Source organism: Bacillus sp. BSL6, assembly GCF_052928345.1.
Map to the genome: position 1 here is coordinate 57,672 of NZ_JAVGCW010000006.1, position 230,686 is coordinate 288,357.

The following is a 230,686-nucleotide window of genomic DNA, read 5'->3' on the forward strand; positions in this document are numbered from 1 at the left end:
TTAGAAATAACAGGATAAATAAATCCGTAATTTTTATCGATTCTATAAATCCCTGCTACAGCCATTGCAGAGATCATAGGAAATATAAGTAGATAAAACTCACTATAAAATGGTAATCTAGTAAAATATAAAATATTAGATAAATACGGTGATACCTTTATAATCCCAGTATCATTAAATCCTTTAGTTGTTACTAGCATAGAAATATATTGAGCAGTAATAATTACTAACATAATAAATAAAGACAACCAAAACATTTTGCCTTTTAAAATCCTTCTTAAAAAGTAACTCATCTACAGCTCCTCCATAAACCATTAATGAAATTCAAATCTTTTTTAATATGAACAGTTGATCCGCAACACCATAACATTTATTTTCTCTATTTAACCAGATGTAACGAAAAGAAACATTTGCTCTCTCTCCTTCAAATTTAGGAAACTCAACTTCATACTGATAAACATCATTTGTACCTTTTCTTTTTACACTCTTAACTTCTTGTTTCCACTGAATTATTTTTCCATCAATTTGTTCAATCCGTCCCAAAAGATACGTTGGTTTTTTCTTACTCGTAACACCTGTCAAAAAAACATAATAATTTTCTGGTATAACTCCTGAATTTATTTTTTTATTTGAAAGATTATCTTTTATTGCAATATCATTTCTATCTATTTGCCCTTGAAAGAAATCATCACCAGTTTCATTTTCCATAAATACTTGTTCAAAAACAGTATTTTTATTAATTTCTTTCAACTGAATACTTTTCAAATTATCTTTTTCCGTTAAAGTATCTTCAATATTTACAATAGGTTCATCTACTTTCTTATGGCAAGAAGCTAATAAACAAATAATTAATATAAAACAACAGAATAAAATATATTTTGAAATAAGCTTCATTGCAGCCCCTCCTATTCAAAAAATGAAATAGTAGAAAAAGTCGTATAATCCAGATGACGAACTAGACGACTTTTTCTAACGTTACACAATAAATAATTTTAATTTATAATTTCTAAATCAATATTCAGTGTAAGATCCACTAGGTCTTACACTATCAGGACTCCAAGCAGTAGGATAAGCATTATTTTCTCTAGAATAACCACCGAATCTCACAGGTACATTTTTTCCATAGTTTTCATATGCGTAATTTTGGAAAAGATACGTTTTACCTGGTCGCACCGTTCCTTCATGCTTACCTGACTCACCTGAAACATTTACCCAATCTCTATCACCTTTACCTTTATTTTTATCTGCTTCTGTCCAAACGTTGAAAGAACCACCGCCCTTTTCACTACTCTTCACACGCATATACATAGAAGTAGGTGTCTCTTTAGGACGTGCATTAGTATAATCATATGCATTCCAAAGTCTAAAGGTAAATTCTACATGATCATCCCTTGTATCAGCATTAGCTGGTTCGGTTAAAACGAAAGTACTAGCTAAAATACCTAAAGATAAAACAGATCCAAGCATAAAACGACTTTTTTTCTTAATGCTCACTAAAAGCACCTCCGATAATTTGTAGCATTATATTGATTTTATTTTTCCACTGAATGAATAAAATCCATATAATACGATATTATAGTAACAACACCTCAACATATCTTCAATTGATTTCAGAATATTTAATATTACTTTTACACTTGCGAACATTTTGTTAAATTTTCAAAAACAATCATATACTCCTAGCAAAGAATTACTTGTAAAGATAGCTACATTCCTATGCTTGTTCCAAATAATAACGAGTAACTCACTTCTCTAAGTTTTGAATTTTCTCATGCGATTTTAACGAAATAATGCCTAAAATCACTTCTTAATGAAATCGGCTACTTACAAAGCTTTTTAACCTTGCTGCGAAAAATAAAAATACAAAAAAGCGCAGCCATTTCGGCTGCGCTTTTGAATTATTATTTAGTTTCAATTAAACCATATTTCCCATCTTTACGGCCATATACAACGTTAGTTTCATTTGTATCAGCATTTGTGAAGACGAAGAAATTATGTCCTAGCATATCCATTTGTAGGATTGCCTCTTCAACGTCCATCGGTTTTAAATCGAATCGTTTTGTACGTACAAGTTCTAGTTCATCCTCTTCTACCTCATCCAGAACAGCTACTGCTTCTGGAAGGATAAAGTTCGTTTTCATAGAACCTTTCTCACGTAACTTACGATTTACTTTTGTTTTATGTTTACGAATTTGTCGCTCAAGTTTATCAACTACTAAATCGATAGCAGCGTACATATCGCTATTAGTTTCTTCTGCACGAAGTAATAAATCAGTAAATGGAATTGTTACCTCGACACGTTGCTTGTCAGAGTATACTTTTAAATTAACTTTAATCTCTGGGAATGTATCAAAATAACGCTCTAACTTACTTAGTTTTTTCTCTACATATTCCTTTAATGCTGGAGTTACTTCAATATTTTCACCACGAATGTTGAATTTCATAGATGAATTCCTCCTTTCAAGCCTATGTACTATAATTTCGACACCGGCTTAAAAACTCCTTCTAACTTTTTTAAAAAAATTAGTGGAATTGCGATTTTTTTATCGTTTTTTGTTGAAATGAAAAGATGCATCGTTTCTATCTTTATTTTATCCTATTAACATCGTGAATAACGAATATAACTGTGGACAATTCGTTACAGAAAAGAAACAACTTTTTGACAACTCATTTTATAACAAAAACCCCTTGCAAAAAAACAAGAGGTTCTACCATATATATAACGTTGCCACAAGCGCAGCTTTCTCTTCCCAAAAACAATATACCTACAGTTTTACAACATTAGCTGCTTGCGGTCCACGTGCTCCCTCTACAATATCAAACTCAACTTGTTGCCCTTCTTCCAATGACTTATATCCATCTTGTTGAATAGCAGAAAAATGAACAAACACATCATCACCATCTTCACGCTCAATAAACCCAAATCCCTTTTCTGCATTGAACCATTTTACTCTTCCTTGCATGTTCATTCCATTCCCTTCACTCTAAAAATCAGGGCATTTGCCCCATAATTTCACTATAACGAATGACAACATACGAAGTCAAAGAAGACTTATCGTCTTTTTATTATCTCTTTCGACAGTTACAGATTAACTTCTACAGAGCGTCAAACTAGAAACTTCGCTTGCTCCTTTATCATAGAAAAGACTTCCAATTTGTCTCACTGTAATTCCTGTCGTATATACATCATCAACAAGTAAAATGTGTTGACCATGAAACATCTCTTCTCTCTGAAAATAAAAAGGATTACTTCCCGAAAGCCTTTCTTTACGCGATTTCTTACTTTGCTTTTCTGTTTCCTTCCTTCTTAATGATGAATAAAAATTTTTGACAGGCAAACATGCTGCTAATAACTCTGCTTGATTAAAACCTCGTTCATATTCCCGTTCCCTACTAAGCGGAACAGCAATAACAGTTGAAACGTCCGTAAAATACTTTTGAAATAACTCCCGAAAAGATTGATAAAAAATATGAACTAACTCCGCATCACCTCGAAACTTAAACTGCGCTAGTATACCTTTCATGTCATCATTGTACACGTACAACGAACGATTTTTAAAAGGACGATATCCTTCCTCATTCCTCCATCTTACACAGTCCATGCAAATATCATTTTCTTTATATCGAGTAGGTAAGTCATCTAAAGGACGACCACAATCCATGCAAATTCCTCCTATAATATAGGAAAGTTTTTGCTCACATCTATCACATACATATTTTTTTGGGGACTTTACAAAGAAGGTGTACCAACTAACTGTTTCCACCATGTACTCATCACAAAGTAAACAATGCATTAATCGATCAATCCTTGTTCTTTCGCATTTTTGTTCATACTTTGAATATGTTTTTTCGCACGTACCATTGCCTCTGTCTTACCGTAATGAAAATACATAACCTCACCATATGGCTCTTCAAAACTACGCCCCGCTCGGCCTGCAATTTGTACGAGCGCACTCTCTGAAAAAATTTCTTCTTCAGCTCCTAACACAGCCACTTGTAAGTTCTTCACAGTTACTCCTCTTTCTAAAATTGTCGTTGTAACTAATAACGGAATGTCTCCCTTTCTGAAAGATGCTACTTTTTCTTTTCTCATCGAATCTTCTGCATGCACGCCATCGATTCTATTATCCAACCCTTTCAACAACTGACTTATTTCTTCTATATATCGCACATGAGGAACAAATAAAAAAATAGGATACTTTTTATTTAAGTTCATTTTTAACCATTGTAGTAACACGCGAGGAATTTTTTTATGATGGAGGCTTTTCTTCCAATTTCCGCACCAACTAAATAGAGGAACTGGTAACGGGTGACGATGGTATCGTCCTGACACAATAACACCTTTTTGTTTCCCCTTTCTGAAATTACGCTTCCACTTTTCATCAGGGGTTGCAGTTAAATAAATACGCGCTGCTTTCTCTTTCATTGCTTGCCTAACTGCATACTGTAACATTTGATCTGCATGATACGGGAAGGCATCAATCTCATCTACAATCATCACATGAAACGCTCTATAGTAACGTAACAGTTGGTGAGTCGTTGCAACGACTAACGCTGCATCTTTTTTATGATCTACACTCCCTCCGTATAAAGCAGCTACAGTTATACTTGGAAACACTTCTTGTAATCTCGGCGCTAATTCCAGTACAACGTCAGTCCTTGGCGTTGCGATACAAACTCTTTCTCCTTTTTGGAGCGCCTCTTCTATACCGTAAAATAACATTTCTGTTTTTCCAGCCCCGCACACAGCCCAAATAAAAAAAGATTCTTTCTGCTTAATCGCTTCTATAACTCCTTGCGCCGCCAACTCCTGACCAATCGATAAAGCCCCATTCCACTGTAATGGATTTAGCTCCCCGTCTCCGTTTCTTTCATGAATCCCGCGAACAAGTACAGTACATTCGCTAACTCTCCCCATCGTGATACACTTCCGACAATACGCGCATGCTTTACCGCACCTTTTACATAAAAATGATGCAAATAGCCGCTGCTCTATATTTCCGCAGCGCTGACATATATATTTAGAAGTATTCTTTGTTATACCTTGTACACATACAACCTCTCCCTTCTTTTTCAAATCACTTAATTCTCTCCGTAAATCTGAAGAGAGTTCTTCTAATAGCAACTGTTTTCCAGCAAGCATTAGCACTCACCTCCAGCACTACTATAAGCCTTTCTTATAATCTCGTAAAAACGCAAAAAAGCCGATAACCTACTTATAAAATAGTAAGCTATCGACTTTATACACATGTTTTATTCGATTATAAATCCTAGAATCTACCGTATCCTAAGAAATGTTTTTGGTTGTAGCTACTGCTTAAGCTAGCGTAAGCAATACCTTTATCACCAGCATGAATCATTTGGCCATTACCAACGTAAATACCGATGTGAGATGGGCCTGGTTTATAAGTACCTTGGAAGAATACTAAATCTCCAGGTTGTGGGCTACTTACTTTAGAAACTGAGTTCCAGTAACCTGCAACGTCTTGACGACCTACACCGAATACGTAAGAAATGAATCCACTACAGTCAAAACCACCGTTTGATGGAGATGCACTTCCCCAAACATATGGTAAACCTAAGTATTGTTGTGCTTTACCAATTACGCCAGGAGCTGGAGCTGGGCCTGGTGTCGGTTCTGGTTTTTTATCTTCTTTTTTAGGTGCTTCTTTTTTAGGCTCTTCCTTTTTAGGTTCTTCTTTTTGAGCTTGTCCACCGTTGTTTGCTGGCGCTGCTGGCTGAGCAGGTGCCGCTTGTGCTGGTTGAGCTTGCGCATCTTTAGCAGCTTGCTCTGCTTGTTTTTGAGCAGCAGCTTCTTGTGCAGCTTTTTCTTGCGCTTCTTGTTCAGCAATACGTTGTAATTGTAATGCTTGTTTTTCAAGATCTTTCAATTGACTTTCCGTACTTGTCATTGAAGTTACAACTGTATCCATTTTACCGCTTAAATCGTTTACTGCCGCTGCTTTTTTCTCTTTTTCAGCGTCAAGTTCTTTCTTAGCAGTTTCAATTTGAGCTTGTGCTTCTTTTAATTCTTTTTGCTTTGTTTTTACCGTTTCAACATCTTTTTTCACGTTCGCTTGATCTTCTTGTTGTGTTTTCATGATATCTTCGTCAGACTCAAGAATTTTAGAAACAGAAGTTAAACGATCAACTAAATCTGCAACGTTTTTAGAGTTTACAAGAACTTCTGTTACAACGTTTGTGTTTGGTTGCTCTTGAAGTGCAACTAAACGTTTTCTTAATAACTCCTCACGTTTTGCAATTTTCGTTTGTAATTCTGCAATATCTTTATTTTTCTTTTCGATTAATTGCTCAGTGTCCGCAACTTTTTTCGTTGTTTCATCAAGCTTTGCAGCATTCTCTTGAACAGACTTATCTAAACCTTGAATTGTTTTGTTTAAGTCATTCATTTGTTTTTGTAATTCATCACGTTCTTGTTGTTGTTTATGTAAAGTGTCATTTTGTGTATTAATTTGTGATTTCACGTCAGAAATTTTATCTTCTGCAAATACATTTGGTGTTAGTCCTGAAAACATTAACCCTGCCACTAATGCGCAAGATGCCATTTTTAGCTTTTTCATTTTATTTTTTACACCGCTTTCTTTTTTCTTTTTCCGTATATAACCTATAAAATTTATACCATAATTCGGGATTTTTTTTGCTAATGTTACGCTTTTGTAAAACAAATGTAATATTATATGTAACACTATCGCAAAATATGCATATTTTTGTACGTATGTGTAGAATTTTAAATACTTTTTGTAAGCAAAGAAAAAAACGCAAGGTTTCCCTTACGTTTTATTAAATATACTAATACGGATGAAATCAAAACGTTATTTCATCCATTTCTCAGCCCAATTTTGGACTTCATCCATAACACTTTCTAACGCTTTTCCCTTGTCCGTTAAGCCGTACTCGATTCGAACTGGTACTTCTGGATAAACATTACGAACTACAATGCCTTCGCTTTCCAATTCCTTTAAACGCTCTGATAACATACGATCGCTCATATTCGGTATAATATCTGCGATTTCTCTAAAACGTTTTGACTCTTCCAGCAAAGATTTAATAATTAAGCCAGTCCATTTCTTACTAAGCAAAGTAAAAGCTGACTCAAACTTTGGACATAAACAAGAATTATGCTCCATATGTTTCACCTCTCTTCTATTATAATATAGTTTCTTGTAAAAAGTAAGTTATAAAACTTTCCTCATTATTTTATTTTACGTACATTTTACCATTTCCAAATATTAACTTGTCAACTTCACGTAAAATATCCGTAAAAAAACCCTCTTCCGAAAGAGAGCTTTTTATATCTTTATTACTTCGTATACCATCCAAGACCTAGTGCACCTTCACCTAAATGCGTTCCAATTACAGCACCGAAATAACCTGTACGGATTGTAACATGAGGATATTTTGCTTCTAATTCTGCCTTCCATTCATTCGCTTCCTCTTCACGTTGTGCATGAATGATAACTGCTTCCATAGGTACACCTTTACTTGCTTGCTCATCAAAAATTTCAATGATACGTTTTAACGCTTTTTTACGCGTACGAATCTTTTCAAACGGGATAATGATTTTGTCTCTAAAATATAAAACCGGCTTTACTTGTAACAGACTACCGATGAAAGCTTGCGCACTATTTAATCGGCCTCCACGTTGTAAATGGTGTAAATCGTCTACTACAAAATAAGCGTCCATCGTTTTCTTCATTTCATCAAAACGGGCGATAATCTCTTTTGGATCCTTCCCTTCGCTTGCTAACTTTGCACCTTCACGCACGTAGAATCCTTGTACTTCACAACTAATTTCAGAGTCGTACGTATATACATCAATACCCTCTACCATTTGACCAGCTGTCGTTGACGTTTGATATGTACCACTAATCCCACTTGAAAGATGAATGCTAATAACTGCATCATAATCCTTAGATAATTCTTCATATAGCTCAACAAACTTTCCGATTGCTGGTTGAGAAGTTTTTGGAAGTTCTTCTTGCTCACGTACTTTTACATAAAAATCATCTGCTGAAATTTCAGCTTCTTCTTGATAAGATTCCGTTCCAAACACAACGTTTAATGGAATCATATATATATTGAGTTCATCACGAATATGCTTCGGTATATATGCTGTACTATCAGTAACAATAGCTGTTTTCATTTTCGTACCTGCCTTATAAAAAAGTTTTTATTTCCTAATTTTACACGAAAACTAAAAATGGTGCATCCATACATGAAAATGCGGGTTTGAAATTATACTCATCATCTCGACAAATTACAACAAAAAGGTAAAACACTCACCAAAAATTTCAGCTTATTTATAAAAAATGTTTGAATATAAAAACGCCCGCTTTTAAAATGTAAAGTACTAGTCATTTTGATGGATAGGAGCGTATACAAGTGTTATTACAATATTTAACAATAAAAGACTACGGTGAACACGAAATTGTTATTCAAAAATCAAGATTCATCTGTTATGTTAGTCGTGCTACAACCGAAGAAGAGGCTCAAGAATTCATACAAAAAATCAAAAAACAAAACTGGAATGCAACACATAATTGTTCTGCTTATTTAATTGGCGAACAAGATCAAATTCAAAAAGCAAATGATGATGGTGAACCTAGCGGTACAGCTGGCGTACCTATGTTAGAGGTACTAAAAAAACGCGGTTTAAAAGATACCGTCGTTGTCGTTACCCGCTATTTTGGTGGCATCAAACTGGGCGCTGGTGGATTAATTCGCGCATATGGAAAATGTACAAGCGAAGGCATTAATCATGTCGGTGTTGTCGAGCGAAAATTAATGCGTGTTATGCAGACCGAAATTGATTACACATTACTTGGCAAAATTGAAAATGAATTACGCAATTCAAAATATGCCATTAAAGATATACATTACCTCGAAAATGTCACATTTGATACGTATGTAGAAGAAGATGGAAAACAACCATTCACGGATTGGATGATTGAATTAACAAATGGGAAATGTACAATTACAGAAGGAGATATGTTGTACTTAGAACAAGATGTTATCTAAGAATAAATACTGTATCGCCTTTAAAGATTAATGTAGTGAATTACTTTCCTACAAATGAACTAAGGAGATTATATATGGAAGAACGTTATTATCATCTCCAAAATAGCAGAATAAAAAAGAAACGAAGAAGAAAGTTTTTCTACTTCCTTATTTTCTTATTTTTATTTGGCAGTGTAGGACTTTATATATTAAATTCCTACTCTTCTCTCATGGGGATGTATAGTGGTTTTACTCGTGAAAAATCGGATTTGAGAACCGAAGATGTAGAAATTACAAAGGAGCCTTTTACACTCCTTATTATGGGTATAGAAGATTATGCAACAGACGGTCAAAACGGTCGTACAGATTCATTAATGTTTGCGACAGTCAATCCGAAAACGCAAAAGATTTCGCTTATGAGTATCCCTCGTGATAGTCGCGTTCCAATTGTCGGAAAGAATAAAGAGGACAAAATTAACGCTGCGCATGCTTACGGCGGAGAAGAAATGGCAATCAAAACTGTCGAAGGTTTTCTAAAAGTGCCTGTCGACCATTATCTTAAAATTGATTTCCAAGGCTTTAAAGGTATTGTTGATGCTGTTGGCGGTGTGACTGTTGATGTCCCCTTCGATTTTTGGGAGCGTTCAGACGTGGATTACTACAAAAAAATCGAATTTAAGCAAGGACAACAAGAATTAAATGGTGAAGAAGCACTCGCTTACGTTCGTATGCGAAAGCAAGATCCGAATGGTGACTATGGTCGTGCCGCTAGACAAAGACAATTACTAGCTGCTGTTGTTCAAAAACTAAATTCCACCTCTACCGTATTTAAAATTAAAGATTTGACAGCAGTCGTTGGAAAATATATAAAAACTGACATTCCTATTTCTGATGGCCTTGCTCTTTACAAGAAACTTTCTGGGTTTGATCCTTCCACAATACAAACACTCAAACTTGAAGGAGAAGACAAAAAAATAGGTGGTATTTATTACTTCCTTCCAGATCCAAACGGTGTTGAGGCAGTACGTAACGAAATTAAAAAAGAACTAGGAGAAAAGGTAACCACGCAAGAAAATTCAACAACAAAAACGGAATCCACTCCTTCTTCAAATTCGAACTCTAACGAGAAAGCGAAGAAAGAAACGAATCAGAATCAGAACAAAACACCAACTGATCCCCCTCCTTCTACGAATGCTCATGCAGAGTGGATTATGAGAAATCAGCAATAAAACAGCCAAATCGCATGCGATTTGGCTGTTTTTTTATTTATTAAAATGTTTTAAGATTGCTTCTACAATACGCTCTGATGCACGACCATCACCGTACGGATTAGATGCTTTTGACATCTTATCATGAGCTTCTTTGTCTGATAACAACTCATCTGCAAGACTAAAGATTGTCTCTTCGTCTGTTCCCGCTAATTTCAACGTACCTGCTTCAATACCTTCTGGACGCTCTGTTGTATCACGAAGAACAAGAACTGGTACACCTAATGACGGAGCTTCCTCTTGTACACCACCAGAATCAGTTAGCATTAAGTATGAACGAGCTGCAACATTGTGGAAATCAATTACATCGAGCGGCTCAATTAAATGAATGCGGCCATGATCGCCTAAAATATCATTTGCAGTTTCACGAACAACAGGGTTCATATGAACCGGATACACAACTTGTACGTCTTCATGCTTATCAACAAGACGCTTAATTGCACGGAACATATTACGCATTGGCTCTCCTAGGTTTTCACGACGGTGAGCTGTCATAAGTACAAGACGATCACTTCCAAGTTTCTCTAGTACAGGATGACTATATGTTTCTTTTACAGTCGTTTTTAGTGCGTCAATCGCTGTATTTCCAGTGATGAAAATACGTGACTCATCTTTATTTTCTTTCTGTAAGTTCGTTGCTGATTTTGCTGTAGGTGAGAAGTGAAGGTCTGCCATTACGCCTGTTAATTGGCGGTTCATCTCTTCTGGGTATGGAGAATATTTATCCCATGTACGAAGTCCTGCCTCGACATGACCTACTGGAATTTGATTATAGAAAGCAGCTAAGCTTGCGATAAACGTTGTCGTTGTATCACCATGTACAAGTACGATATCCGGCTTTGCTTCTTTCATTACTTTATCCAAACCTTCTAAACCACGCGTTGTAATATCGATTAAAGTTTGGCGATCCTTCATAATATTCAAATCGAAATCTGGTGTAATTCCAAAGATACTTAATACTTGGTCTAACATTTGACGATGTTGTGCTGTTACAGTCACAATCGATTCAATTTTCTCTGGATGCTTTTGCAACTCTAATACAAGAGGTGCCATTTTAATTGCTTCTGGACGTGTCCCGAAAATTGTCATTACTTTTAAACGTTCAGTCATTTCATTGCCTCTTTTCTTTCACTAGTTACAAATCCTATTATGACATATAAGAATATACATGAATACATACCTTTTTAACGAATAACGGAAAAATCCCTCTTACAAACACTTTCTCTTCCAACAGAATAATAATCTATTCCTTGTTTCTCAACATCCTTATTAGTATAACAATTTCTTCCATCGAATAAAATAGGTTCTCTCATGAGGTGTGCGTACTTTTCTAACGGATAAGCCCTGATTGTTTCCCACTCTGTCACGATAAAAGCCGCACTCGCTCCTCTAATCGATTCATCTATACATTCACTATATTGTATAGTCTCCCCAAAGATATTTTTCATATTGTGAATCGCCTTCGGATCATATAGAACTACATCCGCCCCTATATTCAATAATTCTTGTATTATAATAAGGGACGGTGCGTCTCTTATATCATCCGTATTCGGTTTAAATGCCGCCCCTAGCACGGCAATCCGTTTCTTATTCATATTTATTACTTTCTTCGCTTTCTCAATCAATAACAACTGTTGTTTATTATTTACTTCAATGACGGCTTTTAACAAGCGAAAATCATGTGCCACATTCCCTGCAATTTGCACAAGCGCTTTCGTATCTTTCGGAAAACACGATCCCCCGTAACCAATGCCAGCATTCAAAAAAGACGCACCAATTCTCTTATCCATTCCCATCCCTTGTGCAACATCTAATACATTAGCTCCTACCTTCTCACATATATTTGAAATTTCATTGATAAAACTAATTTTTGTTGCTAAAAAGGCATTCGATGCGTATTTAATCATCTCTGCACTTTTTATATCTGTAACATACGTTTGCAAATGTAATTTACTATATAAATTCTCAACTTTTCGCGCCGCTTCCTCATTATCAGCTCCAATTACAATACGATCTCCCTGAAAAAAATCGTAAATCCCTGAACCCTCCCGTAAAAATTCGGGATTCGATACAATATGTAATTCATGCCTATTTTGTAATGTCTCCTCAATCCATCCCCTCATAGCACCATTCGTCCCTACAGGAACAGTACTTTTTGTAACAACAATAATGTCTTTAGTCGCATATGCTCCAATATCAAAACATGCATTTTGAATATATGTTAAATCTGCTGTCCCATCTAATAACGATGGCGTTCCAACTGCAATAAATATAAATTCTGCATCATGAAATGCTTCTTCTTTACTTGTTGTAAAAGTTAAACGATTATTCTCACACGCATCATGTATTAATTCATATAAGCCAGCTTCATAAATAGGCAGATCCCCTTGTTTTATCCGTTCCATTTTCTCATCATTTATATCAAAACATGTAACCGAATGTCCCAATACTGCCAATCCTACTCCTGTAATCAATCCAACGTATCCGGTACCTATTATCGTAATTTTCATTTCCTTTTCGCACAGGAATATACAATAGAAAATATACGAATACATAGAATTTCCCCTGTGCTTCCCCCTCTCACATTAAAAATGAGAAAACTCTTTTACTTCTTTATTATATGAATTGCTTTCTTCATTCTTTTTTAAGTTTTTGTAAAATTAAATATTGTCCATAAAACCAATAGAAATTTTACCGAGATTAAAGCTGCACGTTCAGGCTTGAAAAATTCCCACATTTTAACATGGAACTTACTCATTTCTACGTGTAACACTTATAATATTGAAATAAAATTATTTGCTATTAAAGAGAAAGAGAAAATGTCATATTCCAAAGCCCAATACGATTAACCTTCTCAAACGATTCAACATTCTGTATACCATTGTCATATATTCTATCCGCTTCCATTTACCATAAAACGAAAAAAAGATTGAATTCTAATCTTTTTGTGATACCATATGTTATGAGCCTGTAAATAAACATCATAATTTTCAGATAAATATATTTAAAAAAAATTACGTTAGACTATAAAAGGGTGGGGTATTAATGGACTCACAAGTGATTTATGCCATTTTGGCATCTTTCATCACTGTACTCGTCGTTACTCCTTTAGTTATTAAGTTAGCTTTTAAAATAGGAGCAACAGATAAGCCAAACGCGCGTAAAGTGCACCAAAAGATCATGCCTCGTCTTGGCGGGTTAGCAATATTTATTGGTGTGGCTGTTGGATTTGTTGTCGGTGGCTTATACGAACAAAGAATGTTATCGATAACGCTAGGTGCGATTATCATTGTAATCATCGGTATTTTAGATGATATGTACGAGTTATCTGCGAAGGTAAAATTCGGTGGACAACTAGTAGTTGCCATTATGATTGTAAAAAGTGGATTATTAGTGCAAGTATTATATATTCCAATCCTCGGGGATACTGAACTTGGATGGCTTGCTTACCCAATTACAGTATTTTGGATTGTAGGTATTACAAATGCCATCAACTTAATTGACGGCTTAGATGGATTATCCGCTGGTATTTCATCTATCGTACTGGCAACGCTAGCATACATGGCCTTCACTAGCCCATGGGGTACTGGAACGGCTATCATTTTACCTCTAGCACTAATTGCACTTGCAAGTACAATTGGATTTTTATTCTACAACTTCCATCCAGCAAAAATTTTCATGGGAGATACAGGAGCACTATTTTTAGGATACTGTATTTCTGTTATATCGTTACTTGGATTATACAAAAGTGTAACGCTATTCAGCTTTATCGTTCCAGTTATCATTTTAGGCGTACCTGTATTTGATACGGCATTTGCAATTATCCGTCGTATCGTAAATAAAAAACCTATTTCAGCACCAGATAAATCGCATTTACATCACCGTTTACTTGCAATGGGCTTCTCACATCGCAAAACGGTACTAATTATATACGCGTTTGGTATCTTCTTTAGCGTAAATGCTATTATTTTTACTAGTGCAACATTATGGTTATCCATTATTCTTCTTTTCGTTTTAATCTTCTTTACAGAAATTATTGCTGAAGTAATTGGACTTGTACATGAACGTTACAAACCACTTATTTCCTTTTATAAAAAAGTGAAAAAACGCGAAGACTAATTGTAGTATAGCCTTTACTATTATGAAATATTCAAATAGCATCCTCTTTCTTATAAGAGGATGCTATTTTTATTCATTATTTTACATTTCCAAAATATAGCTTGTTTGAGAGTTCCGCTATTGGAGAAAGATATACATAATAAGAAAAGGATTATATTTTCTTTTTTACATCTTGATTGTCAAACTGAGGGTGAATGTTATGATCAAGCGAATATTTCAATACATTATTTTATTTTTAACGATTACTATGTACGCGTCATCTCATGCAGGAGCAACTACCATTCCCCCTGCTGAACATCATCCAAATACCGAAACTACCTCTTCTACCCAAAAAATCGCGTACTTAACATTTGATGACGGACCAAACAAATATACTACGCAAATTTTAAACATCTTAAAAGAAAAGAACGGAAAAGCAACTTTCTTTGTTATTGGTGGAAAAGTACCACATTATAAAAAGACAATGCAACGATTAATTAAAGATGGACATTATATCGGACTTCACAGTATGTCCCATGATGTAAAACGCCTTTACACCGGTAATCCATCTGCTTTAATTACAGAGATGGAACAAACACAAAGCATCGTTCAGCAAGTTACAAAATTAAATTCACATCTCGTTCGTGTCCCGTATGGTAGCATGCCTTATTTAAAAAAGAATTACCGTGATGCACTTGTATCAGCCCAGTATAAAATGTGGGATTGGACAATCGATACATACGACTGGAAAAGCTATGATAACCCTTCTGCCATACTAGAAAGGGTACGTAATCAGAGCGATGAACAAGTCGAAGTAATTTTAATGCATGATTCGAGTGTAACCGTACAAATACTGCCACAAGTAATTGATTACTTACAGTCACAAGGATACAAGCTTCTTCCCTATAATCCATCTTCTCATCTCGAAGTAAACTTTTGGAAAGACACAAGATTGTAACAGCTTTAGTGCCTATGTGCTAAAGCTGTTTTATTTTTCTCTTCCCACCCTTCCCATTTTTGTGTAAAATTTTAAATAGTGATGAAGTTTCGAGGTGAATAGAAATGAAACGAATAGATCTCATTTTTAACGCAATACAAAAAAGCAATTATACAGAAGGTGTAACTGCATCAGAACTCGCTACCCTGTTGCAGCTAGATCGAGCCAATGTAAGTAGCGACTTAAACAAACTCGTAAAAGATAAACGTTTATTAAAAACAAATACGCGTCCTGTTCGTTTTTATATAGAAACGAACCCTTCGTTGGAAACGCATTCAAAAGAAGTAACTTCATTAGATACATTTGCAGTTGAAAATACGAGCCTTAAAATCGCAATCGAAAAAGCGAAAGCTTCTATTCTCTATCCTCCAAACGGTATGCATACTTTACTGCTCGGAGAAACAGGCGTCGGAAAATCCATGTTTGCTTCTTTAATGCACGAATATGCAATTGAAGTTGAACAGCTTCCTAAAAATGCACCATTTATCGTCTTTAACTGTGCTGATTATGCAAATAACCCACAGCTACTACTCGGGCAATTATTTGGGATTAAAAAAGGAGCGTATACAGGAGCAAGTGATCAAAAAGGGTTAATTGAAAAAGCACATGAAGGGATCCTTTTCTTAGATGAGGTACATCGCCTTCCTCCAGAGGGACAAGAAATGCTTTTCACCTTTATTGACCGCGGAGTATATCGCCGCCTTGGAGAAACAGAAAACGAACGTAAAGCACAAGTATTGATCATTACTGCAACAACAGAAGAACCAAATTCATTTTTATTAAAAACATTTACAAGACGTATACCAATGACTGTCACGCTGCCACCACTTCGTGAGCGTACACATAAAGAACGTTTTGCTTTACTGCAACTATTTTTCACAAATGAAGCAATTCGCTTGCGAAAAGAAATTCACGTTAGCCCGAATGCAATGCGTGCTTTCGTTTTTTACAATTGTCCCAATAACATCGGCCAATTAAAAACGGATGTACAAATTGCCTGTGCGAAAGCCTATTCTGACTTCGTGACAAAGAAACGTGATTCTGTCTATGTTTCAAGCACAGACTTACCTTGGTATATGAAAGAAGGACTATTCATTGAAAGAAAGAGCCGTCATCTATACCAAATACCGAATGAAACATTTATATTTACAGGTGATGAAGGTTGGAGTAATCATAAAATAGAAAATGAAAAACAGTCTTCTATTTACGATTATATTGACTATAAATATGAAGAACTTCAAGCTCGTGGTATTGAAGAGGAAGAATTAGAATTACTAATAGAAAATGATATTCAAAGCTTTTTCGTACAATATTTTAACCAAATGTCAAAAAAGACAAGTCATGAAAATGTTTTTAAAATTGTAGATCGTAATATCGTTTCCGTTTGTGAAAAAATTGCTGAACTTGCTGAAAAACATTTATCCAAGACGTTCGATGAAAAAGTATTTCTCGCTTTAAGTTTACATGTACAGACAACCTTACAACGTTTACAGGCTGGAAAACAAATTCATCACCCGCAATTAAATCAAATTCGTACGAAATATAAAGAAGCTTTTTCCGTAGCAATGCAATGCATTCAACTACTGGAGGACGAATTACAAATAACAATGCCTATTGATGAAGCAGGCTTTTTAACAATGTTCTTCGTTGTTGATCCGATTCCTGCCTCACAAACAGAAGTAAAAGTATTAATATTAGCGCACGGCAACGGCATAGCAACAGAAATGGCCAACGTCGCAAACGAACTGCTCGGCATTGATGAAGTAACTGGTATCGATATGCCGTTACATGAATCGCCGAAAGATTTCTTAGAGCGTGTGAAAGTGTATATGAAAACACTCCAAAATGTAAACGGGCTTCTCTTACTCGTTGATATGGGATCTCTCGCTTATATTGGTGATATATTAGAAACTGAGTTCAAAATTCCAGTGCGTGTTCTTTCCATGACAAGCACTCCACATGCACTAGAAGCGGCTCGAAAAGCTCAGCTTGGCTACTCGTTAGATGCATTATATGAAACGGTGAAGAACTTAACACCGTTTTACTTAAACGTACAAGAAGAAAAGAAAAAACCGCTATCACCAATGAAATCTGTTATTTTGACAGCTTGTTTAACTGGGGAAGGTAGTGCTTTAGCTATTCAAAAAATGTTGGAGAACTATTTGCGATTTGACAAAGACTTAATTGAAATTATTCCGATTAGTATCGTCCATGAAAAAGATTTAACAAAAATGATTGAGAACATAAAAAAAGAGCGGAATATCATTTGTATCGTTACGAATTTTGATGTGCAAGTGCCATGCTTAACGTATCATTTCCAAGACATTGTAAACTACACAGCGATTCAGCCAATTCAAGAATTAATTACGTATGAAGAAACATATGCAAAAATGGCTGATATTCTTGAACAACAAATGCAGCGTAACGACGGAGCATTACTTATTAAAACGATCCGTTACGCATTGAATACAATTCAAGAATTAATTTCCTTACAGCTAACTCCTGACAGTTTAATGGGTGTTATTCTGCATATGAGCTGTATGGTTGACCGTCTTCAAAAGGGAGAAAGCCTCCTCCCTCATCCAGATAAAGAGAAACGAAGACAAGATGAATACTGGATGTATATGAAAGTAAAAAAAGCATTGCAGCCAATTGAAAATACATTTGAAATACAAATACCTGATGACGAAGTGTTTTATGTTATGGACTTCTTCATTAAAAATCAGCCTGTAAAAAATTAATCGTGGCAGTTTTGTAATATATCGACCGTAACGCAGATTTCATCAGCGATTTTCAAAATATATCAGCGCAACTCAGATTTTATCAGCGATTTTCAAGATATATCGATTTACCGGCTATATTCATTAAAATTTGTACCTTATAGCAAAAAAGGCTGCTCCAGATGAACAGCCTTTTTGCTACTTCTTTACTTTCCTAATTCTCCCCCTTATTTCACCCTTCTTATGGGACTTCGTATAAACATTTACATATACATTCGCCTGAATGATTTCTTGCAGTAAGCTCTCAAACGCTCGCCCCTGTAAAGGCCCTTCAAAATCCCCCACATTAACTACACCAGTGACGACTCCTTCATTAACACTAATACCTTGCTTTAATGGACCAAATAAACTTAAAACAATTGGACCAATTTGATTTACTTTCCCTAAATGAATTTGGCATGATGTAACTTTTTCAATGTTTTTCAATATGACCCGATATTGCAACTTCTTTAAATTCTCACTAAATATAAACTCTGCTACGCCATAAGCTTCTGTATTTACAGGAGGTATTTCCCTCTTACCTGTTAACCTCGCAAAGAAATGTGTTGTCATACGGGCATTCTCCTTATATAAATTTCCCAGCACTACTTCTACTACTTTATGGTTTATACATAATCATTTATGACTTTTTCAAGCTTTAATTACGAAGAAAAGATTCACACAATCTTTACATTAGAATCGTTCCTTTTGCTTTACTACCTCTTGTATAATGCACTTAGAAAAACATTCTAGGAGGTCATTTTGAAAAAAAACAAATACACTTTTCACACATTATTAGAGATTTTTCTCGTCTCATTTAAATTAGGACTTACTTCGTTTGGTGGCCCCGTCGCCCATCTCGGCTATTTCCACCACGAATATGTACAAAAAAGAAAATGGATGGATGAACGGAGCTATGGAGATTTAGTAGCACTAAGTCAATTCCTTCCTGGTCCTGCTAGCAGCCAAGTCGGTATGGGGGTTGGATTATTAAGGGGCGGACTATTAGGAGCTATTATTTCATGGATTGGATTCACACTACCGTCTGTGCTCGTTTTAGTTTTCTTCGCTTCATTCTTTAATCAGTTCGATCTTGGAAGTGCTGGCTGGATTCATGGGCTAAAACTTGTAGCAGTCGCTATTGTCGCTCATGCCATATGGGGAATGGCGCAAAAATTAACGCCAGACCGAAATCGTGCGACGATTGCAATTGCAACTGCCGCAATCGCCTTATTATGGCCAAGTAGCTGGACACAAGTCATTCTCATTATCATATCTGGCTTTATCGGTTGGTTTTTATATCGCAATCAACCAATTAGCCAATCTCAACATATAAAAGTACCTATTTCAAAAAAGATAGCAGTTTCTTGTCTCGTCTTATTCTTCGGACTATTACTACTGCTACCAATATTAAGACCGTTCTCTTATTACATCGCTTTATTTGATAGTTTCTATCGCTCTGGCGCACTTGTATTTGGAGGCGGACACGTCGTACTACCTCTTCTTGAGGGTGAATTCGTACAAAACGGAATGATGACGAAAGAACAGTTCCTAGCTGGATACGGATTAACACAAGCAATGCCAGGACCACTATTTACATTCGCTTCTTATATAGGAGCATTGTTAAACGGAACGCTTGGGGCAATACTCGCAACCATTGCGATTTTTCTTCCTGCTTTCTTACTCGTTATTGGTGTTTTACCCTTTTGGGACAGTGTGAGAAAAATATCTTTCATACAAGGCGCACTACTTGGAGTCAATGCCGCCGTTGTCGGTATTTTAATTGCCGCTTTTTATGACCCTATTTGGACAAGCACGATTAAGAACGCTGTAGATTTTGTTTTTGCATCTCTTCTATTTTGCTTGCTCACTTTTTGGAAAACACCTCCTTGGGTTATCGTTATACTTGGAGCCTTTGGCGGATATATTCTATCCATTTTGTAAATAAAAAAAGACGGCATAATGTAGCCGTCTTTTTTCTATTAAAACTTTACAAGCTCTATTCCTTCAGGCAACTCACTCTCTGTTAAAATACGCAATTCTTTCACACGATCCATTACGTAAGAAGAACGTTTCACAAGCTCTGGGTCAATATAAGCTGGATGAACCATAATTTCTACCGTTTGTTCACCTTGTACTCTTTCTTTTAACTTCGCAAAGTAATCTTCCGTCACACCATCTGCGTAAAAATCACTGTAAAATACGTCAGAAAATGGGCGTACCGCTCGCTCTTCCTCACAACGACGGATCGGAACATTATATGTAGCCGCTAATCTCTCAAGAACATCGTGCAAAATCGGTAATCCGTGCACATGGTGATGACTATCTAAATGAGTTGGCGTTAATCCGTAAGATAAGAATTTCTCAATTTGAGCAGTCCATTCTCGCTCGACTTCTTCCGGATTTATCTTCCCTTCCCATACGATGCTTTGTTTATGAAACAATCCATCGCTACTTACAAGTGATGGTACGTCTCCAAGAAGCGGTTCCCCTGCTGTTAATACGAGATGTACGCCTACTCCTAATGTTTTATACTCTTTTGCTAAGCGTACCGCATGCTCTGTTCCTGGCATATTCATCATCATCGTCGTTGAATTTACAAGTCCATTTATATGTCCATCAATAATGCCGTAATTTGTACCTTCTGTAAGACCGAAATCATCTGCATTTACAATTAATTTAATCATCGTAATACCTCCTAATAGAATAAAAAAAGCGGGCTAAATAGCGCCGCTTTTATTTCTCTACCTTTTTGAAGAACTGCGGAAGATATTCTTTATGCGCTTCCAACATTTCATCTAAAATTTGTTTTGCCACTTTATCTGATGGTACAAGTGGATTAATTGTCATAGCAAGCAGCGCTTTATGATAATCCCCTGTAACAGCAGCTTCAATTGTTGTGCGCTCAAATGATTTAATTTGTTGTACTAAACCGCGAACTGGTACTGGAAGATCTCCAACTGCAATTGGTTTTGGACCTTCTTTCGTAATAATACAGTTCACTTCAACAGCCGAATCATGTGGCAAGCTTGCAATTGTTCCGTTGTTTCGTGTATTAACAGGCTGGATATCACCTTTATTATTATAAATAGACGTAATTAAGCTACATGCTGCGTCACTATAATAAGCGCCTCCACGTTTTTCTAATTGTGGTGGTTTAATATCTAAATTCGGGTCTTTATATAACTCGAATAAATCATCTTCTAATTGTTTTACTACTTCTGCACGTGTACCTTTTTCAACCGAAGCTTCTTTCTCTTCTTCTAACATTTCACGTGTTTTGTAGTAGTAACGGTGATATGGACATGGAATTGCACGAAGGCCGCGAATAAAGTCTGGCTCCCAGTTAAGCGCAGCGATATTTTCCATCGTAATTTGCTTTTCTGGATCTGTTACAAGTTCTAACACACGATCCATTACACTTACGCCATCTAAGTATACGTCTAATCCATATACCATGTGATTTAAACCTGCAAAATCAACGTGAACACGACTTGCATCTACTTCAAGCAATTTTGCAAGACCCATGCGGATTCCGATTGGAACGTTACATAGACCAACTACTCTTTGAATATTTGTATAACGAAGAACAGCTTCTGTTACCATACCAGCTGGATTTGCAAAGTTAATTAACCATGCATTCGGACAAAGCTCCTCCATATCCTTACAAATATCTAAAATAACAGGAATCGTTCTCAATGCTTTGAATAAACCACCAGGACCATTCGTTTCCTGACCGATTACATCATATTTTAACGGGATTGCTTCATCTTTTGCACGAGCTTCTAATAAACCTACGCGAAGCTGTGTCGTTACGAAGTCAGCATCTTTTAATGCTTCGCGACGATCAAGCGTTAAATGTACCTCAATTGGTAAACCGGATTTTTTCACCATACGTTTCGCTAAGTTACCAACGATTTCTAACTTCTCTTTTCCTGCCTCAATATCTACTAACCAAATTTCACGAACAGGAAGCTCATCATAACGTTTAATAAATCCTTCAATTAACTCTGGTGTATAACTAGATCCACCGCCGATTGTAGCAATTTTAATTCCAGTCATGCTTTATTCCCCTTTCGCTTCAAGCTTTTTATAAAGATCGATAAACTCTGCTGCTAATTCTTTTACTGTAATCGCATTCATTAAATGATCTTGTGCGTGAATTAAAAGAACACTAATCTCTGTTTTTTCTCCTCTTGCTTCTGATTGTATGAGCTCCGTTTGGAAATGATGCGCTTCATTAATCGCTTCTTTCGCCTTTACCATCGCTTCATCAGCCTCTGCCATTTTCCCCTGTTTGGCAAATTGAAGTGCCTCCATCGCAAAGCTTCGTGCATTACCACTATTTAAAATCAATTGGAATGGAATTTGTTCTGCTGTAGTCATCATAATTACCGCCCTCTCTATTATCGTTCAACCGACTTACATACCCCTTCAGTTTGAACATTTCTATTAAAATATTAATTTATGAATGATAGTTTGGTGTTCTTGTAGATGGATCTCATCTTTTTGAACATGATATAAAGGTGATTGTCCTCACAGATAATGTTATCTGTGAGAACAATTACTGTGTTACATAGGTACAGAGTTGTTATTTCCTTGTGCTGCTGCTTTTTCAGTACGAACAACAGAACGATCGCATAATACAACGAATGGATAATAGATTACCATCGCAATTACAAAGTTGAATAACTGTAGAATTGCGCCTGAAAGATGCCCACCTGTTACAAGATAACCACTAATAATTGGTGGTGTTGCCCATGGAATCATCGCAACTGTTTTTGGTACCCAACCAATAGATATAGCTGTATAAGAAGTAATTACTAATACAATTGGTGTTATGATAAACGGTAAGAATAAAACTGGATTTAAAATAATTGGCGTACCAAAGATTACTGGTTCGTTAATATTAAATGCACCTGGTCCAATTGATAAGCGAGATACACCGCGTAATTGTGCACTTTTTGCTACAAGTAATACAACTACTAAGAACGCTAATGTTGCACCAGAACCGCCCAGATATACGAAAGTATCAAAAAATGGTTTTGTAACAATGTTTGGAACATCAAATGCAGATGTACCACCTTGGAATAACTTCATATTTTTCTCTAATGCCGGTAAGTATAATGGCTCAATAATACCACCAACGATATTCGGACCATGTAAACCGAAGAACCAAAGAAGATGAACAAGGAGTACAATGACAATTGCACTTGGTAATGTCCCTGCTAAACTTTGCAGTGGTGATTGAATCGTATTAAAGATAAATTCATGAACACTTGTACCAGCTAATTTCACTGCTAATTGAATACCCGCAACTACTGTTAAAATAACAAATGCTGGAACTATAGCTGCAAAAGATCTTAAAACTGCTGGTGGTACTCCATCAGGCATTTTAAAAGTAATGTTTCTTTGTACGAAGAAACGGAATACTTCAGTAACAAGGAGTGCCACAATAATTGCTACGAATAACCCTTGTGCACCTGTCCAAACTAAGTTCAATCCGCCTTCTTTCGGTGTTGTTGGCGTAAGAATAATTAACGCACCAAATGAAATAATACCTGCTGACAAACCATCAACGCCGTAAGATTTTGCTAAGTTATAACTTGTTGTAAATGCTATGATCAGTGCTAGAATCGCAAAAGAACCAGTCCACATTCCACCGCCAACTTGTTTCCACGTTTCACCAAACAAACCTTTCATGAAATCTTGGAAAGCTTCAGATGGAAAACCATTAATTAGTGATGCCAGTGCACCAACTAAAATAAGTGGCATAACTGCGATAAATCCGTCACGGATCGCAGCTAAATGACGTTGCGACCCGATTTTACCAGCGACAGGAACAATATATTTCTCCATGAATGCAATAAACTTTTGCATTTTGCTTCCCCCCTAATTATTTTTTAAGTGTTAATGCGTGATCTAAAACTGCTTCTCCATTCATCATGCCGTAGTGCATTGGATTGATAACGTCGATTCCAACGTTTCTCTCATCAGCAAGCGTTTTCATTGAAGAAAGCATGTAACGAACTTGTGGTCCTAATAATAATACGTCTGCTTGATCGATATTTGTTTTTACTGCATCCCCAGATACAGCCCAAATCTTTCCTTCTAGACCGCGAGCTTTTGCAGCCGCTTCCATTTTTGTAACTAGTAAACTTGTAGACATCCCTGCTGAGCAACATAATAAAATATTCATTTGAAAATCCCCCTTGTGTAGTATAAAAAATTTATATTTTATTTATTTTTCTTTACGTTATTTATTAATGCAATTAGCGTGCCAACTTTTTAAAACCACTAAAATCAGCACTTTTTCGACCATTTTCTTTGTGTGTTAACGCTTTCAATTAGTGTGTCGACCAAAAAACACACAGTGTGTTATAAAACAACACGCTTTTAACACATAACTGTATGAAAATAGATTAGTGTTTAGTTGTCTAGTTGTATTTAAAACAAAAAAACACTAAAAAAATTTTTTTAGCGTGAAAATCTATTAAAAAAACTCCTCTATCTATTGTCCAAGCAAACTCTACTAAATCACATAGAATAGAGTAAAGTAACACAATTCGAAAGGGGATTCCTATGCCAAAACATAGAAAACAAAGCAAAATAAAGATTTATAGAATAACAAGCTATAAAAAAGACAAACGTTCTGAATTAGACTCTAACAAATTTGAACTAGAACAGCAGGAAATAGAAAATAAGCAGGACAAGCACGGTAAACAAGACAAACAAGACAAACAGGACAAACAAGACAAACAGGACAAACAAGACAAGCAAGTACAAACGGAAAATGTAGTCATAGTACCCACGGATTCACACAACCTAGATATATGGGATGAAATTTCTTTAAAAGAAATACAAGCTGGTGAACATACAAATTTATTTGCGGAACAAAGTAGTTATCAAAATATTAATTTGGTACAAGTTAGTGATATCCGTTTATATTTGGACAAGCAACTACAATTCAGTTCCGTCGATGAGCAAATTTATCATGAAGCACTTGTGCATCCAATTATGTCAAAAGTAATTGATCCAAAACGTGTTCTCATATTAGGCGGTGGCGATGGTCTTGCCCTGCGAGAAGTTTTGAAATATGAAACTGTGCTACATGTAGACCTTGTTGATTTAGATGAGGCAATGATTAATATGGCACGTAATGTTCCAGAAATAGTATCTTTAAACAACAATGCATTTTTGGATAGTCGCGTGAATGTGCACGTATGTGATGCGAAAGAATTTCTAAATTCTCCTTCATCCTTATACGATGTAATTATTATTGATTTTCCTGATCCAGCAACAGAAATTTTAAGTACTTTATATACAAGCGAACTTTTTGCTCGGATAGCTACATTCTTAACAGAAGATGGTGCATTCGTCTGCCAATCTAACTCACCCGCTGATGCACCTCTAGTATATTGGAGTATCGGTAACACAATTGAACATGCGGGATTAACTGTGAAAAGTTATCATACAATCGTTCCTTCTTTCGGAACTGACTGGGGATTTCATATTGCCGCTAATTCTGCCTATGTACTCGATCAAATTGAGCAATTATATGTAGTGCCAACACCTCGAACATTACCTTCTCTTCTTTCTCCTTTATTTCAATTTAGAGAAGAACATTTAGAACAACGTAATCTCGCTCTTCTAAACTCAGAATCGAACCTTATCCTGCATCAATGTTATAAACAGGAAATGGAGTTTTGACGATATCACAGGAAGGAGTGCTACCTTATGGAATATTCTACTTTCGGTAAGCATATAATAGTAGATTTGTGGGGAGTGGATTTTTCCCTCTTAGATGATATGTACTTTTTAGAACATCATTTAGTTCACGCTGCTGATCAATCTGGTGCCCACGTTTTAAACGTAAGTACAAAAGAATTTGATCCGCATGGCGTTACTGTTTTAGTTTTACTATCAGAAAGCCACCTTTCTATTCACACTTATCCCGAAAAAAACTTTGCAGCTATCGACTGTTATACGTGCGGTACAACCGTTGAACCGCAAATAGCGATTGATTATATCGTAAGTATATTGAAACCAAATGAGATGCATATAAAAAAACTGATTCGTGGTATAGGAGAAATTGTTACTGTCGATTAAATATCACTCTTACTCATTTGTAAAAAGGAGGATTGTAAATACCATCAGTGGAACAAACACTCCACTGATGGTACAGACACATACATAAAAAACCTTGCATACGCAAGGTTCATTCAGCTACCGACATCTTCTTATATAATTCTACAAATTCACTCGCTAATTCCTTCACCGTAATTGCATTCATTAAATGATCTTGTGCGTGCACCATCAGAAGGGTAACTTCGGTCTTTTCACCACCGGCTTCTTTCTGTATGAGATCCGTTTGTACACGGTGTGCCTCTTTTAATTCCTCTAACGCTTCTTGTAATTTCGCTTCTGCTTCTGTAAACTCTCCACGCTTCGCGCAATCAATTGCTTCCATTGAACAACTTCTCGCATTTCCCCCATGCAAGATTAAGTGAAAGGCCTTCGTTTCTACCGTATCCATTTTAGTTCTTTACGCCCCCTTTTCTTCCGCTATTTTTTGTTTATCCCATATTTTTAAGAACGGTAAATATATGACGAACGCTAGTGCAAAGTTAACGAGTTGCAAAATCACACCTGAAATTTTGCCACCCGATCCTAAATATCCACTAAATAGAATTGGTGTCGTCCATGTTACAGCAGCACCACTTGGGCGAGCTACCAATCCCCATTCCATTGCGAAATAAGAAACAATCGTTAATACAACAGGAACTACTATAAATGGAATAAGTAAAAGTGGATTCATGACAATTGGCATACCGAAAGTTACCATTTCATTAATATTAAAAATACCAGGTGCAATTGACAATCGTCCTAAACTTTTTAATTGCTGACTTCGCGCAAACAATAACATTCCGACAACTAAGGCTAGTGTTGCACCAGAGCCGCCCATATAAATCCATAAATCAAAAAACTGTGCGGTAATCGTATTCGGTACATCTTGGCCCGCTTGAAAAGCAATCCGGTTCTGATCCATTAACGATAACCAAATCGGGCTCATTACACCGCCCACAATTGTAGCTCCATGAATTCCACACGCCCAAAGGACATGAACGAGAATAACCGCTATAACTGCTCCCCAAAGACTAGCACCAAGTATACTCAGCGGTTCTTGCAGTAGCTTCCCTACAACATTATGAATGCTTCCGAAAGTTGTGTGTTCAAAAATCAATCTAATGATCCAAACAACTGTCACAACAATAAACCCAGGAATAAGCGCTGCAAATGAACGCGTTACTGCCGGCGGAACTGTCTCAGGCATTTTTATAATCATCTTTTTTTGTACAAGAAATCGGTATATTTCAGTAGATATAATTGCAATAATCATCGCTACAAATAAACCTTGGCTTCCCATTAATGCCGCTGGAATTACTCCATCTACCAGTATACTTTCTTTCGTACCCGGCATGATATATGAAACTTGAAATGGAGTTGCAAGTAAAAATGTCACAAGCGACAATGCCCCGGATGCTAAAGCGTCCACTTTATAATATTCCCCAAGTCTGTAAGCGATTCCAAAAACAGCTATTAAAGCCATTATATTAAAAGTTGCACTAACTGGATACCCTAATGCTACGTTCCAGTTTTTCCCGAACAAACTCGCCATGAATTCACTATACCCTGGGATTGGTAATGTACTAATAATAAGAAAAATTGATCCTATAATTAAGAACGGCATCGTCAATACAAGTCCATCACGAATTGCTAGCAAATGCCTCTGCTCTGCAACCTTCCCTGCTACCGGCATTACATATTTCTCTAAAAACCGTATCATCTATCCCACTCTCCTCATGGTTTCATTGACAAAGCTGCTTGCAAGATAGCTTCCCCATTACAAAGTCCGTAATGAACGGATTGAATGACATCAACAGGTACCCCTTTCTCCTTACATAATTCCTTCATTTTCGGTAATAAATAACGTACTTGTGGCCCAAGTAAAAGCACATCGGCTTTATCAATATGGCTATTTACTTCAGAACCTGATACAGCCCAAATCTTTACCTCTATTCCTCTTGCCTCTGCTGCTTTCTCCATTTTAGTAACAATCAAACTGGAAGACATTCCCGCTGCACAGCAAAGCAAAATATTCATCTCGCTTCCCTCCCCCTTTTTCTAAACCTAAATTATGGTGCATCCCTTACCACAACTAGGTTACAAATATATATGTCTAGATTTCCTGCTGTATGCCGAGCTTAAAAACAAAAATTTCTCGGTTTTCACGCTATTCCATCTATCCGTATTCTCCTAGTAAAGAGGGCTTTAACTCGCTATAATAATTCAGTATGATTTTTTTAATTGATAGGAGGATATATTTATGAAGGCATATCGCTTTCCACTTATTTTATTATCTTCTATCCTAATTGGTGGTTTCATTGGTTATTTCATGGGTGCCGATGCAGTTGCTTTAAAGCCGCTTGGTGACATTTTCTTAAACTTAATGTTTACGATTGTTGTACCGTTAGTGTTCTTTAGCATCGCGTCATCCATTGCTAATATGGATGGATTAAAACGTTTCGGTAAAATTATGTCTAGTATGGCTGGGACTTTCTTATTTACAAGTATTTTAGCTGCTATTTTTATGATTATTGTCGTGAAAGTATTCCCGCCAGCACAAGGTGTTGTATTAGAACTAACCCAACCTGACAAAGCTGAAAAAGCAGTTAGTGTTGCAGATCAAATCGTCGGTATTCTAACAGTATCTGACTTCTCGAAGTTACTATCTCGTGAAAATATGTTAGCTCTTATTTTCTTCTCTATTTTAATGGGGATTGCAACTTCAGCAGTTGGTGAAAAAGGAAAACCATTCGCTACATTCTTACAAGCTGGTGCAGAAATTTCAATGAAAGTCGTATCTTTCATTATGTACTACGCTCCAATCGGACTTGCTGCTTACTTCGCAGCATTAGTTGGTGAATTCGGACCACAGCTTCTTGGAACTTACTTCCGAGCAGCAATGGTATACTATCCAGCGTCTCTTATTTACTTCTTTGTATTCTTTACGTTCTATGCATACCTTGCAGGTCGCAAGCAAGGTGTACAAGTATTTTGGAAGAACATGGTCTCTCCTACAGTTACATCTCTTGCAACTTGTAGTAGTGCCGCAAGTATTCCAGCGAACTTAGAAGCAACGAAGAAAATGGGTATCTCTTCTGACGTTCGTGAAACAGTTGTCCTTCTTGGATCTACACTTCATAAAGACGGCTCTGTTTTAGGCGGCGTATTAAAAATTGCTTTCTTATTCGGTATTTTCAACATGGAATTCGAAGGACCGAAAACATTAGCAATCGCACTTGTTGTTTCTCTATTAGTAGGAACAGTAATGGGCGCTATTCCAGGCGGCGGTATGATTGGTGAAATGTTAATCGTTTCTTTATATGGCTTCCCGCCAGAAGCATTGCCAATTATCGCAGCAATCAGTACAATCATTGATCCTCCTGCAACGATGTTAAACGTAACAGCAGATAACGCTTGTGCCGTAATGACAGCTCGCCTTGTAGAAGGTAAGAACTGGATCAAAAACAAATTTGCTTAATAGATAGAAAGAGGATGCTCGTTTTGAGCATCCTCTTTTTGTCGTTATTTGTTGATAAGTCGATATCCCTTGTCGAAACGTCGATATATTGAAAAAATCGTTGATATATTTGAAGTTATGAACGATATATCCGAAAAATCGTCGATATAATCTATTCCGCCACAAATTTGTTAAAATCTTCACAAATATTCCACATCCATTATCCATTCTCCGTACTATAATCATGTATGGAAAAGGAGATGGACATAATGACTCAAAGCGCACCTGAATTTAAAGTTCTGCAAAGCATTGCATTCCTTGCTGTCGTCTTGCAAAGTTCCTTATTATATACAATGAATCAAGGAAATGTCTTACTTGAGCAATCCCTCATTATGGGCATGCTATTTAACCTTGCAAAATTTTCAGCACCTGCATTCATATTTATCGTCGGCTTCCACTTAATTCGTCACTATACAAAGCAATTAGTATACAAAGAATATATTTCTGAAAAAGCCGCACATTTACTCATTCCTTATCTCTTCTGGTCTATTCTTTACTTATTAACAACAAACGATATGATCACATTACAAGGCGGAATAAAAAGTTTATTACTCGGAACAGCCGCACCCCATCTTTGGTATGTGATTATGATGTTTCAAATTCACCTACTGTTCCCTTTGCTGTGCACACTATTTTATTGGTTTCAAAAACGAACAGAAAATAAAAAAGACATATATAAATATATGACCGTCTTTGCTTGCCTATATTTCCTCTTAATGTGGTATTCTTCGCACTACATTTTTAATGGAGAGAAATTGACTAGCTCAACCATTTTACATTATACAGACCGTTCCTTTTTCTTCTACTCATTCTATTTCGTCATGGGAGGAATCGCTGCTGTCGCACTAAAAGCGTGGCGTACATTTGTCATAAAACATATTCCGCTTATTACAATCTTATTTTTTATCTTATTTTTATTCATCAATTATGAGTTATTTAGTTTTTACGGAGCAAACTCTATTCATTTAACCGTTTCGACTTATTTAAAGCCATCTATGTTTTTATATATCGTATGCGAAATTATCATACTTTACGTGCTATCGATTACAATCGTACAACGACGCGGTTTCTTATATAAAGCTTTACGATTTATCGGGAATTACACGTATGGTGCTTATTTAGCTCACTTTTTCTTCTTGCAACTATGTACAAAGTTTCTTTCTTTATTCATACTGCAAGAAAACACAATATTGTATAGCTTATTATTATTTACAATAACAGCCACAATCTCGATTTCAACAATGGTCATATGCAGTACACTACCATTTCATACATGGATTACAGGACCGTCTCCTAGGGCAAATGTGAGATGGGCGAAGATCGTACTTCGAAAAAATCACGAAAAAGTATGCAAACCATATCTTTGATATAATAGAATTCCATACAAGAAAAGAAAGTAGGATACACCTATGATTAATCAAATTGGACAAATTATGTTATATGTAAATAATCAAGATGAAGCCATGCAATTTTGGACTGAGACAGTAGGGTTCCAAATTATTGCGGAAGAAAATAATGGACAAGGATTTCGCTGGATTGAAATTGCGCCAGCAAAAGAAGCAGGGACAAGCATCGTCCTTCACGATAAAGCGTTAATTGCAAAGATGCAACCTGAATTAAACTTAGGTACTCCTTCACTTATGTTCTTCTCTAACAACTTAGATCAACTATATAAAGATCTTTCTGAGAAAAACGTTACTGTTGGACAAGTTGTAGATTTACCTACTGGCAGAGCTTTTAACTTTGCTGATAATGAAAACAATTACTTTGCGGTAATGGAACGTAAATAAAAAAGAAGCTATCCGAAAAAATCGGATAGCTTCTTTCATTTTAAGAAACTTTTTCTACATTCGTTTCCCTATGTTGTATATGGCTCGTAATCCAAGCAATTCCACCAGCAACAACGAGATAGCATAACAATATTAAAATTTGCATTTGTAATTGCGACCAATCTCCTAAAGAAATCACATCTTGCAATCCTCTAAGAGAATGGGACATTGGGAGAAATTGTCCAATCTTGCTAAGAACAGCTATATTTAATTCTCCTGGGAAAGTCCCACCGCTCGTCGCTAATTGCAAGACGAGAAGCGTTACCGCTAAGAACTTTCCAACAAGACCAAATACCGTTACTAACATAAGAATAAACGTCATGAACGTAAAGGAAATAACGATACTTGATAAAACAAAGAGTGGCACACTTGCAACTTCTAATTTCATAACTCCTAGCACAACCACATCCACTAGTAATGCTTGAATAAGTCCAATTAAATATACTAATCCTAATTTATTAATAAAATGTACCGTTCCGCTTACTTTCATATTTTGTCTACGGCCAAGCGGTAAAATATTTGATGCCATAATTCCGCCAACATAAAATGCAAGCGATAAGAAATATGGTGCAATACCTGAACCGTAATTAGGCACGTCAGAAACTGTTGATTTCACTAATTGAACCGGCTCTGAGAACATCGTATTGCGTGCATCATCATTCCGAACATCTGCTATCTTCTCTGCGCCCTCTCCTAATTTCGTAGAAAGTTCTTTCGCACCATCGTCAAGTTTAACAAGTCCGTTCGTTAACTGATCAGCACCATGATTCAGCTCTGTTCCCCCGCTCGCAAGTTGATTTACACCTTCTTGTAATGATGTAAATCCAGTTCCCCATTTCGTAAATCCACTAGCTAAATTCGCCGCACCATCTGCTATCTTTTTCGTTCCAGCAGTAGCCTCATTTAACTTAACTCCGAATGTATTTATACCTTCTTCCATCTTATGTTGACCATCCGCAAGCTTCTTTGCACCTTGCGTCAATTGTTGCTGGCTATTATTTAAGGTGTTTGTTGCTTTAGCTAATCCATTAGAAGTAGCAACGATTTTTTGAAAATCAGGATCTTGCTGCACTTCTGGATGACTTTTCACGTACTCTTCTAATTGTTGTTTTACACTATTTGCTGCATTGTCCGCTTTCACTTGCCCGTCAGCAAGTTTCTCACTTCCGTTCACCCATTCATTTGTACCAGCACTTAATTCACTAACCCCTGATTGTAAGTTTTTTTCACCTTGTGCTAATAACTCCATACCACTATGAAGGGATTTTGCCCCTTCACTCAGCTCATTCGCTCCATCAGTTAAAGCTGATTGACTAGAAGCAAGTTTTTCACTTCCCTCTTTCACTTTTGATGTCCCGTCACTTAAACGATGAATACCATCTGCAAGCTGATTTGCCCCATTTCTTGCATCTGTCGTTCCTTCTTGTAACTTCCCAGCACCATTACTTGCATCACTCAACCCTTGTGCTAAGTCTTGAAACTTTGAAAAGACACCTTCTGTATAAGATTTCGTAATACTATTTGAAATTTTTGTTTTCATATTTTCAACAGCTGTCGTTCCAATTTGCGCTGCTACAAAGTTTTTACCCGGATTTACTTTGTACTGAAGCTGCGCTGGCTCTGGTTTCTCATCCATAAGTGTACTTACCTTTTTAGAGAAATCCTCTGGAATCGTAACAACCATATAGTACTTATCTTCTTTTAGCCCTTCATCAGCATTTTTTTCTGATACGAAATGAAAAGCTAGTTCCTTATTCTCTTTTAAATTTTTTACAAAATCGTCTCCTGCACGAATTGTTTTCTCATCCATCGCAGCACCCTTATCTAAATTTACAATCGCAACAGGTAATTTATCTAATCGTCCGTACGGATCCCAATATCCAGCTAAAAAGAACCCTGAATAAATTAAAGGAACGATTAATAAAAAAATTAAAGCGATACGCCCATGTTTATGGTGCCACATCGCTTTCCAATCTTTAAATACAAGTTGAATTCCTTTCATGAAACATACTCCTTCTCCGAATTTCACACCATTAGAATGGTTTAACAGATTTACTATACACGTCCATTTCCATACTGTATAATACATCTTTAATTATCAATCCATTCCTTTTGGTCTATAGAAAGGAGAATCAAAATGGAACTTCTTCAACTAAAATACTTTCAGACAGTCGCAAGATTAGAGCATATGACAAAAGCTGCTGAAGAATTGCATATCGCACAACCTTCGCTTAGCAAAACAATTGCTAGATTAGAAAAGGACTTAGGCGTTCCATTATTTGACCGCCAAGGTCGACAAATTACATTAAACTCTTTCGGGAAAGTATTTTTAAAACGAGTAGAGCGCATTTTTCATGAATTAAGTGAAGGCGAACGAGAAATTAAAGATTTAGCTAACTTACAACAAAGCTCTATTACGTTGGCTGTTTCTATTCCAAGAATATTACCCGAACTAATTGGTTCTTTTTTACTAGAACATCCTAACGTTCGATTCCAACAATTTCTCGCATCTACTCCTTCTATGAAACGACAACTAGATAATATAGAAATTGACTTTTGCATTTCTTCTGTGCCAATTGAAGGCGAAGAGATTATTTGGGAACCACTTATTACAGAAGAAATTTTCTTAGTCGTCCCTTCAGGCCACCGTTTATCAGAACGTGAAAGTGTATATTTGCATGAAGTAAAGGATGAACCGTTCATTAGTATGAACACTGGTTACGGATTTCGGCACTTAACAGATGAATTTTGTAAAGAAGCTGGCTTCACTCCACATATCGCTTTTGAAGTAGATGAACCAACCGTGATTAGCGATCTTATTAAGCAAGGCCTCGGCATCGCCTTTGTCCCAAGTTTAACTTTATTAAAAAACTCTACTTTAGCATTAAATAAGTTACGTATTATTGAACCAAATTGTGAGCGAACGATTGGGTTAAGCTGGTCAAAAAAACGTTACTTATCGAAAACTGCTCAGAAATTCCGTGAATTCGTAATTGATTACTTCTCCAATATTAGGACTTAAAATAATATTAAACAATAAAAGATGCCATCCCCATAGGGTGGCACCTTTTATTTTTCACTCTTCTCTAATTCTATTTCAGCTAAAAGCGGCAAAACATTATCAAAAATATGCGTATTGTTATTTTCGCCTGTTACATATCCACCGTAATATCTACTAAATACGTTGTCATTTCGGAATGTGGCCATATGATCATATAATTCCTTTGCGAACTTTGTATCACCTGTTTGTAGTACGTACAAAATCGTTAATCCGTAAGCGGCTGGCGATTCATAATTCACAGTTTGTTTTCCCGTTTCTAAATTGTAACGACCGTATAGCTTTCCATCCTCCTGGAATTTCTTCTTTATAAATTCCAAATAAGCATCTGATGAAAGACCACCTAAACTACGATGATATGCAACGTATGATTGGTCAATAAGATTCACTTCTTTGTCGTACGTAAATGTACCATCTGCTTTATACTCTTTCGGGAATGCCCATCCATGCCTTGGATAATCCGCTAAAAATTGAACGACTTCCTCATATTGCTGAGCAGAAACTTTTCCATACTTTTTCATATAGGAGAATGCGCGCGGATTTATATATGACGTTGTTGCAAAATCATTTTGTTTCCTTGCATCTGCATCATAATAATCAACATAATAATTATCTTTCTTATTATAACGAATTACAGCATCACTCAATTGATCTGCCAAGTTTTTATATCGCTCTTCCTTGTACATTTCATAAGCGCGATATAACTGTTCTATAATACGAAGATCATCAATAAGTGCATTTGTAGCTGACTGCATTTCTCCCTTTTCAGAGATTTTCCATAAAACAATTTGGTTCTTATGTACAAAGTTATTTTGAATAACCTTAACTTGTTCATCGAATAACGCTTGATCGTCTTTATCGAGTGTATATTGTAACCATAGTCCCGCTGATTCCGATAAAGCTTCACGGCCCTTCGCTTCACCCGTTCCTGCCTTTGTATCCGCTAAACGATATGTAGCAAGCGTCCCATTTTCATTCACCATATGTCTTAAAATAAAATGTTCCGTACGGTTTCCTTGCAAAGCTGACCAAAATACAATTCCACCTAAAGCGATTAAGAGAACAACCCCAACCCCTATATATAAACGTTTCCGCAATCCTTTCACCTCCCTATTAAGGCTAACCTTAATTTTACCAGAACATACACAAATTTAAAAAAGACAATCTATTAGATTGTCTCCCGTTCCTTTATCATCCCTCACAAGCCTCTTTAGAAGGTCTATATAGCGATTCTACGAGTCGATCATACTCACTACGCGTAATCTCTTTATTATACAGCTTCAATAATAAATCTCTATGCTCTTTTGAAAATGCCATCTTTTTAATGACTTCAGGATACATAAAACATCCTCTCCATTTCACATAAACTTCTTCACTTCGAAAACAGAACTTATGTTCGCATAAAAGATTATAAAATATTCCTTACTAAAAAACAAACAAAATATTAACTTCTTTCTATTTAGAATATTCAAACACAATATTATCATATCCACTTTTTAAATACATATATATTTTTGGAAGTTTTTTTGAATAAATCTTCCAATTCAATCAGAAAATAATGGCAAAAAAGAAGAGGAGTTTACATATGGATACGGTAACATTAGCAAGAGCATTTTTCGGTTCTTCACTAGCATTCCACATTATCTTCGCAACACTTGGTGTCGGACTTTCATTAATGATTTTTATAAGTGAAATACTCTATCACTGGAAGAAAGATTCCGACTACGCCATTATGGCAAAAAGATGGACAAAGGCCTTTGCCATCCTTCTTGGTGTAGCAATTCCAACTGGAACAATCGTTGGTGTACAAATCTCACTGCTTTGGCCTGGTTTTGCCAAAATTGTTGGGCAGGTTATTTCTGTTCCCTTTCAAATTGAGATTTTCGCCTTCTTTTTAGAGGCTTTGTTCATGTCCATTTATGTATATGCAGCTGACAAACTACCTCCATTCATGAGATTAATCTCGCTATTCTTCGTCATGATTGGTGCCACGGCATCCGCCGTGCTTATTACATCGGCAAATACATGGATGAATACACCCGCGGGCTTTTCAATGGGACCAGATGGATCAGTTTTTAACGTTGATCCGTGGAAAGCTTTCTTTAATCCGAGTTTTGGCACGAGCGCATTCCACGTTGTGATTACAGCCTACGCAACTGGAGCTGCCGTCATTGCCTCTATCGCCGGATTTAAATTATTAAAGAAGAATGTAAGTGAACGTGAAGTGGCATATCATAAAAAAGGACTACTGTTAGGACTCGTCGTGACATTTATTACAGGCGCTACGATGTGGCTTTCGGGACACGAATCGGCAATTGCTTTACATAAGCATTCCCCTGAAAAACTGGCATCTGCTGAAGCTTTATTTGAAACGACATCACATGCACCGTTATCAATTGGCGGCGTTGTAGATCCTAACACACTTGAACTAAACTATGCACTAGAAATTCCGAACATGCTTAGCCTACTAGTAGGACTAGACCCTAACACTGTCGTAAAAGGACTAAAGGAATTCCCACAAGAAACATGGCCACCATTTTACACGCATACACTGTTCAATTTAATGGTTGGCACTGCTGCCTTTACCTTTGCAGTTGCAGCAATTGCCCTCTTATATTGGTACTTTGTTTACCGAAAAAAAGAAACAGAGCTACCGAAGTGGCTTCTTTGGGGAGCTGCCGCATGTGGACCAGTTATGATGCTCGGCATTGAATTTGGGTGGATTTTCAGCTGTAGCGGTCGTCAGCCATGGACCATTTACGGTATGCAACGTACAGTCGATGCTTCTACACGCGCTGATTTTGTCGGTCCTTTATTTATTCTATTCATCATTTTATATATTGGACTCGGTATTTTAACAGTTTTTGTACTACGGACATTCTTTAAGAAACATCCGCTTACAAATGATTTACATCACGAAGGAGGCGATTCTCGTGCATGAGGAAAGTATTGCAATCATCATCTTATGGGCTCTTATTTTCGTATACAGTATATTAGGGTCCATCGATTTTGGAGCAGGTTTTTGGGGCATGGTATACGCAAAACATCCAACGCTAGCTGCCAAGCTTGCCAACCGATACTTATCACCGACTTGGGAAGTAACAAATACATTTCTCGTCTTTGTCGTTGTCGCTTTTCTTGGCTTCTTTCCGAAAGCCGCTTTTACCCTAGCAACGGTAATGTTCGTACCCGTTATGTTAATTCTAGTACTCGTGGCAATTCGCAGTACATTTATGGTATTTGCTTATTCCCTGCCGAAGTACCAACACCTTCTTCGTATTATTTCAGGTATTACAGGACTCTTAATTCCAGCCCTATTAATTACCGTTTTACCTGTTACAGAAGGTGCCTATATTACAATGTCTGAAGGAAAAGAAGTACTCCTATATGGAAAACTTCTTTCTAGTCCTGTTATTTATTGTTATATGCTCTTCGGACTAACTTCGGAACTATTTCTTTCCTCCCTCTTTCTTGCTGATTTTGCGAGAGAACAAGGTTCAGAAGATGCATATAGAATTTATAGAAGAAACGCGATTATCCTTGGTCCTGCAACGCTCGTTACGGCGATTATTGCCCTCGTTGTAATGGATCCGGAAACACACTGGCTTATGCAAGGGCTAATAAAGCAATTCACATGGTTTACAGTTTCTATCGTTTTATTCATTATCGGATACTCTTCTCTTTGGTGGACAAACAAGAAGTATGACACACTAGGATACCCTCGCATTGCCGTTTTAGCAGTCGTCGCTCAATATGCATTTGCAAGTTATGCTTACGGCGTTGCGCATTTACCGTATATTATTTATCCTGATGTAACTGTATTTACAAGCTTTACAACGGTCGAAACATTCTATGCATTGCTTATTCTATATGCAATTGGGATTGCAATTTTATTACCAGGATTTATTTTCTTCTGGAATTTATTCTTGAAGGATCGAACTTTTTTGAAGGAAAAATAATATTGTAGGGCCTGTTCCAAAAGGTATTTTGGGATGGGCTCCTTTTGTCATGTTTTGTCGATAAGTCGATATAATTTAAAAATCGCTGATATATTTTGAGTTGCGCTGATATATTCCAATAATCGCTGATATATTTTGAGTTGCGCCGATATATCTCAATAATCGCCCATATAAATTTCATTTACTATCTTACTGCCCTTCTAATTTATAGACTCCTCTCACAATAGTTATTTCACTATTCGTGACACATGTCCTTTCGCTTGAAAAACACATATTCACCTTATTCCATTATATGTCTAGTTCTTCCTATTTTCCGCTGAATATACTACCAATACAAACCTTAAGACAAGCTACATTACTTTAAGGAAAAGTAGAAAGGTAGGTAAAATATGAGCATTGAAATATGGATTACTATTATTGTATTCTTCTTAACAATGATTGTTATCTTTTGGCGACCTCGTGGTTTAAATGAGGCGTGGCCGGCAGCAATTGGCGCTGGCATTATCCTGATTACTGGACTTGTATCAAAACCAGACGTCATGGACATTATTAGTAAAATTGGCGGTGCCTCCATAACAATATTAGCGACCATCGTTATGGCGGTTATATTAGAAAGCTTCGGATTCTTCCACTGGTCCGCAGCGAAACTTGCAAACTTAGCAAAAGGCTCCGGGCGCCGCTTATACTGGTATATTCAATTATTATGTTTTCTTATGACTCTTTTATTTAATAACGACGGTAGTATTTTAATTACAACGCCAATCTTAATTCTTCTCCTAAAAAATCTTCAATTAAAACCGCATCAACAAATCCCTTATTTATTAAGCGGTGCTTTAATCGCTACTGCATCTAGTGCACCAATTGGTGTAAGTAATATCGTAAACTTAATCGCATTAAATATCGTGAATATGACTCTTTATATGCATACTGCTATGATGTTTGTACCTGCAACATTAGGACTATTGTTTATGTCATGGCTTATGTATACGGTTTTGAAGAAAAAACTTCCGAAAAAATTGCCTGTTTCTTCATATGATATTGAAGAAATATTCTTCACGAAAAACTTTCATCCGTTAAAAGGAAAAAATTCAGTTGATACGAAACAAAAACGGACAAGGTTCATGCTAAAAGTATTAGGCTTCGTCTTCCTTATGCGCTGTCTTCTATTCGTTGCATCCTTCTTATCCATCCCAATCGAGATTGTTGCCGTACTCGGTTCACTCGTTCTTCTCATTTGGAGATGGTACTACTTACGAACGAACCCTGTCGACATTTTGAAAAAGACACCTTGGCACATTTTGATTTTTGCTTTCTCTATGTATGTCATTATTTACGGGCTCCACAACGCAGGATTAACAGCAGCGCTTGTCCAATGGCTTGAACCAGTTGTAAGTCAACATCTGCTTTATGCTAGCTTTGCAATGGGTGGACTCGTTTCTCTCCTCTCCAATGTCTTCAATAATCACCCTGCACTTATGATTGGTACCATTACGTTAACAGAAATGGGATTAGATCCAGTCACATTAAAAACTATCTATCTCGCAAATATCATTGGTAGTGACATCGGTTCACTATTATTACCAATCGGTACGCTAGCTTCTCTCATTTGGATGTATATCCTGAAACAAAACAAAATTAAAGTAAAATGGAAAGACTATTTAAGTGTATCCCTTATCGTTATTCCACTCACAACAGTCGTTACATTATTCCTCTTATTCTATTGGGTACATCTCTTCTTCGCCTTATAAAGTGAAACTTTAATCAGTGGGGGTTTTGTACATCCACCACTGATTATCAGCCCTAACCAATCGGGCTTTTACGGGCAGTTGCCCCCCACCTAACTTCTTTGCTTCCGCTGAATTTTGAGGTGGGGGTCTTACTGCCCACAAATAGCGGGATAAACAACAGAAGCCCACTTTGCTACCGTCTTAGCAAAGCGGGCTTCTTCTATATTTAAGTTAGGTACTACAGTGTGATCAATCAAGTAAAGAGGTGTAACGTGTTATTGGTATAAATGACTACCAGTTTCTTTAAATTCTTTCGCTTTCTCTTTCATTCCTTTTTCAATTGCTTCTGTCGTTTCTAAATCATTTTCTTTTGCGTATTCACGAATATCATGTGAAATTCTCATACTACAAAACTTCGGTCCACACATGGAACAGAAATGAGCCGTTTTCGCACCTTCTGCTGGCAACGTTTCATCGTGATACTCCATCGCGCGTTCAGGATCTAAAGATAAATTAAATTGATCGCGCCAACGGAATTCAAAACGAGCTTTTGAAAGTGCATCATCACGCTGATGAGCCGTTTTGTGCCCTTTCGCTAGATCAGCTGCATGCGCAGCGATTTTGTACGTAATAACACCTTCGCGTACATCATCTTTATTCGGTAAACCTAAATGTTCTTTCGGCGTTACATAACAAAGCATCGCCGTTCCAAACCAGCCAATCATCGCAGCTCCAATTGCGGATGTAATATGGTCATAACCTGGTGCAATATCTGTCGTTAACGGTCCAAGTGTATAGAATGGTGCGCCCTGGCAAATATCAAGCTCTTTCTCCATATTTTCTTTAATTAAATGCATCGGTACATGCCCAGGCCCTTCAATCATAACTTGCACATCATGTTTCCAAGCAATCTTCGTTAATTCACCAAGTGTTTCAAGCTCAGAGAACTGCGCTTCGTCATTTGCATCTGCAATCGAACCTGGACGTAATCCATCTCCAAGAGAGAACGAAACATCATACTGCTTCATAATTTCACAAATCTCTTCAAAATGAGTGTATAGGAAGTTTTCTTTATGATGGTATAAACACCACTGCGCCATAATTGAACCACCGCGCGAAACGATACCTGTCGTACGCTTTGCAGTAATCGGAATGTAACGAAGTAATACGCCAGCGTGAATTGTAAAGTAATCTACGCCTTGCTCCGCTTGCTCAATTAACGTATCACGATACACTTCCCACGTTAAATCTTCTGCAATTCCGTTTACTTTTTCAAGAGCTTGATAGATCGGTACAGTTCCAACTGGTACAGGCGCATTACGAATAATCCACTCGCGCGTCGTATGAATGTTTTTACCTGTAGATAAATCCATAATCGTATCTGCACCCCAGCGAGTAGCCCATGTCATCTTCTCTACTTCTTCCGCGATAGAAGAAGATACAGCAGAGTTTCCGATATTTGCATTCACCTTCACGTGGAAATTACGTCCAATAATCATCGGCTCTGCTTCCGGATGGTTAATATTTGCTGGTAAAATAGCGCGACCTTCCGCAATTTCCTTACGAACAAACTCCGGGTCTACTCCTTCACGAATCGCAACATATTCCATCTCAGACGTAATGATGCCATTACGTGCATAATGCATTTGCGTAACATTTGCACCTTGCTTCGCTCTAAGCGGTTTGCGATCCATTTGCGGGAAAACAGGTGTATGTTTCGAAGCCACCTTCACACCGTCATCCTCTGGTTTTACTTCGCGTCCTTCGTATGCCTCTACATCTCCGCGCTCTAGGATCCAAGAGTGGCGCGGCGCCTGCAACCCCTTCTCTAACTCGACTTTATACGCAGGATCTGTGTAAGGACCGCTTGTATCATACACACGAATTGGCGGATTCGGGACGCCATTTGTATCGCTTTGTTCAATCTCACGCATCGGTACTTTCATACCTTCTCGTGGTCCATCCACATACACTTTCTTACTTCCTGGTAAACTCGATTTCAATTCAATTTGCTCAGCTGAAACAGACTGTTTCATAACCTTTGTTGCCCCCCTGTACGTGACAAGGACGAGATATGGCCAGCGTATGCCAAAATAAAAAGAGCCAGGTCCATAAAAAAATAAGGACCTGGCTCATAAAGACATCATTATGTAAAGCCGTTAACTTCCCTACGCTGGTACGAGCCAGATCAGGTCCAAAGGGTTAAGAAGTTCACGCGCTTCTCTCTCAGCCTACGCATACGTTAGGCACCCCTAGTTTATCACTGATTTAATTTTCAATACTTTCTCATCATACACGATAATCTGAAAAATGCAAAGTTTATTTCTCTCGCTCTTTACGGAATCATCCAAGTTAAATAATAGGCCTGAACATAAGTCATAATCCCCACAATTATTACGAAGAACAAACTATGCTTCACTGTAAACCGGAATAAATCTGATTCTTTTCCAGCAAGTCCAACTGCTGCACAAGCAATGGCAATTGATTGCGGAGAAATCATTTTTCCGGTTACACCGCCCGTTGTATTCGCTGCAACGAGAAGTACTTCAGATACACCGACTTGCTGCGCTGTAATTGCTTGTAAATTTGAAAATAATGCATTCGCTGACGTATCAGATCCTGTTAAGAATACACCGATCCATCCTAAGAATGGTGAGAAGAACGGGAATAGTCCGCCAGTTCCTGCTAGTGCTAATGCTAGTGTAGAAGATAGCCCAGAATAGTTTGCAATAAATGCAAATCCTAATACAAATCCAATAGATAGAATTGGCATTTTTAATTCACTTAAAGTTTCTTTAAATGTTACCACTGCATCATTTACACTCATTTTCAAAATAAACATGGAAATGAGACAAGCAATTAAAATTGCTGTTCCCGTTGCTGATAATACATCGAACTTCAAAATTGCCTCGTAAGGCGTCGCTTTATTTACAATAGGCTCTGCTTTCATTACTAAATTGTGCAAGCCTGGAATTTCAAACTTAAATACAAGACTTTCTAACGCGCCTCCTGGAGCAAATAATGCTTTAAAGAAACTTTGACTCCAAATGACTACCATAACCGTTAATACGATAAATGGAGACCATGCCTTTACTACTTTTCCTAACGTTAATTTCGGCATCGATGCCGCTGTTGTTGCAGCTGCTTCTCTATTTGCTTGCCCAGATTGATAAATTTCTTTCGGTTGCCATACTTTTAAGAACAGCGCTAAACTAACTAAACTTACAAGTGCCGACGTAATATCCGGAAGTTCTGGCCCTAAGAATGTCGCTGTAATGAACTGCGTAATGGCAAACGAACTACCCGCTACAAGTAAAGCAGGCCATGTTTGTCTTACCCCTTTTAATCCGTCCATTAAAAATACGATAAAGAACGGAACAAATAATGATAAAAACGGTAATTGATGTCCAGCCATTTGTCCAATTTTATGTGGATCAATACCTGTTACTTGTCCAGCAACTGTAATTGGAATTCCCATCGCTCCAAAAGCGACTGGTGCTGTATTTGCAATTAAACAAAGACCCGCTGCATATAAAGGATTTAACCCAAGACCCGCAAGAAGTGCTGCCGTAATCGCGACTGGTGCACCAAATCCTGCTGCCCCTTCTAAAAATGCTCCGAATGAAAAACCGATTAAAATAACGAGTAAACGATGGTCATTCGTAATGGACAATACAGATGCACGAATTACATCGAATTGACCTGTTTTCACAGAAATTTTATATAAAAATACCGACATAATGATAATCCAAGCAATTGGCCATAATCCGTATAAGAAACCATATCCGGTCGCTGCCATTGCCATCGTGAACGGCATCTTATAAGCGAATAACGCCACTAAAATTGTCAGTACAACTGTAATAAATCCTGCCACATACCCCTTCATGCGGAAAACTGCTAAAGCTAAGAAAAAAAAGATAATCGGAATAAGTGCGACCGCTGCCGAAATCCAAATGTTTCCGAACGGATCATAAACTTGTGTCCATGTGTTCATTATTCTCTCCCCCTAAAGAATCCCCTTTTAAATAGAATAACCTCATCAATAGACTATCAGGTCATCATACCTTTAAGTCTAAAAATAAAAAAACGTTTAAGAAAACGTTTTCAATAACTTTCATTTATACTGTACCATAACAATTTCCATTTAAAAAGATTTTTTTGAAAATTTTATCATTTAACGAAAAAATCTTACAAAATCGTCACGTTCTTGTAATGTTCATCGATAGCAAGCTCGCTACCTTTCCTGCATAATAAAGGTATAACAACGGATATTATTTATGAGGTGATATATATGAACGGAAACAAAATATTAGCAGCTTTATCATACTTTAGTGTATTATTTGCCCCTATCTTATTCCCGATTATTGTGTGGATTGTGGGAGACGCGGAAACGAAACCACATGCAAAACGTGCTCTATGGACACACATTATCCCAAGTATTGCTACATTCATTGGCATGATTATTTTAGGAGTTATGGGTCTTGGATCTGATCAACCGGATGTAACACTGGGCATCGGTACAATGATTGTCTTATGTATTTGCGGAATCATTAGCTTATACTACTTCATTTGGAACATCGTGAAAGGTATAAAAGTACTGAAAGCTTAATTTTAAACAAACGTTTGATTAATAAGAAAAAACCGTCCCAAAATACTTTTTGGGACGGTTTTTTTTATCTTCTGCGTTTCTTCTTTTTTCTCATCATTTTCTTGCGTCGCGTATTCACTTTATCCGCTATAATGTGAAGCGTGCTTGCCACAACAATTCCCATTACGAACGTTACAATTTCAACCTCATGTTCCTTCGCCATTTCTATTAAATTCCCGTCAAGCGCGATTACATTTAATAGGAATAAAAACGGAGAAAACACAATTAACATGTATGCAATACGAATCACATCACCAAGTATAATTGTGTGTGTAAAGAAGGAGCGATGCGGCATCACCTTCTTATACGGATACCAAAATATACGTAGGAATCCCCATTTATTATACGCATTACTATACGTATCTAAATCCGGTGTTAAAAATGTAGTACCTACTAAAAAGCCAATTGCAAAAGTTAATAAAAAATCAAAATTTGTTAGTCCATACGAAAAGAGCATAAACAAAACAACCGGAAGGGATATTAAGTTTATTTTCGTATGCGTTCTTCCTGATGGCATAATGCACTTCCTCGCTTACGTTCGCCCTGTCACCATGTGACAGTTCTTACCTATTGATCTAATTTCTGATCGATAAAGGATGTGTCTATATCCGAACCAAACCATTCTGCCAACTTCACTCGCGCCTTATCTTTTACAGCATCATCGACGTATAGCGACGCTTGTAATAATGCAGCCATTAACGCCCCTAAATCATCCGTATAACCAATTCCAGCAACGAAATCTGGAATCGCATCAATCGGTGCAATAAAATAAGCAAGTGCTCCAATTACAATAATTTTCACTCGTTTTGGAACATCTGGTTTCTGCAAAACGTAAAACAACAGTAAACTTGCATAAATAACTGACTGCCCTGCCTGCTTTGCGACATGTTTTACTTTCTTCCAAAATGCTTCAACTGAAAATTTTTGCTCCATGTAAAGGCCTCCCTATTTTTTAAAAGAAATAAGCTACAATATGTTTTCAGTAAAAGTTCATCAAAATTACACATAATCTATCAATGAACTTTCATTGTAACAAACAAACCCGAAAAGAACAAGTGTTCGTTAATTTTTACATATTTCCCTTCATATAATAGGTTTCTAGATAACCACTTACCCATTGTCATTTCTTATTTCTCAACAAGAGATTTTTCACTTTCACTTAACATTCTGCTCTACCTTTGTTATATTTTCTAGTTGACGGACATATAAACGAATGTTAAAGTTTTCTCTGGTAGTGACAAATCTCATACAAAAAATGTAAAATGTTATAGTGTTTCTCAGAAATGAATTTTGTTGTATAATACAGAAATGACGTTATGCTTATGAGTAACACAAGAAACTAAAAGGGTATGCATAGTTATAGTCGTATATGGGTGAATATAGAACCTCTAATTATGGCCAAGAAAACTATGTATTTTTTATTTTAGCATTTTTCGCTCCAAAATCGACCAAGCCTGATAGAGAAAGGGTGGAAATGAATGAAAGAAACCTTGAAATCACAATTTCAAAATGTGCGTTTCACTGCATTCGTAGCTTTAGCCTTATGGTTGAAGACATATCTTATTACACGCACAAGCTTTGATTTAAAACTTGAATCTTTCATGCAAGAATTCATTTTATTCCTGAGCCCATTAGCAGCATCATTACTGCTTGTTGGTCTTGCATTATTTGCAAAAGGGAAAAAACGTAACTATATAGCACTTGGAATTAATTTTGTCTTAACAATCGTTCTTGTTGGTAACGTAATGTTCTACGGATTCTACAATGACTTCGTTACTTTACCAGTACTAGGACAAACATCTAACTTCGGAAGTTTAGGTTCTAGTGTAAAAGAATTGTTTAACTACAAAATTATCCTCGCATTTGCTGATATTATCGTATTCTTCATTTTATTGAAGAAGATGAAGAATTTTGCACCGACAGAACGTGTAGCACGCCCAATGCGTTCCCTATACTTCGTGTCAACAATTGCTATTTTCTTCGCAAACTTAGGATTGGCAGAAGCTGAGCGTCCAGAACTATTAACACGTTCATTCGACCGCGTTATGCTTGTTAAAAACTTAGGTTTATATGTACACCAAGTGTATGATCTTGGCTTACAAGCAAAATCAAGTTCACAAAAGGCATTTGCTGACGGTAGTAAGTTACAGGAAACAGAGAACTACGTAAAAACAACGCAAAGCAAACCAGATCCAAATATGTTTGGTACTGCAAAAGGGAAGAACGTAATCGTTGTCTCTCTTGAGTCATTACAAACATTCTTAATTGGTGCAACAGTTAACGGACAAGAAGTTACACCATTCTTAAACCAATTTACGAAAGAAAGTTATTACTTTGATAACTTCTTCCATCAAACTGGGCAAGGAAAAACATCTGATGCTGAATTCTTAGTAGATACTTCAATGTATCCACTAGACCGTGGTGCTGTATTCTTCACACACGGTAACAACGAATACACAGCAACTCCAGAAATTTTACGTCAGCAAGGATACTACACTGCAGTATTCCACGCAAACAACGCAACATTCTGGAACCGTAACATTATGTATCCGGCACTTGGTTATGATCGTTACTACAACGAGCTTGACTATAAGATTACGCCAGAAACGAAATTAAACTGGGGATTAAAAGATATCGAGTACTTTGATCAATCTATCGATATGTTAAAACAAGTGAAGCAACCGTTCTATACTCGCTTCCTTACTTTAACAAACCATTACCCATTCACTTATGATGACAATACAAAATTAATTGATGAATACAATTCTGGTGATGGCGTATTTGACCGTTACATGGTAACAGCTCGCTACTTAGATGAAGCAATGAAACACTTTATTGAACGTCTAAAAGCAGAAGGTATTTACGACAACTCAGTTATCGTATTCTACGGTGACCACTACGGTATTTCTGAAAACCATAACCGTGCAATGGCACAGTTCTTAGGAAAAGAAGAAATTACTGCGTTTGACCATATGAACTTACAAAAAACACCAATGTTTATTCACGTTCCAGGTCAAAAAGAAGGTAAAACAATTTCAAAACCAACTGGTGAAATTGACATTAAACCAACTATTCTAAACTTACTTGGTGTAGACTCTACGAATGACGTTCGATTCGGTCATGACGTATTCTCACCTGACAATAAAGGGTTCGTTGTTCTTCGTGATGGTAGCTTCGTTACAGATAAGTACATGTACACGAACAGTACATTCTACGACCGTGCTACTGGTGAAGTTGTACAACTACCAAAAGAAGAATCTCAACCACTTATTGATCGCGCCCAAAATGAATTGAGCATGTCTGACAAAATCATTGAGGGTGACTTACTTCGCTTCTCTGAAAGCAACAAGATCAAAACTGGTGAAGTAAAGACAGCTATTAAAGAAGAAAAGAAGAGCGCTGAGTAATCTCAGCCTTTTTTTTTATATTCCTCCATACAATTACTTATATTCATTAACTTTAACATTACATAACCTTTACCAAATATTCATATAAAATTAATGAAGTATCTCTATAATAAAATATGTAAACGAGGTTCTATATATTTCTTATCTCTCATCTGTAATAAGATCCCTTAAAGAAATATGTGAATCGTTTATTTCTACTTTCTTATAATTGTCTTTCAATATGTTTTGTTTTGTTTCCATACACAAAACATTCAATAAGACGATGTCCCTATGAAAAATAGCTACCCTCCTTGTGCAGCATTCCATAAGAATGTTGCTTTTTTTTATTTAAAAGCAGGATTCTTATTTCTTATTTTCGAATTTGTATATACGAAATGCTGTAAATCACTACCACTTCTCTACCATTTACAAATACATATACGTCATATGTAAAGAATTACTCACATAAAAATTACTGTAGTGATTTTTATTCCAAATGAATGAAAACTTCACTTTACTTATGCACTGACGAAAGGATGGGACGAAAATTGGCATATGAAAGATTTGTACTTTGGAATGATGCAGTTATTGATACAACGAAACAAAAAACGTACATAGACCTTGAGGAAAGAGGCTTGCAGTTTGGTGATGGTGTCTACGAGGTTATTCGTCTATATAAAGGGAACTTTCACTTATTAGATCCGCATATCACAAGATTATATCGCTCCATGGAAGAAATAGAATTAACACTCCCTTTCTCAAAAGCGGAACTGATTACCCTACTTTATAAACTAATCGAAAATAATAATTTCCACGAAGATGGAACGATTTATTTGCAAGTATCTCGTGGTGTACAAGCTCGTACCCATACGTTCTCATATGACGTCCCTCCAACAATCTATGCCTATATTACAAAGAAAGAAAGACCAGCGTTATGGATTGAATATGGTGTACGTGCCATATCAGAACCGGATACGCGCTGGCTACGCTGTGATATTAAATCATTAAACTTATTACCGAATATATTAGCTACTACGAAAGCGGAACGAAAAGGTTGTAAAGAGGCCCTTTTCGTACGAAATGGTACTGTAACTGAGGGTAGCCACTCTAACTTCTTTCTAATTAAAAACGGAACTCTTTACACACATCCAGCTAATCACCTTATTTTAAATGGCATTATTCGTCAATATGTTCTTTCTTTAGCGAAAACCCTTCGTATTCCAGTACAAGAAGAGCTTTTCAGCGTTCGTGATGTTTATCAAGCGGATGAATGCTTTTTTACAGGAACGACGATTGAAATTTTGCCGATGACTCATCTTGATGGAACCGCAATCCGAGATGGTCAAGTTGGCCCTATCACGAAAATGCTGCAACGATCATTTTCTCAGAGTTTGTTACAATCCAATATGTCATCTTCTTAAACACGAATAATTTCTATCCTTTCTACATTCAATATATGTATTTAAATGGAAATCAAGGTATAGATTTATGCCTTGATTTTTTCTTGTAATCTTTTTGTCATATTCAGATTCCCGCATAAGTCTTGACAGTAATCGACATGCTCTTTAGAATTTTTAACAGTTGGTAAATATTTCTTCACTACATTACAGACAGAAAGGAATCGACAAATTATGAAAAAATACCTTGCCGGTCTTGCGGCAGTGTCTGTAGCAGGAGGAGCAGCACCTACACTTGATAGTGTTCAAGCTGCCCCTGAACAAAATACACAAAAAGCTGCTACAACTGTCCAAGCTTCTGCATCAAACAGCTCATCTTATACGGTAAACGCTGACGTATTACATGTTCGTGCAGGATCAAGTACTTCTCACGACATCATCTCGCGCGTTTATAACGGTCAATCACTAAACGTGATTGGCGAAGAAAATGGTTGGTACAAAATTAACATTAATGGAAAAACAGGCTTTGTTAGTGGTGAATTTATATCAAAAAATGGTGCAAGCAATTCCAATGTAAGTACAACAGGTGGAAAGAATAAAGTTACTGCTGATGTATTACGTGTACGTACCGCTCCTAACACTTCTAGTTCTGTTTCAGGACGTGTATATGAAGGACAAACATTAAACGTAATTGGTCAAGAAAATGGTTGGGTAAAAATCAACCATAATGGACAAGTAGGTTATGTAAGTGGTGAATTTGTATCTGGCGTTTCTGCTAATACAGGTTCTTCAAACAACAATACGAATAATAACAACCAAGAATCTGTAAAACCAGCAAGCGGAAACTATACAGTAAATGTATCTTCCCTTCGTGTTCGTACAGGTCCTAGCACTTCTCACACAACTGTAGGTTCTGTTACAAAAGGACAAGTAGTACAAGTTGTTGGCGAAGTTCAAGATTGGTTCAAAATCAATTATGCAGGTCAAACGGCTTACGTAAGCAAAGACTACGTAACAAAAGGCGGTTCTAGCGATAACGCTACACAAGGAAACAACCAAAATAACAACCAAAATAATAACCAAAACAATAATGTAACTGTTCAAACTGGTGGTACTTACGTTGTTAACGCAACATCTCTACGCGTTCGTACAGGTCCTGCTACTTACCATAGCGTAATTGGTGGCGTATTAAATGGTACGACATTAAACGTAATTGGCTCTGAAGGTAGCTGGTTTAAAGTTAACTATCAAGGAAAAACAGGCTACGTTAGTAGCGAATTCATGAAATTCGTTAAAGGTGGCACTACTACTCCTGAGCAACCAAAACAACCTGAACAACCTAATCAAGGCGCAATTGGTGACTACTACATTAATGCTTCTGCCTTAAATGTACGTAGTGGTGAAGGTACAAATTATAGAATCATAGGCGCACTTCCACAAGGACAGAAGGTTCAAGTAATCTCTGAAAACTCTGGATGGAGCAAAATTAACTACAACGGTCAAACTGGTTATATCGGAACACGTTACCTTTCTAAAACACCAGTTGGCGGCGCAGTAGATAATAAGCCTAACAACAATCAAAATAACAATCAAAACAATAACAACAATACAGGTAATAATAGCGGCAACAGTTCTTCTATACTTGCATATGCAAAAGGAATGCAAGGCGTACCATACGTTTGGGGCGGAACTTCTGCTAACGGTGTGGACTGCAGTGGCTACATCTACCACGTATTTAAGAAATTTGGTCATAACATTAGCCGTCAAAGTGTTGCGGGATATTGGGGTAGCCTACCACAAACTTCAAATCCACAACCAGGCGACTTAATTTATTTCCAAAACACTTATAAATCGGGTCCTTCTCACATGGGTATTTACCTTGGGGGCGGATCATTTATCCAAGCTGGAGATAAAGGTGTAGCAATCGCTTCATTAAGCAATTCTTATTGGAGTAAGCACTTCTTAGGTTATACGAAAGCACCTTAAGTTATATTTTTAGAGCCTTCTAGATTACTAGAAGGCTCTTTTTTAATGTGTATAACCTATTTCCCTAAAAAAATAATGTATCTATTTTCCTATTTCATACACTATATTCTACAATAATGATCCATAACGTTATCATAATGTATATTTTTACACAAAAAACATAACCTATTTCATGTCTAATCATTTTATATGTGTTTTTTTGAAGAATTTTCTTTTTATTTAAACTTTTCGTTAGACGTTTGACCTCTGATGTCCATTATGATAAGTTACTTAAGATGTTATATTTGCAGAAGTATAGACAACTGTTTTATACATTTTTTTACTATGAGGAAGGAGCATACACTGCATGAATCTTTTATGGGGAATTGGCGGCGTGATTGGAGTATTAGCAATCGCTTTCTTACTATCTTCCAACCGCAAAGCTATTAATTGGCGCACGATTTTAATCGCGCTAGCATTACAAATGTCATTTTCATTTATCGTATTACGATGGGATGCCGGAAAAGCAGGTTTAAAACACGCTGCAGATGGCGTTCAAGGATTAATTAATTTTTCTTACGAGGGAATTAAGTTCGTTGCTGGGGATTTAGTCAACGCAAAAGGACCTTGGGGATTTGTATTCGTTATTCAAGCACTACTTCCAATCGTATTTATTAGTTCATTAGTAGCAATCTTATATCATTTCGGTATTATGCAGAAATTTGTTAGTATCGTTGGTGGTGCATTAAGTAAACTTCTTGGAACTTCTAAAGCAGAAAGTTTAAACTCAGTAACAACTGTATTTTTAGGACAAACTGAAGCTCCAATCTTAATCAAACCTTACTTAGCACGTTTAACAAATAGTGAATTCTTCGCTATTATGGTAAGCGGTATGACAGCTGTTGCTGGATCAGTTCTTGTCGGCTATGCAGCAATGGGTATTCCGTTAGAACACTTATTAGCAGCAGCAATTATGGCAGCTCCATCAAGTCTATTAATTGCAAAACTAATTATGCCAGAAACAGAAAAAGTAGATAATAACGTTGAACTTTCTACAGAGCGTGAAGATGCAAACGTTATTGATGCTGCGGCACGTGGTGCATCAGAAGGTATGCAACTTGTTATTAACGTAGCAGCAATGTTAATGGCTTTCATCGCATTAATTGCTTTATTAAATGGCCTATTAGGATGGATTGGCTCTTGGTTCGATATTAAACTTAGCCTTGATTTAATCTTCGGTTACTTACTATCACCATTTGCAATTTTAATCGGGGTTTCTCCTGGTGAAGCTGTACAAGCAGCAAGCTTTATCGGTCAAAAACTTGCAATCAACGAATTCGTTGCATACGCAAACTTAGGACCACATATGGCAGAGTTCTCTGCAAAAACAAATCTAATTTTAACATTCGCAATCTGTGGATTCGCAAACTTCTCTTCTATCGCAATTCAATTAGGTGTAACAGGAACATTAGCTCCTACTCGCCGTAAACAAATTGCACAATTAGGGATTAAAGCAGTTATCGCTGGTACACTAGCTAACTTCTTAAACGCAGCAGTTGCAGGTATGATGTTCCTATAAAATACAGCAAGTCCCCTCTTTCTAAAGAGGGGACTTTTTATTTTCTTAGTATATATTAAATACTTTATGCCGAAATATAAAAACATTATGATACAATAATTATCAAGTCTGTTTATTTTTTCTTACAAAAGAGGGATACTACTTATTGTTGCTCTCTCAAAAAGAATATAGTCATCCGGTCTATTTCTTAATAATTGCGCATACTACAAGTATCCTTGTATGGATTATCTTTAAGGAGGAAAGTTTTGTGAAAGATAACTTCTATAAAGTCCTCTCTATGTGGATTTTACAAATTTTATTTTATTTTACAACTGTACATGTAACGCAATATGAGCATGCTCTCATTTTTACAATTATATATGTAATTGTTAATGTACTATTTCTATTTTTGCCTGATAAAACTGCATTTGTTTTCTTCATATTAGGAACCATTATTTCGGTATTCTACCTGTTCTACCAAGCATGGCTTTACTTATGGAGTACATCAGAACAATGGGAATACATTATTACTCACTTCCTAATGGCAGCAAATTTCTTCATTGTATATATCTCCACTCATCTATTAAAGAAGGTTATTCATGAAAATAAAGAATTAACCGAACGTGTGAGAACGTTAGAACAATACATCGGAGAATCGAAATTATTAACAAGACAAGAATTTGAGAGACGACAAGCATTATTAATCAATGCAATGAATCGTCGTAATGAAACAGGCGTTATGATTTATTTTGATTTCACTTCCTTTAGTAAATATACGAAGGAAAGTGTTATGGACCGTGTAGCTTCCTTATTAGTTGGAACGGTAAGAGCTGACTTTGACCTTGCTGCTAAATATGATAATAATACGCTCGTTATTTTATTACAAAATACAAATGAAGCCGGTGCTGACATTGTAATGAACCGCCTAAAGCCAAAAATGGAGCAATGGCTTGCTGCTGAAGCGATCCAAGATATAAAAATTTCACGCGAGCAAATTGGGAACAAAGGACAGACGTTATTATGATGACACTCGTTATACTTCTTTTATTCCTCTTGTTTTGCGTACTTGTTTTTTGGATTAGCATCACATTTTCGATTAAGTATGTACTTATTTTTACAGCCTTTCTATTCTCTGGCTTACTCGTTTACTATTCTTTCTTAACACTCGCAGGTCTAGTTCACCGAAATAGTAAACGAAAAGATCGTACGCTAAAACATTACCCAAGCGTCGATATTTTAATACCAGCTCACAATGAAGGGGTCGTTATTAAAGATACTTTAGAGGCGATGGCGAAGATTGAATATCCAGGCAAACTAACTGTTTATTTATTGAACGATAACTCGCAAGATGAGACACCTGAAATTGGTGACGATTTTGACAAAGCTTATGCTCATATTCGTCACATTCGCGTTCCACCTGGTGAACCAAAAGGAAAATCACGTGTATTAAACTATGGCCTTAGTATTTCAGATGGTGAATACTTCTGTGTTTATGATGCAGATAACCAGCCTGAACCACATGCACTGCGAATGCTCGTAGAACACGCTGAAACAACCGAGGATGCTGTTGGAGCTGTTGGGCATGTTCGTACTGTAAATGAAAAAAGAAACTGGCTAACACGAATGATTTCGTTAGAATTTCAAATCTTCCAGCTCCTTATGCAATCCGGACGTTGGTTACTATTCCAAACAGGTTCACTAACAGGAACAAACATGCTTCTTCGCCGCGCTGCATTAGAGGAACTTGGCGGCTATGACCCTTATGCAATTGCAGAAGATGCTGAATTAACATTACGAATTACACAAAAAGGCTATCTCCTGCCAATCGTTCCAGAATCGGTTACATGGGAACAAGAACCTGAACATTTAAAAATCCTTATTAAGCAGCGTACACGTTGGCTTCAAGGGAACTTGTACATTTTAGAAAAAATGTTTTCTTCATTAAGTTTCTTTAAAGGAAAACTTCTCGTCCATTCTTTACAACAAGTTTTAGTGTATGTTGTATTTTGGTTATTCTTAATTATTTCGAACGTTTGGTTTGTAATTGGGTTACTCGGGATATTCCAAATTCAATATAGCATTCCGCTACTATTCATGTGGTATGTCGCATACATTACATATGTTTCTCAATTATTTAGTGCCCAGAGTGTGGAACGAACCTTTACACCAACTAATATTTTTATTAGTGTGATCATGTACTTTACGTACGCACAGCTCTTTACGTACTTATTCATTCGTAGCTTAATCTTATACTTACGTGCAAAGAGCAAGAAACAAGTCATTGGCTGGGACAAAACTGTTCGATTCAAAAAAGATAAATAAAAATAAGCACAGAGCGCCGTATGCTCTGTGCTTATTTATTGCCGTATAAATTATATATCAGACAATACCCCTTAGCTGAAAGTAATTTCACGTCCATCCCCCAACGAACGATCGACCTTCATTTATATACGAAAAAGTGATTGCTATTTTTGTAGAACCAATTGCTTCTCTTGCTGCTCTTTGCGCGTTTCAGTCTTAGGTTCCGTGCTTTCTTGGACACTACGATGTGCCACACGTTTCAAACAAATATGCTTCCACTTTCTTTCGTAACGTTTCATTATTCTAGATGTCCCCCTTGAATGCGCTTTAAAACTATTTGAAATCGCTTACAGGAAATAATATAGCACATATATATAAACGTGACAACACATTTCCGACAATTTTTTGTCAAAAATACGAATAGAATCCGCCATATATCGAACATTGTCGAAATGTATCGATTTTTCTCCATATAAAAGGCATACTACTAATATATTGACACTCCCACGGCTAAAGCCGCAAGCTGACTAACGTCAGTGGGATTCTTGCTACCAAAGGCGACGTCTATTTCTAGTATCGCTGACGTGCAAGATTGCGGTGTGCCATCACCACTCCGTATCCAGTGCATCTAGCAGATACGGCACTCGTTCTATTACCAAACGAGTCAGATTTTGAGTTCTCAAATGTGTTTTAGCGTCTTGTACTTGACGACTCAATACATTTTACGGAGCAGAAGAATTTGTTACTCCAACCTCATATGTATTCTGTTTTCAGAGAACAAGATTGTTTTAGAGACTTTTACTTGTCTGTTATGAAAATTATACCATTTCAAACACTTGATGTACAGAACATACTTTCGGTATTTTATCTGTACATCGCATTTGACCTCACTATCATCCCACCCCTAAAGGGGGTACTATCGCACCGTAGTGGGCTTTCCTATTCGGAAAATCTGTAAAGTATTTTATTTCCCTTACTTGCAGTTCAAGTTCCTTCTATATAAAAAAGAGCTGATACATAATCAGCTCTTTTTCCTTCTATTATTTATGACGCTTCATACGCCCTTCTTTTTGTAACTCTTTAAATAATGCTGCCATCATAAAGAAAATAACGAAGACGAATGGGAATGCTGCAATGATAGCTGCCGTTTGTAAGGCTTCTAATCCACCTACATATAATAAGATAGAAGCTAGAGCAGCTAAAACGATACCCCAGATCATTTTAATGCGGTTTGGCGGATTTAAACTACCATGTGTTGTTAACATTCCTAAAACGAATGTCGCTGAATCTGCAGATGTAATAAAGAATGTAGAAATAAGAAGAATAGCTAGAACAGATAAAGCCGATCCAAAGCTTCCCATCTGATCAAACATAGCGAATAATCCTACTTCTGTTCCCATCTCTTTCACTTTTTCAAAAATATGTGCATCACCGAACAGCTCCATATGAATACCAGTTCCGCCGAAAACAGAGAACCAAAGGGCACCAATTACGGTCGGTACGAGTAACACACCGATAACAAATTCACGAATGGTACGTCCTCGTGAAACACGAGCAATAAATGTACCTACGAATGGTGACCATGCAATCCACCATGCCCAATAGAAAATTGTCCACGATTGAATCCATTGGTTTCCACCTTCATCTAATGGACTTAATCGGAAACTCATGCTTGGTAATTCCTGAATGTAAGCACCAATTGTTGAGGTGAAGTAATTCATAATAAAGTTTGTTGGACCCGCAAATAATACAATAATCATAAGTGCAAATGCCAAAATAATATTCGTATTACTTAAATATTTAATTCCTTTATCAAGACCTGTTTGCGCAGATAACATAAATAACACTGTTACGATTGCGATAATAACTAACTGAGTCGTTAATGAATTCGGGATGGATGTTAAATAACTAACACCACCGGCAATTTGTTTTGCACCAAGACCTAATGATGTTGCCACACCAAACACAGTCGCGAAAACAGCTAACACATCAAATAAATGAGCAATACGTCCATGGTCCCCGCCTTTAAATAACGGTCCTACTGTCGCACTAATTGTACTTGCTTTTCCTTTTCTAAAAGTAAAGTAAGCAATACAAAGCGCTACAAATGCATATAGTCCCCAAGGATGTAATCCCCAATGGAAAAATGAAAAACGCAGTGCAAGACGTGCACTTTCCTCAGTTGCACTCTCTCCAAACGGAGGTGCATACAAATGGTTTAATGGTTCCGCAACGCCCCAGAAGACTAAGCCGATACCCATACCAGCACTAAATAACATAGCAAACCATGTCATATAACTATAATCAGGCTCGTCATCATCTTTACCTAAACGAATAGAACCGTATTTCGAAACAATTAAAAAGATAGACACACCTAAAATAATAGAAACAGAAATAATATAGAACCATCCAAACTTACTAACTAATGCAGTTTGAATTGCAGTTGTTACATTTCCTAGGCTACCTTTTCCAATAATAGATTCGGGAATAATCCCCCAAAGTGTAAATGCAATACATAATGTTAATGAAACGATGAATGTTTTTGTCAGTTTCCTCATCAAATCCCCCTTCGTAGGTTTCACTTTTGTAAATAACATAAATTCCGATATGTAAAATCGGATAGAAAACTATGATTTTTGTGGTGATTTTCTTACTTTCACCTTCACCAATTCGAATTCTTATGGACAGCCTTACCTTCCGTATAACCTTTTCACTCTGCAAGAGCTATAAGATCGAAATACTGCTGTCAAATTGTGCGAGAAAAATGCGGATGGGAATGTATTTCCCCAAAAAAGGTGTGTTACAGATGTAAAAAAGGGCATTTTTCTTCCTTGCACCCCTTTCTTTTTGTAACAATTATGCGGTTTTTTTGCTAGTATATAGCACGTGTTTATAGTTTCACAAATGAAATGTTTATGTTTATATAACTATATTACCCATAAAACGGTAAAATACTCAAGGAATGTAATCGTTTAGTAAACATCATGTAACACTCATGTAATATTTTTATTTACGACGAAAACAATATGTTGTATTAAATATTTTGAATATAAGTAGAAACCTACTAATCATATAGAGTGAAAAACGCTTTCCTATATTTTTTGTTATATTACAGCATGTTAACGACTTATTACGAATGGTTTGTAATTGTGTGTTTTCCCGAAATCCGAAAAAATCTGTTGCTATAATGAGGACACGAAAACAAACGCAATGGAGGCTATCATGAAAAAATTAATTGGAATAGCAACAGCAGCAGTTTTTGGTCTTGGGATTTTCACATCATCTGCTAATGCAGAAACTGTTGTAACAACAGACGTACTAAATGTACGCGAAAACCCTACTACTGAATCAAAAGTTGTCGGTAAATTACTAAACGGTAATAAAATAGATGTTCAAAATACAGAGAACGGATGGTCAAAAATCACTTTAGATGGTAAAGACGCATTCGTAAGTGCAGAGTTCACTAAAAGCATCTACTACGTAACAGCTAACGTATTAAACGTACGTGCTGAAGCGAACACAAACTCAGAAATTCTTGGGACGCTTAAGAAAGATGATATGATTGAAACAACGAACCAAGTACAAAATGAGTGGTTACAATTCGAATATAACGGAAAAACAGCTTACGTTCACGTTCCTTTCTTAACAGGTACAGCACCTGTTATTGAGAAACAAGAACAACCAGCTCCTGCTAAAGCGCAAGCGCCAGCTAAAGCACCTGCAGCACAAGCAAAACAAGCTGCTAAGCCTGCTGTAAAGGCTGCTGAAACTAGCACACCTTCTGGTGGTCGTGAGTTAACAGTTGTAGCTACAGCATATACAGCTCATCCGAGCGAAAACGGTGGCACATATGGCGGCCGTGTATTAACTGCAATGGGTCATGACTTAACAGCGAACCCAAACATGAAAATGATCGCTGTTGATCCGAAAGTAATCCCATTAGGATCTAAAGTATGGGTAGAAGGTTACGGAGAAGCTATCGCTGGAGATACTGGCGGTGCAATTAAAGGTAACCGTATCGACATCCTACTTGGATCAGATAGCGCTGCTCAAAAATGGGGACGCAAAACTGTTAAAGTGAAAATTTTAAAATAACCAATGACTGCTAAGGCCAGTTCTCTTTGTTGAGAGCTGGCTTTTATTTTTTTATAATAGTTATAAGGAGGCTATACTCATGAATGTACAAGCAAAAGTAGACTGGATCGGTACACCAAAACCGTATATATATAAAGATGAAGTAACATATGACGCTACTTCTATTGATTTTTCACTCGCTGGCGACGACAATCGCTATAAATTAATTGTGCTCAAGTCTGAAGAAAATACACATTACAAATTTGTCCAATATGGAATCAAACCCGGCTCACAAAAGCCATTCCCTATCGACATTCCATTCGAACAAAACATGTTACCAATCATAGAGCAAATATTACATGATCCGTATGTACAAGCAATATTAAAAGAGACGCGCTCATAATGGTAAAAAAATATATCAACGATCTTTCAATTATATCTATCATAACTTACAATATATCAACGGTTTGACACGAAATATTGAGTAGCTACAAAATAAAGAGGCTGTTCAAATATTGAACAACCTCTCTCATATTAACGAGTTGGACCAGATACTTCCTCTGATTTCAACGTATTATTCGCTCCAAGAGAATGGTACAATATCTTTCCATTTCCATTCACAGTAACGATATGATCATTATTAAAGCTTTTGAACTTCACAGAGCCATCACCGTAACGAATATGATATTCTTCATATGTTGTTACTTTATATTTCGTAGCACTTTGACGCTCTACATTACGAATTTCCATTGTTAATAAATCTTCTGTAATTCCTTTTTTGTGTAAATATTGTATGTAATCACGGTCTTCCTTGTACGATTTCCCGCTCTTATCATAATTATTTTCAATTAGGCTAAAATCATTTAATGAAATCGCACGCACATTATCATAAAGATGATTTCGTACAAAGTCACCGACAGCCGAACTTGATGTTTCTTTCGGGAATTTTAAGTAATATGTACTTTGATCTCCAATTTTAATACTTTCAGATTTCATCACACCGAAATCAGTAGTTTTCTCTAAGTGTACTTCCACTGTTTCGTCTGTCGATACAGGACCAAGATTATAACTTCCGTAATTTAATTTCCCACGTTTTTTACCGTTCACAAACACAGTTGCATCATTTTCATCAGAAGAAATCGTTACATACTTTCCTTCAAGTGATAAATCGACTTCTACTTTCCCGCTCTGTTCATCTGCTAAATCTACTTCTTCTTCTGTTTCTAATTCAGTCAGTTCAGTCTTCGCAGTCGCCTTTACAACATACGTACCTGGGAAGTATGGTCCTAATTCTTTCGAAGTTTTATCACTAGAAAGTTCGGTTTCTTTTTTGTCATTCACATATATTTCAGCATTTTTTGCAGTGGTGCTAACTCTCATGTAATAAGATTTCATACTGAACTTATACTTCGGATATAAGAACCACTCTTTTCCGTCTTCGACAATTTGTCCATCTTTAAAGGACGCTTTATCTTTTACTAACCTTTGATTTATAGTCTCTTTCTGTAAATAAGATAGTAGTTCTTTATTATACGAAGGATTCTCTTTTAAATAACGCATGTACGCCTTAATATCTTCTATCTTAATCTTTAAGCTTGGATCATCTGCTTTCACAATTTCATCAATTGCATTTACATCTTTCTTTTGGAATGCTTCAATCATTACATTCACTTGCTTTTCTTTTGAAAACTTATTTGCTCCAAACTTATACGCCCCAAATAATACAGCCGCAACGATGAGGAAACCGATGATGAAAAATAAATTTTTCTTACTTTTCGCTGGTTTTATCTCATTTTGTACTTCTGTGTATGAAGCAGCATTGTTATCAACAATTACTTCAACTTTGCTTCCGCATTCAGGACAAAAGTTCAAATGGTCTGCAACGTTCTTTTTACATGTTCCACAAAACTTCAACATGCTCTCCCCCTATTTTTTAGCTAATTTCATTCCAGCAAATGCCGCCACATATGTCACAATAAAACTAAACATAGTTAAATATATAAATGAATTTTGCATAGATAATACAGTACCGCCCGCTCCAAATAAATTCATTACATTTCCAGATACATCAATTTGGAACTTAGAAATGATGTTCATTACAATCATCATAATTGTGTAAGAAGCGCTACAAACAGCTAGTGTGATATACATGTTCGCAGTTGGTAATTCCGCTAATTTTCTCCCAGTTATGAACATAAAGAATGCCGGAATAATAAGTAGTAATAAACCGTAATGGAATGCACCATTTACTTCTTCTACTTCAGCGAGATCCTCTTGGTTTCCGCCTTGTGCAACTACAATATCCTTCATTCCGATACCATTTACAGAAATACCTGACACAAATGAAAATACTAATTTGTTATCAGATGCTTTCTTACTAAACTTTTTAAATTCATGATCCAATGCTGGACTTTCTACTTCTAATGGAGAAAAATGAGCCATACTCCATAATTGAGGTGTTAATTCTAGCGCTAATAATACACCTTGTGTTTTAGATTCTTTCATTTCTTTTAACGGTGCAGCACTGTCTTCTACATTACTTACTAACGCTACAGCTAAGATGCACATTACTACCGCTGTCACTAAAAAACCTTTTATCATAGATGAAATTCCATAATAAATAGACGCTCCATATGGTATTAACTCTTGAAATGCTGCTGCCATATTGTTTTTGCTTGTATGAGCAATAAATCCTACTAAAGTAAATAACGTTCCGGATACAAAACCGCTCAAGAAGCTCTTAATTGCTGAATATCCAACTGTAATCTTACCTGCATCCGAGAATGGAATTGTAACAGATTGTGACGCTATAAAGCTTATAATGAATAAAAAGACGCCGTAAATAATACCAACTGTTGCCGCTATAAAAATTTGATCTTTAATCGTTTTTGCAACACGCTGTTTTCCTAACCATATTCCTGTTCCAGCGAAAATAATAAATGGGATGATTAATAATAATGTAAATGGAGTATGCCAAGATAAAGATAATATCAATCCACTATCATCACTAGCTGTAAAACCAAGTAAATGGTAATTTAACAACGTAGCAGTTGCACTTGCATAAAAGCTTGGTAGCATTTCTAACTCTTTCGCAAATTTACTCATCATCTCACTTAATATAGACGCAAATAATACACTACCAATCCATCCTGCAATTAACATGAGAATACTTGCAACAGCCCCACCAATAAAACCTGTTTTTAACACGGCTTTATCTGCTTTGAATTCAACATTAGGAGCACCGTCCATCGTAGGTAATTTTATAGCCTGTTCTTTTTTCTTTACAACAAATAACGAGTGCCCACACTTTTGACAATATAAATTTTGCTGAGCATTTTCAGTACCACAGCCTTTACAATATTTCGCGTTATCTTGTTCTAACGTTACTACATCAGTAGCTCCAGCCATCTCCATACTACCTTCATTTGGGCAATAATTTACTTCTTCACCATGTTGCTTTCCGCACGTGCGACAATACATCTTATTCACTCCCCACTTTGCTTAATTCCACAAACCGGACAGTAAGTAGAGTTTTTATCGATATGCTCATCACATGAAATACAATTTGCCGTTTCACCGTCATTTTCTACCGCTAACATTGGGTTAGGATTTCCGCATGAACCACAAAACTTATCGTTCATCGATAAAGGTCCACCACATTCACATGTAGCTTTCTCGCCTTGTTGTTTTTGCAATTCAACAATGCGTTTTCTCGCTTGATAAATAGCCACATCAAATTCTTGAACTGGAGCAATCATCTCTTTCAAACTTTCTTCATTTACTCCGTTCCCTCTTAATTGAACATATACTTGTTGTCCAACCTCTAATAGAACCTCTGCCTTTTTCTGCATTTGTACTTGCATTCCCTTTTTCAATTGAGCAATCTCTTGTGCAACTTGTAGCTTCATCTTCCCTTGCTCAATTCCTTCTTGTAACTTATTCATTCCACTGCCTAACTTCGTCTGCAAATCTGACAAACCTATTCTCCCCCTATAAATATATAGTAATATACAAAATTAACATTTTATATATTACCATGATTTTCAAGTAATGTAATCTAAATTTCATTTTTTCTGTTTTGAGCATTTTTTGTTTATAATGGTAAAGGAAAGAAATATGTGTACGGAGGAATATTATGCTGCAACACTCAATTACGAAAGATGAAATTATGATGATTGCGAATGAGTTCGTTCAAGGACTAGATCCACAGCAAACAGCTGATCAGGAACATGTCGCTACAGCTCGGCACCTATATCGTAGTGGTGTTGTCTACAACGTTGACTTTGATGGCTATACGCTATCAGGAACTGTAGATGCTGAAGGCAGCGTATATAGCGTCCATATCCCGATTCGTAACGTAGCTGAAAGCTATTGCGATTGCTTCGCACCAACGCAGTGTGAGCATATGCTCGCTGTGTTACTATCGGCAGCATCTAGTTTCGGGCAAGTAGGAGATGTATTAACTTTATTCAAAAATAATACGAAACCTTCTCTTCCTCCTATTCGAACTGCAAGACAAGTATTGCAATCATCAGCTTTTGAAGAAACGGATTATAAAAGTTGGCAATCCTATTTTGATAACGAATATGAATCATTTAAAAAAGAACAAGCTCGGCTTACTTATAAACAAATGTATTTTCTTATGAGTATTTTTACGGACTTCTATACGAAACTCGAGCGGAAAGCTCCGCGTATCATCGTGATACATGAATTGTTCAGGTTACATGCAGCGCTTTATTGCTTTCAAAAATTATTAGAAGAAATTCAGGAATTTGAAGCAAATAAAACGTATTCTTATCACCAGCCTGTTAACGTCGTTCGTCTCTTTGTAGATAAAGTGGAAGCCATCGTTCGGGACTTACAATCAGAAGCGACTTCTTCAGAGTCTGAAGCAATTTTGCAAGAAACAGCTCGTCTCGTTCATGAAGTATTCTTCTCGACCGATGCCTATACGCAAGAGAGGTTCTTTATTTATCGTCACATATGGAGTGAACTGTTACACAATAAAGAGCAGCTGCATGAAGAAGAAAAACGAATCGATACGAAAATGAATCCACTTTCCAAAGCACTAGCATCTTCTCATCTACTCTTTTTAAATGATGAAGATCTATTAGCGATGGACTTATTAAAAAAACAGCCTGCTTCTGTTGTAAGTCTGTACTTTTACTGGTTAGAAGAGTTATTAAATACAATGAAGTGGGATCGTGCGAAAAACTGGCTTTCCTTTACGTATAAACAAGTAAAAACAACGATACAGGAGCAAGAAAATACGATTTTCATAAAAGATATCGTTCGCTTATTCGTCATCATGTATGAAACGTATGCAACCCATACAAATGAACAAGCTGGACTCGAAATGATTTTGCAAGAGCTATTACCATATAGTTTCGCAAACTATGAACAATACGTACTCGCGAAAAAGCAGTATCGCACATGGACGGAACTTCAGCTCTTACACGGTTTTGAAGCGATTGAACTTTTGAAAGAGCCGCTGAAAGATATTGAAAAGGAAGCACCAGAAGCAGCACTTCCTCTTTATCACCTTGCTACTACCGAAGCCATTGAAGAGCGAAATCGCAAATCATATAGACGTGCAGTTCGTTACTTAAAGAAATTACGTACATTATATAAACGATTAAAGCGTACCGATGAATGGGATGCTTTCATTATTCACATCGCAAACTTACATTCACGTCTGCGTGCACTACAAGAGGAATTACGGAAAGGAAAATTAATCGATGATCAATCAAACTGAAGTAACAATTAGGCTCCAGCACGTTAGTCACGGTTGGTTCCTTTGGGGAGAAGATGATAGCGGTACTCCATTATCCGTAACAAGTTGGAAACGAAATGCATTTACATGGCACTCCACTTCCTTCTACGGCACGTTTCTAAAAGAAGCAAGCTTTGAAGGAAGACAAGGTGTTATGCTAACAAACGCACAAGCATTTGAATACATCGCGAATAAACCGATGAACTCCTTTGCCCGTATTCAAATGAACGGCCCTATTACAGCACTTACGGAAGATGCGAACGAATTGTGGGATGCCTTCACAAGCGGTAGCTTCGTACCTGATATGGAGCGCTGGCCTAAACAACCATCTTGGAAAGTTCAAAATACTCCAATCGAAGATGAAACATTGGCATCTCTTTTCTCGGCTGCAGTAAATGAAAACATATTACAAGATAACCGTTCAAATGACGGATGGGAAGATGCAAAGAGACTTTATGAACATTACGACTTTACGAAAAGACAATTAGACGCAGCACTACATGAAGAAGATTGGCTTCGAAAAATTGGTTACATTGAAGATGACCTTCCCTTTACAATCGGACTACGACTACAAGAGCCGCAAGAAGAATTTGAAATGTGGAAGCTTGAAACAATTGTTACACCAAAGCGCGGGGCACATCGCATATATGTATATGAAAGTATCGATTCTTTACCAAAACGATGGCACGATTATGAAGAACGTATTCTTGAAACACAAGAAGGCTTCAGTAAGCTCGTACCGTGGTTAAAAGACGGTGATACATTCCGAAGTGAACTCTTTGAAACAGAAGCGTGGAACTTCTTAACAGAAGCAAGTAACGAATTACTCGCTGCAGGTATTACGATTTTACTACCATCATGGTGGCAAAATTTAAAAGCGACAAAACCAAAATTACGTGTGCAACTGAAGCAAAATGCAACGCAAACGCAATCTTTCTTCGGTATGAATACGCTCGTTAATTTTGACTGGCGCATTTCAACGAACGGCATTGATTTATCAGAAAGCGAATTTTTTGAACTCGTTGAACAAAACAAACGGTTATTCAATATAAATGGTCAATGGATGCGACTAGATCCAGCCTTTATTGAAGAAGTACGAAAGCTCATGAATCGTGCCGATAAATATGGACTTGAAATGAAAGATGTCCTTCAGCAACATTTATCAAACACCACTGAAACAGAAATTGTAGAAGAAGATAGTCCATTTAACGATATTGAAATTGAACTAGATGGATATTATGAAGAGCTATTCCAAAAACTATTGCACATTGGAGATATTCCGAAAGTAGATGTCCCTTCTTCACTAAACGCTACACTCCGCCCGTATCAACAACATGGCATTGAGTGGTTATTATATTTAAGAAAGCTTGGATTCGGCGCATTGTTAGCTGATGACATGGGACTTGGAAAGAGTATTCAAACGATCACTTACTTACTATATATAAAAGAAAACAATCTCCAAACAGGTCCTGCTTTAATCGTGGCTCCGACATCTGTTCTTGGAAATTGGCAAAAAGAATTTGAGCGTTTCGCACCGAATTTACGTGTTCAGTTACATTATGGAAGTAATCGAGCTAAAGGGGAATCCTTTAAAGATTTCCTTCAATCAGCAGATGTTGTATTAACGTCTTATGCATTAGCTCAGCTTGATGAGGAAGAACTTAGTACGTTATGCTGGGATGCTGTTATTTTGGATGAAGCACAAAATATTAAAAACCCACATACGAAACAGTCTAAAGCAGTGCGAAACTTACAAGCAAATCACAAAATCGCATTAACTGGAACACCGATGGAAAACCGCCTTGCCGAGCTTTGGTCTATTTTCGACTTCATTAATCATGGATATCTTGGCAGCTTAGGACAATTCCAGCGCCGCTTCGTCTCACCAATTGAAAAGGACCGTGACGAAGGAAAAATCCAACAAGTTCAACGTTTTATCTCACCGTTTTTACTGCGTCGTACGAAGAAAGATCAAACAGTCGCATTAAACTTACCAGATAAACAAGAACAGAAAGCTTACTGTCCACTAACTGGTGAACAAGCTTCCTTATATGAACAACTTGTTCAAGATACATTGCAAAATGTAGAAGGATTAAGCGGAATTGAACGACGCGGATTTATATTACTCATGCTGAACAAACTTAAACAAATTTGTAATCATCCCGCTCTTTATTTAAAAGAAACGGAACCGAAAAACATCATCGAACGTTCCATGAAAACGAGCACGCTCATGGAACTCATTGAAAATATAAAAGATCAAAATGAAAGTTGCTTAATCTTCACGCAATATATCGGTATGGGGAACATGCTAAAAGATGTGTTAGAAAAACATTTCGGTCAGCGCGTCCTCTTCTTAAACGGTAGTGTACCGAAGAAAGAACGTGACAAAATGATCGAACAGTTCCAAAACGGAACGTATGACATCTTCATCTTATCGTTAAAAGCAGGTGGTACAGGGTTAAACTTAACAGCTGCCAACCATGTCATTCACTACGATCGTTGGTGGAATCCAGCGGTAGAAAATCAAGCAACAGATCGTGCATATCGCATTGGTCAAAAGCGTTTCGTTCACGTTCATAAACTGATTACAACGGGGACACTTGAAGAGAAAATCGATGAAATGTTAGAAAGAAAACAGTCATTAAACAACGCCGTCATTACAAGCGATAGTTGGATGACCGAACTATCTACAGATGAACTAAAAGAATTACTTGGTGTATAAACAAAAGGAGCTAATCTTTTCGAGATTAGCTCTTTTTTCTATTCCAAAACCAATTACTTATTATAATACCTGTTAATCCGCCGCACGTATCCAGTAATGAATCTTGCCACATCGGTGTACGATCGCCCGTAAACCATTGATGAATTTCATCAAACGTTGCATATCCCGCAACGAAAAGGAGCGCGTACATGAAACATCGTTTTCTCGAACAACCCGATCGATGAAATGCATAATACGTCAATGAACCGAGCATAAAGAACACCATAAAATGAGCACCTTTACGAAGGAAAAACTCAATAAATCCACCTACACCTTTATTTGCAATACTAACAGGTGTACCACCGCCGTAATCGATAGATACCCATGAAAAATGCTCTTTCACAAACTCCACATTTACATATTGTTCAATATCCGAACGCATATCCTGCTTTTTATACGGTTGTGCCGAGGAATAGAAAATCAGCCCCATCCATAGTAAAACAGGAATCCAAAATAACCATTTACGATTCATTCTTCCGAAACCCCTCTCTTATTCTTTTAAGAGTACCAAAAAAAAGAATAAATTTCACGCCAAAACATGACATTTGCATCCTATTTATATAGTGAAAGGGGGTGATAAACATGGCAGTCGAAACAATCGTAATGGATTTAACTTTACGTCTCGTCTTAAACAATGGATTAGATAAGAATGGAAAAACAGTTTTTAAGAACAAACAATTTAAGCGCGTAAAAACAAACGCAAATTTAGAGCAAGTACAAACCGTAGCTCGTGCTCTAGCTTCTCTACAAGCATCACCACTTCACGCTGTACAACTTGTTAGCACATCAGATCTTTCTAGCCTTTAATGTGGCAATGTAATCAGTGGGGACGTCCCCACTGATTACAAGATAAATAAAAAGGAGGAAACACCGTATGCAAGTACTAGAATTAATTTTCGCGAAAGAAGATGGAAAAACAGTTGTCTTTTCTATCGAGAAGCCGATCACACCTATTGATGCACAAGTCGTAAATCAAGTAATGGATACAATCCTTGCCTCATCTGTATTTTCATCAATTAATGAAAATACCCGAAAAAAAGGAGCTCGTCTCGTAGAAAGGACTGTATCTGAAGTTCCTATTACCTTATAGACAAAAAGACGAATCTGCATCATTTTGCAGATTCGTCTTTTTTCTTCGGCATTTCAATTGGAATAAAGATTTTTGAAAAACCGACGCATACATATTTATAGTGTTCTCCGCCGATATCAAATTCCGTCTTATATGTTGAGAAGAATATATAATCATCTCGCTTCGTATAATGATCGATTAATAATCCAACTTGCGGCTCAACATATTTTTTCGCCAACTTCTTACCAGCCGATGCTAAATCACCAAGGAGACCCTCTTCATTTTCCTTTTGCACTTCGTCTAGCTTCTTACTTACATCGTTACGTTTCATAAACTGCTTCGCTGCCCAATCCGTATATTCACCTTTACTTGGATTACTATTTGCTAAATATACTAGAAGAACAACAACTAGAGCCATAATAATATACCTTTTCTTCATACTATCTCACCGCCTACTCTTTTCTATTTTCATATATATGTACAAGCGATGCAAATTAGAAAGACTAACATCTATTGATTGTAAACGAATAGCCAAAATTTACAATATGAAATAAAAGATTAACAATTAATTTACTTAATTCGTATATAATTATATTGAGAATTATTATCATTTATAAAGGAGGAATTAAATTTATGAATGACGAAAATGCTATTATTATTTCTAATTCTACAATGATGTTAGAGCCTTACAAGCATCCTTCTTATTGCACAAAAATGATCGACAGTAGTGGGAACCATCTTTACTCCTGTCAAACCGCTCTCCAGCTCATAAAGAAATCTTGTCTAACCAATGTACACACTACTTATCAAGGCAGACGTAAAGCAGTTCAAACAAACTTTCATTTCAAACAAAATGTCCCGATTCCAATTAATCATAGAGAATATATTTGTGCTTTCCCAACAGAGTCTCCTTCTTCTCCAAACTGTATATGGCTATTTTATAATCATATAGATGACATAGAATTTTTCAAACAGAGTAAAAAAGCTACCATTCATTTTTCAAATGGCACAACTACAACTATACATATCAGTCCCCATAAGTTAAAACAACAATTATTAAAAGCTGGATATGTATTATCACGTATGAACATGCAAGATTCACTACAATTTAAAAACCTCTTATTACATTTACTACCTTAACAAAATAAGTAGAATGGAAAGCAATATCACTTGCCTTCCATTCTTATGATACTATTTATCCTCTTAAGCTATTTCGCATTTTCTCAAGCGCCTGCCGATATATCCACCTCACTTGATAATAGGTCATCTCTGTCTCTAAAGCGATTTCCCCCATCGTTTTCCCTACAAAAAAACGTTCAAAAATAATATACTTCTCCTTCTCATCTAATACACTCATAAAATCCTTCACTTTCATTTCAATATCTTCAAAATGAAAGATATCTTCATACCCTCCTACACATACACACTTTTCTTGCACTGTGAATTCTTTTTTCAACCTCTCTAATATATAACCACGCACCGTTACAACTGCATATGCAGGAAAACTCCCTTTCTCCGCATCAAATTTTTCATACGCATGCCAAAGACCGATTAACCCACATTGATAATACTCTTCATAATCTTGATAGATCCCTAACTTCTTTATTTGATTTACGATCATTCCCTCATACAACACAACTGCCTCTTTAAAAGTCGCTGGCTTCACACAGTACCCGTTTCTAAAAGGTATACCTTTCTAATATTCCGCGGTACCTTCACAATATAAAAATAAAGAAAGGATTTCACTGTGGGTAATTTTAAATAGTATCGCTGAAATTTGAAATTACACTAGGTTGTATTTGAAATTTCAACGGCGATATTTGAAGTATGGTTAAAAATAAAAAAGGTGACTCTTGGAAGAGCCACCTTTTTTATTTTTATTTCCTTATTGGAACATACCTTGTAAAGCTCCCATTCCAAGAGTTAAGACAAAGAAAACAATCGTAATAATTGTCGCCTGTTTTTTAGTTAAGCCTGCTGTAATTTGAAGACCTAGCCATGTAACTACATATCCCCAAATTGTAAACACTTCAAATTTACTTACAATACCTTTTACAACACCACTACTCGAGGCGAAAATTGGTCCTAGGCCAGTGTACATTTCTTGACCCGACCCACCTAAAATATAAGCTAAAATTATATTTATTAATACACCGATTAAGGAAATAACACTTGAATATACAGTAATCGCCAATAATTTTTTATAAGAAGTATCATTGCTCATAAATACCATTAATACTTTATACACTACAGCACTTAGTAAGAAACTAAATCCCATACCAAGAGCACCAACACCGAATCCCATACCATATGTCATTCCAGCTGAAACAGTAACACCTAGTTCCTTATTAAGCTTAATAGCTTCAGGTGTTAGAGAATATACATAAGCAGCAAATCCCCCAACAAGTCCACCTAACAAAACAAGTAACCAAAAAGCCCCCCAAACTGCATTACTCGTCTTCATTCTCTCAAACTGTTCACCTGGAGAAGTAATCATTCCAAATAATGATGGCTTCTTTCCACCTGCATCTTGCGTATTAATATTTGCTTCCATTATAACGCCTCCTTCTATGTATATAACCCGTTCTAACGGGCGGTTCACTTCCTCACATAGAGGCTACGAACCGCCCACTAGAACGGTAGTGTGTAGTTCTACTACACTAGTAATTACTCATAACGTAATGCTTCAATTGGATCTAATTTCGCAGCTTTATTTGCTGGAATTAATCCAAAAATAATACCGAGTGTCATCGAGAATAATACGCCGCCAACGACAACTTCCCATGAAACAAGAGGTGGCCATTTTGCGAATGTGGAAACGATATATGCTCCGCCATATCCAAGACCAATTCCGATTAAGCCGCCTAGAAGTGTTAACATAACTGCTTCAATTAAAAACTGTAATAAAATTTTACTACGCGTTGCCCCAAGTGCTTTACGTATCCCAATTTCACGCGTACGCTCCGTTACAGATACGAGCATAATGTTCATAACGCCAATACCACCAACGACTAATGAAATACCCGCGATACCACCGATAATCATCGTCATAATATTAGTTACTTTAGAAACATTTTCTTGGAATTCTTTTAAGTTCACCAGTTCATATTTACCTGGAATTTCACTTGGCTTACGACTATTTAATACATCAACAGCCTGTTTCCCAGCTGCTTCTAAATCGTCTACATTTTTAGCTTGAATTGCGATGTTTTGAATCTCATCTGTTCCGTATAAAACAGGCCATAACGTAAGAGGGATTAGCGCTTCTTCCATTTCAAATCCCATAAACTCATTATCAGATGTATACACACCGACAATTTGCATTGGCTGCCCCTTCATCTCAATAATTTGTCCAACTGGGTTTACGTCCTTAAATAACGTTTCTTCTGTTTTTGTGCTAATCATCACAACGTTATTTGCATGAGTAATATCTGATTCACTTAAAGTACGTCCCTTTACAACCTTTACTTTATTAACTGCAAAATATTCATTATCAAGACCAATAACATTCAGATTTGCCTTTTTATCATTTACATCAAGCACCTCTGAATTCCGGTTTGTCGTAATAACGTGTGAAACATCTTTCACTTGTTTTACTTCCAAAATATCCTCTTCCGTTAACTTTGGCATTTCAAATCCACCCATAGCAAACTCATCATTAATATCTGGTTGAAATTGAATTGGCATAAGATTATTACCACCAGAACCTGCGAATTTCGACTTCAGCATTGCTTCCCCGCCTTGCCCAATCGCAACGACAGTAATAATGGAACCAACACCGATAATAATACCGAGCATCGTAAGAGCTGAACGCAGTTTATGAGCTAAAATAGAAGAGAGGGCAATTTTTATACTATCTAGTAAACTCATACCGCACACCTTCTATCTTCTGTAATTTTCCCGTCTCGCAGTACAATGCGGCGGGAAGAATACGCTGCTACTTCCTCTTCATGCGTAACCATAACAATCGTTGTACCTTCTGCATTAAGCTTCGTGAAAATATCCATAACTTGCTCACCAGACTTCGTATCAAGCGCACCAGTCGGCTCATCGGCCATAATGAACGTTGGATTATTTGCAATAGCTCTTGCAATTGCTACACGCTGCTTCTGTCCACCTGACAATTCGTTCGGTAAATGATGCACGCGATCTGCTAATCCAACTTTACCAAGCGCCTCTAAAGCACGCTGGCGACGTTCTGCTTTCTTTATGCCACCATATACGAGCGGAAGCTCAACATTTTCGACTGCTGAAAGACGCGGCAGCAAATTAAAGTGCTGAAACACAAAACCGATATATTCATTACGAATTAAAGCAAGCTTTGACTCGTCTGCTGTTAAGATATTCACATCATTCAACATATATTCGCCTTCTGTTGGACGATCTAAACAGCCGATAATATTCATAAGCGTTGACTTACCAGAACCAGACGGTCCCATAATCGAAACGAACTCCCCGCCTTGAATTGTTAAACTAATACCATGCAAAATCGGCACTGCCAATTTTCCTTGATAATACGTTTTAGCAATATTATTTAACGTAATCATTTCTCTTTCACTTCCATTCCGTCATACACATCGTCGGAAGGATTTTTAACCACCTTTTGCCCCACTGTTACGCCTTCAGTAATCTCTGTCCAGTCTCCATCAGTAGAACCTTTTTTCACATTTTGTTTACGAAGCTTTCCTTTATCCTCAACATAAACAAATGCATCATCATCTTTTTCTACAATACTCTTAGTCGGAACAGCAACCATCTTCTTATTCTCTAAATTTACTTGCAGAGAAACGTGATAACCTGGAGATAAACCATCTTGACTATCAAGACTTGCTTTATATGTATATTGAGACATATTTTGAGTCGCTTCACCCATACCGCCAGCTTGCGCCATCTCTGCACTTGTTGGAAATTCACTTACTTCTGTAATCTTACCTGTCCACTTCTTCTTATTATTTGCTTTCGCAGTTACAGTAAATGTTTGATCCTTTTGAATTTGTGACTTTTGAAGCTCTGTTAACGTACCTTGAATTTGGAATGGATCTTTAGAAGCCACTTGTAAAAATGCTTTCCCTTGACCACCTAACGTTTGAGATGAACTTTGTGCTGCATCTTTATCTAACTTTTGAACAACGCCAGCAAAGTTACTATAAATCGTAAGCTCTTTCTGCTTTTTACTTAACTCTTCTTTCTGCAACTTCCCTTTCTCTTTCTCAAGATCCGTTGTCTTTTGCGCTATCTCCAGCTCACTTACTTGCTCTTCCATCGGATCTGTTACTTCTTTCCCAGCTCCGCTATCTTTCGCTTTCTTAATTTCTTTCTTCAGCGAATCAATTTTCTTCTTCCCTTGATCATAACGCATATCTGCCATCTTCTGATCCAGCTCAGCTTGCTTCATTTGAAGATTAATCTCTTCATTATCATAAGAGAATAACTTCGCACCTTTCTCTACCTCTTGCCCTTCTTTTACCTCAATATCTTTCACTTTTCCTTTGGCTGGATCCGCATAAAAACTTTCAATATTCCCAGGCTTCACCTGACCAGAAATTAACTTCGTATTATTCAGCTTACGCTCCGTTACCTTCTCGAAACTTACAGCATCAGCAGATGTTGATGCCCCCTTCTTCTTCCCTTGCATTACAAAAATATTAACTGCTGCTACAATAACAATTAGTGCAATAACCCCGATAATAATCCATTTCTTCTTCTTGTTTGGAGTACGAACCGTATTTGGTACCATATTCTCTCTCCTTTTTATAACTTAATAGTTTAATATAAAAATTGTATAAAACTTTCTGAAAATGAATTACATATTATTACATTCTTTTTACAAAGTTTTACACATCCATTTATATTGTAACAAAAATTCCAATGATTAGAAATATGACATTATGTCTTTTAAGATAGATTTAAGGAAAGATTATAATAATATAAGAAAAGCTATCCAAAATAATAATTGGATAGCTTTTCAAACAAAATATTACGCCGCTTTAGGAGCTTTGCTCTCATGTCCACGCTGAACGATGAACAAGAAGATCGTTGATAAAATAGCACCTGTTAATAGTAAGATAAAGCAACCATCCCAGCCAGAACGATCAACAATAACACCAATTACTGCGTTTGCTACAAGACTTCCGCCTACGTAACCGAACAGACCACACATACCAACTGTCGTACCTACTGCAAATTTCGGTACTAATTCCATCGCACTTAAACCGATTAAGAATTGTGGTACATAAATTAAACAACCGATAATAGAAACTGCAATACTTACAACAAGTATGCTAGTTGCTTGCCAATATACAAACGTACCAATAACAACTCCGACCATACTAATGATACATAATGGCATACGTTTTCCTTTAAATAATTTATCACTTAAAAGACCAACGATTAATGAACTTGGAATTGCCATACCTTCAAAGATTGCGTACGCCGCATGTGCTTCATTTTTTGAGAAACCTTTAACTGTCGTTAAATAAAGTGGAACCCAGTTAATAACGCCGAAACGAATTAAATAAACGAATGCATTTGCAATACATAAGAACCATACAAATTTATTTTTCACTACATACTTCATTAAAATTTCTTTTGGTGACATCTTGTTAGCATGATCTGCTTTTTCAAGATTTTCATAGTCATTACGATACTCATCAATTGGAGGAAGACCTTCTGATTCCGGTGTATCCTTCGCATTAATCCAAACAAGAACTGCAATTACCATTGCGATAATCGCTGGGAAAATAAACACGCCGCCTTGCCAATGGTTTTCACCAAAAATACCTACACCAATTCCGACAAGTGGTGGCACAAGCATTCCACCAACGTTATGTGAAATATTCCAAAGACCTGTTTTCGTACCACGTTCTTTCTTCGAGAACCATTTCGTCATAACGATACTACAAGGAGGTGCACCCATACCTTGTACAATACCATTCACAACAAGTAATGTAACAATCATCCCAAATGAAGATGCAAAACCGAAGCAAATATTTACAAGCCCTGATAAGAATAAACCGACTGCGATAAAGCGCTGGGCGAAAGCTTTATCTGATAAATTCCCCATAAAGAACTTACTAAATCCATAAACAATTGCCATTACTGAACCTAGTAGACCAATTTGAGCTGTACTAAAACCATATTCTTGTACTAAATACGTACTTGATAACGTAAAGTTACTACGAACTAAATAATAAGCAGCATATCCAACTGAAATTCCGATTAACACACGAATACGTAGTAATCGATATACACGGTCGATCATATCCGCAGGCAATCTTTCAATTGCAGGTGCTGGCTTGAGCCATTTAAACATATTCTTTCGTCTCCTTTTCTCACTTCTGAGAGAGACGTTGTCTATTCCATATCTCGATTATTCCACTATTTGATATATGTTGGTTCGTTCTTCTAACCGGCTGTCCTTCTATTTCTTTCTCGTTCTTCGCAAACATCGTTGGCACGCCAAACGAAACCTTTTCTAAAATGTGACCCGCTTCTTCTGATAAACAATAATCAATAAATAAATCCGCAATAATACCATTCGGTGCACGTTTTAGTTTCGAAATCGCATTAACAGATAACCCTGTTTGCTCAGGTACGATACTTACAACTGGAAAACCTTGTTTTTGAAGCATTCTCTGATCTCCCATGAAATTGATGCCTATCATATACTCACCACTCGCAACAAGCTCTACTGGCATGTAACCATTCACCGTTACTTCACCAACTTGCCCTGCAAAGCTCTTAACATATTCTTTCGCTTTCTCTTCACCTACAGTATCAATAAGTGATTGAAAAAACGTATAGGCTGTTCCTGAAACATTTGGATCTGGCATAACAATCTTTCCCTTATATACTGGATTTAATAAATCTTGCCACCTTGATGGATAAGGAAGTCCGAGCGGGGCTAATTCTTCGTTCCACCGCTCTTTATTGATCGCAATTGCCAGCTTCTCTACTTCATAACCGTACCAATAACCATCTTTATCTTTCACAGTTTTTGAAATACGGTTCGCATGCTGACTCGTAACAGGAATAGATAGATTTTTTTGCTTCATCATTTGATGCGCGTCTACCGTACCGCCAATAATAATATCCGCTTTCGGATTTCCAGCTTCCTCTTCTACCCTCCGAAGAAGCTCTTCTGTCGAAAGACGAATAAATTCATACGTACAGCCGCGTGGTTTACAAAATGATGAAAGCAACGCTTCCCCAACTTCCTCGCGAGCCGCTACATACGCAACAAGATGACGATCATTCAAAATAGGGAGACCACTTTTATTATATTTAATAGAGGTTGTATCTCGAGAGCAACTAGACATCGCTCCTCCTATTACTAGCAAAAAGAAGAAAAAGGCTATCTTTCTCATGACACATTCTCCTTTACAAATACATTTGCGAGGGAGCTTTTCATATACATGACATTCCCATTATTATCACCGAGATATTGCACAACAAAATACGATGGATACACAGAAATAGTAAGAATGTCTTCACGCTCATTCTTTATACGCTTACCAGTTTTATAAGCGGTAACATAAGCGATCGGTTCATTCTGTGATTGTAATAACTTCTGAATTTCTCCGTAATCTGTAATTTGCTTTGCATACCGAATCGAATCAAGTATGTGCGTAACATTCACCGCACGTTCTACATCACCTTGACGTACTATGACATCCTGTGCTGACGCAAAAAAATCATGAATACGTTCTGGTGTGTAATACAGGCTTAACAAATACGTTTGCAATGCTGAAATCATTGGATCCGTACCATTCTTTCCGTACATATCAGCCCCGTACTGGAACAAGTCACCTACTGCAAAAGTACGTTTCTGTCCATTCAAGTACGTTACTTCTCCAGTAAATACTTGTTCTTGATTCTTAGCTTCACTCGGATTGATTTGAATTCGGTCAAAGAATGAAACAATCGTATGCAAACGAACTTCATCCGTTATAACAATTTCTCCCCACTTTTCATGCCTAACCTTCATTTCAGTAGGCAGGGATTCATTCACTCTTTGTAAAACAGCTTGTTTGTCATTCACAATTGTGATCCGATTATATATTTGCTTCTCCATCACATAAAACAAAATAAGAGAAACAATGATACAAAAGACAAACATAAGAATTTGAAATGATAGCCTTTTCATTTCTGCCTACCTCCAAGATAAAAAAACGTTGTTTCGAAAATATCGCATAATTGTTTCATAAATGTATCATTTAACCGCTTTCAAGTTTTTTATGTCTTCCATCCGTCTCGGAAGTAAGAATGTAATAAATATGGTAGTACCAACCTCTTCACTACTCTCAATTCGCATACTTCCGCCCTGCTTATTCATAATCTCCTGACAAATATACAAACCATACCCGTTCCCGTAACTAGAAGAAAGTACCTTCCCTTCTGGCGATTCATTCCACTCTGCCAGCACCCCTTCATCGATACCAATGCCATCATCATGAACAAACACTTTCGCCTCACGCTCATTTACAATGACATTCATACGAATTTGCGCAGCGTCGCTATATTTTATCGCATTATCAAGCACATTTAAGAAGATCTGTTTCGTCTTATCGAAATCGGCAACAACATATACATCTGTTAACTCATTGATAACTTCAATCTCAAATTTCTGCAGACGAGGTTTCACGATTGAAACTGCTTCTTCGGCTAATTCCTTTATATTCACAACTGTAGGTGATATTTCAAACGTACTCGTCCCGTACTTTGAAGACTTAAGTAATTCCTCTACAAGTGATAATAAACGCTCACTTTCTACAGCTACATAGCGCAAGCTCTCCTGTACATCTTCCTTCGCCTTTAACTTCGGAATTAAATCCACATAGCCAATAATCGCCGTTAGCGGTGTTTTTAGCTCATGCGTAATGCGGTCTAAGAAATCTTTCTGCTTCTCTTTCTCTTCCTTCAATTGCTTAATATGTAGTTCAATCCCATCAGCCATCGCATTAAAAGACGCTGAAAGCTGCGCAATTTCCACATATTCATTTAACTCAATCTTACTTTTATAATCACCATTCGCAAGCCGGTGCGCCATTTGTCTTAACTGATCAATCGGCTTATGAAGAGACTTTGCCAAACGAATTGCAAAGAAAATACCTGCAGCTACGAGACAAAGAGATGTCATTAAGAACGTCCAGCCGACATTTGTTAACACTTCCTTCTCACCCGTTAACTCATTTATAAAACGAACACTTCCAATGACATCGTTTCCATAATAAACTGGGCTTGAAAACAAAAGAATTGGAGCTGGATCTCCCTCTTCAAAAACATAAGATTTCTTCCCCTTCAAAGAGCTCTCAATATCAATATTCCGATGAAGAAGTGCTCCCTTTTGCGTATCCGCCACAACATCTCCATTCTTCCCAATCATCTGTACACGGACATCCATGCGCTTCGCTAAATACGAAGCAATTAAAAGTGAATTCGGACCTAGCGTCTCTACCTCTGCTTCCTTCTCTAAATAGTTCATCGTATAAATTTGTGCTTCTACACTTAACTTTTCTAAAGAATTTGCCGCATTATGATACATATTCTTCTCTAACGTAATATAAACAACTGCGTACAAAAGAACAAAAATCGGGATTAACAGTCCAACAATTCCAAACACCATATTTCTTTTTAAAGACATATCATCACCACTTAACAATCCAGTTTATAGCCAACGCCATAAATCGTCTTAATATATTCCCCGCTCTTCCCGAGCTTCTTCCGCAGTCTTTGCACCATAATATCAACCGCTCTCGTATTTCCGATATACTCAAATCCCCATACTTTCTCAAGTAGCTCATCTCTCATAAATACACGTTGCGGATTTGAAACAAACAACTGACATAAATTAAACTCCCTGTACGTTAACTGAACCTCTTGTCCACTCACATGCACTTTTCTTTCCTTAGGGCAAATCGTTATCTCTCCCGCCCCAATTACTTCATGGCTTACCGTTACCTCTTTCTTCTTCACGCGCCGCGTCATATTCTTGACCCGAAGAATAAGCTCCGCATAATTAAATGGCTTCGTCACGTAATCATCTGCACCAAGCTGCAAGCCAAGCAATTTATCATTCATCTGACTCTTCGCAGTTAACATGAGCACTGGAATATCACGATCCTTCTCCCGGAACAAACGAAGTAACTCATACCCATCTGTATCTGGAAGCATAACATCCAAAATTAAAACATCCGGTCCTTCCTTCCATCTCTCTAAAGCTTCTCTCCCGTCAGCCGCCGTAAGCACTTCATATCCTTCCATCTCAAGCTGCATTCGAATTAAATTACGAATACTCGACTCATCATCCACTACAAGTATTTTCATTGTTCTCCTCCTTCCATCCTGTATTATAGTACAGTTTAGTATAGCAAAAATCTTATAAAAAAAGAGAGGGTATTGTCGAACATATGTTGAACGACAATACCCTCTCCCCTTTTATTATTTAGCTACAAAATAATCCGTTACATATTGTGCCCAAACTTCATGACCTTTAGCAGTTGGGAAACCAAACTCTTCTTTTAAGTATGGTAGGATAGCCTTTGTTGTTGCATCTGGCCACGCTCCCCAATGATCAATATATGTATAATTATTTTGCATCGCAAATTGTTTTAACGCTTCAATCGCTTTCGGATAATTCTTCGCACCATACACTGGGTTTGGTGGTTGAATCATAATCGTAGCACCCTTCGCACTAGTAGAAAGTGCTTGTACAAATTTCTGCGTACTCGGAACTGAGTTTCCATTACCAGTCTTACCATTGTCGGTAATAAATGGTGGCTCGAATAAAATCACATCTGGATTTTCTTTTGCAATCTCTTTATCACGCTTATTTGCGATTAACTCTTCTGTACTTTCACCCTTATATTCTTTGACTGTCACATTCCATAACCCTTTACCATAAGAAGCATCTAGGTTAGCAGTTAACTTAGCTGCCCAAGCATCTTTTGCAGATGAAGAAGCTTCATCACCAACAATAACAAGATTTACTGCCTTTTTATCCTCAGCAGCTTTCTTTACCTTATCTTTCACTTCATCCGGTAAATTCTTCGCGTATGCCTCATTAAAAGATGACTTCGCATCTTGTTTTTTCTCTGTTTTCTTCGCACCGCTATCTTTCACTTCAGACTTTGTTTTCGTCACTTCACTCGTTTGTCCTGTCGCATTCGCAATCTTCTTATTCCAGTATAATTTACCACTCACAACCGAAGCGACAAACAATACAAAAATAACTAGGACAAGTACTGCTTTCTTATTCATCGATTCACCTCATCTATTATTCTCACAACATATAATACTAATATAAATTCACGCAAAAATAAACCCAACTCCTACCAAAGGAGTTGGGTTATTACATATTACTTAGTCACTTCAAGGTGCGCTCTTAACTTATTCGTAATATCTTGTTTCGCTGCATCTGGAACGTAGTAGTACCAAATACCATCAGCGGCTTTGTGGCCGTCACCTGGGATTTGGATTTCCTCACTATTTTTCAAGCAATCTTTATAGTTCTTTTGCATATCAAACATTTGATCTTGCGTTAAGTTTGTCTTCACATTCTTTTGAATCGCTGTTAATACATTACCATAGCTTGATAAAGAAGAGAAGCTTGCGCCTTTCTTAATAACAGCCTGCATCACTTGACGTTGACGCATTTGACGCCCGAAGTCGCCGCGTGGATCTTCTTTACGCATACGTGTGAATGCTAGAGCTTGATCACCAGTTAAGTGGATATTCCCTTTTTGGAAGTGCTTTCCTTCTAGAGAAAACTCTAAATCATTATTTACATCTACACCGCCTACTGCATCGACAATATCCTTAAATCCTTCCATATTCACTTCAATATAGTAGTTAATAGGTACATTTAAGAACTTTTCTACAGTTGCGACAGACATATCTACTCCACCAAATGCATAAGCATGGTTAATTTTATCACTTTTCCCTTTTCCAACAATTTCAGTATACGTATCACGAGGAATACTTACAGTTTTCATTGAATTATTTTTAGGATTTAAAGTAATAACCATTAAAGAATCTGAGCGTCCTTTATCTTCACCACGTTCATCAGCTCCTAGTAATAGGATAGATACGGGTTCAGATTTATTAATTTTTTCTTCTTGTTTATTACCTTCATCACGCTTTAATGGTTTATGAACTTCATCTAATGTTTTTGAGACTTTGGAATATACATTATAGGCATATACTCCGCCGCCTATAATTATTACTCCTATAATCCCCAGTATCCATAATAGGATTTTCTTTTTCATAGTTTTAACCTTCTTTCTTTAGGCACTACTATCAAATTATTATGATGTCAAAATACATTATACATGTAATTGAATTTTGAAGCCAAACTATATTGATAGATGTATGAAATTTTTAGCACCCTTTAACGAACCTTCGAGTTAATAACCTCTTGATATCCATCCTTATTTTCAGATTGCCATCTCCAAGAATCTGCACACATTTCTTCTAATCCATATGTTGCTTCCCAGCCTAACTCACGCTTTGCTTTCGATGCATCAGCAAAGCATATCGCCACATCACCAGGACGACGCTCCGTAATTTTATAAGGCACTTTTTTGCCTGAAACCTTTTCAAATGCTTCAACCATCTCTAGTACACTATACCCTGTACCTGTGCCCAGGTTATAAGCATCTACTCCTGTTGTATTCAGTACCTTCTCTAGCGCTTTTACGTGACCTTTTGCTAAGTCTACAACATGAATATAATCACGGACGCCTGTTCCATCTTTCGTTGGGTAGTCATTTCCAAATACACTTAATTCTTTTAGCTTACCTACTGCCACTTGTGTAACATATGGCATTAAGTTATTTGGAATTCCATTTGGATCCTCTCCAATACGTCCACTTTCATGTGCACCAAATGGGTTGAAATAGCGAAGTAATGCGATACTCCATTCTGTATCTGCAAATGCCACATCACGCATCATTTGTTCAATCATTAATTTCGTTTGACCATATGGATTTGTTGCACTTAATGGAAATTCTTCCGTAATTGGTGATGTTTCTGGAACACCGTATACTGTTGCAGATGAACTAAAAATCATCTTCTTCACATTACGCTTTTGCATCACTTCACATAATACTAATGTGCTAATAATATTATTATGATAATACGTTAATGGCTTTGCTACCGATTCTCCTACAGCCTTTAAACCTGCAAAGTGAATCACAGCCTCAATTGCATTTTCCTCAAAAATTTTATTCAGTGCCTCGTAGTTTACAAGATCCTCTTTATAAAACTTGAATTGTTTCCCCGTTATCTCTTTTACTCGATTAATAGACTCTACTGAACTGTTTGACAAATTATCTACTACAATAATTTCATAACCAGTATTCAGTAATTCTACACATGTATGACTCCCAATATATCCTGCTCCACCTGTTACAAGTATTGCCATACTTCCAAACCTCCCGTTACTACATATCCCTATAATAAGCATATAAAAAATTAACCTAGCTATATAATTTTAAATAGCTAGGTTAATAAAACAACTTCTTAATTTACAAAACATATTCTTACAGATTCTCATTCATGTAATTTATTTTTATAATTATAAAGAAACTTTTTCACGAACTACAGCTGGTCTTCCTACTGAATAGTAGTCTACATTAAATTTCTTCACGTATTCTAAGCCATGGCAATTACGTCCATCAAAAATAATAGGTTGTTTCATTAATTTGATGTACTGTTCAATAGGGAATTCCTTTATATCATCCCATTCAGTTACAATAAGTGTTACATCGGCATCTTTAACTGCTACTTCAACAGAAGATGCATATTGAACCTCATTAGGTAATATTTTCTTTGCATTTTCAGTAGCAATTGGATCATAAGCTACGACATTTGCACCCATTTTCACTAAATTATCTGCAATAACAATTGATGCTGCTTCTCTCATATCATCAGTATTTGGTTTAAAAGCTAAACCAAGCATAGCAACTTGTTTTCCTTCTATATCACCTAATACATTTTTTATCTTTTCAACAAGTGATGCCTGCTGATTATTATTTACTGTAATAACTGATTTTAACAGATCAAAATCATGCTCTACATTACCAGCAATTTGTATTAAAGCATGTGTATCTTTTGGAAAACAAGAACCACCATATCCAATACCCGCTTTTAAAAATTGTGTACCAATTCTTTTATCTAATCCCATACCATTAGCTACATGCTCTACATCCGCACCTAACTTTTCGCAAATATTAGCAATTTCATTAATAAAACTTATTTTTGTAGCTAAGAAAGCATTTGCTGCATATTTAATCATTTCTGAACTTCTAATTGTTGTTTTAAAAACAGGAACATTAAAAGGTTTATTTACTTCTTCCATAACATCGGCAATTTTGACATCATCAGCGCCAATAACTATACGATCTCCATAAAAACTATCGTGAATTGCAGAACCCTCTCTTAAAAATTCTGGATTTGATACCATGCTAATTTTCACATCTGATTTTAAATTTTGCTGAATTAAATTTTTAACATGATCATTTGTACCAACTGGAACCGTACTTTTAATTACTATAATCGAATCTTTTTTTAGATTATTAGCAATATCCAAAGCAACTTGCTCAATATATTGTAAATTAGCTGAACCATCTGCTTGCTGTGGAGTACCTACTGCTATATAAATAACATCTGCTTCTTCAATTCCTTGGCGACAATCCGTTGTAAATAACAATCTATTTTCATTAATATTTTTACTCATCAATTCATCTAAGCCTGGTTCATATATTGGTGAAATGCCAGCTTTCATTCTAGTAACTTTATGTTCATCGATATCAATACATGTTACACGATGTCCAATATCTGATAAACATACACCTGTTACTAATCCTACATAACCAGTTCCAAAAATCGCTATATTCATAGTTAATTCCTCACCTTTATTATCTACTTATTTTTTTTAAAAGCATTAAAAGCATATAAAATAAAATATAGAAACTTCCTAACAATATTTAAATCTTTCTGTCCCCACAAAACCTTCAAATAATTCCCTGCCGCTTTAAGTTTATTTCTAGAAACTGATCCCTGTACAATTCTATATTTAGCCAGCGACTCTTGAATACCGTACGCCTTAAATCCTGTTCTTAATATTTCCAACCATAAGGCTGTATCCTCAGGTTTAACATTTGGCATTCTAAATTCACCAATTTTTTCTTTATTTAGCATTACCGTTAAACAACCAATTATTGTATTTCCTAAAAGTTCATTGTATCTAATCTCATTAGGGGCTTTTACCTCTTTTCCTAAGCTATTACCATGTTCATCTATAACCTCATAACCACAAAAAGAGAACGCAATATCTTTTTCTTCCATGAATTTAATTTGCTTTTCTAATTTTGTATATTCCCATATATCATCACTATCCAAAAATGCTATGTAAGTTCCCCTAGCAATTTCTATTCCCTTATTCCTCGCCACTGCAGCCCCTGAGTTTTTTTCCAATTCTAAAAGTTTGATCCTATTATCAATTTCTTCGTAAGCTTTAACAATTTCCCTTGTATTATCTTGAGAACAATCATCTATTACTATAAGTTCCCACTTTTGAAATGTTTGTTTTACTACAGATTTGATTGTTTGTTTTATAAATTCCTCACTATTATATGAAGGTGTAATTATAGAAACCTTAGGTACTATTTCTTTTTCTATTTCTTTTTCCATTCAAACTCCCCTAATTCTTATGATTATATTACTTTAGACTAAACTTATTTTTTGTTCCAAACCCCATGGTAATTTTCAGCTACTTTATCCCACGTATATTTCTCATAAGCTTTAATATAACCGTTTTCGACACATTGATTTCTGAAATCTTCATTTTCAATCATATAATCTAATTTCATTGCTAAATCATCGCTATTATTTTCCTCAAATATCAAACCTACATCACTCACAACATCAGGTATTGATCCACTACTTGAGCCTATAATAGGAATTTTACATGCCATCCCTTCTACCAATACCCTACCAAATTGTTCTGCCCAAGGAATTTGTAAGAAAGGTAAAACCTTTGCTAATTTACTTCCTGCATACTTCATCTGCTTAGAAGGTAAAACCAATACATCCATACAAGACATATAAATCGGTAATTTTAATTGTTCTACATAATCAATAATTACAACCCTATCCTCAATGCCTAATCGTTTAATTTTTTCTATTAAATTTTCTTTTTCGGGTCCTCTACCAATCATAAACAATTTAGCATCTTTATTTTTAATCTGGGCAAACGCCTCTATCAAATTATATATTCCTTTTTGCAAAGTAAAGTTACCAACATACCCTATTACAAAATTATCTAAACCTAATTTTATTTTCAATTCTACATCCAACTGTGGAGAAAAAACTTCCTTATCAAATCCATTAGGAATAACTGTAACTTCCCCCTCGTATCCCTTTTGTCTCAAAACATCAATTGCTTGAGTTGATACAGGACAAATATGATTCACATTTTTATAGGAAATTTTTTCGATTAAAGAGAATGGAAAAATATATTTATGATATATATTTTGTGCCGCACGAATAGTTAGCCTCGCTTCAGGACAATACTTTTTTTTAAGTTTAATTGCTTGCCAAGTACTAATATATCCAGCTTCCCCTATAATATGGATAACATCCGGTTTTTGTTTAAATAACTCTTTTATTTCCGAGGGGAATATTGCCGTAGCTGCATGACCTGTTAGCTTCTCTGCCATCCCCTTATATATTTTTACATTCACATTTCTTTGCTTTATTTCTTCTAGTCTATTCAATCCTTTATCCGAGGGAGTTGTAGTAGCTACCGTAAGTTGTACACCATCAAGATCAGCTACTCCCTTTAAATAGCTATTCCAAACCTCAACCCACGCACCACAACATAATATTAAAACTTTCACTCTAACCTCTCCTTATTTAAAAGTATATCCTCCGAAGACTCATTCCAACTTTTACCGAAATTCAAAACACTAACTATTAATGCTGGTAATAAACCTATTAACCAATGTCCGTCCCTAGGTGCATCAAACTGTGCTGTAAACACCCATCCTATATAAAATCCTAGAAATGCAAGAACTAAATTTTTATGAATTGTCCCTATATAATTTGCTTTTTCTTTAAGGGATTTGATTACATGAATAGTTGTTACTAGTGGTAATACAAGAAATAGAATTGTCCCAATAAGCCCCATATTTACTAACAAAGTAGCATAATAACTATGAAAAGTTGGACCTGGTCTAATTACTCCCTTGGTTCCTACAAGCATGGCCTCATACCTTTGTCCAAAACCAGCCCCTATAATAGGATAATTATTAAAAACTTCTCTATATGCAACTAATCTCTCTGCGCCTCTATATCCCTCACCCCTAGTCATTTGATAAAATACAAAGTCTAATCCTTTACCACCTGGTTGTATAATATCAAATAGTAATAGGGCTAAGATAGAACAAGAAATTAAGCTAATAATAATTTTTGTGCGATTCTTATGGAAAAGAATTAACATAAATAAACTAGCAAGTACAGGAACTATGAAACGCCTAGACCCACCAATTATGATATCCGATAAAAATAAAATAATTAAAATCGCATAAAATAACTTAGCTTTCAATTTCCCTTTGCTAATGATTAAAATAATGAGTGGAACTATAACGATATGAGAAATATATCCACCAATTGCAGCACTTCCAACCACTAAACGATCATCTGCAGTTAAAGAAAATAAGGCCATAATTATGGCCATTATCGTTAATAAATACAAATTAATTTTCACTGATTTTTCATCTACTAATGTTAATTTAGTAATAAAATAATAAATAGGAATCTGTTGAATTGCCCAAACTGAAATTAATATATCTTTACCAGCATGGCCATTATAAATCCCATAACACAATTCAAATATTCCCCACAAAAAGAAGATGAACATAAAAAAGTCTATTGGTGATTTGGAGATGGATTTATAAGTTGAGAAATTCATTATTGTTTTAAAAGCTAACACTAACAACAATAACGAAAAGATAGCAAATTTGATTACTACTAATACTGTTACATCAACATTTAAAAACATCACTATATTTATAACTAAAATTGTTATTGATAACCATATCGGGGGATACCACATAAGTATGATAATTAAAATTGGGATACCAATTAATAAACCCGTCAATAAATTATGAAACGCAGGATATGCTAAGGTTGTTAATAACGCTCCCACAAAGCACAAAATAGAGATTTTAAACAATTTTGCGTTGTGATTCAAATTATTGTTCTTGACCATCTAATCACCTAATTTTTTAATAATAGATTTAACTCTTTCTTAGTAATTAATTTAGTTTTATAAGCTACATAATAATAACTAGTAAATACTATAGCACTTAAAGACAGACTCAATATGATGCTTAAATGGGAATTAATCATGTATAAGCTACCACCTAATACTAGGTTTAAAATTAACCCCTTCCATAACAGGGATAATTTAAAGTTTATTCCACCGACATTTAAACCCATTTTTGTATATATCAAGTATAAATAAAAAATCAATAAAGCTAAGTATGGAATAATTTTACTGAAAGCAGCTCCTTCAATTCCAAATTGTGGAATTAAAATGTAATTTAAAGAAACATTTATAATAGCAATTATAGGCAGTGCTATAGATCTATATTTAGCATATCCTATATAATCATAAATACCGTTCAGTAAATCTACACTTACCAGCACAACGTAATAGATTGCATACCATTTTAAAACATTAATTGATTCAAAATAGTTTTCTCCAAATAAAAATAAGATTATATTATTCGCACCAAAGAACATCCATAGCGTTAAAGGGATAAAAAGAATACAGATTAACTTTATTAACTTTGATAAAAAAAGTATTTGTCTCGAATTATCCTTAATTTTTGTAAAACTAACTGAAACCATTTTTCCAATGGCCCAAGCCGGTGCTCTAGAAGCCTCAATTACCAATCTTGTTACTGAATACCACGCCACATGTTTAGGGCTAAAAAACATAGATATCATCATGATATCAGAGTTATTAAATATAAAATTAGACATTTCTATAAAAATAAAAGCAAAAGCATATTGCAATACATTCTTTATATTAATAAAGAAGTCACTTACTCCCTGCTCTATCTTATTAAAATCTATAATAGCCCTATAAAATATACCAATTGGGATAAGCAGACTTATTAAACCAGAAATAACTTGCCCTAATAATACTCCTTTAAAACTAAAACCATTTAAAACCAAAATAATAGGTAATATTAATCTTCCTAACGCATTAAAAGTCAGAATATTGGTTAAAACTATTTGTTTCTTGATTGAGTTTAACAAATGCTCATAATATAATATAAACCCATTAGATAATGTCAATAATGATATCAGTAATAATGTCTTATTATCAAAGTTAACTTTATATAGCTTCTCAAAAAAATATTCATTACTAATCAAAAGAATTACTACGCCACATAAATAACAAACAACCTGTAAAAACAATCCACTTATAATATATTGTGTTTTCTCTTTCTCACTATTTGCATTTAAAATATGTTTAGCCGTAGAGACCGAAATACCACTGTGAAAAACTATAGTAAAAAAGGTAACAATGCTTGTTACTAAATTTATTAGTCCATAATTTTCAGGATTCATAAACCGTGCCAATAAAATCCCTGCTAAACCACCTAAAATAATTTGAATAATTCTTGACGTCATTAATCTAACTGTTATATTTTTACTAAACAATTTTTTCTTTAACAAGACAGACATTTTTTAATACCTTTCTTAACTATGAATCTCATGTGCTACCACATGAGTTTATCTAGCACCACTTCCCGTTATTACAACTGAAATTGTTTTAATCATAATTTTCAAATCCATTATTAAACTTGCATTATTAATATAATAAATATCTAATATTAGTTTTTCTTTTGGGGTAATTTCATATCCACCATTTACCTGTGCCCATCCTGTTAACCCTGGCCTAACTTTTAAGCGATTTTTAAATCCTGGAGTTTCCTTTTCGAACTTTTCAGTAAAGATAGGCCTCTCAGGTCTTGGACCAACCAGTGACATTTCACCTTTTAAAATATTTATTAATTGGGGTAATTCATCAATTCGTGTCTTACGTATAAATAAACCTATTTTTGTAATTCGCGGATCATTTTGTTCTGCCCACTTTGCCCCGTTCTTTTCCGCATCTTTTCTCATAGAGCGCAGCTTTAGTACTTTAAAATTCTTTCCGTTTTTTCCTAATCTTTCTTGAGAGTAGAAAGGGGACCCTGGAGACTCTAATACAATAAGCAAACTAAATATCAGTATAACTGGTGATAATATAACTAATCCTATTAAAGAAACTATAAAATCTATCACATATTTAATACGTAAATATACGGTAGATGGCTCTTGCTGAATATGAATATTTTGTGTATTGACACTTCGTTGGTAATCTATCGCTATATTTTCATTAGCTTTCACTTTCCCTCTCCCCCACTCCTATTTCATCATTTTTTTATTTACTAATTCATCCATATAGCGTAATAATTGTTGATTTAACTCCTCATGCTGTAACGCCATTTCGATAGTCGTTTTAATAAATCCGAATTTCTCCCCAACATCATAACGAGTACCATCAAAATCATAAGCAAACACGCGTTGAATTTCATTTAATCTTTGAATCGCATCCGTCAACTGAATTTCTCCACCAGCCCCTGTTTGTTGATCTTCAAGGAACATAAAAATTTCTGGTGTTAAAATGTAGCGACCCATAATTGCTAAATTTGATGGCGCTGTACCTTGTGCTGGCTTTTCAACAAATTGACGTACTTGATAACGACGGTCATTCTGTTCAACTGGATCGATAATACCATAACGATGTGTTTCATTTTCTGGTACTGTTTGTACACCAATAACGGATGATTGTGTTCCGTCATATTGATCCATTAGTTGACGCAAACACGGTGTTTCTGCTTGCACAATATCATCACCAAGTAATACTGCAAATGGCTCGTTACCAATAAATTTACGTGCACACCATACTGCGTGCCCTAAACCTTTTGGCTCTTTCTGTCTTATGTAATGAATGTTAATTTTTGAGGAAGCTTGTACTTTTTCAAGTACTTCCAATTTCCCTTTTTCAAGCAGAGTTTGTTCTAACTCAAAGGAATGATCAAAATGATCTTCAATGGCACGCTTTCCTTTTCCAGTTACAATAATAATATCTTCAATTCCTGATTCTATCGCTTCTTCTACTATGTATTGAATTGTTGGTTTGTCAACGATAGGTAGCATTTCTTTTGGCATCGCTTTCGTTGCTGGTAAAAATCTTGTCCCCAGTCCAGCAGCTGGAATAATCGCTTTTCTTACTTTTTTCAAATCTAACCCTCCGCATTTAATTATTTATATGTAGCAATAATAAAAACCCTACCTATAGAGTCATTTTTATAACTCCATAGGTAGAGTTTCTATTAGAAATAAATTATGGGCATCTAACCCAACCTCACGCCATACTCCCGACGACAAGCGTCTAAGGTAGGTTCGAAATAAAAATTTCTACCCACAGCACGACCGAGTGCCCCCGTTGATAACGGTTAGGAGACATCACCAACTCTTTATTTAAAAAATACCAAACAATTTTTTACGACAAATTTGTTCTGGATCTTCTTTATAAATTGCTTTCCCGCTAATGATTAAATACGGATTCTCTCTTAAATCATTCATAACAGTTGCACCGAATTCTTTCTCTATCAGTTCATAGCTTTCTGCTAAATGAAATCCTCTTGTTGTTGTGTTATGTGCATCTGAAGCAACCATATGTGTTAAATTATGTTCCACAAGCTGCAATGAAAACTTCTTAATTTTTTTACCAAACTTACCTAGTAAACTACCTGCTGTCACTTGTGTTAAAGCACCTTTATTGACAAGGTTATATAACTTATCTGGTCGCTCGATTAACTCGGCATTACGTTCGGGGTGAACGATAATTGGGATCATTCCTTTTACACGTAGTTCATACAATAGTTGTTCTGTATAACGAGGTACATGATTAGATGGAAATTCAATGAATATGTATTTGTTTGTTTCATTTAAAGTAACGATTTTACCAGCTTCATAGTCTTCTAATAAATCACCGTATAACCTGACCTCTTGCCCTGGTAAAACTTTCAGTGGGATTTCATGTTGTTGTAATTCATCATTTAATTGCTTCACTTGATGAATAATAGAAGCACGCTCATTTACATATTTCCCATTTTGGTGATGTGGTGTTGCGACAATTGTATGTATTCCTTCTGCCACAGCTTGCTGTGCCATTGCTAAGCTATCAGTTACTGTTTGTGCACCGTCATCGATACCAGATAAAATGTGGCAATGTAAATCAATCATTTGTTTTGTCCTCCCTCGCTTATAGTAATCTTTTTTCCCTTGAATATGAGGTATCCCTCATATTCAAGGGAAAAAAGGAGATATGTTCTTCCCATATCTCACTCTTTTCATTAATTTGCACCGTAGTAATAATATAAGCCCTGTTCACGTTCACGATCGTTCAGAACAACACCTAATAATTTACCTTTTGCAGATTCCAATAATACTTTTGCTTTTACTGCTGTTTCCTTTTCTGTCAATTCACTACGCACAACAAGAATAGATGCATCGCATACATTTGCCATAATTTGCGCGTCTGTTACAGCTAAAATTGGTGGCAAGTCAAAGATGACTAAGTCGTACATACTATATGCTTGTGCAAGAAGTTCCTTCATTGATTTTGAACCTAATAATTCCGCTGGATTTGGCGGAATTGGCCCACATGCTAAAAAATGTAGATTATCAACTGCTGTCTTTTGTACACACTTCTCTAGACGTTCACTATGTGTTAATACGTTCGTTAATCCGAAAATATTATCTACTTGGAACATTTGATGCATCGCTGGTTTACGCATATCTGCATCAATTAATAATACTTTCTTTCCTTGTTGAGCAAACACAACCGCCATATTCGCTGTCGTTGTCGTTTTCCCTTCACTTGGATTAGCAGATGTTATCATTAATGAATGTATATTTTTATCAACAGCTGCAAATTCAATATTCGTTCGAATATTACGATATTGTTCTGAAATTGGTGCTTTCGGTTGTTGATGAGCAATTAATTGCCGACGTTGACGATGATTTTTTTTCTTTTTAAATAAATTAAGAACCAATTGTTTGTCCCCTCACTTTTCTTGATGATGGAGCATGCGATTTCACATTTGTTGTTTCTTCATCCATACGAGCAACAATACCTAACACTGGTAAGCCAAGTAAACTTTCCACATCTTCTTCTTTTTTTATCGTATTGTCTAGATACTCAAGTAAAAATGCAAGCCCAATCCCTAAAAGGATACCTGCTAAAATCGTAATAGCGATATTTATAAACGGCTTAGGTTTTATCGGAACAGGTTTTTCACCTAATTCAGCCTTTGAAAGAATTGTTATATTATCAACATTCATAATTTTTACAGCATCAGTTTTAAATACCTCAGCTAAAGTATTTGCGATATCTTCGGCTACTACTGGGCTCTCATCTTGTACAGATAATAAAATAACTTGAGAATCTTTTTCATTTTCAACTGTGATTTTTTGGTTCAATTCTTTAGAAGTAATATTCAAATTTAATTTTTCTTTTACCTGATCTAATATAACAGGACTTTTAAGAATAACCTTATATGTATTCGTTAATTGAATATTCGTTTGAATCTCACCAGCTTGGAACATTGCACCCTCTTGCTTCTTCTGGTTAACAAGAATTTGCGTCGAAGATTGATAGATTGGTGTCATAAAGAAGAAGCTAATGATAGCACTTACAATAGCTGCACCAAAGGCGATTACGAGGATCATTGCTAAACGTTTTTTTAAAATATGAAATAACTCTTTCAAACTAATTGTTTCTTCCATAAGTTCCTCCAACTTTCTAAAATTTGCACATAAGAAAAATTATAACATATAAATGTTACATTTTTTATTTTGATTGATTTCGTTCGACATTTATTCACATCAAGCACATATAATCTTACAAAATAATCTTAAATATGACAACACATTCCAACGATTTTCCAAAATTTCCATTATATCAATCTTTTTGTATAATGCAATAAAAAATTTTATAAAAATTCAAAAAGCCGACAAAAAATATTTGCCAGCTTTTACATTTTACTATTCTATATACTATTTTTTAATAATATCCATATTGTTCCTTTTCTTCTCTCTTATCGTTTAAAACGACACCAAGTTGTTTACCAGATGCCTTGTCTAATATTTGCTTCGCTTTTACAATTTTATCTTTTTCTGTTTTTTCACTGCGCACGACAAGTACGACACCATCACATTTGTTCGCTAATATTTGTGCATCACTAACTGCAAGAATCGGTGGTGTGTCGATTAAAATGATATCAAACATGTTATATGCTTCTAGTAAGAGCTCGTCCATTAACCGGCTACCTAATAGCTCAGCTGGATTTGGCGGGATTGGACCTGACGCCATTAAATATACGTTCTCTATATCTGTTTTTTGTATGCATTGCATCAGTTTCGCTTGTCCTGATAATAAGTTGGTTAAGCCATTAGAGGTATGAATAGCAAATAAGTTTTGAATGGTTGGCTTACGTAAATCTGCTCCAATTAACAATACTTTTTTCCCTTGTTGACCGAAAACAACGGCTAGATTTGCAATTGTTGTTGTTTTCCCATCTCCTGGGTCTGGTGAAGTGACAACGATAGAACGAATATGAGTATCTACAGATGTAAATTCAATGTTTGTACGAATGTTACGATATTGTTCTGCAACACGCGATTTCGGCTCTTTATGTGTAATTAGTTGCCTTAATGGTTTTCTTTTTTTTCTCCCGAACATGTTATGATCTCCTCTTTTCAAAATGCAACACTTACCCTTTTATCTTTCTATGCTCGATATATTACGCCCATTTTTCATTTACTCCCACTGGTAAAATCACCCACAAGTTCCCTCTACACTTCATCATAACGAATTATAATGAACTTTGTCCTACCTCATACTCTCCATAATGTGACAACACTATCTCTATTTTTATTGTGCTATCATTTATCTTAATTTCAAGATATTATATCGTCATTATATACGAACTTCCATTCATTTACAATTAAAATTCTGATTAATCTGTATTTTTATATTTCGAACAAAAGATATATGAATTAAAAAAATTCTTCTGCAACATGCAGAAGAATTTTTTTAATTAACATCTATTCTTTTTTATCACCAATCGCAAATGTAATTTCAGCTTCACAAGCAATTTCACCATCTACTGTTGCGATTGCTTTTCCTTTTCCGATTGGACCACGTACACGTGTCATTTCTACTTCTAGACGAAGTTGATCACCTGGACGTACTTGTTTTTTGAAACGACAATTGTCGATACCTGCGAAGAAAGCAAGTCTTCCGCGGTTTTCTTCTTTTTTTAATACAGCAACTGCTCCAACTTGTGCCAATGCTTCTACAATAAGTACACCAGGCATAACTGCGTAGTCAGGGAAGTGCCCGTTAAAGAATTCTTCGTTTGCGGATACATTTTTAATTCCAACCGCTCTTTTCCCTTCATCTACTTCTAATATTTTATCAACAAGTAAAAATGGATAGCGGTGAGGAATGATTTCTTTAATTTGTTCTATATTTAGCATATAACAATCGCCCCTTTTGTAATATTGGTCTTACCACTTGGACATATTGTCTATTATCCCATTTTGTTTATTGTTTGTCATTATAAAGTGAAACTTTACTTCCTATTTATAAAAAAATGCATACACTCTATTCTCTTAAAATAGTTGCACATCCTTGCAACTGACACGGAGGTAGAAAAGAGTGTATGCCCAGATTAGGGAAAGGCAATATGTATTAACACATGATTTGCCTTAATGTCGTATTCGACTCATTATATTATAAACGTTTTCAAATACGGAAATATTAAATTTAACCATATATATGAATATTTTACCTATATTCTTCGTTTTTCTTTATTTTTCTTCTATTTTCTCAAAAAATCGAAATAAAAAAATAAAAATACAAAAAAAAGAACTAAGGTTTACACCTTAGTTCCTTTCACTTTATCGTAAAGCACGCTTTGGTAATCTATCGATATTCTCTAACATAATACCTGTACCAACCGCAACGCAGTGCATTGGGTTTTCAGCAATTAATACTGGTACTTTTAGTTCTTCTGCTAGGAGCATGTCAATGCCGTGTAGTAAAGCTCCACCGCCTGTTAGAATTACACCGCGGTCGATGATGTCCGCTGATAATTCTGGTGGTGTGCGCTCTAGTACGCCTTTTGCAGCTTGTACAATAACAGCTGCATTTTCTTTTAATGCTTCTGTAATTTCTTCTGAGCATACTGTAATTGTGCGTGGTAAACCTGTTACCATGTCACGTCCGCGAATTTCAAGTTCTTCGCTACGTGCACCTGGGAATACTGTACCAACTTTAATTTTAATATCTTCTGAAGTACGTTCTCCGATTAATAGCTTATACTTACGTTTAATGTAGTTTAAGATCTCCATATCAAACTTATCGCCAGCCATTTTGATAGAGGAAGAGGTAACAATATCACCCATAGATAGTACAGCGATATCCGTTGTACCTCCACCAATATCAACAACCATGTTACCGCTTGGTTGGAAGATTTCCATACCAGCACCAACTGCGGCTACTTTTGGTTCTTCTTCTAAAAATACTGTTTTACCACCTGAACGTTCAGCAGCCTCACGAATTGCTTTTTGTTCTACTGATGTGATATTTGTTGGACAACAAATTAAAATGCGAGGTTTTGAAAAGAAGCTCTTTACGTCCAATTTGTTAATGAAATACTTTAACATTGCTTCTGTAATTTCGAAATCTGCGATTACACCATCTTTTAGTGGACGAATGGCTACAATATTACCAGGCGTACGTCCCACCATACTTCTTGCTTCTTCACCTACTGCTAATACTTTACCTGTGTTACGATCAATAGCAACAACAGATGGCTCATTTAATACAATACCCTTACCTTTAACATGGATTAATACGTTAGCCGTACCTAGGTCAATTCCGATATCTCGCGCAAACATTCCCGTTTTTTCCTCCTCGATATTCAAAATCAGGTTACACCCGAATTCTTTTACACCTAATTTCTGATTTTATCATAAATTTAACAGAAACGTAATATTCGCAAAAAGAATTCTTCTGAAAAATATTACCGAATTGAAACGGAATGTTTGCGATTGCATATTTATTGACGTACCGGCTTTTCTACATCTTCTTTTCTATACTTTTGTTTTGTTGCTTCTCCGCCTCTTAAATGACGAATAGACTTATGATAATCAAGAATTTCTTTCACTTCATTTGCGAGCTCTGGATTAATTTCTGGTAGACGTTCCGTTAAATCTTTATGGACTGTACTCTTTGATACCCCAAATTCCTTTGCAATGACACGCACTGTCTTTCTTGTCTCCACGATATACTTACCAATCTTGATAGTTCTCTCTTTGATGTAATCGTGCACACCACTCGCCTCCCTAAATTGGATGTGAGAAGGGTGAAATGAGCCTCGCTGCATACGACTAAGAAGTAAGTGTGAGTGCTGTTTGTAAGCGTTAAACATTCTTGGATTTATAATGAAATGATTCACGATTTCTCACCTCAAACACTCTCTTTGCTTTGGTTTATACCATTGTATTGCCCGCACTACTGATATATGCTACATGTTCACTATTTTTGCGGACTAAGTTAAGAAAAATTACGTTTTTTTGTGAGAAATACGTTAACAGTGACTATTTTGGCGAAAAAATGACACCTTGTATATAAGGTGTCATTCTTCTCGTTCCAACTCTTCTTCTAACAATTGATGGTGGGGAACCTCTTTCTTACCGGCAATATAATAATATAAGGTGAATAAAACAAACAATAAAATAATAGCAGTCGACAGAACAAACAAAAATGACACAGTATCCCCTCCCTTTTGTAATATATATTCGAGAATCTCGTCATTTTTCCTTGTTATTGCAACTTTTTTCTCGAAATTGAGTATTTTTATATGAAAATAAAAAAATCAGCTCTCCTAGTGAGAACTGATTTTTTCACTTTCTTATTCTTGTGAAGAAGAACTGTTAGATGATTCTGTAGAACCATTTGTTGATTTTTCTTCTTTCTTCGGTTCTTCTTTTTTGTCACTAGTTGAACCGCTAGTTGATTTCTCTTCTTTTTGAGACTTGTCTTCTGTTTTACTTTCTGGTTTCGTGCTCGTTGACTTTTCTTCTTTTTGAGATTTGTCATCAGCTTTTTTACCAGAAGCGTTCGTTGCCTTTGCAGCACCTGCATCAGCTTTAATTTCTGCTACTGACTTATTTAAGTAGCGCTCAGGGTTCACAGCCACATTGTCTTTACGTACTTCAAAGTGAACGTGAGAACCTGCTTCTTTATTCATTGCACTTAGACCGGATTTTCCTAATACTTCACCTTGTACAACTCGTGCACCTTTTTCTACTTTTACACTGCCTAAGCTTTGATAAGAAGCTGCTACACCATTTCCGCTATCAACTGTTACAACATAACCAAGAAGTGAATCTTTTTCAGCTTTCGTTACTGTACCACTTAAAGCAGCTGTAACATTGAATTCTTTTCCATTCTTCGCAGCAATGTCAATTCCTTTGTTCGGGGAATATGTGTTGTTATAAAAGACAAGTGCTTTTTCTTGTTCCGCCTCAGTTGCTGCATCTTCATAGAACTTCTTCTGTACAACTACTTCCGCACTCGCGGCAGCTGGCATTTTCACTACTTCTGAAGACTTCGTTACTGGTACTGCTGGATCTTCCGTTTGTGTATACGGCGTTGCTTGATCTTGGTTCGGAGTCTTCTTCGGATTAGCTCCTTGGAACCATAGTGCAACCATTAAAATTACCGCTGCACAAGCAATGTATAGTGCCGGAAATACCCATCTTTTTTGAAATAAATGTACTACCTTTTGCGACTTTTTATTATTTCTTCCTCGCATTCCATCATCACCTCAGCAATCATTTTGAACAATATTCACGTATCCTATACAACGTATAACTAATTACTTTTCGACAAAATCTGTAAAAATATGTATGGAAATTGTAAAATTTCCGAGGAAATGATAGAAAATAGAAAAAACTGAGCGTTTCGGCTCAGTTTTTAGTCCATTTGTTTCTTTTTGTAAATTACAATACAAAGAATAATTGAAAGCACACACCAAATTATAATATTGATTAAATCACCACTAACAGTTGAAAATCCTTTTCCAGCCAGCAATTTCGGCATTGCATCTGCAAGATGTTTCGTTGGAAGAAAATCGATTGCCTTTTTTACAAACTCACTTTTAATAAATCCTCCTAACATTGGAGCTAAAAGAAAAACAAATAGAATCGGCATACCTACTACTGATGTTGACGCCGTTGTTTTAGCTATTAATCCAATCGCTGTACCTAACATAAGGAAGAAAAATATACTAACAAGTAAAAATAGAGCAATTAAAACCATATTTCCCTTTATTACACCTAAAATAGCAAAGTTACTAATACAAATTACGAATGTAATAAGAGCTGTTAATGCGCTTTTTCCTAGCAATACTTCTAATGTTGATGCTGGCGATAACATCATTACACGTAGCGTATGCTTTTCTTTTTCTTCCGCAATTAAAGCCGCTTGAACAAAGCTTCCTACCATTGTTAAAGCCATTAAAGTTACCATATTAGCTATTTGCTCTTTCGGCCCATCCATCTGTTGATAAACAAAAGAAAATACAAGTGGCAGTGCCGCCATTACGAGTACAGATGCATTTGCTTTAATATCCTGTACCTCTTTCCGAAAAATAGCTGAAAATCGTCTCATTGAAAATGTCATTATAATCCCCTCCCAGTAACTTCAATAAAGATATCGCCTAACGTTGGTTCGTGTGAGTGAATGGATAATAATTCGCCTTTTTTCATCCATTCTGAAATACGTTTTGCACCTAATTCATCTTTTTGTACCGTTTCTTTCTTCTTATCCTTTAACACGACTTGTATTTGATCTTTCGCGTATTTTAAGCGAAGGTTCTCTGGTGTATCAAGCGCTACAATTTCTCCGCCACATAGAAAGGCAATGCGGTTACAAAGCGTTTCTGCTTCGTCCATATTGTGCGTCGTTAAGAAAATTGTCGTTCCTTCTTTATTTAAGTCTTTTAAGACTTTATGAATGTTTTGTACGTTAACTGGATCAAGTGCAGATGTCGGTTCGTCTAAGAAGAGGATATCTGGTTTATGAAGGATTGCTCTAGCTAATGTGACGCGCTGCTTCATTCCTTTTGATAATTTCTTCACTAATGTTTTTTTATCATCTAATAGATTCACTTGTGCTAGCACTTCATCGATTCGTTCTTTTTTGCAATCATATAAGTCACAAAATAATAGTAAGTTATCATAAATGCTAAGTCTCTCATATAAACCGCTGTTGTCTGTTAAAATACCAATTCGTTTATAATCGATGCTGCTTGGCCCTGTAATATCTTTCCCTAATACTTTTACCGTTCCAACGCTATGAAGTAATTGAGAAGTTAATATTTTTACTGTTGTCGTTTTCCCAGATCCACTCGGTCCGAGGAATCCGAAAATCTCGCCTTGCTTCACCTCGATATTTACATTTCGAAGTGCCGTTTTTTCGTTGAAACTTTTCATTACATCTTTCATTTCAATTGCCAATGTCATCTCGTCATCCCCTTTGTTTTTTTCTTTTATAGATGAAAGTCGCTTTAGCGCTTTTCGTTTGTTTGTTTCGCTTTTCTTGACTCAATCATATGAAAAACAAAGGGGTTACGCAGTAAAATACCGGTAAAAGGAGTATTTTTACCGGTGAATGAATCGTATTTTGAGCTTATTGGAGCGAATTTTATAGCCCAATTACACCTTTTAACTCATCCATTCGTCCTTTCGAAAGCGGAATTGAACTTTTTCTTTCGTCATCCAAAATTAAACTAAAGCTATTACGAGTCCAAGTAATCACTTCTCGTACTCTTTGTAAATTCACAAGGTACGAGCGATGACATCTAAAGAAACCAAAACCTGTTAATCTTACTTCTAGTTCACTTAATGTTAATGCGCATACGAAATCCCCTTCACGAACATGAATATGTGTCACTCCGTTTTGCGTTTCAATGAAATGGATTTCCATTGGGTCTAATAAAATGATTTTATCGTTTACTTTCGCTGGTATTCTTTCTAACTTCATTTGCGGAATCATTTGAATGACTTTTTCTTCATCGACTTCTTCTGCTTCTTCTCGTTCGATTTCTATTTTTTTCACACCATCATTGTTTAATATGTATACATCTTCTGTTAACGAAAGGGCATCCGATAGAAATGATGACGTAATAAAAATTGCCTTTCCTTGCTCTTTCATTTTCATAATCGCTTTTCGAATAATAATCGTACTCTCTGTATCTACATTTTGCTCTGGTTCTTCCAAAATAACTAAGTCCGGATTATGAATCATAACTCGCCCAATATGAAGACGACGTTTCTCTGAAAATGATAGTTTTTCTATTTTAACGTTTAATTTATCTAGGAGACCGACAGATTGTACTACTTCTTCCGTACTCATATTTGATTCATAAAGCCCTATTAAGAACTTGAAGTATTCCTTTACCTTCAAACGATCATATGCCTCATCTTTCAAAAAACAAAAACCGATGCGGGAATAATTTTTCTTTCCAATCACTTCATCTTCAAATAGCACATTGCCAGTTGAAGCTTCTTCCTCACCAATAATAATGCGGTGCAAAATTTTTGCTGTATGGTTATTACACTGCAAAACAACACATTGTCCCTTCTTAACCTTCAGTTCAACTGCCGGTAACTGGTTCGTCTTACCTAATTGTTTCAACTCCAGTAACGCCATTTTGTCTCCCCCAAATACTTTTTATCCTATTATATCAAACAATTAATGGAAAATTATGATATTTTAAACAAAAAGCAGGTGCCAGGAGACCCTGACACCTACTTCTTCACCATCAACTTACCTTCATAATCATTCATCGTCTTTATTTCAACGCCTTTGTAGTAATGAGCGACGATATCTGTATATTTTTTGCCTTCTGCTGCCATGCCGTTCGCTCCGTATTGGCTCATGCCAACGCCGTGGCCAAAGCCTTTCGTCGTAACAACGATTTTATCTCCCTCTTGTTTCCACGTGAAATCAGAGGAGCGTAAATCTAATTTGTCACGCACATCTCTTCCGGTTAATGTTTTCCCTTGAAATGCTACATCTTTTACACGTTTTCCTTCCGTACGTCCTTTAATGTCGCCAACTTTTCCGTCTGCTAACACTTTCACACCGAGACGTTTTTGAAAGTCAGCTACTGTAAAGGTTTGCTCGCTCGTAAATTTCGGAGAAGCTTGATCCCACGGACTATCTACACTCTTTAAGTACGGATAATCATTTCCCCAATAATCAGCCGCATTTTCTGTCCGGCCATTACTCGTTGAGAAGAATGATGCTGAGATTGGTTTTCCCTCATACGTTAAAACTTGTCCTGCGGTTTTCGAAACGGCTTCCTCGATTTTCTTTAAATTATTTTCGTAGTTATTGCCCCATTGTTTTTTCAATTCTTCTTTGCTCTTGTACACTTGATCTTTCACCGTATCTGTCACGTCCGCATTGTTTTTCTTTCCTCCGCTTAGCATACGCTGGACTACAAATGTTCTCGCTGCTAATGCCTGCGCCTTTAGCGCCTCTATTTCAAAACTGGCATTCATCTCAGAAGCTACTACACCGGTCACATACTCCTCCATAGGTAATGACTCTACCTTTTTCTGTTTCTCGCGATATACAGCAACTTGAACCGCTGTATCCACTTTCCCTGGAGCTGGTATACTTTCTATCGCTGGAGGAGTGTTAGAAGCTGCTTTTTCCTCTACTTTTGCTTTCGCAAACGGAATCACAAGAGCAGCAGGTACAATGATAACGAGCGCTATGAGAAGCGCTACTGTAATAAAAAGTGGCTTTGAAAATTTCATCTTATTTCCCCCAATATGAAAAAGCTTTACTCCATTCATTCTTATGGAACAACTCTTTCTTTTAGAACATACTTAAGGGGAACCATATAAAACAAAAATTTTCTAAATATTTTTACTGGTACGTGCATAAGTATAGAATTTCTTGACTATAACAGTAATAAGCCCAAAAAAAATAGCCTCCATGTCAAAAGACATAGAGACTATTTCAATTAAGCGTGAAGATCAGAAACTTCTTGTTCTTTCACTTCTTCTACTTTTTCGTTTACACGTTCAATAGTTGCACCTAATGCAGCTAATTTCTTATGGAAGTTTACATAGCCACGGTCAAGATGTTTTAACTCAGTTACACGAGTGTAACCTTCTGATACTAAACCAGCTAAGATTAATGCAGCTGCAGCACGTAAATCAGTTGCTGCTACTTCAGCACCTTGTAAGCTGTTTGGACCGTTCATAATAACAGAACGACCTTCGATTTTAATATCAGCATTCATACGACGGAATTCTTCAACGTGCATAAAGCGGTTTTCAAATACCGTTTCTGTAATCATACTTGTTCCTTCAGCTTGTAGTAATAATGCCATCATTTGTGATTGCATGTCTGTTGGGAAACCTGGGTGAGGCATAGTTTTAATATCAACCGCTTTTAACTTATCTGGGCCGATAACACGTACACCTTCATTTTCCTCAATAATTTTAACACCCATTTCTTCCATCTTCGCTGTAATTGAGCGTAAATGTTCAGGCACAGCATTTTCAATTAAGATGTCTCCACCAGTAATTGCCGCTGCAACCATGAATGTTCCCGCTTCAATACGGTCAGGAATAATAGAGTGGTTTGCACCATATAATTTATCAACGCCTTCGATACGAATCGTTCCAGTTCCAGCTCCGCGTACTTTCGCTCCCATCGCATTTAAGAAGTTAGCTAAGTCAACGATTTCTGGTTCTTTCGCTGCGTTTTCAAGGATTGTTGTCCCTTTTGCTAATGTAGCTGCAGACATAATGTTTTCTGTCGCGCCCACGCTTGGGAAGTCTAAATAAATTTTAGCTCCTTTTAGTTCTCCCTCAACGTATGCCTCAACAAAACCGTTACCAACCTGTACTTTTGCTCCCATTGCTTCGAAGCCTTTTAAATGTTGGTCAATTGGACGTGAACCAATTGCACATCCACCAGGAAGTGCAATACGAGCACGACCGTTACGTGCTAATAATGGTCCCATTACTTGAACAGATGCACGCATTTTACGTACATATTCAAATGGTGCTTCAATGTTTAGCTCTTTAGAAGCATCGATTGTTACTTTGTTATTTTCAAATACGACTTCAGCATTTAAATGACGTAATACCTCATTAATTGTGTATACATCAGACAAAACTGGTACTTCAGATAGTACATTCTTTCCATCACTCGCTAATAGGGCTGCAGCGATTATAGGTAATACAGCATTTTTTGCGCCCTCAACACGCACTGTGCCGTTTAACCGCTTTCCGCCACGGACGATGATCTTTTCCAAATTATTCCCCTCCGTGTCCTTTTTTCAGTATCTATTCACTCAATACTCAGAAGTTATGATCGGTGTGCCAACCACAATTGTATCTTTGTTGTCTGTAGAACGTATTGCTATTTGCACATTTATTTTCTCTCTATTTGTTGAAAGAGCGTCATCCCACTTTTTATTGTATGCGGAGACTGACACAAATGCTCTTTCTTCTATCTGTTCGATCGCTCTTGCTGAAAGATCTTTCAAAACCTGATTGGTTTTATTTTGCAAAACACCTTCAATCTTATCATTCAGTACACCTTGAACACAAGTGTAAATTATAGGTTTTTCACTAAAAATTTTATTCGTTTTTCGAATATACTTCGGGTCCCATTTTGCCCCGCTCACTTCAAAAATAATGAAAGTGTTTTCTTTAGTATTTTCCTTACTCCAAGTTACTACTACTCGTTCTTCATAAGAAGAAAATTTTTTATAGGATGTAGCTTTATATCCATCTGGAGATTGCTCTAATTCCCACTTTTGAATATTCGCCTTATCCTTCACATCGTTTAACAACTTTTGAAACGTATGTATATTAGAAATTGTTTTTGTTTCTCGTGCTAACCATGACCATTTCTCTACTTTAGCATCATTTTTCTCTACAGCTGCGATCATGTTCTCCATCTTCTGTTCATCGCTTATCGGTTTCATCTCTCTATATCCAACCAAAAATAAAACAACACTAAGTGCAACAATAAGAATGGCTTTAAGCTTCAATTTCATCCCCTCCTATCCCCATTGTTAACGGAGATATGAGGTTCTATACACTTACTTTACTAAATACGTTAAACTCTTTGAATAGCCTAAATAATCAAGGAAAAAGTTACTTACAGATGTCCCAATTGCAATTGTAATTAAAATGAGTAATACTCTCGTCTGCATCACCTTTCCAGGCTTCATTAAACGCTCAATGTGAATACCTTGTAAGGCCCACCACGTAATGGTAATAAACAATAAATGCGAAACGATGGCAATCAGTGCTTGTTGCCCTAAAAGATGTGCCAAAAAACCGACCCCTTTTTACCTAGCTACTACTTACGAAATCTTATAAAAACGATACCATAATAAGTAGGAGCCACACTTTTTCAAATACAAATAAGCATCTTACATGTTACATCGTAATTTTTCTCTTTAAAAGCGTATACTTATATGCATTTTCAATTGTAATTCACACAAAATAAAAAGCGCAGAGTAACGACTCCACACCTTTTATTTTCACTATTGTACCACGTTCCCTAAGAAGAAGAAATCTTTCATTAATGGAAAATATTCATAAAAGAAATTGTATCCAATCATCGGCATAATCCCTAGTATTACAATCGAAATTGCACAAAGGCTCATCACAACCTTTATATTGAGTGGCAAACGAATTTTCTCTTCTACTTCTCCCGTACGGAAAAACATTTGCTGTAAAATACGGAAATAATATACGAATGAAATGACTGTCGTCCCCATCATAATAGAAGCTAGTACGTAATGAGCTGGCTCTACGTGAAGTGCACCTAAAAAGATGTTAATTTTCCCAATGAAACCAGCTGTTCCTGGTATCCCCGCTAGCGATAAAATAAAAATCGTCATCACGATTGCTGTAAATGGCGACCTTTTATATAATCCGGTGAAAATGGTCATATTTTCTTTGTCGCTTTGTAAGATTAAAGCGTGGATAATTGCAAACGCGCCTATATTCATAAGCATATACGCAAGCATGTAAAACCACATGCTATCCATCGTAAATGGCGATAATGCTACAAGCGGTACGAGTAAATATCCTGCATGCGCGATTCCTGAATAAGCAAATAAGCGTTTTACGTTATATTGCTTTAATGCGACTACATTTCCAATAATCATCGTAATACTAGCTAGCACAGCGATGTATATGCTCATACGTCCGTATAAAGATTGCATGTCTCCTTGCACCGATACACTTGCAAAAACCATGAGGAACAGACGAATAATGAGTAAAAACCCAGCAATTTTAGAAATTGTTCCAAGAAAAGCAGTAACGGGTGTAGCTGCCCCTTCATACACATCAGGTGCCCACATATGAAACGGCACTGTCGCAATTTTGAATGAGAGGCCAACGAGTAATAGTAGAAATGCGAGAGCTAGCAATAATTGAATGCCACCAGCCAGTTCCCCAGCAAATACCTTTTGCATATCCACAATATTAGTTGATCCTGTAATGCCGTATAAATAACTCATTCCAAAGAGCGTAATTGCCGTTCCAATTCCTCCATTAATGACATATTTCATTGCTGCCTCATTTGATGCACGGTTCTTTTTTCGTATTCCTACTAAAATGTAGGAAGAAAGTGAAAGCAATTCTAAACCGACGAAAAGTGTAATGAAATCAACGCTAGAAGCCATAAACATAGCCCCAAGAAGCGCCATTAAAAATAAGTAATAATATTCTCCCTTATCTTCAATTGGATTTTTCTTATCATCGCTCATTGCGGTGCACAAAATGAGGGCCGCCCCGCCTAACAACAACGTTTTAAATCCTTTTGAAAATCCATCTAACACAAACGATCCATTTAAAATATCTCCCGCTGGTTCGCCATATAGCGTAATTAGTGACACGATTGCTAATACGACTGCCGCGATTGCACCAAGCGCTACGTATCTATGGTTCAGCTTAAAAAACAAATCACATATGGAAAGAAGGATGGCAGCCCCGAGAATGATGAATTCTGGCACCATGAGATGCCATGATAAGCTAAGTAACGTATTCATATCCATCCTACTTCACCCCCAATGTTTTCAATGTATTTTGAAGCGGATCCCCTAGTATTTCTGGCATTACGCCAATTGCAATAATGCAGAAGATAAGTAGCAAGATAGGAACATACTCCCATCCGTGTATATCAGCTTTCGCTTCCCACTCTTTCTTACCAAATGTTACTTGAAGGGTTGCTCTTAATACGTATACAGCGGTTAAAATGATGCCAAGTACTCCGGCCGCAGCAATGACTGGCTCCCCTTGGAATAAACCGAGAAAGGCAAGAAACTCGCTAACAAATCCAGACATTCCCGGCAATCCAAGCGATGCCATTCCTCCCGCTAAGAAGAAACCGCTAAGTACTGGTACACTTTTTGCAAGTCCGCCAAGCGCCGTAATATCCGACGTTCCAAAACGCTGTTCTATAACACCAAGTAAGAAAAAGAGTAAAGCTGCAATTAAACCGTGCGAAACAACTTGGAATAAAGCGCCTTGTGTACCTGGTGCATTTAACGCCGCAATGCCCATTAATACAATACCCATATGCGAAATACTAGAGTAAGCGAGTACCTTCCGAAAGTCTGTTTGAATGAGCGCTAAGAAGGCTCCGTACAATAAATTGATAACTCCTAAAATCGCAATGAGCGTTGCAAACTCGCGAAAGTATTCCGGGAATAGCCCCTGCCCGAAGCGAATGATACCGTATGCTCCAATCTTCAGTAAAACACCTGCATGCAGCATCACTACAGCCGGATGTGCTTCAATATGTACATTGACCATCCAGCGATGTAACGGGAAAACAGGTAGTTTAATCGCAAAAGCGATCATTATGCTAAGAAACAAGCCGAACTGTAAACTATTTGGGACAGCCATTCCTCCGCCAGCACCTACACTCGCTAATATTTCTTTCAGTACTGTAATATTTGTTGTACCTGTTTTCGCAAATAAAACCGAGAAAACGATAAGCAAAATAGCGGAGCCAATACCGTTATATATTAAATAACTATAAGCAGCTTTTTCACTCGACAATTTCCCCCACTTCCCAATTAATAAAAACATCGGTGGCAATGTAATTTCAAAGAAGACAAAGAACAACATTAAATTTTGAGCAGCGAAGACACCGAGCATCCCTATTTCTAACATGAGTAATAGCATATAAAATGCTTTCAAATTCCTTTTAATCGTAAATGCCGCAATTGCTGCAAGCATCGCTAGAAGGGCCGTCAGTACCATCATAACGAGCGATAAACCATCAATACCAAGCTCGTAATAAATGGAAAACCACCTTTTATCCACCGCTGCAAAATCCCCGAATTTAATCCATTTCACTTTTTCATCAAATAGAGACAAATCCCTTCCAGAAGCATATGTACAAGCGAGGACGATAGCCATTCCAAATGGAAGCACCGTTCCAAATAAACCGAGCGCTCGCACTGTACGTGATTCTTTTTTCGGTGTTAATGTAAGTAAGAGAATTCCTAAAAGCGGGGAAAAAATGAAGAACGTTAATAACAAATCATTCATCGTAAATCCCCTCCCGTATAAAGCAAAATAATGAAGAGTACTGCAAGTGAAACAGCTGTTACAGTCCCGTACACTTGTACATTTCCGTTTTGGAGTCTAGAGCCGACTCCGCTCATCCCTTTAACTAAACTCCCTATTAAAACGGCAATCCCTTCGACTACATACACTTCAAATAAGCGAAGCACATGAGCGATTCCTTTCGTAATAGGAAGCACCGTCATATTGTATAGTTCATCCACATAATATTTTTCTTTCAAAATTTTATAAAGAGGTGCTTCCTCGCCACCAGCCCAATCTCTAGCAATAGATTTCTTGCCATATATGAAATATGCAAGAGCAATCCCAGCCAAAGAAACGAGCGTCGCAACAATCATAATCCAAACTGGGCCGTGTGCCTCTTGCACTTTAAATGCTACATCTTTCGTAAGCCAATCCCCGAGAAACGTTCCAAACCACGGTGTATTTATATAACCTGCCACAACTGCAAGGACGCCAAGGACAATCATCGGATACGTCATGATGCGGGGCGATTCATGCACATCTTCCTTCGTCTTCGCTTCCCCCGTAAAGACGAGAAAGTATAGACGGAACATGTAGAACGCTGTTAGGAATGCTGCAAGTATCGCTAAGACGAATAAAACATAATTGCCGTTCATCCAAGCTGCCGCTAAAATTTCATCTTTACTAAAGAAACCGGAAAGGAGCGGCACACCACTTATTGCAAGGGTACCGATTAAAAATAGCGCAGCAGTTACTTTCATCTTCTTCTGTAAGCCGCCCATTTTATTAATATTTTGCGTATGCACGGCATGAATGACACTTCCTGCCGCCAAAAATAGCAACGCTTTAAAAAAAGCGTGTGTCGTTAAATGGAACACACCAGCTACATAACCGGCAGATCCTAATGCAAGCATCATATACCCGAGCTGACTAACTGTAGAATAAGCAAGTACTCTCTTTATATCCGTTTGTACAAGACCGATGGAAGCTGCAAAGATTGCAGTAAAGGCGCCAACAATTGCTACCGTCTGCATCGCCACCGCACTTGCTGAAAATAGCGGAAACATCGTTGCCACTAAATATACGCCAGCTGCGACCATTGTCGCCGCATGAATAAGTGCCGAAACAGGCGTCGGCCCTTCCATCGCATCCGGTAACCACGTATGAAGCGGGAACTGACCTGATTTCCCCATTGCACCAATAAAAATTAATATCGCTGTTATTGTAATCATCGTAGGGGTAAGATCCCCAGTATGAATCGCTCTAAAAATTGCATCATATTCAAAACTACCTGCATGCCAGAAAATTAAGATCATCCCAATAAATAAACCGACATCGCCAATACGTGTCATAATAAAAGCCTTCTTCGCGGCAGCCCTCGCTTCTTCTTTAAAGAAATAAAAACCGATGAGTAAGAACGAACCAAGGCCGACTAACTCCCAAAATATATAAAGCTGTAATAAATTCGGTGATATAACAAGCCCGAGCATCGCAAATGTAAAGAGTCCTAAATAGGCATAAAAGGTTGGTAATCTTTCCTCACCTTTCATATAGCCTTTCGAATACACGTGTACAAGTAAACTCACAAGGGTAACGATAAACAGCATTAAAGCCCCTAATGCTGTCACTTCAAAGCCAAATGATATATCAATATCTCCAGCTCTAAGCCATACCCACTTATGCTTCACTGGTACTGTCGTAAATCTTTCTATTAATACAAGTACCGCACATATAAAGGAGAGAAAGACGAAGAAAATACTAAGTACACTGCTTCCTTCTCTAATTTTCTTCCCGAATATAATTAATAACAAAAACGAAACAAGCGGGAAAAGCGGTATGAGCCATGCATAATCGATCATTGTTTCCTTCCCCCTTTTCGGTCACAATGTTATCCTTTGAGCGTATCCATTTCATCTACATGAACTGTCGTACGATTACGATATAAAGCAATTAAAATGGCGAGTCCTACCGCCGCTTCCGCTGCTGCTACGGCCATCGTAAACAGAGAGAAAATTTGCCCTGTTACATTTGGAAACAAACCTAATTTACTAAACGCTACTAAGTTTAAATTGGCTGCGTTAAGCATTAATTCAATACAAACTAATACAATCACCGTATTTCGCTTCGTTAAAGCTCCAAACAAACCGATGCAAAACAAAATAATCGCAAGCGTTAAATATGCAGAAGCAGGTACGCTACTCATTGGAATCCTCCTCTTTCTCATCTTTCTTCGCAAGAATAATTGCGCCAACAAGTGCTACAAGTAAAATAACTGAGGTTAACTCAAATGGAATAATATATTTTGAATAGAGAAGTGTACCGATTTGAAGTGTGTTTTTTTCATGGAGAGGTAAACTTCCTTGTGCGCTTTCATTTGCAAAATCAATATTGTTAACAGCGAAATACATAACTGCCCCAAATGCTACAACCGCAAAGAAGATAATCCATTTTCGAAGAGTAAGACGTGATTCATTTTCTGCGTTATGTTTCGTTAACATAATGCCAAAAATCATAATAATTGTGATCGCACCAGAGTAAAGTAAAATTTGTGCAACGCCTATAAATTCAGCTGATAAAAGAAAGTACAAACCCGCAATGCTGAGAAATGTTAGAACGAGAGCTAGCATCATATGCATGACTTTCGTTAAATTCAACATAAGAACGCCGCCGATAATTGCAGACAAGGATAGTATAAAGAATGCTATAAACTCGCCATTCATGCTTTATTCTCCTTTCTGACGTTTTCGTCGTTTTCATCAAGCCACTGCAAATTTTTAAATAAGTCATCCCGTGAATATTCCGCGAGTTCAAAGTTATTTGTCATAACGATCGCCTCTGTCGGACAAACTTCTGTACATAAATCACAAAGAATACAAATTTCAAAATTAATATCGTACGTGTCGATAATTTTTCCTTTTTTCGTAGGATCCGGATGTTTTTTCCCCGTTAACTGAATACAGTCTGTCGGACAAATATTGGAGCACTGGTTACAAACGATACACTTTTCTGGATAAAACTTTTGAATCCCTCGAAACCGGTCTGGCAATGGCAACGGTTGATTCGGATAATCATACGTCACTTTCTTTTTACTCAAATTGCTTAATGTATATTTTAGTCCTTTAAATAGACCTTTCATCTCTTACTGGCACCCCCCTCATAGATTAGAAGAATAACTCCTTAATCAATGCCGTTAAGAAAATATTTGCAAGTGCAATTGGCAATAATACTTTCCAGCCAAACTCCATTAACTGATCACCTCTTATACGCGGAAACGTAACGCGGAACCAAATTAATAGAAAAACTACACTGCTAAACTTTAAAGCAAACCATACGGCACCTGGGATAAATCCAAGGAACATAACTGGATTCCATCCGCCTAAAAAGAGCACTGTAATTAACGATGCCATCCCGAAAAAATATACGTACTCTGAAAGCATGAAAAACGCCCAGCGAAACCCTGAGTATTCCGTATGATATCCAGAAACAAGTTCCGATTCTGCTTCTGGTAAATCAAACGGCGTCCTATTTAACTCTGCTACCGCTGCGATTAAGAACACGACGAAACCGATTGGTTGCACGAAAATGTACCAAACATTCTCCTGCGCTGCTACGATTTCATTTAAATTTAAGCTACCAGCTAACAAAACGATCCCGATTACACTCATTACGAGCGGAATTTCATAAGAAATCATTTGCGCCGCTGCACGCATCCCCCCTAAAAGGGAATATTTATTATTCGATGCCCATCCGCCGGTTACGACGCCAATCGTCGTAATGCCAGAAACAGCAATGTAATACAGTAAACCTACGCCAATATCTGCGAACTGAAATTTATCAGTAAACGGGATGACTGCAAGCACCATAAATGCTGGTGCGAACGCAATGACAGGTGCTAATATAAACAACGGTTTATCTGCCGCTTTCGGAATACTATCTTCTTTCAGTAGTAGTTTTAAAACATCAGCTACCGTTTGCAGTAAACCGAACCGGCCCCCGACTTGGTTTGGCCCAATTCGTCCTTGCATAAAACCCATCACTTTCCGTTCTGCCAAAATACCATATGTAACGAAACCAAGGACTGCAAATAATAGGAGCACCGCTAATCCGAAAAAAATGAAGAAATTCGTCCAGCTAGAAGGTGATTGTAAGAGCGTTTCAATCATTAGCCATCAACCTCCCCAAGTACAATATCCACTCCACCTAAAATCGTAATTAAATTGGCGATGTTTTCACCTTTCAATAACTTCGGTAAAATTTGCAAATTGTAAAAAGACGGCCTGCGAAACTTCAAGCGGTACGGCTCTTTCTTTCCGTCACTAGCAATATAGCAACCAATCTCTCCTCGCGGCGACTCTATACGGACGAATGCTTCCCCTTTAGGAGCCTTAATAATCTTCGGTACTTTCGCAAGTACTACTCCTTCTTTCGGGAACTGCTGGACTGCTTGCTCAACAATCTTTAAAGACTCCTCAATTTCCTTCATACGGCAAACGTAGCGATCCCAAGCATCCCCCACGCCTCCAACAGGAATATCGAAATCAAAACGGTCGTAAATGGAGTACGGCTCATCTTTGCGAAGATCCCAGTTTACTCCGGTGCACCGCAAATTCGCTCCGCTTAAAGAATACGAAATCGCTTCCTCCGCGCTATATATACCAACGCCTTTTACACGATTTAAGAAAATCTCATTGCCGCTAACAAGATCATGATACCCTGCCAATTGTTCTCTCATATACGGAACAAATTCTTCCACTTTTTCAATCCAACCATCCGGTGCATCCCACTTTACACCACCGACTCTCATATAGTTAAAAGTAAGCCGTGCACCGCATAATTCGTTTAATAAATTTATAATCATCTCTCGTTCACGAAACGCGTACAAAAACGGGCTAACCGCTCCTATATCAAGAAGATTTGTCCCCCACCAAACGAGGTGGCTCGCAATCCTTCCAAGCTCCATTGCAAGTACTCGCAAGTATTCGGCACGCTCCGGGATTTCAAGCCCCATCATCGTCTCTACAGCGTGGCAAATGACGTAATTATTCGTCATAGCCGATAAATAATCCATCCGATCTGTATAAGGGATAATTTGCGTATACTGTAAGCTCTCTGCAATCTTTTCGGTCCCGCGATGCAAATATCCAATAACCGGTGTAGCTTCTTTAATAATTTCCCCGTCAATTTTAATAACGAGCCTGAACACACCGTGCGTACTCGGATGCTGAGGACCTACATTCAAAAGCATTTCTTCCGTACGGATCATTTAGCTACACCTCCACATCATACGGTTCATAATCTTTCCTAAGCGGGTGCCCTACCCAATCATCAGGCATTAAAATACGTGATAAATTCGGATGCCCCTTAAATACAATACCAAGCAAATCATACGCTTCCCGCTCTGGCCAATCTGCCCCTTTCCAAAGCGCTGTCACCGATTCCACTTGCGGCGCTTCCCTATCCAGCTTCACCTTCACCGCTACTGACTGTTTCTTTCCATATGAAAATAAATGAACATACACTTCCATATGTGTCATAAAATCCGTCGCATGTAGCTCTGACATATAATCAAATGCAAGTCCCTCATGGAATCGCAGTAACTCCATTACTTCATAATATTTTGCGGGTTCCACCACAAGAGTTGGTACATCTTTTGACAGTTTATTAATGTAGGAATCTACTAATATATCCTCTCCTATCTTTTCCTTAATAACTTCAACATACTGATTTAAATACGGTTGATTCACGGATGGCTCTTCCTGCTTCACTTCCTCTTCCTTCTTACCTTCAGTACCCTTCATCTTCGCCCTTGCAGCCGCTGCCGCTTTTGCCTTCGCTGCTGCAATTGCCTTCGCCTTTTCATCTCCCGTATCCCCATTACCTTGCGATGCTTTCTGCTTCGCTAATGCCGCTGCTTTTGCTTTCGCGGCTGCGACTGCCTTCGCCTTCGCTTCGGCCTTTTCTTCTTCCGTTACTTCTTCTGTTCCTTCTCTTTTCTGCTTCGCTAACGCCGCTACTTTTGCTTTTGCGGCTGCGGCTGCCTTCGCCTTCGCTTTGGCCCTTTCCTCTTCCGTCACTTCTTCTATTCCTTCTCTTTTCTGCTTCGCTAACGCCGCTGCTTTTGTTTTTGCGGCTGCGGCTGCCTTCGCCTTTGCCTTTTCCTCTTCCGTCACTTCTTCTGTTCCTTCTCTTTTTTGCTTTGCTAACGCCGCCGCTTTCGTCTTCGCTTTGGCCTTTTCCTCTTCCGTTACTTCTTCTATTCCTTCTCTTTTCTGTTTCGCTAACGCCGCTGCTTTCACTTTTGTGGCCGCGGCTGCCTTCGCCTTTGCTTTTGCCTTTTCCTCTTCCGTCACTCCTTCTGTTCCTTCTCTTTTTTGCTTTGCTAACGCAGCCGCTTTTGCTTTTGCCGCCACGGCTGCACGTCGTTTTGCTTCTTCTATAGTCATATCGTCATTTTTTGGTAGCGCTTTCTCTTTTTCGCGATTTTCTTCCTCAAGTTTACTTATTTCCACACCATGTTTCGCAACGAGACGCTTTCTCGCCTCTTCTTTCGCACGCCTAGCCGCTTCTCTTTTTAAATCCTCTAAGTCTTTGTTAGGATCACTCATTTATTCGTCACCTGCTTTCCAGTCTTTGCTTCGTAACGAATTTTTTCTTTTAATTTATTAATTCCATAAATTAAAGCTGCAGGGTTTGGTGGGCAACCAGGGATATACACGTCAACTGGCACAATTTGATCTACACCTTTCACAACAGCGTACGAATTTACATATGGACCACCTGCTGTCGCACAAGATCCCATTGCAATAACCCATTTCGGTTCAGGCATTTGGTCATATAAGCGCCGAACAATAGGAGCCATCTTCTTCGTTACCGTTCCCGACACAATCATAACGTCCGATTGCCTTGGTGAAGTCCGAAAAAATGACCCAAATCGATCTAAATCATAATGTGATGAACCTACTCCCATCATTTCAATTGCACAGCATGCCAGTCCGAATGTCATCGGCCATAAAGAATTACTTCGCGCCCATCCTTTCAACTGTTCCAATGTAGAAAAAAAGATATTTCGTTCTAATTCCGCTCGCTCATTTGGATGTAATTCCTCAAAATTTATAACCATTGTAACACCTTCTTTTTCCAAGCATACGCTAATCCAACTAGCAACATTACAACAAAGATGAGCATTTCAATCAGTGCAAATAAACCGAGGTTGTCATATGCAACAGCCCATGGATATAAAAATAAAGTTTCTACATCAAAGATGACAAACAATAAAGCAAAAATATAATAACGAGCATGAAACCGAATATTCGCATCATGAAAAGGCTCAATCCCACTCTCATACGTCGTCGCTTTCGCTGCACTTGGTTTATTTGGGCGCAGCATCCTTCCTAATGTAAGAGCCACTACCGGCAGCAATATACCTAATAGCAAGAAAATCAAAACGATCATATAACTATTTTCATATACACTTGCCATTGTGAAACCCTCCCCCCTAAATTAAGAACAAGTTCACTTAGTAAACAATATGTCCTAGTTGCAGCAATTATTATTTTTAAATTTTTCTAAATAATGCAACTATTTTAATCATTATAGCAAACTTCAAATTCCTATGTCGATATGTTGGGGACAGAAACGAGAATTATTAAAATCTGTTTTTATAACTTGCTATACTTGCGCAAAATAAGTATATAGGTTATATATGTTTTTTAAGAAACTATAAAAAATACAAAAGAGGAATTTATATGTATATACCGTGGGTGAGATAGATGAAAAAACAAACACATGTAAGTATTCTTATAAGCATTACATTGCTATCTATAGTAATTCATTACGTGGCAATGCCTTTTCTATATGAATACTCATTTCCCTTTCAAATATTAATTGGAATGAGTACTTTATTCATTGATATTATCGCTTGTAGTTATATACTTTATTTTTCAAATATGAAAGAAGGGTTACCTCGTTTATTTTGGGCGATATTATGCGTTGGAACTCTCTCTTATTTCATTGGGGATATCGTCGTTGCCTATCAACGTTTAATTTTAAAGGACTACTATACATTCGTTGATCCGTCCGACTTTTTTTATTTACTTTTTTTAATTAGCTTTGCATTCGCCTTTCTATATGAAATCATTTATAACCGAGATTTATTAGAAAAGCTTTTTATGATATGTGATATTTGTATTATTGTTACAGCACAATTCACTTTAAGTTACTACTTACTTATTGAAAGAACCATTCACATTTCTTCAACATCCTATATCGACATATTTGTTCAACTTACTTATCCAATGACCGATTTACTCTTTTTCCTCATAGGAATTAATCTGTTATTCAAGCCTTTATCTTTATTATCCAAAAAGGTTGGCGCACTTCTTGGCAGTGTTTTACTTTTATATGCTACTACAGATGCGATTTATGCTTATATCAAATACTTCATACCCGAGTATTCTATGTTTACAGTTACTCCTCTTTATCAAGTAACTTTAGTACTAGTAGCAATCGCATGTATTATCCATACAAAAGAACCTGAAAAACAAGAACAAGTGCTATTAACACCTAAATTGGGGGAAGCGATCAGATTATCATTACCTTATATTTCTGTCGTAATGCTTATTGTTTTCATATTAGTCGAATATGTTTTTGCGCCTATTATAGTAATTGGGCTTATGATAACTTTCTCCTTCGTTCTCATACGCCATAGTTTAGTTCGAAAACAAAATAAAATATTATTATTAGCCCAAATGCAATTCAACTCAGAACTCGAAAAACAAATTGAACTGCGTACAGAAGATTTAGTAGAACAAAAAAATGAACTGTATCATAACCAACAAATGTTTAAATCTTTATACGAGCATCATCCAGATCCAATCTTCACATTAGATTTGTATGGTAACTTTCTCAAAGTGAATAATGCCGGTACAACTTTACTCGGCTATCAAACAAACGAATTATTAAATCAACCTTACTACTCACTCATATACGAAGAAGATTTAGAAGAAATTATTAACACCTTTCATCGCGTAAAAAAAGGGCATTCTATTTCTTTAGAAATACGGGCATATCATAAAAATAGAGATATTTACTACTTGCATGTTACGGCTGTTCCTATCTTTTTAAAGGATCATATTTCGGGAGTTTATTTAATGATTAAAGATATTACGGAAAGCAAGCAACAACAAGAACAAATTAATTTTCTAGCATATCGTGATACTCTAACAGAGCTTGCAAACCGACGTGCATTCCACCAATATGTAGAACAAGCAATTGCTCGATCCAAAATATCAAAAAAACCTTTTGCTGTTATGTTTCTAGATTTAGACCGCTTTAAAGTTATTAATGATACCCTCGGTCATAGGGTAGGCGACCTTTTATTAATTGCAGTAGCAAAAAGACTCGAAAGAATGGCGACACCAAATATGAAGCTCGCCCGTCTAGCTGGGGATGAGTTCACAATCCTTATTGAGAACTATAATAAAAGACCAGATGTAAAAAAAATGGCTGATACGATTGTAGAAGCTATGAATGAACCATTTGAAATTGAAAATCAACATTTACAAATCTCACCAAGCATCGGGATTGCCATATATCCTGAAGCAGGTGAAGATCCATTGTCGATTCTACAACATGCCGATATGGCCATGTATGAAGCAAAAAATAGGGGCAAAAACGGTAGCTCTCTATACACGAAAGAACTGTACAAAAAAATGGAACGAAAAGCTCGAATTGAAAAAGATTTGCCACTTGCTTTAGTGAATAAAGAGTTCTATCTCGTATATCAACCGCAAATTGATATTACAACGAAAAAGATTATTGGCGCTGAAGCATTACTACGTTGGAAACATCCACTATTAGGCGATATTCCACCGTGTGAGTTTATTCCAATTGTAGAAGAAACTCCACGGGTCATCCCACTTGGACATTGGGTATTACAGGAATCTTGTCGTCAGTTAACAATTTGGCATTCCTTCGGTTACAAAGATTTAAACATAAGTGTTAACTTATCAGCAAAAGAATTCCAGCAAGATCATTTAATCGAGAACATTTCACAAATACTAACAGATGTTAAAGTCGATCCAAGGTATGTAACACTTGAATTAACAGAACGAATTGCGATGATCGATGAAAAAGAAACATTATCAAGACTAAAACAATTAAAGGAATATGGTATTCAAACGTCCATTGATGACTTCGGTACCGGCTATTCTTCTCTCGCTTATTTATCTATTTTCCCTATCGATACATTAAAAGTACCGAGAGAATTTACACAACTAGCTGATCATCGACCTGAAGAGAGAGCCATCGTTTCCACCATCCTTTCCCTTGCAAATACTTTAAACCTTTCTGTCGTTGCTGAAGGAATTGAAACAGAAAAACAACTTAAGTTTCTACAAAAGAACAACTGTAAATATATGCAAGGTTACTATTTCAGTAAACCACTTACTAGTCAGCAATTTATAAAATTTCTACAAAAAACACCTAGTATGAACCAATAACTCATACTAGGTGTTTTTATCATGCTATTTGCGGACTACAAAGCTATTCATCGACGCAGGGTGTCCGACTCACTTTATAATGTCGGAATTTTTTTCTCGTAATATTCCTCTGCAATCTCTTCATAAAAAGCTGCTGACGTCGTATAAAAATATGGAATTAGCCATAAGAATCCAATCCCGAGTGTAATACAACTTAATATAAACCAACCAATAAAACTCAAACATAAAATGAAATACTCCATCTTATGTCCATCCATCATACGACGGCTTTCTGTAATCGCTTGATTTATAGAATACTCCGGGTTATCATTTATAATAAAGTACGTCATCGCATAAGAAAATGATTTAATAATGCCTGGGATAATGAACAGTAACGTCCATAAGAAAAGATAAAAATTTACTAATAAATATAATAAAAATGACTTTAAAAATCTCTTTCCCTCTGAAAACCAAATGAACACATTACCGATACTAGCTTGCTTTTCACGAAGGATATTTAAAGCAAGATAATATCCACCTAAAGTTAAAGGCCCAGTAACAAAAAATGTAATGATATTTACTGAAATTGAATTTTTCGTTTCTTTCCAATCAAAAATTGAAGAAAATACCCACTCAATACTAAAACTAAAGGTCGTAAGAAGAATCGAAATCAGTAATGTTGCCCCGACAGCTAAGCCCCATTTCCCTTCTAATGAATCCAGTGCTTCTCCCTTTAAATCACTAATCATGTTTAGCCTCGCCTCCTATACACAATAATTCTATTAGTATAGCATACTCCTACTGCAATTCTCCCTTTGAAATGTAGCGATAAAAATGCGCTGTCGTTGTACTCACGTACGGACTAAGCCATAGAAATCCTATTCCGAGTGTAAAAATCGCTAAAATGGCCCACCCTATAAAGCTTAGCCATAAAAGAAATAGATCTAATTTGTGCCCCTTCATCAGATTCTTACTTTCTTTCATTGCCTGCGAAACACTATATTCTGTTTTTTCAACCATCACATAATATGTCATCGAATATGAAAAATACAAAATAGCCATTACAATAAACGAAATAGCTAATAAAATAAAGAAAACAATTATAAATGATGGATTTGCATTCTCATCAAGAAAACCTAATAGCCCAAATACAATCGTTCCTAGCATCGGAACCCATGTACCTGTATATAACAAAATCGCAAGCATAGCCCACATCGTTTTCATCATTCTTTTAAAACCACGAAATCCTTCAAATAAATAATCTACTCTAGCATCTTCTCGTTTGCTTATTTGTAGAAACAAATTCGTATAACCGTACGAGGTAATGCCATAAGCCGCATAACTTAAAATTATCATAAGGCAGTAAAAAAGCCCAAACGTAATAGCAGCTCCAATTGCCATCGCGTCTTCTTCAATGGAACCAGTTGAAATAGACAATAAAAGAACTATTATAACTGCTGGAATTGATAGGATAAGCATTACAGCCATTGAAACGACGTAACTTATAATATGATATAAAATCGTTGATCCAACACCTAGTCCCCATTTTCCTTTTAAAGAGTGCAATGCTTCTCGCTTCATTTCACCGATCATTTATTCATCCCCTTTATAAATTGTTGTACATTCTCTACTTATACGAGCACCAATATAATTATACCATTTTTGTAAAATTATCCATTAACTACATAAAAAAATCCGTAAAGGCTTTGCCTTTACGGATTTTTTTATTTCATATCGGAAACGTTTAAACGGTTCACAGCGCGTTGTAATGCCATTTCTGCACGTTTAAAGTCAACATGTGCTTGTTTATCTTGCAGACGTTGCTCAGCACGACGCTTCGCTTCATTTGCACGATGGATATCGATATGGTTTGCTTCTTCAGCAGATGATGATAATACAGTTACTTTATCTGGACGAACTTCGATAAAACCACCACTTACCGCTACATAATCAGTGTGTCCACCATGTTTCAGACGAACTGCACTAATTTTTAATGGTGCAACAGTTGGAATGTGACCTGGTAAAATCCCCATTTCCCCACTCTCTGCTTTTACACTTACCATTTCTACTTCTTTTTCGTAAACCGGTCCATCAGGAGTTACAATACTGACTGGAAATGTCTTCATACTTCGTCCCTCCTAAGGCCTTACGCCATCATTTTCTTCGCGTTTTCAATAACTTCTTCAATGCCACCAACTAAGCGGAATGCATCTTCTGGAAGGTCATCATATTTTCCTTCTAGAATTTCTTTGAAACCACGAACTGTTTCTTTTACAGGTACGTAAGAACCTTTTTGACCTGTAAACTGCTCCGCTACGTGGAAGTTTTGAGATAAGAAGAATTGAATACGACGAGCACGATGTACAACTAACTTATCTTCTTCAGATAACTCATCCATACCTAAGATAGCGATGATATCTTGAAGCTCTTTGTAACGTTGTAAAGTTTGCTGTACTTGACGAGCCACTTCATAATGCTCTTCTCCTACGATTTCTGGAGAAAGTGCACGAGATGTAGATGCTAATGGATCTACGGCTGGGTAAATACCCATTTGTGTTAAACGACGCTCTAAGTTTGTTGTTGCATCTAAGTGAGCGAACGTTGTAGCTGGTGCTGGGTCAGTATAGTCATCGGCTGGTACATATACCGCTTGGATAGACGTGATAGACCCTTTATTTGTAGATGTAATACGCTCTTGTAATTGACCCATTTCTGTTGCAAGTGTTGGTTGGTAACCTACCGCAGATGGCATACGACCAAGAAGGGCAGATACTTCAGAACCCGCTTGCGTGAAACGGAAGATGTTATCGATGAACAGAAGAACGTCTTGTCCTTGCTCATCACGGAAATGCTCAGCCATTGTTAAACCTGTTAATGCAACACGTTGACGTGCTCCAGGTGGCTCGTTCATTTGTCCGAATACCATCGCAGTTTTCTTAATTACGCCAGAATCGCTCATTTCGTGGTATAAGTCATTACCCTCACGAGTACGCTCACCTACACCAGCGAATACAGAGATACCACCGTGTTCTTGTGCGATGTTGTTGATTAATTCCTGAATTAATACCGTTTTACCTACACCGGCACCACCGAATAGACCGATCTTACCACCCTTAATGTAAGGAGCAAGTAAGTCTACTACTTTAATACCAGTTTCAAGAATTTCTACTTTAGTAGATAATTCTTCGAATGCAGGTGCTTGACGGTGAATTGGATCACGACGTACATCCGCAGGAACCTCACCATCTAAGTCAATTGCATCACCTAATACGTTAAATACACGACCAAGTGTTGCATCACCAACTGGTACAGAAATTGCTTTACCAGTATCTTCTACTTCTGTGCCACGAACAAGTCCATCTGTGGAAGACATTGCAACTGTACGAACTGTGTCATCACCTAAATGAAGTGCAACTTCAAATGTTAAGTTAATGCTTGTTCCGTTTTCGTTGCTCTGTTTTACCGTAAGGGCGTTGTAGATTTCTGGTAGCTTTCCGCCATCAAACTTAACGTCTACAACCGGACCCATGATTTGCGTAACGCGCCCTTTATTCATCGGGTTCCCTCCTAGCTTTCTTTTAATTAGCCAACTTTCTACGAGCAGTTAGCTTTTCATTTTTTATTAGTTTATAGCTTACGCGACTCTTTTGACAGAGCCGCTTCCACTTTTTATTGAATCTAGTTCCAGCGGCTAGAACAGTCGGTCATTTCGCGCCTTCCTACGAGGCAAAAAGCAACTCTTTGTCAGGAGCTCCAATGCCCTCCTGTTCTGGACGAGCCGCTTCCACTTTTTATTGAATCTAGCTCCGGCGGTTAGAATGTTCGGTGGCTTCGCTTTTTCCTGCGAGGCACAAATCGCCTCTACGTCAAAAGCTCCATCCCCCTCTCATTCTGAACGAACCGCCTACGCTTTTTATTACTATTCTAACGCTGCTGCTCCACCAACGATTTCCGTAATTTCTTGCGTAATCGCCGCCTGACGCGCACGGTTGAATGAAAGTGTAAGTGAATCGATAACTTCCATTGCGTTGTCTGTAGCACTCTTCATTGCTGTCATACGCGCTGCGTGCTCACTTGCTTTACCGTCTAGTAATGCACCGTACACTAAGCTTTCTGCGTATTGTGGCAATAGTACTTTTAAAATTTCTTCTTCAGAAGGTTCGAATTCATAAGCTGTCGTCGGTTTATCAGACGCCACATCAGTAAGCGGTAAAATTTTATTTTCCGTTACTTCTTGTGAAATTTTACTTACGTAATGGTTGTAGTAAATATACAGCTCATCATAAGCACCATCTGCGAACATCGCAATTGCTCGAGAAGCAAGGTCTTTAATATCAGTAAATGATGGGTGGTCAGATAATCCAACTACTTCATCAATGATGTTAAAGCCGCGACGTTTTAAATAATCACGTCCTAGTCGTCCAAGCACAATAATTGAATATTGGTTTGAATCCATATTATGACGTTCACGAATTACGTTACTTACTGTACGTAATACGTTACTGTTATAACCACCTGCTAGTCCGCGATCAGATGTAATAACGATGTATCCTGTACGCTTTACAGGACGCGCATTTAGCATTGGATGATTAATTCCTTTACTTCCTTGCGCAATGCTCGCTACTACTTCTTGAATCTTTTCCATATACGGAACGAAAGATTTAGCATTTTGCTCTGCACGGTTTAACTTAGATGCAGATACCATCTCCATCGCTTTCGTAATTTGACTCGTTTTCTTTGTCGAGTTAATCTTCGCTTTTATATCGCGTAAAGATGCCACAGGTTTTCACCACCTTTTTTCCGGAAGTTGGCACGATTAGTAAGAATCCTCTTCCTAATCTACGTTGCAAGATATTCTTGCTCATGATTGAAGGAAAAGAATAGGTGCACCTACTCTTTTCCTTTACATAACCGTCAGCAATCTCAGAAATTGAGATGCCTTATATATTATCTAGCTCCAGCGGCTTGAATGCTCGGTGGCTTCACTTCTTCCCCCTCACGTTCAGGACGAGCCGCTTCCGCTTTTATTAATCTAGTTCCGCCTCCTAGCCCCTTTCGTCTAAGAACCTTCCCCACGAGAAGGTAAAAATCACCTTCTGTGGGAAAGAACCTTAGCCGATGGGGCTAAACAGTCGGCTTCACTTTTTATTACTCAGAAGCTACGAATACTTTTTTAAATCCGTTAATTGCTGCTGCAAATTTGTCGTCATCCGCAAGTTTCTTAGTTGTGCGGATTTCTTCTAATAAGTCAGTCGCATTAGAATCTAACCAAGCATGGAATTCTTCTTCGAAACGAGTGATATCTACTACTGGGATATCATCTAGGAATCCACGTGTTAAAGCGTAAAGAATGATAACTTGTTTCTCTACACGTAACGGTTTGTGTAATCCTTGTTTTAATACCTCAACAGTACGAGCACCACGGTTTAGTTTCGCTTGAGTTGCTTTATCTAGGTCAGAACCGAACTGAGCGAACGCTTCTAACTCACGGTAAGATGCAAGGTCAAGACGAAGTGTACCTGATACTTTACTCATTGCTTTAATCTGAGCAGATCCACCTACACGAGATACAGAAGTACCCGCATCGATCGCTGGACGTACGCCAGAGAAGAATAGGTCAGATTGTAAGAAGATTTGTCCATCCGTAATTGAGATTACGTTTGTTGGGATGTAAGCTGATACGTCCCCTGCTTGTGTTTCGATGAAAGGTAGTGCAGTTAAAGAACCGCCGCCTTTTGCATCACTTAATTTTGCTGCACGCTCTAATAAGCGAGAATGTAAGTAGAATACATCCCCTGGGTAAGCTTCACGACCTGGAGGACGACGTAATAGTAATGACAGCTCACGGTAAGCTGCTGCTTGTTTTGATAAGTCATCATATACTACTAATACGTGTTTACCATTGTACATGAACTCTTCACCCATTGTTACACCAGCGTAAGGAGCTAGGTATAATAATGGAGCTGGTTGAGAAGCAGATGCAGTTACAACGATTGTGTACTCTAATGCACCATGCTTACGTAGTGTTTCTACTACGTTACGTACAGTTGATTCTTTTTGTCCGATAGCTACGTAAATACAAATCATATCTTCATCTTTTTGGTTAATGATTGTATCTAGTGCAACTGCTGTTTTACCTGTTTGACGGTCACCGATGATTAACTCACGTTGACCACGGCCAATTGGTACAAGAGCGTCAATCGCTTTAATACCTGTTTGAAGTGGCTCATGAACAGATTTACGATCCATTACACCTGGTGCTGGACTTTCGATTGGACGAGTGTTTGTTGTATTGATTGGGCCTAAACCATCAACTGGTTGACCTAATGGGTTTACAACACGACCAATTAGTTCTTTCCCTACTGGTACTTGCATGATGCGACCAGTACGACGAACTTCGTCGCCTTCACGGATTTCTGTGTAAGGTCCTAAAATGATAATACCTACGTTGTTTTCCTCTAAATTTTGTGCTAGTCCCATAACGCCGTTAGAGAACTCTACAAGTTCACCAGCCATAACGTTATCAAGACCATGAGCACGCGCGATACCGTCACCAACTTGGATAACTGTACCAACATCACTAACTTCGATTTCAGACTGATAGTTCTCGATTTGTTGCTTTATCAGTGCGCTAATTTCTTCAGCTCTGATGCTCATGTGCTTCACCCCTATCTATTCTTCATTAATTCACGCTGAATACGTGCTAATTTTCCTTGTAAACTTCCGTCATAAATGCGATTTCCAATACGTACTTTAATGCCGCCTAGTAAATCTTCATCTACAACATTTTTTACGCGAATTGCATCTTTTCCTGTTCTCTTTGCAAATGCTTCTGCAATGTTAAGCTTCTCTTCTTCCGATAGAAGGCGAGTAGAATATACAGTTGCATCCGCTACGTTACGTTCTTCATTAGCAAGAACAACATATTCATCTGCAATTTCAGGTAAGATATCAATGCGCTTGTTATCAATTAAAATATATAACGTATTTAAAATAGATTCAGAAACAGATCCGAATACGTTTGCAAGAAACGTCTTCTTTTGTTCCTTTGAAATGTTCGGTTGCGTTAAAAAGCTATGTAGTTCTCCGTTCTTTTCATAAACGTTTTGTACAAGGCGTAATTCCTCTTCAAACATTTCTAATACGTGTTTTTCTTTTGCAATTTTAAAAAGAGCGACAGCATAACGTTTTGCTACAATTCCATTGCTCATCGCGCTTCTCCTACTTCTTTAATATAATCGCGAATTAACTTCACTTGATCTTCTTCTTTTAATTCTTTTTCAATTACTTTAGAAGCAATTTGAACAGATAAAGAAGCAACTTGTTCTTGTAAAGCAGCAATTGCTTGCTCTTTTTCGCGTTGAATTTCTTGTACAGCAGATGCTTTAATTGATTCTGCTTCTTCTTTCGCAGCAGCAACAATCGCATCTTTTTGATCATCAGCTTGCTTTTTCGCTCTTTCGATTAACTCTTGTGCTTCAACACGTGATTGTTTTAACATCTCACGTTGTTCTTCTACTAATTTCTTCGCTTCAGCATTATTCTTTTCTGCAGCGTCGATTTCATTAGCAACGTGCTCTTCACGTTCTTTCATAATTCCCATTAAAGGACCCCACGCGAATTTGCGTAGCATTACTAATAAAACTAAGAACACAAATAGTGTATAAGCAATCGTTCCAAATGGAATGGCAGCTCCTAATAATAAAGTTGGCACAAGGATTCACTCCCTTCGAGATTTCTAAATTGACTATATGAAAAAAAAGACATATATTTTGTTCATAAAGCAATGGCGAAGAAAGTTCGGAAAAACACTCTTCGCCATCTATGTAAGGGGAGTCTCCCTTATTTGTTCATTACGATGAATGCAATAACTACACCGATAATTGGAAGTGCCTCAACTAATGCAACCCCGATGAACATAATTGTTTGAAGTGCGCCTTTTAATTCTGGTTGACGAGCAACACCTTCGATTGTACGTGATACGATAAGACCGTTACCAATACCTGCACCTAATGCTGATAAACCAATTGCAATTGCAGCTGCGATTACACCTAAACTCATTTAATTTGTCCTCCTTTGTATTATAAAAAAATAAATTTTTTCTTACTTAAAATTATATTAATGGTCATGGCTTACTTTATGAGCCATATAAACCATCGTTAACATTACGAAAATAAATGCTTGGATTGAACCAACGAATACACTGAATCCCATCCATGCTAACATCGGTACAAGCGCACCTAATGCACCAAGGAATGATGCTCCTCCTAATTTAGCAAGTAATCCTAATAGAATCTCACCTGCATAAATGTTACCGAATAAACGAAGACCTAACGTTAATGTGTTAGCAAATTCCTCAATAACCTTTAATGGGAATAAAAATTTCATAGGTTGGAAATAACCTTTAATGTATTCTTTCGTACCCTTCATCTTAATTCCATAGTAATGGGTGAGGGTAACTACCATCACGGCTAATGTTAATGTAACTGCTGGATCAGACGTTGGTGATCTCCACCATGCAATATGTTCACCAGCCTCAGTTGCTGAGTACATGAATGGTAAACCGAGCATATTTGATACGAAGATAAACATAATAAGCGTAACGCCCAGCGTTAAAAAGCGCCCACCTGTTTTCCAATCCATTGTGCTATTAATAATTCCTCTCACGAAGTCCAGAACCCACTCAAAGAAATTTTGCATTCCTGTTGGGCGAAGAGCTAAGCTTCGAGTTCCAATAACAGCGATTAAGAAAACAATAACTGCTGCTACAGTAACCATCATAACTGATGACAAATCGAACGTTAAACCTAGAAATTCAACTAATTTACCGTGTTCCACTAGTAATTCACCTCTCTTCCCTGCTCTTATACTCTAAATAAAGAAAATCTATGATCATGACAAGGTATCCTGTCAGCAATCCTACACCTAAGCCCCACATCGCAATTAACTCTTGATATTTGGCTGCAAATAAAATCAATAATCCAATCGTAGCGAATCTTGAATATGTACTTACTGCTGTCGCCTTAAACTTTACGTTTTCTCCATTTGTTACGCGATCCAACAGCTTGTCTGTTCTACGTGCAATGATGCGCAAACTAAGAAAACTGAAAATCGTTCCGATAATCAGTCCAAGAAATACATCCTTGTAAGAGGTGAATCCCCATCCTAGCACTAGAAGCGCAAGCAAGTAGTACATATATTTCTTTTGTCTTTGGACAAGTCCATGTACGTCTATCATCATTGCTCTCCCGAATAGTAATGTCGAATGAGTCGAATCATTGCGTATACCCCTGTTCCTAATCCGAGTAATAACCCTATAATAAGAAACAATGGAAACGTTCCAACCTTATTATCAATCCACTGCCCACCAAAGATCCCAACAAGAATAGAACCGACTAACTGAGCAAGAATACCTGACATTAAAGCATAAGCTTTTATATGGCTGCGATCGTTTTTTTGCAAGGATTCATCCCTCCAATATGTAACCCTCATTCACGATGTGTTAATAATAACTCATTTTTTTGCATAAATCCTATACAAAATAAAAAGTTTACATTTTCGTCACGGAATAGATGTATTTTTGTCACTGAAAGCCCTACCATCTATCCCCGTTGTTAGCATACAATAGGGTATTAACAGTGTCAACGAGAAATCGTAAAAAATCAAAAAATTTGAGTATTAGTCATTTCCTCCCAAAAATGAAAACGTTCCCCTTCTAAATACTGGTTAGAGATATGCAATTTCTAACAGTTTTCCTTTTATAATAGAAGGAAATGTTCACAAGTTTGTCACCATTATATTTTTACGATATAACGCTTTCCTTCCATAATATAGTGCTCTTTAGACGTAAGACTTCTATATTATATGTGAGGTGTATGCAACTTATGTTGTATATACTATGTATATTTATCCCCCTCCCCTACCTCATCAAGGTACAAAAAAACGAGAGGGGAATCCCCTCTCGTCAGTTGTCTTACTTCGTTCCGAATAAACGGTCACCAGCATCACCAAGACCTGGTACTACATATCCGTGGTCATTTAATTTCTCATCTAATGCTGCTACATAAATATCAACATCAGGATGTTCTTCTTGTACTACTTTTACTCCTTCTGGAGCTGCAACGATACACATTAATTTAATTTGTTTTGCACCGCGCTTTTTCAGAGAGTTAATTGCTTCAGCTGCAGAACCACCTGTTGCTAGCATCGGATCTAGTACGATAAAGTCACGCTCTTCTACATCCGTTGGAAGTTTCACATAGTATTCTACCGGTTGCAATGTTTTAGGGTCGCGGTATAAACCAACGTGTCCTACTTTTGCTGCTGGAATTAATTTCAGAATTCCATCAACCATTCCTAAACCTGCACGTAAAATCGGAATTAAACCAAGTTTTTTACCAGCGATCACTTTTGTTGTCGCTTTGCTTACAGGTGTCTCAATTTCAATGTCTTTAAGTGGAAGGTCACGAGTAATTTCAAAAGCCATTAAGCTTGCTACTTCGTCCACTAATTCACGAAAATCTTTCGTACCTGTATTCTTGTCGCGAATATATGTAATCTTATGTTGAATTAACGGGTGATCAAATACATACAGTTTTCCCATGTGAATCTCTCCTTTAGATGATATTCATGCGTTTGCACGCTTTTTTACACTATTTACGATTGTAAAGAAAACGCTACTAATATTCAAGGGCAAATTTGGCAAAATCATGATTTTCCGATGAATCTATCTAGTATCTTTACCAATTATGGGAGCTGTATCCTTCATTATATCGCCAAAATTTATTCATCATTTGTATACATACTTAAAGAACAATATATGTCCACAAAAAAGACTGCCAAAACAATTACGTTTCAGCAGTCTTCTTCAATCTATTATAGATCTGTGTACATTGGGAATTTGCTCGTTAACGCTTCTACACGCTTACGTGCTTCTTCTAATGCAGCTTCATTTTCATGATTTTTTAATGTGTAAGCAATAAGTGAAGCAATTTCATCCATGTCTTCTAAACCGAAACCACGAGATGTTACAGCTGCTGTACCGATACGTACACCACTTGTTACAAATGGGCTTGCTGTTTCAAATGGAATTGTATTTTTGTTCACTGTAATACCAACTTCATCTAATACATGCTCTGCTACTTTACCTGTGATTTCTAAGTTACGAACATCAATTAAGATTAAGTGATTGTCTGTTCCACCAGAAACAAGTGTAAGTCCTTCTTTTTGAAGACCTTCAGCTAAGCGGTTCGCATTGTTAATGATATTTTGTGCATATGTTTTGAAATCATCTTGAAGTGCCTCACCAAACGCAACAGCTTTTGCAGCGATTACGTGCATCAGTGGACCACCTTGAATACCAGGGAAGATTGATTTATCAATTTGTTTTGCAAATTGCTCTTCACATAAAATCATACCACCACGTGGACCACGTAATGTTTTATGTGTTGTTGTTGTAACGAAATGTGCATGTGGCACTGGATTTGGATGTAAACCAGCCGCTACTAAACCTGCGATATGTGCCATATCAACCATTAAATATGCGCCCACTTCATCTGCAATCTCACGGAATCGTTTGAAATCGATAACACGAGGGTACGCACTTGCACCTGCAACGATTAATTTTGGTTTATGTTCTTTCGCTTTTGCTAATACATCATCGTAATTAATACGGTGAGATTCAGCATCCACGCCATATTCTACGAAATTATATTGTACTCCACTGAAGTTAACAGGGCTTCCGTGTGTTAAGTGACCACCATGAGATAAATTCATACCAAGTACTGTATCGCCTTGCTCTAAAATCGTGAAGTATACTGCCATGTTCGCTTGTGCACCAGAATGCGGTTGAACATTTACGTGCTCTGCGCCGAAAATTTCTTTTACGCGATTACGTGCGATATCTTCTACTACGTCTACATGTTCACAACCACCATAGTAACGTTTCCCAGGATATCCTTCAGCATACTTATTCGTTAAAACAGAACCTTGCGCCTCCATTACTGCTTCACTTACGAAGTTTTCCGAAGCAATTAACTCAATCTTCGAACGCTGTCTTCCTAGTTCTGCCTCAATTGCAGCAAATACCTTTTCATCTTGACGTTTTAAATGATCCACCAAAATCCCCCTTTTCTGAACGAATTACATCGATTCCCAACAGTTTTTTCTTATTTATTCAGAAAAAACGAAAATTCAGGTTGTAATTCTTTCGAACCTTCATGTTTTCAACTACATTCTAACATGACTTTCTATATCATAAAAGAAAAAAAAGACCGAAAATCGGTCTTTTCTTTCTTCTATAATAAAGTCAGACAACATACCTTATTCATAACTTTAACGGCAAGTGATAGTCTCTTCCTTCGCCGCATAAACAGCACGTGCTCCACCAATTAGCTTTCCACGTGTTGTTGCCATCGTTACATGTGCACTTCCAATTTCCTTCACACTAGTACGAACCGGAACAGCTACGTGCTTTAAATGCATACCGATAAATGTATCACCAATATCCATTCCCGCATCTGCTTTAATAAACTCAATTACTACCGGATCTTTCAAATTGTGATAAGCATATGTTGCTAATGCGCCACCTGCTGATCTAACAGGCGTAACTGTTACAATTTCAAATTGATATTTCATCGCCAACTCTTTCTCAACTACTAAAGCACGGTTTAAATGCTCACAACATTGAAACGCCAACTCAATACCTGTTTGTTCTTGAAATTGTTTTAACTCAGAAAAAATCGCCTCTGCTACTTCCATCGTTCCTGATGTCCCAATTCTTTCTCCTAGCACCTCGCTCGTACTACACCCCACTACAAAAATTTGACCACTTTGTAATGAAGCTTGTTCTTGGAAATCAGAAAGCGAAATTTGTAGCTGTTCTCTTACCTTTACGATTTCTGTCATTACGCCTCTTCCTTTCACAGGTTGGTTCACCAAATTATATTTCCTACTGCTTCTAGTTAGAATCTATTACTTTGCTTCGTATGTTTTAATTTTTCCTACGCGGTTTTCGTGACGGCCGCCTTCAAATTCAGTTGTTAACCAAATTTTTGCGATGTCGCGTGCTAGGCCAGCACCAATTACACGCTCGCCCATTGCTAACATGTTTGTATCGTTATGCTCTCTCGTTGCTCTCGCACTGAAAGTATCATGAACTAACGCACAACGAATACCATTTACTTTGTTTGCAGCAATTGACATACCGATGCCTGTCCCACAAACTAAAATACCACGGTCTACTTCGCCATTTGCTACCATTTCCGCTGCTGGAAACGCAAAATCAGGGTAATCAACAGAACCAGCTTCACATTCACAACCTAAATCAATATATTCAATATTTAACTCTTCTAATAAACTTACAAGTTCTTTACGGATATTCATACCGCCATGATCAGATGCTATTACTACTTTCATTTTTACCCCTCCAAAGTTTCAATCCATTATCTTCATTTCTCACTCGCTCCTGTAATGGAACGAAGTGATCTCCAATATCGTATTATACACGAAACATCAACCTTCTGAATGTTTTTTCAGTAAAGTTTGTACAAGTTTTTCCATCTCTTCTAACGTTTCTTTATAAATAGAAAGCGATCCGCCAAATGGGTCTGAAATATCCTTACTTATCCCCTCAGTTACTCCATATAACGTATCTACTTTCTTTTCAACACTCGGATAATGCCCAAGTACAATTTGTCTATGGTTTTCCGTCATTGTTACTATAATATCTGCCCAATCAATCAAAGTTTCGTTTATCTGCTGTGCGGTATGATCGATTGCAATTCCCTTTTCAGCTAAAGCTTCCTTTGCATGTACCGATGCATCACTTCCAGGATAGGCAAAAACACCAGCAGATTGCACTTCAAACTTACCTTCCCCATGATGACGAAGTAACGCCTCGGCCATCGGGCTACGGCATGTATTTCCAGTGCAAACAAATAATACTCGTTTCATCTAAACCCACCCCTTTTCTCTATTTCCTACCTTTTATCATAGCGTACATTACAATAGAAAAAAAGAAATGTGAATATACGAAAGGCGCATTTCTCTTATATTTTTTCTAAGAAAAATGCGCCTTATCCACATATATGTGAAACCCTATTTCCAAGTGCCCAAAGTATTTTACCATACATAAAGAACAGACTACAAAACAAAATAAGGAATCCATTTCATACGAAACGGACTCCCTTCATGTAATAATTATTTCATTGTAACTTTCATTACTTCTGTTGAACCTTTTGTAGCAGTTACACCTACAGTTGTCTTAATAGACTCAGCTGCATCTGTGTTTGTAATAACGATTGGAGTAATTGTGCTTTTCGCTTTTTCACGAATTAATTCTAAATCGAATGAGATTAATTTATCTCCAGCTTTTACAGCTTGTCCTTCAGAAACGTGAGCTTCGAAACCTTCACCTTCCATTTTTACAGTTTCTAATCCAACGTGGATTAAAATTTCTGTACCGTTTTTCGCTTTAATTCCAATCGCATGCTTCGTGTGGAATAATTGTACGATTTCACCATCAACTGGAGATACAACTACACCTTCAGTAGGATCGATTGCGACACCGTCACCCATCATACGACCAGCGAATACTGGATCTGGTACTTCTTCAATATTTTTCACTGCTCCAGTTAATGGAGCTACAATTGTTTCTTCATTTGTTTTTGAACCAAGACCGAATAATTTTTTAAACATAGGATAGTCCTCCTTATAATTTACCTAAAAGTTTATAGGGCAATCTCTATTAAAGATCAGAATAAACGTAAGACTTCATACTTCGAATATTATACTGTAAAAACGCTTTCGAAATAAATTACGTCATTGCTACTAGACTCTTATTGTAGCGTCTCACAAAATTCCAGTCAATTCTGATTGTCTGAATAACAATAAGAAGTTAACTTCTACTTATATTTTCTCTTTTTTTACTCAACTTGTCTAGAGGTCTTTACTACATTTTATTTTTTGTCGCTAATTTGTAAAATTAATTTCAAACTTTTTCCGAAATCCACTTGACTAAAGTAAGTAACTATTTTATTATTACTTACGTAAGGTAAGTTAATAACTTTTAGGAGGTTTTCAAAAATGATGGATTTCGGTCTTCTTATTATTCGTCTTATTATAGGTATTACATTCATGGGTCATGGTGCTCAAAAATTATTTGGTTGGTTCGGCGGTTATGGTTTAAAAGGAACAGGCGGCTGGATGGAATCAATCGGTTTACGCCCTGGTGTATTCATGGCATTTATGGCTGGTGCAACTGAATTATTAGGTGGTTTCTTATTCGCATCAGGTATTTTCACTGCAATTGGTTCATTATTTATCGTTGGAACAATGTTAATGGCAATCTTCACTGTTCATGGGAAAAATGGTTACTGGGTAACCCAAAACGGATATGAATACAACTTAATGTTAATCGCTGTTGCGATCGGTGTAGCTTTAATCGGGCCTGGCGCATACGTTTTACTATAATTTTTACCTTGAATTCGAGATTGTTTAGATGGAACTTACTTCATTATTATTGAAGTAAGTTCTTTTTATGTAATAAAAATATTATTTTCAGCAGGAGTTTTCCACTAACATCTTGTAAACAAACAATAAGTCGTCATATTTAGAAAGGGGATTTCAAGCATGTTATCCATTAATCCAAATGAACAAACAGAAAAAGAGAATTACAAATTACTTACAGGAAGTATTATTCCACGCCCTGTCGCATTCGTTACTTCTGTAACAAAAGACGGCGTATTAAATGGAGCACCATATAGTTATTTCAATATTGTTGCTGCTAATCCGCCACTTATCTCAGTTTCTGTACAACGAAAAGCTGGAGAAAGAAAAGACACTTCTCGAAACGCAATTGAAAAAGGGGAATTTGTCGTACATATCTCTGATGAATCATATGTAGCGGCAATTAACGAAACAGCAGCAAATCTCCCGCCAAATGAAAGTGAAATTGAACTAGCAAAATTAACACCAATTGAAAGTGATGTCATCTCCGTTCCAGGTGTAAAAGAAGCAAACATCCGAATGGAGTGCGTACTAGAACGCGCAATCCCCCTTGGCGGAACAGAAGACTCACCAGCTTGCGATCTACTAATTGGACGCGTCGTTCGTTTCCACGTCGCAGAACACCTATACGAAAATGGGCGCATTCATGCAGAAGGACTAAAACCAGTAAGCCGCCTAGCAGGACACAACTACGCAAAACTAGGAGAACAATTTGAATTAGTGAGGCCAATCTAAAAGCGGACGCGGCTCGTTCAGAATCGCAGGGCATTGGAGCTCTCGACCTTGAAGCGCTTTTTGCTTCATGCGAGAGAGCGAAATGACCGGAGATTCTAGCCGCTGGAGCTGGATAACAACTAAAAGCGAAAACAGCTCGTTCAGAATAGAAGTAACAATAATATAAAAGGGTGTACCAAATTAATTTGGTACACCCTTTTCATAGAAGAAGAAAAATAATTTTTCAGTATTGGTCATCGACCGCTTTTACCATTATTGGTCATCGGTAAAAAGTAACAGTGTGATCGGTTATTGGATGATTGGTTGTCCCTTGTCCATCACAAAATCTCATTTTTACAAAAGTGGCCTTCTTCTATGCCTTGAAGCGGAGTCTCACCACTTCAAGGTTTAAAAGTATTTTTCACCATCAAAGTCTAATTCGATCGCGTAGTTTTTCGCATTAATTAAGTTGGACAATCTATTAGCTTGTCTCTCTAACTCTAAACCTTTTACGCGATATACTTCAGGATCAAACATGGCTACTTTTACAAGCGATGATGTTTCACCGTAAGAATATACATGTTCTTCTTTCTTACTCACTCCAAACTCTTTACACTTCCGAGCTTTTGCACGTAGTTGCGTTGCAAGTTCTATCGCTTCAACAATCGTTATATTTTCTCCGTTGAAATTCACTTCATTTCGGATATTTGCTTCATACATTAATTTATCTAAAAGACGAAAATCAGCGCGAACATCATCTAATTCCTGTTCAACCTGTACCAATGTACGCGTCTGTTTTGGAAGTGTATCACCTTTTTCAATTTCAACAAATCCAATTTGATTCATCTCTTCTTCTAATTCATGTATTCTTTTCGATAAAACACTTTTCAATTTTACAGCTTCTGCTAAAGAAATGTTAGACATAGTATCCCCCTTATATCTCTTCCTTCTGCTCCTCCAAAGTAGGCACTTTCTCTTTTTTTGGTTTCCCAAGCTTAATGACTAAGAAATATAGGGAAAGCAATGTAATGAGAAAAACAATTAAAAATGGGTATGGAGAATAAAAGGCACGCGCCGCCTCCGTTTTTCCCGCAACAAACTTCAATGACTCAATATCTAAAAACTCAGCAAACATTTGTACACCGAGCATACTAAACCAAAAAACAAAAAAACTAATAATAATACCGAAAACTTGCTTCAATCTCGTCATCCATCTCATCCTTTCTATATGTGAAATTTTTTAGCGTAATCAGTATAGTACAAACAAAACTATGCACAGAAAGGAACTATCTTACCATTCGCAAATTAATTTAATCCAACCTAAAATTGAAATTTGTAAAATAACGCCCTCCCCCTAAAATTATATAGGAAAAAGGAGATATAATCCAAATCCAACCAAAATGATACCACCTACTATCTCACCATATGTACCGAGCATACCTTTCGCATGCCTACCAATGAATAAACCAGTCCACGCTAATAACATACTAATAAATCCAAAGAGTAATATCGTAATAATTGTCTGTGCTCCGTAAATACCAAGACTAAGCCCTACTGAAAAACTATCTATACTAACACCAAATGCAAATACGAATAAACTAATTCCAATAGGGGCTGTTCTAGTCTCTTCATTCTCTAAAATAGAGGAATACACAATATAAAATCCTAGTCCTATTAATAAAATAGCACCTGCAAAATGTGCAATATCTCCATACTGCTCTGATAAAAAACGACCTAATACCATCCCAATAAATGGCATAATAATATGAAATATCCCTATCGTCACACCGATATACAGGATCTGTCTTATCTTTAAGGCCATCATTCCCATACCAAGACTCACCGAAAATGCATCCATCCCTAAGGCGAATGCCATAATTATTAAAGGTATTAGCTGTTCAAACGTCATTCATGTCCCTCCTCGGACGTGCTACTTCACAATATGCTTATCCGAGGAGAAATATTCTGTTTGCTAATCGTACCTTATCATTCAGTAATAATATGATGTCCTGCCGCTTTTGTTAAGCGATTCATAATCGCGTTTCCTATTCCTTCATTCGGGAACGATTCACTAAAAATAACATCCACTTCACTTGCATCAAACGTTCTAAGTACATCATATAATTTAGTCGCAACGCTAGCTAAATCACTTCGAACACCACATGATAATACAACATCCGCATTATATATATGGTGATACTCTTCTGTCGTTAATACACCTACTTTGAATCCTTCTTCCTTCTTCTCATCCACAAGGCGCTGGATAAACTCACGTGATCCTTCAACGATACTGAGCGGCGCTTTCGGTGCATAATGTGTATACTTCATTCCAGGTGATTTCGGTTTTTCTTTCTCATCCTTTAAAGCTGGATCTAACGAAACCGTACCAATCACTGCTTCCAATTGTTCTTTCGTAATCCCACCCGGGCGTAAAATCGTTGGAACAGCACTTGTACAATCAATTACAGTTGATTCAACACCTACTCCTGTTGCACCACCATCTACAATACCTGCGATCTTCTCATTTAAATCTTCATATACATGAGACGCTAACGTCGGACTTGGACGACCAGAACGATTCGCACTCGGTGCTGCAACAGGTACATTTGCCTCTTCAATAAGAGCAAGCGCTACTGGATGATCAGGCATCCTCACTCCAACTGTATGAAGTCCTGCCGTCACCTTCTCTGAAATTCCTTCTTTTCTAGGTAAAATAATTGTTAACGGACCTGGCCAAAAATGCTCCATCAACTTCTCTGCAACTGGCGGGATTTCCTTCACAATACCATCTAACTGCGTTTTTGTCCCGATGTGAACAATAAGTGGATTATCACTCGGTCTTCCCTTTGCTTCAAAAATTTTGGCAATCGCTTCATCATTCATCGCGTTTGCACCTAGTCCATATACCGTTTCTGTCGGGAAGGCAATCGCCTCATTTTCCCTTAATAATTTTGCTGCTTCTTGTAACTGTGGATAATATTTTTTTCTTTCCACAACATTATCCACAACCCACATATTTGTATGCATTTTTTCCCACGTCCTTTTCTACCCTGAAATACTTGTCTATTTTTAGTTTACTATGAGATTTATCCAAAAGACAAACAAGGTTTATCCACAAAATGTGGATAAACCTAATTAATCCGTGGATAACTTTGTGAATAGCTGACAATTTAGTATTATTGCATTTGGCTCTTTTATATTTTTACAAAAGTGTTCTAACTGTCGAATTCCCTCTGGTACGTTCTCTTTCTCTATCGTAACAAAGTCAAAAAACTGAAAGATCGTTATAGATTGTGGATGATTTGTTAGTAAGTACAATTGTCGAATATTTTTTTCTTTCATATACTGCAAAAACATTTCAAAAAAATATAAGAAAGTCTGTTTATCCACATTAGGTGTGAATAAACAAGAACGAATAAGTGCGTTTTCTTCACTTTGTTCATATCCAATGACTGCCCGTATTTCTTCCGCCTCTTCCAAAATCATAAACTGTGCGTACAACTCATTTATTTTATCATCTTTTTTATTAGCTTGTCCGAAAAAAGAATGCAATCTTTCCACATCTGCTTTCGTCGCAAAATATACCTTCTTCATAATAAATCCCTCCTCTTTTTTATATATGAGAAGGGATTTACGAATAGTACTATTTAGAGAATAAAGATGTAAAAGCTTCTACAATAAATAACTTAACTTCCGGCTTTTCTTCTTCCTCTTCTACTTTTACATACTCATTTCGCTTTTCTTGTTTTTGTTCCACAGGTTTCTCCACTTTTTCCACAGTTTTTGTTTCCTCTTTACTTGCAGGTTGTTCTTCTACTTTCGTTTCATTTTTTACTACTTTTTTTTCAGAAGCTGTTACTTTTTTTGCGACTTCCTGCTTTACAACTTTCTTTTCTTTCACCTCATCCTCTTTTTTCTCTTCTGCATTTACTACTTCTTCATCATCTATTTGTTTTACTTGCTCCTCTTCTGGAGATTCAGCCTTCACAACATGTTCTTCTTTCCTTACAGCTGTACCACTTGAAAAATCTAAGAAACACATCGGTGGAAATAATACACACCACCAGTTTGCCCCTTCACCTTCCCCAATTGTAATTAAAACTGCTTCATATTCCCCTGCCGGATAAATAAAATTTCCATATACCTTTGTAGGAAACTTTACATTTTTACTGAATTTCACTTGGAATGAATCTTTGCTTCCTTCTTTTTTCAACGTATTTGCCACTGTTTTTTCGATTTCTGGAATATGACTTTGAATGACTTTGCGCGCTTCTTCAAATGAAGTTAAATCAGCTACCCATCCATCAATTTGTGCTTTTACTTCATCACGCACTTTGCGCTTTAACGCCTGATCTTTATCTGAATCACTATTTGCTAAAATCCGTAATCGAACGGCCTCTTTCGGAATAACTGAAGGTCCTTTCGCATCAGCTTTCATATATCCAAACTGCACAAGTAACTGTGCACCAATTAATAATAAAAGAAGATAAGCAATAACTTGTTTTTTCATTTCCTCCACCGTCCCTTCTACAAACAGTGTGGACAGACTTTCATCTTTCTAAACTATTAAATTCAAAATCTATATGAATTTTTCCATAAAAAAATAGAGTAAGGTGTAATCCTTACTCCATCTCCGCAAATACCATACGATCTTTTCCATTAATATCAAAAACAACCTCAACATGAGCATGTGGAAAAGCTTGTTGTAACAGCCCCTTCACGTCCTCACCTTGTCCTACTCCAATTTCAAATGCTACAATTGCTTTCTTCTGCAACACATTCGGCAACTCTTCCATAAAGCGGCGATAGAAATCTAATCCGTCTTCACCACCAACAAGCGCTCTCTTTGGCTCATGCTCTTTCACCACAGGAGAAAGACCACGCCAATCTTCTTCCGGTATATATGGAGGATTTGAAACAACAACATCTAACTTTTGACCCGTTTCATAAAATGGTGATAATAAATCACCATGATAGAACGTTACGTCTGCGCCCAAAGTTTTCGCATTTTCTTTTGCAACTTCAATTGACTCCTGTGCAATATCTACCGTATATACATGAAGATTTTTATTTTCTAAAGCAAGCGTAATCGAAATCGCCCCGCTACCCGTACCGATATCCGCTACATGTAGTTTCTCACCACCAAAATGGTGCTCGATTCTTTCTAACACTCCCACTATAAGCTCTTCTGTTTCCGGTCTTGGTATTAATACTTCTTCATTCACAAAGAACGATCTTCCATAAAACATTTCATGACCAATCATATATTGAATCGGAATACCTTCTACATGCTTGTGGATAAACTCTGCAAAACTTGTTTCTTGTTCCGCAGTTATTTCTTCACGCATGTTCATCAATAATCCTGTTCTATTCGTCTTTAATACATGACAAAGGACAATTTCTCCCGCATTTTCATCTCGCCCATTCTCCTGTAAAAAAGAAGAAGCCCATTTCAGGGCTTCATAGACACGCATTACTCAGCTGCCTCCATCCTTTGAGCCTGATCTTCCATCACTAAGGCATTGATGAAATCATCTAACTTACCTTGTAAGATTTGATCTAGCTTTTGAATCGTTAAACCGATTCGATGGTCTGTAACACGGTTTTGCGGGAAGTTATACGTACGAATACGCTCTGAACGATCACCCGTACCAACAGCTTGTTTACGGTTTTGATCATACTCAGCTTGTGCTTCTTGTCTAAACTTATCATAAACACGTGCGCGTAATACTTTCATCGCTTTTTCTTTATTCTTAATTTGTGATTTCTCATCCTGACACGATACAACTACACCAGTCGGTAAATGCGTTAAACGTACCGCTGACATCGTTGTATTAACGCTCTGTCCACCAGGTCCACTAGAAGCGAATGTATCAACACGAACATCTTTCTCATGAATATCAATTTCTACTTCTTCTGCCTCTGGTAATACAGCTACAGTTGCTGTAGATGTATGGATACGTCCACCAGATTCCGTTTCAGGAACACGTTGTACACGATGAGCGCCATTCTCGAATTTCAGCTTCGCGAAAGCACCTTTACCATTAATCATAAAGATAATCTCTTTATATCCACCTAACTCTGTATAGCTAGCCTCGATAATCTCCGTTTTCCAACCTTGTACCTCAGCGTAACGGCTATACATACGATATAAGTCACCAGCAAATAAAGCGGCCTCGTCGCCACCAGCAGCTCCACGAACCTCAACGATAACGTTCTTATCATCGTTAGGGTCTTTTGGTACAAGTAAAATTTTCAGACGCTCTGATAATGTTTTTTCTTGTGATTCTAACTCAGAAACCTCTTCTTTTACCATTTCACGCATTTCTGCGTCTAACTTATCTTCTAACATTGCTTTCGCATCTTTTAATTGCTCACGAACATCCTTATACTCACGATACACCTCTACCGTTTCCTGTATATCAGACTGTTCCTTTGAATATTCACGAAGCTTATTTGAATCACTAATAATTGCTGGGTCGCTTAGCAATTCATTTAACTTCTCATAACGATTTTCTACAGCTTGCAAACGATCTAACACATCATTCACCTCTACATCCTAGTATCTAATACAAATAGTATATGGTACTTACTCAAAAAAACGCAAATTATATTTAAAAGTGGCGGTGGCTCGTTCAGCTCTGACCAGCTAAGATTCTTTCGACCTAAAGGTGCTTTTACCTTTCGGGCGGAAGGTTCTTAGATGCGAAGAGCTAGCCACCAGAACTAGATATATTTAAAAGCGTAAGCGGCTTGCTCAGAATCGCAGGCCATTGGAACTCTCGACCTTGAAGCGCTTTTTGCTTCAAGCGAGAGAGTGAAATGGCCGGAGATTCTAGCCGCTGGAGCTAGATATCGCAACTTAAAGCGCAAGTGGCTCACACCACTCACACTCTCTATTCTGAAAAAAACCCGCCTTGCGCAGCGAGTTTTACTTATCTTTGTTTGTAGGAACTGCATGACAATGACGACAGCGTGGTTCATACGATTCTGAAGCACCAACTAAAATAATCGGATCATCAAATGCCGCTGGTTCTCCATCAATTAATCGTTGTGTACGACTTGCCGGAGATCCACATGCAGAACATACTGCTTGTAGTTTTGTTACATGTTCAGCAATCGCCATCAGCTGAGGAACTTGTCCAAATGGTAGACCACGGAAATCTTGGTCTAAACCAGCTACAATGACACGATAGCCACGATTTGCCAATACTTGCACCACTTCCACAATGTCCCCATCAAAGAATTGCACCTCATCGATTGCAATTACATCCATTTCTTCAGTGATATGTTCAAATATATCTTTTGAAGCTGAAACAGGAACTGCTTTTACCTTTAATCCGTTATGTGATACAACGTCTTCTTCACTATAGCGATTATCAATACATGGTTTAAATACAATTGCATGTTGTTTCGCAAATTGCGTACGACGCACACGGCGGATAAGCTCTTCTGATTTACCAGAAAACATACTACCGCAAATCACTTCAATCCAACCGTTCTGATTTATTAAGTACATGAAGCTCTCCTTTCATCTACTTTTTAATTAAAAGTAGGGTAAAGGTATAATATTTTCGCAAAAAAAACAGACAAGCGAATAGATACACTTGCCTGTTTTATGTTTTTATTACTTAAGACCGTATTTCTTATTGAAGCGGTCAACGCGTCCGTCTGCAGTAGCAAACTTCTGACGTCCAGTGTAGAATGGGTGAGAATCAGAACTGATCTCAACTTTTAGTAATGGATAAGTGTTACCATCTTCCCACTCAACAGTTTCGTTAGATCCTCTAGTAGATCCGCTTAAGAATTTGAAGCCTGTGTTTGTGTCCATGAATACAACTTTCTTGTAATCTGGGTGAATTCCTGCTTTCATTCTTTTCATCTCCTTCCGCCCTGAATCATTTTCGAAACAGAGTTTTTCATCTTCAGCTGCATACACAACTATATTGATGAAACACATATGATGAAATTATAACAAGGCTAACTTCATTTTGCAACTACCTGTTTTTGTCTTTTTAAATTAAAAGTGGAGACGGCTCGTTCAGCTCTGACTGGCTAAGGTTCTCTCGCACAAAAGGTGCTTTTTACCTTTAGTGCGGGAGGTTCTTAGACACGAAGAGCTAGCCGTCGGAACTAGATACAATTTAAAAGCGCAAGCGGCTCGTTCAGAATGGGAGGGGGATGGAGCTGGATATTATCTTAAAATGGAGGCCGCTCATCCAACTAGAACCAACTAATGCCCTTCCACTCATCTCTCTTTAAGATCACCTAAAAAACATAAAAAACTCGCTTACCATAAAATAAGCGAGTCCCAATCTTTTCCCTTTACTTCGTTGTTACATATCTTTTCGAATCTGCAACAATGTTTTGTAAAAATTCTTCATTTGTCTTTGTTTGACGAAGTTTACGTAAGAAACCTTCAACAAAGTCTGGTGTATCACGCATTGTTTTACGAATACCCCATAGCTTGTCTAAATGTTCTTTCGGAATTAATAGATCCTCTTTACGTGTACCAGAACGGCGAATATCAATTGCCGGGAAGATACGACGCTCAGCTAATGAACGATCTAAATGAAGTTCCATATTTCCAGTTCCTTTAAATTCTTCGTAAATTACATCGTCCATACGAGATCCTGTATCGACAAGAGCTGTTGCTAAAATTGTTAAGCTACCGCCTTCTTCGATATTACGTGCAGCTCCAAAGAAACGCTTCGGTCTATGGAAGGCAGCTGGGTCGATACCACCCGATAATGTTCTACCACTTGGCGGAATAACAAGGTTGTAAGCTCGCGCTAAACGGGTAATACTATCCATTAAAATGATAACATCTTTTTTGTGCTCTACAAGACGCATTGCACGTTCTAACACAAGTTCTGCTACTTTAATATGATTTTCTGGTACTTCATCAAAAGTAGAGCTTACAACATCTCCTTTAACAGAACGTTCAATATCTGTTACTTCCTCTGGACGCTCATCAATTAAAAGGACAATTAATTCAGCTTCCGGATGATTTGTTGTAACACTGTGTGCGATTTCTTTTAATAGACTAGTTTTACCAGCCTTTGGAGGCGCGACAATTAAACCACGTTGTCCAAATCCAACTGGTGCAATTAAATCCATGATGCGTGTCGGTAACTTTTTCGGTTCCGTTTCCAATTTCATTTGGCGATCTGGGTATAATGGTGTTAATGCAGGGAAATGCACACGCTCTTTTGCTGACTCTGGATCATCTCCGTTTACAGCTTCAACTTGTAATAACCCAAAGTAGCGTTCATTTTCTTTCGGAGGTCGTACTTTACCAGAAACCTTATCTCCATTACGTAAATCGAAACGACGAATTTGCGAAGCTGAGATATAAATATCTTCTGAGCTTGGAGAGTAGTTGATAGGACGTAGGAATCCAAATCCTTCTGATTGAATAATTTCTAATACGCCTTCCATGAAGAAGAAACCTTCTTTTTCTGCTCGAGCTTTTAAAATGGCGAAGATTAACTCTTTTTTCGTTAATTTGCTATAATACGAAATTTTAAATTCTTTCGCAAGCTCGTATAACTCTTTTAATTTCATGTTTTCTAATGCTGCAATTGACAAATTCATTCAGACACCACACTTTAACGTTATTCTCTTTTCACATGGGTAAAGGGAAAAAATACGGAAGGCAAATAATTAATAATGAAAGGCAATAAGTTCAAGTAGGGTAATATTCACTATTGTAACCCTTTTATCTAGTTTTAATCAATACGTTGAAACACAAATACAAGAAGCGAAGACAAGAAAATTTGTCTTCGCTTTTTATTTAATCCAGCTTCAGCAGCTAGAATGGTCGGTGGCTAGAAGGATCAGTCATTTCACCCCTTCCTGCGAGGCACAAAACGCCTCTTCGTCAGGAGTTCCAATGCCTTCCCCTTCTGAGCAAGCTGCTTACGCTTTTTACTCAATCCAGTTCCAGCGGCTAGAATCTCCGGTCATTTCACTCTCTCACTCGAAGCAAAGAACGCTTCAAGGTCGAGAGTTCTAAATAGCCTGCGATTCTGAACGAGCCGCTTGCACTTTTTATTTAATAACCAAGTTCGGTTTTTTATTTAAGCTGTGACGTCCGTCTACGAAGCGTACTGTGCCTGATTTTGCGCGCATAACAAGGGATTGTGTTGTTCCTACGCTACCTTTAAATTGAACGCCGCGTAATAGTTCTCCGTCTGTTACACCTGTTGCTGCGAAGATTGCATCGTCACCTTTTACTAAGTCCTCCATGCGAAGGATGCGGTTGATGTCGTCTATGCCCATCTTTTTGCAACGCGCCAATTCAGCGTCGTTTTGTGGTAATAATTTCCCGTGAATTTCTCCACCTAAACATTTTAATGCAACTGCTGCTAATACACCCTCAGGCGCACCACCAGAACCGAATAAAATATCTACACCTGTACGATCAAATGCAGTATTAATTGCACCTGCTACGTCTCCATCATTAATCAATTTAATACGAGCACCAGCTTTACGAATCTCTTCAATAATCGCTTGATGACGTGGACGGTTTAAAACTGTCGCTACAACATCTTCAATATCTTTGTTTTTCGCTTTCGCAACTGCACGTAAGTTATCGATAATAGGCGCATCAATATCGACCGCCCCAACCGCTTCTGGGCCAACCGCGATTTTATCCATGTACATGTCAGGAGCATGTAACAAATTACCGTGATCTGCAATTGCAATAACAGCAAGAGCATTCCATCCACCAGCTGCTACAATGTTTGTCCCTTCTAAAGGATCAACTGCAACGTCTACACGCGGACCATATCCTGTACCTAATTTTTCTCCGATATATAGCATTGGTGCTTCATCCATTTCACCTTCACCAATTACAACTGTACCTTTCATCGGAATTGTATCAAATACATCACGCATAGCTGATGTTGCTGCACCGTCTGCCTCATCCTTTTTCCCGCGTCCCATCCAACGCGCTGATGATAAAGCTGCAGCCTCTGTTACACGTACTAACTCCATAGATAAACTTCTTTCCACGATAATCCCTCTCCTTTAAGTCTTTATATTTCTGCCGTATTTTGTGAACCGTGTTTTTTCTATAAAGTGTACTTCCGCAAGTAGTGATGCTTCGCTTCCCCCTTGCGGAAGTATCACTTATGCGTTCTTCATTTCTTCAATTTCTTGCTTTGTCATTTGTTCTCGCCAAATGTTTGCTCCAAGCCCTTTAAGCTTGTCTACTATATTTTCATAGCCTCGATCAATATGCTCAAGTCCGGTTACTTCTGTAATTCCATCCGCCATTAATCCTGCGATAACAAGGGCTGCTCCAGCTCGCAAATCACTCGCTTTCACTTTTGCACCTTGCAATAAAACAGGACCAGTTACGATAGCTGACCGACCTTCTACTTTAATTTGTGCATTCATACGACGTAATTCATCAATATGTTTAAAACGCGCGCCATAAATCGTATCCGTTACAACACCCGTTCCATGCGCCTTTGTTAAAAGTGTTGTAAACGGCTGTTGTAAATCTGTTGGGAAACCTGGATATACAAGCGTTTTTATATCAACTACTTTTAATCTTCTATCACCGTTCACTGTAATCTGGTCATCATTCGTTTCAACTTGGACACCAGCTTCTCGGAGCTTCGCCGTAACTGACTCTAAGTGCTGAGGAATAACATTATCAACTGTTACTTCTCCTCCTGATGCAGCACCTAAAATCATATACGTACCCGCTTCAATACGATCTGGAATGATCGTATGATGACAACCGTGCAATGAATCCACACCATCAATTCGGATTACATCTGTACCAGCACCTTTAATGCGTGCTCCCATGCTCGTTAACAGTGTAGCTACATCAATAATCTCTGGTTCTTTCGCTGCGTTTTCAATAACAGTTCTACCTTTCGCCCGTACGGCTGCTAGCATAATGTTAATCGTAGCTCCTACACTAACAACATCTAAATAAATACGAGCCCCGCGTAGTTCATCTGCTCTTAAATAGATAGCACCTTGTTCATTCGTAACATGTGCACCTAACGCTTCAAACCCTTTAATATGCTGATCAATCGGCCTCGGTCCTAAGTGACATCCACCTGGAAGCCCAATAACAGCTTTTTTAAAACGGCCAAGCATCGCACCCATTAAATAATAAGAAGCACGCAATTTTTTCACTTTTCCGTTTGGTAAAGGCATTGCAACCATGTTAGAAGGATCGACTACCATCTCTTCCTCCTGTCCATACGTTACTCTTCCTCCAATTTCCTCTAGTAAGTCTCCTAACATTTTCACGTCCGAAATATTAGGGACACCACCAATAGTTACTGGAGTATCTGCTAAAATTGTCGCTGGAATTAGTGCAACGGCGCTGTTCTTTGCACCACTCACGCGAATTGTTCCATTTAAAGCTCTTCCGCCTTCAATTAGCAATTTTTCCATATTGAGCTCCCTTCTTGTGAATGTATTTACTTTCTATATTTTTATAGAAAGCTCCCCCTTAAGAATCTCAATCACTCTTTCCACCCTAACACTCAATAAATAGGAAACCATCATCTTCATTTCTCCTGTCATACAAAAAGATAAAGATTAACTATTTATCGAATTTACTTTATCAATTTAGATACATTATCACATTTATTAATAGGACTATGCACATTATTTTCTATTTCAAAAACAAAATGATAAAATCTTTAGACTTGTTCACGCTTTCATTATACAACGAAAGGAAACCGTCTAAAAGAGTAGACGGTTTCCAAAACGGAATTTTATTCTTACGCTTTACCGTTAGAACCGAATTCGCGAATTTTACCAATAACAGTTGCTTTGATAGCGTCGCGGCCAGGTCCGATAAATTTACGAGGATCGTAAACTTCTTGGTCTTTGTTTAATACTTCACGAACAGCTTTTGTAAACTCAATTTGGTTCTCAGTGTTTACGTTGATTTTTGAAGTACCTAAAGAGATAGCTTTTTCGATATCAGCAGTTGGGATACCAGTACCACCGTGTAATACTAAAGGTACGCCAGTGAAGTCACGAACTTGTTCCATTTCAGCGAATCCTAAGTTAGGCTCACCTTTGTAAGGACCGTGTACAGAACCTAAAGCTGGAGCTAGGCAATCGATACCTGTTGCTTCAACAAGGTGCTTACACTCAGCTGGGTCAGCGTAAATTACGCCTTCAGCGATTACGTCGTCTTCTTGTCCGCCAACTGTTCCAAGCTCAGCTTCAACAGATACGTTACGAGCGTGTGCGTATTCTACTACTTTTTTAGTAGTTTCTACGTTTTCTTCGAATGGGTGGTGAGAAGCGTCGATCATTACAGATGTGAAACCTGCATCGATTGCTTCTTTACATTTTTCGAAGCTTGAACCATGGTCAAGGTGAATCGCTACAGGAACAGTGATGTTCATTTCTTCGATTAAAGCTTTAACCATAGCTACAACTGTTTTGAAACCAGTCATATGACGAGCTGCACCCTCAGATACACCTAGGATTACAGGAGATTTTTCTTCTTCCGCAGCAGCTAAGATAGCTTGAGTCCACTCTAAGTTGTTCATGTTGAATTGACCAACTGCGTATTTTCCTTCTAGTGCTTTGTTTAGCATTTCTTTCATAGAAACTAAAGGCATGGTGAATCCTCCTAAAAAACGTTTTTTGTATCCGATAAGTTCTTATCGCTGGTAGTATGACCAGAATAAGGTAAAATATGTATATCTACATACCGGACTTTTTTCTACACTCAATAGGATAACAACTTGTACTCAAAAACTCAACCGTATTCACCTGCACAATAGTCCATGTAAACGCTTTTTTCCATATTTTTTATAAAAAATTCATTTTTAAGCCTCTACAGCGAGCTCATTTCTCACCGCTTGACGAATTTCATCAATATCAAATGGTTTAGCAAAATGCATTAAAGCACCTAAATCTTTTGCTTCTTGGATCATATCAAGCTCTCCGTAAGCAGTCATTAAAATCACTTTAATACTCTCATCAATTTCTTTTACATGCTTTAAAATCTCTATACCATCCATACCTGGAATTTTCATATCTAACACAACTAAATCTGGATTATCTTTTTTCACGATATCTAAAGCTTGAAATCCATTCGCTGCTTGGAATGTCTGATAACCTTCTTTTTGGAACACTTCATGTAATAACACACGAATGCCATATTGATCATCAACGATTAAAATTTTCCCTTCCATAACTCCCAACCTTTCTGTGTAAGTACAAGATTTAAAGCTTCTTATATCTTAACGATTAATTTTCGCTATTCTTTACCAAATTCCTTCCTATTTCTTTCTTATTTTACCGTTTCCTATTTTGTTATGCCACCTTCGATTTCACCTTTCTAAAAAAATAAATTATAATGAAAGCCGGTAAACACGTACGAAGGGAGTAACATTATGTTAAAAATTTTTTCAACCCAATTAAGTGGTTATTTCTCCAGAGTTTCTCAAAAAGAGGAAATGAATATAGAAGATAGCGCCCGTCTACTCGCTCAAGCATTAGTTGGCGAAGGTTTCATTTATTTACATGGTACAAATGAAATGGAGGGCGTTGTTGCTGAAGCGCTATTCGGTACTGAACCAATGAAGCAAGCAAAACGATTATTTGAAAATGGTAAAGAAGTAGAAGTAACTTCTGCAGATCGTGTACTTCTTATTAGCCGTTTTTCAACAGATGAAGAAATTGTAGCAATAGCAAAAAAACTTCAAGCAGATGGACACTCTATTGTCGGCATCTCTGCTATTCAAGAAGGTACTGAATCACTAGAACAATATACAGATGTACATATTGATATAAAGCTGTTAAAAGGGCTTATTCCAGACGATGAAGGTAATCGCTACGGATTCCCAAGCTTAATGATAGCTTTATTTGCATATCACGGGATCAAATTTACAATTGATGAAATGTTAAATGAATATTAAAAAAAGCGCCCTATTTCAGGCGCTTTTTTTTATTACTTGCTCTCTTTATTCGTAATAGAAGCTTTTACGAAGTCATGGAACAATGGTTGTGGACGGTTTGGACGAGAAACAAGTTCTGGGTGGAACTGTGCTGCTACGAACCAAGGGTGATCTTTTAATTCAACGATTTCAACTAAACGGCCGTCTGGGCTTGTACCAGAGAATACAAATCCTGCTTTTTCCATATCCGGACGGAATTGATTGTTGAACTCATAACGATGACGATGACGCTCATATACAACCGGCTCATTGTAAGCGTTGTAAGCATTTGTTTCTTCAGCAAGCTTACATGGGTATAGACCAAGACGAAGTGTACCACCTAAGTCTTCTACATCTTTTTGTTCTGGTAATAAGTCGATGATTGCATATGGTGTGTCAGGATTGATTTCAGAAGAGTTAGCTCCTTCTAATCCTAATACGTTACGTGCGAATTCGATTGATGCAAGTTGCATACCCAAGCAAATTCCTAGGAATGGAACTTTGTTTTCACGAGCATATTGAATTGCAACGATTTTACCTTCTACACCACGATCGCCGAAGCCACCTGGTACAAGGATACCGTCTGTGTCACCAACTAATTCTTGTACGTTCTCTGCTGTTACATGCTCAGCGTTTACCCATTTCACTTCTACATCTGTGTCGAAAGAGTAACCTGCATGACGAAGTGCTTCTACAACAGAAATGTATGCATCTTGAAGCTCTACGTATTTACCAACAAGAGCGATTTTTGTTTTCTTAGAAAGGTTACGCACTTTTTCAACTAGCGCAGTCCACTCTGTCATATCTGCAGCTGGATTGTCTAATTTTAAGTGATCACAAACGATTTGGTCCATATTTTGCTCTTGAAGAGATAATGGAACCGCATATAAAGTATCTGCATCGCGTGCTTCAATAACTGCTTTTGTATCAATGTCACAGAATAATGCAAGCTTGTCTTTCATATCTTGAGAAACAGGCATTTCTGTACGAACAACGATAATATTTGGTTGAATACCTAAGCTGCGAAGCTCTTTAACGCTATGTTGCGTTGGTTTTGTTTTCATTTCACCTGCTGCTTTTAAGTACGGGATTAACGTACAGTGAATGTACATTACATTGTCACGACCGATGTCGCTCTTAATTTGACGGATTGCTTCTAAGAATGGTAGAGACTCGATGTCACCAACAGTTCCACCAATTTCTGTAATAACAACATCCGCGTTTGTTTCGCGACCAGAACGGTATACGCGCTCTTTAATTTCGTTAGTAATGTGAGGAATAACTTGAACTGTTCCTCCTAGGTATTCACCACGACGCTCTTTTTGAAGAACTGAAGAGTAAATTTTACCTGTTGTTACGTTGCTGTATTTGTTTAAGTTGATGTCGATGAAACGCTCATAGTGACCAAGGTCTAAGTCAGTTTCTGCACCATCATCTGTTACGAATACCTCACCGTGTTGATATGGGCTCATAGTCCCTGGGTCTACGTTAATGTATGGATCAAACTTTTGAATCGTTACGTTTAAACCACGATTTTTTAAAAGTCTTCCAAGAGATGCTGCTGTAATACCTTTTCCTAGAGACGATACTACACCGCCTGTTACAAAAATATACTTAGTCATGAAAAAGCTCCCTTCTATTTTGCTGTTATATAATCACCGTTGCAAAGCGCAACGTATGTAGATAACACTGTATCCATCTTATTGTTAGACTCTTTTTATTTTCTAAACAAAAAACAAAAAAGAAAATTGCTCCCCTCATCACATAAAGTAATAAGTAGGGAGCAATTTTCTTTTATATTTACACTTTAAAAGTATTATCGTCCTTTTTTAAAGAGCCCAAAAATGATTCTACATGGACGATAATGAAAAGTCAAGAACTACAGTTCTTCCTCTTCTTCTTCTTCCGTTTCATCATACTCAAGTTCTTCTTCAGCGAAGTCATCTTCATCGTCATCTAAATCATCAAGATCATCGTCGTCTCCGTCTTCTTCTTCAAGAACCTTGTCCAAATCTTCTACATCATCATCTTCGTCTTCATTTCCGTCTACATCATCAAAGTCATCTTCATCTTCTTCAATGTAGTCGTCAAAACCGTCTTCTTCAACTTTACGTTTCTTCTTCGGTTTTGGTTGAGGCAAGATTTCTTCATCAATTTGCTCGTATGGGTACCAGCTGCGTAGCCCCCAACGATTTTCTCCTAAATTAATGAAACGTCCATCGATGTTTAAGTCTGTATAAAATTGTGCGATTTTCGCATTAACTTGCTCTTGAGATAGTCCCAGCACTTGAGCGATTTCTTGAACCAACTCGTTGAATGTCGTTGCTTGTTTTTTATCCCCTAAAACGCTATGTACAACTTCAATCATTGAACATTCTTTTAGCTCTTCTGGTGAATATTGCTTAAAATCCACTTATGCGGCACTTCCTTTCATCAAATATAACCTTATATATAACGGCCTGCTTAAAAAAATCCATACTATTCATTATAAACAAAAGTCGCACAAATATGCTACAAAAAAAAACGGGAAACTTTTATAGGGTAGTAAAATTATAATTTGTGCATTCCTTATTTCGGAAGCATATGGGCCCCTTGTAATACATACCTAATTTGCATGTCTGTATATTCTTCGAGCGTATATAGCTTTTGCAGCGCCCAACGTCGAAATCCCCACATCTGTCCTTGTATAAAAATATTATGCGCAAGAAGCTGTATTTCTTTTTTATTTAATGTAAATGTTCCATTTTCCGTACACTGTTCTAAAATATTCTCAAACATTCCTACCATTTGAAACTCCTTTTCTAATACATACGGGAGTGATTCTTTCGGTAAAAAACGTACCTCTTGATACATTATTAATACTTCTTCCTGCAATTCGTCCATCACTTTAAAGTAATTCGTTATTGCTATCTTCAAACTCTCTATACTCCCTTTTTCTGTACAAACTACTTCCTCTAACCTTTCTTTTACATGTTCATAAATACTATCACAAACTAAATACAAAACATCATCTTTTGTACGGATGTATTCATAAAGCGTACCGATACTAAATCCAGCTGCCTTTGCAATCTCTCTCGTTGTTGTACGCGGAAATCCTTTTTGTTTAAACAGTTGCACTGCACCTTTAATCATTTGTTCACGCCTTAACGCGACTAATTTTTCATCTTTCACTGATGCATGCACATTATGTTTAACCATCCCCTTCACCTCTCTATTATTTTTTGGAAGGAAAAAGCGTAGGAAAATACCTACGCCTTTGATCCTACTTCGTTAACATACGAGAAATTACGAGCCTTTGAATCTCTTGTGTTCCTTCATATATCTGTGTAATCTTTGCATCTCGCATGTATCGCTCTACTGGATAATCTTTCGTATAACCGTAACCACCAAATACTTGTACCGCTTCCGTCGTCACCTTCATCGCTGCATCACCTGCAAATACTTTTGACATCGCTGACTCTTTCCCATACGGAAGCCCTTCTGATTCAAGCCAAGCCGCTTGGTATGTTAGAAGGCGCGCCGCCTCCACATCCGTTGCCATATCTGCTAGTTTAAAACCAATCCCTTGCTGCGCCGCAATTGGTTTCCCAAACTGGTGACGCTCCCTTGCATATTCTACGGAAGCATCTAAAGCTCCTTGTGCAATACCAACCGCTTGCGCCGCAATACCGTTACGGCCGCCATCTAATGTTTGCATCGCTATCTTAAACCCTTGCCCTTCTTCCCCCAGTAAATTTTCTACAGGAATGCGGCAATCTTCGAACATAATTTCAGTTGTTGGTGAAGAGCGAATCCCTAACTTGCTTTCCTTCTTCCCAACTGAAAATCCTGGTGTATCACTTTCTACTATAAATGCACTCGTGCCACGCTGTTTCGATTCAGGATCAGTTAATGCGAAAACAACATAAATATCAGCAATACCACCATTAGTGATAAATATTTTTGATCCATTTAATACATAATGGTCTCCATCTCTTTTGGCGATCGTCTTCATTCCACCAGCATCCGATCCAGACCCTGGCTCCGTTAAGCCGTACGCACCAATTTTCTTTCCTTCAGCCATCGGTCGTAAAAATGTTTGCTTTTGCTCTTCTGTTCCAAATTTAAAAATTGGCCAACCAGCAAGTGAAGTATGTGCAGACAATGTTACACCTGTAGAAGCACATACACGCGATAATTCTTCAATAGCAATTACATACGCTAAGTAATCGCTTCCAATTCCGCCGTATTCTTCAGGCCATGGAATACCAGTTAAACCAAGCTCGGCCATTTGATCAAATATTGCACGATCAAATCTCTCTTCTTCATCACGCTCAGCTGCCGTCGGTGCTACTTCATTCTTAGCAAAGTCTCGAACCATTTTTCTTATCATTTCATGTTCTTCTGATAGTTTAAAATGCATGCCCGTCTCCCCCTTGTGCTTTTATAAAGCTCGGCTAATAACAAGTTTCTGTATTTCACTCGTTCCTTCATATATTTGCGTGATTTTCGCATCACGGAAAAATCTTTCTACTGGATAATCTTTCGTATAACCGTAGCCACCAAATACTTGCACTGCTTCAATCGCAACTTCAACAGCCGTTTTAGAAGCGAATAATTTCGCAATAGATGCTTCTTTACCACATGGTAATCCTTGCGCTCTTAGCGATGCCGCCCTATATACGAGTAATCGCGCCGCTTCTACACTAGTTGCCATATCTGCAAGTTTGAAGCCAATCCCTTGCTGCGCCGCAATTGGCTTTCCGAATTGCTCACGTTCTTTCGCATAATCAATCGCACATGCAAGCGCCGCTTCAGCAATCCCTAATGCTTGCGCCCCAATCCCAATTCTTCCAACATCTAAATTCGCCATTGCTACCTTAAATCCTTGTCCTTCTTCACCAAGTAAATTCTCAGCCGGTACCTTCATATCCTCGAACGTAAGTTGTACAGTGCGAGAACCGAGCAGTCCCATTTTATGCTCATCTTTACCGATAATTAAGCCTGGTGTATCTTTCTCTACTATGAATGCAGAAATCCCACTCTTTCCTGCCTCTGGATTTGTAGAAGCGAATACAATATATGTACTTGCTTCACCACCATTTGTAATGAACACCTTCGATCCATTAATAATGTAATGATCGCCTTTCTTCACAGCTCTTGATTTCAAACTTCCTGCATCCGATCCTGCATTTGGTTCTGTTAATGCAAATGCACCTAAATATTCACCAGTCGCAAGTTTAGAAACGTATTTCTCTTTCTGTTCTTCTGTTCCGAAATATAAAATCGGGTTCATTCCAACTGACGTATGTACAGCTAAAATTACACCAACCGTTGCGCTTACCTTTGAAATTTCTTCAATTGCTAAAATGTAAGAAATAAAATCCATTTCTGCCCCGCCGTATTTTGCAGGCGCTGGAATTCCCATTAATCCAAGCTCACCCATCTTCTGCAAAATCTCTTTTGGAAACACCCCTTGTTCCATACTAGGAACAAAGGGAGCTATTTCCTTCTGCGCAAAATCTCGAACCATTTTCCTCATCATTTGTTGCTCTTCATTAAAACGAAAGTTCATATACCCCGCCTCCATTTGCTATATATCCTTTTAACAATTTGGTAAGACCACTATTTTGTAACAAAGGGTAATTTATTCGTAAACGTAGAAACCACGACCTGTTTTACGTCCTAACCATCCTGCATTTACGTACTTACGCAGTAATGGACATGGACGATATTTACTATCACCTAAACCTTCATGCAACACTTCCATAATATATAAACACGTGTCTAAACCGATAAAATCAGCGAGCGTTAAAGGACCCATCGGGTGATTCATACCAAGTTTCATTACTTCATCAATCGCTTCTTTCGTCGCTACACCTTCATATAACGTATAAATTGCTTCGTTAATCATCGGTAATAAAATACGATTCGATACAAATCCTGGGAAATCATTTACTTCAACTGGTACTTTGCCAATTTTCTTCGTAATATCTTCAATTGTTTCGTATACCGCATCATCTGTAGCCAAACCACGAATAATTTCAACAAGTTTCATAACCGGAACCGGATTCATAAAGTGCATACCGATTACTTTTTCCGGACGTTTCGTTACCGCGGCAATTTCTGTAATTGGCAAAGATGACGTATTTGTCGCTAAAATTGCGTGTTCTGGAGCAATTTCATCTAAATTCGCAAAGATTTTCTTTTTAATATCCATTTTCTCGACAGCTGCTTCGATAATAAGATCCGCTTCCTTCACACAATCTAAATCAAGCGTTACTGCAAGACGGTTTAATGTCGCTTCCTTTTCTTCTTCCTTCATGCGCCCCTTTTCTACTTGGCGTGCTAAGTTTTTCGTAATAATAGCCAATCCTCTATCTAATTGCTCCTGTTTTAAATCTTGTACCTTCACATCGTATCCTGCCATTGCACATACTTGCGCAATTCCTGATCCCATTTGTCCTGCACCAATTACAACAATTTTTTGTACACCCATTTCTTCTTCCCCCTTAATTTTTAATAAACTATATATCTTCTAATCTTAATTAGTGAACTTCAATCATCACTGCATCGCCTTGACCGCCACCACTACAAATCGAAGCAATTCCAATTCCACCGCCGCGTTGCTTAAGTGCATGGATTAGTGTAACGATAATGCGCGCTCCGCTTGCTCCAATCGGATGCCCCATCGCCACTGCGCCGCCATTTACATTCAATTTTTCTGGGTCAATTCCCGCAATCTCTGTACTTGCAATTGCTACTGCTGCAAATGCTTCATTAATCTCGAATAAATCGATGTCTTCAATTGTCTTGCCTGTTTTTTCAAGCAATGCGTTAATTGCATAACCTGGCGTCCTCGGGAAATCTTTAGACTCCACTGCAATTGCTGTATGTGCCAAAATTGTCGCTAACGGCTTTCTTCCTTCTTGCTTCGCTCTATCTTCGCTCATTAATACAAGTGCAGCGCCACCATCGTTTAGCCCTGGTGCATTACCAGCTGTTACCGTCGCTGTCTTATCAAATACAGGTTTTAATTTTGCTAACTTTTCAATTGTTGTATCCGCGCGTGGCGCCTCATCCTTTGCAACGACAATAGGATCCCCTTTTCTTTGCGGAATCGTTACTGGCACGATTTCCTCTTCAAAGCGTCCTTCTTTATGTGCTGAAACCGCACGCTGATGGCTACGATATGCCCATTCATCTTGCGCTTCGCGGGAAATCCCATCTTCCTTCGCAACTTCTCCGCCATAAACACCCATGTGTATACCTGAAAATGCGCATGTTAAACCGTCAGCAACGTTTAAATCAATGACTTCGTTGTTACCCATTCTGTATCCCCATCTTGCTCCTCGTAAAATGTAAGGACTGTTACTCATCGACTCCATACCGCCAGCTACAATTAGTGATTGATCGCCAGTACGAATAATTTGATCCGCTAAAGTCACCGCACGAAGCCCTGATGCACAAACTTTATTGACAGTTTCCGTCTGCACTTCCCAAGGGATTCCAGCAGCCCGTGCCGCTTGGCGCGATGGAATTTGCCCCTGCCCACCTTGAATAACCGTTCCGAATATAACTTCCTCAACATCACTAGCTGAAACATTTGCTCTTTCAAGCGCCGCTTTAATTGCAATCCCTCCAAGTTCTGTTGCTTTTACATCTTTTAAAGATCCTCCAAATTTCCCAACCGGTGTTCTTGCTGCACTTAAAATAACTGTTTTACTCATGTTTCTTTCCCCCATTTCTTTTTTTAGCACCGAGCGCTCGCTCGGCATTGTTACGCTGAGAAGAGGTGCAATGATTGCACCTCCCTCTAAAGTTGTATTCATGCTTGCAGATTACATTGCTTCTTTCTTCTGTCCGATAACAGAGCGTTCTAAAATCTCTGTTACATCAAGCGTTTGAACCTTCTCTTCTACTTCTTTCGCTTTCGTCCCATCACTAATCATCGTTAAACAATATGGACAACCTGTACCGATAATAGATGGTTGCACAGCTAACGCTTGTTCTGTACGAGCAACGTTAATACGAGAACCTGTTGTTTCCTCCATCCACATTAAGCCACCGCCTGCTCCACAGCACATTCCCGTTTCACGGTTACGTGCCATTTCTACAAGATTCACACCAGGAATCGCTTTCAAAATGTCACGCGGGGCTTCGTATACTTCGTTGTATCTTCCTAAGTAACAGGAATCATGGTACGTAACTGTTTCCTCAATAGCGTGAACCGGTTTTAAGCGTCCTTCTTTCACCCACTGAGCTAACAGTTCTGTATGATGATAGACTTCTGCTTGCAAGCCAAAGTCTGGATACTCATTTTTAAATGTGTTATAAGCATGAGGGTCAATCGTAACGATTTTCTTCACTCCTGCTTTTTCAAATTCCTCGATATTTTTTGTCGCCATCTCTTGGAAGACGAATTCATTTCCTAGGCGGCGCGGTGTATCTCCAGAGTTCTTCTCTTTATTACCGAGAATCGCAAATGAAATGCCTGCTTCGTTCATCAACTTCGCAAACGATATCGCAATCTTCTGACTACGGTTATCGTATGATCCCATTGAACCAACCCAGAATAAATATTCGAACTCCTCGCCAGCTTTCGATTTTTCTTTTACAGTTGGAACCGTTACTTCATCATCACCTTGGCGCCAAGTTTCACGCTCTTTACGGTTTAGACCCCACGGATTCCCTTGACGCTCGATGTTTGTCATCGCACGTTGCGCTTCCGCATCCATCTTTCCTTCTGTTAAAACGAGATAGCGGCGTAAATCAATAATTTTATCAACGTGCTCATTCATAACCGGACACTGATCCTCACAGTTACGACACGTTGTACAAGCCCAAATCTCTTCTTCTGTAATAACATCCCCGATTAAACTTGGATCGTAAGCGAGTGTTGCAGCCGCTGATTCTTGTTGCCCTTTCCCAGCTGCCATCATCGCTAACTGATTTCCTTGTGTATTATTAAAAGCAACTACTGGAACCCAAGGCGCTTTTGATGTTACTGCTGCTCCTTTGTCAGTTAAATGATCGCGAAGTTTTAAAATTAAATCCATCGGCGATAACATTTTCCCTGTTCCTGTCGCCGGACACATATTTGTACAACGACCACACTCTACGCAAGCGTATAAGTCAATAAGCTGATTTTGTCTAAAGTCTTCAATTTTACCAACACCAAATGTTTCTTGTGTTTCATCTTCAAAGTCAATCTTTTCAAGTTTCCCTGGATTTGAAAGACGACCGAAGAAAACGTTAGCTGGTCCAGCAATTAAATGCGCGTGTTTTGATTGTGGAACATAAACTAAAAACGTTAACAAAATTAGTAAATGCACCCACCAAGAGAAATAGAACACAGAAATGGCTGCGGTTTCATTTATCCCTGAGAAAACGTAAGCGATTGCAGAAGCGATTGGCTCACTCCATGAAAGCTCCTCGCCATGCCATATAATTCCCATTCCATTACCCAGTAGCACAGAAATCATTAAGCCACCAATAAAGATAAGAACAAGACCTGATTTGAAATTACGTTTTAAACGAACTAGCTTCTCAACATAACGTCGATGAAAAGCCCAAAAGACTGCAATTAAAATAACAAGTGTGACAATTTCCTGGAAGAATGTAAATGCAGGGTATAGTGGTCCAAGTGGAAGATGTGATCCTGGTGCGAGTCCTTTCCAAACGAAGTCAATTGCTCCAAATTGGACAAGAATAAATCCGTAAAAGAACATAACGTGAATAATGCCGCTCTTTTTATCTTTCAGCAGCTTTTTCTGACCGAAAACATTGACCTTAAGGAGATCCCAACGCTCTTTAAAACGACGGTCAAATTCAATCTTTTTTCCTAACTGTATGTAGGCCATCCTCGTTCGTATAAGATACACAAACAAATATCCCGCATAAGCAATAACAGCAATGGCAGCCAGCCAATTCATGATCAGTAAGCTATTCATTTTTATGCTACCCCTCTCTTTGTAAGCCCTCTTTCTTTTTTAGAATCTTCAAAAACATATAATTTTCTGAATTTTATCCCCTACCTTCATTATATAATGAGTGAGCATTCAGTCAACAGTTTTTTGTTATACAACAACATATTTTTTCATAAAGCTGTTTATTTCGGTGAAACTATAAAGTGAAACTTTAATCATTAGAAGTTATTTACTCCCTACTAATTATTAGCCCACAAATAACCGGATAAAATGAAGGTTTGATTTATAAAAAACAAATGGTGAAAAGACCGTGAAGGAGGGAATTTACTCATGTTCTTCTTATCTCTCTTATTAATAGGCAGCACTCTCTGGATTGTAATTGATCTTTCTTATGGGAGAATTGTTCATTTAAGGCGTGTACGTTCTCGTTCTTTCCCTTTACGTCAAAGTGATTTTCACCTTTATACATACGGAAAAGATTTGTATGACGCTCTATTTACTGATATAAAACAGGCGAAACACCATGTGCACGTTTTGTTCTTCATTGTAAAAAACGATAAAATCAGCCGGGAATTTTTAAAGTTACTTATTGACAAGGCAAAGGAAGGAATTGAAGTAAGACTTTTACTCGATAGATTTGGAAGCCATCATTTATCAAACGAAGCCGTTCGCTCCCTACAAAAACATGGTGTCTCTTTTTCATTTTGTCACAAAGTAAAGTTTCCTTTTCCTTTCTTTTCTGCAAATCAAAGAAACCATAGAAAAATTACAGTTATCGACGGGAAAATTGGTTACATTGGGGGATTTAATATTGGTGAAGAGTATTTGGGACATAATGAGCGGTTAGGATTATGGAGGGACTATCATTTACGTCTTACAGGCGAAGGAGTACAAGATTTACAAAAGCAATTTTTACATGACTGGTTTGATGATACAAACCAAAATTTATTGGACGCTTCTCTTTATTTTCCGAAACAGCAACCCGGTACTATCGAACATCAATTTATTCCAACTGATGGTGCCTATTTACAACATACTTTTTTACATTTAATTGAAGGTGCAAAAAAGGAACTCTTTATCGGTACACCCTATTTCATTCCTGGAAGAAAAATTATGAACGCATTATTAGAAGCACGAAAACGCGGGGTTCAAATCACGATTCTCGTTCCAGAAAAAGCGGATCATGCCCTTGTTCGAGAAGCAAAATTCCCGTATTGCCGAAAGTTAATTCAAGCTGGATGTAATATTTACGCATTTCAACAAGGTTTTTTTCACGCTAAAGTTATTATAGTTGATGACTATATCTGTGATATCGGAACTGCAAACTTTGATATGAGAAGTTTATATATTAACCATGAAATCAACTGCCTTTTATATGATGAACATTTTATACAAACAGTAAAAAATAAATTCCACGAAGATCTAGAAAATGCGTCATTACTTTCCTTGAAAGATGTTAGTCCGAATTCTCTCATTAATAGAGGCAAAGAATGGATAGGAACAATACTTGCTTTCTTCCTATAGGAAAGATAATGCATAAAGGAGATGTATTCATTATGATTATGCGTTTCGGATATGTCTCACATGCAATGGCACTCTGGGACTGTTCTCCGGCTAAAACGATGACATTTACAAGCTTTCAAAAGCTTAGTAAACAAGAACGAGAAGATAAATTATACGATGTTACGCGGCAAAATCTTGAGCATACAATACGTATTCTTCATTACAATATAGCGCATGAAATTCCATTATATCGCTTATCTTCTTCCATCGTCCCACTTGCAACACATCCCGAAGTCGAGTTTGATTACATCGGATTGTTCACACCGCTTTGGCGTACAATTGGGGCATTAATTAAAGAACATAATTTACGAGTAAGTTTTCACCCAAATCAATTTACGCTATTTACAAGTGATAAGCCACACATTACAACTAACGCTATTACAGATATGACTTATCACTATAAAGTATTAGATGCAATAGGAATTGCAGATTCTTCTTATATTAACATCCATGTAGGTGGGGCCTACGGAAATAAAGAAAAAGCGGTTGAGCGTTTCCATGAAAACATAAAAAAACTTCCTGCACATATAAAGAGGCAAATGACACTTGAAAATGATGATAAAACATATACAACAGCTGAAACGTTATCTATTTGCCAAAAAGAAAAGATCCCATTCGTATTTGATTATCACCATCACATGGCAAATCTTTGCGAAGAACCGTTAGAAGAGTTACTTCCTGCAATTTTTGAAACTTGGTCACATACAAATATCGTTCCTAAAGTTCACATTTCCTCTCCTAAATCAAAAAAAGAATTTAGGGCTCACGCGGAATATATTGATTTAGAGTTTATTAAACCTTTCTTACACGTTGCAAAAAAAATCAATCATAATTTCGATATTATGATTGAAAGTAAACAGAAAGATTTAGCGATGCTGCAATTCATACATGAATTATCCTCTATAAGAGGAGTAAAAAGAATAAGTAGCTCAACATTACAATGGTAAATTGTAATGTTGAGCTATTTTTTTCAAAAAAAGTAATTTTTTTAGTAAAAAACACCCTATTTTATATGCTATGATTGGAATTAGCATTTTCCACCTGTGATTCAACTTTATTGAAACGGAGTCATAATATGATTAATCAAAAAAAATACGTACACTTTGTCATAATGTACATAATTATATTTTCTCTTTGGATATTTCTTATCCCTAAGAACTTGAATATAAAAGAAATTGGAATTCTCTTCTTATTTTGTTTCGCTACACTCTTTTCTTGCTATTGCCTATATAAAGCAATTAAGAAAATGAAGCGCGGTGACAAATTATTTTGGGTTTTGGTACTATGCACTTGCCTATGTGGATTGACAATGGAGATAACTCTATTTCTTCATTCACTTTCTATATATGACCAAGTCATATTCTCATATAAGGCATTGCCCTTTTTTATCGTACAATATATTTTGCTCTTTTCTGGCTTTGCTATAAAGTTCATAAAACATTACTCTATTAGAGGACTAGCTCAATTTTCATTCGATAGCATCTTTATCGTTATTATGAATATTTATTTTACCTTAACTTTTATTTTGGACATTTCAAGCTTTCGTATGTTAACAATAGATACCTGGGTTTTAATTGGATATTTTATTGCACAATCATTAGTCATTTACGCCGTAATTAGTCTATATAGAAGAGAAGAATATTCTTCTAGCAGAATTTCATTAATTATCGGCTTTACTATTATACTCGTGTACGGATATATACACCTGTTTCAATTAAACGCAGGGATAAAACCTTCTTCTGAAGTCTCTTACTTAATACATACTGCTTCGATTTTATTAATTGGTTTGTCATCCATACTATATATTTTAGATAAACCAATACAGCATGAAACGAAAACAAAATATTATCGGTTTGATTATGTGCGCTTTATATTACCTTATTTTAGTATAATCATTACTTTTTCTTTTATTATCTTTCAACCTTGGGATGATAAGTTCATGTTGATCGGTCTAGTATTATCTCTTATCTTATTATTCTTACGACAACTTTATATGTGGAAAGATAATCAGGCACTAATCGATACATACGAGCAGTTGACTACACAACTAGAAGATAAAGTAGAAGAAGGTGCATCTGCGTTATCAAAGAGTGAACAACGTTATAAATCTTTATTCGAAGATCACCCGGATGCTGTTTTCTCTTTAAATATGTATGGTATTTTCCAGCAGTCTAATACAGCTTGCGAAAGCTTATTTACTGCCTACTATTGTGAAGTAGAAAGCTATTCCCTTTTACACTTTATTGACTCAAAAGACCATGATTTACTAAAGAAAGCTTTACAACTAACGAAAGAAGGTAGACCACAAACTTTAGAAGTTCGCACAAAGGAAAAAGAAGGTTACTACTATTACCTTCACATTACACTCATCCCTACTTTCATAAACAAGGAAGTTGTCGGGATGTTTGGCATAGCACGTGATATTACAACTTTATATGAAAAACAAAAACAAGTAGAACATTTAGCCTTTCATGATGCACTTACTGGACTACCAAATCGCCGTAAGTTTGAAAAAGATTTAAAAAACATTTTAAATACCGCTCAGGCTAGCGCAAATGATGTTGCCGTCATGTTTCTTGATTTAGATCGATTCAAAAAAATTAACGATAGACTCGGTCATGACGTCGGAGACTTGTTATTAATTGAAGTAGCAAAACGATTACGCAGTTGCCTACGTTCAAAAGATGTCGTTGCTCGCCAAGGCGGAGATGAGTTTACAATTCTATTACCAGATATGTACTCAGAAAAAAGTGCGGCCTTTATAGCTGAACAGATTTTAACCATTTTAAACAAACCATTCTTCATTAAAGATGAAGAACTGTCTATTACGCCAAGTATCGGAATTGCAATGTACCCTGATTGTGGAACAGATGTAACAGCATTAATGAAAAATGCTGATATGGCTATGTATCGCGCGAAAGCAAATGGAAAAAATCGATTTGTTTTCTTCTCAAAAGAAATGAGTATCGCTCAAAATGAGAGTAACTTCTTAGAAGGAGAACTTTCAAAAGCATTACAACAAAATGAATTTTTCCTTGAATACCAGCCACAAGTAAGCACAAAAACAAAACAAGTTATTGGTTTTGAAGCATTAATTCGTTGGAAACATCCAAAGCTCGGTATCGTATCCCCAGCCCAATTTATCCCTCTAGCAGAGGAAACTGGATTCATTATTGAACTTGGAAATTGGATTTTACGTACTGCTTGCTTAGAAGCGAAAAGATGGCATAATCAAGGTTTCTCTCACTTAAAAGTCGGTGTGAATTTATCTGTAGTTCAATTTAATCATGCAGATTTAATCCCAACTATTTCAAAAGTTTTAGAAGAAACAGAGTTAAAACCAGAAGCACTAGATATCGAAATTACAGAAAGTATCGCCATTAACCAAAATCAATCTGTAGTTGCAAAACTAGAACAACTTCAAAATCTCGGTATTCAAATTTCAATTGATGACTTTGGAACTGGTTATAGTTCTTTAGCTTATTTAACAAAATATCCAATTAATACATTAAAAATTGCTCGAGAATTTATTTGCGGAATTACAACTAGTCCTTTAGAGGAAGCGATTATTTCTTCCATTATTACACTATCAAAAGAACTAAATTTAGAAGTTATCGCAGAAGGTGTAGAGACCGAAGAACAATGGAAGTTTTTATATGAGCAAAACTGTGACCACATTCAAGGATTCTTTATTAGCAAGCCCGTTTCTAGTAAAGACGTTTGGAGGTTACTCCACAAAAAAACAACCGTCTAAGTAAGACGGTTGTTTTTTTTAATATTCAAAAGGTAGGTCCGAAGCTAATTGTACCTCTTGATCATTATGAGAAATTACTTGGCTTTTCTCTAAAGCTGTATCTGTTAATGAAATACCCCATGCCATTGCTAACGTTAATAAACTACCAATAAGTAATTTTTTCATATTCCATCACCCACATTTTTTCTTTTAATATATCATGAAAATTTATCTATGCCGTATGCAATTATGCATATCCATTTTTTAGGGTTATTCATTGATTGATTTTATTTACAATTGCCTCTTTATATGCATGCATTTCTAATATATCAAAAAAGAAACTTGCTTTCTTATATGTATCTTCAATCTCTGCCTCATCATACTCCAACCTTTCTAGACATTCACCTCTTTGATAGTACAGCTGCCCAATTAATGCCATACTATTAATTCGGCAAGATATTTCAATCGCCTTATTCACTTGATATAAGGCTTGTTCATATTGATTATCTAAGTATAATGCTTTTGCATGATTATATCTTACCTTCACGTCGAATTCTTCATTATCATGCAATGACTCTAATTGTTTCAATATACCTTCAAATAACTCAATACTCTTCTTAAAATAGCCATTTTCAGCATAAATATTTGCGATTGCATTTTCTATATAGAGGTTTTGGTATACATCTATTCCAGCTAGTTGTTGGTTTAACAATTTTTTCAATTCTAAAATACAATATTCGTAATCAATTTTCTTCAACATGTAAGCTGCTACATGATATTGCCATTGAAGAAACTGCTGGAATTCGGGATGATATTCTTCCTTTTTCAGCTCATTCCATACTCTATTATAAATCTCTTTATATTTTTTTTCCTTACATAGCGTAATGACTTGATCTTTAAACTGCTTTTTTCTCTCAATATCTGAATAAATGAGTACCTCATAAAAATGAATAATGGGAACTTGTAACTTTGCTGCAATACCTTGCAATATATCCATACTTGGGTATACTGCGCCTGATTCAATTCGGCTCACTTCCGATTGATGACATATGTTCTCGGATAACTGTTTTTGTGTTAATCCCCGCATTACCCTAATTTTCTTAATTTCACTTCCTAATTTTTCTGCGTGCATACTTACTCACCATCCCATTATAACAATATAATTTGTTAAGTTGTCATACCACTACAATAATGTGAGTTCGACAATTTTTGACATGAAATAATGCATAATATATATAAAATTCGGCAAATTCTTCATACAATTCGTCTCACATATAATAATAGATTAGTGGTTTTATAAATAAATTATAGAAGATTCGTCCGTGCCTTCGTTACATTCGGTCTTCTTTTTCCTTTATTAGCAGTAGCAGAAGTTATTCACACCCAAGAATTAGACAGAAATGAAGTAAAATTTGAAATTACTTAGCCTAATTTAACGCTTAAAAAATTACACAACCTCAAAATGATACGAAAAAAACATACTGAAAAAGTATTTAAAAGGTGAGATAAATGAGGCAGAAGCTCAACAAAAGTGAATGACAACTGAAATGAATATAGATTCCCAACTTACAAATAAAGCAACAAAAGAAAATCAAACCAAAGCTCGCCTTGCACAAACATATAAAAACTATAAAGTATATGGCCAAGATCTCATTGTAAAAGTAGATAAAAATGGAGTAATCACAACTATTAGTGGTAAAGTTGTCCAAAACTTAGATCAACAACCTAATCTTACTATAACAAATTTTTTGTCGAAAAATGAAGTAAAATCTAAATTACACGATATACTTCAAATCCTGAGCGATGCGACTGTGACGAAACTCTCTATTGAAATACTTGTTTATAAGAAAAAAGAAGTTTACCATTCATAGGCAAACTTCTTTTCATATCCATCCCTTTTCTTCCGCAATTGTAATTGCCTCAATTCTATTTTTCGCATCAAGCTTCGTTAATACTTCAGAAATATAATTACGTACTGTACCTGGCGAAAGATAAAGTGCCTTGGCGATTTCATTTGCCGTCTTTCCCTCTTTCGCAAGTAGCAATACTTCTTTTTCACGATCTGATAACGGATTTTGCTCCTGCCATAAGCCGAACATTAAATCTTGAGAAATCTCTCGTTTACCTTTCATTACGTTGCGAATCGATGCAGCTAAATCCTCGCTTGGGCTATCTTTTAATAAATATCCGTGCACACCAGCTTTCATCGCTCGTTCAAAATATCCAGGGCGCGCAAATGTTGTTAAAATCATTACTTTACATGCCGATTTTTCTTTCTTCAACGTTTCTGCAACATCTAATCCGCTTTGAATTGGCATTTCAATATCCATAATGCTTATGTCGGGTTTTAATGATTCAATTAGTTTTAGTGCCTCTTCCCCGTTCGCTGCTTGCCCAATTACTTCAATATCATCTTCTAGATCAAGTAGGGCTCCTAACGCACCACGAAGCATTCGCTGATCTTCTGCAATAATAATTCGAATCATGCCTTCACCTCATCTTTTCCTGTTCTAATAACAACTGGAACTTTTACTGTTAATAGTGTTCCTGGATTAATCGTACCCAGTTCAACAAATCCATCAATAAGAGCAATTCGCTCCTTCATACCACGAATACCATTCCCGTCGTGATTTTGATCCGCTAAACCGATTCCGTTATCTTTTACTGTCAAAATCAATTCACCTTGTGATTCTAGTAAAGAAACTGTGCAATGCGTTGCCTTACTATGCTTTACAACATTCGTAACAGCTTCACGTAAACACATTCCTAAAATATTTTGTTCAATGGGTGATAGCGAACTTGCACTCGTTTCTTGTTTGATCTCTAATTCAATATTAGCAGCTTGTAAGATTGCTTTTATTTGCTCAAGCTCTTCTTCTACTGTAATCATACGCATATCAGAAATTAATTCTCTTAGCTGCTTTAAAGCGGTACGAGATGTTTGTGTAATTTCTTTCGCTTCCACACTTGCGCGTTCTGGATTTTTCACAATTAACTTCTCCACGAGCTGACTTTTTAACGTAATAAGAGATAGTGTATGCCCGAGCGTATCATGAAGATCTCTTGCAATCCGCTGCCGTTCTTCACGTTTTACTAAGTCTTTAATTTGCTCATTTGCTTCATTTAATTGATTTCTTAACATCTTTTTCTGATTAAAGTTGCGCATACCAAATGGTGTAAGTAGCATTAAAATAAACATCGGGACGATATTTATTAAACTTGTCGGTGTTATTTGATCCATATTTACAAATACAAATGCTCCAAGCATAACACCTAACAAACATAGTAATACCCGAAATGCTTTCTTACTTGGTGCAAATCCCATCGCACTTGCCGTAAAAAAGCCAAAGAATATCATGAAGGGATTATAAAATAAAGCAAATAAATAGATGAGCACCATCTGTATACATGCCCACAAAACAAACGTCTTCTGAACGAAATAAAGTTGACGGTATGTGATAATAAAAAGTATCAACATACCGCTCCCTAGCACAAACTTCCATCCTGACACTTGTGCTAAATGGTAAATCGGAAATAATAAATACACGAGAAACATATACGGAAAGAAACCCATATGTTTCGGAAAAATCTCAATCCTCTTCTTCTCTATCATTTATACCGCTTCCTGTCTTTTTCTTATATATATTGATATTACAACAAATATAAGGAAATAACCTCCTAGTACCGCGATATTTTCCCAACCAATTGATTTTCCAGCTACAATATCCCATGCACCACTTCCGAAGTGATATGTTGGTGTCCATTCACCGATAGATCTTAATATTTTCGGGAATACTTCGATTGGCATCCATAGACCGCCAATTACAGCTAAACTCATATTTAAAATATTCGCTAAACCCGCTGCTGCATCCGCCTTCTTAATAGAACCTATTACTGTTCCAAGTGCTAAAAATGGTGTTACCCCTAACAATAACCATAATCCAGCACCAATCCACTGCCCTACCGTTAACTCCACATGATTAATTAATATCCCTGCAATAAAGATAACTAAGATTGAAAAAGCATTTACTACTGTTTGAGCGATGATCTTTGCTGTTATATACGCACCCTCTGGAAGTGGTGTAATTTTTAACAAATATGTCCACCCTTGACCTTTTTCCTGAGAAATTCTTACACCGAAACTAAAAAGTGCTGTCCCTACAATACTAAACGTCGCCATTGAGATTAAATAATGTGCTTTCCATGCATCACCGTTTTGTGGTACTTGAATAACATTAGTGAAAATGTAGTAAAACATAACTGGCATTAATAATGAGAAAAAGATAAATAATTTATTGCGGAACGTACGTAAAATTTCTATTTTGCATTGCATCCATAAAGCTTTCATGCGATTTCCCCCTTCTGATTTGCGACAAACTGTTCAAATGCTTCATCAAGACTTCCACGTTCAACTAAAATATTTGTTACAGGTAAGTTCTTTTCATAAATTGCTTTTAAGGTTGCATCCGTATCTTCAGTTATTAAAGTGAAGTGACCTCCGTTTGATTGTACTTCTGTTACGCTTGGTAACTCTTTTAATAATTTTGCAGGAATACTTTCCTTCGAATAAAATGTAATTGTTTTTCGTGAAATCGTCGCTTTCATCTCATCTGGTGTACCATCTGCGATAATCTTTCCATTTGCAAACAATAAAATACGATTCGCCAATGCATCCGCTTCTTCTAAATAGTGCGTCGTTAAAATAATTGTTTTCCCTTCACTTGCTAACTTTCGAATCGTTTCCCAAAACGTTCTTCGAGACGTAATATCCATTCCAACCGTCGGTTCATCTAAAAATAGCAAATCTGGATTTCCTGCAAGTGCGAGTGCAAAATTTAACCTTCTCTTTTGACCTCCTGATAATTTCTCACATCTTTGCTTTCGTTCCGATTTTAAATTCGATAACTGTAGCAACGTTTCTTTCGCTACCGGATTCGTATAATAACTACGGAATAACTCAATTGCCTCTTCCACTGTAATGCTATCAATGACACTTACTTCTTGTAACATCGCGCCGAGTCTATTACGAACATCTCTATGCTTTGGACTCTTTCCGAATATAGAAACCGTTCCTTCCGTCGGATCCTTTAATCCAAGCATCATCGACATCGTCGTCGTTTTCCCTGCACCATTCGGTCCAAGCAATGCTACGATTTCTCCTTTATTCACATGAAATGAAACGTTATTTACTGCTTTTATATGTTTAAATGTTTTAGAAACACTATTTACTTCAATAATCTTTTCCATCTCTCCACCCCCGCTGTTTCTTATATTTACATTGTATTCCTTGGAAAACTTAGGAAACAGTATGATGCGTCATGACATCGATATGACAATTGTCATGTATTCTTTATGAGAGGAATCAATCCGCCATACTGCAAGCGAGTAGCAGGACGAAAATAAACATGATACAATCGGGTAAGATATATATTCGAGGAAGGACAGTGGTTTTCATGATTATTCGTAATGAACAAGATTTAGAAGGCTTACGAAAAATCGGCCGCATCGTTGCGCTTGCACGTGAAGAAATGAAAAAAGAAGCGAAGCCAGGCATGACAACGAAAGAGCTTGATTTGATCGGTAAAAAAGTATTAGATGAGCATGGTGCTATTTCTGCACCTGAAAAAGAATATGATTTCCCTGGCGTAACTTGCATCAGTGTAAACGAAGAAGTTGCTCACGGTATTCCAGGTGATCGTGTATTAAAAGAAGGCGACCTTGTAAATGTCGACGTATCTGCAGCACTTGATGGTTATTATGCAGATACAGGTATTTCATTTGTACTTGGAGAAGATGAAGCAAAAGAAAAGCTTTGCCAAGCAGCTGTTGATGCCTTTTGGGCAGCAATGAAAAAGGTGAAAGCTGGTTCAAAACAAAACCAAATTGGTCGTGCCGTTTCAAACTTTGCACATAAAAATGGATACAATGTTATTCAAAACTTAACTGGTCACGGTATTGGTCTTAGCTTACATGAAGCACCAAACCATATTTTAAGTTACTTTGACCCAATGGATAATGCGCTTCTAAAAGACGGTCTTGTTATCGCTGTAGAACCATTTATTTCTATGAAAGCTGATCACATTATCGAACGTGGCGATGATGGTTGGACATTCGTTACCCCTGATAAAAGCCTTGTTGCACAATGTGAACATACAGTTGTCGTAACTCGCGGCGAACCGATAATCTTAACAGAAATATAAAAAAAGAACCGCTTCTTAGTAGGAAGCGGTTCTTTTTTACATACTTTTTTGAAAGGAAGCAATACGGTTGAACTCATTGTCATTTACGTATATACTTTTTAACGAAGGTTATTGATGATTATCTTCCATAGAGGATAATTAAGGGAGTACCTTCTTTTTTTATATAATAGCATCGATTAAAGTAGTGGCGCTCTATCTATATGAAAAGAGCTATTTTCGCTTTAATCTACAAAATTGTATACTCTTTTAAACAGTACATATTCTCTTCATCCTGGCCAAATTCAATCTACAATTTATTACTACCTCAATATAAAAGAAATAACATTTACAATCGGATACATTATTTTGGTTAGCATGTATCGTAAAACTTACCTTTATAACAATTCTTTTCACATCCAATCATATTCTTACTTGATTGGATGTTTTTTTATACAAAAAGGACGATACATACAGTATCGTCCTTTTAACGGGGTGAGGCTGTCCAAAAGTACGGAAAACCTTTGAACAGCCTCGTATTTTCATATGGATGCCTTACATATATCACTGATGATAATTATGAAATGCGGAAACATATTTATCATCACATGATTCAAACATGAGAAAAGAAACCCTACAGTGGATTCTTTTCTCTACATAATCTAAAGTTTGGGTACACTAGATTCATGCAATGTAGGAGCTTTCCAAGTAGAAAGCGAACCTTCATTTAAGATGATAGCATACATATCTCCATCAAACATATGCAAATATGCATATGTTTTTTATTTCTCAATGTCAGAATATTGAAAATTAAAAAATATAAAGGTAAAATGAAGTCGTTATCCGTCTTCTTTTGTCAGTCAGAGAGAATAGAAGAATAGGAGAGAAAAAAATGAAAAAATCTTTGAAACAAAAAATAGTAAGCTCTTTGCTTGCTGTATCACTCGCTGTTAGCTTAGCTCCGATTGGACAAGCTAAAGCTGATTCCACGTCAGAAATCAAGCAGACTTCATCTATTACAAAACAAGTTGATGCAAGCCGCGCTATCGAACACATCCGTTTCTTATCCGAAACAATTGGCCCTCGCCCCGGTGGAACAAAATCAGAGGAATGGGCTTCTCGCTATGTTGGTATGCAGCTTAAATCAATGGGCTATGAAGTAGAATATCAACCATTCCAAGTGCCGGATCAATACGTTGGATTTATTGAATCACCATTATCCACAAAGCGTAATTGGCAAGCTGGTGCTGCCCCTAACGCACTAATTTCTACAGAGGCTGTTACAGCTCCTCTTATCTTTGTTCAAGGTGGGACAAAATTAGAGGATATCCCAAATGAAGTAAACGGAAAAATTGTTCTATTCGAAAGAGGAACAACAGTAGCTGACTATAATAAACAAGTTGAAAATGCCGTTAGCAAAGGTGCAAAAGGTGTTCTTTTATACAGTTTAATTGGTGGACGTGGAAACTACGGACAAACTTTCAATCCCCGCCTAACGAAAAAGCAATCTATCCCTGTCTTCGGTCTTGCTTATGCGCAAGGAAATGCATTTAAAGAAGAAATCGCTAAAAAAGGAACAACAATTCTTTCCCTAAAAGCGAGACATGAATCTAATTTAACATCATTAAACGTCATCGCTAAAAAGAAACCAAAAAACAGTACAGGTAATGAAAAAGCTGTCGTTGTAAGTTCACACTACGATAGTGTCGTTGGAGCACCTGGAGCAAATGATAATGCTTCTGGTACAGGATTAGTATTAGAATTAGCTCGTGCTTTTCAAAATGTAGAAACTGATAAAGAAATTCGTTTTATTGCTTTCGGTTCTGAAGAGACTGGCTTACTTGGCTCCGATTATTACGTTAATAGTTTATCCCAAAAAGAACGTGACCGGATTTTAGGTGTCTTTAACGCAGACATGGTTGCAACAAATTACGATAAAGCAAAGAATTTATATGCTATGACGCCTAACGGTTCTCCAAACCTTGTAACAGATGCAGCCTTGCAAGCAGGTAAACAGTTAAATAATGAACTTGTACTGCAAGGAAAATTCGGCTCTAGTGATCACGTACCATTTGCTGAAGTTGGCATTCCTGCCGCTCTATTTATTTGGATGGGTGTCGATAGCTGGAATCCATTAATCTATCATATCGAGAAGGTATATCACACACCTCAAGATAACGTATTTGAGAACATTTCACCTGAACGTATGAAAATGGCACTAGAAGTAATCGGAACTGGTGTTTATAACACTCTTCAAAAACCTGTTACGCAAACAGAACAGAAAGCTGCTTAATCATTTGTAAAAGACCACTGATAAAAATCAGTGGTCTTTTATTGAGAAAAAATATATATGCATAAAAGCATATTTTCTCCTACTCATTATCGTATACAATATTAACTGTAACAAAAATGATTACAACAATTAAGGAGGCTTTTCTACTATGAAAAAAATGATTTTAGCCGGTGCATTAACTTTAGCAGGAATTACTGGTGCTACCACGTTTATTCCTGAAACAAAGGCTGCTGCTGCAACTCAAGAACAAAGCTTTACAAAATTTTATTCTTTGCAAACTGGAAGTAGTTCTGAGCAAGAACCTATTTTCCTTCAAAAGGGACAAGAACTAACAATTCAACCTAACAGCAAAACTCCTAGTTACAGTGTTTATGACTCAAATCATAATCTTATTGGACGTTATTCTGATGGCTACGGCCGAATTTTCACTGCAAAAACAGATGGGAATATGTACGTTCAATTTCATGCACCTTATGTTTACTATAGTCCTGTTAGCTTTTCGGTTACGTATACAATCCGATAAAATAAAGGGCCCTTCCCAAGGGCCTTTATTTTGTTTCCCAATTCACTTTTACAAAACCATCTTTCACCATTAAACCACTTATACTAAATACATACTTTTCATTCGCTTTCAATGTAGCTTTAAAAGTACCTTTTTTTGATTCACAGATTTCTTTTAGCTCCCTTATCCCTTCTCCTTTCCTTTCATACAAGCTAAAGCATAAATTCCCACGTTTTGCATCTGTCTCATAAGAAAATGTTACTTCTGTATCTTTTGCATACTCAAATTCAATGTCCTTCCCAGCAATATCCCATAATGAAAATTTTGCCTCGTAACTTGTTTTCCCTTGCTTCTCATTTTCTAAATATATATCTCCTACTCTCCACGCATCATCTAACGTTTGTGCAAAAGTAAAACCACTAAGTAATACAAACATTGTACTTGCCAATATCGCAACTAATGTTACCTTCTGTTTTTTAACAACATTCATCTTATATTCTCCTTCAACTTTCTTTTTACTTCTTCTTACCATATATAATAAAAATCCAATAAAGAATGGCAATATAATCGCTAAAACACTCCACCCTTTACTCATTTGATGTGCTTTCGCATCTGTATATACCCATGATGCAACACATATTAAAAGTGCTATAAAAGCTAAAAACATTGTCACTCCAGCTACTTCAAATATTACAAACGGATTAGCGAACTCTTTCATGTAATTTATACTCCTTCTTTAAAAATGACTGTATTACAACATATATCGGGATGTATACGTGCATCATAATCACAATGGCTATCAACATAGAAATTTTATGATCCAAATGAGTAACAAATTGTTCTATAACAACTGTTAATAAAACAATCCAAATGGCGTGAATACAAATCATCCATCTCTTCTCTAAATTCCGAGCATCTCGCATGCCCTGCTTCGTATTATTTATTAGCTCTTCGCTAGGAATCATCTCTCCCCCTAAACTACTTTTTATCTTTTGATCAAATTTATCTTCCTTCATGAACGAACCCCTCCAAATGTTCTCGCATTTGCTTCTTTGCATAATTAAGACGGTATTTCACCGTACCAATTGGTATATTTAATATTTCACTCATTTCTTTGTAAGAATATTGTTCATAATAGTAGAGTACGAGCACTGTTTTATATTTTTCGTTTAATAACTGTATAACTTCTCTTATCATTTCTGCTTCGACTTTTTGAATGAATTCTTCTGATATATTCACATCATCTGCAAACTCTATTTCTCCACCATCTTCTTTATGAAATAAATCCAATACACGATCTTTCCATCTTTTCTTTTTGCGATAAAAATCATAAAATGTACGAACACAAATTGTAGTAATCCACTTTTTATAATTCTCCACGTAAGAAAGTTGGTGCCGCGATGAAAAAACTTTTATCCACGTCTCTTGAAAAATATCTTCCGCGTCTTCTTTCGTCTTCGCTAATTTATAGCATAAGGAATATATTTGCTGCTTATATATATCAATTAATTCTTCTACCTTTTCTTCCATCGGAAACCTCCTGTCATTTATATAAGACGACGCAAATTCTCCTTTTGTTTGATAAAATTTTATTTTTTTATTATCTCCATACAAAAAGGCAATCACAACATCGTGTGATTGCCTTTTACTGAAAGCGAAAATCGGCTCCGCTTTTCTCTATTGTCCAGCTTCAGCGGCTAGAATACTCGGTGGCTTCGCGCCTTCCTCCGAGGCAAAGTACGCCTCTCTGTCAGGAGCTCCATCCCCCTCCTATTCTGAACGAGCCGCTTCCGCTTTTCTTTATGTCTAGCTCTGCCTCCTAGCCCCTTCCGTCTAAGAACCTTCCCCACGAGAAGATAAAATGCATCTTCTGTGGGAAAGAACCTTAGCCTTCGGGACTAAACAGTCGGCTCCGCTTTTCTTAATTACATTTTTTCTGGTGCAGATACTCCTACGATTGCTAATGCGTTTTGAAGTGTAGTGCGTACTGCTTTCATTAACTCGTAGCGAGCTTTACTTAATTCTAAGTTATCTTGGTTTAATACTTTTTCTGCATTGTAGAAGCTGTGTAATGTTGCTGCTAATTCAAATGCATAGTTTGTAATACGGTGTGGTAAACGTTTTTGTGCTGCATCCGCAACTACTGCTGGGAATTCACCAAGTTTTTTCAGTAACTCTACTTCTTTCTCAGAAGTAACAAGTTTGTAGTTCACGTCTCCGCCTGTAGCTAATCCTAATTCTTCACCTTGACGAAGGATACTGCATACGCGAGCGTGAGCGTATTGCGCATAGTATACTGGGTTTTCGTTAGATTTTGATACAGCTAAGTCCATATCGAAGTCTAAATGAGAATCACCGCTACGCATTGCGAAGAAATAACGCATTGCGTCCACACCTACTTCTTCCATAAGCTCACGAAGTGTAACTGCTTTACCTGTACGCTTACTCATTTTCATTTTTTCACCATTTTGATACAGTTGTACCATTTGGATGATTTCTACTTCAAGTGTTTCTTTATCGTAACCTAGCGCTTGAATAGCAGCTTTCATACGTGGAATGTAACCGTGGTGGTCAGCACCCCAAATGTTGATTAACTTATCGAAACCACGCTCTAATTTATCACGGTGATACGCGATATCTGGCGTTAAGTACGTGTAAGAACCGTCGTTTTTAATTAATACACGGTTTTTATCATCGCCGTAAGTCATTGAGCGGAACCAAGTTGCTCCATCTTCTTCAAAGATCTCGTCACGCTCTTTTAATACCGCAAGAGCTTGATCGATTTTTCCGTTTTTGTATAATGATGTTTCTGAGAACCATACATCAAATTTAACACGGAAACTTTCTAAGTCTTTTTGAAGTTTTGCTAACTCATATTTTAAACCGTACTCACGGTAGAATTCATAGCTTTCTTTTTCATCAGCTTTCGCATAACGATCGCCAAACTCTTCTGCTAAACGTTTACCAATTGCAATGATGTCTGCACCATGGTATCCGTCTTCTGGCATTTCTTTCTCTAAGCCTAAAGCTTGCATGTAACGAGCTTCAACAGAAAGAGCTAAGTTATGGATTTGGTTACCAGCATCATTAATGTAGTACTCACGAGATACATCATATCCTGCTTTTGCTAATAAGTTACATAACGTGTCACCTACTGCTGCACCACGTGCATGTCCTAAGTGAAGGTCACCTGTTGGATTCGCAGATACGAACTCAACTTGTACTTTTTCACCTTTACCAGTATTCGTTTCACCGTAAGCTTCACCAGCATTAACGATCGTTGGGATTAAGTCTGTTAAGTAGCTATTATCCATGTAGAAGTTAATGAAACCAGGACCTGCGATTTCAATCTTTTCAATAGAAGCTTTTGCTTTATCGAAGTTTGCAACTAATTCTTCTGCAATCATACGAGGTGCTTTTTTCGCAACGCGTGCAAGTTGCATTGCCATATTTGTAGAGAAGTCACCATTTGTTTTATCTTTTGGAGATTCTAATACTACATTTGGAATCTGTTCTTCTGTCGCTAATTCTGCCTTTAATACAGCAGCTTGAATTTCTTCTTTAATTAATCCTTTTACTTGTTCTAAAGAATTCATTATTTTGCCTCCTTCAAATTAATCGTAATTGTATATCTGCCAGCTTCTTGTTCACTTAGAAGCAATGCGTACGTTAAGAAGAGTTGTCCTTTTTTCTTTTCATCCGACCATTTAAAAAGAACGTTATCAGTCTTTGTTTGCAATGCAAACGTACCAAGTTCACTCGTGTACGTACCAGTTGTCCATTCACCTTTCACATGCGTTTGACGCATAGAAACAGCACCTGAACGCATAATGAGAACTTGTTCATCTTGAATTTTAATAATTGTTTTCACTTCGCCTTGTTCGTTCGGCTCTTGGAATGTTACATATGTACCTTGACCTTTTACATAGTATTGACCATTTGCTTCAAAAGCAACGGTTTCCTTCCTCGCCCCTTCACGGATTTCCGTTACGAAATGAACGTGTACCGGCAAGCCTGCAAGTTGTTTCTCCACGTCTTGCACACCTTTCAAATGTTATAGATATTAAATACTACTTATAATAAATCACTTTTCCTATCATATCAAAAAAAACCTCTGTCTGTCTGCTGAAAAATCAGGAAAACTCCATTTCAAAACATAATTCACTTTCACTTTATTTCATATGATAAAATATTTCTTAAATCTAAATATTCTTTCTTTTGAAGAGGTGAATGAAGTGCTACCAACAAAATTGAAAAAAGGTGATGAAATTAGAGTGATTTCACCATCTTGTAGTTTAAGTATTGTCTCAACTGAGAACAGGAAGCTTGCTGTAAAAAAGTTAACCGAAATGGGCTTTCACGTTACATTTTCAACATATGCTGATGAGATAGACAGATTTGCTTCCTCTTCTATTTCTTCACGCGTTCAAGACCTTCACGAAGCATTTAGAGACCCGAATGTAAAAGCCATTTTGACGACACTTGGCGGATACAATTCTAATGGCTTATTAAAACATCTCGATTACGATTTAATTCGAGAAAACCCGAAATTTTTCTGTGGCTATTCGGATATCACTGCACTAAATAATGCAATTTACACTAAAACAGGACTTGTTACATATTCAGGCCCCCATTTCTCTTCATTTGGAATGGAGAAAGGGCTCGAGTATACAACCGATTACTTTTTAAAATGCTTAACCTCTAATGAGACTATTGAAGTCCTGCCATCTGAAACATGGAGCGATGATTCTTGGTATATAGATCAAGAAAATCGAGAATTTATTAAAAATGAAGGGTACGTTTCGATTCACGAAGGAGAAGCTACGGGAGATATTATCGGTGGTAATATGAGCACATTGAACTTACTGCAAGGTACACCATATATGCCAAACTTAAAGGATAAAATTTTATTTCTTGAAGAGGATAGTTTAACTGGGGGAGCTACTCTTAAAACTTTTGATCGATATTTACATTCTCTTATGCAGCAGCAAGATTTTGAACATGTAAAAGGCATCGTTATAGGAAAGATGCAAAAAGGTGCAGAATGTACGATAGGAGACATGCAAGAAATGATTGCTTCAAAGCCTGAGCTTGCACATATCCCTATCATTGCAAACGCAAGTTTCGGTCATACAACCCCGATTTTTACTTTCCCAATTGGCGGACGTGCAACAATCATTTCTAACAAAGAAAAAACATCTATCACGATTTTAACGCACTAAAAAAGGAGCGCATGAGTCGCTCCTTTTATCGTTTTTCTATTTTTTCCAACGCTTTTTGCGGAATTGATTCTTTCGGGATTTCAGCCCATCCTTTTCCTTGCATACCTTTTGCATAAATTTTTATAAAAGCACCCGTATGCAATTCACGGTTCATCATTCTTTTAATAACCTGTAACTTTCCATCTTCTGTATACCCTTTAAAAGTATACAAGTATTCTCCGTCTTTTTTCTCACCTTTATCTATAACCGCATAATAATCTTGTATTTCTTTATTTGAAAAGAAGTTGTCTACAAAAGCATGTACACCTTCTGTTTTTGTGTTCAAATAATACGCTGTTCCACCTAGAATGATGGCGAATACAACTAAAACTTTAATTACCAATTTCATATATGAGCCTCCTGTTTGCACTTCTTTTTCCCTAGTCATATATCTGTACTTGTATTATACGAAAAATGACATACTATACTCTATCTAAACACCTTACACTTTCCTTACATTATTGTAAGGCATCTTCACCTTATGGCAATTTCTCAATAAAAAATTTTTCCGTTTCATGAACTTTTATATTATTATTGAATGATACAAATTTTTATTACAAAAATCAAAGGAGACAGTTTTCAAATGGCTATCTTGCAAGGTTTAGCACTATTACTTGTTGTACTTTGTCTATTTACACTTTTTAGTTACCGTGCTCCTTACGGCATGAAAGCAATGGGTGCTTTAGCTAATGCAGCAATCGCAAGTTTTCTTATTGAAGCATTTCACCGTTATATCGGTGGAGAAATGTTTCATAATGACTTTCTACAATCAGTAGGAGAAGCTTCCGGTAGTATGAGCGGTGTCGCAGCAGCGATTTTAGTCGCATTAGCAATCGGTGTTTCACCCGTATATGCTGTTTTAATCGGTATCGCTACTAGTGGATTTGGTATTTTACCAGGATTTTTCGCTGGATACGTTTGTGCCTTCGTCGTGAAATTTCTCGAAAAGAAATTACCGGCTGGTGTAGAGTTTTTAGCAATTTTATTTATCGCTGCACCAATCTCACGCGGAATGGCAATGCTTATGGATCCGCTCGTGAACGCAACGCTCGGTAAAATCGGTTCTATGATTTCAGTTGCAACTACAGAAAGTCCTATCATTATGGGTATTATGCTTGGTGGATTAATAACAGTTATTTCTACCTCTCCACTGAGTTCTATGGCACTCACTGCAATGCTTGGATTAACAGGTTTACCAATGGCAATTGGTAGTCTTGCTGTAGCAGCCTCAGCTCCAATGAACTTTATTTTCTTTAAGCGACTAAAAATTTGCTCAAAGAAAGACACAATCGCTGTAGCAATCGAGCCTTTAACACAAGCCGATGTTGTTTCAGCAAATCCAATTCCAATTTATGCGACAAACTTCGTTGGCGGTGCACTTGCTGGTATTATTACATCTCTGTTCCAGCTCGTTAATAATGCACCAGGAACAGCATCACCAATCCCAGGACTTCTTGTTTTATTCGGATTTAATGACGTTGTAAAAGTAACAATTGCTGCTATATTATGTGGAATCGTTACCACGATTGTTGGATACATCGGATCAATTGTGTTCCGTAAATATCCAATTCGCTCTGCTGATGACATTCGCGGCATTACTTCGGAAGAGAAGGTTGCATAAGAAAAAGAGCTATTCCCGTTGTTTTGGAATAGCTCTTTTTAATGTTACGTAATGGTAAATGAAATTATATCGACGATTTTTCAAATATATCGATCACAACTCAAAATATATCAACGATTTTTTCATTATATCGACGATTCGACAAGACATATCGACTTACCGACACATAACGACAAAATAAGAGCCCCTAATCATATAGAGGGCTCTTATTTTATCCAGCTACAGCGGATTCCGCTTTTATTTCACCCAACCGAGCAGCATTTCCCGCACGAATTTGCTTGCTGCGACTGGTGTTTGATCACTATGGTCGTAGACAGGAGCTACTTCTACTAAGTCTGCTCCAACTACATTTATATTTGAATTTGCAATTGCTACGATGGAATCTAATAATTCTTTAGATGTGATACCACCAGCTTCTAACGTTCCTGTTCCTGGAGCGTGAGCTGGGTCTAATACATCAATGTCGATTGTGACATAGACTGGGCGTCCTGCAAGTTTCGGTAATACTTCTTTTAACGGTTCTAATACGTCAAATTTATATAAGTTCATACCTACTTCTTTCGCCCATTCAAATTCTTCCTTCATTCCAGAACGAATTCCGAAAGAATATACGTTTTCCGGACCAATTAAATCACACACTTTACGAATTGGTGTAGAGTGGGATAAAGGCTCCCCTTCATACGATTCACGTAAATCAGTATGAGCATCCATATGGATGATTGCTAAATCCGGATATTTTTTTGCCATTGCCTTAAAAATTGGCCAAGACACTAAGTGCTCACCGCCGAGACCTAGTGGAAACTTATCGGCATCTAAAAGTTTTGATACATATTCTTCAATCATGTCTAAGCTGCGCTGTGCGTTTCCGAATGGTAATGGAATATCACCCGCATCAAAATATTTTACCTCTTCTAGTTCACGATCTAAATACGGACTATATTCTTCAAGACCGATTGATACTTCACGAATACGTGCAGGGCCAAAACGAGATCCCGGACGGTAACTTACTGTCCAATCCATAGGCATCCCATAAATAACTACCTTCGACTCTTCAAAACTTGGATGACTTTTAATAAATACTTTACCTGAATAAGCTTCATCAAAACGCATATTCTTTTCCTCCTTATGTGGAACTTAAGGTATCCCAACCTTTCATTATTTCTCAAATTTGGAGCGAATTGCTCCTCTTTCTCGATTTACCGGGTCTTCTATTTCATACAAAGAAGACAATTTTCTTTACAGAAGTGTAAATAGCTAGCATGTTCAAGTCTTCTGGACAAACACCTTAAATGAGCTATTTACACTTTATTTGTTCCGTGCGATTCTCTTACTTAATTAAATCGCCAACAAATTTCGGTAATGCGAATGCTGCATTGTGTAATTCTTTTGTGTAGTATTTCGTTTCGATTTCGTGGAAACGCTCTTCACTTACTTCTAATGGATCATGTTTTTTAGATCCGATTGTGAACGTCCAAAGACCGCTTGGGTAAGTTGGAATGTTCGCTGTGTATAAACGAGTAATTGGGAAAATCTCTTTTACATCTTTAAACACAGTTGTAATTAGTTCTGGCGTAAACCAAGGGTTGTCCGTTTGTGCAACGAAAATACCATCTTCTTTTAACGCTTTTGAAATTCCAGCGTAGAAGCCTTTTGTAAATAGGTTTACTGCTGGTCCTACTGGCTCAGTAGAATCTACCATAATTACGTCATATTCATTTTCGCTTTCTGCGATATGTAGGAAACCGTCTCCTACTTTTACTTCTACACGCTCATTATCTAATGCACCTGCAATTGATGGTAAGTACTGTTTAGAGTACTCAATTACTTTTCCATCGATTTCAACAAGAGTTGCTTTCTTTACGCTTGGGTGTTTTAACACTTCACGAATAACACCGCCATCGCCGCCACCTACAACTAATACGTTTTCAGGGTTTGGATGTGTAAATAAAGGTACGTGCGCTACCATTTCATGATAAACGAACTCATCTTTTTCTGTTGTCATAACCATGCCATCTAAAATAAGCATGTTTCCGAACTCTTCCGTTTCGACCATATCAAGTTTTTGGAATTCTGTTTGCTCCGTATGTAATGTGCGGTTAATACGCGCCGTAATCCCAAAATGTTTTGTTTGTTTTTCAGTGAACCATAGTTCCATCGTACAATCACGCCTTTCAATGCAAATTTATAATAGGGACATCATTAATGTCCCCTAACAAAAATAAAACAAAACATCCAAAATGTATAGTTAAAAGTACAAAAATACCGAAAATATATTTTAGTCAGAGGGTTCTAACATATGTGCAGGAAGGGTTTGCACCGTAAAAGGAAAGAAAACCCTTTCTTAAGAAAGGGCTTTTGTCTCTATTTCTACTGGTTTACGAATTGGAATTAGGATCATAATACAACCAACTAACACCACGATTCCACCTACTAAAAACGGACTTTGTGGTGAAACAGTATGACCGATAATTCCTGATAAAATCGGAGCAATTGCGCCACCTAACCAACGAACGAAGTTATAAACACCAGATGTAACAGATCTTTCATAAGGTGAAATATCCATTACATAACTTGTAAATAATGCATTATTTAATCCTGATGCTAATCCTGATAGAACAATTAATACAATTTGTAACCACATAATTTTCACGAAGAATGGTGCAATTAAGAACAGCGCAAATACGAGTAAACTGCCTTTCAACAATGTTTTCGGCTCATATTTCCCTTCTAGCTTATGTGCTAAAATTGCAGAACCGTAAGCTAACGCGAGTCCCCATCCACAAAATACAAAACCTAATTGAATAGCAGATAAATGCATAATAAGTGGTGAATATGCTAACACAACGAAAAATCCGTAGTAGTATAACATTCCTGAAATGGCGCCTTGCATAAACGGCTTATACTTCACCAGGTTAAGTAATTCTCCTACGCCTGCCGCTTTACGCTTCACTTTTCGCTCTGGTTCTTTCACAAAGAAGAAAACTAAAATAAATGCTAAGAAAATTAAAATACTCGTCGCAAAAAATGGGTAACGCCAAGAATGTCCACCTAATATCCCACCTAATAATGGTCCACCTGCCATTCCTAAACCGATAGCTGCTTCATATAACCCTACTGCTTCATGAACTTCTTTACTTAATGCAATCAATAAAGTCATCGCCGTTGCGAAGAACATCGCATTCCCTAATCCCCATCCAGCGCGGAAAAGAGATAACTGAGCAATCGTTTGCGATATACCGCATATAAACGCAAATACAGTCACGATCGCAAGACCGATTGTCATCATTCGTTTATCACCAAATCTCGATGCAAATATTCCAGCTGGTAACATCATAATTGCCATCGTTAAAATATATGCTGTAAATAACATCTCTACTTGCCAATGCGATGCACCAATCTTTTCAGCAATAATTGGCAAAATTGGATCGACTACCCCTATACCTGAAAAGGCAAGGAAAGTAGCCAACACTGTAATCAATCTCCCTAGTTTTTGTTTGCTCTCCATTTTGATTACTCTCCTTTTGTATTCTCTAAAAATGTCACTGCACGATGTAAGCTGTCTTCAAGTTCTCCCTTTACACGCTGCATTTGCTCCATTTTCTCGTCTAGCGTTTGCACTTGTTTTTCAAGCATCTCTTTAATTTCTTGAATCACTTCACGATCACGGGGATTCTCACTATTTCTTCTTTGCTCCATTCTTTCTTTTAACGATAAAAAATGTTGCATTTCTTGAAGCGTAATCCCTAACACTTCTTTCGCTTCCACAATTCTTTTAATTCTAGCGATATCTTCGTCTGTATACAGGCGAATGTTCCCCTCACTACGTTCTGGGGGATGAATTAAACCAATTTCCTCATAATAACGAAGTGTACGTTTTGTTAAACCAACTTGCTTTGTAACTTCATCAATCTTATACATGTTTATTCCTCCCTTCACTCGATTATTACATTTTACGTTAACGTTAACTTTTGTGCAACTGTTAGACTTTTGTAAATGTTTGTCATATTAAATTGTATTTTTTCAAAAGCAGTTTCATAATGAAAGAAAAGAAATGATAAGGAGAATTTCACATGAGTAATCCACTTATTTTCGCTCATCGCGGCGTAAAAGGAACACATCCAGAAAATACGATGATTGCCTTCCAAGAAGCTGAACGCATCGGCGCCCATGGCATTGAACTTGATGTCCACCTATCAAAAGATGGTGAACTTGTCGTAATTCACGATGAAACAGTCGATCGTACAACGAATGATGTAGGTCTTGTCTCTGAAAAAACGGTAGAAGAGTTACAAACTTTAGATGCCGGCAGCCATAAAGATCCTTCTTTCCATGAAGCAAAAATCCCAACGTTACGCGAAGTATTCATTTGGTTATCTACAACAAAGTTACAGCTCAACATTGAGTTAAAGACAGATGTCATTCACTATCCAAACATTGAAGAAAAAGTTGTTGCTCTCGTTCGAGAATATCATCTTTCTAATCAAATTGTATTCTCTTCATTTAATCACGACTCTGTTTCATTATTAGCAGAAATTGCTCCTGAAATCCCAAGAGCAATTTTATATGATACACCACTTGCTGATCCTATCGCTGAAGCAAAAACTAGAGATGCAACTGGTTTACACCCAAACTTTCAACTACTAACAAAGGAATTTGTTCAACTCGCGCAAAAACAAGGGTACGTTTTCCGCCCTTACACAATTAACGAATACAAAGATTTGCAAACTATGATTGATTATGGCGTGGATGTCATTATTACCGATTGGCCAGCACGTGCATTTGAGCTCCTTTCTTAATTGAAGGAGCTCTTTATTTTCAAAATTTCATTGTTTAAAATAATCGAAAACCCTCAATACTAATACAATAATGTTTGTATGAATGAGGGGCTGAAAAAGATGGATCAAACTATGAATCCAAAACTTAAAAAATATAAACGTCTTTTCTTCACCGTAATGTTTTCTTCTGTTCTTTTTTTCGTTTTTTCCTTTTTTGTTATTATTATAGTTGCAAAAATTATGGGACCTCCTCCTGTCGCTGTCCCGCAAACAAGTGTCTTTTATGCTAACGATGACACTGTTATAGGACAAAGTAATGAGGTACAAAAACGATACAATGTATCTCTCAAGGAAATTTCTCCTTACGTAAAAGAGGCAACACTTTCTATCGAAGATCAAAGATTCTACAAACATCATGGCTTTGATATGAAGCGTATCGCTGGTGCCATTGTTGCTGATTTAAAAGCGATGGCAAAAGTCCAAGGCGCTAGTACGATTACACAACAGTATGCCCGTAACCTATACTTAGATCATGATAAAACGTGGAAACGTAAACTATTAGAAGCAATGTACACAATCCGTCTTGAAGTGAATTATAATAAAAATCATATTTTAGAAGGATATTTAAATACAATTTATTACGGGCATGGTGCTTATGGAATCGAAGCTGCGTCCCGTCTATATTTTGATAAAACAGCAAAAGAATTAACATTAGCGGAAGCTAGTATGCTCGCGGGTATACCAAAAGGACCTAGTGTCTACTCTCCCTTTTTAAAAAAAGATCGTGCGAAAGAACGACAATCTCTTATATTAGATGAAATGGTAGAACAAGGCTATATTACGAAGAAACAAGCAGCTTCAGCGAAGAAGGAGCCACTAACCTTCGCCTCATTAGATACGAAAAAGGTGGCAGAGGTTGCACCTTATTTCCAAGATGCTGTACAAGCTTCTCTTCTTCGTGATATCGGATTAGATGAGCAAGCGTTACAAAAAGGCGGCTTGCGTATTTATACAACGCTAGACCCGAAATTACAATCGGTTGCAGAACAAGCTGTAAAAGACCACATACCTGACACGACAAACATACAAACTGCGCTCGTCTCTATGAATCCAAAAACAGGTGAAGTAGCTGCCCTTGTTGGTGGAACTGATTATAATACAAGTCAATTTAACAGGGCTACACAGGCCGCTCGCCAGCCTGGATCTACATTTAAGCCATTTCTATATTATGCGGCATTAGAACGAGGATTCACCCCTGCTACGCGCTTAAAAAGCGAATACACCGTGTTCACTTTAGGTGACGGTGTTTCAAAGTATAAACCGAAAAACTATAAAGACTATTATGCAGACGATTTTGTAACAATGGCGCAAGCTCTTGCGGTCTCTGATAACGTATATGCCGTGAAGACCAATTTATTTTTAGGCGAAGACATTCTTACAAAAACGGCGAAGCAATTCGGCATTAAAAGTGCATTAAAAGATGTCCCTTCCCTCGCGCTCGGTACATCTCCTGTAAAACCAATTGAAATGGTTAACGCTTATAGCATGTTCGCAAACGGGGGAAAAGAAGTAAAACCTATTTTCATTCGCCGCATTATGGATCATGAAGGAAATATTTTATACGATGCTCATTTGGAGAGTAAACAAGTTCTTGATAAGAGCAAAGCATTTGTGATGGAAGAAATGATGACAGGCATGTTTAATAAAAAACTAAGCAGTTATGCTGCTGTAACTGGTCAATCAATGTTATCTAAACTATCAAGAACCTATGCCGGAAAATCTGGTTCTACTGAAACAGATAGTTGGATGATTGGGTTTACCCCGCAACTCGTAACTGGCGTATGGGTTGGATATGATCAACCTAAATCAATTTCAAACGTAGCAGAACAAGGCTATGCGAAAAGAATATGGACTGATACGATGGAGAAAGGCTTAGATGGACAACCTAAAAAAGAGTTTAAACAACCAAGTGACGTCGTTGCAGTCGATATTAACCCTGAAAACGGGAAAATCGCTACAAAAAATTGTCCAATTTCAGTGAAAATGTATTTTGCAAAAGGCACAGAACCAACTGAATATTGTATGGATCACGTTGATGATAAAGAGGAATTTGAAAAGACAACTGAAGAAAAGAAAAAAACAAGTTGGTGGAAGAAATATCTTCCTTGGTAGAATATCAAGCTATTTCACTGAACGTGGAATAGCCTCCTAGTCGAATCGTTGATATATTTTCATACAACAAGCCAAAATAAAAAGGATGTCTCACTAGTCGATTGTTGACTAGTGAGACATCCTTTTCTTTTATTCACTTAATAAAGCACGGCGCAATTCTTCGCTAGACTCGTTCCAAATCGCTTCATTATGTTCTTTTAAGAATGTACCAAGTACTTTTTTAGATGATTCGTCCATATGTTCAACCATAATGTGACGCTTCAATGATTTATCCATTTTGTTTACGTGCTCTGGAAGTGACTTATATCCGCGGCGAATTTCACGGTCAACTGTCATTTCACAAGCTGTTACACCTGCGTAATACGCACCTGTTGCTGTTCTTTCAATCGTTACCCATACAAGCCAGTATGGTTTTCCGTTTGGAACTTCATCTTTATTTGTTAAAAACTTAATACCTTTTTCTACTGTACTACGTGCATGCATCGCACCGATATCAACAAATGCTGTTTTCTCTAGTACATCGACAAATACAGGTGAAATGTTTTCTAGACTTAATGCCCCAACGCCAAAACCACCATGTCCATCTGTTGAATCATTTTTCACGATATTAAAACCGATTTTTTTCTTTTTCTCTGTCATATGTAAATTCCTCCTCACTTAATGATTATAAAAGGCCAAAAATAGGCGCAATAATACTGTTTAAAAATGCAAATACGTATGGAATGACAACATTAAAAATAGGTTGGATTGTGTAATTGCTAAGCGGTGTAATAACAAGAATTAATAACGCAATTGCCCCGTATTTTTCATACTGTGTCATTTTTGCACGAATATTTGTTGGTGCTAAATCCTCCACTACGCGATATCCATCAAGTGGCGGGATTGGTAATAAGTTAAAGACAAGTAAAACGATATTCAACATAATAAAAATCTGGAAAAATTGAGCTAGCGTATCTGCTACTGCAAATGGAATTGAGTCTAATACACCAAATGTTAATAAGCTATACCAAATAATTAAACCGATTGCGCTTAAAATTAAGTTACTAATCGGTCCTGCAATTGAAACTAATATACCTGCAAGACGAGGTCTTTTAAAGTTATATGGGTTAACAGGAACTGGTCTCGCCCAACCAAAACCAAGAATTAATACAGCAATCATCCCGATAGGATCTAAGTGTGCCATCGGTGATAAAGTTAAGCGACCTTGCCGCTTTGCTGTATCGTCTCCAAATTTATATGCAACATATGCATGCGCAAATTCATGCACAGATAACGCAATAATAATGGCCATTGCTACCAAAGGAATTTGGTGCAACGGGTATCTAAATAACTGATCCATGCTTCATCTCCTCTTCAATATGTCAAAAAAAGAAATTATTTGTTTTTTGATTGTTCTTCCCCATAATCCGCTATAATAAGAGTGTAACTTACATAAAAGGAGCGATTATATATGCCATACGTAACAGTGAAAATGCTAGAAGGACGCACAGAGGAACAAAAGAAAGCTCTTGCTGAGAAAGTAACAGCAGCAGTAAGCGAAACAACTGGTGCTCCTGAAGAAAACATCGTTGTTTTCATCGAAGAAATGTCTAAAAACCATTATGCAGTTGGCGGAAAACGCTTAAGCGACAAATAATTTCAAGTTCTTTCATAAGAAGCAGCTTTTAGCTGCTTCTTATTTTTTTCCTTCGAGTAACTCGATGATTCTCTCTTTATATTTTCCTTTTCTTCCATCTTCATAGATTAAATCATGTGGATAGAATAATTTTTGATCCCTTCTCTTCTTACCAGTAATCGCCTCAACAATATCCGATTCACGTGAAAGCTCTCTAAGCTCCCCATTTGGCATAAGAAGTAAGATTGGCAAACGTTCCTCTTCTTCACCAGCACGGTAAAAGTCGTACGGTAAATCTGATGTTGAATCAACTACTAAATAATATTCGGGATCAAGTCCAATCTTTTTGAATAAGCTACTTAATTCCATCCAATTATCTAAACCGTGCTTATCTGTAAACTCTACATATTTAAATAGGTTTCGATTCATAAAACGACGGCATAAATCACTTAAAATTGGATCCTCTTCGTCTTGCCATACTTGGAAGTAATAATACATAACGTTCTCGTCTAACTTTAAATAATCCTCTACTGTTACTTCTTCTTCAAATAAAGAATAGAAATGAACCGGATGATTTTTAAATGTATAGTACTTCTCGTGCAATGATTTTGCACGGTGTAAAATCTTCGTTAAAATAACTTCAGCACTGCGTGTTACTGGATGGAAATATACTTGCCAGTACATTTGATAACGACTCATAATATAATGTTCAACAGCATGCATACCACTATTTTTAATAACTACTTGATTTCCGTACGGACGCATAACGCGCAGTATACGTTCCATATCAAAGTTTCCATACTTTACGCCAGTGAAATACGCATCTCTTAATAAATAGTCCATGCGATCTGCATCAATTTGACTGGAAATCATGCTAATCGCTAATTTATTAGTAGATGTTTTTGCGATTACATCCGCTACCTTTTGCGGAAAGTCTTTATCCACACGACTTAATACGCGATTAATTTCTGTATCTCCAACGATAATCTTTTGCGTAAATTTCTCATGATCTAATGAAAATACTTTCTCAAACGAATGAGAAAATGGGCCGTGACCGACATCATGAAGTAATGCCGCACATAAGCATAATAATCTATCTTCAGCATTCCAGTTCGGTCTGCCATCAAACACATCATCAATCATACGACGAATAATTTCATATACACCTAACGAATGAGTAAAGCGACTATGCTCTGCACCGTGAAATGTAAAAAATGTCGTTCCAAGCTGCTTAATACGGCGCAAGCGTTGAAATTCTTTCGTTCCGATTAAATCCCAAATAACACGATCGCGCACGTGCACATATTTATGTACCGGGTCTTTAAACACTTTTGTTTCGCTGAGTTTGTCGTTTAAATATACCACTTTCCGACATCCCCCTTTCTTTACTGCATTCTTACTATATATTATAAACGAAATAGGAAACAGAAAGAAATGAAAGACTATATTAATTGCCCTTATATAAAGAAAAAATCACTTTTACCGGAGTAAAAGTGACCTCTTTTTATATATTATTTCCCTAAAACGAACTCAGCAACTTCATCTAGGATCATTTCTTTACCTAGTGGGAAGTAACCTTTGTTTAATTCTTCGTTTTTAATTGTAAATACGTGGTTGTTTTTAACAGCGTTCATATTTTTCCAAATTGATTCTTCTTGGAATTCTTTTAGGCGCTGAGAACCGTCACCAGTCGTAAATACGAATAAGTAATCTGGGTTGTAATCGATTAAAGCTTCTTTTTGTACTTGTACTAACGGTTTATCAGTTGGTGTACCTTTAACTGCTGGTAATTTTAAATCATTAAAGATTACACTACCGTAACCGTAGTCACCGTATACACGGAAAGCGTTTGGATATGCAGCCATTTTCATGAATTTAGCATCGCCAGTTTTCGCAACGATTTTGTCATGTAATTTGCTTGCTTTTTCGTCATACTGTTTGAACCATTCTTTTGTTTCTTTCTCTTTACCGAAGATTTGACCTACTTCTTCGAATTTTGGACGCCATTGGTCTAATGGAGTTTTTAACATAACTGTTGGTGCAATTTTAGATAATTGATCATAAATCTTTTCTTGACGATTATTTACAAGAATTAAGTCTGGTTTTGCAGCAGCTACTGCTTCGATGTTAATTTTATCTCCCCAAGCAGAACCAACTGGTTTTACGTCTTTTAATTTCTTTTCAATATGTGCATCAATTTTTTCTTGAGATGTATTAGCAGTAATAATTGGTTTCATACCAAAGATTAATAATTCTTCTGTTGAACCACTAAGGTCAGCAATTTTCTTGGGATTTGCAGGGATTTTAATTTCCCCTTTTGCATGTTGTACAGTGCGCTCTTCAGTCTTCGCATCCTTCGCATCTGCTTTCTTTTCTTCTTTGTTAGAACAAGCTGCAAATAGTACAGAAGTAACGACTAGTACCATTGCTAATAACGCCATTTTAAAATTCTTCATGTTCCCACTCCTTCTAGCTGTATTTCTCTTATAAGTTACAGTGAACTATAAGAAACAAGGTTAACAATTAATAAATATATATTGATTAATTGTTGCTTATGCCCCCGTTCTAACGGGTGTTCAACTTCCTATTTACTAATAAGAAGCTCAACGTCCATTAGAAGCCCCCCTCTTTACGAGGGGGATTCTACTTATGCTTTTTTACGCAATTGATTACTAATCATCGCTAAATCATACGTTAAACAAATTGGCTTACAGTTTACTGGACATGGAACAATTTGAGCTTCAATCTCAAATACATTACGAAGTGTTTCACTCGTCATCACTTCATCTGGCGTTCCTTGTTTCATTAACTTACCAGCTTTTAATGCAATCATATGATCTGAGAAACGAGAAGCATGGTTTAAGTCATGGATAACCATAACAATCGTTCTACCTTCTTCTTCATTTAACTTTTTCAATAAGTTTAATACTTCTAATTGATGAGCCATATCTAAGTACGTTGTCGGTTCATCTAATACGAGTAATTCTGTCCCTTGTGCAAGAGCCATCGCAATCCATACGCGTTGACGTTGCCCACCTGATAATGCCTCTGCTGGACGATTTGCGAATTCTGTCATTCCCGTCACTTCAAGTGCCCAATGAATGTAGCGATAATCCTCTTCTTTCAACGTTCCAAATCCTTTTTGATGAGGAAAGCGTCCATATGAAACGAGTTCAAATACAGTAAGGCCAGTTGGTACTTCTGCAGTCTGTGGTAAAATTGCCATTTTCTTTGCGATTTCTTTCGTTGGTTGTTTCTCGATTGCTTTTCCGTCAAGATAAACAGTACCCTTTTTCGCTTTCAAAATACGAGAAGCCGTTTTTAATAATGTGGACTTTCCACAACCATTTGGTCCAATAATTGTTGTAATTTTCCCTTCCGGAATTTCAACTGTTAATCCATCAATAATTAACCCTTCATTATAGCCAACAGATACCGCATCAACTGCTAAAGTTGCCATACAAAAAGCCTCCCTTTACTTTGTCCTCATAAGTAAGTATATAAAATACGGTGCACCAATTACAGAAATAACAAGACCGACCGGTATTTCTGAAGTTGGTAACACACTTCTTGAAATTACGTCTGCGAATAAAAGTAAAAACGTTCCTATTAGTGCAGCTGTAGGCAGCATAATTTGATGTTTCCCACCAACAAGGCGCCTCGCTAAATGGGGAGCCATTAAACCGATAAAACCAATTCCTCCGGCAACAGCGACAGATGCACCTGCTAAACAAACTGCAATAAATAATAATTTACGTCTTTCCTTTTCTACGTTTACACCAAGACCAACTGCTGTAGAGTCGCCTAGGTTCATTACATTTAGTATGTGTGCTTTACTAATAGCTAGTGGCAAGAAAATAACCATCCATGGAAGGACACTTAGCACGAACTTCCAATCTGTGCCCCAAAGACTTCCTGCTAACCAAATCGTAGCAAAGCGGAAATCGTTAGATGTCATCTTCATAGAAAAAATTAAACTAACAGCACCAAACCCAGCTGCAACAGCGATACCCACAAGTATCAATCGAGTCGATGAAACGCCGTCTTTCCATGCTAGTAAATAAATAATAACAGCTGCTAATATCGCTCCAACTAGTGCGAAGAACGGAAGGATGAATACAGATAAAAATGTACCAGTTCCTACTTTCCCGAAGAAAAAGTAGACAAAGATAACAACTGTTAATCCCGCTCCAGCGTTAATACCGATAATACCTGGATCAGCAAGTGGATTTCGTGATAACCCTTGCAAGATCGCACCTGACATAGCTAAAGCAGATCCAACTAATATAGCAATGACCATACGCGGCATACGGAATTCAAATAAAATAACAGACTGATCTTCAGCCCCGAGTCCAACCAATGACTTTAATACGTCCATTGGCGGTATTTTAAATGTCCCGGTATTTAAACTCACTAAAAATACAGTAACGATTAATCCTACTAAAATTGTTAAAACCGAAACGTTCTTTTTTGTTAAGACACTTGTCCTCACATTTTTCCTCTCCCTTCGTTACGTGCTAAGTAGAGGAAGAATGGAACCCCAATTAGCGCTGTAATTGCTCCAATTGGCGTTTCAAACGGCGGATTAATAACGCGAGATAACATATCTGCACATTCAATTAACAGCCCGCCTAAGACCGCAGAACATGGAATAACCCATCTATAGTCTGAGCCTACAAGGAAACGAGTCATATGTGGGATGACAAGACCAACAAATCCAACCGATCCTGCCATAGAAACTGCCGAACCTGTTAACACAAGAACAAGTACTGTCCCGATAAATTTAATTAATGTCGTATTTTGACCAAGTCCAATCGCAATTTCTTCACCGAAGCTTAAAATTGTAATATACCTCGACATCATAATTGCAATGAAGAGACAAACTAGGCCAATCGGTACTAACATATTAATACTTTCCCATTTCACTCCAGCAACTCCGCCTGCATTCCACATACTTACCTCTTGGGCAAGATTGAAATATAGCGCAATTCCAGATGAAATGGCCCCTAATAAAGCACTAATCGCGGCACCCGCTAAAGCTAATTTCACAGGCGTTAATCCACCTGGTGAAGAAGATCCAATTCCATATACAATGCTCGCTCCAAACGCAGCACCAATAAAAGATGCGATAACGAACATTAAATAAGGTGAATTAGGGAAGAATGCATACATAATTGCAATTCCAAATACAGCCCCATCTGTAATCCCCATTAACGATGGTGATGCTAGTGGATTTCGCGTCATACCTTGCATAATTGCTCCTGATACCGCTAAAAAGGCACCTGCTACTACGCCCCCTATTGCTCTAGGCATGCGAAGTTCTTGAATTACATTATGATGCGTAATAGAACCGTCAAACTGAAATACAGCTTGCCATACAGTCTTTAAACTAATATCTGCAGCACCAAACGAAATAGACAGTGCCATGCTTAAAGCTAACAAAATTGTACCTGCTACTAAAATAATAGAAGCAATGAGCGGCCTGCTCTTAATCTCTTTAACATTCACATCTTGCTGTTCTATACTCCTTGCGCTCGCTTCCATCCCTCAACCATCCTAACCAACAACATATGTTTAATTTAATGAAATGAAATTTATTCTCAAATAGCAATAAAAAAATTAAATGAATCGGCCCTTTTCTGATAATGATTCTCAGAATCAGACACCTTCTATTCTACCTATCGCTTCAAAAGACTGTCAACCATTATTTTGAAATACAAATTCATATAGGCCAAGACCTTAATAAATAGATAATGCCTATCTGTCATGAACTATTATCATCACCAGTTAAGCTTTCTCAGAATAGATTCTTCCTCTTATGGGCATAAAAAAAGAAGAGTAATCTGTTCACTCTTCTTTTCCTTACTTATTTAACTTCGCCTCAATTTTTACAATTAATTCGTCTTCTGTTGGCGCTGCAACTGGACGATTATTTACAAATGCGAATGATTTTTTACGGCCAGGGCCACAGTAAGACTGACATCCAACTTCAATCGTTGCACATGAATCTACTTTTTTTAGCTTTGGAATCAGCGTTTTAACGTTCGTTGCCTGACAATCATCACACACACGAAATTCGTTTCCCATTATATAACACTTCCTCTATTTTAAACTTTTCTCAAGTACATTTAAAAATAAACACTAAATGGTATTTTACCGCTCTTTGAAGCTCGTTGCAAGTTTCCTTTCGACGCTCTTTCCTCATATAATGCTACATATTTATATGTTTTCCTACAGCAGCTTCCGTCATTCTTGGCAAAATTTATCCCGCTTTAATGGGCAATAAGATCCCTACCTTAAAATTCAGCGAAAGCAAAGAAGTTAGGTAGGGGATGAAGAACCTCCCCACTGATGAAAGTTTCACTTTATACCTCTCATCGAAATCTACCATATTTTTAAAAGCTTTGTATAAAAGCTCACTTTTTTGCCCATTATAAAAATAGGAAGTTCATAAAAAGAAAGGGAGTTGAATCTATGAAAGTAAGACAAGATGCTTGGACGGATGAGGATGATTTATTACTTGCTGAAACTGTACTTCGTCACGTTCGAGAAGGAAGTACCCAATTAAATGCATTTGAAGAAGTAGGAGACAGATTAAATCGTACATCGGCTGCCTGTGGTTTCCGTTGGAATGCTGTTGTTCGCTATAGCTATGAACAAGCTCTTCAACTAGCAAAAAAACATCGTAAAGATAAAATGCGTGCTGCAAGTGGTGAACAAGCGAAAAAACGTTTACTTTATACACCACCAGCTTCAGATTCGATAACTAATTATGAAGAGTTCGTACAAGAGGAATCAATTGTACAATATAAAGAAGCTACTCCATATCAAGAAACTACCGTTCCTACTGCAAAAGGCTCTATGACAATGCAAGATGTTATTTATTTTTTACAAACAGTCGGATCTTCAAATATAAAAGTGACAGCTCTTGAAAACGAGAATACGAGATTGAAACAAGAAATTAAATCACAAATCCTTCGAAATGAAGAACTAGAAAAGAAACTGGAAAAATTAGAAAAACAATCTCATACTGTACAAGAAGATTACGAAACACTTATGAACATTATGAACCGCGCTCGTAAGCTGGCAGTCATGGATGAAGAAGAACGTTCTCAAACATCTTTCCGAATGGATCGAAACGGTAATTTAGAAAAAATTGCAGAGTAAAAAGGATGCATTACATGCATCCTTTTTGTTATTTCACTTCAACCATATGTGCTTCTTCTACTTTAGAATCCCTCTTTATATCTGGAAAAATCTTTTCCTTTGGATTCTCTTTAAAGGATGCTAAACCAATTGTTTTTACCGGTTCACTTATTTTTGCATATTCTGCATCACTAACAACTGCATACATATCTGTATATTTACGCGCATCACCAATTACTACATTGCCTTCGTACTTCATTTTCTTTCCATCAATTACTACATCTTTTTGTTCCTCTTTAGCAAATACAATTCCAGCTTCATCAGAAATAGCCGGCAATGCTTTAATAGGTTCTACATCTTCTTTCACTACTTTTTTCAGCATGTTTTCCTTTACTATCTTCTCAGCCGTTGTTTTATTCATGATTAAAACCTTTTTCCCATTAACAGTACCTAGTTTAGCTTCAAATTTATTTTGAGATTCAATTTTATCTTTATATTGATCCATTGTTTGTTGAACGCCTGTTTCATCTCCGTACATAACAACACCCGTTGCTTGTGGTGCAATCATATCCATAATAGAACAGCCACTAAATACAGCAGCTGACATAATCGCTACGATTCCTAATTTAACATTTTTCATTTGTATGCCTCCTAAAATCAATAATTACATCTCTTAGTTTAGCCATCTTAGATCATTTAACCAATTCACTTTCCTTACAACAACCTTACAATTCAGTAAGATTTTCTCTTAAAAACTACTTTCATTATTTTTTGCTATAATAGAGATTGTCATTTTAAAGATAAGGGGTTAGTTATATGAGCAATTCCCGTTCCATTTTATCTCAGCCAGAGTGGCGTATTGTAGATCAGTCTAGTTTGGGACCAACATTCCATGCATTGCAGTCATTCGCAATGGACGACACATTATGCACGAGTATCGGAAATGGTCAATCAGCTGCAACAATGCGTTCTTGGGTTCATCACAATACAATTGTTCTTGGCATTCAAGATTCACGCCTACCGCACTTGGAAGAAGGTATTTCCTTTTTAAAAGAAAACAACTTCAATGTTATCGTTCGTAATTCTGGCGGACTTGCAGTCGTACTTGATGAAGGTGTGTTAAACGTATCGCTTTTATTCCAAGAGACGGAAAAAGGTATCGATATTGATCTTGGATACGATACAATGTGGCATTTAATTCAGGAAATGTTAAAGGATTACGATGTTACAATTGAGGCAAAAGAAATCGTTGGTTCTTACTGCCCTGGTAGCTACGATTTAAGTATTCGCGATCAAAAATTTGCTGGTATTTCACAGCGCCGTATTCGCGGTGGTGTCGCTGTCCAAATTTATCTCTGTGCTACAGGAAGTGGCTCTGAACGTGCCGCACTCGTTCGTGATTTCTACAACCTAGCCATTCAAGGAGAAGAAACACGCTTTACTTATCCTGAAATTGTACCGAGTACGATGGCTTCACTTTCAGAATTACTTGGCGAAACCATTACAGTACAAGATTTAATGATGCGCCTTTTAAAAACATTGCAACAATTCGCTCCAAAGTTAACACCATCTCAATTAACAATAGATGAAATACCTTTATATGAGACGAATTTACAACGTATTATTGATCGTAACAATAAAGCACTTGGCTTAGAAAAATAAAGACCGTCGCTATTTTAGCGACGGTCTTTATTTCAATTCGTTATAGAATTAAAGTGCTTGAGCTGCTGTAATTAAAGCTAACTTGTACACTTCTTCTTCGTTACATCCACGAGATAGGTCGTTTACAGGCATGTTTAAACCTTGTAAGATTGGTCCTACTGCTTCGAAGTTACCTAAACGTTGAGCGATTTTGTAGCCGATATTACCAGCTTCTAAGCTTGGGAATACGAATACGTTAGCATCACCTTTAATTGTAGAACCTGGAGCTTTTTTCTCAGCTACAGATGGTACGAATGCAGCATCGAATTGGAATTCTCCATCTAGAGCTAATTCTGGAGCCATTTCTTTTGCAATGCGAGTTGCTTCTACAACTTTTTCTGTTTCTGGAGATTTCGCAGAACCTTTTGTAGAGAAGCTTAACATAGCAACGCGTGGATCAATGCCGAATAGTTCAGCAGTTTTCGCACTTTCGATACCAATTTCAGCTAAATCTTGGCTATTTGGTGCAATGTTAATTGCACAATCAGCGAATACATATTTCTCTTCTTCACGTACCATGATGAATACGCCAGAAGTTTTTGTAACGCCTGGTTTTGTTTTAATGATTTGAAGTGCTGGACGAACTGTATCAGCTGTAGAGTGAGCTGCACCACTTACTAAACCGTGTGCTTTACCCATGTATACAAGCATTGTACCGAAGTAGTTTTCGTCTTTAAGGATTTTGCGAGCGTCTTCTTCAGTTGCTTTACCTTTACGGCGTTCAACGAAAGATGCTACCATTGCATCCATTTCTTCGTATGTAGCTGGATCGTAAATATCAACGCCTGCTAATGTTAAATTCATGCTAGCAGCTTTTGCGCTAATTTCTTCTTTATTACCAACTAAGATTGGTTTTACTAACTCTTCTTTTGCTAAACGCTCTGCAGCGCCTAAAATTCTTTCATCAGTTCCTTCAGGAAGTACGATAGAAATGCCTTTTCCTTGAACTTTTTCTTTTACTGTTGTAAATAAGTTGCTCACGAATAAACCCTCCTACATATGTTAAAAAAACTCTATCTTTAAGAATACTTCTTTTCCTCTATATTTTAAACTTATAGCTCCCAAAAAATAGATAAAATAAAAATGATTATATTTTCATAAAATTCAGCCGTTAAATTCACCTTGCTTAAACACTTAAATGTGACAATTTTATGCGCCAAGGTTTTATATAGATGATTTTAAAACTATATATGCTATAGTTAACGTGTAAAACTATCATTAACTGAGGTGAATAGAATGAGTGAAGCAACAACAACGTTAGATGGCTGGTATTGTTTACATGATTTACGTTCTATTGATTGGGCTGCATGGAAAACATTATCTAGCGACGAACGCGGACAAGCTGTGTCTGAATTTTTAAATGTCGTTGAAAAATGGAACGACGTAGCTGCTGCAAAAAAGGGCAGTCACGCAATGTATACAGTTGTTGGCCAAAAAGCTGATATTATGCTTATGATTTTACGTCCAACAATGGAAGAGTTAAATGAAATTGAGACAGAATTGAATAAAACAACTTTAGCTGAATATATGGTTCCTGCATACTCTTACGTATCTGTTGTTGAACTAAGCAACTACCTTCCAGCTGATGAAGATCCATACCAAAATCCACAAATCTTAGCTCGCTTATATCCTGAGTTACCGAAAGCAAATCATATTTGCTTCTATCCAATGGACAAGCGTCGCCAAGGTGATGACAACTGGTACATGCTTCCGATGGAGGAACGTAAGAAAATGATGTACAGTCATAGTAAAATTGGTCGCCAGTATGCAGGTAAAGTACGCCAAGTTATTTCAGGATCTGTTGGATTCGACGATTTTGAGTGGGGCGTAACATTATTCGCTGACGATGTTCTTCAATTTAAAAAACTTATATATGAAATGCGCTTCGATGAAGTAAGTGCTCGTTATGGTGAATTCGGAACATTTTTCGTTGGAAACATTTTACCAGACGAAAAGGTAGAGAAATTTTTACACATATAAACCGTGAAAAAGGAACGAAATTCGTTCCTTTTTTTATTCCCCTCTATATTTCTCCTCAAAAAACTTCTTTTTTCCGCAAATTTGAACAAAAATCGACAAATCCCTTCTAAATACCTTACAAAATTGTAACCTTTCTATATCCAAATTTATGCTAAAATGGTACGAGCTATATGCTAATAACGATGCGAAGGTGATAATGTATATGAAGAAAATCTTTTCTATTTTACTAGCGTTTCTATTGTCAATTTCTTCCTTAGGAGTAACAACATCCCATGCGGAAGGAAAAATACACATTGAGGCAGCTGCTGCACTTCTATTTGATGCAGATACAGGAAAAATACTGCATGAACAAAATCCAGATGAATTACTAGCTATCGCTAGTATGTCAAAATTAATTGTTGTTTATGCCGTGTTAGAAGCAATTAAAGAAGGAAAAATCACTTGGGATACAAAGGTAAATATTTCCGATTACGCTTATGAAGTTTCACGTAATAATGAATTCTCTAACGTGCCGTTCGAAAAAGGACGTCAATATACTGTAAGAGAACTATATCATTCTATCGTTATCTTCTCTGCAAACGGTTCTAGTATTGCCTTAGCAGAACTTCTTGCAGGAAGTGAGAAAAACTTCTTAAATCTTGCAAATGAACATGCAAAAAAACTAGGGTTAAAGAAATATAAATTTGTAAACGCTACTGGTTTAAATAACGCTGACTTAAAAGGAAAACATCCTGAGGGTACTGATCCAAATACAGAAAACTCTATGTCAGCTCGCGATATGGGTATACTTTCAAAAGCAATGATTACAAAGTATCCAGAAATGCTAGAGGATACAAAACAAAGATTTAGAAACTTCCCAGATAATCATCCGAAACCAATTCGTATGGAAAACTGGAACTGGATGTTACCAGGAGCTGCTTTCGCTTATGAAGGTACTGATGGTTTAAAAACCGGAAGTTCTGATACAGCTGGATACGGATTTACTATTACTGCTAAACGTGGTGATGTACGTCTTATTTCGGTTATTATTAAAACAAAATCAATGGACGAGCGCTTCACAGAATCTCGTGAGTTAATCGAATACGGGTTTAATAACTTCGAAAAACAAAAACTAAAGGTCGATAAAAACAATACACTCTCTGTCGTACAAGGGAAAGAAGATCAAGTAACTGTTGCACCGGAAAAAGAAATAACCGTAATTGCGAAGAAAGGTAGCAAAAATCCTTATAAAATTGGGACTGAAGTTGATAAATCTCTTGCTGAAGATGGTCATTTAGTTGCTCCTATTAAGAAGAATGCCAAAGTAGGTTCGATTACTTTAGAATCAACTGATAAATATGGTTTCTTAGACGGTAGTAAAAGTATGAAAGTTACTGCAAAAACGACAGAAGAAGTTGAAAAAGCAAATTGGTTTGTGCTAACAATTCGCTCTATCGGTGATTTCTTCTCAAACTTATGGTCTAAAGTTTTTTAATAAAAAAGCTGGCTCACGCTAGCTTTTTTTATTTTCCACTCCCAATGTAAAACTTCGTTTGGTTGTCATATCTGAGCCCTTTTCCTCATACGTATGAACTAGTAATTGTTACACACTTCATCTAGAGATAAACCTCTTTCCACAAGGTATTCCAAAAAGAGAGGTGACACATAATGGGCGTTATCGCATATAACGAAGAAGATGTAAAGTTATTAGCTAGACTTATGCGTGCTGAAGCTGAAGGAGAAGGACAACAGGGGATGTTAATGGTTGGGAATGTTGGGGTAAATCGTGTCCGCGGAAATTGTTTAGATTTTAAAAAAATACGTAATTTGCGGCAAATGGTTTATCAAAATCCTGGCGGTTTTGAGGCAACTCAAAAGGGATATTTTTATCAACGCGCAAGAGAACAAGATATCGCATTAGCAAGACGAACAATTCAAGGACAACGCTTTTGGCCTGCCAACTTTGCCTTATGGTTTTTTAGACCGGAAGGCCCTTGTCCACCAACTTGGTATAACCAGCAAAACTCTGGTCGCTTCAAAAAGCACTGCTTCTTCCAGCCAAATGCTGGGGATTGCCCTAGCATATATTAAGGAATGAAAACAAGGAGGGATTTTTGAATGGCACAGCAACAAAATCCGTATTACGGAACAGGTTTCTATCAACCATCTGGAACTTACGTACAACCGCAACAAATGACCCCACAGCAACAGCAACAACAGCAAGCAATGCAACAACAAGCTGCGCAAGCTCAATATGCTGTTTCTCAAGGCATGTTACCTCTAGAACAGTCATATATTGAAAATATTCTTCGCTTGAACAAGGGCAAGCAAGCCACAGTTGTAATGACTTATGAGCGTGGTAGTTCACTCGGTACACAATCCTATACGGGTATTATCGAAGCGGCTGGTCGTGATCATATCGTAATTAGTGAGCCACAATCAGGGAAACGTTATTTATTATTAATGATTTACTTAGATTATGTAGAATTCCCAGAAGAAATTATATATTTACCTAGTCAACAAGCAACTTATGCTCCAAGACCATAAAAAAGCTGGCATATGCCAGCTTTTGTTCTTTATAGCCCTTTTACAACTGCAGTTCCAACTAAGATCCATGCCACGATAAACGCGACACCACCAAGAGGTGTAATTGGACCAAAAAACTTAATCCCTGTTGTGCTTAACGCATACAGACTACCTGAGAACATAATAATCCCAGCTACCATAAGCCAACCAGCAGTAGTTAAAAGTGATGATTGAATCTTATCCATCAATAATGCAACTACGAATAGCCCACCTGCATGGAACATTTGATATGTAACACCTGTTTTCCAAACTTCTAACATTTTTGCAGAAATTTTATTTTCTAAACCGTGTGCTCCAAATGCTCCTAACGCAACAGATAGCCCCGCTGCAATACAACCTAGTAAAAAGAAAATTTTCATCTTAATTCCCCTTTTTTACCTTTATCATAAGCAATTTTTACATATAAGCCAAACGATTTATCTTCTAAAAATCAAATAAAGAATTACCGTTTGCATCACTTTCTTTTATATATACTGGTTCTCCAGAAACCGGTGCGATTGGTTGCATCGTTACTGGCTGTGATCCCATTATTTGTGATTGAATTTGCGGCTCTCTATACGTAGAAGATTCAACTTGCTCATCTAATAATAAATCGCATAAAGCTCGTACAACTAATAAATGCTCTTTTGATTTTTGTCCTTCACTACTTTTTGCCTTTGCAATTTCATTCGCCATTTTATTTAAAATCTTATCGCTTGATATTTGCATTCCTTATCACCTCGTACTTTGTAGTTCTTTCTCAAATTGTCCCAGCTTCTCTACTGAACCAAATACTATTATCATATCATGTTCTTGCAACTTTTCCTGCCCCGTTGGATTATGTATAACATTCCCATTTCTTAAAATCGCTAAAATTGTTACATCAAATTGATTTCTAACATCACTCTCTAATAATGATTTATTAGCTAAAATAGAGCCCTCACCGACTGCAATTTCTTCAATTACAAATGATTGTTCCACACCATACAGTACTGTATCAATATAATGAACTGTTAGCGGATTCGCAATGCCTTTTGCAATATGAATGCCGGCCATACTAGATGGATTAATCACCTTATTTGCCCCAGCCCTCTTTAACTTGTCTTCGGTTTCTGGTTTTTCTGCTCTTGCCACAATTTTAATTGCATCGTTTAATCCTCTTGCTGTTAATGTAATAAATACATTTTCAGCATCATTTGCTACGATGGCAACTAAACCAGCTGCCTTTGAAATTCCAGCATGGTGTAACACTTTGTCTTCCGTTGCATCTCCATGTACATACAAAAGTTTTTCCTTCTCTAATATGCTTTCATCTTTATCCACGACGACAAATGGGATCTTCTTTTCTTGCAATTCATGTACAACTTGTAGCCCTACTCTACCGCAACCACATACGATAATATGATTTTGTAACTGTGCTATTTGTTTATCCATCTTCTTCCTCCGTACTGCATGAAATAAATTCCCTTCAATAATCATAGCTGCCACTACACCAATTGCATACGTAACAATACCAACGCCAACTGGTATGATAAGGAGCGCAAATACTTTTCCTGCATGTGTTACAGGAATGGCGTCTCCGTATCCAACCGTTAATACGGTAATCATCGTCATCCAAAATGCTTGAAATAAACTAATCTCTTCAATTGTCATAAATCCTAATGTTCCTAGAATTACAACAAAGGTCATACATATAACTGCTATCCATAATTGTTTACGTGCATTCATATCGTGTTTCAACTCTTTTCTCTATCTACAATCTTTGCCAGTGGAAATGAAATACGTATATACTAGATACGGAATCTATGAAAGAGGTTGATATAATGAAGACATTTCTTTCCGCCTTACAATGGGCACTATTTATTTTAGCTGGAAGCCTTATTGTACCAATTAGTGTCGCAACTAGTTATGGCCTAGATGGTGCTGAAGCTATTGCATTCGTACAGAGAACATTATTTGTTCTTGGCTTTGCTGGCTTATTGCAAGCTATATTTGGACATAAACTTCCTATTCAAGAAGGTCCTGCAGGCCTTTGGTGGGGCATTTTCTCCCTTTATGCAAGTTTAGGCGTCGTATTATTTGGATCTAGCAATGAAACGCTTAAAGTCCTTCAGTACGCTTTCCTATTAAGTGGTATCATTTGTATTATTCTTAGCGTTTTGGGACTCATCGATAAACTAGTTCGCTATTTTACACCGACAGTCATTGGAACGTATTTATTTCTTCTTGTCGCACAACTTAGCGGGGCCTTCTTAAAGGGAATGTTTGGTCTTGACGGACAACATACAGAAGTACAAGCTGACGTATTTATTCTTTCACTCATTGTTATTTTACTATCCTTTTTCATTATGAAGCTACCTATTATCGGACAATATTCTGTTCTTTTCAGTATCGTTTGCGGCTGGATATTATTCGCATGCTTCGGATTATCTAATCCAATAACACCTGTGACAGACATAATCCGTCTGCCCTCTTTATTTGTTTTCGGCATGCCTCGCATTGAATGGAACATGGCCATTACGGTCGTTTTCGTTACATTATTACTTCTAACAAATATGTTAGCAAGTATTCGTGTTGTGCAAAAGGTTGTCTCTAAATATGAAGAAAATGCTGCATCAGATCGTTTCAAACAAGCCGGCATCATAACAGGGATCAATCAATTACTAGGCGGTCTATTCTCAGCTATTGGGCCTGTCGCCATTTCTGGATCAGCAGGTTTTATTGCAACGACTAATATTTATAAGCGACTCCCATTTATGTTAGGATCAAGCTTTATTATTGTCGTTAGTATATTCCCAAAGATTACTTCATTCTTTGCAGCAATCCCAGTTGCAGTTGGTTATGCTGCTATCTATCCTGTATTTGCAAGTATGATTGGTCTAGCTTTCCGTGAATACGACACAGTACAAAATAAAGAACGATTATTTAAAGTAGCGGGTCTTTCCATCTTTACAGGAGTCGGGGTTATGTTTGTCCCAGCAGGAGCATTTTCTACGCTCCCACCATTTCTAGCATCATTTTTAAGTAACGGCCTCGTTCTTGGATCTGTAATGGCAATTCTGCTCGAAATACTATTTTCTCGTTCTACAGAGAAACAACTATCGTAAATTGGAAAACTTCCATTATTGCACTCTACCTGTAGAGTTGTTACGATAAATTATCATGGGCAATACACCCATGATAATTTATCCACTTCTTTCCTAAGAAGTTCGATGTCTTACTATTATTCCTTAACATCTTCATTAACATGTAATTTAAATAAAGAAGGGAACTTTCAATATGACTTATAAAATGATTGTTTTAGATTTAGATGATACGTTATTACGTGATGACCATACTATTTCACCTCGCACGAAAGAAGCTCTAATGACTGCGCAAGAGCAAGGAGTAAAAGTTGTACTTGCTTCTGGACGTCCAACATTTGGTATGCGCAATGTAGCGAAAGAACTTCGTTTAGAAGAATACGGAAGCTTCATTCTATCTTTTAATGGCGCAAAAATTATTAACTGTAAAACAAACGAAGAAATCTTTAGTAGTACGCTATCTCCTGAAATCGTTCACAACTTATTTGAAATTAGTAAAACTGAAGATGTATGGATTCATACTTATATTGGTGATGATATCGTAACAGAAGAAAATAATCCTTATACTGAAATTGAAGGCGATATTACTGGTATGCCAATTGTTGTAGTAGATGACTTTAAAGCTGCTGTTAAAGAGCCTGTAGTAAAGGTATTAATGAATAAAGAAGCTGAACGCCTTGTTGAAGTAGAAAAGAAACTACAAAAACAACTAGAAGGACAATTAAGCGTTATGCGTTCTAAACCATTCTTCTTAGAATTTACTGAAGCTGGTGTTACAAAAGGAACGAGCTTAAACCAATTAATCCAAAAGCTTGGCATTAAGCGTGAAGAAGTTATCGCAATGGGCGATAGCTATAACGATCAGGCGATGATTGAATTTGCTGGTCTTGGTGTTGCAATGGGCAATGCACCTGATGATATTAAGGAAATTGCAAACTATGTAACAGATACAAATATGAACGATGGCGTTGCAAAAGTTGTAGAGAAGTTCGTACTAAAAAGAGAAGCGCTTGTTTAATATTTCCACCCATAAAACCTATTTGAAGTCAAATACTTCAAATAGGTTTTTATTTAAATTACCATGCTTTTGTGACTATATTTTGAACTTTGTACTATTCTCGTAGTGTAAACTTTCTTTTTGTATATAATGAAACAAAATAGACTATTTTATTTTGAAAAAGAATACAAATTTACTATAAACAAGCATATGTTAAAGGAGGCTACTTCATGTTATCTACACCAATCGGACGATTAAGAGCAATCGGCTTAATTGAGGGGATTTCTTTCCTATTACTATTATTTGTAGCAATGCCATTAAAATATTTCGCAGGATTTGCAACAGCTGTTAAAATTACAGGCATGGCTCACGGCGTTCTATTTATTCTATTCATCTTCGCAGTAATTCAAGTAACAATCGTACACCGTAAGTCAATTGCATGGGCACTTGGGGCATTCGTTTCATCAGTTATCCCATTTGGTACGTTTGTACTGGATGCAAAATTAAAGAACGAGCAACAATAATAAAAAGGTAGTTAACGACTGTTAACTACCTTTTCTATTTATAAATTTGGAATTTCCCAATCAATTTCTCTTTCGCCCATATTAGCTAAAATCGTATTTACTTTAGAATACGGCTTACTACCAAAGAAACCACGTCTTGCTGATAGTGGGCTTGGATGTACAGATTCGATAATGTGGTGCTTCGTATTTGTAATTAATTTTTTCTTCGCCTGTGCATGGCGTCCCCACAATATGAAAATAACTGGCTTTTCACGTTCATTTAATAGCTCAATTACGCGATCTGTGAAATGCTCCCATCCTTTTCCCTTATGAGAATTTGCTTCACCTTGTCGAACTGTTAATACAGTATTTAATAATAAAACGCCTTGCTCTGCCCACTTTACTAAATAACCGTTATTTGGAATATCATACCCATATTCATCTCGAAGTTCTTTATACATATTTAACAATGACGGTGGCGTTTTAATACCAGGTTGCACAGAAAAGCTTAAACCATGCGCTTGATTTGGTCCATGATATGGATCTTGTCCTAAAATAACGACCTTTGTATTTTCATAACTTGTATACTCTAGAGCGTTAAAAATATCTTCTTTCTTTGGGTAAACAACATGTGTACTGTACTCTTCTTTCAAAAAATCAGCTAGCTTACGATAATATTCTTTCTCAAATTCTGGTGCCAATAATGGCCCCCAATCATTTTTTAAAACATTTTCCATGCTTTCACTTCCCGTCTAATTAATTCACCATATCCTGTTTTGTAAATACTACAAATGAAATGATAAGGGAAACAACTGCCCAAACCGTTAAATTCATTAAAGAAAACTCCATCGATAAACCTTGTAATGCAGGTAGTTTTCCTGATAGATAATCTGTTAACGATAAATTCACACTAAAAATATATTTCGCACCTTCCCAAGATGTTGCGAACGAGCTTAAAATACCGCCTGCAATTAATGCAGCTAGCATAACGCCCATACCAGCTGGTGTATTACGAATTAAAACAGAGACCATAAATGATATAGTTCCGACAACGATAGCAACAAACCAAGCTAATCCATACGCCATCAAGATATATTGCCATTGCGGAATAAGATGTACAAAATTCGTATTTAACGTTTCCTTATCAATAACAAATCCTGTTAACACAGGTAAATTCCATCCCGAGTATCCAAATACAAGCCCTGATAATACGTAAGCAAACACACCTACAAGAAGCAGTATAAGTGAAATGAAAAATAACATCGTCACGTACTTACTAAGGAGTATTTTCCAGCGCCGAATTGGCCGAGTAAGTAACATCTTCATCGTTCCATCACTTCGTTCTCCTGAAACAATATCAATGGCGACAATCATGACGAGAAGCGGAATAAATAATGTAATTCCTTGCTCAATAAACGCCCTTACAAAAGTTGGTGCGCCCGGTGCCATTGGATTAATATCATGATCTAAATAATATTGTTGCTGCTCTACTCTTACCTTTAACCAATCACGCCATTCTTCTGGCAATCTAGAGTTGTTCAAACGGTTTTGAGAATCAACAATTTGTTGCTGCAGCGAAACTTTCCAATCCGTTGTACCTAGCCTTTTTTGTGTCGTTTCTATTTCACGATACTGCGCATACACGAAGAGCGGGATTAAGATTGCTAAAATAAGCATGACAACAAAAATACGCTTCTTACGATAAATCTTCTCCGATTCGTTTAAAACTAGATTCGCAAATTCACGCATGCTGCTCACCCCTTGTGAGTTCAATAAATAAATCTTCTAGCGTAAACACAAGCTCTTTAACACTATGTACATCTATCCCGTTTTCTACAAAGGTTTTATTCCAATTACTTATAGATGAAATATGCATCCGGCATAGTAATCGATTACCTTCTATACTCACTTCTCTTACTTCCTTAGCATCTTCTAGCATATCCTTTGCCTTAGAAATTGGTGTAACAATCCATTCTACGCGATCACTTGCTGTTTTAATTAACTCTTCAACCTTGGCAACTGTTATCATTTTTCCTTTATGAATAATGGCCACACGATCGCATATCATTTGTACTTCGCTTAGCAAATGACTTGAAATAAACACGCTCATATTTTCTTCTTTGACAAGCTTATGTATAAATTCCCTAAGCTCTCTAATCCCTGCTGGATCTAAACCATTTGTTGGTTCATCTAATATGAGTAGTTTTGGATTTCCAAGAAGCGCTTGCGCAATTCCAAGTCGTTGTTTCATACCGAGTGAGTATGTTTTTACCTTTTCATGAATTCTTTCATCTAAATGAACCATGTGAGCAATTTCAATAATACGTTCATCTGATATACCACCTAACATACGAGCAAATTGTTTTAAATTTTCCCATCCCGTTAAATATGTATACAACTCTGGGTTTTCAACGATACTCCCAATTTGACGCATCGCTTCTCTAAAATTTTCCTTAATCGAATAACCACCGATAGAAATCGTACCTTCTGTCGCCTTAATCAATCCGACTAACATTCGAATGGTAGTCGTCTTTCCAGCGCCATTCGGTCCTAAGAACCCGAACACTTCTCCTTGCTTTACATCAAAGGAAATATTCTCTACAAGAGTCTTCTTTCCAATTACCTTCTTCAAGTCTCGTACGGAAAGTATCGTCGTCATTTTACCCCTCCTTGTTCTAGCTTTAATTTACTTACAACATTTTGAACTAATCGGTCCGCCATATATGTATACCCTACTTCATTCGGATGGAAATGATCGGAGTATAATAAATCTTTCCCACGGTTTTGGAATAAATCAAATGTCGGTGTAATATACACATTTTTATTATTTATCGCTAACTTTTCTAAAGATGCATTCCAATCTACAACAATGTTTGAAGACCCTTTTAAATCTTCTACATCTTCAAAAGGATTGTATAAACCAAGCCAAAAAATCGGACTATCTGTATTTAATTTACGAATTTCTTCTATAATTTTCTTTGCTTCATTTTGAAACGTTTCTGTGTCAGGACGATACGTCTCTAAATCTATTTTCCCAAGCGATTCCCAACCGGGAAATAGATCATTCCCTCCAATCGTTAAAACGATTACATCTGCTTGCTTAATTGAATATTGAGCGCCACTACTCTCAATTTGTTTTAATAAGTCAGGCATTTTCGCACCACTAACCGCTAAGTTAGTTAAGGCCACCTTTTGCTTATAATCTTTTTGTAAATCTTCTTTCATCCGTCCAATATAGCCAATTCCTTCTTTATCACCAACACCACGTGTTAATGAATCACCTAAACTAACGATTTGTAACGTTCCTGTTTTCTTTTTCTCTTTTGCCACTACATCGGTCTTTTTAATTAAATTTGAAGCTTTCGGATTTAATACATCATTTACACCTGAAACAAAGCCGTATGCAAATAAACAGAAAGATGCAATTGTAATGAGTAGAATTACTTTTACTACTTTTGATCTCATATCAAAACCCCTTTTAGCCCTCATAGATTGTCCATAATTATACCAAACGCAATTTTGAAAAGCGATTTTCATACCTTATCTATTATGTTGTTTCCCTTTGTACGAATTCTGGCAATAACTCTACGTGCTTTATATCTATTTGCTCATCATTAATCTTTTCATATAATAATTCAAATGCCTTCACGCCAACATTTTTACTAGAATATGAAATCGTCGTAATGCCTAAAATGTCTGCTACGTCTTGATCATCACAACCGATAATCGTAACATCTTCTGGAATACGAATTCTTTGTTTTTTCGCCTCCGTTACCATTCCCGCTGCAATATGGTTACAAGATACAAGAAACGCAGTTGGCTTCACTGACATACAGGCCCATTCCCTAATTACATTACGCCCGTCTTCCACTGTAAAACAGCCTTTAAACTTCCAGGTCTCTAACGGTGTTACAGCAATCTGTTGAAATGAATCTTCATATGCTTGTTTTCTTCTCTGGCTATTAATGCTATTACTTCTTCCAATGCAATACCCAATACGTGTATGACCGGCATCTATTAAGTTTTTCATCCCTTGTGAAAATACTTTATAGTAATCAACATGTACACTTGAAATGTATTTTGAATCTATTTCCTCACACATAACAATTGGACCAAATTTCGTATATTCTTCAAGCTTTTCCTTACTATTTGCCCGCGAACATATAATAACCCCATCAAGCTTTTTCATTTTTAACATATTCAAAATTTCTAATTCTCTTTCCTCACTATAATTCGTCTGACAAAGCATCATATTATAACTGTTCTTTGCTGTTTCCTTCGATATGCCTTCAATAATAGCGCTATAATATTGATCATTAACGTGCGGTAATAAAACGCCAATTACATTCGTTTTTCCTTTCACTAAATGAATTGCATTCACATTTTGCGTATAATTTAATTCCTCTATAATTGCTAAAATTTCCTTTCGTTTCTGTTCATTCACATAAGGATGATTATTTAGTACACGTGAAACAGTTGAAACAGATACCCCAGCAAGTTCAGCAATCTTTCTTATATTCGTCATCTCATTTTCCCCTTCCCCGCAAAAATTCTCCCTTGACCTGGTAAGCTTTCCACAATATATCCTTTCCTAGCAAATACATTTTGAAAGGATATACAACTATGTTTCGACTCAAATTAGAACATATATTTTTCATTAGCGGTCTACTTATTCTCGCCATCGGCATTAATATGATGACGACAATTACTTCCTTTGGACTTAGCCCTTATGATTCCTTCTTTATTGCACTATATCAAAATTTCGGGATAAGTATCGGTTTTTGGATTTTCATGATTAACTTTGCTTTTACCCTTATCGTACTCTTTTGGAATAAAAAACAAATTACGATCGGTACAATTGTAACAATGGTTCTTATTTCTCTTTTTGTTGATTGGATCGGTTCCATTACAACTATTATGGACGCTATCCGTTCTCTTCCAAAATATATAACACTTATTTGCGGAAATCTATTCGTTGGAGCTGGAATTGGTCTTTACGTCTCTACAAATCTTTGCGCAGCACCTCAAGAAGCTTTCGTTTTAACAGTTGCTGAGAAAAAGAAATGGACATTTAGAAGAACGGAAATTTCGTTAGCATTCTTATTTTTAACATTAAGCTTCTTATTAGATGGACCTATCTATTTTGGGACAATCATTTTATCCTTTACAACAGGCTGGATTATACAAGCATTTATTCAAGTTGGTACGAAGATTTTAAATAGAAAAGAGCCTATTAAGCAAGCTGCTTAATAGGCTCTTTCTGTTTTATGATACGAGATGCTACTTCGCATCTCCTTCAATTCGATAGTTTGCTTTCAAACAATCTATTTCTTCATACCCTTGCAACGTATGTAGAATATAATCATAATCAGCAAGAGAAGCACGATGCGTTACAATTACAATTTCAGCTTTTCCTTTCTCTTCAAGTGGCATTTGAATAATTTTTTCAAAGCTAACGCCACGCTCAGAGAATAACGAAGTAATTTTTGCAAATACACCAATTTCATCTTTCACATGAAGTCTTAAAAATTTCTTCACAACAATTTCGTCTGGCTCTTTTAATACTTTTTGATATTGCGGGACTACAGCACTATTTCCTGTTACCCCTAATCTAATATTTTGCATTACAGCTACTAAATCAGAAACAACAGCTGTTGCTGTCGGTAAACTCCCTGCACCTGGTCCATAAAACATCGTTTCTCCAACTGCTTCACCATACACATATACAGCGTTATATTCGTTTTGCACGGCCGCAAGAGGATGTGTATTTGGTAGTAATGTCGGTTCAACTGTAACCTCTAATTTTTCACCATCTCGCTTCGCAAGACCGATTAATTTAATCGTGTACCCTAAACTCTTACTGTATTCAATATCTTCCTCTGTAATAGAAGTAATCCCTTTTACCTTCACATCTCCAAGCTCTACATTTGTAGAGAAACCAAGAGTAGCCAAAATCGTCATTTTTCTTGCTGCATCTAAACCTTCTACATCTGATGTTGGATCTGCTTCTGCAAATCCAAGTTGCTGGGCTTCTTTTAACACGTCGTTATATGCTCTCCCTTCATCTGACATTTTCGTCAAAATAAAATTTGTCGTTCCATTTACAATTCCCATTACTTTCGTAATAAGATCTGAAGAAAGTCCTTCTACGATACTTCTTAAAATCGGAATTCCTCCGGCTACACTTGCTTCATAAAACAAATCTGCTTTATTATCTTTTGCTACCGCTAATAGTTCCGCCCCATGTAACGCCATTAAATCTTTATTAGCAGTCACAACATGCTTCCCGCTTTGTAAAGCTTGTAAAATATATGATTTTGCATCATCAATGCCACCCATTACTTCGATGACAACGTCAATATTTGGATTATCTAAAATTTCATGTGCATCTTGTGTTAATAGAGTAGAAGGTACCTCTACTTCTCTCTCTTTTTCAATATTTTGTACTAGTACTTTCGTTACTTTCACAGGACAACCTACTTGGTGTATAAGCCGCTCTTGATGATCTGTAATGATACGAACTACACCGCTACCAACTGTCCCAAGACCTAATAAGCCAACTTGAATTTCTTTCATAATACTGTCCACCCCTCAAAAATTGTGTTTAGATGAAATTATATGAGTAAAAAATCTGAAAAACAATGTTTTTCGAACATTCGGAAAAATATAAGTTAATCTTTACAAAGAAAACGTTGCCACGTGCGACACAATCTTTTTTTATAATACATAAGGGGTTTCTTGATACACGTAATAATTCAGCCAATTAGAGAATAATAGATTCCCATGGCTCCTCCACCGTACAAGCGGCTTCTCATTTGGATTATTATGTTTAAAATAGTTTTTCGGCACATCAATATTTAACCCTTTGTCACGATCTCGTTCGTATTCTTGCTTTAACGTATCACAACTATATTCACTATGACCGAGCGCAAACACTTGTCTTCCTTCTTGCCCAATAACAAGATGAACGCCCGCTTCCTCAGAGTTGGCTAATAACGTTAACTCCTTCACTTCTCTAATGTCACTCTCTCGTACTTCCGTATGACGAGAATGCGGGGCAAAAAATAACTCATCAAACCCTTGTAACAATTTCACATGTTGCTCACGAACTTCATGTTCAAATACACCAAACATTTTTTCCTTAAGAGGATACTTTTGAACGCCATAATGATGATACAAACCAGCCTGTGCCCCCCAGCAAATATGAAGCGTAGATGTTACATTCGTTTTTGAATACTCCATAATACGTTTAAGCTCTTCCCAATAATCTACCTCTTCAAAAGAAAGGGTTTCAACTGGTGCTCCTGTAATAATGAGTCCATCAAATTTCTCATTCTCAATATCACGGAATGTTTTATAGAAACTCATTAAATGTTCCTGTGCGACATTACGAGACAAATGCGATTCCATATGAAGTAAATGAACATCTAATTGCAACGGTGTATTTCCAATTAAACGAAGTAATTGCGCTTCTGTTTCTTGCTTTGTAGGCATTAAATTTAATATAGCAATTTTCAATGCCCGGATATCTTGTGTTTCTGCTCGCTCTTTTGTCATTACAAAAATATTTTCCTCCTGCAACACTTTGCGAGCTGGCAAATCTTTATCAATTATGATCGGCATGTTGTTTGCCTCCGACTAGCGCTGCTTCTAAATCTGCAATAATATCCGAAACATCTTCTATACCAACTGATAAACGAATTAAATCTGATGTGACGCCAGCTAAGCGCTGATCTTCGGCACTTAATTGTCTATGCGTTGTACTAGCAGGATGTATAACGCAAGTTCGCGCATCAGCCACATGCGTTACGAGAGTTGCTAGTTTTACATTTGCGATAAATTCTTTTGCTGCTTCTAATCCTCCCTTAATGCCGAATGTTAAAACACCACTAGCACCTTTTTTCAAATACTTTTGTGCTAACGAGTAATTTTCATTACTATTTAATCCCGGATAGTTCACCCATTCAATACGTTCATGATCAGCAAGCCATTTAGCAACTGCAAGAGCATTTTCACTATGACGCTCCATTCGTAAATGCAATGTTTCTAAGCCGATATTGCTAATATACGCATTAAATGGGCTCATACAATTTCCGTAGTCTCTTAATAATTGAACACGTGCCTTCACAATATAAGCTGCTGCACCAAAATTTTGAACGTAACTTACGCCGTGATAACTTGGATCCGGTTCAACTAGTTCAGGATATTTCCCGTTTGTCCAATCGAAGTTCCCTCCGTCAATTACAATGCCACCTAACGAACTTGCATGCCCATCAATATATTTCGTCGTAGAATGAACGATAATATTTGCTCCATGTTCAAATGCTTGGCATAAATAAGGAGTTGCTAATGTATTATCCACGATAAAAGGTACTTCCAACTCTTTCGCTGCATCTGAAAGTTCTTTGAAATTTAAAACATTCATCGCCGGATTTCCTAGCGATTCTGCATAAACGAGTTTCGTCTTATCATTAGCAAGGGCCACAATTTCATCAGCAGTTAAATTCGGATTAAAGAATGTAACATCGATACCAAGTTTACGCAAACTCACTCCAAATAAATTAAACGTCCCGCCATAAACTGTGGAAGAACAAAGCAAGTGGTCTCCGCTACTACAAATATTTAAAACAGCAAGCATAATAGCAGCTTGCCCAGAAGCCGTTGCAACAGCTCCTACGCCACCCTCTAAATCTGCTAGCTTTTGCTCAAATGCAGCTAAAGTAGGATTTCCAATACGCGTGTAGATATATCCTTCTGCCTCTAAATTAAATAATGCTGCTAAATCATCCGAAGTATCATATTTATAAGTTGTACTTTGATAAAGCGGTAAAACACGCGGTTCTCCATTCTTTGGCGTATAGCCACCTTGCACACAAATCGTTCCTTTCCCCCATGATTCTCCCATTTCTCATTCTCCTTTCTTTTATACAAAATAAAAAACTGCCCCTTTCCTGAAAACAAGAAAGGAGCAGTTTGAAAACACGCTCTAAAGGCTCTTTCTTATCTTTCAGGATTACTACCTGCAGGATTTGGCACAATTCCGTTATACGGCTGTTGCCAAGGTTTCATCGGGCCTGTCCCTCCACCTTTTCTTGATAAGACTATGCAATTACCGTTGATTTTATAGCAATAATTTCCTAATGTCAATTAGTTTTTCTGAATGTTCTAAATTAAATACAAAGAACTTAATGTACATAACAAAAGAAATATATTCTATATCCATTTGAAAAAGACCTTTTAAAACCTCCGCTTAATTTACTATTACCAATGCTTGGGGCAGCTACTATCGGAAATGCATTTCCACTTCCAAAACATAACGAAACTACAAATTAAAAAAATAGGCAATGTGGACAAAAGTTCCACTGCCTATTCTCATTACACATGTTGCTTCAATAATGCATATAACTCCTCAAAATTATGCACTTCATATGTCGGTATAATCCCACTATCATTTAATTTCCTTTCTGGATTAAACCAACAAGTATCAATTCCCGCTACATATCCACCTTTCATATCAGCGCTTAACGAATCCCCAATAATGAGCCCTTCTTCAGGCACAAAGTTAGGAATCCTTTCAAAAACATAATCAAAATACTCTTTCATCGGCTTTTGATAACCTGTATCTTCAGAAACGAAAATATCTTGAAACAAGGCATGTAACCCTGCATTACGTAATCGTTTATCTTGCGTCTTAGAAATACCGTTTGTCACTATATATAAATCGTACTCACTTTGAATTTGATTTATAAATTGTAAAGCACCTTCCATGAGCTGATTTCCTTCTTCTAAGTAACTGCGATAATTATTTTCGAATAATATCCCATCTACTTCTTCCCCGTATTCTTTAAACAAAATTGAAAATCGTGTATTTACAACTTCATCACGATTTATTTCACCTTCTTCAAAAGCAGTCCAAAGACTTTTATTAATTTTTTTATATTGCGCTTCAATCTCGCTAGTTAGAGACATCCCTTTCTCTTCAAAAAGCATACGTAATGCCGATTTTTCTGCCTTTTGAAAATCCAACAATGTATCATCTACATCGAATAATAATGTTTTATATTTTTTCATAAGCCCTTCACACTCTCTTTTCTACAAAAACAAATTTACGTAAATCGTATCATTCTTTCTTGTAAAAATAATAGGAGATATCTCATACTAAACATGAGGTGAAAACATGAAAGTCAGCAGAAATAGCGAAGAAATCTCTCATTACATACAAACTTACAATTTCCATACTCTTTTTTCTTTTGATATCTTACCGTATGCTGAACTACATTCCTTTCAGAAGAGAGAAAAGATATGTAATGAAGGGGTCGATGTTCCTTATCTTTATTACTTAATTTCTGGGAAAGCAAAAATATATATGAGTCACAAAAACGGAAAGGTCTCCTTGATTAACTTTATTCAGGCACCTTCGTTCATTGGGGAATTAGGATTAATTGGCGTAGAATCTGTTACGAAAACGGTGGAAGTAATTGAAGATTGTATATGCTTAGCGCTTCCTCTTAAAGATTGTCAGCATCTTTTGTTACAAGATGCTACCTTTCTACAGAAACTATGCAAATTTATCGGTGAGAAAACCATTACCCGAACAGAAAGTTATGCTAAAAATAATAGTTATCCGTTCGAAAATCGATTAGCGGCGTTTATTCTATTAACAGAACAAAATAACAGTTATATAGAAAAACATACTGAGGTTTCGGAATACTTAAATGTTAGCTACCGTCACCTTTTATATGTATTAAACCAATTTTGCCAACAAAATTACTTAAAGAAAGATGGAAGAACCTATTACATACAAGATCGAATTCAGTTAGAAAAACTAGCTGACGAACTTAAAATATAAAAAAGTAGCATTAACGTTTATCTGTTAATGCTACTTTTTTGAGTGACGATTCTATTTTCAATTAAAATTTACTTGCTACTTTAGCTGCTTCTTCAAGACCAGCTGCAATGATTTCTTCTGCTTTATCTGGGAATTGGTTATGTCCTTCAATAACTACTGTTTCCATGTTTGTTGCGCCGAAGAAGCCCATCATGCTTGCTACATATTTAACAGCCATTTCTACTTCTGCTGCTGGACCTTCAGAATATACACCGCCGCGCGCGTTTAATAATGCAATCTTCTTATCTCCAATTAGACCAACTGGACCTTCTGGCGTATATTTAAATGTTTTACCAGCTCGGTTTAAATAATCAATATATGTGTGTAATACTGCTGGAATCGTTAAGTTCCATAATGGGAAACCGAAAACGACTTTATCAGCTTCTAGGAATTGATTTAAATACTTATCAGCAACTGCTACTGCTTTTGCTTCCTCTTCAGTTAAATCAAACCCTTTACCAGCTTTGAATGTACCATTAATCATATCTACGCCTACATATGGTAATTCTTCTTTATATAAATCAAGTTCTACTACTGTATCGTTTGGATGCGCTTCTTTGTAACTTGCTAAAAACGCTTCATATAATTTTACACTAACTGCTTGTTCCGCTGGACGGTTGTTTGCTTTTACGAATAAAACTTTTGTCATTATGTTTTCCTCCTAGTACTAACTCTTCTGTTGTTATATGCTTTCAAAAAAGGTATCCCTTGTAATTGTTGTTTTGTTGCTTACAAACATATTTTATCTTTATATAAAGACAATTTCGTCCTCACATAGACGTATTTTTCCATAAAAAAAGTCCACCTTCTAAAGGCGAACTAGGTCTTACGACTTTCGTCTTATACAATTCCATTTTTCACTGCATATAATGCTGCTTGCGTACGATCAGATAAATTCAACTTACTCAAAATACTACTTACATGAGCTTTTACCGTTTTTTCCGTAATAACTAAAACAGAAGCGATTTCTTTATTACTCATCCCTTTCGCTAATAGCTGCAATACTTCATTTTCTCTCGCTGTTAACACGTCCACTTGAATAGAAGGCTCTTCTTCCTTTTCTTCTACAGGTAATGTTTGAGAGAGAAGAGCATTTGCTATATCAGGATGTAATTGAATATTACCTTTATATGCACTTCGAATAGCCTCAACAAGCTGATCCGGTTCTACATCTTTTAAAATATACCCGCTTGCTCCAGCCCTTAATGCTGGTAACACATGCGCCTGATCAGAAAAGCTAGTTAATACAATTACTTTCACATCCGGATATTCTTTTTTAATACACGCTGTCGCCTCAACACCATCCATTTCGGGCATATATAAATCCATTAGTACAACATCAGGATTCGTCTCCCCTACTTTCATTAGTGCCTCTTTCCCATTACTTGCTTCTCCAACTAACTCTATATCTTCCTGTGTACTTAAGAAAAATGCTAATCCTTTTAAAACGACTGTATGATCATCAACTAACAATACTTTTATTTTCACAAACTTCCCTCATTTTCACATCATAATGGTACGTTTATTTTTACACTTGTCCTTTTCTTATCACTTACAATTTTAATTGTTCCACCGACTAATTCTACTCTTTCTCGCATCGTAGTCATGCCAAGTGATTTCTTCTCTTTTATATCCTTTTCTACAAAGCCGTTTCCTTGATCGACTATTTCTAATGATACATTCTTCTCCGTCACTTTGAAATAAATCGTCGCTTCCCTAACATTTGCATGCTTACTTACATTATTTAAAGCTTCTTGTCCAATTCTCCATAGCGCTTCCTCTACTACGCGTGGCAAATCACGGACACCTGTAACTTGTTCTCGAATTTTCAATCCCAAACTTTCACCATATTGCTTTAAAGCTGGTAATAATCCTTTCTCCAAACCCGCTGGACGTAATTGCCAAATTAACGTCCTCATTTCTTTTAAAGCTCCTTGCGCTAGTTCACGCATGTCATGCAAAGATCGATCCACTTTTTCGTTTTGACCTTTTAAAACCGCCTCAGCGCCTTTTGTCATAAAGGTTAACGAAAATAGCTTTTGTGAAACAGAGTCATGTAAGTCCCTTGCTAATCGATTTCTTTCTTCCATTCGTACGAGTTCACGTCGTTGCTCATTTAACCTTAAATTTTCTATCACGAAAGAAATATGATTTGTTATTGCTTGAAGTACATCTAACGTATTTACATCAAATTCACCATTATTTGAACTAACACATAAAACACCAAATATGTGAGTTTGAATCTGTATTGGGGTGGCGATAACCGTCCTATTAGAGGCTACCTTATGACTGATTTGATCGTTTAATAAAATAGGTTCACCTTTTTCTAACGCTTCTTTCGCTGCTTCTTTTATATCCTCGTGCCATTCTTCCTGGCAATAAGATGCCCGCAAGGATAATTCTTTCTCTTCCCTAATAAAGAATGCGACTTGATTCCACTGAAACACTTCACCTAATTGATTTACAACTTTTTCAGGCAATATATTAAATTGATGAATCGTTCTTAAAACTTGAATGAAACGTTCTAATTTCACATAATAATGCGCTCTTCGCTTTTCATTTTCATATAACTTTGCTCGTTTTAAAGCCGTTCCAATTTGGAAGGCAACTGATTGAAGCAATACTAATTCTTCTTCTGAAAAATGTGTTTTACCTGGGCTTGCCACATTTAACAAACCAAATTTTTCTCCTCCAGCCTTTAAAGGAACCGTAGCATGATGAAGAATCCCTTCTGTATCTCCCCAATTATATTCAATTGCGTTATTAATTCTTTTACATTCAATAATATTAACAGCTCTCTCTAACTTTCCATCCACAAAGCCACGTAAACACCAACATTCCCCTTCACACATCGGGCGTTTATTTTCATATGTAAGTGCCTCTGGTAATTGATAATCAATTAATTTTGTATATCTACCATTTTCATCCGCAAGAAATATCCATCCTGTCGTTAAACCTGTTACACTAAGTAATTTTTCTAGCACTGCTTGTAATACATGGTATGTATCATTTGATGTATTTAGCGTTTCTGCAATCTCTTTTAATATAACTAATTCATTTGTACGATTCTCTTGAAACATAATTCGTCTCCTACATACAAGATTTTACATAGTTCCTAACATAAATCATCTACTTTTCACTTTGTACTTATTCGTAACATTGATATAATGGTGAAAACATAGTTTTCATTATATCACCTGAGGGGGCTTTTCATAATGACATTAAATAAAGCACTTACTATCGCTGGTTCTGACACAAGTGGCGGTGCTGGTATACAAGCAGATTTAAAAACATTCCAAGAACTTGGTGTATACGGAATGACATCACTTACGACAATCGTAACGATGGATCCACATAACGGTTGGGCACATAACGTATTCCCAATCCCAGCTTCTACATTAAAACCACAATTAGAAACGACAATTGAGGGCGTTGGCGTAGATGCTTTAAAAACAGGTATGCTTGGATCAGTAGAAATTATTGAAATGGTTGCAGAAACAATCGAAAAACATAATTTCAAAAATGTAGTAGTTGACCCTGTTATGGTATGTAAAGGTGCTGATGAAGCATTACATCCTGAAACGAATGATTGCTTACGTGACGTTCTTGTTCCAAAGGCATTAGTTGTAACACCAAACTTATTTGAAGCTTACCAATTAAGTGGCGTCAAGATTAATTCTCTTGAAGACATGAAAGAAGCAGCGAAAAAGATCCATGCTTTAGGTGCGAAATATGTCCTAATTAAAGGCGGTAGCAAGCTTGGTACGGAAACTGCAATCGACGTCCTATATGATGGAGAAACATTCGACCTTCTAGAATCAGAAAAAATTGATACGACAAATACACACGGCGCAGGTTGCACATATTCTGCTGCAATTACAGCAGAACTTGCAAAAGGAAAACCTGTGAAAGAAGCAGTAAAAACTGCTAAAGAATTTATCACAGCTGCTATCCGTTATTCATTCAAGATCAACGAATACGTAGGCCCAACACATCACGGTGCATATCGTAAATTCGTTGTATCAAAAGAGCTTGTCTAACCTATAAATAAAAACACCCACAGAGTGTGTATTTTCCCTCTCTGTGGGTGTTTTTATTTATAAGCTCTTCTGGTCATCTTATCTTTAAGATGCAGAACTAACCTGATTTCTACCATTTCTTTTGGAGTAATATAATGCATCATCAGCAGCTTGAATAAATTGCTCTGGTGATTGTTCATATACTGAAACGCCTACTGAAACTGTAATTTTTATTTTTGTTCCATTTAACAATTCGAATGAATGGTTTTCAACAGCTGTGCGAACTTTTTCCCCCGTATGCATTCCGTAAGCTAATCCCTTCTTTGGTATCAAAAGCGCGAACTCTTCTCCACCTTTTCGAAAGGACAAATTTGGGAACGGTGAAACTTCCCTTAAAATACTACCTATTTGTTTTAACACTTCGTCTCCTGCAGGATGCCCGTACGTATCGTTTACAGACTTGAAGTGATCAATATCTATAAATAGTAAACAAAGTGAATCATTTTTCGTGCGCTTATTACTAATATGATGATTCATTTCTAAATCAAACTGCCTTACGTTTCCTAAACCTGTCAATGCATCTATCGTTGCATATTGCTTCATCTTTTGAAATAACTCATTGGATTGCAATACATAATTTGCGCTTATAAATGTGATATATGCCGCTACACTACTACAAACTAAATATAATGCTACTATAGACATATCTTTAAATAACATAGAAAGTGGCACTATTAAAATAGATAAACTATATACATTAAACCAGATCCACCTTATAAATATAGAAGCTTTCATCCGCCAAATAAAAATAATTCCAACACCTATCAACACAATAGTATAACAAGCCAATTCAGAGGCTAAAGAGTACTCGGTTAAAAATAATCGGGTAATTAAAATAATCGTAACTGTTATACTACTAGCTATCGGACCTCCAATTATAATTGCCAAAATAACAGCTAAATAGCGTAGATCTAACATAATATCCCCAATATGTACGCCAAAGTACATCAACAGTACACTTAATATTCCAGTAAAAATACCTACTACACATTTCTGCCAAAAAGAGAACTCTTCTTTTAACGGTTTATCTCTTAAAAGCTGACCTCCAATAAAAATAAAGGAAAGAATAATTGTTGTGTTTACAAATAAGTCCCTTAACATAAAATAATCTCCCTACTTTTCTATCTATCCCTTTCCTTATTTTATTGTATACGAAATCCCTATAATTCCCAAAGATTTTTATTTATTTTTTGCTGTTCCACGTGAAACAGCAAAAAATAAAAAGGACGAAAATTCGTCCTTTTCACTAACAACAGCGCGATATCTTTCCACCCTTTGCATTAAATCTTGCTTCTTGCGCTTCTGCAAAAAATTGTTTTTGACATACAACTTCTTCTTCTGGATGATGCTTTTTCATATGCTCTACATATGTTTCATAGCTTGGTACCCCAACAAGTAAGCTAATAAAGTGTTTCCTTTGTCCCCATACTTGCCGTAGTCTTTTAAGCATAGTTCCTCGACTCACTTTCATCTTTAGGGATATATGGTGCCTCTTTTAGCGGCATCGGCTTATTTCTTAATACTTGAATCCAAATTCGAATTGCAGAAATTAATACAGCGATTACAACTATCATAAAAATTCCACAAAGTGCCGCATCAATATAATCATTGAAAATAATTTGCTTCATTTGAGCCACATTTTTAGCTGGCGCTAACACTTTCCCCTCATCTAATGCTCCTTGAAACACCTTTGCGTGGGATAGAAATCCTATTTTAGGGTTTTCATGAAATAGCTTTTGATAACCCGCCGTCATCGTTACAATAAGCAATCCGACAGTTGGAATAAGCGTCACCCAAACATATGCCTTTTTTCCCATTTTGAATAAAATTGTCGTTCCAAGTAATAATGCAATACCTGCTAACATTTGATTTGCAATACCGAAAAGTGGCCATAATGTATTAATTCCACCAAGCGGATCAACTACCCCTTGATATAAGAAATAGCCCCATCCTAATACACATAACGTTGTAGCTATTACATTCGCTAATGTAGAATCCGTTTTCCCAAATGGCTTATATACATGCCCTAAAATATCTTGAATCATAAATCGACCTACGCGCGTTCCAGCATCAATCGTTGTTAAAATGAATAACGCTTCAAAGAGAATCGCAAAATGATACCAAAATGCCATCATGGCCGTTCCACCTATTACTTTTGAGAAAATATATGCCATACCTATCGCTAACGTTGGTGCACCACCTGTACGTGATAAAATCGTTTGCTCTCCAACGTTTACAGCGAGATCTTTTAGTTCATTTGGTGTAATAGCAAATCCCCATGAGGAAATAACTTGAGCTGCCTGCGAGACATCTGTACCGATAAGTGCTGCAGGACTATTAATTGCAAAGTACGTTCCCGGTGTTAATACACAAGCTGCAATCATCGCCATGGCTGCTACAAACGACTCCATTAACATTGCTCCATAACCGATTGGCTGTGCGTGTCCCTCTTGCTCAATCATCTTCGGCGTCGTACCTGATGAAACAAGAGCATGGAATCCAGACACTGCACCACAAGCAATAGTAATAAATAAGAACGGGAATAAATTTCCAGAGAACACTGGACCAGTTCCATCAATAAATTTCGAAACTGCTGGCATTTGTAAATCTGGTGCTACAATTAAAATACCGATTGCTAATCCTACAATTGTTCCGACTTTTAAAAATGTACTTAAATAATCACGTGGTGCTAAAAGCATCCAAACTGGTAATGCCGATGCGATAAATCCATATACAATAAGCATTATAGCAATTGTTTCTCCGCTAAACGTGAACATGCTTGCAAGCGCTGGATTTTCCGCTACATACTGCCCTCCAATAAGAGACAGTATAAGTAGGATAATTCCAATTACTGACCCTTCACCAACCCGTCCAGGCCTAATGTAGCGCATATATACTCCCATTAAAATAGCAATAGGAATCGTTGCTGCTATCGTAAACATTCCCCAAGGGCTTCCGACAAGCGCCTTTACTACTACTAATGCTAATACTGCTAATAAAATAATCATAATGCCTAAAATACCAATCATTGCAATAAGTCCTGTAACAGGACCAATCTCATCTTTAATCATTTCACCGAGAGATTTACCATTACGTCTCATCGAAGCAAATAAAATGACAAAATCTTGCACAGCTCCAGCGACAACTACCCCTACAATAATCCATATTGTCCCTGGCAAATATCCCATTTGTGCCGCCAAAATCGGTCCTACTAAAGGACCAGCCCCAGCGATTGCTGCAAAATGATGCCCAAATAATACCCATTTATTTGTCGGAACATAATCTTTTCCATCATTTAATGTATGAGCTGGCGTTTGTCGATTATTATCTAAACCGAATACCTTTCTCGCTATAAATCTACTATAAAAGCGATAAGCAACTGCATACACACATACCGCAGCTACTAAGAGCCATACAGCATTAATAGTTTCACCTTGTGATAAAGCTATTACACCAAAAGCCCCGGCTCCTACTGCTGCAATAACTCCCCAAAGTAAAATCGACTTCAATGTTCTCACATACAATCCCCCCAATACTATTTCTTAGTGGGATTGTACTAAATTTTCTGAATATTTAACTTAAATCCTCCCTATCATGAAGGATTTTTAGTTTATCATGTTAAAAAAATTGCATTATCTGCTATAATTCAATTTTATTTCGAAGTCGTTTCACATAATTACGACTTACTGGAATCGGTTGCTCATCATATTTATCTAAATACAGATTATATGTGCCATTATAGTAAGGCTTTAACTCTTGTACATATGACATATTAATTAAATAACTTTTATGCACACGTAAAAAATCATATGCATTTAGCTTATTTTCTAGCTCCTGGAGTGTATATGTTGAAATATACTGATTATTTGTTGTATAAATTGAAACTGTTTTGTTTTCCTTATTTTTGCTTACATATACAATATCTTCAGGGAAAATATACCGAATCCCCTCTTGACCTTCTATCGGTAGTTTACGCAAATAGCTCTTTGCTTTCTCACCTTGCTCTTTAGCCATTCTATATAAAAGGAATTGCAAATCTTCCTCGCGAAATGGGCGTAGTAAATAATAAACTGCTTGAAAACGAAATGCTGTAATGGACTCTTCTATATCTTCACCCATAAAAATAAATTTCGTATAACAATTTACTTCCCGTAATAAACTCGCATATTCAAAACCCGTTCCATCTAGTAATTTTGAATTTAAAAAAACAAAATCTGGTGTATGCTTCTTCATCATAAATAATGATTCTGTTCCTGTATTTGCTTCAAAACATTCTACATTCCTTATATTTTCAGTAAATTTTTCAACTAAACTTCTTCGCTCTTCTGCATCTTCCATGATCAGTAAAATTTTCATTTCTTCAACCACCTAATTCTTTTGTCCGTATGTCCTGTTGTATACATTCGCTTTTATAAGGAACATTCCCTTTTTCTTACTATACCATTATTTATCTAAAAAAACAGAAAAAAGGGAACCATCATGGTTCCCCCTGCCCTTTTTTCCGTTATTTGTAGGCAGTAAAACCCACTGAATGAGAAAACATGGGCTCTTAGTTTTACTACTCTAAAACATAATTGGTACGGACCAATAATTGAGATCACTTACCGATTAAAGTTTTACCTTATACTAATTCTCGTTGTTTCGTTTCTTGCCCAAGTATAATTACAGCAAATACGCCTATTAAAATTGATCCACAGAAAATCGTAAATATTAGTGATAGTGAAGCCTGTAAAGCAACTAAATATCCTACTAATAGCGGTCCAAGAATACCACCAATACGACCGAATGCTGCCGCCATCCCTGCACCTGTACCACGAATAACTGTTGGGTATTGTTCAGGTGTATAAGCATATAATGCACCCCAAGCACCTAAATTAAAGAATGATAGTAACATGCCTGCTACGATTAATACCGTTAATGACTCTGCCACTCCAAATAAGTAAGCACTGCAAGCTGTACCAATTAAATACGTAACTAAAACAAACTTACGACCAAGACGTTCAATAAACCAAGCAGCTGTGAAATAACCTGGTAATTGAGCTAACGTCATAATAAGTACGTATTGGAAACTTTTTATTAAACTAAATCCTTTTAATACCATTACACTAGGTAACCAAAGGAACATGCCATAATAAGAGAAGACAACAGAAAACCATAAAATCCATAACATAATTGTTGCCTTACGATATTCCCCAGACCAAACTGACTTTATATTTTCGATAACGGATGGCCTTTTTTCAACCTTTTGGAATCTTGGAGAATCCGGTAAATTCCATCTTAAATATAAAGCGTATAGTGCCGGAACCGCACTCAATATCATCGCAACTTCCCAACCATATTTCGGTATAACAAAATACGAGATAAGAGCTGCGATTAGCCATCCACCTGCCCAAAAACTTTCTAATAGCACAACTATTTTGCCACGTTCATGTGCTTCAACACTCTCCGATACTAATGTAGAAGCAACTGGAAGTTCTCCACCAAGCCCCATACCAATTAAAAATCGTAAAACAAGGAACATAGCAAGTGTCGTCGTTAAAGCCGTTAAACCACTACCGATAGAAAATAATAATAATGTAATAATAAAGACTGATTTCCGCCCTATTTTATCTGATAGTATTCCAAAAACGAGCGCCCCGACCGCCATACCAATTGAATTAATACTGCCTATCCAGCCCATTTCTTGGGTACTTAATCCCCAATCTTTTTGCAGCGCTACCATTACAAATGAAAGCATTCCAACATCCATTGCATCAAATAACCATCCAAGCCCCGCTATACCAAGTAGCTTTCGCTTCGAAATTTCTTTCACCTTGCCCACAAGAAGTCCTCCTTACACAGCTGTCTTTACACATCATTTTACATGTGTGAATTGTATAAGTAAAATACTTTCGGTAAAAAATTCTCCTTCATCATTCCCAAAAAGTAAAATACTTATCCGACTATTTGAGGGCAGTAAGACCCCTCACCTCAAAATTCAGCTGAAGCAAAGAGAGATAGATAAAAAAACCATGGTCATTAAACACCCGATTAGTGAGTGTCCGCAATCGGTAGTAGATGAATAAAAACGCACTTTATTAAAAATGGACAAATAAAAAAGTAGCGATAGAACGCTACTTTTTTGAACGCATGACTTCTTTTAAAAATTCCGCTAATACTAACTGACGACGCCAACGCGTTGGATTGCTACACAATCTATAAAACCACTCTAAATGGATCGCTTGAACCCATTTTGGTGCACGTTTTACCTCTCCAGCCCATACATCTAAACTTCCGCCTACTCCAACGGCCATTTTCGTTTCTAAACGATGCTTATTCGTTTGGATAAAGTTCTCTTGTCTCGGGAAACCAAGTGCAACAAGCAATAAGTCTGGTTTTGCCTTTTGAATACGAGAAACAATATTCTCTTCTTGTTCTTGTTTAAAATACCCATCTTGTATACCCACAATAGATACAGCTGAATACGTCTTCGTTAAATGATCTGCTGCAGCTTGTACAACATGCGGTTTTGCACCTAATAAGAAAACTGATACTGGTTTATTGTCTTCTGATAACGCCGCAAGTAAATTACACATTAAATCAAAACCTGCTACACGTTCCTTTACAGGTGTACCTAACATACCACTTGCTTTTACGACTCCAATACCATCAGGTGTAATTAAATCTGCATTTAATAATGTTTGATGGAATGCTTCATCCTTTTTTGCACACATAACAATTTCAGGATTTGCTGTTACTACCTGAAAAGTATGTGTTCGCTCCACTTCTAGTTGTTCTTTTAAATATTGGACCGTTTCATCCATTGTCATTGTAGAAAAAGGAACGCCTAGAATATCAACTGTTTGTACTGCCATAGTTAACTATCCTCTCTATCATTACAAGTTTTTCGCTATTAATTGCTTATATGTTTCCTTTGTATCTTCATATAGTTTTTGAAGTGAGAAGTTCATAATAGCATGCTCATAAATATGTTTCCCCATTGCTGCTAATTCTCCAGTTTTCCACTTATCATACGCTTCTTCTAATGCTAATGCTAATGCCTTTCCATCATCTGTTGGCACAATCCATCCATACGTTTCATCTACAATTAATGGTTCAATCTCTCCAGCCCTAGTCACAATTGATGGTACGCGTTGATTTGCCGCTTCTAATAAAACTAGTGGGAATCCTTCACTATGGGAGGTTAATAAATTCACATGTGACGACGCAAATAATTGTTTTACATCTTGACGATGCCCTAAAAACTCGACTTTATTATTAATCCCTTTTTCAGTAGCCAATGACTTTAGATTTTCTTCTAACGGGCCATCGCCAACTAACAATACTTTAATTTTCTCTAATTTTGTTCGTTGTAACGCATCAAATAGAACTTCATGTCCTTTCACAGGATGCAA

The 230,686-nt window shown here is 36.9% G+C and carries 230 protein-coding genes and 2 riboswitches (2 of these 232 only partly in view); of the genes, 57 read left to right on the top strand and 173 right to left on the bottom strand.

Annotated elements, in window-relative coordinates; all coding sequences use genetic code 11:
• The 10 genes from RCJ96_RS19390 to RCJ96_RS19435 form a co-directional block, all read right to left on the bottom strand.
• A protein-coding gene (locus RCJ96_RS19390) for a hypothetical protein (RefSeq protein ID WP_074606616.1) crosses the window boundary here: on the bottom strand, nucleotides 1-293 show its 5' portion. It extends 496 nt beyond the left edge of the window; the window shows 293 of its 789 coding nt (coding positions 1-293); the start codon lies at nucleotides 291-293; the stop codon falls past the left edge of the window.
• 31 nt (nucleotides 294-324) lie between these two features.
• Nucleotides 325-894 (bottom strand): hypothetical protein, encoded by a 570-nt coding sequence (locus RCJ96_RS19395; RefSeq protein ID WP_074606615.1) that lies wholly within the window; start codon nucleotides 892-894, stop codon nucleotides 325-327.
• 117 nt (nucleotides 895-1,011) lie between these two features.
• On the bottom strand, nucleotides 1,012-1,494 hold the full coding sequence (locus RCJ96_RS19400; RefSeq protein ID WP_074606613.1) for a hypothetical protein: 483 nt from the start codon (nucleotides 1,492-1,494) through the stop codon (nucleotides 1,012-1,014).
• Nucleotides 1,495-1,901: 407 nt separating this feature from the next.
• Nucleotides 1,902-2,444, bottom strand: coding sequence for a ribosome hibernation-promoting factor, HPF/YfiA family (gene hpf, locus RCJ96_RS19405; RefSeq protein WP_000671190.1), 543 nt, complete (start codon nucleotides 2,442-2,444; stop codon nucleotides 1,902-1,904).
• A gap of 321 nt (nucleotides 2,445-2,765) precedes the next feature.
• Complete coding sequence (cspC, locus tag RCJ96_RS19410; protein WP_001162041.1) at nucleotides 2,766-2,963, bottom strand: cold shock protein CspC; 198 nt, start codon at nucleotides 2,961-2,963, stop codon at nucleotides 2,766-2,768.
• A 126-nt stretch (nucleotides 2,964-3,089) separates the two neighbouring features.
• Nucleotides 3,090-3,794 carry a ComF family protein gene (locus RCJ96_RS19415; protein WP_074606611.1) on the bottom strand — a complete coding sequence of 235 codons (705 nt, stop codon included), beginning with the start codon at nucleotides 3,792-3,794 and terminating at the stop codon, nucleotides 3,090-3,092.
• Nucleotides 3,794-5,143, bottom strand: coding sequence for an ATP-dependent helicase ComFA (gene comFA, locus RCJ96_RS19420; protein ID WP_270796015.1), 1,350 nt, complete (start codon nucleotides 5,141-5,143; stop codon nucleotides 3,794-3,796). The genes RCJ96_RS19415 and comFA overlap by 1 nt, the downstream gene beginning before the upstream one ends.
• 127 nt (nucleotides 5,144-5,270) lie before the next feature.
• Complete coding sequence (locus tag RCJ96_RS19425) at nucleotides 5,271-6,686, bottom strand: C40 family peptidase (protein ID WP_270796017.1); 1,416 nt, start codon at nucleotides 6,684-6,686, stop codon at nucleotides 5,271-5,273.
• 147 nt (nucleotides 6,687-6,833) lie between these two features.
• The gene (locus RCJ96_RS19430) at nucleotides 6,834-7,148 is read right to left on the bottom strand and encodes a winged helix-turn-helix transcriptional regulator (RefSeq protein ID WP_000400857.1); all 315 of its coding nucleotides are present in this window, start codon (nucleotides 7,146-7,148) and stop codon (nucleotides 6,834-6,836) included.
• A 173-nt stretch (nucleotides 7,149-7,321) separates the two neighbouring features.
• Entirely contained in the window at nucleotides 7,322-8,164 is an 843-nt protein-coding gene (locus RCJ96_RS19435; protein ID WP_000844764.1) for a DegV family protein, read from the bottom strand.
• Nucleotides 8,165-8,403: 239 nt separating this feature from the next.
• Here RCJ96_RS19435 and RCJ96_RS19440 point away from each other — a divergent pair, with 239 nt between their 5' ends.
• Nucleotides 8,404-9,039, top strand: a complete 636-nt coding sequence (locus RCJ96_RS19440; RefSeq protein ID WP_000926683.1) for a YigZ family protein — start codon at nucleotides 8,404-8,406, stop codon at nucleotides 9,037-9,039.
• A 74-nt stretch (nucleotides 9,040-9,113) separates the two neighbouring features.
• Nucleotides 9,114-10,247, top strand: a complete 1,134-nt coding sequence (locus RCJ96_RS19445; protein ID WP_000392774.1) for an LCP family protein — start codon at nucleotides 9,114-9,116, stop codon at nucleotides 10,245-10,247.
• A 33-nt stretch (nucleotides 10,248-10,280) separates the two neighbouring features.
• Here RCJ96_RS19445 and wecB read toward each other — a convergent pair whose 3' ends face one another.
• Nucleotides 10,281-11,396: a non-hydrolyzing UDP-N-acetylglucosamine 2-epimerase gene (gene wecB, locus RCJ96_RS19450; protein ID WP_000140134.1), complete on the bottom strand. Its 1,116-nt coding sequence runs from the start codon at nucleotides 11,394-11,396 to the stop codon at nucleotides 10,281-10,283.
• Between the two features lie 74 nt (nucleotides 11,397-11,470).
• Entirely contained in the window at nucleotides 11,471-12,841 is a 1,371-nt protein-coding gene (locus RCJ96_RS19455) for a UDP-glucose dehydrogenase family protein (protein WP_416504043.1), read from the bottom strand.
• A gap of 490 nt (nucleotides 12,842-13,331) precedes the next feature.
• Between RCJ96_RS19455 and RCJ96_RS19460 the strand changes: the two genes are divergently transcribed.
• The 3 genes from RCJ96_RS19460 to RCJ96_RS19470 all read left to right on the top strand — a co-directional run bounded on the left by RCJ96_RS19460 (nucleotide 13,332) and on the right by RCJ96_RS19470 (nucleotide 18,122).
• Nucleotides 13,332-14,405, top strand: coding sequence for a glycosyltransferase family 4 protein (locus tag RCJ96_RS19460; RefSeq protein WP_074606608.1), 1,074 nt, complete (start codon nucleotides 13,332-13,334; stop codon nucleotides 14,403-14,405).
• 199 nt (nucleotides 14,406-14,604) lie between these two features.
• Nucleotides 14,605-15,342, top strand: a complete 738-nt coding sequence (locus RCJ96_RS19465; protein WP_416504042.1) for a polysaccharide deacetylase family protein — start codon at nucleotides 14,605-14,607, stop codon at nucleotides 15,340-15,342.
• A gap of 104 nt (nucleotides 15,343-15,446) precedes the next feature.
• Nucleotides 15,447-18,122 (top strand): PRD domain-containing protein, encoded by a 2,676-nt coding sequence (locus tag RCJ96_RS19470; RefSeq protein WP_074606604.1) that lies wholly within the window; start codon nucleotides 15,447-15,449, stop codon nucleotides 18,120-18,122.
• Nucleotides 18,123-18,299: 177 nt separating this feature from the next.
• Here the strand turns inward: RCJ96_RS19470 and exsM are convergent, their stop codons facing one another.
• Nucleotides 18,300-18,713, bottom strand: a complete 414-nt coding sequence (exsM, locus tag RCJ96_RS19475) for an exosporium regulatory protein ExsM (protein ID WP_416504040.1) — start codon at nucleotides 18,711-18,713, stop codon at nucleotides 18,300-18,302.
• 189 nt (nucleotides 18,714-18,902) lie between these two features.
• Between exsM and RCJ96_RS19480 the strand changes: the two genes are divergently transcribed.
• Nucleotides 18,903-20,084 carry a chromate transporter gene (locus RCJ96_RS19480; protein ID WP_416504039.1) on the top strand — a complete coding sequence of 394 codons (1,182 nt, stop codon included), beginning with the start codon at nucleotides 18,903-18,905 and terminating at the stop codon, nucleotides 20,082-20,084.
• A 38-nt stretch (nucleotides 20,085-20,122) separates the two neighbouring features.
• On the opposite strand, the gene chbG is transcribed toward RCJ96_RS19480, so the two are convergent.
• From chbG to RCJ96_RS19505, 5 genes are all read right to left on the bottom strand, one after another.
• Nucleotides 20,123-20,827: a chitin disaccharide deacetylase gene (chbG, locus tag RCJ96_RS19485; RefSeq protein ID WP_416504038.1), complete on the bottom strand. Its 705-nt coding sequence runs from the start codon at nucleotides 20,825-20,827 to the stop codon at nucleotides 20,123-20,125.
• Nucleotides 20,828-20,876: 49 nt separating this feature from the next.
• Nucleotides 20,877-22,202 carry a 6-phospho-beta-glucosidase gene (gene celF, locus RCJ96_RS19490; protein WP_000145749.1) on the bottom strand — a complete coding sequence of 442 codons (1,326 nt, stop codon included), beginning with the start codon at nucleotides 22,200-22,202 and terminating at the stop codon, nucleotides 20,877-20,879.
• Nucleotides 22,203-22,205: 3 nt separating this feature from the next.
• Nucleotides 22,206-22,529, bottom strand: coding sequence for a PTS lactose/cellobiose transporter subunit IIA (locus tag RCJ96_RS19495; RefSeq protein ID WP_000989050.1), 324 nt, complete (start codon nucleotides 22,527-22,529; stop codon nucleotides 22,206-22,208).
• A 183-nt stretch (nucleotides 22,530-22,712) separates the two neighbouring features.
• Entirely contained in the window at nucleotides 22,713-24,020 is a 1,308-nt protein-coding gene (gene celB / locus RCJ96_RS19500; RefSeq protein WP_001168828.1) for a PTS cellobiose transporter subunit IIC, read from the bottom strand.
• A 16-nt stretch (nucleotides 24,021-24,036) separates the two neighbouring features.
• Nucleotides 24,037-24,339, bottom strand: coding sequence for a PTS sugar transporter subunit IIB (locus tag RCJ96_RS19505; RefSeq protein WP_001023569.1), 303 nt, complete (start codon nucleotides 24,337-24,339; stop codon nucleotides 24,037-24,039).
• Between the two features lie 383 nt (nucleotides 24,340-24,722).
• Here RCJ96_RS19505 and RCJ96_RS19510 point away from each other — a divergent pair, with 383 nt between their 5' ends.
• Both RCJ96_RS19510 and speD read left to right on the top strand, forming a co-directional pair.
• The gene (locus RCJ96_RS19510) at nucleotides 24,723-25,850 is read left to right on the top strand and encodes a polyamine aminopropyltransferase (RefSeq protein ID WP_416504036.1); all 1,128 of its coding nucleotides are present in this window, start codon (nucleotides 24,723-24,725) and stop codon (nucleotides 25,848-25,850) included.
• Nucleotides 25,851-25,877: 27 nt separating this feature from the next.
• A complete protein-coding gene (gene speD, locus RCJ96_RS19515; RefSeq protein ID WP_074606594.1) occupies nucleotides 25,878-26,249 on the top strand; it encodes an adenosylmethionine decarboxylase in 372 nt (123 codons plus the stop codon).
• Between the two features lie 109 nt (nucleotides 26,250-26,358).
• Here speD and RCJ96_RS19520 read toward each other — a convergent pair whose 3' ends face one another.
• The 3 genes from RCJ96_RS19520 to RCJ96_RS19530 are packed head-to-tail and all read right to left on the bottom strand — an operon-like array spanning nucleotide 26,359 to nucleotide 28,304.
• Nucleotides 26,359-26,676 (bottom strand): PTS lactose/cellobiose transporter subunit IIA, encoded by a 318-nt coding sequence (locus RCJ96_RS19520; RefSeq protein WP_046198049.1) that lies wholly within the window; start codon nucleotides 26,674-26,676, stop codon nucleotides 26,359-26,361.
• A gap of 9 nt (nucleotides 26,677-26,685) precedes the next feature.
• Nucleotides 26,686-27,987: a PTS cellobiose transporter subunit IIC gene (gene celB, locus RCJ96_RS19525; protein ID WP_046198048.1), complete on the bottom strand. Its 1,302-nt coding sequence runs from the start codon at nucleotides 27,985-27,987 to the stop codon at nucleotides 26,686-26,688.
• A gap of 14 nt (nucleotides 27,988-28,001) precedes the next feature.
• Nucleotides 28,002-28,304: a PTS sugar transporter subunit IIB gene (locus RCJ96_RS19530; protein WP_001023546.1), complete on the bottom strand. Its 303-nt coding sequence runs from the start codon at nucleotides 28,302-28,304 to the stop codon at nucleotides 28,002-28,004.
• A 223-nt stretch (nucleotides 28,305-28,527) separates the two neighbouring features.
• Between RCJ96_RS19530 and RCJ96_RS19535 the strand changes: the two genes are divergently transcribed.
• The 3 genes from RCJ96_RS19535 to RCJ96_RS19545 all read left to right on the top strand — a co-directional run bounded on the left by RCJ96_RS19535 (nucleotide 28,528) and on the right by RCJ96_RS19545 (nucleotide 31,574).
• Nucleotides 28,528-29,745, top strand: coding sequence for a dicarboxylate/amino acid:cation symporter (locus RCJ96_RS19535; protein ID WP_000649370.1), 1,218 nt, complete (start codon nucleotides 28,528-28,530; stop codon nucleotides 29,743-29,745).
• Nucleotides 29,746-29,993: 248 nt separating this feature from the next.
• Nucleotides 29,994-31,151 carry an acyltransferase gene (locus RCJ96_RS19540; RefSeq protein WP_242304402.1) on the top strand — a complete coding sequence of 386 codons (1,158 nt, stop codon included), beginning with the start codon at nucleotides 29,994-29,996 and terminating at the stop codon, nucleotides 31,149-31,151.
• Between the two features lie 42 nt (nucleotides 31,152-31,193).
• Nucleotides 31,194-31,574 (top strand): VOC family protein, encoded by a 381-nt coding sequence (locus RCJ96_RS19545; RefSeq protein WP_074606590.1) that lies wholly within the window; start codon nucleotides 31,194-31,196, stop codon nucleotides 31,572-31,574.
• 40 nt (nucleotides 31,575-31,614) lie between these two features.
• Here RCJ96_RS19545 and RCJ96_RS19550 read toward each other — a convergent pair whose 3' ends face one another.
• Nucleotides 31,615-33,615, bottom strand: coding sequence for a YhgE/Pip domain-containing protein (locus tag RCJ96_RS19550; RefSeq protein WP_074606588.1), 2,001 nt, complete (start codon nucleotides 33,613-33,615; stop codon nucleotides 31,615-31,617).
• Between the two features lie 135 nt (nucleotides 33,616-33,750).
• Here RCJ96_RS19550 and RCJ96_RS19555 point away from each other — a divergent pair, with 135 nt between their 5' ends.
• Nucleotides 33,751-34,635, top strand: coding sequence for a LysR family transcriptional regulator (locus tag RCJ96_RS19555; protein WP_074606587.1), 885 nt, complete (start codon nucleotides 33,751-33,753; stop codon nucleotides 34,633-34,635).
• A gap of 47 nt (nucleotides 34,636-34,682) precedes the next feature.
• On the opposite strand, the gene RCJ96_RS19560 is transcribed toward RCJ96_RS19555, so the two are convergent.
• Together RCJ96_RS19560 and RCJ96_RS19565 are read right to left on the bottom strand one after the other, a co-directional pair.
• Complete coding sequence (locus RCJ96_RS19560) at nucleotides 34,683-35,768, bottom strand: transcriptional regulator (protein ID WP_416504035.1); 1,086 nt, start codon at nucleotides 35,766-35,768, stop codon at nucleotides 34,683-34,685.
• A gap of 94 nt (nucleotides 35,769-35,862) precedes the next feature.
• A complete protein-coding gene (locus RCJ96_RS19565; protein WP_000283184.1) occupies nucleotides 35,863-36,012 on the bottom strand; it encodes a hypothetical protein in 150 nt (49 codons plus the stop codon).
• Nucleotides 36,013-36,256: 244 nt separating this feature from the next.
• Between RCJ96_RS19565 and cydA the strand changes: the two genes are divergently transcribed.
• The 3 genes from cydA to RCJ96_RS19580 all read left to right on the top strand — a co-directional run bounded on the left by cydA (nucleotide 36,257) and on the right by RCJ96_RS19580 (nucleotide 40,378).
• On the top strand, nucleotides 36,257-37,612 hold the full coding sequence (gene cydA, locus RCJ96_RS19570) for a cytochrome ubiquinol oxidase subunit I (RefSeq protein WP_000381959.1): 1,356 nt from the start codon (nucleotides 36,257-36,259) through the stop codon (nucleotides 37,610-37,612).
• Nucleotides 37,605-38,630, top strand: a complete 1,026-nt coding sequence (locus RCJ96_RS19575; RefSeq protein ID WP_000544181.1) for a cytochrome d ubiquinol oxidase subunit II — start codon at nucleotides 37,605-37,607, stop codon at nucleotides 38,628-38,630. Before cydA ends, RCJ96_RS19575 begins: the two co-directional genes overlap by 8 nt.
• Before the next feature lie 389 nt (nucleotides 38,631-39,019).
• Nucleotides 39,020-40,378, top strand: a complete 1,359-nt coding sequence (locus tag RCJ96_RS19580) for an arsenic transporter (protein ID WP_000021134.1) — start codon at nucleotides 39,020-39,022, stop codon at nucleotides 40,376-40,378.
• Nucleotides 40,379-40,632: 254 nt separating this feature from the next.
• On the opposite strand, the gene thiC is transcribed toward RCJ96_RS19580, so the two are convergent.
• Both thiC and lldP read right to left on the bottom strand, forming a co-directional pair.
• A complete protein-coding gene (gene thiC / locus RCJ96_RS19585; protein ID WP_242304406.1) occupies nucleotides 40,633-42,393 on the bottom strand; it encodes a phosphomethylpyrimidine synthase ThiC in 1,761 nt (586 codons plus the stop codon).
• Between the two features lie 112 nt (nucleotides 42,394-42,505).
• Nucleotides 42,506-42,621: riboswitch (TPP riboswitch) on the bottom strand.
• 71 nt (nucleotides 42,622-42,692) lie between these two features.
• A complete protein-coding gene (lldP, locus tag RCJ96_RS19590) occupies nucleotides 42,693-44,351 on the bottom strand; it encodes an L-lactate permease (protein WP_416504034.1) in 1,659 nt (552 codons plus the stop codon).
• A gap of 297 nt (nucleotides 44,352-44,648) precedes the next feature.
• Between lldP and RCJ96_RS19595 the strand changes: the two genes are divergently transcribed.
• Nucleotides 44,649-44,966, top strand: coding sequence for a DUF4870 domain-containing protein (locus RCJ96_RS19595; RefSeq protein WP_061529301.1), 318 nt, complete (start codon nucleotides 44,649-44,651; stop codon nucleotides 44,964-44,966).
• 64 nt (nucleotides 44,967-45,030) lie between these two features.
• On the opposite strand, the gene RCJ96_RS19600 is transcribed toward RCJ96_RS19595, so the two are convergent.
• Complete coding sequence (locus RCJ96_RS19600) at nucleotides 45,031-45,522, bottom strand: metal-binding protein (protein ID WP_001139083.1); 492 nt, start codon at nucleotides 45,520-45,522, stop codon at nucleotides 45,031-45,033.
• A gap of 50 nt (nucleotides 45,523-45,572) precedes the next feature.
• Nucleotides 45,573-45,938 (bottom strand): YkvA family protein, encoded by a 366-nt coding sequence (locus tag RCJ96_RS19605; RefSeq protein ID WP_000435501.1) that lies wholly within the window; start codon nucleotides 45,936-45,938, stop codon nucleotides 45,573-45,575.
• A 545-nt stretch (nucleotides 45,939-46,483) separates the two neighbouring features.
• Here RCJ96_RS19605 and RCJ96_RS19610 point away from each other — a divergent pair.
• The 6 genes from RCJ96_RS19610 (at nucleotide 46,484) to RCJ96_RS19635 (ending at nucleotide 55,633) form a co-directional block, all read left to right on the top strand.
• Nucleotides 46,484-48,412 (top strand): LTA synthase family protein, encoded by a 1,929-nt coding sequence (locus tag RCJ96_RS19610; RefSeq protein ID WP_000665331.1) that lies wholly within the window; start codon nucleotides 46,484-46,486, stop codon nucleotides 48,410-48,412.
• Nucleotides 48,413-48,927: 515 nt separating this feature from the next.
• Nucleotides 48,928-49,812 carry a D-amino-acid transaminase gene (locus tag RCJ96_RS19615; protein WP_001998631.1) on the top strand — a complete coding sequence of 295 codons (885 nt, stop codon included), beginning with the start codon at nucleotides 48,928-48,930 and terminating at the stop codon, nucleotides 49,810-49,812.
• A gap of 210 nt (nucleotides 49,813-50,022) precedes the next feature.
• Complete coding sequence (locus RCJ96_RS19620) at nucleotides 50,023-51,774, top strand: C40 family peptidase (RefSeq protein ID WP_416504033.1); 1,752 nt, start codon at nucleotides 50,023-50,025, stop codon at nucleotides 51,772-51,774.
• A gap of 346 nt (nucleotides 51,775-52,120) precedes the next feature.
• Complete coding sequence (locus RCJ96_RS19625; protein ID WP_001051025.1) at nucleotides 52,121-53,332, top strand: NupC/NupG family nucleoside CNT transporter; 1,212 nt, start codon at nucleotides 52,121-52,123, stop codon at nucleotides 53,330-53,332.
• Nucleotides 53,333-53,579: 247 nt separating this feature from the next.
• Nucleotides 53,580-54,335 (top strand): GGDEF domain-containing protein, encoded by a 756-nt coding sequence (locus tag RCJ96_RS19630; RefSeq protein WP_074606576.1) that lies wholly within the window; start codon nucleotides 53,580-53,582, stop codon nucleotides 54,333-54,335.
• Complete coding sequence (locus tag RCJ96_RS19635; RefSeq protein ID WP_416504032.1) at nucleotides 54,332-55,633, top strand: glycosyltransferase family 2 protein; 1,302 nt, start codon at nucleotides 54,332-54,334, stop codon at nucleotides 55,631-55,633. Before RCJ96_RS19630 ends, RCJ96_RS19635 begins: the two co-directional genes overlap by 4 nt.
• Nucleotides 55,634-55,776: 143 nt before the next feature.
• On the opposite strand, the gene RCJ96_RS19640 is transcribed toward RCJ96_RS19635, so the two are convergent.
• Nucleotides 55,777-55,911, bottom strand: coding sequence for a hypothetical protein (locus RCJ96_RS19640; protein WP_000833067.1), 135 nt, complete (start codon nucleotides 55,909-55,911; stop codon nucleotides 55,777-55,779).
• Nucleotides 55,912-56,652: 741 nt separating this feature from the next.
• The gene (gene opuD / locus RCJ96_RS19645; RefSeq protein WP_001230127.1) at nucleotides 56,653-58,170 is read right to left on the bottom strand and encodes a glycine betaine transporter OpuD; all 1,518 of its coding nucleotides are present in this window, start codon (nucleotides 58,168-58,170) and stop codon (nucleotides 56,653-56,655) included.
• 664 nt (nucleotides 58,171-58,834) lie between these two features.
• Between opuD and RCJ96_RS19650 the strand changes: the two genes are divergently transcribed.
• The gene (locus tag RCJ96_RS19650) at nucleotides 58,835-59,707 is read left to right on the top strand and encodes a cell wall-binding protein EntA (protein ID WP_000733320.1); all 873 of its coding nucleotides are present in this window, start codon (nucleotides 58,835-58,837) and stop codon (nucleotides 59,705-59,707) included.
• Between the two features lie 79 nt (nucleotides 59,708-59,786).
• Nucleotides 59,787-60,089: a DUF3910 family protein gene (locus RCJ96_RS19655; protein ID WP_074606573.1), complete on the top strand. Its 303-nt coding sequence runs from the start codon at nucleotides 59,787-59,789 to the stop codon at nucleotides 60,087-60,089.
• Between the two features lie 131 nt (nucleotides 60,090-60,220).
• Here the strand turns inward: RCJ96_RS19655 and RCJ96_RS19660 are convergent, their stop codons facing one another.
• From RCJ96_RS19660 to RCJ96_RS19670, 3 genes are read right to left on the bottom strand one after another with little or no spacing between them, the layout of a single operon-like run.
• Nucleotides 60,221-61,600, bottom strand: coding sequence for a zinc ribbon domain-containing protein (locus tag RCJ96_RS19660; protein WP_074606654.1), 1,380 nt, complete (start codon nucleotides 61,598-61,600; stop codon nucleotides 60,221-60,223).
• A 12-nt stretch (nucleotides 61,601-61,612) separates the two neighbouring features.
• Nucleotides 61,613-63,166 (bottom strand): zinc ribbon domain-containing protein, encoded by a 1,554-nt coding sequence (locus tag RCJ96_RS19665; protein ID WP_074606571.1) that lies wholly within the window; start codon nucleotides 63,164-63,166, stop codon nucleotides 61,613-61,615.
• 5 nt (nucleotides 63,167-63,171) lie between these two features.
• Entirely contained in the window at nucleotides 63,172-63,663 is a 492-nt protein-coding gene (locus RCJ96_RS19670; RefSeq protein WP_033692244.1) for a zinc ribbon domain-containing protein, read from the bottom strand.
• A 158-nt stretch (nucleotides 63,664-63,821) separates the two neighbouring features.
• Here RCJ96_RS19670 and RCJ96_RS19675 point away from each other — a divergent pair, with 158 nt between their 5' ends.
• The gene (locus tag RCJ96_RS19675; RefSeq protein WP_416504031.1) at nucleotides 63,822-65,441 is read left to right on the top strand and encodes an SWIM zinc finger family protein; all 1,620 of its coding nucleotides are present in this window, start codon (nucleotides 63,822-63,824) and stop codon (nucleotides 65,439-65,441) included.
• Nucleotides 65,425-68,181: a DEAD/DEAH box helicase gene (locus tag RCJ96_RS19680; RefSeq protein WP_416504030.1), complete on the top strand. Its 2,757-nt coding sequence runs from the start codon at nucleotides 65,425-65,427 to the stop codon at nucleotides 68,179-68,181. The genes RCJ96_RS19675 and RCJ96_RS19680 overlap by 17 nt, the downstream gene beginning before the upstream one ends.
• Before the next feature lie 25 nt (nucleotides 68,182-68,206).
• On the opposite strand, the gene RCJ96_RS19685 is transcribed toward RCJ96_RS19680, so the two are convergent.
• Nucleotides 68,207-68,692, bottom strand: coding sequence for a VanZ family protein (locus tag RCJ96_RS19685; RefSeq protein WP_074606565.1), 486 nt, complete (start codon nucleotides 68,690-68,692; stop codon nucleotides 68,207-68,209).
• 110 nt (nucleotides 68,693-68,802) lie between these two features.
• Here RCJ96_RS19685 and RCJ96_RS19690 point away from each other — a divergent pair, with 110 nt between their 5' ends.
• Nucleotides 68,803-69,027: a DUF1659 domain-containing protein gene (locus RCJ96_RS19690; RefSeq protein ID WP_000257709.1), complete on the top strand. Its 225-nt coding sequence runs from the start codon at nucleotides 68,803-68,805 to the stop codon at nucleotides 69,025-69,027.
• 67 nt (nucleotides 69,028-69,094) lie between these two features.
• Complete coding sequence (locus RCJ96_RS19695) at nucleotides 69,095-69,310, top strand: DUF2922 domain-containing protein (protein WP_001197597.1); 216 nt, start codon at nucleotides 69,095-69,097, stop codon at nucleotides 69,308-69,310.
• Nucleotides 69,311-69,329: 19 nt separating this feature from the next.
• Here RCJ96_RS19695 and RCJ96_RS19700 read toward each other — a convergent pair whose 3' ends face one another.
• The gene (locus RCJ96_RS19700) at nucleotides 69,330-69,728 is read right to left on the bottom strand and encodes a DUF4359 domain-containing protein (RefSeq protein ID WP_000747726.1); all 399 of its coding nucleotides are present in this window, start codon (nucleotides 69,726-69,728) and stop codon (nucleotides 69,330-69,332) included.
• Nucleotides 69,729-69,922: 194 nt separating this feature from the next.
• On the opposite strand from RCJ96_RS19700, the gene RCJ96_RS19705 reads away from it, so the two are divergent.
• Nucleotides 69,923-70,429 (top strand): competence protein ComK, encoded by a 507-nt coding sequence (locus tag RCJ96_RS19705; RefSeq protein WP_074606563.1) that lies wholly within the window; start codon nucleotides 69,923-69,925, stop codon nucleotides 70,427-70,429.
• A 55-nt stretch (nucleotides 70,430-70,484) separates the two neighbouring features.
• On the opposite strand, the gene RCJ96_RS19710 is transcribed toward RCJ96_RS19705, so the two are convergent.
• From RCJ96_RS19710 to nuoA, 47 genes are all read right to left on the bottom strand, one after another.
• Entirely contained in the window at nucleotides 70,485-70,955 is a 471-nt protein-coding gene (locus tag RCJ96_RS19710) for a sigma-70 family RNA polymerase sigma factor (protein ID WP_074606561.1), read from the bottom strand.
• Between the two features lie 219 nt (nucleotides 70,956-71,174).
• Entirely contained in the window at nucleotides 71,175-71,843 is a 669-nt protein-coding gene (locus tag RCJ96_RS19715; protein WP_074606559.1) for a Yip1 family protein, read from the bottom strand.
• Between the two features lie 113 nt (nucleotides 71,844-71,956).
• Nucleotides 71,957-73,159 carry an ABC transporter permease gene (locus tag RCJ96_RS19720; RefSeq protein WP_000054372.1) on the bottom strand — a complete coding sequence of 401 codons (1,203 nt, stop codon included), beginning with the start codon at nucleotides 73,157-73,159 and terminating at the stop codon, nucleotides 71,957-71,959.
• On the bottom strand, nucleotides 73,156-73,836 hold the full coding sequence (locus RCJ96_RS19725) for an ABC transporter ATP-binding protein (RefSeq protein ID WP_000631616.1): 681 nt from the start codon (nucleotides 73,834-73,836) through the stop codon (nucleotides 73,156-73,158). The genes RCJ96_RS19720 and RCJ96_RS19725 overlap by 4 nt, the downstream gene beginning before the upstream one ends.
• The gene (locus RCJ96_RS19730) at nucleotides 73,833-75,026 is read right to left on the bottom strand and encodes an efflux RND transporter periplasmic adaptor subunit (RefSeq protein WP_416504029.1); all 1,194 of its coding nucleotides are present in this window, start codon (nucleotides 75,024-75,026) and stop codon (nucleotides 73,833-73,835) included. Before RCJ96_RS19730 ends, RCJ96_RS19725 begins: the two co-directional genes overlap by 4 nt.
• 240 nt (nucleotides 75,027-75,266) lie before the next feature.
• Nucleotides 75,267-76,601, bottom strand: coding sequence for an MFS transporter (pgtP, locus tag RCJ96_RS19735; protein WP_416504028.1), 1,335 nt, complete (start codon nucleotides 76,599-76,601; stop codon nucleotides 75,267-75,269).
• Between the two features lie 19 nt (nucleotides 76,602-76,620).
• Nucleotides 76,621-77,655 (bottom strand): ABC transporter substrate-binding protein, encoded by a 1,035-nt coding sequence (locus RCJ96_RS19740; protein ID WP_416504027.1) that lies wholly within the window; start codon nucleotides 77,653-77,655, stop codon nucleotides 76,621-76,623.
• Nucleotides 77,652-78,434 (bottom strand): DUF3919 family protein, encoded by a 783-nt coding sequence (locus RCJ96_RS19745; protein ID WP_074541148.1) that lies wholly within the window; start codon nucleotides 78,432-78,434, stop codon nucleotides 77,652-77,654. Before RCJ96_RS19745 ends, RCJ96_RS19740 begins: the two co-directional genes overlap by 4 nt.
• A gap of 66 nt (nucleotides 78,435-78,500) precedes the next feature.
• Nucleotides 78,501-79,931 (bottom strand): HAMP domain-containing sensor histidine kinase, encoded by a 1,431-nt coding sequence (locus tag RCJ96_RS19750; protein ID WP_098298439.1) that lies wholly within the window; start codon nucleotides 79,929-79,931, stop codon nucleotides 78,501-78,503.
• 11 nt (nucleotides 79,932-79,942) lie between these two features.
• Nucleotides 79,943-80,614: a response regulator transcription factor gene (locus RCJ96_RS19755; protein ID WP_086707030.1), complete on the bottom strand. Its 672-nt coding sequence runs from the start codon at nucleotides 80,612-80,614 to the stop codon at nucleotides 79,943-79,945.
• A 114-nt stretch (nucleotides 80,615-80,728) separates the two neighbouring features.
• The gene (locus RCJ96_RS19760) at nucleotides 80,729-81,547 is read right to left on the bottom strand and encodes an SGNH/GDSL hydrolase family protein (protein ID WP_416504026.1); all 819 of its coding nucleotides are present in this window, start codon (nucleotides 81,545-81,547) and stop codon (nucleotides 80,729-80,731) included.
• Nucleotides 81,548-81,645: 98 nt separating this feature from the next.
• Nucleotides 81,646-82,554, bottom strand: coding sequence for a polyisoprenyl-teichoic acid--peptidoglycan teichoic acid transferase TagU (tagU, locus tag RCJ96_RS19765; protein WP_446699833.1), 909 nt, complete (start codon nucleotides 82,552-82,554; stop codon nucleotides 81,646-81,648).
• A gap of 122 nt (nucleotides 82,555-82,676) precedes the next feature.
• Entirely contained in the window at nucleotides 82,677-83,711 is a 1,035-nt protein-coding gene (galE, locus tag RCJ96_RS19770; protein ID WP_416504025.1) for a UDP-glucose 4-epimerase GalE, read from the bottom strand.
• A gap of 153 nt (nucleotides 83,712-83,864) precedes the next feature.
• Nucleotides 83,865-85,187, bottom strand: coding sequence for a UDP-glucose dehydrogenase family protein (locus tag RCJ96_RS19775; protein WP_416504024.1), 1,323 nt, complete (start codon nucleotides 85,185-85,187; stop codon nucleotides 83,865-83,867).
• A 23-nt stretch (nucleotides 85,188-85,210) separates the two neighbouring features.
• A complete protein-coding gene (locus RCJ96_RS19780) occupies nucleotides 85,211-85,981 on the bottom strand; it encodes a glycosyltransferase family 2 protein (RefSeq protein WP_416504023.1) in 771 nt (256 codons plus the stop codon).
• Between the two features lie 44 nt (nucleotides 85,982-86,025).
• Entirely contained in the window at nucleotides 86,026-87,189 is a 1,164-nt protein-coding gene (locus tag RCJ96_RS19785) for a glycosyltransferase family 4 protein (RefSeq protein WP_416504022.1), read from the bottom strand.
• Nucleotides 87,186-88,562: an O-antigen ligase family protein gene (locus RCJ96_RS19790; protein WP_416504021.1), complete on the bottom strand. Its 1,377-nt coding sequence runs from the start codon at nucleotides 88,560-88,562 to the stop codon at nucleotides 87,186-87,188. The genes RCJ96_RS19785 and RCJ96_RS19790 overlap by 4 nt, the downstream gene beginning before the upstream one ends.
• A gap of 8 nt (nucleotides 88,563-88,570) precedes the next feature.
• Complete coding sequence (locus RCJ96_RS19795) at nucleotides 88,571-90,052, bottom strand: oligosaccharide flippase family protein (RefSeq protein WP_416504020.1); 1,482 nt, start codon at nucleotides 90,050-90,052, stop codon at nucleotides 88,571-88,573.
• Between the two features lie 48 nt (nucleotides 90,053-90,100).
• Nucleotides 90,101-90,760: a sugar transferase gene (locus tag RCJ96_RS19800; protein WP_416504019.1), complete on the bottom strand. Its 660-nt coding sequence runs from the start codon at nucleotides 90,758-90,760 to the stop codon at nucleotides 90,101-90,103.
• 18 nt (nucleotides 90,761-90,778) lie between these two features.
• Complete coding sequence (gene galU, locus RCJ96_RS19805; protein ID WP_416504018.1) at nucleotides 90,779-91,657, bottom strand: UTP--glucose-1-phosphate uridylyltransferase GalU; 879 nt, start codon at nucleotides 91,655-91,657, stop codon at nucleotides 90,779-90,781.
• 240 nt (nucleotides 91,658-91,897) lie between these two features.
• Nucleotides 91,898-92,665, bottom strand: a complete 768-nt coding sequence (locus RCJ96_RS19810) for a tyrosine-protein phosphatase (protein WP_416504017.1) — start codon at nucleotides 92,663-92,665, stop codon at nucleotides 91,898-91,900.
• Nucleotides 92,666-92,775: 110 nt separating this feature from the next.
• A complete protein-coding gene (locus tag RCJ96_RS19815) occupies nucleotides 92,776-93,477 on the bottom strand; it encodes a CpsD/CapB family tyrosine-protein kinase (protein ID WP_416504016.1) in 702 nt (233 codons plus the stop codon).
• On the bottom strand, nucleotides 93,467-94,210 hold the full coding sequence (locus RCJ96_RS19820) for a YveK family protein (protein ID WP_416504015.1): 744 nt from the start codon (nucleotides 94,208-94,210) through the stop codon (nucleotides 93,467-93,469). The genes RCJ96_RS19815 and RCJ96_RS19820 overlap by 11 nt, the downstream gene beginning before the upstream one ends.
• Nucleotides 94,211-94,487: 277 nt before the next feature.
• Complete coding sequence (locus RCJ96_RS19825; RefSeq protein ID WP_416504014.1) at nucleotides 94,488-95,165, bottom strand: CpsD/CapB family tyrosine-protein kinase; 678 nt, start codon at nucleotides 95,163-95,165, stop codon at nucleotides 94,488-94,490.
• Between the two features lie 365 nt (nucleotides 95,166-95,530).
• Entirely contained in the window at nucleotides 95,531-95,965 is a 435-nt protein-coding gene (fabZ, locus tag RCJ96_RS19830) for a 3-hydroxyacyl-ACP dehydratase FabZ (protein WP_000931956.1), read from the bottom strand.
• Between the two features lie 423 nt (nucleotides 95,966-96,388).
• A complete protein-coding gene (gene mreB / locus RCJ96_RS19835; RefSeq protein WP_000457987.1) occupies nucleotides 96,389-97,390 on the bottom strand; it encodes a rod shape-determining protein in 1,002 nt (333 codons plus the stop codon).
• A gap of 161 nt (nucleotides 97,391-97,551) precedes the next feature.
• Nucleotides 97,552-97,824, bottom strand: a complete 273-nt coding sequence (spoIIID, locus tag RCJ96_RS19840) for a sporulation transcriptional regulator SpoIIID (protein WP_000544012.1) — start codon at nucleotides 97,822-97,824, stop codon at nucleotides 97,552-97,554.
• A gap of 306 nt (nucleotides 97,825-98,130) precedes the next feature.
• Nucleotides 98,131-98,265 (bottom strand): hypothetical protein, encoded by a 135-nt coding sequence (locus RCJ96_RS19845; protein WP_000008903.1) that lies wholly within the window; start codon nucleotides 98,263-98,265, stop codon nucleotides 98,131-98,133.
• 141 nt (nucleotides 98,266-98,406) lie between these two features.
• Nucleotides 98,407-99,312, bottom strand: coding sequence for a M23 family metallopeptidase (locus RCJ96_RS19850; protein WP_001214938.1), 906 nt, complete (start codon nucleotides 99,310-99,312; stop codon nucleotides 98,407-98,409).
• A gap of 161 nt (nucleotides 99,313-99,473) precedes the next feature.
• A complete protein-coding gene (locus RCJ96_RS19855) occupies nucleotides 99,474-100,181 on the bottom strand; it encodes an ABC transporter permease (RefSeq protein ID WP_000144426.1) in 708 nt (235 codons plus the stop codon).
• Nucleotides 100,181-101,023 carry an ABC transporter ATP-binding protein gene (locus RCJ96_RS19860; RefSeq protein WP_220779411.1) on the bottom strand — a complete coding sequence of 281 codons (843 nt, stop codon included), beginning with the start codon at nucleotides 101,021-101,023 and terminating at the stop codon, nucleotides 100,181-100,183. Before RCJ96_RS19860 ends, RCJ96_RS19855 begins: the two co-directional genes overlap by 1 nt.
• Before the next feature lie 181 nt (nucleotides 101,024-101,204).
• Complete coding sequence (locus tag RCJ96_RS19865; RefSeq protein ID WP_446699834.1) at nucleotides 101,205-102,212, bottom strand: LytTR family transcriptional regulator DNA-binding domain-containing protein; 1,008 nt, start codon at nucleotides 102,210-102,212, stop codon at nucleotides 101,205-101,207.
• A gap of 98 nt (nucleotides 102,213-102,310) precedes the next feature.
• The gene (gene spoIID, locus RCJ96_RS19870) at nucleotides 102,311-103,330 is read right to left on the bottom strand and encodes a stage II sporulation protein D (protein WP_074608115.1); all 1,020 of its coding nucleotides are present in this window, start codon (nucleotides 103,328-103,330) and stop codon (nucleotides 102,311-102,313) included.
• 209 nt (nucleotides 103,331-103,539) lie between these two features.
• On the bottom strand, nucleotides 103,540-104,844 hold the full coding sequence (gene murA / locus RCJ96_RS19875) for a UDP-N-acetylglucosamine 1-carboxyvinyltransferase (RefSeq protein ID WP_000411260.1): 1,305 nt from the start codon (nucleotides 104,842-104,844) through the stop codon (nucleotides 103,540-103,542).
• A 39-nt stretch (nucleotides 104,845-104,883) separates the two neighbouring features.
• Nucleotides 104,884-105,588, bottom strand: a complete 705-nt coding sequence (locus RCJ96_RS19880; RefSeq protein ID WP_416504012.1) for a YwmB family TATA-box binding protein — start codon at nucleotides 105,586-105,588, stop codon at nucleotides 104,884-104,886.
• 51 nt (nucleotides 105,589-105,639) lie between these two features.
• Nucleotides 105,640-105,876, bottom strand: coding sequence for a DUF1146 family protein (locus RCJ96_RS19885; protein ID WP_000940742.1), 237 nt, complete (start codon nucleotides 105,874-105,876; stop codon nucleotides 105,640-105,642).
• 213 nt (nucleotides 105,877-106,089) lie between these two features.
• Nucleotides 106,090-107,604, bottom strand: a complete 1,515-nt coding sequence (gene nuoN / locus RCJ96_RS19890; RefSeq protein ID WP_416504051.1) for an NADH-quinone oxidoreductase subunit NuoN — start codon at nucleotides 107,602-107,604, stop codon at nucleotides 106,090-106,092.
• 7 nt (nucleotides 107,605-107,611) lie between these two features.
• Nucleotides 107,612-109,114, bottom strand: coding sequence for an NADH-quinone oxidoreductase subunit M (locus RCJ96_RS19895; RefSeq protein ID WP_416504011.1), 1,503 nt, complete (start codon nucleotides 109,112-109,114; stop codon nucleotides 107,612-107,614).
• Nucleotides 109,111-110,973 (bottom strand): NADH-quinone oxidoreductase subunit L, encoded by a 1,863-nt coding sequence (gene nuoL / locus RCJ96_RS19900; RefSeq protein ID WP_416504010.1) that lies wholly within the window; start codon nucleotides 110,971-110,973, stop codon nucleotides 109,111-109,113. The genes RCJ96_RS19895 and nuoL overlap by 4 nt, the downstream gene beginning before the upstream one ends.
• A 29-nt stretch (nucleotides 110,974-111,002) precedes the next feature.
• Nucleotides 111,003-111,317, bottom strand: a complete 315-nt coding sequence (gene nuoK, locus RCJ96_RS19905; protein WP_000100082.1) for an NADH-quinone oxidoreductase subunit NuoK — start codon at nucleotides 111,315-111,317, stop codon at nucleotides 111,003-111,005.
• Nucleotides 111,310-111,834: an NADH-quinone oxidoreductase subunit J gene (locus RCJ96_RS19910; protein ID WP_001012801.1), complete on the bottom strand. Its 525-nt coding sequence runs from the start codon at nucleotides 111,832-111,834 to the stop codon at nucleotides 111,310-111,312. Before RCJ96_RS19910 ends, nuoK begins: the two co-directional genes overlap by 8 nt.
• Nucleotides 111,831-112,250: an NADH-quinone oxidoreductase subunit NuoI gene (gene nuoI / locus RCJ96_RS19915; RefSeq protein ID WP_000677191.1), complete on the bottom strand. Its 420-nt coding sequence runs from the start codon at nucleotides 112,248-112,250 to the stop codon at nucleotides 111,831-111,833. Before nuoI ends, RCJ96_RS19910 begins: the two co-directional genes overlap by 4 nt.
• 25 nt (nucleotides 112,251-112,275) lie before the next feature.
• Complete coding sequence (gene nuoH, locus RCJ96_RS19920) at nucleotides 112,276-113,277, bottom strand: NADH-quinone oxidoreductase subunit NuoH (protein WP_000573430.1); 1,002 nt, start codon at nucleotides 113,275-113,277, stop codon at nucleotides 112,276-112,278.
• Complete coding sequence (nuoD, locus tag RCJ96_RS19925; protein ID WP_416504009.1) at nucleotides 113,277-114,377, bottom strand: NADH-quinone oxidoreductase subunit NuoD; 1,101 nt, start codon at nucleotides 114,375-114,377, stop codon at nucleotides 113,277-113,279. The genes nuoH and nuoD overlap by 1 nt, the downstream gene beginning before the upstream one ends.
• A gap of 4 nt (nucleotides 114,378-114,381) precedes the next feature.
• Nucleotides 114,382-115,719, bottom strand: a complete 1,338-nt coding sequence (locus tag RCJ96_RS19930; RefSeq protein ID WP_446699835.1) for an NADH-quinone oxidoreductase subunit C — start codon at nucleotides 115,717-115,719, stop codon at nucleotides 114,382-114,384.
• A complete protein-coding gene (gene nuoB / locus RCJ96_RS19935; protein ID WP_000236331.1) occupies nucleotides 115,716-116,234 on the bottom strand; it encodes an NADH-quinone oxidoreductase subunit NuoB in 519 nt (172 codons plus the stop codon). Before nuoB ends, RCJ96_RS19930 begins: the two co-directional genes overlap by 4 nt.
• Complete coding sequence (gene nuoA / locus RCJ96_RS19940) at nucleotides 116,225-116,593, bottom strand: NADH-quinone oxidoreductase subunit NuoA (protein ID WP_000179275.1); 369 nt, start codon at nucleotides 116,591-116,593, stop codon at nucleotides 116,225-116,227. The genes nuoB and nuoA overlap by 10 nt, the downstream gene beginning before the upstream one ends.
• A 290-nt stretch (nucleotides 116,594-116,883) precedes the next feature.
• Between nuoA and RCJ96_RS19945 the strand changes: the two genes are divergently transcribed.
• Nucleotides 116,884-119,613, top strand: a complete 2,730-nt coding sequence (locus RCJ96_RS19945) for a putative bifunctional diguanylate cyclase/phosphodiesterase (protein WP_446699836.1) — start codon at nucleotides 116,884-116,886, stop codon at nucleotides 119,611-119,613.
• A gap of 74 nt (nucleotides 119,614-119,687) precedes the next feature.
• Here the strand turns inward: RCJ96_RS19945 and RCJ96_RS19950 are convergent, their stop codons facing one another.
• The 20 genes from RCJ96_RS19950 to RCJ96_RS20045 all read right to left on the bottom strand — a co-directional run bounded on the left by RCJ96_RS19950 (nucleotide 119,688) and on the right by RCJ96_RS20045 (nucleotide 134,289).
• Nucleotides 119,688-120,341 (bottom strand): DUF975 family protein, encoded by a 654-nt coding sequence (locus tag RCJ96_RS19950; protein WP_416504006.1) that lies wholly within the window; start codon nucleotides 120,339-120,341, stop codon nucleotides 119,688-119,690.
• A 49-nt stretch (nucleotides 120,342-120,390) separates the two neighbouring features.
• On the bottom strand, nucleotides 120,391-121,185 hold the full coding sequence (locus RCJ96_RS19955; RefSeq protein ID WP_001979457.1) for a DUF975 family protein: 795 nt from the start codon (nucleotides 121,183-121,185) through the stop codon (nucleotides 120,391-120,393).
• Nucleotides 121,186-121,316: 131 nt separating this feature from the next.
• A complete protein-coding gene (atpC, locus tag RCJ96_RS19960; RefSeq protein WP_074608098.1) occupies nucleotides 121,317-121,718 on the bottom strand; it encodes a F0F1 ATP synthase subunit epsilon in 402 nt (133 codons plus the stop codon).
• A gap of 20 nt (nucleotides 121,719-121,738) precedes the next feature.
• Complete coding sequence (gene atpD / locus RCJ96_RS19965) at nucleotides 121,739-123,148, bottom strand: F0F1 ATP synthase subunit beta (RefSeq protein WP_001032600.1); 1,410 nt, start codon at nucleotides 123,146-123,148, stop codon at nucleotides 121,739-121,741.
• Between the two features lie 363 nt (nucleotides 123,149-123,511).
• Nucleotides 123,512-124,372 carry a F0F1 ATP synthase subunit gamma gene (gene atpG, locus RCJ96_RS19970; protein ID WP_000157696.1) on the bottom strand — a complete coding sequence of 287 codons (861 nt, stop codon included), beginning with the start codon at nucleotides 124,370-124,372 and terminating at the stop codon, nucleotides 123,512-123,514.
• A gap of 167 nt (nucleotides 124,373-124,539) precedes the next feature.
• On the bottom strand, nucleotides 124,540-124,668 hold the full coding sequence (locus tag RCJ96_RS19975; RefSeq protein ID WP_270795457.1) for a hypothetical protein: 129 nt from the start codon (nucleotides 124,666-124,668) through the stop codon (nucleotides 124,540-124,542).
• A 72-nt stretch (nucleotides 124,669-124,740) separates the two neighbouring features.
• Nucleotides 124,741-126,249 carry a F0F1 ATP synthase subunit alpha gene (gene atpA / locus RCJ96_RS19980; protein ID WP_000027518.1) on the bottom strand — a complete coding sequence of 503 codons (1,509 nt, stop codon included), beginning with the start codon at nucleotides 126,247-126,249 and terminating at the stop codon, nucleotides 124,741-124,743.
• Between the two features lie 11 nt (nucleotides 126,250-126,260).
• Nucleotides 126,261-126,803, bottom strand: coding sequence for a F0F1 ATP synthase subunit delta (gene atpH, locus RCJ96_RS19985; RefSeq protein WP_072190926.1), 543 nt, complete (start codon nucleotides 126,801-126,803; stop codon nucleotides 126,261-126,263).
• Nucleotides 126,800-127,306 carry a F0F1 ATP synthase subunit B gene (gene atpF / locus RCJ96_RS19990; protein ID WP_101167422.1) on the bottom strand — a complete coding sequence of 169 codons (507 nt, stop codon included), beginning with the start codon at nucleotides 127,304-127,306 and terminating at the stop codon, nucleotides 126,800-126,802. The genes atpH and atpF overlap by 4 nt, the downstream gene beginning before the upstream one ends.
• 128 nt (nucleotides 127,307-127,434) lie before the next feature.
• On the bottom strand, nucleotides 127,435-127,653 hold the full coding sequence (gene atpE / locus RCJ96_RS19995; protein WP_000052064.1) for a F0F1 ATP synthase subunit C: 219 nt from the start codon (nucleotides 127,651-127,653) through the stop codon (nucleotides 127,435-127,437).
• Between the two features lie 57 nt (nucleotides 127,654-127,710).
• On the bottom strand, nucleotides 127,711-128,430 hold the full coding sequence (gene atpB / locus RCJ96_RS20000) for a F0F1 ATP synthase subunit A (RefSeq protein ID WP_000399869.1): 720 nt from the start codon (nucleotides 128,428-128,430) through the stop codon (nucleotides 127,711-127,713).
• A gap of 7 nt (nucleotides 128,431-128,437) precedes the next feature.
• Nucleotides 128,438-128,830: an ATP synthase subunit I gene (locus RCJ96_RS20005; protein WP_000567600.1), complete on the bottom strand. Its 393-nt coding sequence runs from the start codon at nucleotides 128,828-128,830 to the stop codon at nucleotides 128,438-128,440.
• Nucleotides 128,830-129,054, bottom strand: a complete 225-nt coding sequence (locus tag RCJ96_RS20010; RefSeq protein WP_001171223.1) for an AtpZ/AtpI family protein — start codon at nucleotides 129,052-129,054, stop codon at nucleotides 128,830-128,832. Before RCJ96_RS20010 ends, RCJ96_RS20005 begins: the two co-directional genes overlap by 1 nt.
• Before the next feature lie 26 nt (nucleotides 129,055-129,080).
• The gene (locus tag RCJ96_RS20015; protein WP_000232961.1) at nucleotides 129,081-129,194 is read right to left on the bottom strand and encodes a DUF4024 domain-containing protein; all 114 of its coding nucleotides are present in this window, start codon (nucleotides 129,192-129,194) and stop codon (nucleotides 129,081-129,083) included.
• A 371-nt stretch (nucleotides 129,195-129,565) separates the two neighbouring features.
• The gene (upp, locus tag RCJ96_RS20020) at nucleotides 129,566-130,195 is read right to left on the bottom strand and encodes a uracil phosphoribosyltransferase (RefSeq protein ID WP_000517539.1); all 630 of its coding nucleotides are present in this window, start codon (nucleotides 130,193-130,195) and stop codon (nucleotides 129,566-129,568) included.
• 272 nt (nucleotides 130,196-130,467) lie between these two features.
• Nucleotides 130,468-131,709 carry a serine hydroxymethyltransferase gene (gene glyA / locus RCJ96_RS20025; RefSeq protein WP_283729444.1) on the bottom strand — a complete coding sequence of 414 codons (1,242 nt, stop codon included), beginning with the start codon at nucleotides 131,707-131,709 and terminating at the stop codon, nucleotides 130,468-130,470.
• Between the two features lie 216 nt (nucleotides 131,710-131,925).
• A complete protein-coding gene (locus RCJ96_RS20030) occupies nucleotides 131,926-132,498 on the bottom strand; it encodes a TIGR01440 family protein (RefSeq protein WP_000136362.1) in 573 nt (190 codons plus the stop codon).
• A 66-nt stretch (nucleotides 132,499-132,564) separates the two neighbouring features.
• Nucleotides 132,565-133,008, bottom strand: a complete 444-nt coding sequence (gene rpiB, locus RCJ96_RS20035) for a ribose 5-phosphate isomerase B (RefSeq protein WP_000869544.1) — start codon at nucleotides 133,006-133,008, stop codon at nucleotides 132,565-132,567.
• A gap of 96 nt (nucleotides 133,009-133,104) precedes the next feature.
• Nucleotides 133,105-133,545, bottom strand: coding sequence for a low molecular weight protein arginine phosphatase (locus RCJ96_RS20040; RefSeq protein WP_000832358.1), 441 nt, complete (start codon nucleotides 133,543-133,545; stop codon nucleotides 133,105-133,107).
• Between the two features lie 246 nt (nucleotides 133,546-133,791).
• On the bottom strand, nucleotides 133,792-134,289 hold the full coding sequence (locus RCJ96_RS20045) for a PTS sugar transporter subunit IIA (protein ID WP_000473666.1): 498 nt from the start codon (nucleotides 134,287-134,289) through the stop codon (nucleotides 133,792-133,794).
• Between the two features lie 387 nt (nucleotides 134,290-134,676).
• Between RCJ96_RS20045 and RCJ96_RS20050 the strand changes: the two genes are divergently transcribed.
• A complete protein-coding gene (locus tag RCJ96_RS20050) occupies nucleotides 134,677-135,063 on the top strand; it encodes a DoxX family protein (protein ID WP_000968618.1) in 387 nt (128 codons plus the stop codon).
• 159 nt (nucleotides 135,064-135,222) lie between these two features.
• A complete protein-coding gene (locus RCJ96_RS20055) occupies nucleotides 135,223-135,834 on the top strand; it encodes a flavin reductase family protein (RefSeq protein ID WP_000949068.1) in 612 nt (203 codons plus the stop codon).
• Nucleotides 135,835-136,221: 387 nt separating this feature from the next.
• Here RCJ96_RS20055 and RCJ96_RS20060 read toward each other — a convergent pair whose 3' ends face one another.
• The 15 genes from RCJ96_RS20060 to spo0F all read right to left on the bottom strand — a co-directional run bounded on the left by RCJ96_RS20060 (nucleotide 136,222) and on the right by spo0F (nucleotide 150,008).
• A complete protein-coding gene (locus tag RCJ96_RS20060) occupies nucleotides 136,222-136,737 on the bottom strand; it encodes a DIP1984 family protein (RefSeq protein WP_262724293.1) in 516 nt (171 codons plus the stop codon).
• A gap of 10 nt (nucleotides 136,738-136,747) precedes the next feature.
• Nucleotides 136,748-137,023: a DUF3935 domain-containing protein gene (locus RCJ96_RS20065; protein ID WP_000197477.1), complete on the bottom strand. Its 276-nt coding sequence runs from the start codon at nucleotides 137,021-137,023 to the stop codon at nucleotides 136,748-136,750.
• A gap of 150 nt (nucleotides 137,024-137,173) precedes the next feature.
• The gene (locus tag RCJ96_RS20070; protein WP_074608094.1) at nucleotides 137,174-137,722 is read right to left on the bottom strand and encodes a manganese efflux pump MntP; all 549 of its coding nucleotides are present in this window, start codon (nucleotides 137,720-137,722) and stop codon (nucleotides 137,174-137,176) included.
• A 77-nt stretch (nucleotides 137,723-137,799) separates the two neighbouring features.
• A complete protein-coding gene (locus RCJ96_RS20075; RefSeq protein ID WP_074608093.1) occupies nucleotides 137,800-138,840 on the bottom strand; it encodes an L-threonylcarbamoyladenylate synthase in 1,041 nt (346 codons plus the stop codon).
• Nucleotides 138,841-138,948: 108 nt separating this feature from the next.
• Nucleotides 138,949-139,407 (bottom strand): mechanosensitive ion channel protein, encoded by a 459-nt coding sequence (locus tag RCJ96_RS20080; protein ID WP_000758435.1) that lies wholly within the window; start codon nucleotides 139,405-139,407, stop codon nucleotides 138,949-138,951.
• Between the two features lie 49 nt (nucleotides 139,408-139,456).
• The gene (gene spoIIR / locus RCJ96_RS20085) at nucleotides 139,457-140,323 is read right to left on the bottom strand and encodes a stage II sporulation protein R (RefSeq protein ID WP_002092582.1); all 867 of its coding nucleotides are present in this window, start codon (nucleotides 140,321-140,323) and stop codon (nucleotides 139,457-139,459) included.
• A 112-nt stretch (nucleotides 140,324-140,435) separates the two neighbouring features.
• The gene (gene prmC / locus RCJ96_RS20090; protein ID WP_242304424.1) at nucleotides 140,436-141,287 is read right to left on the bottom strand and encodes a peptide chain release factor N(5)-glutamine methyltransferase; all 852 of its coding nucleotides are present in this window, start codon (nucleotides 141,285-141,287) and stop codon (nucleotides 140,436-140,438) included.
• The gene (gene prfA / locus RCJ96_RS20095; protein ID WP_000887065.1) at nucleotides 141,287-142,354 is read right to left on the bottom strand and encodes a peptide chain release factor 1; all 1,068 of its coding nucleotides are present in this window, start codon (nucleotides 142,352-142,354) and stop codon (nucleotides 141,287-141,289) included. The genes prmC and prfA overlap by 1 nt, the downstream gene beginning before the upstream one ends.
• A gap of 390 nt (nucleotides 142,355-142,744) precedes the next feature.
• Nucleotides 142,745-143,332, bottom strand: coding sequence for a thymidine kinase (locus RCJ96_RS20100; protein ID WP_000280862.1), 588 nt, complete (start codon nucleotides 143,330-143,332; stop codon nucleotides 142,745-142,747).
• Nucleotides 143,333-143,440: 108 nt separating this feature from the next.
• Nucleotides 143,441-143,686 carry a type B 50S ribosomal protein L31 gene (locus RCJ96_RS20105; protein WP_000643437.1) on the bottom strand — a complete coding sequence of 82 codons (246 nt, stop codon included), beginning with the start codon at nucleotides 143,684-143,686 and terminating at the stop codon, nucleotides 143,441-143,443.
• 452 nt (nucleotides 143,687-144,138) lie between these two features.
• Nucleotides 144,139-145,410: a transcription termination factor Rho gene (rho, locus tag RCJ96_RS20110; RefSeq protein ID WP_001053898.1), complete on the bottom strand. Its 1,272-nt coding sequence runs from the start codon at nucleotides 145,408-145,410 to the stop codon at nucleotides 144,139-144,141.
• Nucleotides 145,411-145,866: 456 nt separating this feature from the next.
• Complete coding sequence (gene glpX, locus RCJ96_RS20115) at nucleotides 145,867-146,832, bottom strand: class II fructose-bisphosphatase (RefSeq protein WP_000442333.1); 966 nt, start codon at nucleotides 146,830-146,832, stop codon at nucleotides 145,867-145,869.
• Between the two features lie 117 nt (nucleotides 146,833-146,949).
• The gene (gene murA / locus RCJ96_RS20120) at nucleotides 146,950-148,239 is read right to left on the bottom strand and encodes a UDP-N-acetylglucosamine 1-carboxyvinyltransferase (RefSeq protein WP_000413260.1); all 1,290 of its coding nucleotides are present in this window, start codon (nucleotides 148,237-148,239) and stop codon (nucleotides 146,950-146,952) included.
• 332 nt (nucleotides 148,240-148,571) lie between these two features.
• Nucleotides 148,572-149,429, bottom strand: a complete 858-nt coding sequence (locus RCJ96_RS20125) for a class II fructose-bisphosphate aldolase (RefSeq protein WP_001131850.1) — start codon at nucleotides 149,427-149,429, stop codon at nucleotides 148,572-148,574.
• A gap of 210 nt (nucleotides 149,430-149,639) precedes the next feature.
• Nucleotides 149,640-150,008: a sporulation initiation phosphotransferase Spo0F gene (gene spo0F, locus RCJ96_RS20130; RefSeq protein ID WP_000398594.1), complete on the bottom strand. Its 369-nt coding sequence runs from the start codon at nucleotides 150,006-150,008 to the stop codon at nucleotides 149,640-149,642.
• 201 nt (nucleotides 150,009-150,209) lie between these two features.
• On the opposite strand from spo0F, the gene RCJ96_RS20135 reads away from it, so the two are divergent.
• Nucleotides 150,210-150,734, top strand: a complete 525-nt coding sequence (locus tag RCJ96_RS20135; RefSeq protein WP_416504004.1) for a DUF2529 domain-containing protein — start codon at nucleotides 150,210-150,212, stop codon at nucleotides 150,732-150,734.
• Nucleotides 150,735-150,766: 32 nt separating this feature from the next.
• On the opposite strand, the gene pyrG is transcribed toward RCJ96_RS20135, so the two are convergent.
• From pyrG to RCJ96_RS20175, 8 genes are all read right to left on the bottom strand, one after another.
• Nucleotides 150,767-152,374 (bottom strand): CTP synthase, encoded by a 1,608-nt coding sequence (pyrG, locus tag RCJ96_RS20140; RefSeq protein ID WP_270795444.1) that lies wholly within the window; start codon nucleotides 152,372-152,374, stop codon nucleotides 150,767-150,769.
• A 257-nt stretch (nucleotides 152,375-152,631) separates the two neighbouring features.
• Nucleotides 152,632-153,165, bottom strand: a complete 534-nt coding sequence (gene rpoE / locus RCJ96_RS20145) for a DNA-directed RNA polymerase subunit delta (RefSeq protein ID WP_416504003.1) — start codon at nucleotides 153,163-153,165, stop codon at nucleotides 152,632-152,634.
• Nucleotides 153,166-153,320: 155 nt separating this feature from the next.
• Nucleotides 153,321-153,950, bottom strand: coding sequence for a TetR/AcrR family transcriptional regulator (locus tag RCJ96_RS20150; protein WP_000238597.1), 630 nt, complete (start codon nucleotides 153,948-153,950; stop codon nucleotides 153,321-153,323).
• Between the two features lie 64 nt (nucleotides 153,951-154,014).
• Nucleotides 154,015-155,154 carry an acyl-CoA dehydrogenase AcdA gene (gene acdA / locus RCJ96_RS20155; RefSeq protein ID WP_000545521.1) on the bottom strand — a complete coding sequence of 380 codons (1,140 nt, stop codon included), beginning with the start codon at nucleotides 155,152-155,154 and terminating at the stop codon, nucleotides 154,015-154,017.
• A 21-nt stretch (nucleotides 155,155-155,175) separates the two neighbouring features.
• Nucleotides 155,176-156,306 (bottom strand): acyl-CoA dehydrogenase, encoded by a 1,131-nt coding sequence (locus RCJ96_RS20160; RefSeq protein ID WP_001011168.1) that lies wholly within the window; start codon nucleotides 156,304-156,306, stop codon nucleotides 155,176-155,178.
• 72 nt (nucleotides 156,307-156,378) lie between these two features.
• A complete protein-coding gene (locus tag RCJ96_RS20165; protein WP_074608085.1) occupies nucleotides 156,379-157,230 on the bottom strand; it encodes a 3-hydroxybutyryl-CoA dehydrogenase in 852 nt (283 codons plus the stop codon).
• A gap of 49 nt (nucleotides 157,231-157,279) precedes the next feature.
• Entirely contained in the window at nucleotides 157,280-158,563 is a 1,284-nt protein-coding gene (locus tag RCJ96_RS20170) for an acetyl-CoA C-acetyltransferase (protein WP_139302787.1), read from the bottom strand.
• A gap of 9 nt (nucleotides 158,564-158,572) precedes the next feature.
• On the bottom strand, nucleotides 158,573-160,684 hold the full coding sequence (locus RCJ96_RS20175; RefSeq protein ID WP_001086787.1) for a heterodisulfide reductase-related iron-sulfur binding cluster: 2,112 nt from the start codon (nucleotides 160,682-160,684) through the stop codon (nucleotides 158,573-158,575).
• Nucleotides 160,685-160,990: 306 nt separating this feature from the next.
• On the opposite strand from RCJ96_RS20175, the gene cls reads away from it, so the two are divergent.
• The 3 genes from cls (at nucleotide 160,991) to RCJ96_RS20190 (ending at nucleotide 165,977) form a co-directional block, all read left to right on the top strand.
• Nucleotides 160,991-162,184 (top strand): cardiolipin synthase, encoded by a 1,194-nt coding sequence (gene cls, locus RCJ96_RS20180; RefSeq protein WP_416504002.1) that lies wholly within the window; start codon nucleotides 160,991-160,993, stop codon nucleotides 162,182-162,184.
• Nucleotides 162,185-162,216: 32 nt separating this feature from the next.
• Entirely contained in the window at nucleotides 162,217-163,170 is a 954-nt protein-coding gene (gene uvsE, locus RCJ96_RS20185) for a UV DNA damage repair endonuclease UvsE (protein ID WP_000605892.1), read from the top strand.
• Nucleotides 163,171-163,298: 128 nt separating this feature from the next.
• The gene (locus RCJ96_RS20190) at nucleotides 163,299-165,977 is read left to right on the top strand and encodes a DUF4084 domain-containing protein (RefSeq protein WP_074608079.1); all 2,679 of its coding nucleotides are present in this window, start codon (nucleotides 163,299-163,301) and stop codon (nucleotides 165,975-165,977) included.
• A gap of 18 nt (nucleotides 165,978-165,995) precedes the next feature.
• Here the strand turns inward: RCJ96_RS20190 and papR are convergent, their stop codons facing one another.
• Nucleotides 165,996-166,142, bottom strand: a complete 147-nt coding sequence (gene papR, locus RCJ96_RS20195) for a quorum-sensing peptide PapR (protein WP_000734741.1) — start codon at nucleotides 166,140-166,142, stop codon at nucleotides 165,996-165,998.
• Between the two features lie 88 nt (nucleotides 166,143-166,230).
• A complete protein-coding gene (gene plcR, locus RCJ96_RS20200; protein ID WP_074608077.1) occupies nucleotides 166,231-167,088 on the bottom strand; it encodes a transcriptional regulator PlcR in 858 nt (285 codons plus the stop codon).
• 415 nt (nucleotides 167,089-167,503) lie between these two features.
• Between plcR and RCJ96_RS20205 the strand changes: the two genes are divergently transcribed.
• Nucleotides 167,504-167,827 (top strand): bacillolysin, encoded by a 324-nt coding sequence (locus RCJ96_RS20205; RefSeq protein WP_074608131.1) that lies wholly within the window; start codon nucleotides 167,504-167,506, stop codon nucleotides 167,825-167,827.
• A gap of 12 nt (nucleotides 167,828-167,839) precedes the next feature.
• Here the strand turns inward: RCJ96_RS20205 and RCJ96_RS20210 are convergent, their stop codons facing one another.
• The 4 genes from RCJ96_RS20210 to RCJ96_RS20225 are packed head-to-tail and all read right to left on the bottom strand — an operon-like array spanning nucleotide 167,840 to nucleotide 171,203.
• On the bottom strand, nucleotides 167,840-168,442 hold the full coding sequence (locus RCJ96_RS20210; RefSeq protein ID WP_000619249.1) for a response regulator transcription factor: 603 nt from the start codon (nucleotides 168,440-168,442) through the stop codon (nucleotides 167,840-167,842).
• Complete coding sequence (locus RCJ96_RS20215) at nucleotides 168,439-169,569, bottom strand: sensor histidine kinase (RefSeq protein WP_074608075.1); 1,131 nt, start codon at nucleotides 169,567-169,569, stop codon at nucleotides 168,439-168,441. Before RCJ96_RS20215 ends, RCJ96_RS20210 begins: the two co-directional genes overlap by 4 nt.
• Nucleotides 169,570-170,304, bottom strand: a complete 735-nt coding sequence (locus RCJ96_RS20220) for an ABC transporter permease (protein WP_416504000.1) — start codon at nucleotides 170,302-170,304, stop codon at nucleotides 169,570-169,572. It abuts the gene before it with no gap.
• A complete protein-coding gene (locus tag RCJ96_RS20225; protein ID WP_416503999.1) occupies nucleotides 170,301-171,203 on the bottom strand; it encodes an ABC transporter ATP-binding protein in 903 nt (300 codons plus the stop codon). The genes RCJ96_RS20220 and RCJ96_RS20225 overlap by 4 nt, the downstream gene beginning before the upstream one ends.
• Before the next feature lie 158 nt (nucleotides 171,204-171,361).
• Between RCJ96_RS20225 and map the strand changes: the two genes are divergently transcribed.
• From map to RCJ96_RS20240, 3 genes are all read left to right on the top strand, one after another.
• Nucleotides 171,362-172,156, top strand: a complete 795-nt coding sequence (gene map, locus RCJ96_RS20230) for a type I methionyl aminopeptidase (RefSeq protein WP_002096176.1) — start codon at nucleotides 171,362-171,364, stop codon at nucleotides 172,154-172,156.
• Between the two features lie 868 nt (nucleotides 172,157-173,024).
• Complete coding sequence (locus RCJ96_RS20235) at nucleotides 173,025-174,425, top strand: M28 family metallopeptidase (RefSeq protein WP_076869408.1); 1,401 nt, start codon at nucleotides 173,025-173,027, stop codon at nucleotides 174,423-174,425.
• A 148-nt stretch (nucleotides 174,426-174,573) separates the two neighbouring features.
• Nucleotides 174,574-174,948, top strand: a complete 375-nt coding sequence (locus RCJ96_RS20240) for a hypothetical protein (protein WP_242304432.1) — start codon at nucleotides 174,574-174,576, stop codon at nucleotides 174,946-174,948.
• A 25-nt stretch (nucleotides 174,949-174,973) separates the two neighbouring features.
• Here RCJ96_RS20240 and RCJ96_RS20245 read toward each other — a convergent pair whose 3' ends face one another.
• From RCJ96_RS20245 to RCJ96_RS20265, 5 genes are all read right to left on the bottom strand, one after another.
• Nucleotides 174,974-175,645: an anti-sigma factor gene (locus tag RCJ96_RS20245; protein ID WP_416503998.1), complete on the bottom strand. Its 672-nt coding sequence runs from the start codon at nucleotides 175,643-175,645 to the stop codon at nucleotides 174,974-174,976.
• Nucleotides 175,629-175,943, bottom strand: coding sequence for an anti-sigma factor (locus RCJ96_RS20250; RefSeq protein WP_076869406.1), 315 nt, complete (start codon nucleotides 175,941-175,943; stop codon nucleotides 175,629-175,631). Before RCJ96_RS20250 ends, RCJ96_RS20245 begins: the two co-directional genes overlap by 17 nt.
• Entirely contained in the window at nucleotides 175,930-176,457 is a 528-nt protein-coding gene (locus RCJ96_RS20255) for an RNA polymerase sigma factor (protein WP_017561701.1), read from the bottom strand. The genes RCJ96_RS20250 and RCJ96_RS20255 overlap by 14 nt, the downstream gene beginning before the upstream one ends.
• 395 nt (nucleotides 176,458-176,852) lie before the next feature.
• Complete coding sequence (gene argS, locus RCJ96_RS20260; protein ID WP_001086449.1) at nucleotides 176,853-178,523, bottom strand: arginine--tRNA ligase; 1,671 nt, start codon at nucleotides 178,521-178,523, stop codon at nucleotides 176,853-176,855.
• Nucleotides 178,523-178,960: a DUF1934 domain-containing protein gene (locus RCJ96_RS20265; RefSeq protein WP_000414867.1), complete on the bottom strand. Its 438-nt coding sequence runs from the start codon at nucleotides 178,958-178,960 to the stop codon at nucleotides 178,523-178,525. The genes argS and RCJ96_RS20265 overlap by 1 nt, the downstream gene beginning before the upstream one ends.
• 202 nt (nucleotides 178,961-179,162) lie before the next feature.
• On the opposite strand from RCJ96_RS20265, the gene RCJ96_RS20270 reads away from it, so the two are divergent.
• Nucleotides 179,163-180,149 (top strand): S66 family peptidase, encoded by a 987-nt coding sequence (locus tag RCJ96_RS20270; RefSeq protein WP_074608059.1) that lies wholly within the window; start codon nucleotides 179,163-179,165, stop codon nucleotides 180,147-180,149.
• Nucleotides 180,150-180,174: 25 nt separating this feature from the next.
• Here the strand turns inward: RCJ96_RS20270 and RCJ96_RS20275 are convergent, their stop codons facing one another.
• Complete coding sequence (locus tag RCJ96_RS20275; RefSeq protein ID WP_000779936.1) at nucleotides 180,175-180,537, bottom strand: YxeA family protein; 363 nt, start codon at nucleotides 180,535-180,537, stop codon at nucleotides 180,175-180,177.
• Nucleotides 180,538-180,771: 234 nt separating this feature from the next.
• Here RCJ96_RS20275 and RCJ96_RS20280 point away from each other — a divergent pair, with 234 nt between their 5' ends.
• Complete coding sequence (locus RCJ96_RS20280; RefSeq protein ID WP_000996317.1) at nucleotides 180,772-181,809, top strand: PTS sugar transporter subunit IIC; 1,038 nt, start codon at nucleotides 180,772-180,774, stop codon at nucleotides 181,807-181,809.
• Between the two features lie 237 nt (nucleotides 181,810-182,046).
• On the opposite strand, the gene speB is transcribed toward RCJ96_RS20280, so the two are convergent.
• From speB to RCJ96_RS20300, 4 genes are all read right to left on the bottom strand, one after another.
• Nucleotides 182,047-182,919, bottom strand: a complete 873-nt coding sequence (speB, locus tag RCJ96_RS20285) for an agmatinase (protein WP_001209831.1) — start codon at nucleotides 182,917-182,919, stop codon at nucleotides 182,047-182,049.
• 217 nt (nucleotides 182,920-183,136) lie between these two features.
• A complete protein-coding gene (gene speE / locus RCJ96_RS20290; RefSeq protein ID WP_000424696.1) occupies nucleotides 183,137-183,964 on the bottom strand; it encodes a polyamine aminopropyltransferase in 828 nt (275 codons plus the stop codon).
• A 186-nt stretch (nucleotides 183,965-184,150) separates the two neighbouring features.
• Nucleotides 184,151-185,314, bottom strand: a complete 1,164-nt coding sequence (locus RCJ96_RS20295) for an MFS transporter (RefSeq protein WP_446699837.1) — start codon at nucleotides 185,312-185,314, stop codon at nucleotides 184,151-184,153.
• Between the two features lie 5 nt (nucleotides 185,315-185,319).
• Nucleotides 185,320-185,727, bottom strand: coding sequence for a MerR family transcriptional regulator (locus RCJ96_RS20300; protein WP_000276568.1), 408 nt, complete (start codon nucleotides 185,725-185,727; stop codon nucleotides 185,320-185,322).
• A 152-nt stretch (nucleotides 185,728-185,879) separates the two neighbouring features.
• Between RCJ96_RS20300 and RCJ96_RS20305 the strand changes: the two genes are divergently transcribed.
• Nucleotides 185,880-186,605, top strand: a complete 726-nt coding sequence (locus RCJ96_RS20305) for a glycerophosphodiester phosphodiesterase (protein ID WP_242304440.1) — start codon at nucleotides 185,880-185,882, stop codon at nucleotides 186,603-186,605.
• Between the two features lie 99 nt (nucleotides 186,606-186,704).
• The gene (locus tag RCJ96_RS20310; RefSeq protein ID WP_416503997.1) at nucleotides 186,705-188,756 is read left to right on the top strand and encodes a transglycosylase domain-containing protein; all 2,052 of its coding nucleotides are present in this window, start codon (nucleotides 186,705-186,707) and stop codon (nucleotides 188,754-188,756) included.
• A gap of 129 nt (nucleotides 188,757-188,885) precedes the next feature.
• On the opposite strand, the gene RCJ96_RS20315 is transcribed toward RCJ96_RS20310, so the two are convergent.
• Nucleotides 188,886-189,395, bottom strand: a complete 510-nt coding sequence (locus tag RCJ96_RS20315) for a YwhD family protein (RefSeq protein ID WP_000136688.1) — start codon at nucleotides 189,393-189,395, stop codon at nucleotides 188,886-188,888.
• 25 nt (nucleotides 189,396-189,420) lie between these two features.
• Nucleotides 189,421-190,095: a site-2 protease family protein gene (locus tag RCJ96_RS20320; protein WP_000372461.1), complete on the bottom strand. Its 675-nt coding sequence runs from the start codon at nucleotides 190,093-190,095 to the stop codon at nucleotides 189,421-189,423.
• 111 nt (nucleotides 190,096-190,206) lie between these two features.
• Here RCJ96_RS20320 and RCJ96_RS20325 point away from each other — a divergent pair, with 111 nt between their 5' ends.
• Nucleotides 190,207-190,392, top strand: coding sequence for a 2-hydroxymuconate tautomerase (locus RCJ96_RS20325; protein ID WP_001147171.1), 186 nt, complete (start codon nucleotides 190,207-190,209; stop codon nucleotides 190,390-190,392).
• A gap of 39 nt (nucleotides 190,393-190,431) precedes the next feature.
• Here the strand turns inward: RCJ96_RS20325 and RCJ96_RS20330 are convergent, their stop codons facing one another.
• The 6 genes from RCJ96_RS20330 to RCJ96_RS20355 form a co-directional block, all read right to left on the bottom strand.
• Nucleotides 190,432-191,736: an HD domain-containing protein gene (locus RCJ96_RS20330; protein WP_000262739.1), complete on the bottom strand. Its 1,305-nt coding sequence runs from the start codon at nucleotides 191,734-191,736 to the stop codon at nucleotides 190,432-190,434.
• 146 nt (nucleotides 191,737-191,882) lie between these two features.
• Nucleotides 191,883-192,827, bottom strand: a complete 945-nt coding sequence (locus tag RCJ96_RS20335) for an ABC transporter substrate-binding protein (RefSeq protein ID WP_000787743.1) — start codon at nucleotides 192,825-192,827, stop codon at nucleotides 191,883-191,885.
• Between the two features lie 191 nt (nucleotides 192,828-193,018).
• Complete coding sequence (locus RCJ96_RS20340; RefSeq protein ID WP_000212060.1) at nucleotides 193,019-193,831, bottom strand: ABC transporter ATP-binding protein; 813 nt, start codon at nucleotides 193,829-193,831, stop codon at nucleotides 193,019-193,021.
• 15 nt (nucleotides 193,832-193,846) lie between these two features.
• Nucleotides 193,847-194,863: a FecCD family ABC transporter permease gene (locus RCJ96_RS20345; RefSeq protein ID WP_001260776.1), complete on the bottom strand. Its 1,017-nt coding sequence runs from the start codon at nucleotides 194,861-194,863 to the stop codon at nucleotides 193,847-193,849.
• Nucleotides 194,860-195,915, bottom strand: a complete 1,056-nt coding sequence (locus RCJ96_RS20350) for a FecCD family ABC transporter permease (protein WP_000388276.1) — start codon at nucleotides 195,913-195,915, stop codon at nucleotides 194,860-194,862. The genes RCJ96_RS20345 and RCJ96_RS20350 overlap by 4 nt, the downstream gene beginning before the upstream one ends.
• 318 nt (nucleotides 195,916-196,233) lie before the next feature.
• Nucleotides 196,234-196,458 carry a DUF1450 domain-containing protein gene (locus RCJ96_RS20355; protein WP_000526077.1) on the bottom strand — a complete coding sequence of 75 codons (225 nt, stop codon included), beginning with the start codon at nucleotides 196,456-196,458 and terminating at the stop codon, nucleotides 196,234-196,236.
• A 387-nt stretch (nucleotides 196,459-196,845) separates the two neighbouring features.
• Here RCJ96_RS20355 and RCJ96_RS20360 point away from each other — a divergent pair, with 387 nt between their 5' ends.
• Entirely contained in the window at nucleotides 196,846-197,538 is a 693-nt protein-coding gene (locus tag RCJ96_RS20360; protein WP_000868375.1) for an RsfA family transcriptional regulator, read from the top strand.
• 28 nt (nucleotides 197,539-197,566) lie between these two features.
• Here RCJ96_RS20360 and RCJ96_RS20365 read toward each other — a convergent pair whose 3' ends face one another.
• Nucleotides 197,567-198,157, bottom strand: coding sequence for a lipoprotein BA_5634 family protein (locus RCJ96_RS20365; protein ID WP_074608052.1), 591 nt, complete (start codon nucleotides 198,155-198,157; stop codon nucleotides 197,567-197,569).
• A gap of 176 nt (nucleotides 198,158-198,333) precedes the next feature.
• On the opposite strand from RCJ96_RS20365, the gene RCJ96_RS20370 reads away from it, so the two are divergent.
• Nucleotides 198,334-199,179: a lipoate--protein ligase family protein gene (locus RCJ96_RS20370; RefSeq protein ID WP_000071956.1), complete on the top strand. Its 846-nt coding sequence runs from the start codon at nucleotides 198,334-198,336 to the stop codon at nucleotides 199,177-199,179.
• 48 nt (nucleotides 199,180-199,227) lie between these two features.
• Here RCJ96_RS20370 and pta read toward each other — a convergent pair whose 3' ends face one another.
• Nucleotides 199,228-200,199 (bottom strand): phosphate acetyltransferase, encoded by a 972-nt coding sequence (gene pta / locus RCJ96_RS20375; protein ID WP_000067214.1) that lies wholly within the window; start codon nucleotides 200,197-200,199, stop codon nucleotides 199,228-199,230.
• 255 nt (nucleotides 200,200-200,454) lie between these two features.
• Here pta and hemQ point away from each other — a divergent pair, with 255 nt between their 5' ends.
• The 4 genes from hemQ to gerQ all read left to right on the top strand — a co-directional run bounded on the left by hemQ (nucleotide 200,455) and on the right by gerQ (nucleotide 203,724).
• Nucleotides 200,455-201,198 (top strand): hydrogen peroxide-dependent heme synthase, encoded by a 744-nt coding sequence (gene hemQ / locus RCJ96_RS20380; protein ID WP_001287585.1) that lies wholly within the window; start codon nucleotides 200,455-200,457, stop codon nucleotides 201,196-201,198.
• 196 nt (nucleotides 201,199-201,394) lie between these two features.
• Nucleotides 201,395-202,672 (top strand): serine hydrolase, encoded by a 1,278-nt coding sequence (locus RCJ96_RS20385; RefSeq protein ID WP_270795508.1) that lies wholly within the window; start codon nucleotides 201,395-201,397, stop codon nucleotides 202,670-202,672.
• A gap of 173 nt (nucleotides 202,673-202,845) precedes the next feature.
• Nucleotides 202,846-203,268, top strand: coding sequence for a cell wall hydrolase CwlJ (gene cwlJ / locus RCJ96_RS20390; protein WP_000538159.1), 423 nt, complete (start codon nucleotides 202,846-202,848; stop codon nucleotides 203,266-203,268).
• A gap of 27 nt (nucleotides 203,269-203,295) precedes the next feature.
• On the top strand, nucleotides 203,296-203,724 hold the full coding sequence (gerQ, locus tag RCJ96_RS20395) for a spore coat protein GerQ (RefSeq protein ID WP_074608049.1): 429 nt from the start codon (nucleotides 203,296-203,298) through the stop codon (nucleotides 203,722-203,724).
• Between the two features lie 29 nt (nucleotides 203,725-203,753).
• Here the strand turns inward: gerQ and RCJ96_RS20400 are convergent, their stop codons facing one another.
• The 3 genes from RCJ96_RS20400 to RCJ96_RS20410 all read right to left on the bottom strand — a co-directional run bounded on the left by RCJ96_RS20400 (nucleotide 203,754) and on the right by RCJ96_RS20410 (nucleotide 205,470).
• Nucleotides 203,754-204,122 carry a DUF423 domain-containing protein gene (locus RCJ96_RS20400; protein WP_000688311.1) on the bottom strand — a complete coding sequence of 123 codons (369 nt, stop codon included), beginning with the start codon at nucleotides 204,120-204,122 and terminating at the stop codon, nucleotides 203,754-203,756.
• Nucleotides 204,123-204,186: 64 nt separating this feature from the next.
• On the bottom strand, nucleotides 204,187-204,471 hold the full coding sequence (locus tag RCJ96_RS20405; RefSeq protein WP_446699838.1) for a YwdI family protein: 285 nt from the start codon (nucleotides 204,469-204,471) through the stop codon (nucleotides 204,187-204,189).
• Between the two features lie 6 nt (nucleotides 204,472-204,477).
• Complete coding sequence (locus tag RCJ96_RS20410; RefSeq protein ID WP_139302789.1) at nucleotides 204,478-205,470, bottom strand: potassium channel family protein; 993 nt, start codon at nucleotides 205,468-205,470, stop codon at nucleotides 204,478-204,480.
• A 95-nt stretch (nucleotides 205,471-205,565) separates the two neighbouring features.
• On the opposite strand from RCJ96_RS20410, the gene RCJ96_RS20415 reads away from it, so the two are divergent.
• The 3 genes from RCJ96_RS20415 (at nucleotide 205,566) to RCJ96_RS20425 (ending at nucleotide 208,346) form a co-directional block, all read left to right on the top strand.
• Complete coding sequence (locus tag RCJ96_RS20415) at nucleotides 205,566-206,849, top strand: purine/pyrimidine permease (RefSeq protein ID WP_001985179.1); 1,284 nt, start codon at nucleotides 205,566-205,568, stop codon at nucleotides 206,847-206,849.
• A gap of 172 nt (nucleotides 206,850-207,021) precedes the next feature.
• On the top strand, nucleotides 207,022-207,843 hold the full coding sequence (locus RCJ96_RS20420) for a Cof-type HAD-IIB family hydrolase (RefSeq protein WP_071730699.1): 822 nt from the start codon (nucleotides 207,022-207,024) through the stop codon (nucleotides 207,841-207,843).
• Nucleotides 207,844-208,052: 209 nt separating this feature from the next.
• On the top strand, nucleotides 208,053-208,346 hold the full coding sequence (locus RCJ96_RS20425; RefSeq protein WP_000953389.1) for a DUF3817 domain-containing protein: 294 nt from the start codon (nucleotides 208,053-208,055) through the stop codon (nucleotides 208,344-208,346).
• A 38-nt stretch (nucleotides 208,347-208,384) separates the two neighbouring features.
• On the opposite strand, the gene RCJ96_RS20430 is transcribed toward RCJ96_RS20425, so the two are convergent.
• From RCJ96_RS20430 to RCJ96_RS20450, 5 genes are read right to left on the bottom strand one after another with little or no spacing between them, the layout of a single operon-like run.
• Nucleotides 208,385-209,062, bottom strand: coding sequence for a uracil-DNA glycosylase (locus tag RCJ96_RS20430; RefSeq protein ID WP_000432535.1), 678 nt, complete (start codon nucleotides 209,060-209,062; stop codon nucleotides 208,385-208,387).
• 19 nt (nucleotides 209,063-209,081) lie between these two features.
• Nucleotides 209,082-210,074 carry an ABC transporter permease subunit gene (locus RCJ96_RS20435; protein WP_001206495.1) on the bottom strand — a complete coding sequence of 331 codons (993 nt, stop codon included), beginning with the start codon at nucleotides 210,072-210,074 and terminating at the stop codon, nucleotides 209,082-209,084.
• The gene (locus RCJ96_RS20440) at nucleotides 210,067-210,984 is read right to left on the bottom strand and encodes an ABC transporter ATP-binding protein (protein ID WP_416503994.1); all 918 of its coding nucleotides are present in this window, start codon (nucleotides 210,982-210,984) and stop codon (nucleotides 210,067-210,069) included. Before RCJ96_RS20440 ends, RCJ96_RS20435 begins: the two co-directional genes overlap by 8 nt.
• Nucleotides 210,981-211,862, bottom strand: coding sequence for an SGNH/GDSL hydrolase family protein (locus RCJ96_RS20445; protein WP_139302786.1), 882 nt, complete (start codon nucleotides 211,860-211,862; stop codon nucleotides 210,981-210,983). The genes RCJ96_RS20440 and RCJ96_RS20445 overlap by 4 nt, the downstream gene beginning before the upstream one ends.
• A gap of 10 nt (nucleotides 211,863-211,872) precedes the next feature.
• Nucleotides 211,873-212,850, bottom strand: a complete 978-nt coding sequence (locus RCJ96_RS20450) for a LacI family DNA-binding transcriptional regulator (RefSeq protein ID WP_074608037.1) — start codon at nucleotides 212,848-212,850, stop codon at nucleotides 211,873-211,875.
• 98 nt (nucleotides 212,851-212,948) lie between these two features.
• On the opposite strand from RCJ96_RS20450, the gene RCJ96_RS20455 reads away from it, so the two are divergent.
• Nucleotides 212,949-213,575 (top strand): YczE/YyaS/YitT family protein, encoded by a 627-nt coding sequence (locus tag RCJ96_RS20455; RefSeq protein ID WP_074608035.1) that lies wholly within the window; start codon nucleotides 212,949-212,951, stop codon nucleotides 213,573-213,575.
• A 30-nt stretch (nucleotides 213,576-213,605) separates the two neighbouring features.
• On the opposite strand, the gene RCJ96_RS20460 is transcribed toward RCJ96_RS20455, so the two are convergent.
• The 4 genes from RCJ96_RS20460 to RCJ96_RS20475 all read right to left on the bottom strand — a co-directional run bounded on the left by RCJ96_RS20460 (nucleotide 213,606) and on the right by RCJ96_RS20475 (nucleotide 218,396).
• Nucleotides 213,606-214,901, bottom strand: a complete 1,296-nt coding sequence (locus tag RCJ96_RS20460) for a homoserine dehydrogenase (protein WP_071730711.1) — start codon at nucleotides 214,899-214,901, stop codon at nucleotides 213,606-213,608.
• Nucleotides 214,902-215,042: 141 nt separating this feature from the next.
• Complete coding sequence (gene metA / locus RCJ96_RS20465; protein ID WP_416503992.1) at nucleotides 215,043-215,948, bottom strand: homoserine O-acetyltransferase MetA; 906 nt, start codon at nucleotides 215,946-215,948, stop codon at nucleotides 215,043-215,045.
• Nucleotides 215,932-217,230: a bifunctional O-acetylhomoserine aminocarboxypropyltransferase/cysteine synthase gene (locus tag RCJ96_RS20470; protein ID WP_000504756.1), complete on the bottom strand. Its 1,299-nt coding sequence runs from the start codon at nucleotides 217,228-217,230 to the stop codon at nucleotides 215,932-215,934. The genes metA and RCJ96_RS20470 overlap by 17 nt, the downstream gene beginning before the upstream one ends.
• A gap of 92 nt (nucleotides 217,231-217,322) precedes the next feature.
• A riboswitch (SAM riboswitch) is annotated at nucleotides 217,323-217,427 on the bottom strand.
• Nucleotides 217,428-217,700: 273 nt separating this feature from the next.
• Complete coding sequence (locus RCJ96_RS20475) at nucleotides 217,701-218,396, bottom strand: YjjG family noncanonical pyrimidine nucleotidase (protein ID WP_000760172.1); 696 nt, start codon at nucleotides 218,394-218,396, stop codon at nucleotides 217,701-217,703.
• 106 nt (nucleotides 218,397-218,502) lie between these two features.
• On the opposite strand from RCJ96_RS20475, the gene RCJ96_RS20480 reads away from it, so the two are divergent.
• The gene (locus RCJ96_RS20480) at nucleotides 218,503-219,174 is read left to right on the top strand and encodes a transcriptional regulator YeiL (RefSeq protein WP_074608032.1); all 672 of its coding nucleotides are present in this window, start codon (nucleotides 218,503-218,505) and stop codon (nucleotides 219,172-219,174) included.
• A gap of 61 nt (nucleotides 219,175-219,235) precedes the next feature.
• On the opposite strand, the gene RCJ96_RS20485 is transcribed toward RCJ96_RS20480, so the two are convergent.
• The 3 genes from RCJ96_RS20485 to RCJ96_RS20495 form a co-directional block, all read right to left on the bottom strand.
• On the bottom strand, nucleotides 219,236-219,862 hold the full coding sequence (locus RCJ96_RS20485; protein WP_242304447.1) for an FMN-dependent NADH-azoreductase: 627 nt from the start codon (nucleotides 219,860-219,862) through the stop codon (nucleotides 219,236-219,238).
• A gap of 191 nt (nucleotides 219,863-220,053) precedes the next feature.
• Nucleotides 220,054-220,701: a response regulator gene (locus tag RCJ96_RS20490; protein ID WP_000695784.1), complete on the bottom strand. Its 648-nt coding sequence runs from the start codon at nucleotides 220,699-220,701 to the stop codon at nucleotides 220,054-220,056.
• A gap of 20 nt (nucleotides 220,702-220,721) precedes the next feature.
• Nucleotides 220,722-222,293 (bottom strand): GAF domain-containing sensor histidine kinase, encoded by a 1,572-nt coding sequence (locus RCJ96_RS20495; RefSeq protein WP_416503991.1) that lies wholly within the window; start codon nucleotides 222,291-222,293, stop codon nucleotides 220,722-220,724.
• A gap of 135 nt (nucleotides 222,294-222,428) precedes the next feature.
• Between RCJ96_RS20495 and pdxK the strand changes: the two genes are divergently transcribed.
• Nucleotides 222,429-223,253 (top strand): pyridoxine/pyridoxal/pyridoxamine kinase, encoded by an 825-nt coding sequence (gene pdxK, locus RCJ96_RS20500; RefSeq protein WP_000174252.1) that lies wholly within the window; start codon nucleotides 222,429-222,431, stop codon nucleotides 223,251-223,253.
• Between the two features lie 84 nt (nucleotides 223,254-223,337).
• Here the strand turns inward: pdxK and RCJ96_RS20505 are convergent, their stop codons facing one another.
• The 7 genes from RCJ96_RS20505 to RCJ96_RS20535 form a co-directional block, all read right to left on the bottom strand.
• The gene (locus tag RCJ96_RS20505; protein ID WP_416503990.1) at nucleotides 223,338-224,393 is read right to left on the bottom strand and encodes a GGDEF domain-containing protein; all 1,056 of its coding nucleotides are present in this window, start codon (nucleotides 224,391-224,393) and stop codon (nucleotides 223,338-223,340) included.
• A gap of 145 nt (nucleotides 224,394-224,538) precedes the next feature.
• Nucleotides 224,539-224,742 (bottom strand): YbdD/YjiX family protein, encoded by a 204-nt coding sequence (locus RCJ96_RS20510; protein WP_000919824.1) that lies wholly within the window; start codon nucleotides 224,740-224,742, stop codon nucleotides 224,539-224,541.
• Nucleotides 224,735-226,810 carry a carbon starvation protein CstA gene (cstA, locus tag RCJ96_RS20515; RefSeq protein ID WP_001259567.1) on the bottom strand — a complete coding sequence of 692 codons (2,076 nt, stop codon included), beginning with the start codon at nucleotides 226,808-226,810 and terminating at the stop codon, nucleotides 224,735-224,737. Before cstA ends, RCJ96_RS20510 begins: the two co-directional genes overlap by 8 nt.
• A 121-nt stretch (nucleotides 226,811-226,931) precedes the next feature.
• Nucleotides 226,932-227,648, bottom strand: coding sequence for a LytR/AlgR family response regulator transcription factor (locus tag RCJ96_RS20520; protein WP_000698252.1), 717 nt, complete (start codon nucleotides 227,646-227,648; stop codon nucleotides 226,932-226,934).
• 265 nt (nucleotides 227,649-227,913) lie between these two features.
• Nucleotides 227,914-229,113 carry an MFS transporter gene (locus RCJ96_RS20525; RefSeq protein ID WP_000521096.1) on the bottom strand — a complete coding sequence of 400 codons (1,200 nt, stop codon included), beginning with the start codon at nucleotides 229,111-229,113 and terminating at the stop codon, nucleotides 227,914-227,916.
• Between the two features lie 292 nt (nucleotides 229,114-229,405).
• Nucleotides 229,406-230,146, bottom strand: a complete 741-nt coding sequence (locus RCJ96_RS20530) for a WecB/TagA/CpsF family glycosyltransferase (protein WP_416503989.1) — start codon at nucleotides 230,144-230,146, stop codon at nucleotides 229,406-229,408.
• A 21-nt stretch (nucleotides 230,147-230,167) separates the two neighbouring features.
• Nucleotides 230,168-230,686, bottom strand: the 3' portion of a protein-coding gene (locus RCJ96_RS20535; protein WP_416503988.1) for a glycosyltransferase family 4 protein. Its footprint extends 591 nt past the window's final position; the window shows 519 of its 1,110 coding nt (coding positions 592-1,110); its start codon lies beyond the right edge, outside the window — the gene reads right to left on this strand; its stop codon occupies nucleotides 230,168-230,170.

Coding starts and splice junctions, on each gene's coding strand:
- RCJ96_RS19395 (WP_074606615.1), bottom strand. CDS start 894: ATGAAGCTTATTTCAAAATATATTTTATTCTGTTGTTTTATATTAATT.
- hpf (WP_000671190.1), bottom strand. CDS start 2,444: ATGAAATTCAACATTCGTGGTGAAAATATTGAAGTAACTCCAGCATTA.
- cspC (WP_001162041.1), bottom strand. CDS start 2,963: ATGCAAGGAAGAGTAAAATGGTTCAATGCAGAAAAGGGATTTGGGTTT.
- RCJ96_RS19415 (WP_074606611.1), bottom strand. CDS start 3,794: ATGCATTGTTTACTTTGTGATGAGTACATGGTGGAAACAGTTAGTTGG.
- comFA (WP_270796015.1), bottom strand. CDS start 5,143: ATGCTTGCTGGAAAACAGTTGCTATTAGAAGAACTCTCTTCAGATTTA.
- RCJ96_RS19430 (WP_000400857.1), bottom strand. CDS start 7,148: ATGGAGCATAATTCTTGTTTATGTCCAAAGTTTGAGTCAGCTTTTACT.
- RCJ96_RS19435 (WP_000844764.1), bottom strand. CDS start 8,164: ATGAAAACAGCTATTGTTACTGATAGTACAGCATATATACCGAAGCAT.
- RCJ96_RS19445 (WP_000392774.1), top strand. CDS start 9,114: ATGGAAGAACGTTATTATCATCTCCAAAATAGCAGAATAAAAAAGAAA.
- wecB (WP_000140134.1), bottom strand. CDS start 11,396: ATGACTGAACGTTTAAAAGTAATGACAATTTTCGGGACACGTCCAGAA.
- RCJ96_RS19455 (WP_416504043.1), bottom strand. CDS start 12,841: ATGTATTCGTATATTTTCTATTGTATATTCCTGTGCGAAAAGGAAATG.
- RCJ96_RS19460 (WP_074606608.1), top strand. CDS start 13,332: ATGGACTCACAAGTGATTTATGCCATTTTGGCATCTTTCATCACTGTA.
- RCJ96_RS19465 (WP_416504042.1), top strand. CDS start 14,605: ATGATCAAGCGAATATTTCAATACATTATTTTATTTTTAACGATTACT.
- RCJ96_RS19470 (WP_074606604.1), top strand. CDS start 15,447: ATGAAACGAATAGATCTCATTTTTAACGCAATACAAAAAAGCAATTAT.
- exsM (WP_416504040.1), bottom strand. CDS start 18,713: ATGACAACACATTTCTTTGCGAGGTTAACAGGTAAGAGGGAAATACCT.
- chbG (WP_416504038.1), bottom strand. CDS start 20,827: ATGATTAAATTAATTGTAAATGCAGATGATTTCGGTCTTACAGAAGGT.
- celF (WP_000145749.1), bottom strand. CDS start 22,202: ATGACTGGAATTAAAATTGCTACAATCGGCGGTGGATCTAGTTATACA.
- RCJ96_RS19495 (WP_000989050.1), bottom strand. CDS start 22,529: ATGATGACTACAGCAGAACAAATTCCATTCCAATTGATTTTAAATAGT.
- celB (WP_001168828.1), bottom strand. CDS start 24,020: ATGCAAAAGTTTATTGCATTCATGGAGAAATATATTGTTCCTGTCGCT.
- RCJ96_RS19505 (WP_001023569.1), bottom strand. CDS start 24,339: ATGAATATTTTATTATGTTGCTCAGCAGGGATGTCTACAAGTTTACTA.
- RCJ96_RS19510 (WP_416504036.1), top strand. CDS start 24,723: ATGCCAAAACATAGAAAACAAAGCAAAATAAAGATTTATAGAATAACA.
- speD (WP_074606594.1), top strand. CDS start 25,878: ATGGAATATTCTACTTTCGGTAAGCATATAATAGTAGATTTGTGGGGA.
- RCJ96_RS19520 (WP_046198049.1), bottom strand. CDS start 26,676: ATGGATACGGTAGAAACGAAGGCCTTTCACTTAATCTTGCATGGGGGA.
- celB (WP_046198048.1), bottom strand. CDS start 27,987: ATGATACGGTTTTTAGAGAAATATGTAATGCCGGTAGCAGGGAAGGTT.
- RCJ96_RS19530 (WP_001023546.1), bottom strand. CDS start 28,304: ATGAATATTTTGCTTTGCTGTGCAGCGGGAATGTCTTCCAGTTTGATT.
- RCJ96_RS19535 (WP_000649370.1), top strand. CDS start 28,528: ATGAAGGCATATCGCTTTCCACTTATTTTATTATCTTCTATCCTAATT.
- RCJ96_RS19540 (WP_242304402.1), top strand. CDS start 29,994: ATGACTCAAAGCGCACCTGAATTTAAAGTTCTGCAAAGCATTGCATTC.
- RCJ96_RS19545 (WP_074606590.1), top strand. CDS start 31,194: ATGATTAATCAAATTGGACAAATTATGTTATATGTAAATAATCAAGAT.
- RCJ96_RS19550 (WP_074606588.1), bottom strand. CDS start 33,615: ATGAAAGGAATTCAACTTGTATTTAAAGATTGGAAAGCGATGTGGCAC.
- RCJ96_RS19555 (WP_074606587.1), top strand. CDS start 33,751: ATGGAACTTCTTCAACTAAAATACTTTCAGACAGTCGCAAGATTAGAG.
- RCJ96_RS19565 (WP_000283184.1), bottom strand. CDS start 36,012: ATGTATCCTGAAGTCATTAAAAAGATGGCATTTTCAAAAGAGCATAGA.
- cydA (WP_000381959.1), top strand. CDS start 36,257: ATGGATACGGTAACATTAGCAAGAGCATTTTTCGGTTCTTCACTAGCA.
- RCJ96_RS19580 (WP_000021134.1), top strand. CDS start 39,020: ATGAGCATTGAAATATGGATTACTATTATTGTATTCTTCTTAACAATG.
- thiC (WP_242304406.1), bottom strand. CDS start 42,393: ATGAAACAGTCTGTTTCAGCTGAGCAAATTGAATTGAAATCGAGTTTA.
- lldP (WP_416504034.1), bottom strand. CDS start 44,351: ATGAACACATGGACACAAGTTTATGATCCGTTCGGAAACATTTGGATT.
- RCJ96_RS19595 (WP_061529301.1), top strand. CDS start 44,649: ATGAACGGAAACAAAATATTAGCAGCTTTATCATACTTTAGTGTATTA.
- RCJ96_RS19600 (WP_001139083.1), bottom strand. CDS start 45,522: ATGCCATCAGGAAGAACGCATACGAAAATAAACTTAATATCCCTTCCG.
- RCJ96_RS19605 (WP_000435501.1), bottom strand. CDS start 45,938: ATGGAGCAAAAATTTTCAGTTGAAGCATTTTGGAAGAAAGTAAAACAT.
- RCJ96_RS19610 (WP_000665331.1), top strand. CDS start 46,484: ATGAAAGAAACCTTGAAATCACAATTTCAAAATGTGCGTTTCACTGCA.
- RCJ96_RS19615 (WP_001998631.1), top strand. CDS start 48,928: ATGGGACGAAAATTGGCATATGAAAGATTTGTACTTTGGAATGATGCA.
- RCJ96_RS19620 (WP_416504033.1), top strand. CDS start 50,023: ATGAAAAAATACCTTGCCGGTCTTGCGGCAGTGTCTGTAGCAGGAGGA.
- RCJ96_RS19625 (WP_001051025.1), top strand. CDS start 52,121: ATGAATCTTTTATGGGGAATTGGCGGCGTGATTGGAGTATTAGCAATC.
- RCJ96_RS19635 (WP_416504032.1), top strand. CDS start 54,332: ATGATGACACTCGTTATACTTCTTTTATTCCTCTTGTTTTGCGTACTT.
- RCJ96_RS19640 (WP_000833067.1), bottom strand. CDS start 55,911: ATGAAACGTTACGAAAGAAAGTGGAAGCATATTTGTTTGAAACGTGTG.
- opuD (WP_001230127.1), bottom strand. CDS start 58,170: ATGAGGAAACTGACAAAAACATTCATCGTTTCATTAACATTATGTATT.
- RCJ96_RS19650 (WP_000733320.1), top strand. CDS start 58,835: ATGAAAAAATTAATTGGAATAGCAACAGCAGCAGTTTTTGGTCTTGGG.
- RCJ96_RS19655 (WP_074606573.1), top strand. CDS start 59,787: ATGAATGTACAAGCAAAAGTAGACTGGATCGGTACACCAAAACCGTAT.
- RCJ96_RS19665 (WP_074606571.1), bottom strand. CDS start 63,166: ATGTATTGTCGCACGTGCGGAAAGCAACATGGTGAAGAAGTAAATTAT.
- RCJ96_RS19675 (WP_416504031.1), top strand. CDS start 63,822: ATGCTGCAACACTCAATTACGAAAGATGAAATTATGATGATTGCGAAT.
- RCJ96_RS19680 (WP_416504030.1), top strand. CDS start 65,425: ATGATCAATCAAACTGAAGTAACAATTAGGCTCCAGCACGTTAGTCAC.
- RCJ96_RS19685 (WP_074606565.1), bottom strand. CDS start 68,692: ATGAATCGTAAATGGTTATTTTGGATTCCTGTTTTACTATGGATGGGG.
- RCJ96_RS19690 (WP_000257709.1), top strand. CDS start 68,803: ATGGCAGTCGAAACAATCGTAATGGATTTAACTTTACGTCTCGTCTTA.
- RCJ96_RS19695 (WP_001197597.1), top strand. CDS start 69,095: ATGCAAGTACTAGAATTAATTTTCGCGAAAGAAGATGGAAAAACAGTT.
- RCJ96_RS19700 (WP_000747726.1), bottom strand. CDS start 69,728: ATGAAGAAAAGGTATATTATTATGGCTCTAGTTGTTGTTCTTCTAGTA.
- RCJ96_RS19705 (WP_074606563.1), top strand. CDS start 69,923: ATGAATGACGAAAATGCTATTATTATTTCTAATTCTACAATGATGTTA.
- RCJ96_RS19715 (WP_074606559.1), bottom strand. CDS start 71,843: ATGGAAGCAAATATTAATACGCAAGATGCAGGTGGAAAGAAGCCATCA.
- RCJ96_RS19720 (WP_000054372.1), bottom strand. CDS start 73,159: ATGAGTTTACTAGATAGTATAAAAATTGCCCTCTCTTCTATTTTAGCT.
- RCJ96_RS19725 (WP_000631616.1), bottom strand. CDS start 73,836: ATGATTACGTTAAATAATATTGCTAAAACGTATTATCAAGGAAAATTG.
- RCJ96_RS19730 (WP_416504029.1), bottom strand. CDS start 75,026: ATGGTACCAAATACGGTTCGTACTCCAAACAAGAAGAAGAAATGGATT.
- pgtP (WP_416504028.1), bottom strand. CDS start 76,601: ATGTTTAAATGGCTCAAGCCAGCACCTGCAATTGAAAGATTGCCTGCG.
- RCJ96_RS19740 (WP_416504027.1), bottom strand. CDS start 77,655: ATGAGAAAGATAGCCTTTTTCTTCTTTTTGCTAGTAATAGGAGGAGCG.
- RCJ96_RS19745 (WP_074541148.1), bottom strand. CDS start 78,434: ATGAAAAGGCTATCATTTCAAATTCTTATGTTTGTCTTTTGTATCATT.
- RCJ96_RS19750 (WP_098298439.1), bottom strand. CDS start 79,931: ATGTCTTTAAAAAGAAATATGGTGTTTGGAATTGTTGGACTGTTAATC.
- RCJ96_RS19755 (WP_086707030.1), bottom strand. CDS start 80,614: ATGAAAATACTTGTAGTGGATGATGAGTCGAGTATTCGTAATTTAATT.
- RCJ96_RS19760 (WP_416504026.1), bottom strand. CDS start 81,547: ATGAATAAGAAAGCAGTACTTGTCCTAGTTATTTTTGTATTGTTTGTC.
- tagU (WP_446699833.1), bottom strand. CDS start 82,554: ATGAAAAAGAAAATCCTATTATGGATACTGGGGATTATAGGAGTAATA.
- galE (WP_416504025.1), bottom strand. CDS start 83,711: ATGGCAATACTTGTAACAGGTGGAGCAGGATATATTGGGAGTCATACA.
- RCJ96_RS19775 (WP_416504024.1), bottom strand. CDS start 85,187: ATGAATATAGCGATTTTTGGAACTGGTTATGTAGGATTAGTAACAGGT.
- RCJ96_RS19780 (WP_416504023.1), bottom strand. CDS start 85,981: ATGGAAAAAGAAATAGAAAAAGAAATAGTACCTAAGGTTTCTATAATT.
- RCJ96_RS19790 (WP_416504021.1), bottom strand. CDS start 88,562: ATGGTCAAGAACAATAATTTGAATCACAACGCAAAATTGTTTAAAATC.
- RCJ96_RS19795 (WP_416504020.1), bottom strand. CDS start 90,052: ATGTCTGTCTTGTTAAAGAAAAAATTGTTTAGTAAAAATATAACAGTT.
- RCJ96_RS19810 (WP_416504017.1), bottom strand. CDS start 92,665: ATGATTGATTTACATTGCCACATTTTATCTGGTATCGATGACGGTGCA.
- RCJ96_RS19820 (WP_416504015.1), bottom strand. CDS start 94,210: ATGGAAGAAACAATTAGTTTGAAAGAGTTATTTCATATTTTAAAAAAA.
- RCJ96_RS19825 (WP_416504014.1), bottom strand. CDS start 95,165: ATGTTCGGGAGAAAAAAAAGAAAACCATTAAGGCAACTAATTACACAT.
- fabZ (WP_000931956.1), bottom strand. CDS start 95,965: ATGCTAAATATAGAACAAATTAAAGAAATCATTCCTCACCGCTATCCA.
- mreB (WP_000457987.1), bottom strand. CDS start 97,390: ATGTTTGCGCGAGATATCGGAATTGACCTAGGTACGGCTAACGTATTA.
- RCJ96_RS19850 (WP_001214938.1), bottom strand. CDS start 99,312: ATGCGAGGAAGAAATAATAAAAAGTCGCAAAAGGTAGTACATTTATTT.
- RCJ96_RS19855 (WP_000144426.1), bottom strand. CDS start 100,181: ATGACATTTTCAATGAGACGATTTTCAGCTATTTTTCGGAAAGAGGTA.
- RCJ96_RS19860 (WP_220779411.1), bottom strand. CDS start 101,023: ATGACATTGGCAATTGAAATGAAAGATGTAATGAAAAGTTTCAACGAA.
- RCJ96_RS19865 (WP_446699834.1), bottom strand. CDS start 102,212: ATGGCGTTACTGGAGTTGAAACAATTAGGTAAGACGAACCAGTTACCG.
- spoIID (WP_074608115.1), bottom strand. CDS start 103,330: ATGAAATTTTCAAAGCCACTTTTTATTACAGTAGCGCTTCTCATAGCG.
- nuoN (WP_416504051.1), bottom strand. CDS start 107,604: ATGAATACGTTACTTAGCTTATCATGGCATCTCATGGTGCCAGAATTC.
- RCJ96_RS19895 (WP_416504011.1), bottom strand. CDS start 109,114: ATGAATGATTTGTTATTAACGTTCTTCATTTTTTCCCCGCTTTTAGGA.
- nuoL (WP_416504010.1), bottom strand. CDS start 110,973: ATGATCGATTATGCATGGCTCATACCGCTTTTCCCGCTTGTTTCGTTT.
- nuoK (WP_000100082.1), bottom strand. CDS start 111,317: ATGAGTAGCGTACCTGCTTCTGCATATTTAACGCTTGCGATTATTTTG.
- RCJ96_RS19910 (WP_001012801.1), bottom strand. CDS start 111,834: ATGAATGGCGAGTTTATAGCATTCTTTATACTATCCTTGTCTGCAATT.
- nuoI (WP_000677191.1), bottom strand. CDS start 112,250: ATGAAAGGTCTATTTAAAGGACTAAAATATACATTAAGCAATTTGAGT.
- nuoH (WP_000573430.1), bottom strand. CDS start 113,277: ATGATTGAAACGCTCTTACAATCACCTTCTAGCTGGACGAATTTCTTC.
- nuoD (WP_416504009.1), bottom strand. CDS start 114,377: ATGATCCGTACGGAAGAAATGCTTTTGAATGTAGGTCCTCAGCATCCG.
- RCJ96_RS19930 (WP_446699835.1), bottom strand. CDS start 115,719: ATGAGTGATCCTAACAAAGACTTAGAGGATTTAAAAAGAGAAGCGGCT.
- nuoB (WP_000236331.1), bottom strand. CDS start 116,234: ATGGTTATAAATTTTGAGGAATTACATCCAAATGAGCGAGCGGAATTA.
- nuoA (WP_000179275.1), bottom strand. CDS start 116,593: ATGGCAAGTGTATATGAAAATAGTTATATGATCGTTTTGATTTTCTTG.
- RCJ96_RS19945 (WP_446699836.1), top strand. CDS start 116,884: ATGAAAAAACAAACACATGTAAGTATTCTTATAAGCATTACATTGCTA.
- RCJ96_RS19950 (WP_416504006.1), bottom strand. CDS start 120,341: ATGATTAGTGATTTAAAGGGAGAAGCACTGGATTCATTAGAAGGGAAA.
- RCJ96_RS19955 (WP_001979457.1), bottom strand. CDS start 121,185: ATGATCGGTGAAATGAAGCGAGAAGCATTGCACTCTTTAAAAGGAAAA.
- atpC (WP_074608098.1), bottom strand. CDS start 121,718: ATGAAGACATTTCCAGTCAGTATTGTAACTCCTGATGGACCGGTTTAC.
- atpD (WP_001032600.1), bottom strand. CDS start 123,148: ATGAATAAAGGGCGCGTTACGCAAATCATGGGTCCGGTTGTAGACGTT.
- atpA (WP_000027518.1), bottom strand. CDS start 126,249: ATGAGCATCAGAGCTGAAGAAATTAGCGCACTGATAAAGCAACAAATC.
- atpH (WP_072190926.1), bottom strand. CDS start 126,803: ATGAGCAATGGAATTGTAGCAAAACGTTATGCTGTCGCTCTTTTTAAA.
- atpE (WP_000052064.1), bottom strand. CDS start 127,653: ATGAGTTTAGGTGTAATCGCAGCTGCAATTGCAATTGGTTTATCAGCA.
- RCJ96_RS20005 (WP_000567600.1), bottom strand. CDS start 128,830: ATGATAGACGTACATGGACTTGTCCAAAGACAAAAGAAATATATGTAC.
- RCJ96_RS20015 (WP_000232961.1), bottom strand. CDS start 129,194: ATGGTAGGGCTTTCAGTGACAAAAATACATCTATTCCGTGACGAAAAT.
- upp (WP_000517539.1), bottom strand. CDS start 130,195: ATGGGAAAACTGTATGTATTTGATCACCCGTTAATTCAACATAAGATT.
- RCJ96_RS20030 (WP_000136362.1), bottom strand. CDS start 132,498: ATGACAGAAATCGTAAAGGTAAGAGAACAGCTACAAATTTCGCTTTCT.
- rpiB (WP_000869544.1), bottom strand. CDS start 133,008: ATGAAAGTAGTAATAGCATCTGATCATGGCGGTATGAATATCCGTAAA.
- RCJ96_RS20040 (WP_000832358.1), bottom strand. CDS start 133,545: ATGAAACGAGTATTATTTGTTTGCACTGGAAATACATGCCGTAGCCCG.
- RCJ96_RS20045 (WP_000473666.1), bottom strand. CDS start 134,289: ATGTTTAAAAAATTATTCGGTCTTGGTTCAAAAACAAATGAAGAAACA.
- RCJ96_RS20050 (WP_000968618.1), top strand. CDS start 134,677: ATGATGGATTTCGGTCTTCTTATTATTCGTCTTATTATAGGTATTACA.
- RCJ96_RS20055 (WP_000949068.1), top strand. CDS start 135,223: ATGTTATCCATTAATCCAAATGAACAAACAGAAAAAGAGAATTACAAA.
- RCJ96_RS20060 (WP_262724293.1), bottom strand. CDS start 136,737: ATGTCTAACATTTCTTTAGCAGAAGCTGTAAAATTGAAAAGTGTTTTA.
- RCJ96_RS20065 (WP_000197477.1), bottom strand. CDS start 137,023: ATGACGAGATTGAAGCAAGTTTTCGGTATTATTATTAGTTTTTTTGTT.
- RCJ96_RS20070 (WP_074608094.1), bottom strand. CDS start 137,722: ATGACGTTTGAACAGCTAATACCTTTAATAATTATGGCATTCGCCTTA.
- RCJ96_RS20075 (WP_074608093.1), bottom strand. CDS start 138,840: ATGCATACAAATATGTGGGTTGTGGATAATGTTGTGGAAAGAAAAAAA.
- RCJ96_RS20080 (WP_000758435.1), bottom strand. CDS start 139,407: ATGAAGAAGGTATATTTTGCGACGAAAGCAGATGTGGAAAGATTGCAT.
- spoIIR (WP_002092582.1), bottom strand. CDS start 140,323: ATGAAAAAACAAGTTATTGCTTATCTTCTTTTATTATTAATTGGTGCA.
- prmC (WP_242304424.1), bottom strand. CDS start 141,287: ATGCGTGTCTATGAAGCCCTGAAATGGGCTTCTTCTTTTTTACAGGAG.
- RCJ96_RS20100 (WP_000280862.1), bottom strand. CDS start 143,332: ATGTACTTAATAAATCAGAACGGTTGGATTGAAGTGATTTGCGGTAGT.
- RCJ96_RS20105 (WP_000643437.1), bottom strand. CDS start 143,686: ATGAAAGCAGGAATTCACCCAGATTACAAGAAAGTTGTATTCATGGAC.
- rho (WP_001053898.1), bottom strand. CDS start 145,410: ATGAATTTGTCAATTGCAGCATTAGAAAACATGAAATTAAAAGAGTTA.
- murA (WP_000413260.1), bottom strand. CDS start 148,239: ATGGAAAAATTGCTAATTGAAGGCGGAAGAGCTTTAAATGGAACAATT.
- RCJ96_RS20125 (WP_001131850.1), bottom strand. CDS start 149,429: ATGCCTTTAGTTTCTATGAAAGAAATGCTAAACAAAGCACTAGAAGGA.
- spo0F (WP_000398594.1), bottom strand. CDS start 150,008: ATGGAAGGGAAAATTTTAATCGTTGATGATCAATATGGCATTCGTGTG.
- RCJ96_RS20135 (WP_416504004.1), top strand. CDS start 150,210: ATGTTAAAAATTTTTTCAACCCAATTAAGTGGTTATTTCTCCAGAGTT.
- pyrG (WP_270795444.1), bottom strand. CDS start 152,374: ATGACTAAGTATATTTTTGTAACAGGCGGTGTAGTATCGTCTCTAGGA.
- RCJ96_RS20150 (WP_000238597.1), bottom strand. CDS start 153,950: ATGGTTAAACATAATGTGCATGCATCAGTGAAAGATGAAAAATTAGTC.
- acdA (WP_000545521.1), bottom strand. CDS start 155,154: ATGCATTTTAAACTATCAGAAGAACATGAAATGATAAGAAAAATGGTT.
- RCJ96_RS20160 (WP_001011168.1), bottom strand. CDS start 156,306: ATGAACTTTCGTTTTAATGAAGAGCAACAAATGATGAGGAAAATGGTT.
- RCJ96_RS20165 (WP_074608085.1), bottom strand. CDS start 157,230: ATGGGTGTACAAAAAATTGTTGTAATTGGTGCAGGACAAATGGGATCA.
- RCJ96_RS20170 (WP_139302787.1), bottom strand. CDS start 158,563: ATGAATACAACTTTAGAGGGAGGTGCAATCATTGCACCTCTTCTCAGC.
- RCJ96_RS20175 (WP_001086787.1), bottom strand. CDS start 160,684: ATGAATAGCTTACTGATCATGAATTGGCTGGCTGCCATTGCTGTTATT.
- cls (WP_416504002.1), top strand. CDS start 160,991: ATGTTCTTCTTATCTCTCTTATTAATAGGCAGCACTCTCTGGATTGTA.
- uvsE (WP_000605892.1), top strand. CDS start 162,217: ATGATTATGCGTTTCGGATATGTCTCACATGCAATGGCACTCTGGGAC.
- RCJ96_RS20190 (WP_074608079.1), top strand. CDS start 163,299: ATGATTAATCAAAAAAAATACGTACACTTTGTCATAATGTACATAATT.
- papR (WP_000734741.1), bottom strand. CDS start 166,142: ATGAAAAAATTACTTATTGGTAGTTTATTAACGTTAGCAATGGCATGG.
- plcR (WP_074608077.1), bottom strand. CDS start 167,088: ATGCACGCAGAAAAATTAGGAAGTGAAATTAAGAAAATTAGGGTAATG.
- RCJ96_RS20205 (WP_074608131.1), top strand. CDS start 167,504: ATGAATATAGATTCCCAACTTACAAATAAAGCAACAAAAGAAAATCAA.
- RCJ96_RS20210 (WP_000619249.1), bottom strand. CDS start 168,442: ATGATTCGAATTATTATTGCAGAAGATCAGCGAATGCTTCGTGGTGCG.
- RCJ96_RS20215 (WP_074608075.1), bottom strand. CDS start 169,569: ATGATAGAGAAGAAGAGGATTGAGATTTTTCCGAAACATATGGGTTTC.
- RCJ96_RS20220 (WP_416504000.1), bottom strand. CDS start 170,304: ATGAAAGCTTTATGGATGCAATGCAAAATAGAAATTTTACGTACGTTC.
- RCJ96_RS20225 (WP_416503999.1), bottom strand. CDS start 171,203: ATGGAAAAGATTATTGAAGTAAATAGTGTTTCTAAAACATTTAAACAT.
- map (WP_002096176.1), top strand. CDS start 171,362: ATGATACAATCGGGTAAGATATATATTCGAGGAAGGACAGTGGTTTTC.
- RCJ96_RS20235 (WP_076869408.1), top strand. CDS start 173,025: ATGAAAAAATCTTTGAAACAAAAAATAGTAAGCTCTTTGCTTGCTGTA.
- RCJ96_RS20240 (WP_242304432.1), top strand. CDS start 174,574: ATGAAAAAAATGATTTTAGCCGGTGCATTAACTTTAGCAGGAATTACT.
- RCJ96_RS20245 (WP_416503998.1), bottom strand. CDS start 175,645: ATGAAAGAGTTCGCTAATCCGTTTGTAATATTTGAAGTAGCTGGAGTG.
- RCJ96_RS20250 (WP_076869406.1), bottom strand. CDS start 175,943: ATGAAGGAAGATAAATTTGATCAAAAGATAAAAAGTAGTTTAGGGGGA.
- RCJ96_RS20255 (WP_017561701.1), bottom strand. CDS start 176,457: ATGGAAGAAAAGGTAGAAGAATTAATTGATATATATAAGCAGCAAATA.
- argS (WP_001086449.1), bottom strand. CDS start 178,523: ATGAATTCTTTAGAACAAGTAAAAGGATTAATTAAAGAAGAAATTCAA.
- RCJ96_RS20275 (WP_000779936.1), bottom strand. CDS start 180,537: ATGAAATTGGTAATTAAAGTTTTAGTTGTATTCGCCATCATTCTAGGT.
- RCJ96_RS20280 (WP_000996317.1), top strand. CDS start 180,772: ATGGCTATCTTGCAAGGTTTAGCACTATTACTTGTTGTACTTTGTCTA.
- speB (WP_001209831.1), bottom strand. CDS start 182,919: ATGCGTTTTGATGAAGCTTATTCAGGTAAAGTATTTATTAAAAGTCAT.
- speE (WP_000424696.1), bottom strand. CDS start 183,964: ATGGAACTATGGTTCACTGAAAAACAAACAAAACATTTTGGGATTACG.
- RCJ96_RS20295 (WP_446699837.1), bottom strand. CDS start 185,314: ATGGAGAGCAAACAAAAACTAGGGAGATTGATTACAGTGTTGGCTACT.
- RCJ96_RS20300 (WP_000276568.1), bottom strand. CDS start 185,727: ATGTATAAGATTGATGAAGTTACAAAGCAAGTTGGTTTAACAAAACGT.
- RCJ96_RS20305 (WP_242304440.1), top strand. CDS start 185,880: ATGAGTAATCCACTTATTTTCGCTCATCGCGGCGTAAAAGGAACACAT.
- RCJ96_RS20310 (WP_416503997.1), top strand. CDS start 186,705: ATGGATCAAACTATGAATCCAAAACTTAAAAAATATAAACGTCTTTTC.
- RCJ96_RS20315 (WP_000136688.1), bottom strand. CDS start 189,395: ATGACAGAGAAAAAGAAAAAAATCGGTTTTAATATCGTGAAAAATGAT.
- RCJ96_RS20320 (WP_000372461.1), bottom strand. CDS start 190,095: ATGGATCAGTTATTTAGATACCCGTTGCACCAAATTCCTTTGGTAGCA.
- RCJ96_RS20325 (WP_001147171.1), top strand. CDS start 190,207: ATGCCATACGTAACAGTGAAAATGCTAGAAGGACGCACAGAGGAACAA.
- RCJ96_RS20335 (WP_000787743.1), bottom strand. CDS start 192,827: ATGAAGAATTTTAAAATGGCGTTATTAGCAATGGTACTAGTCGTTACT.
- RCJ96_RS20340 (WP_000212060.1), bottom strand. CDS start 193,831: ATGGCAACTTTAGCAGTTGATGCGGTATCTGTTGGCTATAATGAAGGG.
- RCJ96_RS20350 (WP_000388276.1), bottom strand. CDS start 195,915: ATGGAAGCGAGCGCAAGGAGTATAGAACAGCAAGATGTGAATGTTAAA.
- RCJ96_RS20355 (WP_000526077.1), bottom strand. CDS start 196,458: ATGGGAAACGAATTTCGTGTGTGTGATGATTGTCAGGCAACGAACGTT.
- RCJ96_RS20360 (WP_000868375.1), top strand. CDS start 196,846: ATGAAAGTAAGACAAGATGCTTGGACGGATGAGGATGATTTATTACTT.
- RCJ96_RS20365 (WP_074608052.1), bottom strand. CDS start 198,157: ATGAAAAATGTTAAATTAGGAATCGTAGCGATTATGTCAGCTGCTGTA.
- RCJ96_RS20370 (WP_000071956.1), top strand. CDS start 198,334: ATGAGCAATTCCCGTTCCATTTTATCTCAGCCAGAGTGGCGTATTGTA.
- hemQ (WP_001287585.1), top strand. CDS start 200,455: ATGAGTGAAGCAACAACAACGTTAGATGGCTGGTATTGTTTACATGAT.
- RCJ96_RS20385 (WP_270795508.1), top strand. CDS start 201,395: ATGTATATGAAGAAAATCTTTTCTATTTTACTAGCGTTTCTATTGTCA.
- cwlJ (WP_000538159.1), top strand. CDS start 202,846: ATGGGCGTTATCGCATATAACGAAGAAGATGTAAAGTTATTAGCTAGA.
- gerQ (WP_074608049.1), top strand. CDS start 203,296: ATGGCACAGCAACAAAATCCGTATTACGGAACAGGTTTCTATCAACCA.
- RCJ96_RS20400 (WP_000688311.1), bottom strand. CDS start 204,122: ATGAAAATTTTCTTTTTACTAGGTTGTATTGCAGCGGGGCTATCTGTT.
- RCJ96_RS20405 (WP_446699838.1), bottom strand. CDS start 204,471: ATGCAAATATCAAGCGATAAGATTTTAAATAAAATGGCGAATGAAATT.
- RCJ96_RS20410 (WP_139302789.1), bottom strand. CDS start 205,470: ATGAATGCACGTAAACAATTATGGATAGCAGTTATATGTATGACCTTT.
- RCJ96_RS20415 (WP_001985179.1), top strand. CDS start 205,566: ATGAAGACATTTCTTTCCGCCTTACAATGGGCACTATTTATTTTAGCT.
- RCJ96_RS20420 (WP_071730699.1), top strand. CDS start 207,022: ATGACTTATAAAATGATTGTTTTAGATTTAGATGATACGTTATTACGT.
- RCJ96_RS20425 (WP_000953389.1), top strand. CDS start 208,053: ATGTTATCTACACCAATCGGACGATTAAGAGCAATCGGCTTAATTGAG.
- RCJ96_RS20430 (WP_000432535.1), bottom strand. CDS start 209,062: ATGGAAAATGTTTTAAAAAATGATTGGGGGCCATTATTGGCACCAGAA.
- RCJ96_RS20435 (WP_001206495.1), bottom strand. CDS start 210,074: ATGCGTGAATTTGCGAATCTAGTTTTAAACGAATCGGAGAAGATTTAT.
- RCJ96_RS20440 (WP_416503994.1), bottom strand. CDS start 210,984: ATGACGACGATACTTTCCGTACGAGACTTGAAGAAGGTAATTGGAAAG.
- RCJ96_RS20445 (WP_139302786.1), bottom strand. CDS start 211,862: ATGAAAATCGCTTTTCAAAATTGCGTTTGGTATAATTATGGACAATCT.
- RCJ96_RS20450 (WP_074608037.1), bottom strand. CDS start 212,850: ATGACGAATATAAGAAAGATTGCTGAACTTGCTGGGGTATCTGTTTCA.
- RCJ96_RS20455 (WP_074608035.1), top strand. CDS start 212,949: ATGTTTCGACTCAAATTAGAACATATATTTTTCATTAGCGGTCTACTT.
- RCJ96_RS20460 (WP_071730711.1), bottom strand. CDS start 214,901: ATGAAAGAAATTCAAGTTGGCTTATTAGGTCTTGGGACAGTTGGTAGC.
- metA (WP_416503992.1), bottom strand. CDS start 215,948: ATGCCGATCATAATTGATAAAGATTTGCCAGCTCGCAAAGTGTTGCAG.
- RCJ96_RS20470 (WP_000504756.1), bottom strand. CDS start 217,230: ATGGGAGAATCATGGGGGAAAGGAACGATTTGTGTGCAAGGTGGCTAT.
- RCJ96_RS20475 (WP_000760172.1), bottom strand. CDS start 218,396: ATGAAAAAATATAAAACATTATTATTCGATGTAGATGATACATTGTTG.
- RCJ96_RS20480 (WP_074608032.1), top strand. CDS start 218,503: ATGAAAGTCAGCAGAAATAGCGAAGAAATCTCTCATTACATACAAACT.
- RCJ96_RS20485 (WP_242304447.1), bottom strand. CDS start 219,862: ATGACAAAAGTTTTATTCGTAAAAGCAAACAACCGTCCAGCGGAACAA.
- RCJ96_RS20495 (WP_416503991.1), bottom strand. CDS start 222,293: ATGTTTCAAGAGAATCGTACAAATGAATTAGTTATATTAAAAGAGATT.
- pdxK (WP_000174252.1), top strand. CDS start 222,429: ATGACATTAAATAAAGCACTTACTATCGCTGGTTCTGACACAAGTGGC.
- RCJ96_RS20505 (WP_416503990.1), bottom strand. CDS start 224,393: ATGTTAAGGGACTTATTTGTAAACACAACAATTATTCTTTCCTTTATT.
- RCJ96_RS20510 (WP_000919824.1), bottom strand. CDS start 224,742: ATGCTTAAAAGACTACGGCAAGTATGGGGACAAAGGAAACACTTTATT.
- RCJ96_RS20520 (WP_000698252.1), bottom strand. CDS start 227,648: ATGAAAATTTTACTGATCATGGAAGATGCAGAAGAGCGAAGAAGTTTA.
- RCJ96_RS20530 (WP_416503989.1), bottom strand. CDS start 230,146: ATGGCAGTACAAACAGTTGATATTCTAGGCGTTCCTTTTTCTACAATG.